This window comes from Burkholderia sp. FL-7-2-10-S1-D7 (genome assembly GCF_001524185.1).
Taxonomy (GTDB): Bacteria; Pseudomonadota; Gammaproteobacteria; order Burkholderiales; family Burkholderiaceae; genus Burkholderia; species Burkholderia diffusa.
The window spans coordinates 1-230,686 of record NZ_LOWY01000015.1 but is presented as its reverse complement, the minus strand read 5'-3'; the positions used below and the strand labels follow the sequence as shown (position 1 = coordinate 230,686).

Here is a 230,686-nt window from a genome sequence, read left to right as displayed (position 1 = left end):
GAGCGGCGACAGTGACGCGCCGCTCCGTGAGCGAGGCTGCGAGGGCTTAGGAAGGTTACAGCGGGGTGATGTTCGCTGCTTGCAGGCCTTTGGGGCCGGTCTTGGCCTCGTAGCTGACCTTCTGCCCTTCGGCAAGACTCTTGAAACCATCGCCACGAATCTCGGAGAAGTGGGCGAACAGATCGTCACCACCACTGTCGGGCGTGATGAAGCCAAAACCCTTGCTATCGTTGAACCACTTGACGGTACCGGTATCCATGTTAGATCTCCTGAGAATGAACGAATGTATGCGCCGACGATGGGCGCCGAAAATAATCAAGGAGGGAAAGGACAACGAATACCGCGGGCCGCGGTCAATGATGGGCAGCAATCGCGCTTCTTGAATACTTCATCGCCGACAGTACGCGCCGTCAGGAAGGGTGTCAAGCGCTTTCGGTCGAGGGGAGGAACATGGCCCTTGTCCGTTTCTGGTTGATTTCGAGCCGGATTGAGCGTTGCCGGTCGAGTCGAGGCACAAGCGTGGCACAAATGTTTGTGAAGACGGGTGTGCCTAGAATGGAAGACGCCCGCGACCTGGATAGCGGAATCGTGATTTGCACCAACCACTGCGGCCGTTTTTGCTGCATCTTGCGGTGCGCCGCGCCAAGCGGGGCAACATCGTCTCGACCGTCGAACTGACTGGCTGGCGAAACAGTTACAAGTTACTTGTTGACCTGGGTGCGACCCGGCGGTTAGTGTGTCGTCCGAAGTTCAAGAAGTTCGATTGCTGTACATCAATTGCTCGCCTTCCAACGGTATCGTTGTCCTCTCCCTCCTTGATGCTTCGCGCCCTCTTTTGCAGGGCAGATCTTCGTATTTCTCTCTCAAGGATTATTCATGGATTCCGGTACGGTCGAGTGGTTCAACCGATAGCAACGGCTTTGGCTTCATCCCCCCCGACGAGGTCGGCGACGACCTGCACGTTCAGCCTCCCCAGGCTGGAGCGGCGGGCTTCAAGACTCTGGCTGGAAATCGGAAGGCGCGTTTCGGAGCGAAGCAAGACCGACAAGGTCTGCTAGCGCCGAACATCAAGCTTCCGTGAGGTCTGAAGCCCCGGCTTCCCGTGAGGGGCGCCGTGTCGCAGCACATGCTCGCGACGCTTTGCCCCTCCCCAGTTGGTATGAGCGCACCTGTTGCATCTCTGCTCGTTGCGCAGCGTGCCGAACGCCATACACCTCGTTGCACACGTCTACCTGGCTGCAACGCCTTTTTGTCACTTCCCGCTTGCTTTGGATCCGGCGCGAAGTGACTTTGAATCAGTGCGCCCGTGCACGTCTCGCACGGAACGCGCCAACTCGAACATCATTAAAACTAAAATGCACGACAAACAAGTTCAGCTATACTACGGCTATGCAGTTCAACCTTCGGCGCATCGTTTGCCCGATGGAACTTTTTCATCCAATCTGCTGCTCGATCGCACCGGTTGCGCGCGTACAGAAGGCCGCTACCAGTTCTACGCGCTCGATTACTTCGCGAGTGAAGAGCAGGCGCTTCTGCATTCGGCACGCTGGGCACGCAACTGGGTCGATACACGCGGTTGATCCCCGCATGAGAAACCGGTGCTGGTGAGAATCGTGTGGGCGGTTTGATGCGCGATCGAGCCGCTTGCTTTTCAGCGACCGATAGACCGCTACGCAGCGGTAACGGTCGAGCTGCCGGTCATCTCGATGTCATCCCGAGGATCGCGAAATCTCGGGCACGGATCGGGCGGCGCTGCCGTTCGTCGCGTTCGTCGACGAGCGCTTCTTCAGGCGACATTCGCTCGTGATCGTCATGTCGCGGGTGTGGCACGTTGGTGCCGCTGAGGCACCATCATCGAGGATGCTTCATTTCCTCGGATTCCACCGCGGCGATTCGTTCTTCGCTTGCGGAAACAGAGTCCATGGCTTCGTCGATCGATGCCAATGCATACTCGCAGGCCAGTTTCGTTTCTTCGACCGCAGGCTCTGGCTCCTCGTCCTCGCTGGGCGGAGGGGAAAGCATGTCTTCAAGCATCATCGCCAGTTCAGGGGTGTCCCATTCCTCGCCTCTTTGTTCCTTCTTCTTTATATAGTGACGGATTTCCGCGTCCTGATCCGGCGAGAGGGGAAGGTGTCGAAACGTGTTGCTCGGGTTGGCGTCGATCATGATATTGCTCCGAAGGTTCAGCGATGACGGTGACGGAACAGTTCGCTATTTGCCGCAGCGCGCATCCTGAATTCGCTCGAGGCGGGAAAAAAGCTCGTCAACCTGGAGCGTGAGGACCCTGTTTTGCCCGGATTGCGTGCGGAGTTTACCGAGCCTGACTCTCCAATACGCAGGATCACTTACAGACGATTTGTTGACGAACGCATGTTGTGCTTGCTCGAGCAGTCCGATCGCTCGTCTGATATGGACCAATTCGCGTTCCGCCTCGCAGTACCAGCTCATGTTTGCCGCCGTTGATGATGAATTGCATCTTGTTTTTCTGTCCCGCAGGATCTCTCGAGTTCACTCAAAAGGCGGTGCAGGAGCCGATTCCGGGCTGTGCGGCTGTCGCACGGCTCGACGGTGTGATGAGAGAGGAAAATGTGGTGCGCAAACAAGGGCACGACACAATCTGGAGCGGGCGAGCAGTCGATCTGCAAACGGGGCTCGGATGAATCCATCATACGCGCATCGCCGGTCGGGCAACCGCTTTATTTCGACTGCGACGAAGCACGCTTATCCGATGTCGCCGTTGCAGTCGGCGTGCGAATCTCGAGGGCGCGTGGGAGTAGCGCGAAAGCCGTCGAGCGACCATGCCGGAAGCGCGCGAGGAATCGAACATTGCGCCATATGACGTGATAACGATCTTCGAGAGGAGGCACGCAGAGGGCAAGCAATCGCGGATCCGGATCATGCGTGTGCCGGGTTCGATGGCGGATAGTCGGCGTCATGTGCGGGTAGCGATCCGCTGGCAGACCCGGTGATCGCGATACGCGCGAAGGCACCTTCGGTCGCGCCAGTTCGGAAAGAGCCGGGCCGTCCTGCGTTGCCCGTTCCCGTGTATAGTGGGCTTCCCCGTGTGGAGTGACCAACATGCCGACATATCCGTTTCTTCTCTACAAGGGGTACGAACTTCATCCTCTTGTCTTCCCCCGCACGTTCGATCGCTTTGACCGGCATTCCCGTTACGCCGAAGGGTATGACATTGCGGTGCGAATATGTCGTCCGGCCGCGATGGAAGGCTCACCTGCCAGCCGCGTTTTCAGGCTGAACCAGCCCGACACTTTCTCCGATTTTGGCGTGGCGAGGCGCGCCGCCCGGCAGCAGGGAAAGGACATCATCGACGGGAAAGTGAGCGGGGCTTCAGTCGTCGACTTGTGAAAGTGCGACGGCCATGCAAGGCGAGCCCTCTTCTGCGCATGTTCGCGAGCGCCCGGTGAGCCGTTATCGACGTGCTTCTTGAAGTGATTTTCGCGGACGATTGCCCGATCGCGTGACAGCAGTCGGGCGTCGTCAACGAAAGAACAGTTCCCGCATCCCGAAGGTGTGATGCGCTTCGGCCGCCATCAGCACCATGAGCACCAGCAGGCACAGCGGCGGTATCAGGATCGCGTACACCAGCGCCAGCCGCTCCCACATCATGTGCATGAAGATCGATACGATCAGCCCGGCCTTGGCGATCATCAGCACGACGATCAGCACCCATCGCAACAGGCCCTGCACGTGGAAGTAATCCACGAGATACGACAACGTGCTCAGGACGAACAGCAGGCCCCAGATCTTCAGATAGATGCCGATCGGGTGCTGCTGGCCGTGCGCGGCGTCGGGTCGATCGGCGGGATCGGTATGGTCCATGGCCTGCCTCACCACAAATAGAACAGCGCGAAGATGAACACCCACACCAGGTCGACGAAGTGCCAGTACAGGCCGGCGATCTCGACGATCTGGAAGTTGCCGTGCTCGGTGAACCCCGGCTGCAGGATCTTGCGCGCGATCAGCAGCAGGTAGACCACCCCGCAGGTCACGTGAAAGCCGTGGAATCCGGTGATCATGAAGAAGCACGCGCCGAACTGCGTGGCGCCCAGCGGGTTGCCCCACGGGCGAATCCCTTCATGGACGATCAGCTTGGTCCATTCGAAGGCCTGCATCGACACGAAGGTCACGCCGAGCAGCGCGGTCGCGAGCAACAGTGCGGCGGCGCGCCTCGCGTTGCGCCGGTAGCCGAAATTGACGGCCATCGCCATGGTGCCGCTGCTGGTGATCAGCGTGAACGTCATGATGGCGATCAGCAGCAACGGCACGTCGACGCCCGCCACGGTGAGCCCGAACACCTTGGACGTGTCGGGCCACGGCGCCGTGGTTGACATGCGCACCGTCATGTAGCCGATCAGGAAGCTGCTGAAGACGAAGGTGTCCGACAGCAGGAAGATCCACATCATCGCCTTGCCCCACGGCACCTTGAAGGCTTCGCGGTCGGCCGACCAATCCGTGACGATGCCGCGCCAGCCTTCCGGGCCGGCGTCGGCGGGCGGGGGGGCAGCGGATTTGGGCGGGAGCGTAGGCGAGGTCATGGCGCGGCTCCATATAGCGGCCCGCAGATGGCGGCGACAATCGCGGGGGTGAGCCACCACATCGCCGCCAGCAGCACGAGCCAGACCGCCAGCAGGAAATGCCAGTAGAGGGAGCACAGCGAAATGGCGCGTTGAGCCCGGAACGGGTCCACATGCCGGCGTTGCGCAATCGTCACGGCCCAGGCCGCCAGGCCGCCGAGCACGTGCAATCCGTGCAGGCCGGTGAGCAGGTAGAGGAAGCTGTTGGAAGGATTGGCGATGGCGGTCTGCCCGGCCGCCGACAGCATGCGCCACGCGATCAGTTGCCCGATCACGAACACGGCGGCCAGCACACCACCGCACACCAGCCACGCCATGCGGTGCACGGTCAACTGCCTGGCACGCTGCATGGCAACGCTTGCCAGCGCGAGCGCGCCGGTGTTCCACCACAGCAGCGCGGGATGCGGGATCGGCTGCCAGTCGGGCTCGCGCATGCGCATGCCGTAAGCGAGCAGCAGCAGTGAAAACAATGCCGTTGCCACGGCCATGAACACGATCAGGCCGATCCGGCTCGCATTCGGCACGACGGGCGGCGGCGTGTCGGGAACGAAGGTGCGCGGCAGCGTGGTCATTTGCGTGCCTCGCCGGGTTGAAGCGTCGGGCGGGCCGGTGCCGGTTCCGGTGCCGTCGCGGGCGGCTGGTTTTGCGGGACGAAGTCTTCCGTTTGTCCCGGCGGGCTGTATTCGTACGCCCAACGGTAGACGACGGGTTGCGCGGCGCCCCAGTTGCCGTGCGTCGGCGGCGTTTGCGGCGTCTGCCATTCCAGCGTGGTGGCCCGCCAGGGGTTGCCGTCGGCACGCTTGCCGCGCACGAGGCTCCATGCGAGGTTGTACAGGAACAGCAACTGCGCCACCGCCACGATCAGCGCGACGACGGTGATGAAGGTGTTGAGCGTCTGCGCCGAGTGCGGAATGAAGCTGTAACCCTCGTATGCGTAATACCGCCGAGGCATGCCGAGGATGCCGAGATAGTGCATCGGGAAGTAGATCGCGTAGGTGCCGACGAAGGTGGCCCAGAAGTGCGCGCGCCCGAGCGTGTCGTCGAGCATGCGGCCCGTCACCTTCGGATACCAGTGGTAGATGCCGCCGAACACCACCAGGATCGGCGACACGGCCATCACCATATGGAAGTGCGCCACCACGAAGTACGTGTTCGACAGCGGAATGTCCACGCTCACGTTGCCGAGATAGAGCCCGGTCAGCCCGCCCAGCACGAAGGTGCTGATGAAGCCGATGGCAAACAGCATCGGCACGGTCAGGTGGATATCGCCACGCCACAGCGTCAGGACCCAGTTGTAGACCTTGAGGGCGGTCGGGATGGCGATGATGAGCGTGGTGGTCGCGAAGAAGAAGCCGAAGTACGGATCCATGCCGGCGATGAACATGTGGTGCGCCCAGACCACGAAGCTCAGTGCGCCGATGATGACGATGGCCCACACCATCATCCGGTAGCCGAAGATGCTCTTGCGCGCATGGGTGCTGATGAGGTCCGACGCGATGCCGAAGGCCGGCAGCGCGACGATGTAGACCTCCGGATGCCCGAAGAACCAGAACAGGTGCTGGAACAGCAGCGGGCTGCCGCCGGCATGCTTGAGCGATTGCCCCATCGACACCACGGCCGGTATGAAGAAGCTGGTGCCGAGTGTTCGATCGAGCAGCATCATCACCGCCGACACGAAGAGCGCCGGAAACGCGAGCAGCGCCATGATGGTTGCGATGAAGATGCCCCACACCGTGAGCGGCATGCGCATGAGCGTCATGCCGCGGGTGCGGGCCTGCAGCGTGGTGGTCACGTAATTCAGGCCACCCATGGTTGCCGCGACGATGAAGATCGCGAGCGATACGAGCATCAGCACGATGCCCCATTCGACGCCCGGCGTGCCGGGCAGGATGGCCTGGGGCGGATACAGCGTCCAGCCCGCGCCGGTCGGTCCGCCCGGCACGAAGAAGCTCGCCACCAGCACCAGCACGGCCAGCAGGTAGACCCAGTAGCTGAGCATGTTTAGAAACGGGAAAACCATGTCGCGCGCGCCCAGCATCAGCGGGATCAGGTAGTTGCCGAAGCCGCCCAGGAACAACGCGGTCAGCAGGTAGATCACCATGATCATCCCGTGCATGGTGACGAACTGGTAGTAGTGGTTGGCGTCGATGAAGCTGAACTTGCCGGGAAAGCCGAGCTGCAATCGCATCAGGTCCGACAGGACGAGGCCGACCAGGCCGATGGCGATGGCCGTCAGCGAATACTGCACGGCGATGACCTTGTGGTCCTGGCTCCAGACATAGCGGGTCCAGAAGCTTTTCGGGACGTGATCGATGTGTGCGTAGGGCATTGCGTCTGCTCCGCTAGGGCTGGCGGTTGGCCGCGGTGCTGGCGGCCGGGCCGCCTTGCGATTCGATGTAGGTCACGAGCGCGGTCAGCTCCTGCTCGCTCAGGTCGAAATGCGGCATGATCGGTGCGTACCCCTTCACGACGCGGGCCGTCGGGTTGCGGATGAACGCGCGCAGATAGGCTTCGTCCACCTTCGCGGTGCTGCCGTCGGCCATCGTTTCGGTCTTGCCGTACAGGCCCTTCCAGGTCGGGCCCACGCGCGGACTCCCGTCCACGGTATGGCACGCGAAACAGCCCTTGGCTGCCGCGAGCGCCTTGCCCTGGTCGGCGAGCGCCTGGGCGCTGCCGGCTGCCGTGGCGGCAGCGGCCTGCACGCCGGCCTGCTGCCGCTGCGCGAAGGTGGTCTGCTGCGCCAGCCAGCGCGAGAACGATGCTTCGTCTTCCACCACCACCACGCCGCGCATGTTCGAGTGCCCGATGCCGCAGAGCTGCGCGCACAGGATGTCGTAACGTCCCGCCTTGGTCGGCGTGAACCAGAAGGTCGTCACCAAGCCGGGCACCATGTTCATGCGCGCACGGAACGGCGGCACGTAGAAGTCGTGCAGCACGTCGAGCGACCGTGTCAGAACCTGGATCGGTCGGTTCAGCGGGAGGTGGACCTCGGGCGTCTCGATCAGGTAGTTGTCGCGGCCGTTGGGGTCGGCGGGGTTCAGGCCGAACGGGTTGTCGTTGCTGACGTAGCGCACGTCCGTCGTGCCCAGCTTGCCGCCGGGGCCGGCGAAGCGGAAGCGCCATTGCCATTGCCGGCCGAGCACTTCCATCTGCAGCACGTTGCGTGGCGGCCGGACGTAGTCCGCATAGACGAAGAGACCGGGTGCCAGCAACGCCGCCACGCCGACGGCGGTCAGGCCGATCAGCCACCATTCCAGCCGACGGTTGTGCGGCTCATAGGCCGCGCGATGTCCGCCGCGGTGGCGGTAGCGCATCAGTGCGATCGCGATGAACAGGTTGATTGCGATGAAGAATGCGCCGGTGATGACGAGCGTGATCGTCAGCATGTCGTCCATGCGCACCCAGTTCGACGCGATCGGCGTGATCCACCAGGGACTGGCAAAGTGAAACCCCACCGCCAATACGATGATCACGATCAGTGCAATCGCAAGCGCCATGGGCCGCCTCGCCGCGCGTCACTCGCCGGAAGCCGCCAACCCGCGCTCCTGGCAACGTCGTGCCGCCTTGCCGGATTTCGTATTACATTTTGCCGGCAGTCCACCAAGACCGATTCGCCAAGCGTCGTCGGCGGCTCTAAAGAAAAGGTAGTCCGCGCCTTTGCATCGTGCAAGGCAGCGCAAGGGGAGCGGCACGCTCCCATACCCGCATACACGACAGACGGTGCCACCCGCCGCGACGACGACCAAAACGGCCGCCCTCGCATGGATTGTCGAGGCGGCCATCTCGCGCGGCGCGACGAAACGGCGTGTCAGTGCATCGCGTTCTGCTTGCGCCGTTCGAGCATGCCGTAGACAACGGCGGTCACCACACCGAACAGCAGGTTGGCCAACAACGGTCCGGATCCCCGCTCCGAGATGAACCACGGGAACACGGCGGTCATCACGTAGAAGTTCCATACGTACGCGACGATCCCGAAAGCCAGGCCGATGACGGCCTCCATGCCGACGCTCGAATCGAAGCGGAACGGGGCCATGATCGCGGCGAGGATCATCCCCATGATGGCGCCGAGCACATAGTGCAGCAGCAGCGCCATTCCCACGATGCTGAAGCTGAACACCGACATCTGTTCGAGCGCACCGCGGCCCATCACCATCGCCGCGATCTTGTGGGTCGGTTGCCACGGGCTTTCATCGAGCACCATGGTCGACCAGAAGAATTCGAGTACGATCACCAGCGCGCCACCCGCAAGACCGGCTACGGCAGCGGCGAGCCAGTCCGGCATGCGCCGTTGCCAATGGTGTGATTGAATGTGCAGTTCCATAGAACCTCCTTGCTGAAGGATCAACCTCAGCACTCAGGCAGGCCGGTTTTCGGGTGTCAGGGGAAAACCGGTGACGTAGGTTCGCCGCCCTCCAGATCCGCATTCGGAAAATGTCGGGCGATCATCTGCTCGATTTCCTGCTCTCGCAATGCCGGCACGTCGGCCATGATCAGGATCTGGCCTTCCTTGATCGCTTCACGAAATCGCTCGAGTCGCGCGTTCGGCTCGGCGATGCCGATCATCCCGGCCGTCCACGCGCCGAAGCCCGCTCCCACCATCGTCAATGCGACGACGGCGCCGCCCGCGATCACGAGCTCTGCAGGGGGGTATACGAGTGCGACGAGACCGATGAGCGCGCCTGTCGCGCCGCCGAGTGCGACACCACGCTCGAGCGCATGCACGACATCGCTGCTTTGCAGCAAAGACGCTTCGGGTAACTCATCAAGCGTGACACTGTGATCGGCGAGGACGTGGATATGGCGCCAGATGATGCGCGCGCGGAGCAAGTCATCCACGACCGCCTTTGCCATCTGCGTGTCGGGGACGAGGAAATAGAGGCGCCTCATGTCGGCCCCCTTTTTCAGTCTGGAGTACGTTCTATTTTATGTCAGCATCGGTAGCGTAGTACCCGTGCGCGCGTACGTGATTACACGGGATCCCGCTTCAGTGCAGCCGGTCATCGCGCGAGTGCGCTGTAAATGGGGCGAACAGTGCATCAGCGGAAATTCATACGAAACCATTGCTTCGATCTGACGATGAAGGGCACACTCCGCTCAGCGCGGAAAGGCCCGGTCAGACTGCACCGGTGGTGTGCAACGTGTGAATCTTTTCATCGGCATAGCCGAGTTCGCGCAGCACGGCATCGGTATGCTGGCCGAGTGCCGGCACCGGATCCATGCGTGGCTCGTCGCCCGCGCCGCCCGCGATGGCCTCACCGCGATCGCCTGCCGGCACAACGGCGGCGGGACACCGCGCAGCGTGATGAATGCCCGCGCCGGCAGCCGTTGGCGACATACCGTGCCGCGCCGGATCCCGTCGATGACGACGTTCAGCCGCGTGAGCGACGTGTCGAGTACGAGGTGGCGCGGGGGCCGACTGGCAGCACCGATCTGGCGCGCCGGCATCGTGAGGATGACTTCACGTGCGCATCGATCAGGCACGCGGTGCGACCGACGCACCGACGATGCCATGCCGCCGCAGCGAATCCGCGACGAAGCCCGACGCCTTCATCTCCTCGACGAACGTGCCGAGCAACGCGGCGGCTGCTTCGCCGCGGCTCTTCGGCACGCCCATCGCCTGGCGGATCACCATGAAGCGCTCGTCGAGCAGGCGCAGGCCCGTCGTCTTCGCCGCGTCGGCCTCGAGCTGCTGCTTCACGCCCGCCGCGACTTCGAGCTGCTGCTCGACGAACGTCGACACGACGGCCTGCGATGTCGGCGCGCGCACGATCTGCGCGGCTTTCAGTTCGCGCGTGAGGAACAGGTCGTACGCGCTGCCCTTGCCGACGGCCACGCGGTTGTGCGGCTGGTCGACGTCCGCGTTGCCGCGGATCGGCGAATCGTCGCGCACCAGATAGAAGCCTTCGATCAGCACGTACGGTGCGGTGAACGCGACCGTTTCGCCGCGCAGCGGATCGACCGCGAAGAAGCCGAAATCGGCGCGTTCTTCGGTCAGCGCCTGCACCGACTTGCCGGCAGCATCGAACACGACGAGTTCGAGCTCGGCCGACAGCCGCTCGGCAAACGCACGCGCGAGGTCGATCGATACGCCGAACGGCTCGCCCGTGGCTGGGTCGCGGTTCGCGAGGATCGGATTGCCGAGATTGATCGACGCGCGCAGCTTGCCGGTCGGCGCGAATGCGGAAAGGACGGAAGGGTCGACGGTCATGAAAGGGCTCGTAAGGAATCGGATGTGCCGGAACGACGAACGGTCAGCGCGCCGAGGCAGCATCATCCGTGACGGATCGGTTGGCTCGTTGCTTCGTCTCGACTACTTCACCGCGACTTCCGTATGCACGACTTGCGGCGGGCTCTTGAAGAACGGCCCGGCCAGCTGACGCCACGCCTGAAAGTCGTCCGATTGCCGGAAACGCACCATGTGATCGTCGACGGTGTCCCATTTGACGACGAGCAGGTAGCCGCCGCTGCGCTCGATCACGCGGTGCAGCTCGGCGCCGCCGCAGCCGTGCGCGCGGGCGAACAGCGGGAGTGCCTGGCGAACCGCCGCTTCGAATTGCTCGGCCTGCGACGGATCGATTTCGAGCGATGCCATTTCCAGAATCATGAATGCTCCATGCGGGGGGAATGATGCGACAGGGCGCGCCATGATCGACGCGTCCCGCAACGATACCGGAAGTCCGCGTCACGTGTTCCGGATGACCGGCTCGCGCGCGGCCGACCGTGCGACGGGCGCCGCTGATCGACTTATGCAAGTCAGCGTTTTCCCCAATATGGAATACGCGGCACGAGCCGATGTCACAGAGGTGGTGAAGATAAACAATCCGAGGACAGCCATGACGACATCCGCGATAAACGGACCGAATGATGCACCGCCCGAAACGATCGTCGCAACCGCATCCGACACCCCCGCCGCCGCCCCGTCGATCCTGTTGGTCGACGACGAGCCGAGCGTGCTGTCCGCGCTCAAGCGCGTGTTGCGGCCCGCGCGCTACGACATCCTGACCGCCGAAAGCGGCGAGGCCGCGCTCGACGTCCTGGCGTCGACCGAAGTCGACCTGATCGTGTCGGACATGCGCATGCCGAACCTGAGCGGCGCGGCGTTTCTTGCCCGCGCTCGCGCGCTGTACCCGGACACGATGCGCATCCTGCTGACCGGCTATTCCGACATCGCGTCGATCGTGGAGGCCGTCAACGAAGGCGGCGTGTATCGCTACCTGAACAAGCCGTGGGACGATCATGACCTGCTGATGACCATCGAGCAGGCGCTCGAACAGCGGCGCCTTCGTGGCGAGGCCGCGCGGCTGGCCGCGCTGACCGAAGCGCAGAACGAAACGCTGCGCCGCTTCAATACGGAACTCGAAACACAGGTTCGCGCGCGCACCGAGGAGCTCGGGCAAACCGTGATGTTTCTCGAAGCGGCGCAGCACGACCTGAAAAGCAGTTTCACCGCGATGGTGCAGGTCTGCGCGAGCATGATCGAGCTGCGCTGCGGGTCGGCGAGCGGGCATGCGATGCACGTCGGCGAGATCGCGCGCCGTCTCGCGCTGTCGGCGGGGATGAGCAGCCTGCACGCGCAGGACGTGTATTTCGCGGGACTGCTGCACGGCATCGGCAAGCTGTCGCTGCCCGACGAGCTGTTGCACAAGCCGCTCGTGAAGATGACGACGGACGAACACAGCCTGTTCCAGCAGCACCCGCTGCGTGCGCAGATGGTGCTCACGCCGGTTGCGCAATTGCACAAGGTCGCGTCGATCGTGCTGCACCAGTACGAGCGATTCAATGGACGCGGCACGCCGGACGGGCTCGCGGGCGACGCGATTCCGCTCGGCTCGCGGATCGTCGCGATCGCGCGCGATTTCGAAGGGTTGCGCAACGGCGAGATCGGTTCGCCGCATTCGGTCGAGCAGGCGATCGACGTGCTGCACTCCCAGGCCGGCGTGCGTTACGACCCGCTGCTCGTCGCGCGCTTCATCGAACTGATGCGGGATCCGGCAAGCCTGCGCATCGCGGCGTCCGTCGCGGAGATCCGGTCCGGGCAACTGCGCGAGGGGATGCAGCTCGCCGACGATCTGCGCACGCATCGCGGGGTGCTGTTGATGACGAAGGGCAGCGTGATGTCGGCGCACCAGATCGAGCTCGTGCGCCGTTTCGAGGCACGCGAAGGCACGACGTTCGACATTCTCGTGATGACCGGCGCCGCCGCGTCGACGCAGGCGCCGGCCGGCACGTCGCCTGCCTGACGTTGCGCAGGACGGCCGGGCCGTGGCGCGCGATCGGTCGCGCGTCGCGGCAACGCGTTCAATCCGACCGGGGCGCTCGATCATGCATGGCACCTACAACCTGCTGCTTGTCCTGCTGTCGCTCGTCATCGCGACGCTGGCCTCCTACACGGCGCTCGACCTGGCCGCGTTCATTTCGCTGCTCGACAACCCGACGCTCAAGCGCGCGTGGCTGGCCGGCGGCGCGGCCGCGATGGGCACCGGAATCTGGTCGATGCATTTCGTCGGCATGCTGGCGCTGTCGCTGCCGATCCCGCTCGGCTATGCGCTGCCGGATACCGGCGCGTCGCTGGCGATCGCGGTGCTCGTGTCGTATTTCGCGCTGAACGTCGTCACGCGCGCGCGGTTGAGCCGTCGGCGCCTGCTGGCGGGCGGCATGCTGATGGGCGCGGGAATCGTCGGAATGCATTACACGGGCATGGCCGCGATGCGCATGGCGCCGGGCATCCGCTACGATCCCGCGCTGTTCGCGGCGTCGATCGGCGTCGCGGTGATCGCATCGACCGTCGCGCTCTGGATGGCGCAGACGTTGCGCGCGCAACAGGCGCGCCATGCGACCGCGCAACGCATCGGCGCCGCGCTGATCATGGGCATCGCCATCACGGGCATGCACTACACCGCGATGGCGGCCGCGCATTTCGCACCGGATGCGCGCTGCGGCGCCGCGAACGGCATCGATGCGCCGTGGCTCGCGACGACCATCGCACTGTTCACGATGGCGACGCTGATCGTCACGCTGCTCGTCTGCCGCTTCGATGCGCGCACGACTTTTCTGCGCGGCATGACAGACACGCTCGAACGGCTGGTGCGATTGCGGACCGCGGAACTCGAAACGGCGTTGCGGCGCTACGAGCAGACGACGGCGATGCTGCAGAGGACTCGCGAGAACATGGCGACCGAGATCGACGAGCGCCGGGCGGCGCAGAGTCGGCTCGAACAGGAGAAGGACGAACAGCGGCGCCTGCTGCGGGCGCTCGAGGAAACCCACGTGCAGTTGCTGCAATCGGAAAAACTCGCGTCGATCGGCCAGCTCGCGGCCGGCGTCGCGCACGAGATCAACAATCCGATCGGCTTCATCAGCGCGAACCTCAATACGCTCAGGACGTGGGTGCGAAGCCTGCTCGACGTGATCGCCGCGCATGACGCCGCGCTCACGCAGCTGGAACCGGCGACGCGCGATGCGCTGACGGCGATGCGCGGCGAGGCCGATCTGGACTACGTGCGCGACGAGATCGTGACGCTGATCGACGAATCGATCGACGGCGCGGTGCGGGTGCGGCGCATCGTGCAGGACCTGCGCGATTTCTCGCGGCCGGGCAGCGGCGAATGGAGCGTGGTGGATATCCACGCGGGCCTCGAGAGCACGCTCAACGTCGTACACAACGAACTCAAGTACAAGGCCGACATCGTCCGTGAGTACGGCGACGTGCCGCAGGTCGAATGTCTTCCGTCGCAGTTGAACCAGGTATTCATGAACCTGCTCGTCAACGCGGCACATGCGATTGCGGTGCGCGGCGTGATCACGATCCGCACGTCGAGCGACGGCGAACAGGTGTCGATCGCGATCAGCGATACGGGCACCGGCATGACGCCCGACGTCGTTCGGCGGATCTTCGATCCGTTCTTCACGACGAAGCCGGTCGGGCAGGGCACGGGGCTGGGGCTGTCGGTGTCGCACGGCATCGTCGAGCGCCATCGCGGGGCGATCGACGTGACGAGCGAGCCGGGGCGCGGCACGACGTTCTGCGTTCGACTGCCGATCCGGCGCGCGGAAGGCAGCGCGGATGCGGCGGCGGCAGCCGAGCAACGGGCATAAGCGACAGGTGACGCGTCGTTACCGCACCCGCTTGCGCCGCCGCCTGCGAAAGAAATTCCAGAACATTGCGGTTGCGTCCGGCCCTGTCGCGGAGTGGAACGCTTCGCGCGGATCGCCGCCGCTCCACGCGTGCGCCAGGCGGCGGACGATGCAGACCCGGACGATCAGCCGGCCGCCGCGGAGATAGTCGGTGTAATCGGCATCGTCATGCGCATAGGTATGTTGCTCGCCGACACGCAGTTCACCCTGTTCGTCGACGAGCCGATTGATCCGCGCGAACGCGACGCCGAGCTGCCGCGCATTTTGTTCGGCGACGACCGTATCGAGTCCGCCATGCATGACGAGCGCGGGCATGCCCGGATAAACATCCACGTCGACGCAGGCGTCGACGACGCTGATCGGATCGTCGCGCAGGCCGCGGCGCATCAGGCTCATCGCGGCCATCGTCGACAATGGCGGCGCGATCGCCGGACCGGAGTGCAGGCCGACGGCCGCGAACAGTTCGGGAGACTCGATCGCCAGCCGTGCCGCCAGTCCCGCGCCGGCCGACATCCCGGCCAGGTAGACCCGGTCGCGGTCGAACCCGCGCGTCCGCACGATCGCGTCGACCAGTGACGCGATCGCCGGAGCCTCCGACTGCGACGCATCGCCATGCCAGTTCCAGCAGCGATGCGAATGGGCTGTTTTCGCCTGTTCGGGAAACAGCACGGCAAACCCGGCGCGCTCGGCGATGCGACAGATGCGCGTGCCCGCGGCGAACGACTCGGCCGACTGCTTGCAGCCGTGCAGCATCACGACGACGGGCATGCCGTCACTCGCCGCCGAAGCGGCGGGCAGGTACAGCGCGTAGGCGAGATGGTTGACGAGGCGGCCGGCGGCAGGGCGCGCGGAATGAAACGAGCGCAGCCACGTGCCGGGTGCCTGATATGGTGATGTCCGCGCGGGCGCCGCCGGCGCGCGCACGTGACGCGTGGTTCGGGCGGTGGCCGCGCGCTGGGTGGACGGCGCCGGTTTGGTCGTCTTCCTTTTGGGGCGCGTAGTCGCCGCGGCGGAAAGCAGATCGAATGGCCGCAGCCAGAGGCTGGATTTTTTCCTGGGCATGGACGGATCTCGTGCCGGCAGCTCGCGCGACAGCATGCGGCGAGCCTGGCCGCTGGATGGACGGCGAATGCGGGCGGCAGCGCACAATGCGTGCCGCGGCACGGCCGATACGGGGAGCGACTGACCGACGGAACACCACGCCGCGCGACATCGATCCGGCGGCGTCCCGATTCTGGCCGGCCACGCACCATCCTAACAGGCGTCGCTCGCCTCGGGTGCGATGGTTGCGTGACCAATCGGTGAATGCTTTGACCCCACTTCCGACGGACGTCGATGGCGTGCGCCCGGATGTCGACGCTTCACCGATACGTCCACAACCGGTGGATCACGAACATCGTCGGCGGGATCAGCAGCGCGATCGCTACGATTGCCCAACCGCGAGGCACGTCGAGCAGTTCGGCGGTGCGCGCGAGCAGCATCGTTTCGGCGAAGCCGGCGAGCGCGGCGGTCAGATAGCGCAGCAGGTTGCGCGAATGCACGGTCGACGAGAAGCTCCACAGCGTATTCGCGAGATACGAGAAGACCGTCGCGCAGACGAACGCGACGGCGTTGGCGATCACCTGAGTCGCATCGAACAGCGCGTACATCGCGGATGCGATCAGCACGTGCAGCGCGGTCGAGCCGAGCCCGGACAGGCCGAAGCGCGCCAGCCGCACGCGCTCGGCATAAAGCAGCTGGAACATCGCTACCTCCGCGCTTCAGCGTTCACCCACCCGCACGCGGGCCGGCTGCGCGCGGCGGCGTGCGTTCGGGCGCCGCGCATCGCGCGCGACCGGCAGTTCGATCACCTTGGCGTGCGTCTGGTAGCGACGGCGAATCAGATAGACGGGGCGTTGCTTCGACTCGTCGTAGATGCGTCCGATGTACTCGCCGACCACGCCGATGCCGACGAGCTCGATCCCGCCGATGAACAGCGTCACCGACAGCAGCGACGGATAGCCGAGCACCGGGTTGCCGAACAGCAGCGTGCGGCCCACGATGAACGCGCCGTACAGGAATGCGAGCGCGGCGATACCGAGGCCGATGTAGGTCCAGCTGCGCAGCGGCACCGTGCTGAAGCTTGTGATTCCCTCGAGCGCGAAGTTCCACAGCTTCCAGCCGGAGAACTTCGAGTGCCCGGCGCTGCGCGCTTCGCGCTGATACTCGATGATCACGGTCTGGTAGCCGACCCACGCGAACAGCCCCTTCATGAAGCGATGACGCTCGGGCAGGCTGCGCAGCGCGTTCACGACCTTGCGGTCCATCAGCCGGAAGTCGCCGACGTTCTCCGGCAGCTTCACGTCCGACAGCAGGTTGTGCACGCGGTAGTAGATCGCGGCGGCGGTACGCTTCGAGAACGAATCGCATGCGCGGTTGCTGCGCTTCGCGGCGACGACTTCCGCACCGTTGCGCCAGTGCTCGAGCATCACCGGAATCAGGGTCGGCGGATCCTGCAGGTCAGCGTCGAGCGGAATCACCGCGTCGCCGCCCGCTTCGTCGAGGCCGGCCGTCAGCGCCGCTTCCTTGCCGAAGTTGCGGGTGAGATCGATGACGCGCACGCGGCGGTCGGTCATGCTGACCCGGATCAGGCGTTCGAGCGTGTCGTCGCGGCTACCGTCGTTCACGCAGACGATCTCGAAGCGGATCGCATCGAGACCAGCCATCAGCGGAATCACGACGTCGAAGAAGCGTTCGACGGCTTCGCCTTCGTTGTAGAACGGTACGACCAGCGAGACGAGCGGTGTGTAGAGTGGTTCGCGCATGATGAGTTCCCTCGTAAGGCGTGCGTGTCAGCGGCCGGCACCGAAGGCGGGGCGGCCGGCGCGGCGCAGTCCGTGCGCCGGGCGGTGGTGTGAGCGGACCGGATGCGGGAAGCCGGTCTCGGTCGAGTTGTCGTGTGTGTCGGGCATCGACGGCACGTCGTGTCGTTCTTGTGCAATCCGGCTGACGAGCAGCGCCAGCGACGCCAGCGTGACGAGCGGCATGAACTGGAACGACAGATGCGTGACGATCGCGAGGCCGGCGAGCGGCGTCGCCCACATCAGCATCAGCCATTCGCGATCGAAGCGTCGCCAGCCGTGCGTCCACGCATAGCGCGCATACCACGCGATCACGAGCCCGTACCAGGTCAGGTCGTAGTCATACAGGTACGGGCTGACGATCAGGCATGCGCAGGCGAGCGTGGCGGCGCGCAGCGCGTACGAGCACGCGCCGCGCCACGCGTACACGACGGCGATCGCGGCGGCCGCGGCCGACAGCAGTTGCAGGCCACGCGCGACAGAGGCGGGCCAGCCGGCGAGGGTGGCGAGCGCGAACACGGTCGGCATGCGCGCGAGCTTGACGTGGCCCGCGTTGACCGTCTGATACGCGTCGTTGATGCCGTGCATGAATGCGATCCACGACTCGATCCCGAACGCAAGCGTCGTCAGTACGACGCCAACGGCGATCGTCGCGGCCCATGCGGCCAGTGCGCGCCATTGTCCGGCGCAAAGCAGCGCGAGCGGGAACAGGACCGCCATCTGCGGCTTCATCGTCAGCAAACCGAAGCAGATGCCGGCGATAACGGGGCGGCGATTCAGCGTCAACAGTCCCAAGCCCGCGAGTGTCGCGGTAAGCAGGCTCGTCTGCCCGACGATCACCGTGAGGAACGCGCCGGGGAACGCGAGCGCGCAGAGCAACGCGGCATCGCGCTGCACGGTTGCGCGGATCGTCACCGCGAACAGCGTGTAGGTAACACCGATCCACAGCACCAGCGCGAGCAGGTACGGCATCCAGCCGAGCGGCAGCACCAACAGCAGCATGGTCGGCGGATAAAGCCACGGCAGCGAGCCGTCCGCGGCGTTCATCATCGGGATCGCGAGCTTCTCGATCGAGAAGAGCGAGGAGAACTGCCATGCGTCCACCGCATGGCCGAGCGCGGCGAGCCTTGCGGCGCTCCAGATCGGCGCGAGATCCTGCGCGAGCGGTTCGGGCACGGACGTATGCGACCCATGCACGCGTGCGAGATAGACGCAGATGAACAGCAACTCGGTGAACAGTACCGCTGCCGCATAGAGGCGCACCCGATCACGATTGAGCCAATGCGGGAACCGTCGCGGGCCGGCGATCGGCAGTTCCGGATGGGCGTCGATGGGTGAATCGACATGCAGAAGGGAGAGCGGCGATTTCATTGCGCATTCCGCGACGCGAGGGTCGAGCGACGCACGACGACGAACAGGACGGCGAGCAGCACGACCGGGCCGATCTGCGGCAGTCTCGTGATACGGTTGAACACCTCGAATATCGGCAGCAGCCACGCGAGCACGATCACGATCTGATCTCCCGGCAGCCAGCCTTCGTCGAGACCGTGGGCGATCAGGCAGAAGACCGCGATGCCGAGCCAGGCCAGCTCGTAATGCCACAGATAGGGCGTCGACAACAGCGTGGCGACCGCCAACGCCGCGCCGCGCAGCCGCATGTCGTCCGTGCGACGCCAGACTTGAACGGCGGCGGCGATTGCGAGCAGCCCCACGGCGGCTTGCGCGGCGAGCGAGGCCGGAATCGATGCACCCGCGAGGCGCAGCGCCGCGAATGGCGTCGGCGAAACGAACCAGTAGGCAGGCAGCGTGAAATGCATGCCGCGCACGATCGACATCGCATGGGCCAGGCCGGTCAGTGAGCCCGTGCCGGTCAGCGCAATGCCGGCCACCGCGAACAGCGTGGTCGTGATCGCTGCCGACATGAAGGTTCGCCACGAGCGCGTCGCGATCAGCACGAACGGAAACACCAGCGCCATCTGCGGCTTGATGGCGAGCAACCCGATCAGCATGCCGGCGACGACCGGGCGTCGGCCGAGGAAATGCAGAGCGAGTGCGGCGATGCCGGCGGTCAGAATGCTGTTCTGCCCGTACAGGACGCACGCGAACACGCCCGAATAGGCGAGCACGGCGAGCGCGGCGGCGCGCGGAACGGGCAGGTGCGCACGCAGGCCCGACAGACGCAGGACGGCATACGCATAGCATAAAAGGCTGCCCGCAAAAAAGAGGAAATACGCGGGCAGGAAAGGCACGAGGGCAACCGGCGCGATGAACAGCAGCATCGTCGGCGGATAGAGCCAGGGCAGCGATTGGTGACCGATATAGGAACCGAACCGCGCTACCTCGGCATGGGAGAAGAAGACCGGATCATAGGTCGCTGCGGCATGGCCTTGCAGCACGAGCTGCGACGCGGTCCAGAAGACGGATAAGTCGACACCCGGTCGCGCAGTCGTCTGTGACGTGAAGTTGTCCGTAACGATGCCCCAGGTGATCAGAAAAGCGACGCACAGCAGCAGCATGACGCAGCTGTATGGAACGATCCGGTCAGCTGTCAGCCATTGAGCACAGCGTTTGGCGCGATAGCGCACTCCACGATTGGCTGTGTACATGATGCCCCGTTTGCGGTGAAGGCTGCCTGGTCTTGCGCAGCCTTTTTGTGTTGTCGTGTGTCCGGATCGAATCGCGTTCGATGGCGCTGTCCGGTGAGTGCATTGTTGGAGAAAAAATCGCGTGACGCAAACCGCGGGCTAAATCGCGAAATGGCTATTCGACCGCGACATGGCTGAAATGCGGGTTTTGACGTCTGATAAATCCGTACCGGCGCAAAAGATGTTTCTCGCATGAAACATTTCGTGTTTTTTACCGGTTCGGCGGTGTGTGGAATGCGCGTCGGGCGACGGGCGACCCGGATTCGGGAAAATCCCGAGAAAATTTTTTGGGGCCCTTGCACAGCACGGCGGCGCCCTGCCGGCACGCGGCGCCGGCCTGCACGCGTATATCAAATCTGAAACATTTTGTGCAGCGCGCCGAAACCCGCTCGATGGATGAATCGACGAAACCCTTGCTGCGCCTCGTTTTCCCTCCGGCTGGCCTGCTCTTTGCGATAAGGTCCGCACGACAGTCGACGACGTGATGAACGACCGGTTGAAGCAACAGGCTGACAAGACCGGACTAAATCACCTGCGGAAATCAACGGATCGAGGGCGCGTCGGGGAATACGCAGCCCAGACCTTGGAAACCGCCGGAAACGTCGACCGGGCGAATAGGCGACGGCATCGTCCGCGCAAAAAGAATCACATGACAGCATTTGGGGAATAAAAATGAAAGACCAGAGCACATCGCGGCTTGCATGCCGCGAAGAAAACCCGCAGTCGCATCGGCGCGTTAGCGTCATCCGTTCAATCCGTATTCATGCCCGGGACGGTTATTTCGCCGTTCTGCTCGATCGCGCCATTCGCCAGATCGCAGCGCGCATGCATATCGCACGCATCAGCTCACCGACGATCGTTCGCCAGGCCAGGCTCGTACCCTGCCGTGTGCGTCGCTGAGCACAGCATCCGAATCCTTGTGTTGTTCACGTAGTACCCGCTCCCCGCGTCGATCCCCGACAACGGGATTTCAATAGTAGTGCAAAAGGAGATTAGCCATGTCCACGTTCATCAAGAAGATCCGCGGTTTCGTTCAAGACGAACAAGGCGTGACGGCCATCGAATACGGCCTGATTGCCGCACTTATTGCAGTCGGCCTCGTTGCAGCGCTGACGTTGGTCGGAAACGACCTCAAGACCGTCTTCAACACGATTGCAGACGATCTCAACGCGGCGATCTGAATGGCGGGGCGGCGAACGGCGGGTCCGGCCCGTTCGTCGCCATCCCGTCACTCGTGCAGGGCCGGACACTCAACCAACAGATGTCGAACGGAGCGAACGGCGGATGACTCGGCCGGTGCACTGCGCGAGTCTCCCCGCTCTCTCGATCAACTGAATCGGAGGCTGTCATGCGGACCAGCGGAAGTGCGGTAGCGATATCGCGATGGATCGGCGACGAGCAGGGAGTGACGTCGATCGAGTACGCGCTGATCGCGGCAGTGTTCGCCACCATCGTGCTGGGAAGCGTGGTTACCCTGAAAGGTTCGGTTCAAGACGCGTACAACATGATCGCGGCGATCGTGACCGCGGCGGTCAATACCGCACTGGGTCAGTGATCCCGACCATTACAGCCAATCGAGGTTCGCCATGTTGCCTGCCGCACTGCCTTACCCGGTCCCGTTGTGCGTGACGGTGCTCGTCGTCGTCGCGGCCAGCACGGACATCACGAGCCGACGCATCCCGAACCGGCTCGTCGCGATCGGGCTGGCCGGCGCGCTGATCGCCCAGTGCGCGCTGCACGGAGTCCAGGCGGGCGCACTTGCCTGGCTTGCCGGCGCGGCGACAGGCTTCGGCATGCTGCTGCCGTTCTATCTGATGCGCGGGATGGCTGCAGGCGACGTGAAGCTGATGCTGGCGATCGGCGCATGGGTCGGCGCACAGATGGCGTTCTACATCGTGCTGGCCACGTTTCTGGCCGGCGGGATCGGCGCGATCGGCTTGGTGCTGCTGCGCGGGCGCATGCGCCAGATGTGCGCGAACGTCCGGGCGCTCATCGCGCATCGCTCGATCCGCGCGTATGCAGGGGCAACCGACGGCCCCATCGAAGTTGCGTCGGTCGGCGCGTTGCCGTATGGCGTGGCAATTGCCGCCGGCACGCTGGGCACGCTGTTCGCTTCGTGCGTCTAGCGCGACGAACCCGCAACGAGGATGAAACGCACATGAACACGATCCCCACCGAACCGAAGCGCGACGCGCAGGTTGCACACCTGCCGCTCCCGTCGCCGTTGCGGGAGGCGCATGCGAAGCCGCGCACGCAGTTGCCTGCCGCGCCGCGCTCGCTCGAGGAAACCGGACTGAGCCAGGCGTTCGTCGCAGGGCTCGTTCTGAAGTCGACGCTGGTGCTCGGCCGTCCGTCCTACGGCGACCTGATCGAGCGCCACTGCCTGCCGCTCGCGGTGCTCGACGACGTCTTCGCGTTCCTGGTGCGCGAGCATCTGGTCGAACTTACCCATCGCGGCAAGACGGATCTCGACGTGACGTTCCGCCTGACCGACGCGGGCCGCGTGGCCGCACTCGAAGAGTGTGCGCGCAGCACTTACAGCGGGCCCGCGCCGGTGACGCTCGACGCGTATCTCGACTGCGTGTCCACCCATTCGGTGCGCAAGCTGCACGTGGCTCAGAACGACGTGTGGGCCGTATTCGAAGGCATCGTGATGGACACGTCGGTACTCGACTCGGCGGCCGCCGCGCTGAACTCCGGCCGTCCGCTGCTGATCTACGGCCCCGCCGGCAGCGGCAAGACCTTCCTCGCCGAGCGGCTCGGCGCGTTGATGGGTGGCCACGTACCGGTGCCGTATGCGATCCATGCGGCCGGGGAAGTGATCCAGATCTACGATCCGCTCGTGCATGTCGACGCGCCGTCGCAAACGGAGGGCCAGTCGGTCGATCGCCGCTGGCGTCTGTGCGAGCGGCCGGTCGTGATGTCCGGCGGCGAGCTGACGCTTGACGAACTCGACCTGCGCCGCGATGACGCGGCGGGCTTCTACCAGGCGCCGCCGCACATGAAGGCGAACATGGGCATGTACATCATCGACGATCTCGGCCGCCAGCGTGTCGAGCCGCGCGACCTGCTCAACCGCTGGCTGCGACCGCTCGATCGCGGCGTCGATTTCCTGACGCTCGAATCCGGCAATCGATTCGTGCTGCCGTTCGATGTCTGGCCGGTGTTCTCGAGCAACCTGGCGCCGGAACAGTTCGCCGACGACGCATTCCTGCGCCGGCTCGGTTCCAAGCTTCACGTCGGCGCGCTGTCGATCGACCACTACCGCGCGGTGTTCGACGCCGCATGCGAGTCGCTCGGACTGGTGTCGACGCAGGACGCCTTCGACTATCTGCTGCACCGGCTGCACCTGCCGACCGGCAAGGCATATCTCGCATGCTTCCCGATGGATCTGCTGCGCCTCGTCGCCGCCGGCGCGCGGTATCGCGGCGATCCGCTCGAGGTGACGCACGACGCGCTGCACGACGCATGGGCCAGTTATTTCGGCACCGCGCCCGAGCGCGACGGCGGATATCTGCCGCCTGCCGAGCACGGCGGTCACACGTACATAACCGGTTGAGCCGTTTCTTTCACGATTCGTTGAGGAGCATTGCCATGAAAAACAGTCGAGCGCTCATGATGCTGATCGTCGCGATGGTCGCGGGCCTTGCCGCGGTCGTGTTCGCGTCCCGCTGGTTGATGAATACGTCCAACAGCTCAGTGACGTCGGTCGCGGTGGCGACCACCGACCTGAACCTGGGCGAGCCGCTCGGGCCGAACCAGGTCCGCATGGTGAGCTGGCCGTCGGGCAGCGTGCCGACCGGCGCGTTCACCGACACGAAGGAACTCGAAGGGCGCGTCGTGCGCACGAGCCTCGCGCGCGGCGAACCGGTGATCGAGTCGAAACTCGCGCCGGTCGGCACGAAGGGCGGGCTGTCCGCCGTGATCGCCGACGGCAGCCGTGCGATCACCGTGCGGGTGAACGACGTGGTGGGCGTCGCGGGCTTCGCGCTGCCGGGCAACTACGTCGACGTGATCGTCAACACGCAGGAACAGCAGGGCAAGACCGACGGGCAGAGTATCTCCAAGATCGTGCTCGAGCACATCCTGGTGCTGGCCGTCGCGCAGCAGGTCAGCCGGGACGACACCGCACCGAAGGTCGTCAACGCGGTGACGCTCGAAGTCACGCCCGATCAGGCCGAACGCCTCGACCTCGCGCGCAGCGTCGGCACGCTGTCGCTCGTGCTGCGCAACCAGGTCGACCAGAAGACGCTGGCTACCGATGGCGCGACCAAGCTGACGCTGCTCGGCAAGGCGCCGGTACCCGACGCGCCGCCCGCACCGGTACACGAACGCGTACGGACCGTGCGCGTGCACGTTGCGTCGCACGCGGCACCGGACGCACGGCACGATTGCGTAGGTGTGCTGACCGGGGTACGGGGCAGCGTCGAATGCTTCTGAAGCCGAAGAACACACATCCAGATAAACAGATTAACCAGATCGGCCGCCGTCAGGGCACGGCGGCCTTGGAAGCAGACAACCGGCCGCTCGCCGGTCACTCGGGGGATCAGACGAAATGAAGATCAATCCGCAACATTCAGGTACCGGCCCGGTGCACACGCGCATCGCACGGGGCACGATGATGGCCGCGATCCTGTGTACGGGGTGGCTGACGGTGTACAGCGCGCTGGCCCAGGAAGGCGCTGAATCGGCTGCGCTGGTGAAGGGCGGCGCGAGCGCGCCGGCTGCCGTCGCCAAGGGGCCGATGCAGATGACGATCAGCATGGCGCCGGCGCCTGCCGCCGCGCCTGCCGCATCGGCCGGCCCGCTGCGCGGACCGAATTGCGTGGGCGCGGTGAGCGAGTCGACCAGCGTCAGCGTGCCGCTCGGCAAGTCGCTGCTGGTGCCGATGCCGGAGCCGGTCCGCAACCGGACCATCGGCAACCCGGCCGTCGCGCAGGCGACGATGGTGTCGCCGCAGACGCTGTACATCCTCGGGCTGTCGGTCGGCACGACCAACATGATCGTGCAGGGTCGCAGCGGTGCATGCCGCGTGATCGACGTGGCGGTCGGCGCGGACGCCGGCGGCCTGCAAGCGTCGCTGATGCAACTGATGCCGAACGAGCGCGACATTCACGTATCGACCGCCGCCGGCACGATCGTGCTGGCCGGTACCGTGTCGAACTCGCTGGCCGCGCAGCAGGCGGTGCAGATTGCTCATGCGTACGGCGACAGCGCCGGTGACGGCGGCGGCAAGGGCGCCGGCGTGCTGAACATGCTGGCCGTCACGTCGCCGCAGCAGGTGATGCTCGAGGTGAAGGTCGCCGAAGTGTCGAAGACGCTGATCAACCAGATGGGCAGCGCATTCAACATCCAGGGCGGATTCGGCTCGTGGAGCGGCGCGCTCGTCAGCAACCTGCTCGCGGGTGTCGCGAGCGGCGCAGTCTTCAACAAGGCGAACAACAAGCCGTTCAGCATCGCGGCCGATGCGCAGAACACCGACAACCTCGTCAAGATCCTCGCGGAGCCGAACCTCGTGACGATCAGCGGCCAGGAGGCGACATTCCTTGCCGGCGGCAAGATCTTCATCCCGGTGCCGCAGAGCAGTGGGTCGGGCGTGTCGACGATCACGCTGCAGGAAGAGGAGTTCGGCGTCGCGCTGAAGTTCACGCCGACGGTGCTCGGCAACGGCCGGATCAGCCTGAAGGTCGCGCCAGAAGTGTCGGAACTGTCGCAGACGGGCGTCACGCTGACCGCGAGCAACATCGGCGGGACGTCGATCCTGCCGCTGATTACGACACGGCGTGCATCGACGACGGTCCAGATGGGCGACGGCGAATCGTTCGCGATCGGCGGGCTGATCAAGGACAACGCGAGCGGCGCGCTGAAGGCGATTCCCGGTGTCGGCGAGGTGCCGGTGCTCGGCGCGCTGTTCCGCAGCACGTCGTTCCAGCAGGACCGCACCGAGCTGATCTTCGTGATCACGCCGCACCTCGTGAGGCCGCTGCAGACTGCCGACGTGCCGCTGCCGACCGACAGCTTCTCGAAGCCCAACGAAGCCGACGTGTATGCGACCGGCAACATGGAAGGGCGCAAGGGTGTCCGCAAGGCGGGCGCGCAACCGGCGAATGGCGCGATGGATGCACCGCAGACGCCGGCGCCTGCTCCCGCGCCGCAATCGTCTGCACCGGCTGCCGCGCTGCCCGCACCGCGTGCGCCGCAGCCCGCCGACGCACCGGCGACGGTGCCGGCGGAGGCTGAGAAGCCGGCGGCTGCAGCGCCAGGGGCGGCAGGGGCGGTGAACGCCGAGCCGGCGCAGCCGCAACCGCAGCCGCAACCGCAGGCCGATGAGGCCAGCGCGGCACGGATCGCGCGCATCGAAGCCGCTGCCGCGCGTCTCGCGGCGGCTGGCTCCGACACGCCGGCCAAACCCGCGCCGCGTCCGAAGAACAGTCTGCCGGCCGCCGCCCACGCGCAGATCGCGCGGGCGAATGCGGAACCCGCGTCCACCGATCGTTGAAGCCATCCAAGGGGAAGCTCATGAAATCCGCCTACCTCGTATTCGTGCGCCGTGCGGCGCTCGCCGTCCCGCTCGCGTTCGCGCTTGCCGGCTGCATGTCGTCGACGCCGGTGTGGGACAGTCGCTTCGGCGACTCGGTCCGCGCCGTCACGCAAGCCCAGATCATCGATCCGCATGCCGCCGAACACACGGCCTCGCGCCCGGGGGTCGACGGCAGCGCCGCCGCGTCCGCGCTCGACAACTACGACAAGTCGTTCAAGCAGCCCGAGCCGAAAGCCAATGCATTCGTGATCGGCATCGGCAAGGCGTCGGGGCAATAGCACAGGCACGCTCAGGGAGAACGCCATGTCCAGCGCAGCTCGTCATCCGAAACTCACGCGTCGAGGCTTGCATCGCCAGCAAGGCGCCGTCGCGATCATCGTCGGCCTCGCGCTGGCGGTGATGATCGGGTTCGTCGGTCTCGCGCTGGACCTCGGCAAGCTGTACGTCACGCGCAGCGAACTTCAGAACAGCGCCGACTCATGCGCGCTGTCCGCTGCGCGCGACCTCACGTCGGCCATCAGCCTGCAGGTGGCGGAAGCGGACGGCATCGCCGCCGGCCACTCGAATTTCGCCTTCTTTCAGCAGAACGCGGTGCAGATGCAGACGGATTCGAACGTCACGTTCAGCGATTCGCTGACCAATTCGTTCGTGACGAAGACGGCAGTCGCCACGCCGTCGAACATCAAGTACGTGAAGTGCACGGCGCAGCTGACCAACATCGCGCACTGGTTCATCGAGGTGCTCAACACGATTCCCGGTGTGCAGGTCGCGAACGCGGCGCAGGTCTCGGCGAGCGCGATTGCGACGGTGGGCGCCGGGCAGACCACCTGTGCGATCCCGGTGTTCGTGTGCCGCGCGGCGGCCGCCGCGCCGTACAAGGTCGGTGACTGGATCTCGTCGCCTTCCGGCTCGTCGTCGACGTACGGGCCGGGCAACTTCGGCTGGGCGGCGCTCGACGGCTCGACGAACGAGCCGACCATCGCCAGCGAACTGTCCGGCAATACCTGCAACATCACGTCGCCGCCCACCCTGGGTTCGACGGGCCTGAAGGCCGCGTCGCTGCGCGCCTGGAATACCCGCTTCGGCATTTACACGAACGGCGCCAACGGCTCGAGCGGCCAGCCGGACTTCACCGGCTACGCGTACGTCGGCCCCAACTACGGGCCGCCGGGGACCGCGGGCATCGTCGGCGACGCGTACACGCAGTTCGTGCTCGATCGCGCAAGCTTCAAGTCCTACCAGGGCGACGGCACGCCGCCGACCGGCAGCGGCATCGCGACCAAAGGGACCGCCACGGCAAGCAACTATCAGACGTTCGGCGGCGACCGCCGGGTCGCGCTTGCCCCCGAGGGCGACTGCTCGACGCTGAAGGGGGCAAGCAACCAGTTGACCGTCACGCAGTGGGACTGCGTGCTGATGCTCGATCCGCTGCCGTTCAGCCCGGGCGCCGGCGGGGTCGTCGCGCATCTCGAATACCTCGGCTCGGCGTCATCCGGCAGCACGCCTTGCGCGACGCACGGTTTGCCCGGCAGCGGCAGCTCGGTCGGCCTCAAAGTGCCGATGCTCGTTCAATAGTGGAGACGCGATCATGAAAAGGCTCCCGATTCGCCGGTCGCGCATGCGCGGTGTCGCCGCGGTCGAATTCGCGCTCGTGCTGATGCCGATGATCGTGCTCGCGACCGGTGTGGCCGAGTTCGGCCGCGCGATCTATCAGTACGAGACCCTCACCAAGGCGACGCGCGACGCGGCGCGCTACCTGTCGGTCTATCTGCCGGCCGACAGCGCGTATCCGCTCGCGGCGGCGCAGTGCCTGGTCGTCTACGGCAACACGACCTGCGGGTCCGCCGGCACCGAGCTGGTGCCGGGGCTCACGACATCGATGGTGATCGTGTGCGACGCCGCGCATTCGACCGATTGCGCCGACGCGTCCGATCCGCCGCAGTTCGCGAACCTGCCGACCTACGATGCGACCAACAACGCGGCAAGCGGCACGGCGACCGGCAGCATCAACGTCGTCGAGGTGAAGGTGAAGGGCTATCAGTACCAGCCGATTCCGGCCTACCCGGGGCTGTCGTCGATCACCTTCGGCAACATCGTCACCGTGATGAGGCAAGTGTCATGAACCCGCGCTCCTGTCTGCCGTCGCGTCGCCGCGCACAACGCGGCGCGACGATCGTCGAATTCGCGCTGATCGCATCGATCCTGATGATGCTGCTGATCGGCGTCTTCGAATTCGGGCGCGTGCTGTTTTACTGGAACACGGCGGCCGAGGCCATCCGGCTCGGCGCACGCACGGCGATCGTCTGCGACGTGAACGCCGCCGGCGTCGTGAAGCGCGTGAAGTCGCTGATGCCGATGCTGTCGAGCGCGAACGTGTCGGTGAGCTACACGCCGTCGGGCTGCGACGTGAGCTCCTGCTCGTTCGTGACCGTCAGCATGACCAACGTCACGGTCAAGACGATGATTCCGCTCGCGAGCGTCTCGATCACGATGCCGCCGTTCACCACGACGCTGTCGCGCGAAAGCCTGAATTCATCCACGGGCGGCACCGCCTGTCAATAATCGAACCGACGAGGCACGGCCATGATCAATATCCTCGTAGCTGCCGACGATACCGCCAGGCTCACGCAGATCGCGCGCTTGGTTACCGACAGCGGGCACTATCGCGTGACACGCGCACATGGACGGCCGTCGCAGATCGAGCATCGAACGGACGGACTCGATTCATTCGACATCGTGCTGATCGACGGCGCGACGACCGAGGCGGCCGAGCTGTCGGCGCTCGAGCGGATCTGCCGGCTGCACCCGGGCCTGACCTGCATCCTGGTGACGGCCGATACGGCGCCGAACGTGCTGCTGGACGCGATGCGCGCCGGCGCGCGCGACGTGCTGCAGTGGCCGATCGACCACGCGGCGCTGGCCCGTGCGCTCGAGCGTGCCGCCGCGCAAAGCACGCGACGCGACGCCGACGATACGCGCTTCGTGTCGTTCATGTCGTGCAAGGGCGGCGCGGGCACGAGCTTCGCCGCCTGCAACGTCGCGTACGAGATCGCCGAAGGATATAAGCGCCGCGTGCTGCTGGTCGATCTGAACCAGCAGTTCGCGGATGCCGCATTCCTCGTCAGCGACGAAACGCCGCCGTCGACGCTGCCGCAGCTGTGCGCGCAGATCGAGCGGCTCGACGGCGCGTTTCTCGACGCGAGCGTCGCGCACGTGACGCCGACCTTCCACGTGCTGGCGGGCGCGGGCGACCCGGTCAAGGCCGCGGAGATGCGCGAGGATGCGCTCGAATGGATCCTCGGCGTCGCGGCGCCGCGCTACGACTTCGTGATCTTCGACATCGGCGTGAGCGTCAATCCGCTGTCGATGATCGCGCTGGATCGCAGCGACCAGGTCCACCTCGTGCTGCAGCCCGCGATGCCGCACGTGCGCGCGGGCCGCCGGCTGCTGGAGATTCTCGTGTCGCTCGGCTACCCGACCGACCAGATGCGGCTGGTGGTGAACCGGACGACGCGCGCGAGCGAACGGTCCCGCACCGCGCTCGAGGAAGTGCTCGGGTTGCACGCGAGCTGCACGATACCCGACGACGCCGATACCGTGCGCGAAGCGCTCGACCTGGGGCATCCGGTCTCGCGCGTCGCACGCAGCGCCGCGGTTACGCGTGCGTTGCAGGCCTGTGCGAAGCAGATCGTCGAAGGGGGCGTGCGCTCCAGGCACGACGCGTCCAGCAGCGAACCGTTGATGTCCCGGCTGTTCGGCCGCAAGGCCACGCCGAAGCTCAAGTCCATGTGAATCTTTCGGGGAAACCATCATGTCATTGCGCGAACAGATGTCCTTGTACCGGACGCAGCCCCAGGCGACGGGCACCGAACCGGCAGGTGCGACGCATTCGTCGGTACGCGACGCGTACCAGAAGCTGCGCCGTGAAATTCACGTGGCGGTTCTTGAGCGGGTCGAGCTGGAGCGTCTGTCGCGGCTGCCGCAGGAACAGGTGCGGCAGGAAATCTCGGCGCTGATCTCGCGCATCCTCGACGAGGAGCGCATGCCCGCGAACGATATCGAGCGGCGCCAGCTCGCGATCGACGTGTACGACGAAATGTTCGGGTTCGGCCCGCTGGAGGCGCTGCTGCGCGACCCCGGCATCTCCGACATCCTCGTGAACACGTACCGGCAGGTCTATGTCGAGCGCGCCGGCCAGCTCGAGCTGACCGACGTGACGTTCTACGACGACGCGCACCTGATGAAGGTGATCGAGAAGATCGTGTCGCGGGTCGGGCGGCGCATCGACGAATCGACCCCGATGGTCGATGCGCGTCTGCCGGACGGCTCGCGCGTGAACGCGATCATTCCGCCGTCGGCGATCGACGGGCCGCTGATGTCCATCCGGCGTTTCGCGGTCAACCCCCTGAAGATGGACGACCTCGTGAGTTACCAGAGCCTCACGCCGCCGATGGCGGAGCTGCTCGATGCGCTGGCCAAGGCCAAGGTGAACGTGCTCGTGTCGGGGGGGACCGGCAGCGGCAAGACGACGCTGCTCAACATCCTGTCGGGCTTCATCCCGCGATCGGAGCGGATCGTGACGATCGAGGATGCGGCGGAGCTGCAACTGCAGCAGCCGCACGTGCTGCGGCTCGAAACGCGGCCGCCGAACATCGAGGGCAAGGGCGAGATCACGCAGCGCACGCTCGTGCGCAACGCGCTGCGGATGCGGCCGGACCGGATCATTCTCGGCGAAGTGCGTGGCGCGGAAGCGCTCGACATGCTCAATGCGATGAACACCGGCCACGAAGGCTCGCTCGCGACGATCCACGCGAACACGCCACGCGACGCGCTCACGCGGCTCGAGAACATGATCAGCGTCGGCGGCCTGACGCTGCCGCCGAAGACGATGCGCCAGCAGATCGCGTCGGCGATCTCGGTGGTGGTCCAGGCGACGCGGCTCACCGACGGCAAGCGCAAGATCGTCAGCATTCAGGAGCTGACCGGGATGGAAGGCGACATCATCAACATGCAGGAGATCTTCACGTTCAAGCGCACCGGCATGGATCGCGACGGGACGGTGCGCGGACACTTCTGCGCGACCGGCGTGCGGCCGAAGTTCGCCGAGCGGCTGCAGGCGTTCGGCATCAACCTGCCGGATTCACTGTACGACCCGGCGCAGCGTTACGAGTCGAAGTAACGACGCGCAGTCGTCTGATTCCGGGGAGGTCTCATGGACTCGATATTTTACGGTTTTGTGATTCTCACCTTCGTCGCGGTCGTGCTCGCGATCGAAGGCGTCTATCAATGGTGGAACTCACGCCACGGTGCCGCGGCACGCCGGATCGAGTCGCGCCTGCGCGCGATGTCGGCCGGCGGCAACGTGCAGCAGGAGCGGCTCTCGATTCTCAAGAAGCGGATGCTCGACGAATCGAAACCGTTCGACCGGCTGTTGCTGCGTACGCCGCGCGTGCAGTCGCTGGATTTGCTGCTGCAGCAATCGGGGCTCGACTGGTCGGTGGCGAAGCTCGTCGTGTACAGCGCGGCATTGCCGGTGACGGCGATGCTCGTCCTGCTGGTCACTGGGTTGCCGCTGATCGCCACGGTGCCGATTGCGCTGCTGATCGCGTGCATGCCGGCAATGTACGTGACGCGGCATCGCAACCGGCGGATGCTCAAGCTCCAGCGCCAACTGCCGGATGTCTGCGACATGATCGCGCGCGCGCTGCGCTCCGGCCACTCCTTTACGAGCGCCCTCGGGATGGTCGGCGAGGAGTTTCCCGATCCGATGGGCGGTGAATTCCGGATCACGTTCGACGAGATCAATTACGGCGTATCGCTGCACGATGCGCTGGTGAACCTCGCGACACGCGTGCCGGCCCATGACCTGCGCTACTTCGTGATCGCGGTGCTGATCCAGCGCGAGACCGGCGGCAACCTGGCCGAGCTGCTCGACAGCATCGCATCGCTGGTTCGAGAGCGCTTCAAGCTGTTCGACAAGGTCCGTGTGCTGTCGGCGGAAGGGCGGCTGTCGGCCTGGATCCTCGGGCTGCTGCCATTCGGCACGGCGGGCATGATGGCGGTGTTGAACCGGGAGTTTCTGGCAGTGCTCTGGGAGGATCCGGCCGGCATCAAGATGGTCGGAGTGATGCTGGGGTCGATGGTATTCGGCATGCTGTGGATTCGACGCATCATCCGGATTCACGTCTGACGCGTGTCTCAGGCTTCACGAACCGATTCGAGGCTGTCATGCAAAACCTGAGCGTAGTACATACCGTGATGCTGGCCGGCTTGTTCATCTTCGTCACCGGCGGCGTGCTGGTCGCGATGCTGCTGTTTGCGCCGCGCAACATGGAGCGCCGGATCCAGCAGGCGAGCGGAGCAAGTGTAGGCATCGGCGCCGGCGACGGCGGCGGGCAGACATCGCGCTGGGTCGCGAAGCTCGTCGAGCTGTCGCAACCGATTTCCCGGCTGTCGGTGCCGCAGGAGGGCTGGGAGAATTCACCGCTGCGGATCCGGCTGATGAACGCCGGCTGGCGTGATCCGAACGCAGGCGCGCTTTACTTCGCGGCGAAGACGGTACTCGCGCTGGCGCTGCCGGGCGCCGCGCTGCTCGCGCTCGCCACGACCCGGTTTTCGGATCAACGCATGCTGCTGTCGTTCATCCTCGTCGCGCTCGCCGGAATCGGCTACTACGTGCCGAACGTGATCCTCAGGCGGCGGATCGCGACGCGTCAGCGGGTGATTTTCGAGGACTTTCCGGATGCGCTCGACTTGCTGACCATATGCGTCGAAGCAGGGCTCGGGCTCGACGCGGCGCTGATGAGGGTGAGCGAGGAACTGCGCTTTCGCAGCGAAGTGGTCGCGGGTGAACTCGACTTGCTGCTGCTCGAGATGCGTTCCGGGTTTACAAAAGAAACCGCGCTGCGCAATCTGGCACTGCGGACGGGCGTTGAGGATATCGAATCGTTCTGCGCGATGCTGATCCAGGCCGATCGCTTCGGCACGAGCATCGCCGAATCGCTGCGCGTGTTGTCCGACATGCTGCGCACGCGGCGGCGGATGCGCGCAGAGGAGCGCGCCGCGAAGATCGCGCTGAAGCTGCTGTTCCCGCTGATCTTCTGCATCTTTCCGGCGCTGATGTGCGTGTTGCTCGGGCCGGCGATGATTCACGTGTATCGCGTGCTGCTGCCGACCTTGACCAGTATCGGGCAGTAAGCAGCGGCGCGGGACTGCCGCGCGAACCGGATGTACGTGCCGACCGGGGCATTGCCGGCCGGCACGGTTGCCGTCTTCATGGGAGGCTCCTTCTCCCCCCCGGGCGGCGCCGCGAGACAGGTCGATCATAGCGGCGTCAACGCAACCCGGACCCATGGTCGACCCTGGAGACAGCCGTAGTCCACTGCCCGCGAGGGTGGCCCCCTACGACGCACCTCGAACGCAGTCGCGGCGGCGTGCCGACCGGACTGAAAGCCCATCCGAAAGGACCGATCGGCACGGCTGAATCCATCCGTGTCGATAACTCGAGCGATTGTTTACCGAATTGCCGGCCGGCGCAGGCAGTCGCCGCGCGGCCGCAGCGCCCTCGGGCCGCAAGCGGTGGCATGCGCCAGCCAATGACGCGGCACGTATCGACAGATGCCACTGCCGATCCGCGTCATCGTGCCCGAAAATCTCCTTGAAATCGTCGAGTCGAATTCCTACGATTATTCAAAATCAGGCTTGAATGACGCCGCGAACGGGACGATCGCCCCGCGTCGCGGAAAGAACGAACACAACGCCTGAAAACCAAGCGACTGCCCGACGACACGGGCAACGGGCCAGTCATGCACGATCAGGGCCGGGGGAATCATGAACGAACACGCAGCGCGATGCACGCCGCCTGACGCTTCATCGAGCAGGCGCCCAACCGCGTGGACCGAACCCGCGACGCCACCGGGCTACGGCGCGCGTCGTAGCCCTCCCGATTCCTGACAGCCGGCGCGCGCAACCGCGCCCGGAACACCGCTTTCTCACCGACATCCTGTGCATCGACGCACACGCGTATCGTGCCGCTCGCAGCCGGCATGGCGACGCACGTCGCGCACTCGACGACCGACATAACAATTCGAACGAGGGACGCAGCATGGCCATCCGTGTGCCAGTGACACGCCGGACGTTTCTGAAGCTCGCCGGCAGCGGCGCCGTTGTCGCCGTTTCGGTTACGCATTTGCCGGCACTCGTACTCGCCGCAGGCGAGACGCAGGCCGATGCGGACGGCCCGAACTGGGCGCCGGTGCCCGGAAAGGCGCGCTGGCGCATCGATGGCGTGCCGAAGGTGATGGGCCAGAAGATCTACGCGCGCGACTTCAAGTCCCGCGACTTCGTGGGCTGGCCGCAGCAGGAAAACTGGCTTTATGCACTGCGCTGCGACCGGGTCGACGCGGTGTACCAGGGCTACGATCTCGGCGTGCTGCCGCACGAACTGCGGCCGATCGCCATTGTCGACAACGCGTTGCTGAGCGCGCGCAGGATCAATCTTGCACCGAAGCCGGATCCGATCGCGAACCAGGACATCTACTGGCTCGCGCGAGCAGGTTATCCGGCCGACTGCTACGGGCAACCGGCCGCGCTGTTGATCTTCGAGAACTTCGATATCTATCGTCGCGCGAGGAAGCTGCTCGATTTCAATCGCGGCGTGATCCGCTACGGCGCGTCGGTCGGCACCGGCCAGGCCGCACCGGTCGTGCCGTATTCGCCCGTGACCGTCTACGTGCGCGACGACGCACGGCGGTTCAACTACGTCGACAACTACGAGGCCGACAGCAACGGCATGCCGACCGCGAAGTACCTGGAGGAACGTGAGGCGGCGGTCGCCAACATCGATGCGACGATTGCCCATCATGCGGCCGCCGGCACGTGGATCGGCATTCAGGCGACGGGCGACGACGGGTTCGAGACGCCGGCGATGGATCCGATGTTCATGGAGCCCGAAGCGGGACTCGCCTGGTACGACGCGTCCGCCTCGAAGATCAGCCTGGTTCTCGGCACGCAGTCGGCGAATGACGATGCGACCGGTGCGTGTACGCTGTTCAACGGCAGCGACGTCCCGGTCAAGGAGGCCCAGGTCATCGCGTGCTACCCGGGCGGTGGTTTCGGCGGACGCGACAAGTCCTATTTCCCGCTGTATCTGGCCCTTGCGGCGCCGTTCGCGAAGGGCGCGCTGCGTTGGCAGCAGTCGCGCTACGAGCAATTCCAGGTTGGCCTGAAACGCTGCGAGACGCAGTTCTCCGAATCGCTGTGGTTCGACCGCCGCGGCAAGCTCGAAGCGATCACCTGCGATTTCCTGATGAACGGCGGCGGGAAGAAGAACCTGTCGCCGTACGTCGCGCAGCTTGCCGCGTTGAGCGCGATGAGCTGCTACGAGATTCCACGGGCCCGCGCGCAGGCCGCGTCGACCTACACGCGGGAAGTCTTCGGCGGTTCGCAGCGCGGCTTCGGCGGGCCGCAGGCGTTCATGGCGATCGAGACGCTGATGGACGAGGCTGCAGGCCGGCTAGGAATGTCGCCGTTCGAGATCCGGCGCGCCAATCTGCTCGGCAAGGCGCCCGCTCTCGGCAAGGGCCGTGCAATTACGGGCGCGCCGATCCTGTTCGACCTGCAGTTGGACGCGTTGCTCGACCGGCTCGAACGTCATCCGTTATGGCTCGAGCGTGAGCAGATTCGTGCCGAGCGTAGCGCGCGCAGCCTGCGCTACGGTGTCGGCCTCGCGATGGCGAACGAAGCGTACGGCACCTCCGGCGACGGGATGTTCGGCATGGTGCAGATCCTGCCCGACGGCAACCTGCGCGTGGTCACGCCGTACACCGACATGGGCAACGGCGCAGCCACGACGCTCGGTCTCGCACCGGCCGAGTTTCTCGGGCAAAACGCGCAAACGATTGCGATGAGCGAGATCGGACCGTTCAACGCGCTCGGGTTGAAGCGTTCGAGCAGTCCGCCCGACGACAGCAAGTACGTGTGCTACACCTACGGCTCGTCGAGCGCCTGTCTCGGCGCATTTCATCAGTACCACGCGGTCAAGGGCGCCGCGCAGGTGCTGTTTCTGCAGAGCGTGCTGCCGGCGGCGCGCGCATGGTGGGGCGTACCCGTGCGTGCGGAGGACGTCCACTGGACCGATCGCGCACTCGCCGCGAACGGCCTCGCACCGATTTCGTGGGCGACGCTGCTCGGCACGATCAGGAAACTCGGCCTGCAGACGACCGCAGCCGTGCATGCGAGTTACGCCGGGTATTTCTGGAAGGGAACCTATCCGTTCGCGTCCGGCAGTGCGCAGATCGACTACGACTACGTGGCGGTCGGCCTCGATCCGTATCACCTGACGCCGTTGACGCGCGCGCTGCAGCCGCCGCCGATCGATACGACACTTTACGGGCGCACGACCTATGCGCCGTCGGCGACGCTCGTCGCGGTGTCCGTCGATTCGGCGACCGGGCGCGTGAAGGTCGAACGCGTGGTGACGGCGGTGAGCGTCGGCCGGCAGTTGTCGCCGGAGCTCGTGGAAGGGCAGTCACAGGGCGCGGTCGCGATGGGTATCGGCAACGTGCTGACCGAAACCTGTCCGCTGGGGCCGGACGGCCCGGGCGGCGGCCGGTGGAATCTGGATCGCTACGAGGTCACGCGGCTACCGGACATTCCCATGCAGGAACTGATCGCATTACCGCCGCCCGGCGGCGACCCCGCGAATGCACGCGGCATCGCGGAAGCTGTGATGTGTCCGATCGCGCCGGCGCTGCTCAATGCGCTCGCGATGGCGACGGGGCGGCGGTTCCGGGTGACGCCCGTGACGCCGGAAAAGATTCGGGAGGCACTGCAATGAGCAATCCGGTCCGGATGATCATCAACGGCAAGCCGGTCGAAGCGGACGCGTCCGACGCGGACATGAACCTCATCGACTTCCTGCACGAGCGGCAGGACCTGACGGGCACCAAGCTGTGCTGCGGCATCGGCGTGTGCCGCGCGTGCACGGTCGGCGTGCGCAATGCGCCCGGTGCGCCGATGGAAAAGACGCTGTCGTGCTCGACCCCGGTCAGCGCGATGGCGGACATGCACGTGTACACGATCGAGGGGCTCGCGCAAGGTGGTGCGCTGTCGCCGCTGCAGCAGAGTTTTCTCGAGTCGTTCGCGTTCCAGTGCGGCTACTGCGTGTCGGGTTTCCTGATGGCCGCGACCGCGATGCTCGATCATCTGCGCGCGCAGCCGGTGCACGAGCGCGATCTGGACGCGATGATCGAAACCTGGGTGGGCGGCAACATCTGTCGTTGCACCGGTTACGTGAAGTACATCGAGGCCATTCGCAAGGTGGCGATACGCTACACGAAGGGGGCGGCATGACGATGAGAACCTGCGTCGTCGCGCTGGCGGCGATGCTGGCCGCACAGGTCGCGCCGGTTGCGCTCGCGGCGGCAAACGGCGATACGTCGCTGCACGAGTATGCGCAGCGGTGCACCGACGAAATCGGCGAGATTCCCGCGTTCGACTGCAATGACGGCACCGATGTGCCGATCACCGTCAACGGCCGCGTGCCTGTGCGCTACGCAGCACACATGACGTGCGATCGCCCGGCGCTGTTGCCCTACGACGCGCCGACGTCCGGACAGTGCACACCGTATTCGAAGATCCTCGACCTGTCGCACGGCGACACGCAGATCTCGGCGTTTTGCCGCCGCAAGCAGATCCGCGCGAATCGGAGCCCGTATTACGACGAAGTCGACATCGTGCTGCATCATGCGGGCAACGGCAAGACCTGCTGGTTTCATGCGGAGCAGGGCGGCACCGCCGGCATGAACGCAGCGCGCGTGCCGCCGCCGAACGAGACGACGCCGCCGCCCGGCCATCCGTCCGCGGCAGAGTTCTGGTGGAAGCCGGCCGCGACCGCGACGAAGCGCTGCGTGTCGTGTCACGACGCGAGCCCGGTCATGTACAGCCCGTGGATCGGCCAGGTCTGGAGCAAGGTGCCGACCGATCCGTGGGGCAAGTATGTGAATCTCGGCGCCGACTTCGCGTCGTGGACGTCGCACGCGATCAGCACGCCGGGCAATACCTGCATCGGTTGTCACCGGATCGGCGATCAGAACAGCTGCAAGATCTACGTGCCGCTCGCGGCCGGTTTGCTGCCGCCGCCGAAGGGAAGCAACGCGCGGGCGAGCCGGTATCCGATGACGCACTGGATGCCGATCGACAACAACAAGAGCCTGTATGAATGGAATGCGGCGAACGCGAAGTCGGTGAGCGACTTGCTCGAGTGCTGCTCGGCGCGCGGCAAGGACGATCCGAAGTGCAGTTTCACGCCGGCGGCGCAGGCGGCCAAATAGATTGCGCGCGGGTTGCGCGCCGGACCGCCACGGCGCCTTTCGTTCGCCGCATCCGCGGCTTTGTCGGGCTCGTCCATAACGATACGCGCGGATCGCCTCGGCCGGTGCAGCCACGGTCATGTGACGCGTCGGCTGATGAGCGATGCGCGAGAGAAGCCGGGGTCGTAGACGTTGCAATCCGTCATACGTACCCGCGGTGCGGCGTCACGCGTCGGTGTTTCGCCTACTGAAAGTGATGCACGTACCGCAGCACCATCCGTGAACCCTGCGGCCGGTTACGCGCAAGGACTTCGAAGTACGCGTTGAACATCAGGTGATCCTGGGGCGAGAAGCTATACATTGCACCGGGCCCGATCGCCAGCACGGCTTCCCGCGTGCCGGACACGTCCTGACCGTTCGCCTTCATGTCGGTGGTCTGGCGTAGCCAGTAGCCGTTGAGACCCAGCCGCAGCCCGGGCCGCACTTCATACTCGGTCGCAAAGTTCGCATGGACGGCCTGGCCGGCCTGTGTCGACGTCACGTCCGGCCCGAGCGCAGTCGCCGGCTCGTGATTGGTCGCATTCCACAAATAGTGCAGACGCCACGACACCGTCCACTTCGGCGTGATCCAGAACGTCGCGGCCCAGTACGGATCGAACGACCAGAAATGGCTGCCCGGATTGATCGCGCGCGCCGGATCGTATGCACCGGTCGGCGCAATGAACTGGAACTCCAGCCGCTGCGCGAAGCGCGGCCCCTGCGCGCCTATGACCGGATCGAACTGGATGAATGGTCCGACCAGCAGGTCGCCGAACCCGGCACGCGAATTCAGCGCGACGTTGCCGATTCCATCGTTCGTATGCACGGAGGCCACCCACGGCAGGATCACGTCGAGCCCCGGATGCATGCCGCCAAACGTCAGCGGCGACTGGTAGACGAGCTGGCTCAGCCCTGCGAACAGGTCGATGTCCTGCTTCGGCAGCCCGACCTTGTTGCCGGCGTTGTCGTTGACGCGTCCGGCGGTGTAGTACTCGAGATACTGCGTGCCGTACCAGCCGGAGCCGGCCGGCGGCATCCCGTCGAGGAAGCTGGTCATCCCCAGGTTGACCGACGGCAGGTCGGTCGCATGCGCCGGCGCGGGGCCGGTCAGGCAGACTAACCCGAGACCTGCGATCGCAAGCAGGCGAGAGCCGAATTTCATCATCACCACCTCCTGAATATTTATTTGTATAACTAATCAAACGGCGCAAGAAAGATCGGGATGTGCGGAGATCGCGCGGTACTGGCCCGCATGAAACACGAGCGGCGCCTTTCCGAACGCATCGAACTGTTCGATCTCTCCGATGAACAGAAGATGGTCGCCGCCTTCGTAATGGCCCACGTTGCGGCACACGAAACGGGCGCTCGCGCCGTCGAGACAGGGTACGCCGCCCGCATCGGCTTCCACGTGCGGCACGCCGTCGAACTTGTCGGCGCTCGGTGTCGCGAAACGGCGCGACAGCGCGATCTGGTCGTGCGCGAGGATATTGATCGCGAAGTGCGTGGCCGCGACGAAGTCCGGGCGGCTCGGCGCGACCTTGCGCAGGCTCCACAGCACGAGCGGCGGGTCGAGCGACAGCGACGAGAACGAATTGGCGGTGAGGCCGACCTTGCGCCCGTCCGGCGAACGCGTCGTGATCACGGTGACGCCGGTCGGAAACTGCCCGAACGCAGCGCGCAGTCGTTGCGGGTCGAGGCCCGAAATGCAGGTAGCGGTGGTGTCCATGTCGCTTACTCCGAACGTGCGGCGTGTTCGCGGATCAACGCCGCACAGGCCGACGGTTCGAACCACCACGGCGCGAACTGGCGCGGATCGTCGAAGCCATTGACGAGCGTCGCGGCCAGCGACGGCAACTGACCGGCGGCACCGAGCAACTCGAGGATGTGCGGCGGCGGCGGGGTGAGCAGCGAGTTGGTCCAGCGCACGACGTGCTGCGCATAGGACCAGTAGCGCTCGAACGTGTCGTGCATCCAGCCTTCGTCGAACGGCTGGGCTTCGCGTGCGAGGATGGCGTCGCCGTATACCTTCGCGCATTTCGCCGCATTGTTCGAACCCTGGCCGGTGATCGGATCGTTGACGACCACCGCATCGGCCATGCCGAATACGGTTCGGCCCGACGGCAGGCGGAAGAACGGCTTGCGCACGGTCGGCGTGAAGCGGCCGGACAGCGTGCCGTTCGGATCGGTGAGCTCGACGTCGCGGCAGCGCTCGAATTCCCACGGCACATACTGCTGCAGGAACGACAGGCTGCGGTCGAGATGTTGCTCGGGCGTCTTGACGTCGGCCCAGCAGTCGAGCGGGCCGCCGGGGATTCCTTCGAACACCATGATTTCGCACGGGCCCGTCGTCGTCAGTGCGGGAAAAACGAAGTATTCGCCGATGCCGGGCAGAAGGTTGAAGCGCACGCGCGAATACGGCTGGCTCGGTGTCATGCCTTTCACGTAGGTGAGCGCAAGCGCGCGTTGCGGGCGCTCGAATGCGCTGCGTGCGTCGTCGCGGCCCAGCAGGTTCACGATTTCGCCCTTTCCGGCTGCGAGTAGCACGAGATCGTGGCTGCGCGCGAGGTCCTCGAGTTCCGGCACGCCGACATCGCAGATGCGCACGTCCGCGCCGCGGCGCCGGATCGCGTCGAGCCAGTCGGCCATCTTCACGCGCTGGTCGACCGATTGTGCGTAGCGGGTCAGCCGCGACGACCAGTCGATCGCCTTGCGGCCGTTGCCGTCCGGATGCGGCACCGCGATGCCGATGCCTTCGACGGACGGGCACGCTTCTTCCCAGGTGTTCAGGCCGAGATCGCGTTCGATCTGCAGTGCGGTATGGAACATGCATTGGCTCGACATGACCTTGCCGGCGCGGATCCGTTCCGCGTCGCGGTTGGTCGCGAGCGTGACGTGATAGCCTTGGTCGAGCAGCGTGAAGGCGAGTTGCAGGCCGGCCTGGCCGGCGCCGACGATAGCGATGCGTTTCATGATGAAATCCTTGGTAGAACGAATTGCATGAGGCGAAGTATGGGCGGGGGGAGCGGCTGCCGGTTATTCGGCCAGCCGCGGAATCGCCGGCACCGCCTGCTCGGGGCCCATTGCGGAGTAGCCGCCGTCCACCGCGTAGTCGGCGCCCGTCACGAAGCTCGCCGCGTCGCTGCACAGGAACGTGACGACCTGCGCGACTTCGGACGGATCGCCCACGCGCCCAAGCAGATGAAACGGCGCGGCCACGCGATCGGTCTTCGCGCGATCGCCGTGCGTGAGCTCGTCCATCACGCGCGACCACGTCCATCCCGGCGACACCGAGTTGACGCGAATCCGGTCGCCGGCGAGATCCATCGCCATGCTGCGCGTGAGCTGCCGCATCGCCGCTTTCGAGGTCGGATAGAGCCAGCGGCCGGTCTGTGCGCATTGCGCGGAGATCGAACTGAAGTTGACGATCGCGCCGCCGCGCCGCGCCAGGAACGGATGAACGGCCTTGACCAGCATCGCGGCCGACACGACGTTGACGTCCATCGCCGCCAGCCAGTCGTTGCGCGAGGCCTGGATCCCGTTGTCGACGTAGCTGCAGGCCAGGTTGATCAGCAGGTCGATCGCGCCGAAGCGTTCGGCGACTGCCGACACCGCACGGTCGATCGCGCGGTCGTCGGTGATGTCGGTCGCGATGAACATCCCGCGTTCGCCGAGCGTGTCGGCGACACGCGCGCCGTTTTCCGCATCGAGATCGAGGATCGCGACGCACGCGCCGGCGCGGCCGAGGTCCTGCGCGACGGCGGCGCCGATCAGCGTGGCGCCGCCGGTGACGATAGCGACTTTGCCAGCAAGGGCAGTCATGGTGTGTCTCCTGGAATGATTGAATGAAGGCGGCGCGCGTTGGGCGCGCCGCATGCGTATCCGTCGGTCACGCGCTGTCGTGCCAGCGCTGCATCAACCTGTTCGACGGCACGGTTTCGTCGAGCAGCTTGCGTGCCGTTTCGACACCGGCAACCGGCAGCCCGGCCGCGTCGAGCAGGCCGATCTGCACCAGCACGCTCGCCTGGTCCCAGTAGATGTGTTCGTGATACAGCTTGTCGCCGCGGAACTTGACGATCGCGACGAGCGGAATCTCGACACGCTTGCCGGTCGGCGCGACGCCGGGCAGCATCCAGTCGATCTCGGTGGTGTGCGTGAAGCAGAACAGCAGTTCGTCGACGATCTGGCTCGCGCCGACCGTGCGCGAGATCGGCGTGATCGTCGTGTCCGGCGGGTTCGCATGCACGAAGTGATGCGTGTAGAAGCGCTTGAGCTCGTCGTAGCCCACGCCGCCCGTCAGCGTCGGAATATGGTTCACGTAAGGCTGCGCGACCATCGTGGCCATCGTCGCGTCGACATTGCGCGTGTCGAACTCGTGCCGGAGGTGTTCTTCCCACAGGCCGGACAGATCGTAGTGCGGGCCGAGCGCCGCGCGGAACGCGGCGATCGCGCGCTGGTGCGCCATGATCGCGGCGGCCTTGTCGAAATGATCGCCGCCGACGCGCGCGAACGCATGATCGACACCCGGGTAGACGTACACTTCGACGCCGTCGCGGCCGGCCATTGCAGCGGCGATGCGCTGCTGCGCGTCGGGCGGGCAGAAGCGGTCCTGCGCGGCGATCTGCAGCACGAGCCGGCCGCGCAGATGGGCGGCTTCGTCGAGCGCGTGCTCGATCCCCACGCCGTAATAGCTGACGGCGGCGGCCACGTCCGGCAGCCGGCACGCGGCGAGATACGCGAGCTTGCCGCCCAGGCAGTAGCCAAGCACGCCGGCCTGGCCCGTGCATTCCGGCCTTTGCGTCAGCACGGCCAGCGCGGCGCCGATGTCCTCGACGCCCTTGTTTTCGTCGTATTCGCGGTACAACGCCATTGCGCGCTCGAAGTCGGCCGCCGCGTAACCGAATTCGATGTTGGGCGCCTGGCGCCAGAACAGGTCGGGCACGAGCACCGTGTAGCCTTCTTCGGCGTAGTAATCGGCCACGTCGCGCATCGTCGCGTTCGCGCCGAAGATCTCGTGACACAGCACGATGCCCGGCCCCGTGCCGCCGGCCGGCGTGCTCAGGTATGCGCGAAACGTCCCGCCGTCCGGCGACGGGATGTCGATGTGTCGTCCTTGCATGTGTCTCTCCGTTCTCTTCGTGACTGGCATGGGCCCAGTATTGGCGGACGAAACGCGCGCTTCTATCCGCTTTCTTCGGCCGGTATCCGCGAATTCCGGAAACCTGCGGATCGGCCCGCCGCGCCGGGGCCGGAACGCGGTGCACTGCGGGTATGTGCGGATGCGGAAGTTCCGCACAGTTTTCTACGATGCGCGAACGGTCCACTTCTTGCGTGATGTGCGCAGGGCTTGCGTAGTGTAACGAGGCGGACTGTCCGGATACTCCGGACGCTATCCGGATCGTGCGACGGGGTTCCCCGGAATCGGGAACGCGTGCACGGCGCAGGTGCAACGGAGCACGACGGGAGAACTTCGATGGGACAATTTTGCGGAGCGGGCTGGCTGGGTGACGCTGCCTGTTTCAACCACGACACGCTGCTGCTGCAGTCAGATGACGTCGACGAGGTGCGCGCGCGGGTAGCGGACGTGTTCAAACCGCATCGGCTTACGCTGACCGGCGATTCGCGCGCGCTGCACGGCCGCATGCATCATGCGCGCTGGGGCAATCTGTCGCTGAATCTGCTCGACTACGGCGGCGAAGTGTCGATCGAACCGGGGCCGCTCGAGCACTTCTATCTGTTGCAGATTCCGCTGCGCGGCGACGCCGAGATCGAGTGCGGCGCGACACGCTTCGTGTCGTCGCCCGACACCGCGTCGCTGCTGTCGCCGACGCTGTCGCTCCGGATGCGGTGGGGCGAGGCGTGCCCGCAAGTGATCCTGCGCATCGAGCGCGAGGTGATGGAGCGGCACGCGCAGCGGCATTTCGGCGATGACCGGCGCGTACCGGTGGAGTTCGAGCCGGAATTCAGCCTGTCGTCGCAGCAGGGCGCGTGTCTCGCGCAAATGCTGCCGATGCTGGCCGACGCGATCGCGACGGACGGGCATCCGCTGCGCCATCCGCTCGCATTCGAGCAACTCGAATCGACGCTGCTCAACGTGTTGCTGTACGGCCACCCGAACAGCGCACGCAACGGCACACGCCCCGCGCCGGCGCCGCTCGCGCCGTTCTATGTGCGGCGCGTCGAGGAATACATCCGTGCGCATCTCGACGAGCCGCTGACGATCGAACGGCTGGCCGAACTCGCGGGCGTCAGCCCGAGCACGCTGTTCGCCGGATTCCGCAATCGCCACGGCATCACGCCGATGGGATTCGTGCGCCAGTTGCGGCTGCAACATGTGCGCGACGAACTGCTCGACGACGCGACACCGGGGCTCGCATCGGTGACGGACATCGCGCTGAAATGGGGCTTCGCGCACCTCGGGCGGTTCGCGATCGACTACAAGCGCGCGTTCGGGGAATCGCCGTCGGCCACGCTGCGGATGCGGCGCGCGCGGTGCTGACGGGAGGGCAGCCACCACGCAGGCTCACATTTGGAAGTTTGGCGCACGCGTGAAGCGCGCGAGTGACGCGTGGCATGAACGCGGGCGATGCCACTGCGCCGCGTACGGGCACGCTCCCGTCTCGCGCCTCACCGCGCCAGGATGAATGACGTCATCCTCGATTGCCTGTGACGCACACGACAATCAGCGAACCGATGCGAGCTCCGTCGGCGCCCGATACGTCACCGCTGCTGTAGCTTGGCCTGCGGCCGTTCTATCTGGCCTGCGCGCTGTTCGCAAGCGTCTGCTCGTGCCGGGTGTGCCGTACGCGGTCTGGCCGGATGCGTCGGGCGCGTGCCGGATCGTCGCGTTCGTGGCGTAGGCGATTTACCACACGCCGTTCCTGCTGTCGCCGCGTGCGGACGGTCGCCAGGACTGACGCTCGCGCGTCGTCGGATCGCTAGAGGAAGTGTCGGGCGCAGCATCAGAGCGCGCCTTGCGCGCCGGGCACGGGGTGACGAGACATCGACCGTTGCCGGTCTGATAAGCGATGGTTCGGAAAATGCGTCGCGCCGGCAAGCCTCGCGGCTTGCCGGCGGTATCGCGCAACAAGACCGGTTGCTGCAGCCGGTCTCGTTGCACGTATTTCAGAAATGCACGACGGTCCGGATGGATTCGCCGTTGTGCATCAAGTCGAATGCCTCGTTGATGCCGGTGAGCGGCTTCGTGTGCGTGACGAACGGTTCCAACTGGATCGTGCCGGCCATCGCATCCTCGACCATGCCCGGCAGTTCGGAGCGGCCCTTCACACCGCCGAATGCCGTACCCAGCCAGCGGCGACCGGTGACGAGCTGGAACGGGCGCGTGGAGATTTCCTGGCCGGCGCCCGCGACGCCGATGATGACGGATTGGCCCCAGCCGCGGTGCGCGCATTCAAGCGCGGCGCGCATCACGTTGACGTTGCCGATGCACTCGAAGCTGTGGTCGACGCCCCAGCCGGTCATTTCGACGATAACTTGCTGGATGGGCTTTTCGTGATCCTTCGGATTGACGCAGTCGGTTGCGCCGAACACGCGCGCAAGGTCGAACTTGCCGGGGTTAGTGTCGATCGCGATGATGCGGCCGGCCTTCGCGAGCTTGGCGCCCTGAATCACCGCGAGGCCGATGCCGCCGAGACCGAATACGGCCACCGTATCGCCTTCCTGCACCTTCGCGGTGTTCTTGACCGCGCCGAGGCCGGTCGTGACGCCGCAGCCCAGCAGGCAGACCTGCTCCGGGTTGGCGTCCGGGTTGATCTTCGCGAGGGAGACTTCGGCGACGACCGTGTATTCGCTGAACGTCGAGCAGCCCATGTAGTGATAGATCGGCTGACCGTTGTAGCTGAAACGCGTGGTGCCGTCGGGCATCACGCCCTTGCCCTGGGTGGCGCGCACCGACACGCACAGATTGGTCTTACCGCTCTTGCAGAACAGGCACTCGCCGCATTCGGCGGTGTACAGCGGAATGACGTGGTCGCCGGGTTTCACGCTCGTCACGCCTTCGCCGACTTCCACAACGATGCCGGCGCCTTCATGGCCCAGCACGGCCGGAAAGATGCCTTCCGGATCGTCGCCCGACAACGTGAAGGCATCGGTATGACAGACACCGGTATGGGTGATCTTGATGAGCACTTCGCCCTTGCGGGGCGGTTCGACGTCGATTTCGACGATCTGGAGCGGCTTACCCGCCTCGAACGCAACTGCAGCACGTGATTTCATGGCAATCCTGTCAAAAAAGAATCATCGAATGAATCGAATGTCGACGAACCTGCACCGGTCAGCGCAAGTAGGACCGGACGAGGGTCACGATATCGTCGATCGATCCGGACGAGGGTCGCGGGGCGTCCGCGAGCTGGGTGAATTCCTCGCGCAAATGGCTTTCGAGCACGCCGGCCATCACGCCGTTGATCGCGCCGCGAATGGCAGCCAGTTGCTGAAGTATCGGGGCACAGTCCGCGCCCTCCTCAAGCGCTTGCTCGAGCGCATTCAGTTGCCCGCGAACACGGCGCACGCGGGTCAGGACGCGTTTCTTCTCTTCGGGGGAATGCGGCATGGGATCTGTGGGTTTCCGGATACTGGGGGGCAGTATAGAACAATGCGGCGCGGAGGTATACGGAATCGCTGCCGGGCACACCGTCAGATCAGCAGCGTGAGCGTGCGGAACAGCGCAGGATTCTCGTTGCGCGTCGACCGCGCATGCCGACGGATCATCCGCAGCAGGCGGTCGATGAAGCAGTGCGCGGCGCCCCTCAGCGTGCTGCTGCGGCTCGTCGCTCGACCGGGCTATGCGCGGGGCAGCTGATCCGCCGTCGACGTCGAAGCAACTGATGGTGCATGCGGGGATTCGGCACGCGTTCCGACCGGATCGGGCACGAATGCGTGAACGGCCGGCCGGAGCGCGACGTCGACGCGGCGCGCTCAGTGCGTCAATCCCGCGCCACCCCCGTCGATTCCCGCACCACGAGCTCCGGCGCGCCGATCGTATGCACGGCAGCAGCCGGCTCGACGCCGTCGATCATGTCGAGCGTCAGCGCGATCGCCCGCGCGGCGATCTGCGACGTCGGAAACCGCACCGTAGTCAGCGCGGGGCGGAACTGGTGGGCGAGCTGGATATCGGTCATGCCGACCACCGACAGATCGGCCGGCACGCGCAGCCCGAGATCGGCGGCTGCCTGCATCGCGCCGATCGCCATCAGGTCATTGGTCGCGAACAGCGCGGTGAGGCCCGGCTTCGCCCGCAGCAGCGCCGCGGCCGCTTCGTAGCCGCCTTCGATCGAATCGTGAGCCGACACCGTCGTCAGTGCCTCCGCCGGATGGCCGCATGCCGCGAGTTCGTCGGCGAACCCGCGCAAGCGCACCGATTGCGGGCCGCCCGAGCCCTTGCCGACGAGCGCGCCGAACGCGCGATGCCGCAGCCCGGACAGATGCGCGGCCGCCAGCGCGCCCGCCGCCGCGAAATCAACAGTGACGCACGGCAGCGTGCGCGACGCATGCACGTGTTCCCACATGCACAGCACGATTGACGCGCCGTGGCGCGCGATGTCGGCGAGTTCGGCTTCCGCGAGGTCGGTGTTCATCACGATCGCGCCGGCGGCAAGCGTGCCGGCGATCCGCTCGAGGTAGTTGCGCGTGATCGCCGGATCGTCGTCGGTATTGGACACCAGCAGGTAATGGCCGCGCTTGCGCGCCTCGCGCTCGGCTGCCAGCACGAATTCCGGATAGAACGGGTTCGTGATGTTCGACAGCATCAACGCGAGCGTGGACGTGCGGCCCTCGGCCAGTGCCCGCGCGGTCAGGTTGGGCCGATAGCCGAGCTCGCGGATCGCCGCCATCACGCGCTCGACGGTCGCCGGCTTCACCTTCTGCGGATTGCGCAGCACGTTCGAGACGGTCGCCGCGGTGACGTTCGCCCGCCGCGCGACTTGCGCGAGCGTCACCATGCGCGGCCTCGGGCCGGGCGGGCAACTCTGCAAGAGAGAAGGGAAACGAGGGAGTGTCTGCTCATATTCTGGGAGTGCGTCCCACAAGTTGCACAGGGACAAGCGATACGCTAATTTCTCGACACATCAGATCAAGGAGACGACATGGTACGGCGAACCGGGCGAACTGCACCACCGAAATTTAAGCGATTAAATTTCTCGATCCGAAACGCCTGACCAGGAGAGGAGAGCGCGATGACCGCCATTTCATTGAAGGACGTCTCGAAGCGCTATGGCGACCATGCGCCGGTGCTGCGCGACGTGAACCTCGAGATCGCGTCGCACGAGTTCTGCGTGTTTCTCGGTCCGTCGGGTTGCGGCAAGTCCACACTGTTGCGGATGATCGCCGGGCTCGAGGACGTGACCGAAGGCGAGCTGCGGATCGGCGGCGCGCGCATGAACGACACGCCGCCCGCCGAGCGCGGTGTCGCGATGGTGTTCCAGAGCTATGCGCTGTTTCCGCACATGACCGTGTTCGACAACATCGGTTTCGGCCTGCGCATCGCCGGCACGCCGAAGGACGAGATCCGGCGTCGCGTGACCGAGGCCGCGCGTGTGCTGCAACTCGATGCGCTGCTCGATCGCAAGCCGAAGGCGTTGTCCGGCGGCCAGCGGCAGCGCGTCGCGATCGGCCGCGCGATCGTGCGCGAGCCGCGCGTGTTCCTGTTCGACGAGCCGCTGTCGAATCTCGACGCGACGCTGCGCGGCCAGACGCGCGTCGAAATCGCCCGCCTGCACGCACGCTTCACGCAATCGAGTTCCGTCTATGTGACGCATGACCAGATCGAGGCGATGACGCTTGCCGACCGGATCGTGCTGCTGCACGCGGGCGACGACGTCGCGCGCTTCGGCAGCATCGCGCAGGCCGGCGCGCCGCTCGAGCTGTATCACCGGCCGGCCAATCGTTTCGTCGCGGGCTTTATCGGCTCGCCGCGGATGAACTTCCTGCCGGCGGTCGTCGAGGCGGCCGATGCGCATGGTTGCCGGCTGCGGCTCGAGGGCACCGGCGAAACGCTGACGCTGCGCGATCGCCTGCTGCCGCGCCACATCGGCAGCGGCGCGCGGCTGACGCTCGGGATTCGTCCCGAGCATCTGACGGTCGCCGCGTCGGGCGATGCAGACTCGCCCACGATCGTCCGCGACATCGCGCTCGTCGAGCAACTCGGCGAAGCCTCCTACGTGCATCTCGACCAGCCCGGCGGCGTGCCGCTGCTCGCGAAACTGCCCGGCCAGGCCGCGTTGCGGCGCGGTGAGCGGCATGCGTTCCGCGTGCCGCCGTCGCGCTGTCACCTGTTCGACGAGGCCGGCATCGCGTTGCCGGCCATCCACGCCGAAGCGGCGTTCGCATAGCGGCGCGATGCCGACCCGCCGCGCGCGACGCGGCACCTATCACACCAATACCAGGAGACAACGATGAAACTTCGTGCGAGCCGACTGCTGCTTGCCCTGACGACTGTTGCCGCGCTCGCCGCGGGGACGGCCGACGCGGGCACGCTCAAGGTGAACGTCGCCGCGCGCGGCAACCAGCGCGCGACGTGGCAAGCCGTGTTCGACCAGTTCCACAAGGCGAATCCGGACGTCGACCTGAAGGTCAGCTACGTCGGCGAGGAGGCGTACAAGGTGCAGATGTCCGGCTGGCTCGCGACCGATCCGCCCGACGTGCTGAGCTGGAACAACGGCGAGCGGCTCGCGTATTTCGCGAAGCGCGGGTTGATCGAGGACCTGAGCGCGGACTGGCAGAAAAACGGCTGGAACGACACGTATGCGGCCGTCAAGCAGTCGTCGACCTACGGCGGCAAGCTTTACAGTTTGCCGCTCGGCTATGACGCGTATGGCCTCTTCTACCGCAAGGACCTGTTCGAGAAGGCCGGCATTCACGGGGAGCCGGCCGATTGGGCGCAGTTTCTGGATGCGTGCCGCAAGCTGAAGGCGGCCGGCATCGCGCCGATCGCGGTGGCCGCGCGCGATGCGTGGACGCTGGCCGCGTGGTTCGACTACCTCGACTTGCGGATCAACGGCTACGCATTCCACCAGAAGCTGATGGCCGGCGACGTCGCCTATACCGATCCGCGCGTGCGGGCCGTGTACGCGGCATGGAAGAAGCTGATCGACGACAAGTATTTCATCGACAACGCATTGTCCTACGACGTCGATTCGCTGAGCCCGCTGATCGTCAACGGGCAGGCCGCGATGACGCTGATGGGCACCTGGTATTCGGCGGGCCTCTTGAGCGCGACGCGCAACCCGATCAGTTTCTTCCGCTTCCCGGTGATCGACGCATCGGTGCCGCTTGCCGAGGACGGCCCGGTCAACGTGATGATCGTGCCGGCGAAGGCGCGCAACAAGGCGGATGCGCGTCGCCTGCTCGCGTTCATGGGGCAACCGGCGGTCAACGGTGAGTTCGCGAAGGGGATGGGGCAACTGCCGTCGAACAACAAGGCGCCCGAGCCGCAGGACCCGATCTCGAAGATCGGCTTTCGCACGCTCGCGACCACGCAGGGCGGCATCGCGCAGTTCTACGACCGCGACATGACGAAGGAAATGGCGGACGAGGGGATGAAGGCGATGCAGCAGTTCCTGTCCGACCCGACGCAGCTCGATGCGATCCTGCAGCGCCTCGAGCAGACCCGCAAGCGCATCTACCGGAAGTAACGCGCCGCGCGGCCGGGCCGGCCACGCCGGCCCGGTGCGTCGTTGCCACCGTCGCGTCCGTTTCGTCAGTTACATCCGTCTCGTCGAAGGTCATCTCATGTCAACCAGCCTGTCCGAAAGCACCGCGCGCCGCGCAGCCGGCCCGCGGCGGCATGCGCGTGCGTCGCTGGCGCGCCGCCGCAACCGCGCGGCCCTGCTGTTCGTGCTGCCGGGTTTCGCGCTCTTCACCGTGTTCGTGCTGTATCCGATCGTCAGCAGCATCTGGCTGAGCTTCCATCACTGGGACGGGATGACGCCGATGACGTACGCGGGGCTCGACAACTACCGCGAGCTGCTGCAGTCCGATACGTTCTACGTCGCGCTGAAGAACAACGTGCTGTGGCTCGTGCTGTTCCTCGCCGCTCCGCCGCTCGGCCTTGCGCTCGCGCTGTACCTGAACCAGAACGTGTTCGGGATCCGGCTCGTCAAGTCGCTGTTCTTCGCGCCGTTCGTGTTGCCGGGTGTCGTCGTCGGCCTGGTGTTCTCGTGGTTCTACGACCCGACGTTCGGGCTGCTGAAGCTGATCGTCGGGCACGGGATCCCGGTGCTCGGCGATCCGCGCTATGCGACATTCGGCGTGATCGCCGCCGCGCTGTGGCCGCAGATTCCGTTCTGCATGATCCTCTACCTGACCGGGCTCACGGGCATCAACGGCGAGATCGTCGAGGCGGCGCGCATGGAGGGCGCGCGCGGCTTCACGCTGCTGTGGCACGTGATCCTGCCGCAGTTGCGGCCCGCGACCTTCATGGCGGTGGTGCTGACCGTGATCGGCGCGCTGCGCAGCTTCGATCTGATCTCCGTGATGACGGGCGGCGGCCCGTTCGACAGTTCCACCGTGCTCGCGTACTTCATGGTCGACCAGGCGATCAAGTACTACCGCGAAGGCTATTCGGCCGCGATCGCGGTCGTGCTGTTCGCGATCATGCTCGTCTATATCGTGTGGCAGCTACGCAAGCTGGTGCGCGTCGAATCATAAGGATCACGAAAATGTATCCGATGCCCGTGTCCCGCTGGGGACGTCCCGCCCGCTGGCTGTACCGGTTGTCGCTGCCGTGCGCGCTCGCGCTGTGGCTCGTGCCGCTGCTCGCGGTGCTCGTCACGTCGGTCCGCTCGACCGACGAGATCATGGCCGGTCACTACTGGGACTGGCCGAAGCAGTTCGCGCTGCTCGACAACTACGGCACCGCGCTCACGCAGACGCCGATGTTGCATTACTTCTCGAACAGCATCCTGATCACGGTGCCGTCCGTTGCCGCATCGATCCTGCTCGCGTCGCTCGCGGGGCACGCGCTCGCGAACTACCGGTTCCGCGGCAATCTCGTGCTGCTCGGGCTGTTCGTCGCCGGCAACTTCGTGCCGATCCAGATCCTGATGATCCCGGTGCGGCAGATCATGCTCGGCGTCGGCCTCTACAACACCGTGTGGGCGCTCGTGCTGTTCCATACCGCGTTCCAGACCGGCTTCTGCACGCTGTTCCTGCGCAACTTCATCCGCGAGCTGCCGTTCGAGCTGATCGAGGCCGCGCGCGTCGAAGGCGCGTCCGAGTGGGCGATCTACTGGCGCGTCGTGCTGCCGCTCGTGCGGCCGGCGCTCGCCGCCCTCGCGATCCTCGTGTTCACGTTCGTGTGGAACGACTACTTCTGGGCGCTGTGCCTCACGCAAGGCGACGACGCGGCGCCGATCACGGTCGGCGTCGCCGCGCTCAAGGGGCAGTGGACGACCGCCTGGAACATCGTGTCGGCCGGCTCGGTGCTCGCCGCGCTGCCGTCGGTGCTGATGTTCTTCGCGATGCAGAAGCACTTCGTCGCGGGGCTCACGTTCGGCGCGACGAAAGGCTGATCCGTCACATCCATTTTCTTCTGCAAGGAACCCACGATGCACCTCGGCGTTTGCTATTACCCCGAACACTGGCCGCGCGAACAATGGGCCCGCGATGCGCGACGGATGGCCGAACTGGGCCTGACCCGCGTGCGGATCGCCGAATTCGCGTGGAGCCGGATGGAGCCGGAGCCGGGCCGCTACGACTGGGCGTGGCTCGACGAAGCGATCGACACGCTCGCCAGCCAGCAGTTGAAGATCGTGCTCGGCACGCCGACCGCCGCGCCGCCGAAGTGGCTCGTCGATCGCCATCCGGAGATCCTGCCCGTCGGCGCGGACGGCGCGGTGTGGCAGTTCGGTTCGCGCCGCCATTACGACATCGCGAGCCCCGTGTATCGCGAGCACTGCGTGCGCATCGCGGACGCGATGGCGCGACGCTACGGTGCGCATCCGGCGGTCATCGCATGGCAGACCGACAACGAGCTCGGCTGTCACAACACGCTGCCGAGCTATACGCGCGCGGCGCTCGAAGGCTTTCGCGCGTGGCTCGCGGCGCGCTACGGCGACATCGGCGCGCTGAACCGCGCGTGGGGCAACGTATTCTGGAGCATGGAGTATCGCGGTTTCGACGAGATCGAACTGCCGCGCCATACGCCGACCGATGCGAATCCCGCGCATCTGCTCGACTTCCGCCGCTATCAGTCGGACGAGGTCGCGCGGTTCCACGCCGTGCAGGTCGATGCGATCCGTCCGCACGCGCCCGGCCGCGACGTGCTGCACAACTTCATGGGCTTTTTTACCGAGTTCGATCACCATGCGTTCGCGCGTGGCGGCCTCGACGTCGCCGCGTGGGACAGCTATCCGGTGCCGCGTACCGAAGTGCTGCCGCTCGACGAAGCGGACAAGCGACGCTGGGCGCGTACTGGCCACCCGGATGTGTCGGCGTTCTCGCACGACCTGTATCGCGGCGTCGGCAACGGGCGGATGTGGGTGATGGAGCAACAGGCGGGGCCCGTGAACTGGGGGCCGTACAACCCGGTGCCGCATGCCGGCGCGGTGCGGCTGTGGACGTGGGAAGCGTTCGCGCATGGCGCGGAACTCGTGTCGTATTTCCGCTGGCGACAGTATCCGCATGCGCAGGAGCAACTGCACTCGGGGCTGAATGCGCCGGACGATCAGTTGTCGCCCGGCGGCCGCGAAGTGGCGCGCGTCGCGCGCGAACTGGCCGCGCTGGATATCGGGCTCGTCACCGGCACGCCTGAGCCCGCGCGCGTCGCGCTGCTGTTCGATTACGCGGCCGACTGGATGATCCGGATCCAGCCGCACGGCGTTGACTTCGACTATCAGCAGCACGCGTTCGACTGGTATCGCGCGTTGCGCGAACTGGGGCTCGACGTCGACATCGTCGCGGCCGATGCCGACGTGTCGCGTTATGCACTCGTCGTCGCGCCGACGCTGCCGGTTGTGCCGGATCGTGTCGTCGAGCAGGCGGCGTGCGGAGACGCGCACTGGCTGTTCGGGCCTCGCACGGGCTCGCGCACGGCGGAATTCGCAATCGCGCCGGGCCTCGCACCCGGCAAGCTGCGCGACGTGCTGCCGGTGCGAATCGGCCAGGTCGAGTCGCTGCGGCCGTCGCTCGCGCCGCGCGTCGCGTTCGACGGCGTCGATGGCCATGCGCTGAAATGGCGCGATCACGTCGATATGGAATCGGCGACCGGCATCGACGTGCTTGCTGCCTGCGACGACGGCGTGCCCGCGCTCGTGCGGCGCGGCCGGGTGATGATGGCAACCGCCTGCTTCGACCGCGCGCTGTTGCGTGCGATCGTCGCCCGCTGCGCGCGCGACGCCGGACTGCCGGTCCGCGCGTTGCCGGATGGCGTGCGCTTGCGCCGGCGCGGGCGCCTCGTGTTCGCGCTCAATTACGGCGACGCGCCATGCACGCTGCCGGCGCCGGACAGTGCGCGCTTCGTGCTCGGCGGCCCCGAACTCGGCGCGGTCGACGTCGCCGCATGGGTCGAGCCGGACTGACGCGATGCAGTCGCCGCGGTCGCTACGGTCGCATTTCGCTCGCCTCGCCGGGATCGCGCATTTCTTGCCGCTGTCCGCCGCCGCGCTGATGCTCGGCGTCGCGATGTCCTTTACGGCGCCGTACCTGTCGCTGTTCGGCGTGGAGGCGGCGGGGATGTCGCCGTTTCTCGCGGGCATCTTCATGACGCTGATCGCGGCGAGCGGTGTCGTCGCGAGCACGTGGGCCGGGCGCTGGTCGGATCGCTGCGACCGGCACAGGCCGTTGCTCGTCGTTTCGCTCGCGGCGGCCGCGCTCGGTTTCGCGCTGCTATGCGTGCTGCGCGCGCACGGGCCGGTGATCGCGGCCGGCACGATCCTGCTCGGTGCGGGGGCCGTGTCGTTGTCGCAGATCTTCGCGTTCGCGCGCGCGGTGCTGCCGGTCGCCGACGATGCGCAGCGCGATCTCGCGTCGGCGGCGCTGCGCACGATGCTGTCGGTTGCATGGGTGTTCGGTCCCGCGCTCGGCGCGCTGATCCTCGCGCAGACGGGTTTCGTCGGGCTTTTTCTCGCCGCTTCAGTGGGCTTCGTCGCATGCGCGGCGATCGTCGCGCGGATTCCGGAGCCCGTGCGGCGGTCGGCGGCTCATGTGCGCGCAGTGGACCATGCCGCGCCGCCGCCCGACGTGGCACCGGCGGAGATCGTCGTCGCACCGCGCGCAAGCGTGCGTCGCACCCTCGTCGCGCTCACGCTGATGGGGCTCGCGGCGAACGCGACGATGATCGTGCTGCCGCTGTACATCGTGCGCGGGCTCGGCGGATCGCCGGGCAACGTGTCGGCCGCGCTGGGTCTCGCCGCGTTGCTCGAGATCCCGATGATGCTTTGGCTCGGCATCCGGTCGACGCGGCTCGACAAGGCGCGCTGGCTGACCGCGTGTGCGGCCGTGCATGCGGCGTATTTCATCGGACTCGCGGCGGTGACGAGGGTGGACATGATCCTGCCGCTACAACTGCTGAGCGCTTGCGTGGTCGCGATTACGTCATGCCTCGGCATGACGCGCGTGTGCGACCTGATGCCGACGCGTCCCGGCACCGCGACCGCGATGTTCTTCAGCACCGCGCGCGTCGGCTCGATCGCATCGGGCGTGCTGTCGGGCGCGTGCGTCGATCTGTTCGGTTATCGCGCGACGTGCGCGGGGTGCTGCGTGCTCGCGCTCGTCGCATTCGCGTTGCTCGCCCGGGACGCGCACGGCGAACGGGGCGGTGCGCGTGGCGCAGGCGGCGCGACGGCATCTGCCCGAGGCCGCTTCGATGCACCGCACTGACGCGGGATGCGTCGGTGCGGTGATGCGGTGACGACGCGAAGGCGTCAGCGCTGGCGATACGCGTCGAGAGACGACAGCGCGTTGCCGTGGAAGTCGAACAACGTGTTGTTGTCCCATTGATCGCCGGCGCCGAGCTTCCAGCCGACACCCGGCGTCGGGATCCATTCCGGTTCCCACCAGAACACGCCCTTGCCGCGATTGCCCGGCACGCCCTTCACGATATCGACGACCGCGGCGAGGAATTGCGCCTGGCCGGCCGGCGACGGCGGGAACGCGGTCGAGCCGGTGTTCGTCATCGCGTTCGGTTCCGAGTCGCCGTCGCTGGTGGTCCACGGATACGCGGTTTCGACGACGATCAGTTCCTTGTCGTATCGCACCGCGAGGTCGTTCGCGTTGTTGCGCAGGTCGTCGAGCGAGCCTTGCCATTGAGGGTAGTACGACAGGCCGATCACGTCGAACATGACACCGCGCTGCGTCGCGCTGTCGAACCACCAGCGGCTTTTCGCGTTGTCGCCGCCGCTGTCGACGTGCAGCATCACCTTGATGCGCGGATCGAGGGCCTTCACCGCATCGCGGCCCGTCTTCAGCAGCTGCGCGAGGTTGTCCCACTGGTCGTAGCGGCCGAGCGGCCACAGCATGCCGCCCGTGATTTCGTTGCCGATCTGCACCCACTCCGGCCGCACGCCGGCGCGCTGCAGTTGGCGCAGCACGTCGGTCGTATAGGCCGACAGCAGCGCGCACGTGTCGGCGAGATTCTTGCCGGCCCACGCATGCGGCGGGTATTGCTTGCCGGGGTCGGCCCACCAGTCGCTGTAGTGGAAATCGATCAGGATACGCATCCCGAGCGCGGCCGCGCGCTTCGCGAGTGCGACGACATGGGCCGCGTTGTTGTAGCCGGCCGCATCACTCTGGTTGGCCGGGAAGAATGCCGGATTGCCGGGATCGTTCCATACCTTGATGCGGATCGAATCGACGCCGTGCGCGTGCAGGATCTTCAGGCAGTCGGTCGCGCGGCCGCGGTCGAAATACTGCGCGCCGTGCGCCTCGAGCTCCGGCAGCGTCGACACGTCGGCGCCCATCGCGAACGGGATGCCACCTGCCGCGCGCGCGGCGCCTTGCGCGACGGCCGGCAGCGCGCCGGCCAGGTCGACGCATGCGAGCGCCGCGGTCGAGACACTCCAGCGCAACATCGATCGTCTGTTCATCGTCATCCTCCAGTATCGGGCCCGGTCGATCGATTGCGCGATCGCGGGCTTCATAGGTTTAAGCGCTTAAATTTCAGCCTCGATGCGAGGCCGGATCGAGCGTAGCGCAGCCGCCGATGCCGATGCAAAGAACGCGTGCGTTGCTTACTATCTGGCGACCGGCATGTCCGCTACCCGCGCACCCCGACCCGATACCGGGTCGTCTGGCGATAGGGGTTGCCCGGATGAAGGATGGTTTCGTCGCGTAACGCGTCCATGTTGACCTGGTTCGGATAGAACCCGGCTTCGACGCACAGTGCCGCATGTCGCACACACGGCATGCCGCCGCCCACGCGCACGCCATCCAGATAATTGCCCGTATAGAGCTGCAACCCGCGCTGATCCGTCGACACGACAAGCTCCCGACCGCTTTCCGGATCGTAGATCGATGCGACGGGCCGCACGTTGCGCCCATGGTCGCGCAGCACGTAGCAGTGGTCGAACCCACGCCCGCGCGTGAGCTGCGCATGCGGCCAGTCGAGGCGCGCGCCGATCGGCGCGCTCTGCCGGAAATCGAATGCGCTGCCCGTCACGTCGGCGGTGCCGGTCGGGATCAGTGCATCGTCCACTTCGACGAACGCGTCGGCGTGGATCTGCAGCAGGTGGCCGCGCACGTCGCTGCCCGCGCGTCCGCTCAGGTTGAAGTAGCTGTGATTCGTCAGGTTCAGCGGCGTCGGCGCGTCGGTCACGCCTGCATAGTCGATCGTCAGCGTGCCGTCGTCGTCGAGCATGTAGCGCACCTGCACGCTCACGTTGCCGGGGAAGCCCGCATCGCCTTCCGGCGAATCGAGCCGCAGCGTCAGTCCGCCACGGTCGTCGACCACGTCCCAGCGCGCACGGTGAAAGCCGCTCGCGCCGCCGTGCAGCAGGTTGCCGTTCTCGTTGCGGTCAAGCGTGTAGTCGATGCCGTCGAGCGTGAAGCGCGCATTCGCGATCCGGTTCGCCCAGCGGCCGACCGTCGCGCCAAGGTACGCACCCGATTCGAGGTACTCGGCCGGCGTGTCGTGCGCCAGCACGATATCGGCGAAGCGCCCGGTGCGGTCGGGGGCGAGCCACGACACGACGGTCGCGCCGAGATCGCTGATGACGACGCGCATGCCGTGCGCGTTGCGCAGCGTGTAGCGCCGCACCGGATCGCCGCCGGGCAGCGCCCCCCACGGCTCGGACGGAATGCGGCCGACATCGGCTGACGGGCGGGAAGAGTCGGTATCGATATGCATGAGTGGGTTCGCTCGTGGGCGGTGAATTCAGTGAGCCGCCGCCGCGCGTTCCTGGTATTCGCGCGGGGTGCAGCCGAGTTCGCGGCGGAACACCGCGTACATGTATTGCAACGACGTGAAGCCGCAACGGATCGCGACTTCCGCGCTCGACGCATTGCGGCCCGCGAGCAGCGCCTGCGCGGCCTCGAGCTTGTGACGCAGGATTTCCTGGTGCACGGTGCGCTGCAGTTCGCGCCGGAAGTGCTCTTCGAGCAGCGAGCGCGACACGCCGACATAGTCGGCGACCTGTTCGGTCTTGATCCCCTGGCATGCGTACTGCCGGATGAAATGCCGCGCGCGCATCACGTGCGGGCTTGCGAGCGGCTGGTGGCGCGTCGACTCGAGCACGTTGATGCCGACCGGCGGCACGAGGATGCGCTGCCCGGGAAACCTGGCGCCGCGCAGCATCCGGTGCAGCAGGTGCGCGGCGGTGCGGCCCATTTCCTCGGTGCCCTGGATCACCGACGACAACGGAATGCGCGTCAGCGTGCGCGTGAGCGGATCGTTGTCGATGCCGATGATCGCGACCTGTTCCGGCACCGCGATGCCGGCGAGCAGGCACGCCTGCAGCAGATGCCGCGCGCGCGCATCCGTGACCGCGATCACGCCGACGGGCTTCGGCAGCGCATGCAGCCAGCCGATCAACTGCTCGATCGCGTGATTCCAGCCCGATGCACTCGTCGACACGCCGCGGTAGATCGGCGCGTCGAGCCCGTCCGCGCGCGCGAGCCGGTCGAACGCGAGCTCACGCTGCTGCGCCCAGCGGTTCTCCTGCGCGACCGGCAGGCTGTACATCGCGAAATGCGCGAGCCCCGCGCCGATCAGGTGCGTGTAGGCGAGCGACACGAGCTTCGGGTTGTCCGTCGCAATATATGGGACGCCGTCCGGGTACTGCGCGGGATCCTCGTACGACGAGCCGACCGCGACGATGGGCAGCGGCGAGCCGGCGAGCGCGTCGGCGACGGCCGGATCGTCGAAGTCCGCGATGATGCCGTCGCCGTCGAAGCGTTCGATGCCGGCGAGCCGGCAGCGGAAGTCGTCTTCGAGGAACAGGTCCCACACGACGCGCGTCGTGTGCAGGTACTGGCCGATGCCGCTGATGATCTCGCGGTCGTAGACCTTGTTCGCGTTGAACAGCAGCGCGATGCGATGCGGTGTCTGGGCGGAAGAGGCACGGGTCATGTCGGTCTCGGGGCGGGCGCCGCTCGGGCGTCTCGCCGTTGTCTCCGGGGCGCGCGGGCGGTGCCGCGCGGTTCTCTGGTGTCCGGCGATTGTAGGACGGAACGCACGCCGCGCGCAGCGGCTGGCAAGAAACGTTAAGCGTGTTGCGCAATTTCGCAATTGCCGGCCGGCAGGCGCGCGGGCACGATCCAGCCAACCGGATTCGGCCGCGTGTGTCGTCGTCGCGACGCGCGTTGCGCTGCACCAAGACCCAACACGGAGACGCCATGTCGTATTTCGAACACATTCCCGCGATTCGCTACGAAGGTCCGCAGTCGGACAACCCGCTGGCGTACCACTATTACGACCCCGAGAAGCGCGTGCTCGGCAAGACACTCGCCGAGCATCTGCGGATTGCCGTGTGCTACTGGCACACGTTCGTCTGGCCGGGACACGACATCTTCGGGCAGGGCACGTTCCAGCGGCCGTGGCAGCAGCCTGGCGACGCGCTCGAACGTGCGCGCATGAAGGCCGATGCGGCGTTCGAGTTCTTCACGAAGCTCGGCACGCCTTTCTATACGTTCCACGACACCGACGTCGCCCCGGAGGGCGACAGCCTGCGCGAGTACGCGGCCAATTTCGCGCGGATGGTCGACTATCTCGGCGAGCGCCAGCAGGCGAGCGGCGTGCGGCTGCTGTGGGGCACGGCGAACCTGTTCTCGCACCCGCGCTTCGCGGCGGGCGCCGCGACGAATCCGAACCCCGACGTGTTCGCATGGGCCGCGACCCAGGTGTGCCATGCGCTCGACGCGACGCACCGGCTCGGCGGCGAGAACTACGTGCTGTGGGGCGGCCGCGAAGGGTACGAGACGCTGCTCAATACCGACCTGAAGCGCGAGCGCGAGCAGTTCGCGCGTTTTCTGTCGATGGTCGTCGAGCACAAGCATCGGATCGGCTTCAAGGGTGCGCTGTTGATCGAGCCGAAACCGCAGGAGCCGACCAAGCACCAGTACGACTACGACGTCGCGACCGTGCACGGATTTCTGGTGCAGTACGGACTGCAGAACGAGATTCGCGTGAACATCGAGGCAAACCACGCGACGCTCGCCGGCCACTCGTTTCATCACGAGATCGCGAACGCGTTCGCACTCGGCGTGTTCGGCAGCGTCGACGCGAACCGCGGCGATCCGCAGAACGGCTGGGACACCGACCAGTTCCCGAACAGCGTCGAGGAACTGACGCTTGCGTTCTACGAGATCCTGCGCCACGGCGGCTTCACGACCGGCGGGATGAACTTCGACGCGAAGGTGCGGCGCCAGAGCATCGATCCGGAAGACCTGTTCTACGGCCACGTCGGCGCGATCGACGTGCTCGCGCTCGCGCTCGAACGTGCGGCCGTACTGGTCGAGAACGACCGGCTCGATGCGCTGCGCCGGCAGCGCTACGCGCAGTGGGACGACGCGTTCGGCCGCAAGATCCTGGCGGGCGGCTATACGCTGCAGTCGCTCGCGGACGACGCGCTCGCGCGCGGCGTGGACCCGCGGCATGCGAGCGGCGCGCAGGAGCGGCTGGAGAACATCGTGAACCAGGCGATCTACGGACTGCGCTGACGCCATGTATATCGGACTCGATCTCGGTACGTCGGGCGTGAAAGCGGTGCTGCTCGACCGCGACGGCGCGGTGCGGGCGAGCGCGAGTCGCCCGCTCACGGTGAGCCGGCCGCGGCCGCGCTGGTCCGAACAGGCGCCGCGCGACTGGTGGGACGCCGCGTGCGGCGCACTGGCCGCGCTCGTCGATGAGGCACGCGCGAGCGGCATCGATCCGCGCGCCATCGACGCGCTGGGACTGACCGGGCAGATGCACGGCGCGACGCTGCTCGATGCGCACGGCGACGTGCTGCGCCCCGCGATTCTGTGGAACGACGGCCGCGCGGATGCGGAGTGCGCGGAACTCGAGCGGCTCGCACCCGCGCTGCGTGCTGTGACAGGCAACGTCGCGATGCCGGGCTTCACCGCGCCGAAGCTGCTGTGGGTGCGCCGCCACGAACCCGACGTGTTCGCGCGCATAGCACACGTGCTGTTGCCGAAGGATTACCTGCGCTACCGGCTGACCGGCGCGTTCGCGACCGATCCGTCGGATGCCGCCGGTACGCTCTGGCTCGACGTCGCGAAGCGCGACTACGACGACACGCTGCTCGCCGCGTGCGGGCTGTCGCGCGCGCAGATGCCGGCGGTGTTCGAGGGCAACGGCGTAACGGGCACGCTGCTGCCGAGCGTCGCGCGAACGCTCGGGCTGCGCGAGATTCCGGTGGTGGCCGGCGGCGGCGACAACGCGGCCGGCGCGGTGGGCGTCGGGATCGTGCGGCCCGGCGACGCGTTGCTGTCGCTCGGCACGTCGGGTGTCTATTTCGCGGTGTCGGACGGGTTTCGCGCGAACCCCGATTCGGCGGTGCACAGCTTTTGCCACGCGCTGCCCGATACATGGCATTTGATGTCGGTGATGCTGAACGCGGCCGGCTGCATCGACTTCACCGCGCAACTAGCCGGTTACGACGGCGTCGCGGCGCTGCTCGCCGATGCCGAGGCGAACGCGCGCGCCAGCCGCCCGTGGTTTCTGCCTTACCTGAGCGGCGAGCGCACGCCGCACAACGACGTGAATGCGAAGGGCGTGTTCTACGGGCTCACGCCCGATACGCAGCGCGCGGATCTCGCGAACGCCACGCTCGAAGGCGTCGGCTTCGCGTTGCTCGACGGCATCGATGCGCTGCATGCGGCCGGACTGGCGCCCGACGGCATCACGGTGATCGGCGGCGGCTCGCGCAGCGCGTACTGGACGCAGATGCTCGCCGACCTGAGCGGACGTGCGCTGACGCTGCGCGCGGGCGGCGAGGTCGGCCCGGCGCTCGGTGCCGCACGGCTCGCGCATCTCGCGCTCGAACCGGATGCGTCGCTCGACGAGGTGTGCCCGCAGCCGCCGGTCGTCGCGGTGCGCGAGCCTGATCCCGCGCGACACGCGTGGTATCGCGATGCGCGGCGGCCGACGTTTCGCGCGCTTTACGGCGCGCTCGAACCGGTGTTTGCGACGGGCGCGTGAGCGGCGCTTCGCCAGTGCGATCCCGTGCTTTGCAGTGACTCGATGCGGGCGGCGCATTCCCGCGGCCGCCCGGTGTTCGTGAGGTTGTCCAATAACAAGGAGTGGAGACATGAAATCCGTGACGCGCCGTACCGTATTGAGTTCCCTTGCAGGCGCCGCAGCGCTGGCGCTCTTCGCGCTCGGCGCTCCGCTCGCGCATGCGAGCAAGGACAAGCCCGAGATCGGCTTCTGCATCGACGACCTGCGCGTCGAGCGCTGGTCGCGCGATCGCGATTATTTCGTCGCGGCCGCGACGAAGCTCGGCGCGAAGGTGTCGGTGCAGTCGGCCGACGCGAGCGAGGAGCGACAGATTTCGCAGATAGAGAACCTGATTTCGCGCGGCGTCGACGTGATCGTGATCGTCCCGTTCAATTCGAAGACGCTCGGCAACGTCGTCGCCGAAGCGAGGAAGGCCGGCATCAAGGTCGTGTCGTACGACCGTCTGATCCTCGATGCGGACGTCGACGCGTACATCTCGTTCGACAACGAGAAGGTTGGCGAACTGCAGGCGAAGGGCGTGTTCGACGCGAAGCCGAAGGGTAACTATTTCCTGCTCGGCGGCGCGCCGACCGACAACAACGCGAAGATGCTGCGCGAGGGCCAGTTGAAGGTGCTGAAGCCGGCGATCGATCGCGGCGACATCAAGGTCGTCGGCCAGCAGTGGGTGCCGGAATGGAGCGCATCGACCGCACTGCGCATCGTCGAGGATGCGCTCACCGCGAACAACAACCGGATCGACGCGATCGTCGCGTCGAACGACGGCACCGCGGGCGGCGCGATCCAGGCGCTCGCCGCGCAGCACCTGGCCGGCAAGGTGCCGGTGTCCGGGCAGGATGCGGACCTCGCGGCGGTCAGGCGCGTGATCGCCGGCACGCAGACGATGACCGTCTACAAGCCGCTGAAGCTGATCGCGAGCGAAGCCGCGAAGCTTGCGGTCGATCTTGCGAAGGGCACGAAGCCCGCGTTCAACGCGCAGTACGACAACGGGAAGAAGAAGGTCGACACGGTGCTGCTGCAGCCCACGGTGCTGACCAAGCGCAATGTCCACGTCGTCGTGAAGGACGGCTTCTATACCCAGGCCCAGCTCGCGAGCCAATGACGGCACGACGGGCAGGATGCATGTGGCCGGCCAGGTGCGGCCGGCCGCGTGCTCACTGCGAGGCAATGAACGTATGACCGAACCCTTGCTGACGATGCGCGGCATCGTCAAGGCATTCGATGGCGTGAAGGCGCTCGACGGAATCGATCTGACCGTGCGCCCCGGCGAGTGCGTTGGGCTGTGCGGCGAGAACGGCGCCGGCAAGTCGACGCTGATGAAGGTGCTGTCGGGCGTCTACCCGCACGGCACGTGGGATGGCGAGATCCGCTGGGAAGGCGCGCCGCTCGTCGCGTCCGGCGTGCGCGACACCGAACGCGCGGGCATCGTGATCATCCACCAGGAACTGATGCTGGTGCCCGAGCTGTCGGTCGCCGAGAACATCTTCCTCGGCAACGAGATCACGCTGCCCGGCGGGCGCATGCACTACGCGGAGATGGTGCGGCGTTCCGAGGCGCTGCTGCGCGAGCTGCGGATCGACGCGATCAACGTCGCGCAGCCGGTGATGAATTACGGCGGCGGCCACCAGCAGCTGATCGAGATCGCGAAGGCGCTGAACAAGCGCGCGAAGCTGCTGATCCTCGACGAGCCGTCGTCGTCGCTGAGTGCCGCCGAGACGCGCATCCTGCTCGACATCGTGCGCGACCTGAAGCGGCGCGGCGTCGCGTGCGTGTACATCTCGCACAAGCTCGACGAAGTCGACGCGGTGTGCGACACCGTGACCGTGATCCGCGACGGCCGCCACGTCGCGACCGAGCCGATGCGCGGAATGACCACACACCGGATCATCGCGATGATGGTTGGCCGCGAGATCCGCAACCTGTATCCGCGCGAGCCGCACGAGATCGGCGACGTCGTGCTGGACGCGCGCAACGTGACCTGTCACGACGTGGCGAACCCGCGCCGCAAGCGCGTCGACGACGTGTCGTTCAGCGTGCGGCGCGGCGAGATCCTCGGCGTCGCGGGGCTTGTCGGAGCCGGCCGCACCGAGCTGATGCAGGCGATCTTCGGCGCGTATCCGGGCGCGAGCACGGCGACCTTGCGGATGAACGGCCGGCCGCTCGCGATCCGCTCGCCGGCCGATGCGATTCGCGCGGGCATCGCGATGGTGCCCGAGGACCGCAAGCGTCACGGGATCGTGCCGCAGCTCGGCGTCGGTCACAACATCACGCTGTCGGTGCTGCGCCGGTTCGCCGTGCGTGGGCGGATCGATGCGGCCGCCGAACTCGACGCGATCCGCACCGAGATGCAGCGGCTGTCGGTGCGCGCCGCGCATCCGTTCCTGCCGATCGCGAGCCTGTCCGGCGGCAACCAGCAGAAGGCCGTGCTCGCGAGGATGCTGCTGGCCGATCCGCAGGTGCTGATCCTCGACGAGCCGACGCGCGGCGTCGACGTCGGCGCGAAGGCGGAAATCTACCGGCTGATCTTTGCGCTCGCGAAACGCGGCGTCGCGCTGATCGTCGTGTCGTCCGAGCTGCCGGAAGTGCTCGGGCTCGCCGATCGTGTGCTCGTGATCGGCGAAGGCGAGCTGCGCGGTGATTTCGTCAATGACGGTCTCACGCAGGAACAGATCCTCGGCGCCGCGCTGAAATCCGCGCGGCAGCCGGCCGAACCCATTGCAGCGAGTGCCCAATGAATACCGAACTGTCTTCCTCCACCGCCGTGCCGCCGGACGCCGACGCGCGCCGCACGCACGGCCATCCGCTGCGCCAGATCTTCGTGCGCTACAAGGTGCTCGCGCTGCTGTTCGCGGTCGCCGCGATCTGGGTGTTCTTCTCGGTGCTGACCGACGGTGCGTTCGTCACGCCGCGCAACGTGTCGAACCTGCTGCGGCAGATGTCGATCACCGGGATGCTCGCGTGCGGCATGGTGTTCGTGATCATCGCGGGCGAGATCGACCTGTCGGTCGGATCGCTGCTCGGGCTGCTCGGCGGTGTCGCGGCGATCCTCGACGTCAATCGCCACTGGCCCGTGGCCGCGACGGTGCCGGCCGTGCTCGCGCTCGGCGTGCTGGTCGGATTGTTCAACGGCTGGTGGTCGACCTACCGGCGCGTGCCGTCGTTCATTGTCGGGCTGGGCGGGATGCTCGCGTTTCGCGGCATCCTCCTCGGCGTGACGGGCGGCTCGACGATCGCGCCGGTGTCCGACGGCTTCGTGTTCATCGGGCAGGGCTATCTGCCGCGCGCGGCCGGCGACGGGCTCGCGGTGCTGCTGTTCGCGCTCGTCGCGCTGCTGGTGATCCGGCAGCGCGGTACGCGGCACCGCTATCGGCTCGCGGTCGCGCCGCTGTGGCAGGACGTCGCGAAAGTCGTCGGTGCCGGGGCCGTGCTGTTCGCGTTCGTCGCGACGCTCGATCGTTACGGCGGCATTCCCGTGCCCGTGCTGCTGCTGCTCGCGCTGCTCGGCGCGTTCTCGTGGATCGCGACGCAGACCGTGTTCGGCCGGCGCATCTATGCGGTGGGTTCGAACCTGGAAGCGACGCGGCTGTCGGGCGTCGACACCGATCGTGTGAAGCTCGCGATCTTCGCGCTGATGGGGCTGATGTGCGCGTTCGCGGGCATCGTCAATACCGCGCGGCTCGCGGCCGGCTCGCCGTCGGCCGGCACGATGGGCGAGCTCGACGCGATCGCCGCGTGCTTCATCGGCGGCACGTCGATGCGCGGCGGGTCGGGCACCGTTTATGGGGCGCTGATCGGCGCACTCGTGATGGCGAGCCTCGACAACGGGATGTCGATGCTCGACGTCGACGCGTACTGGCAGATGATCGTCAAGGGCGGGGTGTTGGTGCTGGCCGTGTGGATCGACGTGGTGTCGCGTTCGAACCGGCGGTGACGGGCGGCGCGGGCGCGATCGCCGCTTGCGCGGGCGCCGGGCAGCGGCGGCCGCCGTGCTACCCCGCATCCGCCTTGACGAAATCGATGAACGCGCGCAGCGGAGCCGGTACGAAACGCCGCCCCGGGTAATACAGATACGGGCCCGAGAACGGTCGCCACCATTCGCCGAGCACGGGCTCGAGCGCGCCGCTCGCGAGGTGCGGACGCAGCCAGTCTTCGAAAAGATGCACGATGCCGAGCCCGGCGCAGGCGGCGTCCACGACGAGATCGACGGCGCCGCCGATCTGCACGACGAGCGGGCCCGACGGCTCCACGCGGACCACTTCGCCGTCGCGCTCGTACTCCCACGCCGGCATCGCGCCGCTCGCGAACCGGCCGCGCAGGCACGCGTGATCGAGCAGATCGCGTGGATGCGCCGGACGGCCGTGCCGCGCGAGATAGGCGGGCGCCGCGGCGGTGGCGAAGCGTTGCGTACGCGGGCCGATGGGCACGGCGATCATGTCCTGTTCGAGGCGCTCGTCGTAACGGATGCCCGCGTCGCAGCCGGCCGCGAGGATATCGACGAAGCTTTCGTCGGCCACGACCTCGAGCCGGATCTCCGGATACGCATCGAGAAAGCGCGGGACGATGGACGGCAGCACGAGACGCGCCGCGCTCATCGGCACATTGAGCTTCAGCGTGCCGACCGGCCGCTCGCGGAACGTGTTCACCACGTCGAGCGCCGCCTCCACCTCGCTCAGTGCCGGCGCGAGCCGCGCGAGCAGGCGCTCTCCGGCTTCGGTCGGCGACACGCTGCGCGTCGTGCGGTGCAGCAGCCGCACGCCGAGTTGCGCCTCCAGCCGGCGCACCGCTTCGCTGAGACCGGATGCGCTCGCGCCGACCATGCGCGCACCTTCGCGAAAGCCCTTCGCCCGTGCCACCGCCACGAACGCGTTCAGATCGCCCAGATCGACTTGCATTGTTCGCCTTTTCGTACAGGTCGTGCAGATTATGACCCGTTATCGCGCAGCGCGACACGGCGTAACCTGCGGCCACGCATTCGATACAGGAGCACGATCATGTCCCCCATTGTTCAGTCCGGCACGTATTCCGTCGCGGGCCGACGCGTTCACCGCATCGGCTATGGCGCGATGCAACTGGCCGGCCCCGGCGTGTTCGGTCCGCCGAAGGATCGCGACGCGGCGCTCGCCGTCTTGCGTGAAGCCGTCGCATCGGGCGTCGACCACATCGACACGAGCGACTTTTACGGGCCGCATGTGACGAACCAGCTGATTCGCGAAGCGTTGCATCCGTATCGCGACGACCTGCTGATCGTGACCAAGGTCGGCGCGAAGCGCGGCGACGACGGTTCCTGGCTGCCGGCGTTTTCCGGCGACGCGCTCGCCGCAGCCGTGCAAGACAACCTGCGCAACCTCGGTCTCGACGTGCTCGACGTGGTCAACCTGCGGATCATGTTCGACCCGCACGGCCCGGCGGAAGGCTCGATCGAGGCGCCGCTGTCCGCGCTGGCCGAACTGCAGCGGCAGGGCCTCGTGCGGCACATCGGGCTGAGCAACGTCACGGCCGCGCAGATCGCCGAAGGGCGCCGGATCTGCGACATCGTCTGCGTGCAGAACCATTACAACCTGGCGCACCGGGACGATGACAATCTCGTCGATGCGCTCGCGGGCGACGGCATCGCCTACGTCCCGTACTTTCCGCTCGGCGGCTTCAATCCGTTGCAGTCGTCCACGCTCGACGCGATCGCGGCCCGGCTCGGTGCGACGCCGATCCAGACCGCGCTCGCGTGGCTGCTGCAGCGCGCGCCGAACATCCTGCTGATTCCGGGGACGTCGTCCGTCGCGCATCTGCGCGAGAATCTCGCCGCCGGCGGGTTGGTGTTGCCGGAGGACGCCGTGCGCGAACTCGACGGTGTCGCGTCCGTTCGCGGTTGAGGCTGGCGCGTGACTCAGCGCGCCTGACCCAACGCGTGTGCCGCAGCGGCGCGCTCGCCGTCAGGCCGGCATCGCGCACGAACAGCGGATTGATTTCGGCTTCGACGAGCCGCGCGCCGGCCGCCGCGATCCGGCGGCGCAGCGGTCTCGATCCGCGTCGATGCGAGCGCCGTATGGCGCCCGCGCGAGATATCGGAAACGAGGGAAACCGCGCCGCGCTGCGGCACGGCGCACGAGATCACGATGCCGACAGCCTGACCGACACACCCGTTGCCGTATAAACCGGCGTCGCCTTGAACCCGTCGACCGTCACGGTCGAGAACTTCGCGGAAGCCGCCGCGCCGTCGATCAGCGCGATGGTGTCGCCGGCCTTCGGCACATAGCCGTTCACGAACTTCACGTGCAGCGTGCCGCCCGCGACGGTGAGCGGGCCGCCGACGCGCAGGCGTCCGCCGCCGTTGCCGTCGATATCGAGTTCGAGCGTCGTGTTGTCGAGCTGCGTATAGCGGGTGGCGACGGTCACCGGCGCGCTGGCGGCAATCCGGACGCTGCCGCCCGAACCGACGTACACGTCGCCGTTGCCGAACGCCGTCGCGGATGCCGCGGCGAGCGTGCCGCCACTGACCTGCGTGCCGCCCGTGTAGCTGTTGTTGCCCGCTAGCGTCAGCGTGCCGGTGCCTTGCAGCGTCAGCTTGCCTGCGCCGGCGATGTCGTTGCGCCACTGGTCGGCCGCATTGAGCCCGCCCTGCGATGCATCCATCGACACGATGACGTTGCCGCTGAACGCGCCGTAACCGTCGGCCGCGGCGAACAGGTTCAAGCGGCCCCAGCCTTCCGCGTCGTCCATCACCGGATAGCCGGACTGCACTTCGGTGGTCTTCAGCACGACGCGCCGCTGATCCGCGCTCAGATACGGGAAGCGCGTCTGCAGCAGAATTTCCGCGCCCTTCGGCACCACGGGCGGCGCGTCGGTCGACTCGATCGTGCCGAAGCCGAACGTCATGCGGCGCAGGAACGCGGCCTTGTTCGCGGTGTAATCGGCGAATCGGTCGGTTGCCGTCGTGCCCGAGTGCGCGAAGGCGGCGAACGTCGTATCTGTCGTCCCCGTGAGCTGCTGCAGCGTCTGATGGGCCTGCACATACGCGGCTTGCGCGTCGCTCGCATACGCGGTCAGGTTCGCCGCGCTGATCGCGAGTGCAAGCATGCGGCCGCCGATCACGTCGAGCGGCGAGTGCATGCCGGCGAGGATCCGGTTCTCGCCGAGTTCGAGGCCGCGGCTGACCATCTCCTGGAAGCGCTCCGGCACGAGCCACGCCATCGTCGTCGCGTCGCGCACCGCTTCGGCCGTGTGGCCGCTGATGAAGCCGCCGTCGGTGGCGGGCGTCGTGCTTTCGGCGGGAACGAGCGTCGGCGCGACGACCACGCTCGCGCTCCAGCGGTACGGCCGCGCATACTTGTAGAAGCGCTTCGACGGCTCGGTCGACGCGTTGTTGCCCATCTCGTTGAGCAGGTCGACGACCTTGCCGAAGTTCGTGTTCGTGCTGCTGCCGACACCAACGTTGTTGCCGGAATCGTTGTACAGCACCGTCGTCGCGTCGGCGGGGACGCTGGTGATGCTGGTCGTCTGCTGGGCCGCGGTGCGCCATGCGTCGGTGAGCGGCCCCATGCCGTCGGTCACGCTGTAGCCCTTGCCGCGCCGGTCGTCGAAGTAGGCAGCGTCGGCCTGTTGCTGCGTGCGGGCGGTCGTTGCGTTGATCACGTACTGGACATTGGCGTTGAGCACCGTGTCGTTCAGGATCGTGCCGCAAGGCGTGCCGCTGCTGGGCAGGCCCGAGCAGGTCGACGGCGAGATCGCCGGAAACGCGCCGTTGGCGGGCGCGGTCACGCCGGCATCGACCAGCATCGTCGCCGGCTGCCACAGGTCGAGGAAGCGGCTCACCACGCGCACGGCGGCGTTGGTCGACAGCGTTGCATAGCGCGCGTCGCCGCGCTGGTTGGTCGCGATGTTATCGACGAAGGCCGGCACGCTCGGCACGGGTGCGCTGTCGACGAAACCGGGGTCGGCCGGCGGTGCCGGCATGGCCGCGCTGGTCGTGGTGGTCGACGCGACATCGTCGCCGCCGCCGCATGCGGCGAGAAGGATCGCACTCGACAGCGCTGCGACGTGCAGCGGGAAACGGCTTCGTGACGCAAACATGCAAGACTCCATCCTGTGTGTTGAAGATGGCGGATTGTCGTGGGCGATCATGACGCAGCCGTTAAGAATTTGTTTCGGGTCGCGGACGATGCACCAAAATGTTCACTATGTGGTGAATTCGTGATGCTGAACGTTTGCGGCCGGATCGATCGAGCCGTCGGCCGATGTTCTGCAGCGTGCGGATACGGGCCGGCGGTGCGCGCGCGGGTGCTTGAAGGGGTGCTTGAATGAGATCGGAACCGGCTCGATCAAGCCGGTTGAGCCAACGACTCCGCGTCGGCGTGGCACACGCGGTTTCTGCCCTGGCGCTTCGCCGCATAGAGGGCGAGGTCCGCCTGCTGCGACAACGCTTGAACGGACCTCGGGTGCGCGCTGTGCCCGGTCGCGCAGCCGATGCTGATCGTGAAAGGCGGAATCGTCGCGTCGAACCCGTCGAGCCGGTTGCGCTCCACGGCGCGGCGAATCGCTTCGGCTACCTGCACGGCGCCGCCTTGGTCCGTATTGGGCAGCACGGCGACGAATTCCTCGCCGCCGTAGCGCGCGGCGAGATCGCCGCGCCGCCGCGTATGCGCACGGATGCATTCGGCGAGAAAGCGCAGCGCGATGTCGCCTTGCGCATGGCCGTACCGGTCGTTGTACTGCTTGAAGTGATCGGCGTCGATGAACAGCACCGACAGGTTGTCGTCACTGCCGCGCTGCAGCCGTTCCCATTCGTCGGCGAGCGCGGCGTCGAGCGCGCGACGGTTGTGCAGGCCCGTGAGCGGGTCGGTGCGCGTCAGGTCGGTGAGCAGCGTCTGCTTGCGCAGGTTGTCTCGCAGCGCGAACGCGAGCAGCCACACCACCGCGCAGAACAGCGCAGCGATGAAGGACGCAGACACACCGACCGTCCACGTCAGGTGCGTGGTGCCGGCCAGCACGTCGCGCTCCGCCGGCGCGACCACGGCGATCAGCGGCGTTCCGGGCACACGCTGGAACGTATAGAGCCGCACGGTGCCGTCGATGCTCGAGCGCGCCACATAGAAACCCGATTCGCGGTTCACCATCCGGTCGAACGACTTCGAGTGGCGCAGGCGGACCATCTGGTGATCGCTCAACGGCGGGTTGCGCGCGAGGATCGTGCCGTCCGCGCGCAGGATCGCGCTGACGCCGTGCGGCCCGACGTTCAGGCGTGACAGGAGCCGATCGAAGTAGGCGAGATCGATGGCGACCACCGCGATCCCGTCGAACGTGTGATCCGCCCGCTCGATGCGCCGCGACAGCGCGATCGATTCCGTGTTGCCGCGCGAACGCGCGCGATACGCCTGGGACACGTAGAGGCCGACGTTGTCCGCATCGCGATGGACCTTGAAGTAGTCGCGATCGCTGAAGTCCCAGTTGTGGGTCGGGCTGCAACAGCCGTCGATCAAATGGCCGTAGCGGTCCGTCACGCCCATGCCGGTCACGTATTGCGCGGCCGTGCGCTCGAACAGCACGTCGTGACGCAGCCCGGCCTCCATGCGTGCGACGGCGGGATTGCCGAGATTGACGGCCAGCGCGACGAGCGCATTGTTGGACGTTTCGACGGTGCGCGCGATCTCGCTGACCAGGACGGCCGCGACATTGCGCGACGTTTCGTGCGCATGCTCGACGACTTCGCTGCGCGCGGCCCACAGCGTCGCTGCGCTGATGCCGAACGCCGCGAGCGACATCAGCGTGCCCAGCACACCGACGATCAGGTGGTGGCGGCCGGCCCAGTCGGCAACTTTCTCGATCGAAGTGGATGCAGGCATTGCTCGTGCTCGTGCGGGGAGCCGGCTGCGACCGCAGCGGCGCGGGTCAAATCCGGGTTAACGGCATCGTTACCCGGAAATCGAGGCCGGCATGCGAAGCGATGACTGCATGGTTGCCGCAAACGTGTGCGGCCGGGGCGCGCCGGTCGCGGCGCGCCGCGCAACGGAACGCAACGGCCGCGGATGCGGGCGGCGGAGCCGGATTAGTCGAGCCCGCCCTGGCACAGATACTTGATCGACAGGTAATCGTCGAGGCCATAGCGCGAGCCTTCACGGCCGTAGCCCGATTCCTTCACGCCGCCGAACGGCGCGGCTTCGCTCGCAAGCGCGCCCTCGTTGATGCCGACGATGCCGGTTTCGAGCCGCGCCGACACGCGTGCGATGCGGCGCACGTCCTGCGTGTAGAAATACGCGGCGAGCCCGAACGGCGTGTCGTTCGCGGCGTCGACGGCTTCGTCCTCGGTAGCGAACCGGAACAGCGCGGCGACGGGGCCGAAGGTCTCCTCGCAGGTCAGCTGCATGTCGGCGGTGGCGTCGGCGAGCACCGTCGGCGCGTAATAGTTCGGCCCGAGTTCGGGCAGGCGCTTGCCGCCCGTGAGCACGCGTGCGCCGCGCTCGATCGCGTCGCCGACGTGGCGCGCGATCTTGTCGATCGCGCGCGCGTTGATCATCGGGCCGATCTGCGCGGCCGGGTCGGTCGCCGGCGCGACCTTCAGCGCGGCGACGCGCGCGGCGAGTTTCGCGGCGAAGGCGTCGTAGACGCCGGCCTGCACGTACACGCGATTCGGCGACACGCAGGTCTGGCCGCCGTTGCGGAATTTGGCGGCCATCAGCCCGTCGACCGCCGCGTCGAGCTCGGCATCGTCGAACACGATGAACGGTGCATTGCCGCCGAGCTCCAGCGACAGCTTCTTCAGCGTCGCGGCCGATTCGCGCGCGAGCAGCTTGCCGACGGGCGTCGATCCGGTGAACGTGATCTTGCGCACGCGAGCGTCGGCGAGCCAGTCGGCCACCGCGTCGATGCCGCGTTCACGCGATGCCGCGATCAGGTTCAGCACGCCGGGCGGCACGCCGGCTTCCTGTGCGAGGAAGGCCAGCGCGAGCGCCGTGAGCGGCGTGTCCTCCGCCGGTTTCGCGACGACCGTGCAGCCGGCCGCGAGCGCGGGTGCGATCTTGCGCGCGATCATCGCGAGCGGGAAATTCCACGGCGTGACCGCGGCGACGATGCCGATCGGCTCCTTGACCGCACTCAGCCGCTTGCCGCGCTGCTGCTGCGGAATCAGGTCGCCGTAGGTGCGCGTCGCTTCCTCGGCGAACCACAGCACGTACGACGCGCCGTACGCGACTTCGCCGCGCGCTTCGGCGAGCGGCTTGCCTTGTTCGCGCGACATCAGCGCCGCGAGATCGTCGGTGTGCGCGACGATCGCGGCATGCCAGGCGCGCAGGATGGCGGCCCGTTCGCGAGCGGGCGTGGCGCGCCATCCGGGCAGCGCGCGCGCTGCCGCGTCGGTCGCGGCGCGCGCGTCGGCGGCGCCGCTGTCGGGTGCGTGGGCAACGATCTCGAGCGTCGCCGGATCGGTGACGTCGAAGCGGCGGCCGTCGAGCGCATCGCGCCAGGTGCCGTCGATCAGGTTGGCGGTGCGAACGAGTTCGGTTCGGGACAGCGTAAGCGGCATGACAGCTCCTTGGATAGGGCGATTCGGTGACGACGGCAGCGGCGCGGGCGCGCGACTACCCCGCGCGGACGGCGGGCCGCCGCGTTCGTGGATGCCGCGCGCTGTCCGTCAGTGACGTTCGCCGAACAGCGATTCGAGCGGATAGTGCCGTTTGACGAACGGCGACTTGATGATCACGTAACTGAAATACTTCTCGATGCCGATGTTCTGCTCGAGCAGCCCTTCGACGATCGTCTGGTAATGGCTCACGCTGCGCGTGATGAACTTCAGCAGATAGTCGTAGCCGCCGCTCGCGAGGTGGCACTCGACGATCTCGTCGACGTTGCGAATCGCCGCGACGAAACGGTCGAAGTCCTCGCGCCGGTGGTCGGCCAGCGTGACTTCGGTAAACACGACCTGCACGTCGCCGAGTTTCTCGAGCTGGATATGCGCGCCGTAGCCGCCGATGTAGCCGGCCTTCTCGAGCCGCTTCACGCGGATCAGGCAAGGACTGGGCGACAGCCCGACCGCATCGGCCAGTTCGACGTTGGTCATGCGGCCGCGCTTTTGCAACTGGGAGAGGATGCGCAGGTCGATGCGATCCAGCTTGCTGTCCGTCATGTTCACGTGAGAGGGAAAAAATGGAATGTCCGGTTACTTTAGAGTCGAACGATGGCCGCCACAAGCCCGGCTTTCCCTTGGCCGGTCAGGCCGGCTGCGCGTGCGCGGCGTCGAGCGCGCGCTGCACGCCCGCGTCGGCCAGCACGTCGTCGAGCGTCTTGCGCACGCGTTCGAACATCAGGTCGAACTCGCCCGCGCTGAAGCTCAGCGCCGGCGCGAAACCGAGCACGCCGTCGCCGAATGCGCGGAACACCACGCCGTTGGCGTACGCGGCGGCGGCGATCCTGTCGGGCACGTTCAGCGCAGGGTCGAAGCGCGTCTTGCGTGCCTTGTCGGCGACCAGTTCGAGCGCGCCGAGCAGCCCGACCGAACGGGCGTCGCCGACGAGCGGGTGCGCGCGCAGCGCATCGAGCCCCGCGGCGAAACGCGGCGCCATCGCCTGGCCGTTCGCGAGCAGCCTGCCTTCGTGATAGAGCTTCAGCACCTCGAGGCCGATCGCCGCGCTGACCGGATGCGCGGAATACGTATGGCCGTGGCCGACCACGGGCGAATCGGCGCGGCTGCCCGCGATTCCTTCGTAGATTTCATCGGACATCAGCACGGCACCCATCGGCGCATAGCCGGCGGTCAGCCCCTTCGCGACGGTCATCAGGTCCGGGTCGACCTGCTCGGTCTCGCACGCGAACAACGGGCCCGTGCGGCCGAAGCCGGTGATCACCTCGTCGGCGACGAACAGGATGCCGAGGCGCCGGCACGCGTCGCGCATCGCCTTCAGCCAGCCGGCCGGGGGCACGATCACGCCGCCGGAACCCTGCACGGGCTCGCAGAAGAAGGCCGCGACGTTGTCCGCGCCGAGTTCGGCGACTTTCGCTTCGAGCGCGGCGACCGACGCGGCGATCAGCGCCTGCGAATCGTTGCCGAGCGGGTGGCGATACGGGTAGGGCGACGGGATGTGGTGCTGGTCCGCGCGCGGCAGGTCGAAGTGACGGTGGAACGCGGGCAGCGCGGTGAGGCCGGCGCCGATCGACGACGAGCCGTGATAGCCGCGCTCGAGCGCGATCATGTGCTTTTTCGACGGGCGGCCGGTTGCGTTGAAATAGTGCGTGATGAAACGCACCGCGGAGTCGATCGCATCCGAGCCGCCGAGCGTGAAGTACACGCGATTCAGCGACGGCGGCGCGAGCGCCGCGAGGCGTTCGGCCAGCTCGATCGCGGGTTGTGAGCCGAAATGGAAATAGCCCGTCGCGTAGGGCAGCTTCGCCATTTGTTCGGCGGCGGCCTTCACGATGCTGTCGCGGCCGTAGCCGACGTTCACGCACCACAGGCCCGAGAACGCATCGAGCAACGTGTGACCGTCGGCGTCGCGCAGGAACACGCCTTCGGCGGATTCGAGCACGGTGACGCCGCGCGCCTCGTGCGCACGATAGTTGACGACAGGGTGGATCAGGTGTTGACGATCGGCTTCGATCAGCGCGGCTTGGTTCATGGCAGTGCGGGACTCTCGTCGGGTGTCAGCGTGAGGTCATGCTACCGGGCGAGAAATCCGCGCGCGTCTTCAATTTGCGGCCTGAAACGTAGGAAAGCGGTGTTTGCACGGGGCGCTTCGGCATTTTCTGCTGCGCGCCCCGCGGGGCCGGGCGCGCGCGTCAGTAGCCGCGTGCGCGATCGACGACGCCGATCATCGGCTGCCCCGCGCGATGGCGCGCGAGGTTCGCGAGCACGGCGTCGGCCGCGGTGTCGGGCCGGGTCGCGCTGGCGATGTGCGGCGTGATGCGAATGCGCGGATGCGTCCAGAACGGGTGGCCGGCCGGCAAAGGCTCCGGGTCCGTCACGTCGAGGATCGCGCTGTCGAGGCGGCCGCTGCCGAGCGCGGCGAGCAGCGCGGCCGCATCGAGCTGCGGGCCGCGCCCGACCTGCACGAGCGATGCGCCGGCCGGCAGCGCGTCGAACACGCGCGCGCCGAGCAGGCCGCGCGTGTCGTCGGTGAGCGGCAGCAGGCAGATCAGGATGTCGGTGCGGGCCAGGAACGCGTCGAGCGCCGCGTCGCCCGCGTAGCAGTCGATGCCGTCGAGCGTGCGCGGCGTGCGGCTCCAGCCGGCGCACGGGAAGCCGAAGCGCCGCAGCGTGTCGAGCACGGCCTGCCCGAGCGTGCCGAGCCCGAGCACGCCGACGCGTCGCGACGCGGCGGCGCGCACCGGCTTCTCGCGCCACACGTGCTCGCGCTGCTGCGCCGCATAGTCGAGCAGGTCGCGATGGATCGTCAGCACGGCCTGCGTCACGTATTCGACCATCCCTTCGACGATGCCCGGCTCGATCATCCGCACGACCGGGATGTGCGCGGGCACGCGCGACAGGTCGAACTGATCGATGCCGGCGCCGACCGAAAACACGATCTCCAGATTCGGCAGCAGCGCTAACGGATCGTCGGGCGGCTGCCACGCGGCGAGATAGCGCACGGCTTCGGGATCGCCGATGTCCGGCCAGATCCGGAACGCGAGGTCGGGCGCCTGTTGCGCGAAGCGCTGCGCCCATTGCGCGCCGCGCACCGGGTCGGCCTTGTAGAGAAAGCTCATCGTGCGTGCGGTTCAGCCGAGCGCCTGGTTGACGATCGCGAACGCGCGCAGTGCCGGATCGCGGACAGGCGCCGCGCCGCGCGCCATCGCGACGACGGTGTCGACGCGCGGCAGGCCGAGCCCCTGCAGCCAGTCCGACAGCCCGCTGTCGCCCGGCACGTCGACGCGCACGAACATGCCTTCGTGCAGCGCGAGCCAGTGGCTGATCAGCGCCTGCGCGCGCAGCGCGTCCGGTGCGATCACCGGGCCGATCACGTGGCCGCGGCCGAAACGGCGAAAGAGCGCGAAGCCGAGCAGTTCGCCGTCGCGGTCGAGTGCGATCCCGTTGGCGACGCCGAGCAGCGCATCGATCACCGCATCGCGCGGGTAGCCGGCCGCGCGCGATGCGAGCGCGGCGAGGCGCGGACCGTCGTTGGTGCCGAGCGGGCGCAGCCGCTCGCCCGGCGGCAGCGAGATCAGCGGCGGCTGGAACGCGGCACCCTGGTGCTGGTCGATCGTGCCGATCGCCGCGAAGCCGAACTTCACGTAGAGCGGTTCGCCGGACGGTGTCGCGTGCAGGAGGATCGTGCGCGCGCCGAGGCTGTCGACGACGCGCGCAAACAGTTCGCGGCCGATGCCGCGACCTTGGCGCTCAGGCGACACGATCACCATGCCGAGCGATGCGTGCGACTCGCCGAAGCGCCAGCCGAGCGCGGTGCCGACGATGCCGGATTCGTCTTCGGCGACGAAGCCGCTGCCGAGCTGGAATGCGAAGCGCCAGTCGTCGAGGCGGTGCGGCCACTTGACCGCTTCCGACAGCCGGAGCGCGGCAGGCAGGTCGGTCTCGGCGAATGGGCGATAGGTAAGCGTGCTGGAAGAATTGAGGTCGGCCACGCCGGACTCCGGATGGGTAAGAATGACATGTCGACTGTGCCAGCGCCCCCACGGCGCGGATAGGACGATTCGCCTGTTTTCTGGCGGCGACGTGCGCGCGAGAGAGATCGACGCAAACCCGCTCGATCGGCGTGCACGAACGCGCGGATCGTGCCGCCTCGGCCCGTCATCCCGGCAGCTTCTGCTGCATGAACGCCAGTACGATGGAAGCAGGGTGCCGCGCCGCTCGCTGCCGCGCCGAACCGCGTGGCGGCGGCGCCGGGCACGCGCGTCGCGGTTTGGCGAGACCCGTCGGCCGGCCGGAGCGCACCGCACGGAATCGCACCGCAGATCGTGCCGTACAGCGCGCCCAACACGCGGTGATTCTGCGTTTTGACCGGCGCCGAACGATGCGCGAAGGACTTTTTGCCCTGATTCAATTTCGTACAACCCAGCCCGTCCCCGGCCCTGCCGGGGCTTCACACCGACAGGACGTCACCATGATCCAATTTGAACCGAAGTTCATCACGTTCGACTGCTACGGCACGCTGACCCGCTTCCGGATGGCGGAAATGGCGCGCGAGGTCTACGCGGACCGGCTGTCGCCGGTCGCGATGGAGGAATTCGTGCGCGCGTTCGCCGCCTATCGGCTCGACGAGGTGCTCGGGGCGTGGAAGCCGTACCGCGACGTCGTCGTCAATGCGATCCGGCGCACCTGCGCGCGCATCGGCGTGCAGTTCGACGAAGCCGAGGCCGAGCGTTTCTATCATGCGGTGCCGACGTGGGGTCCGCATCCGGACGTGCCGGCCGGGCTTTCGCGGCTGGCCACGAAGTACAAGCTGGTGATCCTGTCCAACGCGTCGGACGACCAGATCATGAGCAACGTCGACAAGCTCGGCGCGCCGTTCCATGCGGTGTTCACCGCGCAGCAGGCGCAGTCGTACAAGCCGCGGATGCAGGGCTTCGAATACATGTTCGGCAAGCTCGGCTGCAAGCCGGAGGACGTGCTGCACGTGTCGTCGAGCCTGCGCTACGACCTGATGACGGCCGAGGACCTCGGCATCAAGCACAAGGCATTCGTGAACCGCGGCCACGAGCCGGGCACGCCGTTCTACAACTACTACGAGGTGTCGGACATCGGCCATCTCGCGACACAGCTCGGGCTGTAAGCGACGCCGCGCCTGCGTGGGGCCGCGTGCCCTGCGCGCGCGGCCGTGCCCGTCGCGTTCGACCGGGGGGCGCGACGGCCGCTCCGCCTTGCGCGTGCGATCACCGCACGAATCGAGGGTAATTACCGATACGGAGCTATTCAAGGCAGGGCCGCCCGGGCCGATATATGTACCGAACGGTTAATATATCGAGGCCCTCCGCATGAAGTTGTCCACGAAACTGCTGATGCTCGTCGCCGCGGCGCTGCTCGGCGTCGCATTGCTTGCCGCGATGTCGCTGTACACGCTGCGCGACGCGCTGATCGACAGCCGCCGTGACGAGATCGTCATTCTTCTGACCAAAGCCGAGCATCTGGTCGACGCGTATCGCGCGATGCAGGCGAACGGCACGCTCACGCGAGATCAGGCCCAGCAGCAGGCCAAGGCCGCGTTGTCCGCGCTCAATGCGAATTCGAAAAGCTACTACTGGGTGACGACGTCCGACGGCGTCAATCTCGTGCATCCGAACGCGAAGTTCATCGGCACCCGCGCCAAGGGCAACCGCACGACCAGCGGCATGACCGACAGCGAGGCGTACCGCGCCGGAATGGCCCAGGCGCATTTCGCGCTCGTCGACGTGCTGATCAAGCGCAGCCCGGACGCGGACGTGGAGCCGAAACTCCAGGGCGTGGTCGCCGTTCCGGAGTGGGACTGGTGGATCGGCACGGGATTCTTCTACGACGACATCAATGCCGCGTTTACGCGGCTCGCGCAGGTGCTGGGCGCCATCACGCTCGTCATCGCGGCGGCGCTCGCGGCGATCGCGTGGGGGGTGTTGCGCAGCGTCAGGCGTACGCTGGGCGGCGAGCCGGCGCATGCAACCGAGATCGCGGCCCGCATCGCCGCCGGCGAACTGGACGTGCAGTTCGATACGGCGAACGCCGCGCCGGGCAGCCTGCTCGTCGCGCTCGCCGACATGAAGGCCCGACTGACCGAGACCATCGCCGAAATCCAGACCACGACCCACTCGATTGCCGTCGGCACCGGCGAGATCGCGCAAGGCAATCTGGACTTGTCGCAGCGCACGGAGGAACAGGCGGCGTCGTTGCAGCAAACGGCCGCCAGCATGGAGCAGATCACGTCGACGGTCAAACAGAATGCCGACAATGCGCGTCAGGCGAATGCGCTCGTGACCCACGCGAAGGAGGCGACCGAACTCGGCGGTGCCGCCGTGCAGGAGGTCGTCGAAACGATGCGGCAGATTTCGGAAGGATCGGTGCGGATCGCCGACATTACCGTCGTGATCGAAAGCATCGCGTTCCAGACGAACATTCTCGCGCTCAACGCCGCGGTCGAGGCCGCGCGGGCCGGCGAGGAAGGGCGCGGGTTCGCGGTCGTGGCCTCGGAGGTCCGCTCGCTCGCGCAACGCAGCGCGGCGGCCGCGAAGGACATCAAGGGATTGATCGAGGCGTCGGTCGAGCGGGTCGGCAGCGGCAGCCGGCTCGTCGAGACAGCGGGCGCGCGCATGACGGAGATCGTGCGGTCGATCGACCGGGTGGCCGACATCATGGGCGAAATTTCAGCGGCATCCGCCGAGCAAAGCACCGGCATCGAGCAGGTCGGCCTGGCGGTCGCGCAAATGGACGAAGTGACCCAGCAGAATGCCGCGCTGGTGGAGCAGGCTGCCGCTGCCGCGTCCTCGCTGGACGAGCAGGCGGCACGGTTGCGGGCCGCCGTCTCGGTGTTCAGGCTGGCTGCCTGACGACCGCGTGCCGGTGTCTGCCGGCAACGACATCATCGCGTCTCCCTCACGCCACGCCGGCAGGTGTCCGGCGTGCGCGCCGATACGCCGGCATCGACCGCATCGCGGCAGGAAATCACGCCCTGGTGGTCCGTCACGGATTCGTCCCCGGCATCGGGCGATCCGGCCGTCTTCCCGTTATCCGGCAAAGCCGCTTCGACGTTGCCGCAATCTCCCGATCTTTCGGGCTCAAGGCGTCCTCACGGCCGGCACCCGCGGTCGCACGTGCGCGCGGCGTTGCGGTCGTTTCGGGCACTACGGGCCGCGAGTGCGCATTCCACGCAAACATGCTGTTTGCGTGAGCCGAACGCGCTTCGGATGCCGAACGGCCAATTTTGTCGGCGCAATCTGCCGCGTGCATCACTTTACGATTTCCATCGTCGCGCACGTGCTGCGCAGCGTCGCGACGCGGCATCGAGCAAATGGCGGCACGCGTGGTCACGCAGCAAATCATGCTGCGCAGGTGGCCCAAAACGGTCGAATCGTGTCGTGCAGCCGCCCCGAATCGCGACAACCCGCATTTTGTCGATGCTTAAATGAACTCAATGCGTACGACGTCGTGTTCGCCACCAGCAGGCAGGCGCGGCGGGTTTTCTCGAACCACGCTGGATCCCAGGACCCCACTTTCCACAGTCAGGAGCAGTTCGGATGAGCGACGATATCGACAACGGCGGCAAGGGCGGCATCACGCGCCGCGACATGATGCGGGTCATGGCGGCGAGCGGCATGATGGCCGTCGGTGGCGGCGGCCTGCTGACCGGCATGCAATCCGCGTTCGCCGCGCCCGCGCCGAAGCGCGGCGGCAAGATCCGGGTCGCGAACGAATCGAGTTCGACGGCCGATACGCTCGACCCGGCCAAGGGCTCGACGGGCGCCGACTACATTCGATTCTTCATGTTCTACAGCGGCCTCACGCAGCTCGATGCGAGCCTGACGCCGCAGATGAATCTCGCCCAGTCGTTGCAGACGACCGACGCGAAAACGTGGATCATCAAGCTGCGCAAGGGCGTCACGTTCCACGACGGGAAACCGGTCGGGCCGGCCGACGTGGTGTTCTCGCTGATGCGCCACAAGAACGCGGCCACCGCCTCCAAGGTCAAGCCGCTCGCCGATCAGTTCGCCGATGTGAAGGCGAGCGGCCCGGACGAGGTCACGCTCACGCTCGTCAGCGCGAACGCCGATCTGCCGGTGATCCTCGCGACGCCGCAGCTCGTGATCGTCAAGGACGGCACGACCGACTTCAGCACCGGTATCGGCTGCGGCCCGTACAAGCTGAAGTCGTTCAAGCCGGGCGTGTCGACCGTCGGCGTGCGCAACGACAGCTATTTCAAGCCCGGGATGCCGTATCTCGACGAGATCGAGCTGATCGGCATCAGCGACAGCGCCGCGCGCCTGAACGCGCTGCTGTCGGGCGACGTGCACTTGATCAACGCGATCGATCCGCGCTCGACGCAGCGGGTCGCGTCGACGCCGGGCTATGCGCTGCAGGAAACCAAGTCGGGGCTCTATACCGACCTGATCATGCGTAGCGACAACCCGATCACCGCGAACCCGGATTTCGTCGAAGGGATGAAGTACCTGTTCGATCGCGAGCAGATCCGCTCGGCGGTGTTTCGCGGCTACGCGGTGATCGGCAACGACCAGCCGATCCCGCCGGGGCATCGCTACTTCAACGCATCGCTGCCGCAGCGGCCGCACGATCCGGACAAGGCGAAGTTCCTGTTCCAGAAGGCGGGCGCGCTGGGCACCACGCTGCCGCCGATCTATGCGACGTCCGACGCGAACGGGTCGATCGAAATGGCCGTGCTGCTGCAGCAGGCCGGCCAGAAGATCGGGCTGAACCTGCAGGTGAACCGCGTGTCGCCCGACGGCTACTGGTCGAACCACTGGATGAAGCATCCGCTCGGCTTCGGCAACATCAACCCGCGCTCGAGCGCCGACGTGTTGTTCACGCAGTTCTTCAAGTCGGACGCGCCGTGGAACGAGTCGGGCTGGAAGAACGCGAAGTTCGACCAGTTGCTGCTCGCCGCGCGATCGGAAACCGACGACGCGAAGCGCAAGCAGATGTACGGCGAGATGCAGGTGCTCGTCGCGCAGCAGTGCCGGGTCGGCATTCCGGCCTTCATCAGCTTCCTCGACGGCTACGACAAGCGGCTCGCCGGTCTCGGCTCGATTCCGACCGGCGGGATGATGGGCTTCATGTTCGCCGAGCACGTATGGTGGAACGCCTGAGCCCGACGCGTGCCGCCGCCGCGCGACCAGTGCGGGCCCTCGCCCCGGTCGCGCGCGAATTTTTCCGGAGTGCCGCTTCATGAATCGAATCCTGCTCGGGCTGATCGGCCGGCGCATCGCGGTTACCGCGCTGACGCTGCTGATCGTGTCCGCGATCATCTTCACGATCACGAACCTGCTGCCGGGCGACGCCGCGCAAGCCGCGCTCGGCCAGTCCGCGACGCCGGAGACGGTCGCCGCGCTGCGTCAGCAGTTCGGCCTCGACATGCCGGCCCACGTGCGCTACCTGCACTGGCTCGCGGGGCTGCTGCACGGCGATTTCGGCCGCTCGCTATCGGGCGACATGCCGGTGTCGGAGATGATCGGCACGCGCCTGCCGAAGTCGCTCGCGCTCGCGGCGATCACGACCGCCGTGTCGGTGCCGATCGCGCTGCTGCTCGGGATCCTCGCGGCGGTCAAGCGCGAGTCGATAGTCGATCGCGCGATCAGCCTCGGCACGCTGTCGCTCGTCGCCACGCCGGAATTCCTGATCGCGACGGTCGCCGTGCTCGTGCTGGCCGTGAAGCTGCACTGGTTGTCCGCGCTGTCGTACAGCGGCCCGATCGAAAGCCTGCACGACTTCCTGCGCGCGTATGCGATGCCGGTGCTGACGCTGTGCGCGGTCGTGATCGCGCAGATGGCACGGATGACGCGTGCCGCGGTGATCGAGCAGCTGAGCGCGTCGTACGTCGAGATGGCCGTGCTCAAGGGCGCGAGCCCCGCGCGCGTCGTGCTGCGCCATGCGCTGCCGAACGCGATCGGGCCGATCGCCAATGCGGTCGCGTTGAGCCTGTCGTATCTGCTCGGCGGCGTGATCGTCGTCGAGACGATCTTCAACTATCCGGGGCTCGCGAGCCTGATGGTCGATGCCGTCGGCAACCGCGATTTCCCGCTGGTCCAGGCGTGCACGCTGATCTTTTGCGTCGCCTATCTGACGCTCGTGCTGTTCGCCGACCTGTGCTCGATCGTGTCGAACCCGAGACTGCGGACCTGAGCGTCCCGTCCTCCTTCCGAGATGCCGCCCATGCACCCGACCGAACCCGTTCAACGCAGCAGCGCGCTGCCGCCTTCCGGCGATCAGCCTCCGCCGTGGAACGGCGCGACGCCGCCCGCCGCGCCCGCCCCCGACCAGCCGCGCAAGCGCCGCGCCGCGCGCATGAAACTGACGACCGGCGGCCGCGTCGGCCTGTCGATGGTCGGCCTGATGCTGTTCATTGCTGCGTTCGCGCCGCTGCTCGCGCCGCACGACGTCGGCGCGATCGTCACGCCCGACGTGTTCGCGCCGTTCAGCGCGAAGCTGCCGTTCGGCTCCGACTTTCTCGGCCGGGACATGTTGAGCCGGATCCTGTACGGCACGCGCCTGACCGTGCTCCTTGCGCTCGCGGCGGTGTTGCTCGCCGCGCTGACCGGCACGACGCTCGGGCTGCTCGCGACCGTGTCGGGCCGTGCGGTCGACGAGACGATGAGCCGGCTGCTCGATGCGCTCACGTCGATTCCGTCGAAGATGTTCGCGCTGATGTTCGTCGCCGCGTTCGGCTCGTCGCTGCCGCTCCTGGTCCTGACCGCGGCGGTCAGCTACATGCCGGGCTCGTACCGGATCGCGCGCGCGCTGGCGGTCAACATCAGCACGCTCGAGTTCGTGCAGGTCGCGCGGGCCCGTGGCGAGAGCGCGCTGTACATCGCGTGCGTCGAGATGCTGCCGAACATGATCCACCCGATGCTGGCAGATACCGGGCTGCGCTTCACGTTCGTCGTGCTGCTGCTGAGCGGCCTGAGCTTTCTCGGGCTCGGCGTGCAGCCGCCGTACGCGGACCTCGGCTCGCTGGTGCGCGAGAACATCGCGAGCCTCGGCGACGGCTCGGCCGTCGCGATCATGCCCGCGGTCGCAATCGCGATCCTGACGGTGGGCGTCAACCTGTTGATCGACGGCCTGCCGCATCGCGGCCGCCGCAAGGGTGCGGCCGCTGCCGCGGGAGAACACTGATGCGAGATGAATCGACTCCGCTCGTCGAGGTGCGCGGGCTGCGCGTCGTCGGCGGCCGGCCGGGCGGCGAGGAAACGACGATCGTCCACGGCGTCGACTTCGAGATCGGGCGCGGCGAGGTGCTCGCGCTGATCGGCGAGTCCGGCTCCGGCAAGACGACGATCGCGCTGGCGCTGATGGGCCATGCGCGCGCCGGCTGCCGAATCTCCGGCGGCTCGGTGAAACTCGGCGGCGTGGACGTCTGCGCGTTGCCGGCGCCGGCGCTGGCCGCGCTGCGCGGGCGCAAGGTCGCGTATATCGCGCAGAGCGCGGCCGCCGCGTTCAACCCGTCGCGCACGATTCTCGACCAGGTGATCGAGAGCGCGCTGATTCACAAGACGATGACGAAGCGCGATGCGCAGGCGAAGGCGGTCGAGCTGTTCCGCGCGCTCGCGCTGCCCGAGCCGGAGACGATCGGCAAGCGCTATCCGCACCAGGTGTCGGGCGGCCAGCTGCAGCGGCTGATGGCTGCGATGGCGCTGATCACCGATCCGGAGCTGGTGATCCTCGACGAGCCGACCACCGCGCTCGACGTCACCACGCAGATCGACGTGCTGCAGGCGTTCAAGAGCGTGATCCGGCGCTGCGGGATGAGCGCGGTGTACGTGTCGCACGATCTGGCGGTGGTCGCGCAGATGGCCGACCGGATCGTCGTGCTGAGCGATGGCGTGATCCGCGAAGCGGGCGATACGGAGCAGATCCTGCATGCGCCGACGCATCCGTACACGCAGAGCCTGATCGCGGCGGTCACGCCGAGCGATAGCGAACGTGATGCGCTAGCGGCGAGCGCCGCGCCGGCGCCGCTGCTCGACGTGCGCGGCGCGGTCGCCGGCTACGGCGGCCGTACCGCGAAAGGCTGGCCCGCGAAGGTGATCCTGCACGAAGTGGACCTGCACATCGGGCGCGGGCAGACGGTCGGCGTGATCGGCGAATCGGGCTCGGGCAAGACGACGCTCGCAAAGGTGATCGCGGGCCTCGTGCCGGCGACGGCCGGGCAGATCCTGCTCGACGGCGAGCCGCTCGCGCGCGACATCGGCAAGCGCACCAAGGAGCAACACCGCCGCGTGCAGATCGTGTTCCAGAACGCCGATACCGCGCTCAATCCGGTGCATACCGTCGAGCGCACGCTGGCGCGGCCGCTCGCGTTCTATCACGGGATCAAGGGCGCGCGCGCACGGCAGCGCGTCGCGGAACTCCTCGAACTCGTGCGGCTGCCGCAGGCGGTCGCCGCGCGGCGTACCGGCGAGCTGTCCGGCGGGCAGAAGCAGCGCGTGAACCTCGCGCGCGCGCTTGCGGCCGAGCCCGACCTGATCCTGTGCGACGAGGTCACGTCGGCACTCGACACCGTGGTCGGCGCCGCGATCATGGATCTGCTGCGCGACCTGCAGGCGAAGCTCGGCGTGTCGTACGTGTTCATCACGCACGATATCGCGAAGGTGCGCGCGATCAGCGACGACATCGTCGTGCTGTACGCGGGCCGCCGCGTCGAAACTGGCAGCCGCGATGCGCTGTGCGCGCCGCCTTACCACCCGTATTCGCACCTGCTCGTGTCGTCGGCGCCGGAGTTGCGCGCGGGCTGGCTCGACGATGCGGCCGAGCGCTGCCACCGGCCGCTGGTGCCGATCGGCGCGAGCGCCGACGATGTCGAGCTGTGTCCGTTCCTGTCGCGCTGCGCGATGCGGGTGGACGGCGTGTGCAACCGCACCGCGCCCGCGCTGCGCACGCTCGAGAACGGTGCCCAGGTGCTGTGCCATCGCAGCGAGGAAGACCTCGCGCGCTTCCAGGCCGAGCCGGCGGCGGGCGTCGCGCCGGTGCAGCCGGTGCGTCTGTAGCGCGCTGCGCGGCCGTCCGCATAGTGTGCTGCGGCGGTCGTGCAAAACGGTGGATCGTGCGCGCGCCGTGCGCGAATACGCGGTAACTGCGCTTTTTGACGGTGATTAAATGACTTTCAACGGGCGATCGCCAATCGCTGTCGCCGGAATGCTCGACAAGGATCCGATGAAATTCGAATCGTACTGGCTGGATACCCGCCCCGCGTTTCGTGCCGGCTGCGAAGGGCCCGTCGAAGGGCGCGTCGACGTGGCCGTGATCGGCGGCGGCTTCACCGGCCTGTCGGCGGCGCTTGCGCTGGCACAGCGCGGCGTATCGGTGGTCGTGCTGGAAGCCGCGCAGATCGCGGGCGAAGCGTCCGGCCGCAACGGCGGCCAGTGCAATACGGGTGTCGCGCAGGACTACGCGTCGCTGGCCGCACGCATCGGCGCCGAGCAGGCGAAGCAGTTCTATCGCGCTTACGAAAGTGCGGTGAAGAGCGTCGAGACGGTCGTCGCCGAGCATGCGATCGACTGCGACTTCCGGCGGGCGGGCAAGCTGAAGCTCGCGGCGAAACCGCAGCATTTCGCGGGACTCGCGAAGACGTTCGACGCATTGCGGCGCGACGTCGATCCGGATATCGAACTGATCGAGCCGTCGCGAATCCGCGATGAAATCGCGTCCGACGGTTTCCACGGCGGCCTGTTGCAACGCAATGGCGTGCAGATGCACATGGGCAAGTTCGGCGTCGGGTTGGCGCAGGCGGCCGTGCGAGCCGGCGCACGCATCTACGAGCAGGCGGCCGTCACGCGACTCGATCGGATCGACGGCGAGCGCCACACGATCACCAGCACGCGCGGCACGCTCGTCGCCGATCGCGTGCTGGTCGCGACCGGCGCGTCGCAGCATGGCCCGTTCGCGTGGTTCCGGCGGCGCATTGCGCCGGTCGGCAGTTTCATCGTCGTCACCGAGCCGCTGCCCGACGCGCAGTTGAACCGGCTGTTCCCGCATCGCCGCGCATACGTGACGTCGCGCCAGATCGGCAACTACTTCCGCGTGACGCCCGACAACCGGCTGCTGTTCGGCGGTCGCGCGCGCTTCGCGATGTCGAGCCCGCGCTCCGACGCAAAAAGCGGCGAGATCCTGCGCGCCGGCATGGCCGGCTATTTCCCGGAACTGGCGAACGTGCGGCTCGATTACTGCTGGGGCGGGCTGGTCGACATCACCGCCGACCGGCTGCCGCGCGCGGGTCAGCACGACGGGCTCTATTACTCGATGGGCTACAGCGGCCACGGCGTGCAGATGTCCGTGCACATGGGCCGCGTGATGGCCGACGTGCTGTACGGCGCGGCCGCGTCGAATCCGTGGCGCGAACTCGACTGGCCGGCGATGCCCGGCCATTTCGGGCAAGCGTGGTTCCTGCCGTTCGTCGGCGCGTATTACCGGATGCAGGACTTCCTGCACTGAAGCGGCTGCCTCGGGAGGATTCGATATGAACGCACGATTCGTTTGCCTGCTCGCCGCCGAAGCAAGTCGTCGCGACGGGACTGGCGTGGGTGACATGATGGCCTCGTTGATCGAGCGATGCCCGATCGCGCATTTCGCCGCGCAAGGCGCAGCCGTTGAGACGATTGCATGAGGACGGCGAGCATGGTCACCCTGTTCCACGATTTTCTTGAAGGCGCGACGCCGCGCGCATTGCGTGTTCCGCAGCCCGTCTCGCCGGCGATCGGCGACGTGCTGCGCACGATCGATGCATCGTTCGCGCAGCCGCTGAATCTCGACACGCTCGCGGCGGTGGCCGGACTGAGCGTGTCGCGATTCACGGCGCGCTTTCGCAGCGAAGTCGGCTTGTCGCCGCACCGATATCTGTGTCTTGTGCGTGTGCGGCGTGCGCAGGATTTGCTGCGCGCCGGTCTGGCGCCGTCGGTCGTCGCGACCGAGGTCGGCTTCTTCGATCAGAGCCATCTTTGCCGGCATTTCCGGCGGGTGCTCGGGATTACGCCGCGCGATTACGTGGTCGCCCGGGCGGGTGACACGCCGGCGCGAATGTCGTCGATGCGCACGCATGCCGAACGCAGCGAAGCGTCGTGTCACGTTGCGTAGGCGCGGCGCGGGCGACGCCCGCGAACAACGATTTCCGATACCGCGCGACGGGTTCTCGACCACATCGCCGCGCACAGGCAGGAGCAGAAATGACCGCAGTTTTCGTGTTGCATCGTGCCGACGGCACGGCCAATACAACGTCCTTCCGCAAGCAGGCATTCGGTGAGCGTGATCCTTTCGCGCGACATCGGGAGATCGCGTGGGAAGGGCCCGATTCGATGGCCGCCGGGCGTATCCGTTTCGTCGGCGAGCTCGACGTCATGCATTATCCGCACATCGAGACCCTCGTCGTCGTCGAAGGCGAGCTGACGCTGGAAGCGGCGGGCGCCGCACCGTTGGTGCTGGGGCCGGGGGAGGGGGCAGTCATCGGCGGCGGCACGGCGCTTCGCGTCAGCGCGGAATCGCGCGTGCTCGTCACGTTCTGCGCGGCTGCATGCGCGAAGCCGACGAAGCACGGCCTGTTCCCGCTGCGTGCCGACGCCGACTTCAAGCCGTCCGCATCGCTGCCGGCAGAAGTGCTGCTCGGCCCCGCACCGCAATGCCGTAGCGACAACGTGTTCATTGACGACGGCGCGGAGTATTGCGCGGGCACGTGGGATTCGACGCCCTATCACCGGATCGTTCGCCCGCATCGCGTGAACGAGTTCATGCTCCTGCTCGCCGGCAGCGTAAGGTTCGCCGCGCCCGACGGCAGCGTGCTGTCGCTCGGCGCCGGCGACGCGCTCTTCGTGCCGCGCGGCGCATCGATCGGATGGGAAAGCAGCGAACGCGTGGCGAAATTCTACGTCGTGCAAAACATCCACGTATCAACCGAACGAGACTGAACATGTCCCCTCCGTTGCGCCAAATCGAAACGCCGTCCACGCCGCCGGCTTCGGCCGATGTCGTCGTGATCGGCGGCGGCATCATCGGCGTCTTCACTGCCTACTACCTGGCCCGGCGCGGTGTGTCGGTCGCGCTGGTCGAGAAGGGGCGAATCGGGGCCGAGCAGTCGAGCCGTAACTGGGGCTGGTGCCGGCAGCAGAACCGCGACGAACGCGAGTTGCCGATGGCGAGCAAGAGCATCGATCTGTGGGAACGATTCGCCGCCGAATCCGGCGAAGACACGGGCTTTCATCGCTGCGGGCTGCTGTATCTGAGCAACGACGAGGCCGAGCTGTCGCGCTGGGCCAGCTGGGGCGAATTCGCGAAGACCGCGGGCGTGACGACGTACATGCTCGACAGCAAGCAGGCGGGCGAGCGCGGGCACGCGACCGGGCGGCCATGGAAGGGCGGCGTGTTCTCGCCGAGCGACGGCACGGCCGACCCGGGAAAGGCCGCACCGGCTGTAGCGGCCGCGGTCATGAAGCTCGGCGGCAGCATCAACCAGCACTGCGCGGCGCGCGGCATCGAGCTGGAGGGCGGGCGCGTCAGCGGCGTCGTCACGGAAGCCGGCGTGATCAGGACCAAAACGGTCGTACTCGCCGGCGGCGCGTGGGCGTCGTCGTTTTGCCGTCAGCTCGACATCCGGTTTCCGCAGGCGTCGATCCGCCAGTCGATCCTGAGCGTGTCGCCCATCGAACAGCGCTTGCCTGATGCGCTGTACACCTCCGGCGTGTCCGTGACGCGTCGCAGCGACGGACGCTACGCACTGGCGATCAGCGGCCGCGCACGCGTCGACCTCACGCCGCAGTTCCTGCGCTTCGCGCCGCAATTCGTGCCGATGTTCGCGAAGCGCTGGCGCAATCTTCTTCCGGGCGGCCTCGAAGGAATGCGCGGCGGACACGAAACGCTGAAGCGGTGGCGGCTCGATGCGCCGACGCCGATGGAGGCGGTGCGCATCCTGGATCCGAAGCCAGACATGCCGACGGTCGCCGAAACGTATCGACGTGCCGTCGAACTGCTCCCGGAGCTTCGCGAGTCGACGATCACGCACGCGTGGGCCGGGTTCGTCGACAGCACGCCGGACGGCGTGCCGGGTATCGGCGAAGTGCCGGGCGTGCCGGGATTGATCCTGGCGGCAGGCTTTTCCGGGCACGGCTTCGGCATCGGCCCCGGCGCCGGTCACCTGATCGCGGATCTCGCCACGGGTGCGCAACCGATCGTGGACCCGGTGCCGTATCGGCCGAGCCGGTTCGGCGATTCTGCCTGGGGCAAGGTTGCCGATTTCTAGTTCGCGGTCGTCACTGGAACGACGGTGGCGGCCTCGGGACGATGCGTTTCGATCCGGACGGCGCGCGAGCGGCCGGATCGGTGTGGTGAATGCTCGCCGCGCTGTGCAGCCTGGTGCTGCCGACATTGGAGTGCGTGATGCGTTTCGGATCCTACTGGCTCGATACGTCCGAGCCGTTCATGAGCCGCTCGACCGAGCGGCCTGACGGAAGTTGCGACGTGGTGGTGGTGGGCGGCGGGATCACGGGTTCGGCGGCGGCGCTCGCGCTGGCGAAGAAGGGCGCGCGCGTGGTTGTCTGCGAAGCGGGCACCGTGGGACAGGCGGCGTCGGGACGCAACGGCGGCATGTGCAACAACGGCTTCGCACAGGATTACGCGTTCCTGTCGCAGCGCATCGGCACGGAACTGGCGAACCGGTTGTATCTCGCATTCGACGCGGGTGTCGATACGGTCGAGCGGCTGGTCAGGGAGGAGGCGATCGATTGCGACTTCGCGCGCCGCGGCAAGCTCAAACTCGCGGCGAAGCCCGAGCACTACGACAAGCTCGTGCGAAGCCACGCGCTGCTCGCGGCAAGCGTCGACCCCGACACGCGCGTCGTGACGAAGGCGGAGCTGCACGACGAGATCGGTTCGAACCGCTATCACGGCGGGCTGATCTTCGAGAAGAGTGCCGGGATGCACGTCGGCCGCTATGTGCGCGGCCTGGCGAACGCCGCGCAAGCGCGCGGCGCGCACATTCTCGAGCATGCGCCGGTGCTCGGCATGACGCGGGAGGCGGGCGGCGCCTACGCGGTGCGAACGCCGCTCGGGGAGATCCGTGCGCGCCAGGTGCTGCTCGCGAGCGGCATCTCGCAGGTCGGCCCGTTCGGCTGGATCCGGCGCAGGATCGTGCCGGTCGGCGCGTTCATCATCGTTACCGAGCCGTTGCCGCGCGAGCTGCTCGACCGGTTGCTGCCGACCCGCCGGATGGTCACCGACACCAAGAACTTCGTCAATTTCTTTCGCGTCACGCCCGACAACCGGATGCTGTTCGGCGGGCGCGCGCGGTTCGCGACGTCCAACCCGCGTTCGGACGAAAAAAGCGGGCTGATTCTGCGACAGCAGATGGCCGCCGTGTTTCCCGAACTGGCTGACGTGCGCATCGACTATTGCTGGGGCGGAATGGTCGACATGACGGCCAACCGCCTGCCGCGCGCGGGCCAGCGCGACGGCGTGTATTACTCGATGGGCTATAGCGGCCACGGCACGCACATGGCGACGCTGATGGGCACGCTGATGGCGGAGATCATGGACGGACGCGCCGATCTCAATCCGTGGAAAAGCTTCGACTGGCCCGCGATTCCCGGCCACTTCGGCAAGCCGTGGTTTCTGCCGTTCGTCGGCGCATGGTATCGACTCAAGGACACGCTGCAATGAATTCACTGGTCAATTCACCGGTTCGTCATCTGATGGAAGCCGGCAGGCTCGATCGCTTCTTCATCGACGGCGACTGGGTTTTACCCGACGGCGGCGAGCGCTTCGCGGTCGTCTGCCCGTCCACTGAAGACGTGATGTGCGACATCCCGCTCGGCAACGCACGCGATGCCGACAGCGCGGTACGCGCCGCGCGCAACGCGTTCGAACGCTGGGCCGCGACCTCGCCGCAAGAACGCGCTGTGCTGCTCGACCGCGTGCATGCATTGATGCTGGAACGCGCGGAACGGTTCGCCGCGGCGCTTGCGCTCGAAATGGGCGCGCCGATCAGCTATGCACGCGGCGCCCATGTGCCGCTCGCGGCCGAACATATCCGGGTCGCGCGCGACAATCTGGCCCGCTACCCGTTCGTCACGCGGCGCGGGACGACCGCGGTCGTACGCGAGCCGATCGGCGTATGCGCGCTGATCACGCCGTGGAACTGGCCGATCTATCAGATCACCGCGAAGGTCGGCCCGGCGCTCGCGGCAGGCTGCACGGTGGTGCTGAAACCCAGCGAGCTGTCGCCGCTCAGCGCGCTGCTGTTCGCGGAAGTGATCGCCGATGCGGGCGTGCCCGCGGGCGTCTTCAACCTGGTGAGCGGCAGCGGCGAGGCGGTAGGCGGCGCGCTGTCGTCGCACCCCGAGGTCGACATGGTGTCGATTACCGGGTCGACGCGCGCGGGCGTGCTCGTGGCGCAGGCGGCGGCCCCGACCGTCAAGCGCGTCGCGCAGGAGCTGGGCGGCAAATCGCCGAACATCGTGCTGCCGGATGCGGACCTGCAGCAGGCCATCGGGCCGGGCGTGGCCGCCGCGTTCCGGAACATGGGGCAATCGTGCAGCGCGCCGACCCGCATGATCGTGCCGCGCGACGTGCTCGGCGCGGTCGAGGAACTGGCCGTCGCGGCAGCGCAACGGCTGATCGTCGGCGATCCGTTCGACGACGCGACGACGCACGGGCCGCTCGCCAATCGCGCGCAGTTCGGTCGCGTCGCGCAGATGATCGACGCGGGCATCGACGAACGGGCGAAGCTGATCGCCGGCGGCCCCGGACGGCCGATGGGATTCGATCGCGGCTTCTATGCGCGGCCGACGATCTTTTCCGACGTCCGCACCGACATGGCGATCGCGCAGCAGGAGATCTTCGGTCCGGTCCTGGCGATTCTTCCTTACGATACGGTCGACGAAGCCGTCGCGATCGCGAACGACACGGTCTATGGGCTCGGCGCGCATGTGCAGGGCGCCGACAAGGAACGCGCACGTGCGGTGGCCGCGCGCATCCGGTCGGGGCAGGTGCATCTGAACTACCCGGCATGGGATCCGCAGGCGCCGTTCGGCGGCTACAAGCAGTCGGGCAACGGTCGCGAGTACGGGATCGAAGGGATGGAGGAGTATATGGAGATCAAGTCGATCGTCGGCTTTTACGACTGACGCAGCCGTCTACTTTTCGAAGGTGCCGAAATTGGAAAACCCCGTCATCCCCGACACGTCGCTGCAAGCGCATCACGCGCACTGGGCGAAGCTGCGCCGCGACCTGCATGCGCATCCCGAGTTGCGATTCGAAGAACACCGGACGGCCGACGTCGTCGCCCGTGAGCTCGAAGCGCTCGGCTATGCGGTGTCGCGCGGGCTGGGCGGTACAGGCGTCGTCGCGAGCCTGCCTGGCGCGGATCCGCGCCGCGGCATCGTACTGCGCGCCGATCTGGACGCGCTGCCGATCCACGAAGCCAACGACTTCGCGCATGCATCGTGCACGCACGGGATCATGCACGCGTGCGGCCACGACGGCCATACCGTGATGTTGCTCGGCGCCGCACGCGTGCTGAAAGCGTTGCCGCAGCTGCCGGGCACCGTTCATTTCGTGTTTCAGCCCGGCGAAGAGGGCGGCGCGGGTGCGCGGAAGATGATCGACGACGGGCTGTTCGAGCAATGCCCGACGGAAGCGGTATTCGGCATGCACAACTGGCCCGGCTTGCCGGCCGGGCATTTCGGGTTGCGCACGGGCCCCATCATGGCCGCGGGCTGCCGGTTCAGGATCACGGTGACCGGCAAGGGCGCGCATGCGGCGCAGCCGCACCTGGGCATCGATCCCGTCCCGCTCGCCTGTTCGATGGTGCTGCAGTGTCAGACCATCGCCGCGCGCCACAAGGATCCCGTGGATCCCGCCGTCATTTCCGTCTGCATGTTCCATGCGGGAACGACGGACAACGTCATTCCGGACACCGCCGAGCTGCGCGGGACGATTCGCACGCTGTCGTCGGCATTGCAGCAACAGTTGCAGCGCGACGTCCGGCTCATGTGCGAGGCGCTCGCCCGCGCTCATGGTGCGGAAGTCGACGTCGAGTTCTTTCAGTACTACCCGGCGACGGTCAATACGCCCGCCGAGACCGCGCTCTGCGAAGCCGTGATTCGCGACACCTTCGGCGACGCACGCGTTGACGCCAACGTGCCGCCGAACATGACGTCCGAAGACTTCGGCTTCATGCTCGAGGAGCGCCCCGGCGCTTATGTGCTGATCGGCAACGCGCCGGCCGGAACGGCCGCGCCGGCACTGCATCACCCGAAATACGATTTCAACGACGACATCATTCCGGCCGGGGTACGGTATTGGGTCGCGTTGGCGCAGCATTACTTCAGGAGATCGCCGTGAGCGCGTGCGCGATGTCTGAGCAGCGGGCAGTGGAGGCGCGGCGCGCCGCGACACGCATTCGGCGCCCCGGCACGCATCACGCGCTCTGAGCGAGCGGCCTCACCTGAGCGGCCGGCATCGCGCCGCGATGGATGCGGAATTAGTCGATCGCGCCGTTGAAGAACGGGTCGCAATCACTACCCGCTGCGTCACTGGCGGCTTGCGTTGAATGTCGCGAACCTGTTCGACCGGCGCTACGTCGGCGGCCGGCGGTCGTACGCAGTATGCGTGTTCGGCAACGAGCGAACGGTGCTGGTGAGCGCGAAATACAACCGGCAGTTGCGGCGTCCGTTTTTCGATACGTCGGTGGCTCGCGATTTCGGGAGATCACGCATCGCGCGCGTCGTGCTGCGGGAGCACCCAGAGCATCCGGCCAACCGCCTCGGCCTGATTTCGGGAATGCGTCTTTTCGTAGATCGCGCGCAACTGGGTGCGAACGGTTGAGAGCGACACGCCGGCAATGGCCGCGCATTCCTCCGGCGTCTTGCCGCCGATCAATGCTTCGGCGACGGCGGCTTCGGCGCTCGTCAAGCCGAATGCCTGCCGAAGTTGCTGACTGACCACGAGCGGAGCGGCGCTGCGGCGCCTGGCGGTGATCAGTATCGCAGCGTCGCCGAGTGCGCCATCGCGTGCCTGTCCGGATAATGAAGCGATGCCGAGAAAGATTTCGTGCGCGGCGCTCACGGTGCCGGCCAGGGCAAGGCTCTCGCTTTTGCGGGTCTTCGCGACACGTGCCACGGCCGCCTTGAGTGCATCGTTCTGCGGCGCGCTCGCCGCGCTCAGATGCCCGCGCTCGAGCTTGAGGCAAGTGGTGGCGCGCAACATCGACTCTGCCGCCCGGTTGACGAATATGACGCGCGAATGCCGGTCGAGTGTGAAGACGGACAAGCCCAGTTCCTCCATCAGTTCGCGGCCGAGCGCAGCGTCCCGACGCAGCACGCTTGCATCCTGCCAGAGGTTGATCGCGCGTTGCAGATGCCCGGCCATGCCCGTCAGGTTCGCGCGTTCCTCTGACGAATAGGGCGGCCGGCCGTGCGCTCTCAGCAAGCCGAGCAGGATGTCGTCGCTGCCCGGGCGCGCGAAGCGCATCCCCATCAGGTAGCGAATGCCCGACGGAATCTGAAAGTCCTGAAAGAATTCGCTGCGCTCGACATCCTGTTCGGTCAGATGATCCTGGCAGCAAACGAATTTGCCGAGCGGTGCATTCTCGACGAAGCCGCGGCGCGGATCGAGCGCGCCGTAATACTGGTCGTAGAGTGCGACGATCGTGTCGAATTCCGCGCGAGGCGAATAGATCGAGAATTTCGGTGCATTGCGCGCGGCGTCCCAGCTGAACATATGAAAGACGTTTGCGCCGAGCGATTCGGATACCCGATGGAAGACTTCGAGAAAACCATCCGGGCACAGGGCGGCCTCGTAGAGGTCCCCGATGAGCTGGTCCCGTTGCATGTTTCCCCCGCCGTGTAATGATTTTGTATGCGGATTTTGTCTGACGATATTGATTCGAACACCGAATTTGTTTCAGGCTAACACAGGCTATTTGCCTTTCGTACCGCCTTGTTTCCGGATTTTCATTCACTTGAATGATGATCGAAAAAATCGCCTTTGCGAGAATGCCGGTCAGCGTGCATGCGCGTTGCGTATCGCACCTGATAACCGGAACACTCGGGGGAAAAACAATGAAACTCAAACCTGTCGTGTGGGGTATCGCAGCGCTGGCGGTGTCTGCTTGCGGCGGCGGCGGTTCATCTTCGTCACCATCCGAACCCGCCGCACAGACGGTCAGCGGCGTCGCGGCCGCCGGCGCGGCCATGCAGGCCGCGGCGGTCAAACTGATGGATGCGACCGGCAAATCGGTCGACTGTCCCGCCGACGCCACGACCGGCGCGTTTCATTGCGCCGTGACCGGGCTGACCGCGCCGTTCGCGTTGTCCGCTTACGGCAACGTCGCGGATTCTCAAGCCACGCTGATCGCACTCAGTGCCACGGGCGGCACGCAGACGATCAACATCACGCCGATCACGAATGCGATCGCCGCCACGATCATCGGCGACAACCCGACGAAGCTGCTGTCCGACACCGGGTTGCTGCAGAGCAAGGTCACTGCCCAGGCGGTGGCCAGCACGGTTCAGGCCTACTCGTCGGCACTGGCCGACCTGCTGACCGCAACCGGTAATACGGGCGTCGACCTGATTTCCGGCCCGCTGACGGCCGGCGGGCCGGGCCTCGACCGGCTGCTCGACCAGGTGACGATCAACGTGTTGCCGGACGGCAGCGTTCAGATCAGCTCGGTGGCGGGCGCGTCCAGCGATACGCCGGTGCAGCTTCAGCTCGCCCCCGGTGTCGCGCCGCAGCCCAGCGACAAGGCCAGCCTGCCGGCCGCCGCGACCATCAACGGCACGGTGGTGTCGAACCTGCCGAGCGCGAGCGACCTGGCGGGATTGCAGAGTGCGCTCAATCAGTGTTTCGCCGGTTCGACCGGCGCGGCGCGCGCGGGCGGCAACGTATCGGCGTGCGGCCGGATCTTCGTCGACGGCGTCGCGCCGGGCGCGCTGAACGCAGGCGTGCCTGCTGCGTATCTCAACAACGGCATGTCCGCCAACCAGGAATTCGGCGCGCATGCCGGCGGCGCGCCGGGCATCTTGGCCGACGATGCGATGAACAACGCCAGCTTCAGCTTGCCGGAGGTCATCCGCGTTATCGCCAGCGACACGATGTGGGTCAAGCTCGCGTGGACGCGCACCGACGGCATTCGCGACGGCATGCAGCAGCATGTGCAACTCGCGGTGCAGGCGAGCAGCCTCGCGAGCGGCGATACCGGCTGGCGCGTGGTCGGCAATCAGCGAGCGGTGCTGAGCAAGGTGAACGCGAATGCGCAGAAATGGGACTGGCTGAATCCGGCCAATCCGTCGACGGGGACCAACGCGTTCGTCGATTCGCTCAACCTGCAGGTAGGCACCGTCGATGCATCGGGCACCGCGGTGGATTTCGCGATCGTCAACGGCCCTGGATTGCGAAACGGCGTGTTCCTCCAGCCGTCGAGCGGCACGTGCGACACGCTGAACATCCGCGCGCAGATCGCGAGCGGGCAGACGCCGGCCCAACTCGCCGCGCTGACCAAGAATGCGCAGTGCCGCAACAATTTCCGCCTGGCCGGCGTCGCGCAGGACCCGGCCAACCAGAGCCTGTTCACGTGGCCCGGCGATGCGCCGCGCAACAATACCGCGTGGGCGAAGCCGCAACTGAGCGCCGCCGAGCTGGCCGACATCAAGCCCTTCAGTGCCTATACGATCGACGTCTACCAGAATGGCGACACGTCCGCGCCGGCCAGGCACTATACGGTCAGGCTGCGTACACCTTCGCCGTTGCCCGACGCGCTGCGCCAGTATGTGTGGCACGATCTGGCGCAGTCCACGCGCGATAGCCTGACGCCCGGCACCGCCAGCACGTTTGCGGGCGGCGCGACATTCCCGCTGAGCTGGACGTCGAAGGCGGGGCTGCCGTTCGTCAAGCGCGGTAACGTGCAGATTCGCGCGACCGCGTCGGGGCAGAGCGCGCCGACGTTCGTCAACGGTTCGGCACAGGCGTCGCCGGTCCTGCCGGGAGCGGCGGTGACGCTCAACGTGCCGGGTGACCAGGGCGTCGCGTTCCCGTCGGTGGCCGGCTGGACGGGCAGCACCGACTTCTCGTTCGTGAACCTGAGCTGGTCCGACACGGTCGACACGCTCTTTACCGAGTCGTTCGAGTACGACCGGTGACGGAGGCCGGGCAGATATGCCCGGTGAGGATGGGGCCGGCGGGGTGGTTTTTTATCCCGCCGGCCCTTTTTGCGTCATGGCGTGGCGAGACGATGCGCGCCATGTCCTGAACGGCCTTCATGTGTGAACATCTTTCCTGTCACTTCATCGGGTATGAATCGGGAGACAGCCACGCAGTCCACACGCTTGCAGCGCCGGTGTTACTCGGCGAATCATTCTCCGTTGATTCCCGGCGCTTGCTGATGCCCAGCAACGGGCGGTAGCGATTCGGAGTCCCAAGCGCTGCCCCGCCAGACAACCTCATATCGTTCATCGCGACGCTTCCCGTCGGCTCGTCACATTGGGCCTCCAGGTACGCTGGCTCGTCGGCGTCGGCGTCGGCACGAGCGCGGGCGCACCGCAATGGTCCGCTTTGGTCGCGATCGTCAATAGCGTGCGCATCGCGCGCGGCAAGACGACGCTGAACGCGGTGAGTGCGATCCAGAGCGTGCTGTACGGTCTCGCGTCGAGCGCCTACGCGGCGAACTTCCGCGACATTGCCAGCGGATCGAACGACACATGCGGAACGCTTTGTACTGCGGCGGTCGGATACGACTACGTGACCGGCCTCGGGCGCCCGATGGCCGCCAATCTGATCCAGGCGCTGATGGCCGCACCTTGACGTGGATATGTTGGCGGCCCGAGAAAATCAGGCGGGCCGGTGCGCCACACACGAGAATGTTGATCGGCAGGGGTTTCCCCCTCGTATCTGGCGGCGCGCCGGCGCTATTCACGATAGCCGTGTTCGTGCATGTGCTCGCGCTCGTCCTCACGCCACGGATCGTGTTCACGCGGATGACGATGCACCCACGCGTCGTGCTCCCAGTAGCGGTGGCCGTGCATGTCGATCGTGATTCGAGGGCCTGCCTGTTTTCACGCGCGGACGGCGCGCGTTTCCTGACACCGCGCGCCTGCGCCTACGGCAAATCAGTGATATTGGTACGGGACATGGTTTTCAGCCGCTCCGCCAATGGTGTGCGTCAACTGGCAACGGGACATCAAATACTGGCGCTTCTCCCGGAGCTTCTGCGCCTTGATCCTGTCGCCATACCTGCTCGCGGCTTCGGCTTTGACTTCAAGCTTGCGCAGCTTCTTTTGATAGCCGTAGCTATTGCATTGGCCTGCGAAAGCGGGCGCGGCAAGCGCCATCAAGAGAAGAGTCAGGGTTATTTTTTTCATTGTTCAGAACCATCCCAAAAATCTGAGTGAATGATTTGCAGGGAAGGAATCGCGCTATCAGACCGACGCCTCCCACGCGAACCTATCGTCGCGAAATCGACTCATCGGAACAATCAGATACGTCTGAAAGAAAGTCAAAGATGGACAAAGACAGTCTCGAATGCGGGTGTAAGCGCGCAACGCGTCCTGATTTTTCACGAGAAGGAAGACTGCACTCGATTAGACGGATTCAAATCCGACAAAGTCGTGCCGTGTAGCACCCGATGAGTACTTCTACAGAAATCCTACGCAGAATCTAATTCCTAGGTGCCACCGACGGCGATCGGGTGCGGGGATCGAAAGCCGCTTAAGCGGCTGCAGTCCTTATGTCGATCGCCGCTGGGAGTCTGGCAAAGTCGCAGACGGAACTGGCGCTCACGATGCAGGCGAAGCGGTGCGGTATCGAAGACTTTATTCGCGGAATGTCTAATGTCAGCGCGGAGCACCGCCAAGGCCGCAGTCGCTTGGAGCCAATCAGCACGTACGCGGACTTCGCCGCTGGCCGAGACGGTACCAAACCAGGGCGCGCCTGACGTGTCGGTCGCGAGTTGCTTTGGATCGAGCGGGAAGCGCAGGTCCATATCGAGGGCCCCCTCGTACGCGAATGCGCCGCCGAGGGTCTCGCGCCACCTTAGCGTGGCGACGTCGTACACGGTGCCGGCGCAATTGTCCGGTGCGATGCGATCGGCGGCCGGCGCGTCCGAGCCACCCGGCATAAGATGCCGGCGCCGGCGAGCTTGTGTCTGGGAGAACGCGGGAAGGCCAAAAACCGACCACTAATGTTCGGTACTCTCCAAGAAATCCAAGCGGTTCAGCCTGCAGAACATTAACACTCATTTGTGCCCGGGATTTTTAGAGCAGGTCAGACTTACGCCCTGATTGCGAACGGTCCTTCGTGAAGCCGTGGCGCGGATGACGTCGCCTTCCATTTTTAGGACAATTCTTATGTTGCGGCGACACTTTGTAATACAGAATCCCCACTAAACAATGCGCGCAACAACGCGCACGACCGTTGACAAGTTCGCGCGCGATGTACCTTTCAAACCTTCTTCAAGCCTTCTATATGTGGGTGTTGCATTCTCAGGGTCTCCCATACGTAGCACCTGAGCCGGCAGCGGCGTGGTGATCCGACGTCCATCCTACGGGATTCTGACGGCGACACCTGAACGAGAAGCAAGTTGTCGGGCTTTGTGCGATGTGTCGCCTGAGTCAAGATCCCGCTCGCGACGCAGCGGCGGCTCGCGATTCATCCCATCAGCATCGTCACATATCTAAGCTGCATCGATCATGAAAAACATACGCGCTTCGCGCTGGCCCCAATGGCGTTCGCTCTGTCGTGCATTGCTTCTGGTTGTCTGCGTGGTCTTGCTGCCTGGCGCGGTGGCTTCAATGTTTTGGCAGAAACCGATCTTCACCGATGAAGAGCTGCGATGGATCGACGCACACCCGATCGTTCATATAGCAGTCGAGGCGAACTGGAGTCCTATCGAATATGTACGCAACGGACAGCATGCTGGTGTTGTCGCCGGTTACCTGAACGCGATTTCGAAAATGACCGGACTCACGTTCGACACGGTGCCTGGGACGGAATGGGGCCGTGCGTACGACGCGCTCGCTACCGGAAAGGTGGATTTGCTGCCGGGTGTGTGGCGAGAGTTGGTATCTGACCGTGTCGGCAGCGGCGTACTCATCAGTACACCTTATCTGGTCGGGCGGCTGACTGCCGTGACACGTGACAATTCCGCGATGGTTTTCAGTCTGAAGCGGCTCGAAGGCCGGCGCGTCGCGATCAAGGGGCGAGGCGCGGTTGAATACTTCATTCGTCATAGCGGCGTCGCGCTCGACGTGCTGACGTTCGACACCGAGGAACTCGCACTTGCTGCGGTGGCCAACGGCGAAGCCGACGCCGCGCTTGGCATCGACGTCACGATTCTGCCGATCGTTCGCCGGCAATTCCCGGGGCAGCTTTACATGTCCGGCATGCTGGCGGATCGCCCCGTGTCGTTGGCCATGCTCACGCGCGCCGATCTGCCGATTCTGGCGTCGATCATCGACAAGTCGCTCGCAGCGATTCCGGTGAGCGAAACCGTTGCGATCATGCAGGACTGGGTTGAACTCGGCGACAACGGCAAGCCGACACTACGCTCAATCCTGCATGATCGCGCGCCGCAGGTGGTCGCGATTGCTGCAACGTTGCTGATATTCGCGTTGTTCGCCTATTTCTACTGGAAATCCCGCGCGGCGGCGATTCGCAGCAAGCTGGACAAGGCGATGGTCCTCGCGTTCGTGAGCCACGAGATCCGCACGCCGATGCAGACTGTTCTATCGTCGCTCGATTTTCTGCGGCGCTCGCATTTGCCGCCACGACAGGCCGATCGAGCGGATGCGGCCATGTCCGCGTCAGGAGCGCTCTTGGCGCTGTTGGACGATATCCTGGAATACTCCCGCCTCGAGTCGAGCAAGGTGACGTTTGCCGCGCAGGCAGTAGAGCTTGAGTCGTGGGCCCGAGAAACCGTCGATATGGTGCGCTGGCGTGCCGAATCCAAGGGAATCTCGATGACGCTAGACATCGAGATCCCTCCGGCGCTGCATGTCGAGATCGATCCTGTCCGCGTGCGCCAGATCGTGCTGAACCTACTAGTCAATGCAATCAACTTCACGGATGACGGCATCGTTACGTTGCGTGTTCGCATTTCCGCAACCCGCCGACGGGGTAACAGGACGCTGCTTCTGGAAGTCCGCGACACGGGAGTTGGCATTGCTGCGGATCAATTCAAGAATCTATTCGATGCGTATTGGCAAGATGATCGTGCTTCACGTTCCGGCGGAGCCGGCAGCGGGCTCGGCCTTGCGATCTGCCGTAAGCTCGTCGAGTTAATGCGTGGAACGATTACGGTCAGCAGTACACCGCACGTCGAGACCGTCTTCTCGGTCAAGCTGCCCGTTGCAGTCACGGATAACGCGTCGTCGGTACAGTCAACCGCCTGGGCGCCGGTGAGCGCGCCACCTCCCGTCGCCCAATCGTGCCGGAAAGTACCGTGCATCCTGATCGTCGATGATAACGAAGCCGTACGGGCCTCACTGCAGGATCAATGCGAGGCGCTGGGCTGCGTCGGCATCATCGCTGACTCGGGGGAGGCCGCGTTGCAGCAGCTCGCGCGCACACATGTCGACATGGTGCTGCTGGATTGCAATCTCCCAGACGTAGATGGCTACGCGCTCGTACGCGCGATCCGTCAACGCGAGTCTGCAAGAAAGGGGCGATACGTTCCGATCATCGTCATATCGGCAAATACCGGCGACGCGCACAAGGTGCGTTGCTTCGAGAGCGGCATGGACGGTGTGCTTGGCAAGCCGCTGCGGCTCGAAGCGTTGCGGCAGATGATCGCGATGTGGTGCCCCGCGTATGCGGGTGTTGAACCGGATCAGGCGGTAGCCACATAGGCTTACGTGCGCGTGCTGCTGGGCCTGGGTTGGCCTGCATCCGGCGTAGCCGTCTCGATGCGATGTTGCCGTAACAATTCATCATGAAGCGGGGCGACATTGCCAGGAATCGTGTCGGACACCGCCTCCAGCATGCGCTCGAGCTCGGCTGCCAGGTTACTCGTCCCGGCATGCCCGGCAATCGCGGCTGCCCCTTTGATTCTATGCGCCATAAAGCGCGCCTTGTCAGCATCGCCGGCCGAGAGTGCGGTGCACAGAGACGCCAGATCCGCGTCGACACTTCGACGGTAGATCTCTGGAAATTCCCGACCTGCTATTGGTGTTGGTTCGACAGGCGGCTGGCGCCTGTCAAGCTTGCTTGCCGGGCACCAAAGATCGATCATCTGCCGCAACGCTTCGAGCCGCAGCGGCTTGCCGAGCACACCATCCATGCCGCTGTCGAAGCAGCGCTCACGATGCGCATCTTCCGTCGACGCCGAGATCGCGATAATCGGTGTGCGCGCCTGTCCGCGTTGCTGCTCGCTGGCGCGCATGCGCTGTGCAACCGTGTAGCCGTCGAAGTCCGGCAGATTGCAATCGAGCAGCACCATGTCGTACTGAGTGCGCTCGAACCGATCGAGCGCTTGCGCGCCGTTGCCGGCGATGGCCGAACGGCACGCGAGCGCATCAAGTTGATGCTGGATCGCATGTTGAACCGCTTCGTGATCGTCGACGATGAGGATCATCGGACCTTCGTCGACTCGCTGGGAAGCCGGCGTATCGGTCGTGTCGGGTTCACGTGAAGGCGCCTCCGGCACGACCGCATTCCGGCCGGCTACCCATCGGGTACGTTGCGCAGGCAGGATGACGGTGAAGATCGTGCCTTTGTCTGGGCTACTGCTGACGGTAATCACCCCGTTCATGAGCTCGACCAGTTCGCGGCAGATCGACAGGCCCAGGCCGCTGCCGTTCACGCGACGGCTGCCCGGCTCCTCGACGCGCTGATACGGCTCGAAGATGCGTCTCTGACGCGCGGGCGGGATGCCGATCCCCGTATCGCGCACTTCGATCACAAGTGAACCGGCAGTGTTCGGCTTGCCTTCCAGATAGTCGACACGCAGCCAGACTGATCCCTCCGACGTGAACTTGATTGCATTGACGAGCAGATTCAGCACGATCTGCCGCGTGCGGACCGGATCGATCAGCAAGGTCAAATCGGCTGGACAGGCGAGTTCAAGCGCAAGGTTCAGTCCTTTCTCGTCGACCCTCCAGCGCACCATGTCGGCGCTACGCCGCAACCACGCCTCAATTTGCGTTGGTTCTGGCGTGAGTGTGACGTTGTGCGATTCGAGTCGCGAGTATTCGAGCACGTCATCGAGCAGCGTCAGCAGCGATTCCGAGGCGGCAACGGCTGCATCCGCTCGACCAGCCTGTTTCGGCGTGAGCTGCGACTGTTGCAGCAGCTCGAGCGACGAAAGGATCGTGTGCATCGGCGTGCGGATCTCGTGGCTCACGAACGCGAGGAACATTGCCTTTTCGCGCTCGCTGCGAACTGCAGCGGCGCGTGCGCGCCACGAAAGGAACGCGATTGCTGCTAGCGCGAACACGGTGGCGCCGGCTGCTGTAACCTGCCAGCGTCGGTAGTAAAGGATTGAGCGCAGCGTCGGCTCGCCGTAGTCAGTCGACTCCATCCATTGGCGTGAAATCTCCTCGCCCGTGCGAGCGGGAATCGCGGCCAACGACTTATCGAGAATGGATGCGAGCACGGGCATGTCGCTGCGGGTTGCCAGGGCCAGCGCATATGGCCGGTCCGGCAGGCCGCCCGCCAGGAACAGCCGACCCAGGAACTGTCGGCGTAGCAGCGGCATGATGGATATGTCCGTGCCGAGGGCGAGATCCGCATTTCCGTCGACGACGGCAGTGAGTGCATCCTGTTCGTCGTCATAGGTCAGCAGCGTCACCGGCAGGCCGCTCTGGCGAATCGCATATTCCAGCCCGCCCTTGCCCTTGATCGCGATTCGTTTGCCGGCCAGATTGCGGGAATCGACGAACAGGTTCAGGTGTTCCGGCGCGACCACGAACATCGTGCCGACGAAGTACGGTTGACTGACAGTGACGCCGGCGCGATACATCGACACATCTGCGCTTTTCGATACGTCGGGCACCACATCGATCTTTCCGGAGATCAGGGCGTCGTGCGAGTCCGCCCATGACAGGCCGTCGACATACTCAAAGCGCAATCCACTCACGCGCGAAATCGCTTCGAGGTACGACGGCACGATGCCAACTACTTTCCCGTGGTCGCGAAATTCGAACGGGCGCCAGTGTGGATCGATTGCGGTGCGCACCACCGGATGCGCAGCAATCCACGCCTTCTCTTCAGCTGTGAATTGCGGCGAATTGCTTGCCCATCCGAACGTGGGCGTCAGCCAGACGATTGCGCTCATTAGCATGGCACATCGTTTCAAACTCAGCTTGCTCACGTTGTTCAACCAGATTGTTGGCCGGTCTGCCGTGGACGGTCCTCAGACGAGTATCGGACGCAGAGATGACCGCAGGTAAAACCGAAAAATGAGACCGTCATCATAGGTCGCGCGTTGCGGAAACGCAATGCGGCACTGCGACCGGAGGACCTGCACATTGAGTCACCAGGGTTAAAAATTGCCCCAAAAGCCGGTAAGCTAGTCGAAATAATCATGGATGGCATCCCGCGACAATAACGGGGCTCGCCGTTTCGCGCCGTATACAACAACGATAGGGGTAACTATGAGGCCTGGGCACCAGCCGATCCGCGTCGTGATTCTGGACGACCATGCCATCGTCCAACTCGGGATTGCAAATTACCTGACCGAGAAGAGCTCCATCAAACTGGTAGCGAGCTTCGGCAAGTCGCGCGACCTGATTCGCTGGCTCGAAGTGAACCGCGCGGATGTGGTGCTACTCGACTACACGCTTGGTCCCGACGAGATCGACGGCCTCGATCTCGTCAAGCTCATCAATACACGGTTCCCCGATTGTCGGATGCTGATGATGTCGAGCAACGATACGTCAGCGACCGTCAACATGACGATGCGCGCAGGTGCGCTCGGTTTTTTCGGGAAGAGCGAGGATCTCGGTGAACTCGCACGCGCGATCCGCGTCGTGGCAAGTGGTCACACATTTATCAGCGCCGAACTCTCGAACCGGATCAGGTGGTGCACGACGACAGATTCACGTGGGGCCGAACCGAGGGACGCGAGCGGCGACGATACACCGTCGCCCGATTCCGGGTCGCCGGCGGACTTGCTGCTCAGCCCGCGCGAGCATGAAGTGTTGCGGTGCTTTCTTGCTGGTATGTCCGTGTCGGAGATTGCGTCGAAATTCTTCCGAAGTCCCAAGACGATCAGCGCGCAAAAGCAATCGGCCTATCGTAAACTCGGTATCCGCAACGATGCCGAATTGTTCGCTTCCCGCACACTGATCGAGAAACACTGAATCAACTCCGGTCATCGCCGCGGTCGAATATCGTTGGACACATAGGCGTGGTGGAGGAGTTGGACAGGTGAGTGCGCGGCGCATTGTGCCGTGGGAACAATTGCGGCTGCGGCACAATTGGCCCGGTTGGCTCCCTCCGCTGTCCGCGTTCGGCACATTGTTCCGCTGGTCAACAGATAGCCACTGCAAAAATCCTTTGGGAAATGATGGGGGCGGCTCGTCGTTCGTGGCATCGAGATCTGCCTCGAGTTCCTTCACATCGCCGTCATTATCGTCCCCTGATTCCTCTTCCAGAGAATTCAGCTCGAAGTCAGGCTTGCCCAGCAGAACTTGAAAGCGTTGGGCGCGCGCAAGCAGCACGCTGTATTGGAACCGCTCGTAGCTTTGCTCCTGGAACGGTATGCCGACACGAACCCATTGGCCCGGTGTTTCTGCGAGGCTGCCGACGCGGTCGACACGTCCGATGCGTTGTTCGAGCTTGGCGGGGTTCCATGGCAGGTCGCGATGAATGACTTCCGCACACTCCTTGTGAAGATCGATGCCCTTACTGCCGATCGAGGTGCAGATCAGAATGTCGGGCGCAAGGGGGGAGTTGAACGCTGCACACAGGACAACGCGCCGATCCGGCTTGATCGCGCCGTATAAAGTCTGAACTGCGGAATCATCGTGCCGACCTTGGCCTCCCCTTCGTCATCGTTGGCGCCATGGCGAGTCGGCTGGATATTGACTCCGTGCCACAGGCTGTGGCGCTGGGTTGCGACATCCACTGGCTTGCTGTCATTCCGCAGCGGCATAGCCGCCTCGTTTTCGAGCAGGCTCCATATCAGACCGTAGAACGCCGCGCTATCTGTTCCCTCCTGGATGTTGCCGAGAGTGAATCGTGCGCCTGGGCGCCCGTCGCGCATTTAGATTCCGGCATGCATCGAATCGATTTCCAGGCCGATTGCCGGTCATTTTTTGTTTTGCTTCGCCGGCACTCGGCCGGCTTGCATGTTTGCTTCACCCTCGCGCCTCTGAAATCGCGTCCGGCGCGAGGACTTCGTTCGCATCAGCGGCCGGCAGCGTCAACGCGCGAAAGAAGTTCGGGCGCGTCGCTTGCGCCGTCGCACTCCGCTACACGCATGCGCGCATGCGCATGTGCGCGCCGATATTCGATCGGGGTCTCGTCGAAGTGTTGCCGAAACAGGCGCGCGAGATGCTCGCCGCTCCCGAGCCCGCAACGTCGAGCGATCGAGTCTGCCGGGAGTGCGGTGAATTCCAGCATCGCACGCGCGCGTGCCAGCCTGACATGCATCAAATAGGCGCTGGGTGTCATACCGATCTCGCTCGAAAAGTGGCGCAGCAGGGTGCGCTCGCTCATCGCGACGAGATCGGCGGCCTGTCGCACCTTGACGGGTTTGTCGAAGTTGCTCGCGATCCAGTTGGCCACATGCTGCATTTTCTCGGACATGGGCCGCTCGTTCAGCGGAATTTTCATGGCGGCGGGGTTGATTGCCCCGTGATTGAAAGTAAGGTTGTCAGCCATCGGTTGGGCTCGCCGTGCAGTGATAGACAGATTTACTTGGTTATCCGAATCGTCTTTGGGAGGGCGGTTCCCGGCCAGGAACGTCGAGCACCGCATGTCCGATGAGAATGGCATCGAGAATATCGTCCGGTTGTTGTCGAGTTGGTATTGTCGACGCCCGTTCGGACATACGGTGTCCCGATGTCGAATTAGGTTATGCATCGCCGGCACCGGCGTCGTGATCGATGCATGCACATCGTTGTTCACGCCGCCGTGGAATCGAATCCGCCATCGGGACACCCATTGTCCGAATTGCACGGCACACTTCGCCCCCGGGCCAGTTCGCCGGCGTGAATATCCGATTCGCTTTTCCTGCAGCGACATGATCGAGAAAAAAATGACTGCACTCTATAAAGAAATGCGCATTGCATTCCGTTAACAAAATGTTGTCTTGTTCCCAGATTCCGGACGATCCGGCATGAATGAGATTCGTTCGTTAAATCGCGTGGTTATGGTGTTGTACCGGGAAAACCTGTTGCATCTTCGGGTGTACGGTTCCCGCACATGGAGAGCATGAAAAATGTCCTCGCGGAAGGTGACGAGTCAAAGTGAGTCCTCCACGGTGATTGGCCGGAAGGCGAACCTTGAAGACGTTCAGCAAGTACTCGACGAAGTAAGGGCGAGCATCACGAAATATCGCTTTACGCCGGAGCAGGTATTCGGTTATCGCGGCAAAGCGGACGCCGCAAACGTTTCCCCCGGCCCCGATGCATCGTCTGCTAATGCTTCCACGCCCAAAAAGGCGGCGCCCAGGAAGTCTCCCGGCCCATCGCGCACACCCGGCGGCAAATCGACCAAGCCGAAACGCGTCGTCAGGGGCGCGCCGGCAGCGACGCCTGACGCATCCGCATCGCAGCAGCCGGAGGCAGCCGTCAAGACAGCCCTCAACCCTGCCAACGCATGGCCATTTCCGACCGGCAGCCGGCCCTGACCGGATGCATTGCCGCGCGCGGCTGCATCGCGCGCTCCTTGTGTCGTCATTCAAACGGTTGATTTCATGAATTTGACTGCAATTCGAGCCTACTTTCCCGGACGCGACGCGGAAATCTCGCGTCTCGAGCAACTGGCGGATTTCGACAGGCCGCCGGTCGTCACCGTGCTGGGGAAGTTCAACCACGGCAAGAGTTCCTTGCTGAACGAGCTGATCGGCGAAAGCGTGTTCGCCGTATCCGATGCGCGACAGACCACGCAACTGGACGCGCTCGAGCAAGACGGCGTGCGCTGGCTCGACGCGCCGGGCCTCGATGCCGACGTCATGTCCGAAGACGATCGCCTTGCGCTGCGCGGTACCTGGGAAGTGGCCGACGTTCGCCTGTTCGTCCACTCGGTTCGGGAGGGCGAACTCGATGGCAGCGAACAGGCGCTGGTCACCGACCTTGCCGCCGACGCCACGCATTCGGGGCGCGCGGCGCTGGTCGTGCTGACCCAGATCGACCAGGTGGACGAAGCCACGCTCGCCAACGTGGAACGTATCGTGCGCGACCAGGTCGGCGCGCTGGAGGTCTTCCCCGTCTCGGCAACGCGCTACAAGCGCGGGCGCGAGGACGGCAAGCAACTGATGATCGAAAAGAGCGGCATGCGCGCGCTGAAGCGCCGGATCACGCAGGTCGCCGCCCACGTCCATGCGGCGCGCGCCAGCGAGTTACTGACGTGCTGCAACGTGCTGCGAGGTCATCTCGCGATTGCAGATGCCGCGCTTCGGGATCGGCTGGCCATGCTGAAGCGGGATCGAAACAAGATGATTGCGGAATTCAAGCGCGAATTCTGGCGGCTCGAAGCCGACGTTTACAAGAAATTCAGCGAGGTATGACCATGACCTTCTTCTCGACATTGACGGATTTGCTCGAATCGGCGCTGGAATCCGTCGCCGACGGCATCAACAAGATCGCGGACGCCATTCCTTCGCCTTCCGACGCCTCGTCGTCGAACCGCGTCGTATCCACGTCGGCGCGCGACGCGCTGCGACTGGCCGCCGAAAAGGAGTCGGCCATTGCGTTCAAGAGCTTTTTCCAGAAACACCAGATGACGATTCCCGACGCGCAAATCGATGCGCTGGTTCGCGCGTGCTCGGCCAGTCCGAATGCCGGCGTCTACGCGGCGTTCGAACGTCGCTTCGAGGACACGGCGAAGATGTGTGCGAACCGCGACTCGATCGACGTCGTCAAGACGGAAATCGGCCGCCTGGAAGACGTCGCGCGGGCGTTACGCTCGCTCTCGTCGAAGGGCGAAGCAGCGCTGGCTGCCGCGCTGGAAACCGGCGACGCGGGATCCGCCCAGGCGTGAGCGTGCCGCATGAGAACAACGAATAGCCAACGGGGCCTGGAAGTGAAAGAAATCGCGAAAGCGCAAACCCACGAAGCATGCTTTGTCCGCGAACTGGAAAAGTTCGAGCACGTCGCCCGTGCGATGCAGGACGATCTCGCCAAACTCGACGGGTGGTCGTCAAGGCTGGCGCGCCGGCTGGAGATGGAGCCTGCCAAGGCGCGCGGACTCAAGCAGGGCAGTGCGCTGACGGGACAGGTCGAGGAACTGCGCAAGCGGATCGCGGAATGCGTGGCAGGCTGGGCACGCGATCGGGACAGCAGCGCGCCGATGCGGCGTCTGAGCGAAGCCTTCGGTGACAAGGCCGTCCTGCTGGTGTTCGGCAAAGTCAATGCCGGGAAGAGCTCGTTCTGCAATTTCCTTGGCGAACGCTTCAGGCGCCACGGAGAACGGGTCCAGTATTTCTACCTCGAAGCCGACGCGATTGTCGACGCTCCGGGGCCGTTCGTCGAAGCAGCAACGGAAGCCACTGCCCGAATTCAGGGCGTCAAGCTCGGGGAAAAGCTGATCTTGCTCGATACGCCGGGATTGCATTCGGTCACGCAGGAAAACGGCGACCTGACGAAGCGGTTCACGGACAGCGCCGACGCGGTACTGTGGCTCACCAGTTCCACGTCGCCCGGCCAGGTGCAGGAGCTCGACGCGCTGAGTGTGGAGTTGAAGAGCCGCAAGCCGCTTGTCCCGGTCATCACCAAAAGCGACGTGACGGACGAAGACGAGGTTGACGGCGCAATCGTCAAGGTGCTGCGGAACAAGTCGGCGCAAAACCGCGCGTTGCAGGAAAGCGACGTGCTCGAACGCGCGCGGACGAAGCTCCATCAGTCGGGGATGGACGTCGAACTGGTTCGCAGGCCGGTGTCGGTCTCGGCCCATGTCGTTCGCTCGAGCGGCGATCCGGATGCAATGCTCGACGAAGCGGGCTTTCAGCGCCTCTACGAGGAACTGCGTGCAACCTTGAAGAAAGCCGCGAAGTACAAGGAGCGCAAGGCCGTCGAGCTGACGATCAATCACCTCGAAAGAAACGTGGCCGGCTCGCTGCAGAAGGAGATTCGCCCGTATCTCGACACGGTGAAGAACACGGCGCATGACGCCGTCCAGGCGCTCGACAAGAACGGCCCGCACATCGCGGCACGCGTCGTGGACGAGGTCCTCGGCGAACTGCCCGGCCTGCTCGAGCGCCACAAGCAGCGTCGCGACGCGAAAGCGGTGTACCGGGAACTCTCCGCACTGAGCCGGAACGCCATCGACGAACACCTGGCGCGCGAGCTCGAGGAGTATGCGGGCGAGATCAACGCGGCACTGCTCGCGATGAGCGACGGGCAACATGGTGGCTTCGATGATGTCAGCGAGGAATACGAGGAAACCAAAGGCCGCTGGAAGAAAGCGGCCGCTGCGGGCGCGGCCGGCGCAGCAGGCGCAGCGCTCGGCGCCGTGCTCGGCTCGATCCTGCTTCCCGGCCTCGGAACCTTCGCGGGCGTCGGCGTGGGCGAAGCCGTCGGCGGCCTGTTGGCCGGCGCGGCGAGCACGTTCCTCGGCGAGAAGGGGGGCGACTACCTCGTCGACACCGAGCGCAAGCGCGTGACCGTCGGCGTGAGTTACGAGCGATTGCATGCCGCGATCGAGCAGGACTTGCGCAAGCGTTTGCCGAGCGCGGTCACTGCATACGTGGAGAGCTGCAAGGCGTCGATCGAATTGATGATGCGGGAGGTCGAGCGCGTCGATCAGGTCGTATCCGCCAGCGAACGCGAACTGGAAGGGTTGAAAGAGGAGATCGCACATGAATCCGTTTGAACAATACAAGACGCTGCTCGACGAGGCACTCCCGTTGGCGCAGCGATACATGCCAGGCGCGCAAGCCATTGCCGCCGACTGGCACGCGCGGATCGACGCGCGGAAGATTCACGTCATGCTGTTCGGCGCGTACAACGCAGGCAAGAGCACGCTGATCAACACGCTGGTCGGGCGCGAAGTTGCGAAGGTCGGGGACGTTCCCACGACCGACGAGGTGCATGTCCATGACTGGGATGGCCATGTGCTGCTCGATACGCCCGGGATCAACGCGCCCATCGAGCACGAAGCGATCAGCCTCGCACAGCTCGAGCGCACCGACCTGATCGTGTTCGTGCTGCGCCAGGAGGACCAGGATTCGAGCGACATCATGGGCCGGATCTTCGACCTGCTGGAACGGAAGCGGCCGCTTTTCATCGTGCTCAACTACGAGGACGGCACCCCAGGGCACATCGAGGAGGTTCAGGCACGTTTCGCCAAAACGATGCTGAACCATGCCGAGCAGCGGGGATTCGACACGCAGCATCTCGATGCGATCCCCACGATTCTGATGAACGTCAAATCGGCTTGCCGCGCGCGGCTCGAAAACAAGGCGGTGCTGCTCGAGCACGCGCGCTTCGATGTGTTCATGCTCCGGTTCCGGCAGTGGCTCGTCGATTACGACGGGGAGAGGAAACTGCTGCAGCAGATCCATGAAGGCCTGGACCGTTCGCTTTTAAAGCCCGTAGCCGACGCGATCGACAAGGAGGCACCCGCGCAAACCGACATGCGTGTGGTCGATGCGCAGATCGATCACGTCACGCGAGAATTCAGGCTGCTGACGAATGCGGCGTCGAACAAGATCCGCAGCGAGCTGACGCTGAAGCGTCCGGCAATCGGCGACGCCATTGCGAACGGCGGATCGAACGACGCCATTCTCGCCATGTTGACACAGGTCGCCGAATCGGTGAGCGAGACGGTACAGACGTGGCTGCAACAGGAGCTCAAGCGCAACATCAAAGGCCGGATCGGCGCTGCGCTGGCCGCCGACGGGCTCCAGTATCCGCTTGCGGAAGACGAAAGCGGCGGCGAGTTCACCGGCAAGATGCTCGACGCCGCGCTCGGCAAGTTGCGAGGCGTCCACCAGGACGAAATCAAGACGCTGCTGGAATTCGGGCGCAAATTGAAGATTCCCGGGCTCAAGGGGCGTTGGTCGAAGACGCTCGGCACGTGGGCGAACAAGGCCGCGCCGGTGATTCAGCTGGCTGCGGTCGCGATCGATGTCGCACGCGAATATCACGGCGAAGAGCGTGACAACCAGAGCCGGCACGATCGGGCGCTGCAACGCGGTCAATGGATCGAGGAGGCCTGCTCGCAGCTCCATTCGGGGCTGATCGAAAGTGTCGACGAAGTCATCGCGCTCGCGCTGCACGAGCAGTTGCAACCGCTACAGACGAAGCGTGACGAATTGCGCTCGAAGGCCGGGGGGCTGGAACGGGATCGCAGCGACTGGGCCGCGCGCGTGACCGCCTTCGCGGCCATCGGGTTTTAGTCCGGTCGCCTTGCGGATCGCATCGCCCCGTGCATCGCGACACGAAATGTCGCGATGCACGGCTATCCTCCGAACGAACTCAACGAAACACGCATGCACAACCACGGAGCATCCATCATGCTGAACAACAATTCACCGCTCGAGAGCCTTGCCGCATTTGCGATCACGTTTGCGGTCGGCGTCCTTTCCACGGTTGCGTTGGGCAAGTACATCGAGAAGGTGCGCCGGGATGCCGTGAACGCCGCGAACGGCGCATCGCAGCCGACCTGACCGCCTGGTTGGGGTTGGCGCCATGCCGGTTCCCGTTTCCCCGATCAGGATGACGTGCCGCACGTGCGGCTGGCACTGCGTGGTGAGGCCGCGCAGCGACGTGGTCATCGTTCCGCCCGAATGTCCGGCATGCGGTAGCGCCGCCCTGGATCTGCGCCCGGCGGGTCCGCTCGATGCGCCGAGTGCACTGGTCGACCACGCGCTGCGTCGCCTGAGGGGCTTGCTTCGCGCGAAGCGTTGATACGACGCGCTCAAGAATACGCGTCGCCGGCCGATATACCGTGATCGACCCTTTGCGAGCGACGCTTACCCATCATGTCCGATCTCGATCGCGAAATCATGCGCGCGCTGCCCGACGCCGCGACGCACGACGACTACATCAGCACCCCCGACATTCACCGCTGGCTGTCGCGGACCGCGCTGGACACGCCAACCGTCAGGACGATCAACCGGCGCCTCGCGAAGCTCGAGCGCGACGGACTCGTCGAAGTGCTCGAACGCGGCACGGCGCTGGTGTGGCGCAAGAAGGCGGGCGCGAGCGGCATGGCCGCGAAGGCGGGCTCGATGATGACGTTCGACGAGGCCCTCGCGCTGCAGACGTTGCGGCGCTTTTCGTCGCGCCAGATTCCGGAGCTGGTGGCCGAATCGCTGTCGTCGATGTTCGACATCGCGGAGGCACGGCTGAAGCGGACGAGCAATGAAACCGAGCGGCGCTATTCGCGCTGGGCGAGCAAGGTTGCGGTCGAAAGCGGCGGCTTCTCGCTGCATTACCCGGTGATCGACCGGGAACTGTTCGCAATCGTGTCGCGCGCGCTCTTCGAAGAGCGCAAGCTCGAAATCGTCTACCGCCCGCGTCACAACACCGACAACGATCGGGCGAAGATCATTCTCCCGCTCGGGTTCGTGGAAGTGGGCGGGCTCGTATACCTGGTGGGCGGCACCCCGGGCAAGACCGAACCGACGATGTACCGCATGGACCGCTTCACGCGTGCCACCGCGCTGCTCGAAACTTTCGACTATCCGCCGACCTTTTCGCTCGATGCCTATGTGAAGCAACAGCGTCGCTTCGACTTCATGGTCGAGAAGGAGGTGATGCTCAAGCTGAAGTTCGTCGAAGGCGCGGGCGAGCATCTGCTCGAAGCACCGATGTCGAAGGATCAGGCGCATACGCGCGACGGCGACGCGCTTTTCGTCAAGGGCACGGTGCTGTTGAGCCAGCGGTTGCGGTGGTGGTTGCGCTCGTTCGGGCCGAACGTCGAGGTGCTGGCGCCCGCCGGCTTGCGTGCCGAGTTCGTGCGGGAGGCGAGTGAGCTTGCACGTATGTACGGCAAGCCGGCCGGTGCGAGCCGCGCCGACGCAGCGGGGCGGCCGGAATGACCGCTTGACGTGTGGAGGCCTTCGTCGCCGCAGTAGAAACAATCGGGCGGCGGCGCGGCGTTCTGTCCGCGACCGCCGCGCGAAACCGTTCAGGCCATGTCCAGGTCGCGCGAGATCAGGCGCATGAGCGTGCGCCGCACCGGCGGCTGCGTCTGCCGCTGCGGCGCTGCGCACGCCGCGATCAACCGGCCGAGCCGTGTAAGCGCTGCGGCCGGTGGCAATGCCCCCGCGGCGACCCAGTGCCCGACGCGCCCGGCCGGCATCTGATCCGAATCGCCGATCAGAAGTGCGAGCTCCGTGCCGCACGCCGCGAGCGATTGCCTGAGCGCATAGTTCGCACCGATGCCGTTCCAGCAGAACTGGCCGCGCGCGACCGGCGCCGGCCTGACGACGTGGACCACGATATCCGCGCCGGGCGCCCGTCGATCGGTCGCGATCTCCCACGCGATGGCCCGATCCAGCGTGGGCAGTGCGTTGATCCACGACTGGACGACGCAGGCATCGAATCCCCACGGGCGCAATGCGATGCGCAGCGCTGTGGAATCGTTGCGTTGGCAACTAGAGAGTCGCGCCAGGTCGACGCGCTCGCCGCTCGCCGGGTTCGTCATACGGGTATTCACGTGTGCATCTCCTGTTCCTGAATCTGACGGACAGTGTGCAACGTGCTTGCGACATACCCTGTCGCGAATCACGCAATCGCTTTTTGCTCGTTGCGACACGGGACAATCGGCGGGACACGAATTGTCTCGTTGCCGGCTTATCGTTCTGGCGGACGGAGGCGCCGACGCGACGCTTTCATGAAAGCCCGGGCAACGGTGAATACCAATCCAATCGTTGAGAAAAGGAAATCGATGGATCGCAATGCATTTCTCGAAGGACGTCCAGTAGCGGAGTTCGTGACCTGGCTCGTCGAGCACCTGCCGACACTGCCCGTGCGGCTGCGTTTTGCCGGCAGCAGGTTCGTTCCGGGCGGGCTCGATGTCCGCGTGGACGGTATTAAAAACGTTCTCGCGCATTACTGCTGGCGCAGCGCATGGATCGATCCGGACACGGGGCAACGGATCGAGTCGCAAAATTGGGAAACGACGCGGGCGTCTCTCCAGCGGTTGGGCATCATGCTGCGCGCGAGTGTTGTCAGCGGCGACGACGGGCGAGCCGGCGCAGCGGCGCGCGAAGTGTTGCGTTGGGGCGGCGTCTCCAGCGCGATTTCGTTCATCCAGTCGAAGGTTCGGCAACGCACATTCTGCGCGTACCTGCAGTCGCTCGCGCCGCTGTTCGCGCTGGATGGTTCGCAGAAGACCGACGACTTGCACGCACGCAACGTCGAGCGTTTCGATGCCGGGATGACGAAGGTGCATGCGCTGTTCGACATGACAGGATCGCCGATCTACGACAGCCGGGTCGGCGCGGCGCTGGCGATGCTGTACGAGCTGTTTCGGCGAGATGCCGAACGCATCGGCATTCGGCACGATCTTCTCGGCTTCCCGTCGGGACAAGCGCGCGGGGCGCAGGTTCGCGATCCGGGAGATCTCGGTCTTGCGAGGGCCCCGCAGTTCTATACGAATCGGGTGCCCCGAGCGTGCTGGGCGCGCTGGCAAGTGCGCGCAGGCTGGATCATCCGTGCGGTGCTCGAGCGGACGACGTTGTTCGCAGACGAGCCGCATGTCGACGGCACGAACCCGATACAGGCGCGGTGTCACGCGTTCGAGGCCGCGCTCTTCATGATCGGGTATGACATCCGGAGCCTGACTGGTGGCGACGGCATCGTCGTTCCTGACGACGCTTCGACGGCGCCCGGCGAAGGGGGGAACTGGGTGCCGGCCGGTCATCCGTTCAGCCGTGTGCTGAGCACCTATCGCGCCTATCGCGAAACCGAGCCGGCGAATCCCGATGCGGAGGACTTCAAGCGGTGGCTAGGAGCACCGGAACACGCCGCGCTATACCGTGCGTTCAGACGGAATTTCCGGAACTACAGTTACCCGTTCGACGAGCGGGAATTCGATCTGCATGTACGCTCGCTCAAGGAGATTCAGTCGATCGAGAACGGTAGCGACCAGGGCTTGCTCGTGGCGAACAATGGCGAGCCTGAGTTCGTCGCGGGCGCCGAGCGAGTCCAGGTTTGCCTTGTTTGCGCGGGACTGGCTGGGTATTGCATGTTGATTGAAACAACCCCCGACGCGCGCAGGCAACGCCTGATCAAGACAGGATTCGCGGGCACGAACAACTCGGCGGACACGCTGATGTTCGTGGGACGGGTTGTCGGACGGCATTTCGGGTTGCTCGACAAGCGGAATCGTCCGACGGCACGGTTCTTCAGTTTCTTCGGTGAGGGTTTCGACGACTTTCGCGACCGGTTGGGCGTCGATCGCGACCAAGGGCCGCGCTGATCGGCTGCACCGCATCGGGACGGAAAATGTCCCGATGCGGTGGCAAGGTTGCGTCATTCCATTCCACCGCGAAACGCCATGTCGTGCGTGGGGCGAGCCCGGTAGGCTGCGTGTCGATCGAGTTGTGGGACTATGCTGGCGTCGCGCGCATTGCGAGTTCCTCAACACGGCCTTGTGCCTCATCATCGCGCGGCGGCGGCGGCCGCGTGCGGCATGCGTGCAACCTCGGTCGCCACCACTCGAAGCGCGTCGATCACTGCACGCGCAGCCGGTGTCGGCGGGCTGCCGGCGCGCGTCATCAGGCCGATGTCGCGGGTAGTTCCGTGCATCGGCACATCGAGCACGGCAAGTAGTCCCGCTTCGCATTCGTAGTGCAGCTGCTGCTCGGACAGCACCGCGAGCATGTCCGTGTGCCGCAGGAGGCCGCGAATCACCGCGAGGTCGGCGCTTTCGACCGTCGGCATCGGCGGCTTGAGCCTCATGCGCCGGAACAGCGATTCGAACAGGCCGCGCGCGGGCGAATGGCTGCGTGGCAGGATCCACTGCGCACCGGCGAGGCTCGCAAGCGCGAGGTTGCGCACGCCGGCGAGCGGGTGATCGTGGCGTGCAAGCACAACAAGGTTCTCGGACATCAGCCGTTCGCTGTCGAGGTCGCTCGCCGGATCGCTCGCGCGCAGCGCGCCGAGGATGAAGTCGATGTCGCCCGCGCGCACGCCGGCGACGAGCGCCTCGTATGCGCTTTCGTCGGTGATTACGCGCACCTTCGGAAATCGCGTGACGACGCGCGCGACCGCTTCGGGCAGCATCAGCGTGCGGCCGAGCGGCAGCGCACCGACGGTCACGGCACCCTGGATGCTGCCGTGCAGCGCGGCGACGTCGTCGGCGACGTGCCGCAGTTCGTTCAGCGCGCGCCGCACGTGCAGCAGGAATGTCTCGCCGTCGGCCGTCAGCAGCAGACCGCGCGGATGTCGATGGAACAGCGCGAAGCCCGCGCCGCTCTCGAGAATCCGGATCGCGCTGCTGACGGCAGGTTGCGTGACGCCGAGCGCACGCGCGGCGCTCGGCATGTGCCGGTGCCGCGCGAGCGTCGAGAACAGCTGGAGCCGCCGCGTGTTGAGCAGGTACGCGGGCAGGCCGCCGTCGGCCGACGCGCGGCGGCGCGACTGGCGCAGCGCACACCAGTTCGCGAGCGCACCGAGTTCGGCGATCACGCGCTCGCCGCGCTTGAGCACCGCACGCCCGACCGGCGTCGCGAGCATTCCGGATGGCTTGCGATCGAACAGCGCTTCGCCGACCACTGTTTCGAGTTCCTGCACCGCGCGCGTGACGGCCGACTGCGCGCGAAACAGCGTCGCGGCGGCCCGGCTTACGCTGCCCGTTTCGGCAACGCGCTGCACCGCGTACAGGCAGGCGAGGTTCGGAAGTTCGGTGTTGTCCATGAGCGTTCGGGCGGTGTGCGTCGGGGCGGTAGCCGCGCGCACGACATGCGTGTATCCGTGCGGCCTGCGTCGGCGGCGCAGCTGGTTGAACGACTTTACCGGAACGGTGGCGGCAGCGCTTGCGTCGTGCTTATCGATCCATCTATTTTATTTATCGACCCTGAATCGCCCGGCGACCGGTTGCGGCTCGCGGGCCGCCGAACGCCGACGCGCTAGCGTCTTATCCGGCGGGCTTCCGGGCCGTCGGCGAGGGGCTTCGCATCCCGGTTGAAAGCTTGCCGGATATACAGTTTCGTCGAAATATAAGGGTTTACGCTGACTGTCTTGGCCGGCCGGCGACTGAGTAATTTCGATCCCGGGGACCGCAAGCACACGGTTGCCGGCGCATCGGGCCACCATCTGATTCATTATTCGCCCGATCACGAAAGGGGCTTGCGCGCGGCGCGGCACCAGCAACCACGAACGAGGCAGCGCAATGGGACGACAGCACATCATCGGAGCAGACGGATCGACGGACACATCGGCTGGCAGCACGCCGCTTTCCGATACGGTACGCGCGGGCATTCGCGGCGGCTTCGCGGGCGCGGTGCTGATCTGGGTCTACGAGGCGCTCGTGTGGGTCGGCGCGCAGCATCTGATGCCGCTCGCCGGTATCCCGCGCAACGCGACGGAGCTCGTCTTCGGCAAGGCCGCACAAGACGCGCTCGGCATTGGCGCGTACTTCCTAGGCACCGCGATCCATTTCGCGTTCGCGCTGTCGTGGGGCATCGTATTCGCGGCGATCTGGCCGTGGTTTCGCCGGCGCGGCTTCGAGGCGACGTTCGTTGCGCTGTTCTTCGCGATCGTCGCGTGGATCGTGATGCACGTGCTGATCATGATCGCGTCGAGCAATCATCCGAACTATTTCGACCCGAACGTGATCATCGGCGGGTTCATGTCGCATTTCGTGTTCGCCGTTCCGCTCGCGCTGGTCGTCAAGCGCAGCCTTGCTCCGTAGCCGCACCGGCGCGCACAGCGAGCGAAAGCGCACGCATCCAATCAGTAACGAACGGCGCGGCCGGACCGCGTCGGAGCACAGGAAGGAGCATTGGCATGGCACGGATTATCGGAGGCATTGCGGCCTCCCACACCCCCACGATCGGGTTCGCGTTCGATAAGAACAAGCAAGACGATCCCGTCTGGGCGCCGATTTTCGAAAACTTCGCGCCGCTGGCCGCGTGGCTCGCCGACAAGCGTCCCGACGTGCTGCTGTTCATCTACAACGACCATGTGACGTCGTTCTTCTTCGATCACTATTCGGCGTTCTCGCTCGGCGTCGGGCCGCAGTGGCATCCAGCGGACGAAGGCGGCGGCGCGCGCGACCTGCCGCCGGTCGCCGGCCACCCGGCGCTCGCCGCGCATATCGGCCAGTCGCTGATGGCCGACGAGTTCGACATGTCGTTCTTCCAGAACAAGCCGCTCGACCATGGCTGCTTCTCGCCGCTGTCGGTGCTGTGCCCGCACCGGCCCGAGTGGCCGGTGAACCTGGTGCCGCTGCAGATGGGCGTGCTGCAGCTGCCGGTGCCGTCCGCGCGCCGCTTCTACCGGCTTGGCCAGGCGCTGCGTCGCGCGATCGAAAGCTATCCGGAGGACCTGCGCGTCGCGATCGTCGCGACCGGCGGACTGTCGCATCAGGTGCATGGCGAACGCTCGGGCTTCAACAATCCGGAATGGGACGCACGTTTTCTCGATCTGCTCGAGCGCGATCCGGAGCGCCTGGCCGGCATGCCGCTCGGCGAATATGCGACGCTCGGCGGCTTCGAAGGCGCCGAGGTCGTGATGTGGCTCACGATGCGCGGCGCGTTGCCGGCGGGCGTCGTGTGCCGCCACCGTAGTTACTACCTGCCGTCGATGACGGGGATCGCGACGGCCGTCTACGAGCCGGCGGACACTGAAGTCGACGAGGCGGCGGCAGAGCGTCACCGGCAACGGATCGCGGCCGAACTCGCCGGCGTCGAGCAACTACCGGGCACCTATCCGTTCACGATCGAGCGGGCCGTCCGGGCGTACCGGATCAACGACTATCTGCACCGGATGATCGAGCCCACCCATCGCACGCAGTTTCTGAGCGATCCTGAAGCGAGCTTCGCGGCCGCGGATCTCAGCACGGAGGAGCGCGACCTGATTCGCCGGCGCGACTGGCTCGGCCTGCTGCGCTACGGCGTGATCTTCTTCCTGCTGGAAAAGCTCGGCGCGGTAACGGGCGTATCGAACCTGCATATCTATGCGGCGATGCGCGGCGAATCGCTGGAGGAATTCCAGCGCACGCGCAACGCGCCGGGCGCGCTGTACTCTGTAGCCGGCAAGAGCGCCGCGCCGCTCTACTGGGACGGCGCGGACCAGCCGGGCAACACGTAACGAAGACGAAGGCGCACGCAGGATCGCGGCGCCCGCGTGACTGCAACGCTGGAAGAGAAACATCTCATATAAATAGGATGACGAATCGATAGGCCGATCGTCGCCAAGGAGACAGGATAGTCATGATGGCAAGTGAAAAGACAATCGACATCAAGTCGTTCATCGACAGCCGGCCGGTGTCGCGCTACCAGTGGCTGCTGGTCGTGCTGTGCTGCCTTGTCGTGATCGCGGACGGGATGGACGTCGCGATCATGGGGTTCGTCGCACCGTCGGTGATTCGCGACTGGGCGATCTCGCGTCCCGAATTCGGGCTCGTGATGAGCGCGGCGCCGATCGGGCTCGTGATCGGCGCGCTGCTGGCCGGCCCGAGCGCCGACAGGTTTGGGCGCAAGCGTGTGCTGATCGCGTCGGTGTTCCTGTTCGGCGTGTTCACGATCGTGACCGCGCACGCGCACTCGCCGTTCGAGATGGCGGTGCTGCGGCTGCTGACGGGCATCGGCCTGGGCGCGGCGATGCCGAACACGACGACGCTGCTGTCCGAGTATGCACCGCAGCGGATGCGGGCGCTGATGATCACAGTAATGTTTACAGGCTTCAACCTCGGCTCGGCGCTGATCGGCTTCGTCGCCGGCTCGCTGATTCCGCTGCACGGCTGGCGAGCGGTGCTGCTGTTCGGCGGCGCGCTGCCGCTGCTGCTGATTCCGCTGCAGCTGTGGCTGTTGCCCGAGTCGGCGCGGCTCCTGGCCGTGCGCGGTGCGCCGTCGCAACGCGTCGGCGCGCTGTTGAACCGCGTGTGCGGTGCCCAGTTCACCGGCAACGAGACGTTCGTGTCGAACGAGCCGCCGCTGCCGACGCGCAAGCCGATCGGCGTTCTGTTCTCGCAAGGCTATGGCCGCGTGACGCTGTCGCTGTGGATCACGTACTTCATGGGGCTGCTGGTGATCTACCTGCTGACCGGCTGGCTGCCGACGCTGATCAAGGACGCCGGGTTGTCCGTCAGCACGGCCGCGAACGTGACCGCGATGTTCCAGATCGGCGGCACGATCGGTGCGATCGGCGTGGGCTGGCTAATGGATCGCGTGCGGCCGGCGCCGGTGATCGGCGCCGCGTATCTCGGCGGCGGGCTGTGCGTGGCCGTGCTCGCCTGGGCCGGTGCGTTGTCGTCGTCGCTCGCGCTGCTGGTGTTCGCAGCCGGCTTCTGCATGAGCGGCGCGCAGACCGGGCTGAATGCGTATGCGCCGGGCCGCTATCCGACCGTGGCACGCGCAACCGGCGTGAGCTGGATGCTCGGGATGGGCCGCTTCGGCAGCATCTTCGGCTCGGCGATCGGCGGTGCGCTGCTCGGCTTCGGCTGGAAGTTCGACGCGATCCTGTCGATGCTCGCGGTGCCGGCGACGCTGGCGGCAGTCGCGATCATGACGACGCAGCGCGAGGCCGTGCCCGGACCGCATGAACTCGAAAACCCGGCGCACTGACGCACGTCGCACACCGCCGTCCGGCGCGGCCGGTGCCAGGGTGCCGGACACCTCATCAAATGCAGGAGCATCAATGATCATCGATATTCACGGCCACTACACCACCGCGCCGAAGGCACTGGAAGCGTGGCGCAATCGCCAGATCGCGGCGCTCGGCAGTCCGTCGGAGCAACCGAAGGTGGCCGACCTGAACATCCGCGACGACGAACTTCGCGAATCGATCGAACACAACCAGTTGCGGCTGATGCGCGAGCGCGGCCTCGACCTGACGATCTTCAGTCCGCGCGCGAGCTTCATGGCGCATCACATCGGCGACTTCGCGGTGTCGAGCACGTGGGCGGCGGTGTGCAACGAGCTGTGCTATCGCATCCATCGACTGTTTCCCGATCACTTCGTGCCGGCCGCGATGCTGCCGCAAAGCCCGGGCGTCGATGTCGCGACCTGCATTCCGGAGTTCGTGCGCTGCGTCGAGGAATACGGCAACGTCGCGATCAACCTGAATCCGGATCCGTCCGGCGGCCACTGGACGAGCCCGCCGTTGTCGGACCGCTACTGGTACCCGATCTACGAGAAGATGGTCGAGTACGACGTTCCCGCGATGATCCACGTGAGCACGAGCTGCAACGCGTGCTTCCACACGACGGGCGCGCACTACCTGAACGCCGACACCACGGCGTTCATGCAGTGCCTGACCTCCGACCTTTTCCGCGATTTCCCGACGCTTCGTTTTGTGATCCCGCACGGCGGCGGCGCGGTGCCGTATCACTGGGGGCGGTTCCGCGGGCTCGCGCAGGAGCTGAAGAAACCGCTGTTGCAGGACCATCTGCTGAACAACGTGTTCTTCGATACATGCGTGTATCACCAGCCCGGCATCGACCTGCTGACCGGCGTGATTCCGGTCGACAACATCCTGTTCGCGAGCGAGATGATCGGCGCGGTGCGCGGAATCGACCCGGAAACCGGTCACTACTACGATGACACGAAGCGCTACATCGACGCATCGTCGCTCGATGCGCAAGCGCGTCGCAAGATCTACGAGGGCAATGCACGGCGCGTGTATCCGCGCCTGGATGCGCAACTGAAAGCGAAGGGGCTTTGATCATGACTGAACTCGGTGTGGTGTACCGAACGATCCAGCGTGCGGACAAGGATGTGGCGGCGCGGCTCGGCGCGCTCGGCTCGGCGACGGTGCACGAAGCAATGGGCCGCACGGGGCTGCTGAAGCCGTACATGCGGCCGATCTATCCGCGTGCTCAGGCGTCCGGTACCGCCGTCACGGTGCTGCTGCATCCGGGCGACAATTGGATGATGCATGTGGTGGCCGAACAGATCCGGCCGGGCGACGTGGTCGTTGCGGCGATCACCGCGGATTGTACCGACGGCTATTTCGGCGACCTGCTCGCGACCAGCTTCAGGGCGCGCGGCGCGAACGCGTTGATCATCGATGCCGGCGTGCGCGATGTCGCGGTGCTCGAGGCGATGCAGTTCCCGGTCTGGAGCAAAGCGATTTCGGCGAAAGGCACGATCAAGGCGACGCTCGGTTCGGTCAACGTGCCGGTCGTGTGTGCAGGCGCGCTCGTCCATCCCGGCGACGTGATAGTCGCGGACGACGACGGCGTGGCCGTGGTGCCGGCCGCGCGTGCGGCGCAAGTGCTCGAGACGGCGGCGGCGCGAGAAGCGAACGAAGCGGCGAAGCGCGCGAAGCTCGCGTCCGGCGTGCTCGGCCTCGACATGTACGACATGCGCGAGCCGCTGCGTCAGGCCGGCTTGCGCTATATCGACTGATGCAGGTGGGCGCGATGATGCAGACGCTGGAAGCAGCAGTGCCAGTCACAGGCATTTCGTCGATGGCGACGCGGCCATTGCTCGCGCGGCTTGCCGCCGCTTATGAGCGCGACGCGGGCACGCGCGTCGCGATCACATCGGTCGGCGGCGTCGACGCTGCGCGGCGCGTGCGCGACGGAGAGCCATTCGATGTCGTCGTGCTCGCGTCCGATGCGATCGAGCGGCTCGCGGCGGACGGTCACGTCGAGCCGGGCAGCCGCGTGGATGTCGCGCGCTCTCGCATCGCGGTCGCGGTCGCGACTGGCGCGCGGCGGCCGGAGATCGGTACCGAGACGGCGTTGCGCGATGCGATCCTGGACGCCGGCCGCATCGGCTATTCGACGGGGCCCAGCGGCATGCACCTGACGAGCCTGTTCGCCCGCTGGGGCATCGCCGACGCGATCGCGGCGCGTATCGTACAGACCCCGCCCGGCGTGCCGGTCGGCGCGTTGATCGCATCCGGCGACGTCGAGCTGGGCTTTCAGCAGTTGAGCGAGTTGATGCACGTGCCGGGCGTCGCAATCGTCGGCGCGTTGCCCGACGCCGTGCAGGCCGTGACGGTATTCGCCGCCGCGGTCTCTGCCGTCGCGCGCGATCGCGTGGCCGCGGCGCGGTTCCTCGCGTATCTTGCGTCGCCGCGATTCGCGCACATCAAGCGCGAACATGGGATGGAGCCCACATAAAGCCGATGCGGACGGCTCGATAAACGAATCGGATGGGATTCACCGCTCTTCGCAACGAGTTCTCATGACGAGATTAGTTATGCTGATGAAGTGGTGAGTGGCGATCCGGCTCACACGATCTATCGAAGAATCAATACAACGTCGCCGCGTCGCCCGGTCCGGGCGAGCGGCATATCCAGAAGAAATGCAGGAGACAGGCATGCAGATGAACTGCAGGGCAGGGTGGACGGTGCGCGCATGGTATCGGGCGGCACGCGTGAGGCGCGATGCGCTGACCAGGGTGCTGGCGATTGGCATCATGTGGCTGTGTGCTGCGCTGACGGGCTGGCCCAATGCGGCGAACGCGGCGAGCACCGCCGGACTCGCGAATCTTTCCGCGGTGATGCCCGCGATGTCGTGCCCGTCGGTCGCGGCGCTCGACCTGAGCGGCGTGACCGACGGCACCGTCACGATCACGTCAGCGGTTCTGCTGCCGGCCGGCACGGTGGTTGGTAACAACACGCTACCGGCGCCCGTTTGTGACGTGAAGGGCACGATCGGCCCGGGCGCGTCGCTGTTCGAACTGCAACTGCCTACGCAGGGCTGGACGCAGCGTTACCTGCAAACGGGCTGTGGCGGCCTGTGCGGCAACTTGTCCGTCAATGCGCCGATGGCATCGACGTGCGTGCCGGTGACGAATGGCACGATCGCGATGGCCGCGACCGACATGGGCCACGAAGGCGGCAACGACGGTTCGTGGGCGCTCGATCCTAAGGCGAAGCTCGATTTCGCGTATCGCGCCGAACACGCAACGGCTCAGGTCGCGAAGGCGATCATTGGCAAGTTCTATGCACGGCCCGCGCGCTACGCGTACTTCGACGGCTGCTCGGACGGCGGACGCGAAGCGCTGATGGAGGCGCAGCGCTTCCCCGACGACTTCGACGGCATCGCCGCCGGTGCACCCGCAAACGATCTGATCGTGCAGAACACGTTCCACCATGCATGGCCGAACGCGGTGAACACCGACCCCAAGACGGGCAACGCGATCCTGCTCGCAGGCAAGCTGCCGATGCTGCACGCGGCCGTGCTGAAGGCGTGCGACGGGCTGGACGGCGTGGTCGACGGCGTGATCGACAACCCGCGCGCGTGTCACTTCGATCCCGCGACGATCGTCTGCGCGCCAGGCCAATCTTCTGCGACCTGCCTGATGCCGCAGGAAGCCGACGTCGTCCGCCGGATTCACGACGGCGCGACGGCCGCGGACGGCACGCGGCTCGAGCCGCTCGTCTCGCGCGAATGGGGCTCCGAGCTGAACTGGACCCTGTTCGTGCCGGCGACCGCGACCGCACAGAGCGGTACGATCGGCTTCGTGCTGCCGTTTCTGCGCTATCTCGACTACTACAACGCGTCGTATCCCTCCGCGGCGATCGGCGACCTGAAGTTCACGCTCGACGGCTTCGCGAAGACGGTGCCGGTATCGAACTACCTGGCCGCGACCGATCCCGACCTGAGCCGCTTCGCCGGGCACGGCGGCAAGCTGCTTCTGTGGCACGGCCTGGAAGACCAGCATATCTCGCCGCGTTCGAGCATCGAGTACTACGAAGCGATGAAGCGCTACATGGGCGACGCGAGAGTCGACCGCTTCGCGCGCTTCTACCTGTTCCCTGGTGTCGCGCACTGCGGCGGCGGGCAGGGGCCGAACGTGTTCGACATCCTGTCGCCGCTGATGGCTTGGACCGAGACGGGCGCGACGCCGGGCAGGATCGTCGCATCGATCGTCGACGCGAACGGCAACACGACCCGCACGCGTCCGGTGTTCCCGTATCCGGCCACCGCGCGCTACACGGGCAGCGGCAGCACCGACGATGCCGCGAACTTCGTCGTCGATGCGCCGAGGGCTGATCCGTTCGTCGACCTGCACTGGGCCGGCGAATGGCTGTACTCGCCGGGTTACGAGGCGCAATGCCAGGTCCAGGGTTCGCAACTCGTCTGCAAGGGCGGTAACGGCTGGCATGTCTATCGTCCGTGACCTGACGACGGCGTGCCGCGACCACAACAACTCGCGCATTCAACAAGGCAAGGAAGGAGGCGGATCGATGAGGAAGCAGGCATCACGGGTCGCGCTGACCGCCATCGCGATGGCGGCGGCCGCATCGGCGTTCGCGCAGAGCAGCGTCACGCTGTACGGGATCGTCGACAACGGGATCGGCTACCAGAGCAACGCGACGACGCTCGGCTCGACGATCGGCGGCAAATCGGTGGTCAGGATGAACCAGGGTGTGTGGGCCGGCAGCCGTTTTGGCTTGAAGGGGGCCGAGGATCTCGGCAGCGGCACGAAGGCGATCTTCACGCTCGAATCGGGCTTCAACTCCGGTACCGGCGCGACGCAGTACGCCGATGCGATGTTCGGGCGGCAGGCGTGGGTCGGGGTGACCAATGCGACCTACGGCACACTGACCGCGGGGCGGCAATACGCGTCGTATTACCAGACGATGTCCGCGTTCAGCCCGACGACGTGGATCACCGGCTACTACGGCGCGCACCCGGGCGACGTCGACGGGCTCGACACGATCTATCGCGCAAACAACACGCTCGAATACACGTCGCCGAAATGGTACGGGCTGACGCTGAGCGGCTCGTATTCGTTCGGCGGCGTGGCCGGCAGTACCAATGCCGGCTCGACGTGGGCGACCGGCATTCAGTACGCGGCCGGCCCGCTCGGCGTCGGCATTGCTTTCGAGCGCGTGAACAATTCGAATACGGCCGGCGGCACGTGGGGCTCGAATTCGACGACGTCGAACGGCGGCTCGCAGGTGGGCGTGTCGGCGCTCACGAACGGCTACCAGACCGCGAAGGCGCAGCAGCGGTTCGCGGTGGGCCTGGGCTACCGGTTCAGCGACGCGTGGGATGCGACGGCCACGTACACCAATACCGAATACATCCCGGGCGCGGCGTCGAAGTTCGTCAACACCGCGATCTTCAACACGGTCGGCGCGGTGCTGCACTGGAAGCCGTCGGCGGTGTGGGATGTCGGCGCAGGATATGCGTACACGCGCGCGACCGACGCGAACGGCATCACCGACAGCGCGCAGTATCACCAGTTCAACCTGTCGCAGTATTACTCGCTGTCGAAGCGCACGGGGCTGTACCTGCTCGAAGCGTATCAGCACGCGAAGGGCAAGACGCTCGGTACGAGCGGTGCGGGCAGCATCGTCGACGCAACCGCGACGCTGGGTGATGGGTTTAACTCCGCGCCGTCGTCGACCGGGAACCAGTTCGGGTTTGGTGCTGGGATCATTCACCGGTTCTGACCGGCCGACGAACATTGCCAGTGAGGCACTTGTCGACTGAAGCCTAAACTGCTCGGCTTGTGCGTCCCTCGTGCGAGCGCTCCGCCAGCAATGCTGCGAGCGCCTGTTCGAACATCTGCCATTCCACGTTCGCATGCTCAAGCCCGGCCGCCTCGATCCGTCGCTCCAGTGCACGGCATTGCTGCCCAAGTTCGCGCTGCTGGAAGATACCTAACGCTCCTTTCAGCGAGTGTAACTCCGCCAGCATCGCCGACGCATCGCCGCGCGCCTGAGCCGACCTCAGCACTTTAAGCGACCTCGCGCAGGACTTGCGAAACGCGTCTACGAGCGACGGCGGCATCGGTTGAGCGCCGAGCAGCGCCCCGCCGCCCGTGCCAATGTCCCTTCCGGTGCCACCGACGGCCTGCGTCACCGCGCGCGCGAGGCCATCGAGCGAAATCGGCTTCGACACAACGGCGCGCACGCCGAGTTCGTCACAACGCCGGAGTTGGTCGGCAGTCGCATCCGCGGTCACCACCACAATCGGCGTGTCGGGCCAACGCTCGCGCATGATCTGCGCAAGAACGTAGCCATCCATACGCGGCATATGAAGGTCGGTGAGCACGACGTCGAAGGATTCGCCGGATAACGCCTGGAGAGCGTCGATGCCGTCCGCCACGATCCTCGCCGTGCAACCGAGCATTGCCAGTTGTTCGTCGAAAAGTCGTTGATTGACGCTGTTGTCTTCAGCTACGAGAACGTGCAGGTCGAGCCGTTTCGCCCTTGTTCGTTCGCTGTCCGCCTTCGTCTCTGTAACTTGCGCGTCGTCCGGCGGCGCGAGTGGCTTACCGTTCATCAGATGAGCGAGCACTGCGCGCAAGCCTGCCGGCGAATAACACGACACGTTGAACATACGACCAGCACGTACGGGGTGCAGCGGGCCACTGACATTACAATTGATCACCGCGATGCAATCCTCGACGAGGCGGTTTTCACTCTCGGCAGACCATCCTTCGCGATCGCCGCAAATCGCAATCAAACGGTCGCTCGTATCGATCACCTCATCTGGATGATGTGCCGCGTCGACCACTGCCCCCCATGCTTCGATCAATGTTGCGCCGTACGTGTGCCATTCGCCGGCAGCGGCGAGTAGCGTGACATGTTGACCAGCGAAGATTCGTGCGTCAGGCGTGATCTGCTCTCCGCCCGAATCGATTCGACCGAGTGGAATGCGCACCGAAAAGCGGCTACCCTTACCGGCTTCGCCGTCGAATTCGATCGTGCCACCCATACCTGCAGTTAGACGCTGACATAGTGCAAGACCAAGACCCGTACCACCGAAGCGTCGGGAGATCGACGACTCCGCCTGCGCAAACGCCTTAAACAATTGTGCGCGCTGCGTGGCGTCGATACCGATGCCAGTATCGGCGATGGTCACGACAAGCATGTTCTCAGTGCGCGTCTCGCTGACTTGAGTCTCATACCCAATAGCGAGAGTCACCTTGCCCGCAGGGGTAAACTTGATTGCGTTCGACAACAGGTTGTGCACGACCTGGGAGAGACGAGCCGGATCACCATGCATGATCTGGTCGATCGATGAACCGAATGTACCGTACAGCGCGACGCCCTTCGCCTGCGCAACCGGCGAAAACATAGTCAGCGCCCGCGTCATGACGTCGGCCGCCTTGAACGGAATGCGCTCGAATTGCATTTCGCCAGCTTCGATCTTCGAAAAGTCGAGTACATCCTGAATGATCCCCAGCAGCCCGTTCGACGCCGTACGGATCGTGTGTATCCGATCGCGTTGCAGCGGGCTCAATGATGAGTGGGCAAGCAGTTCAAGATTGCCGAGAATCGCGTTTAGCGGCGTGCGAATTTCGTGACTCATCGTTGCCAGAAAAGCCGATTTGGCTGCACTTGCCTGATCTGCGGCGATCTTCGCGTCGCGTAGTTGCTGTTGCAACACCCGGCTCGCGGTGACGTCGACGAACGCGGTGACAAGTACGTCCTTGCCGAGGTAGCGTCCTAGTGCGAAGCGAGCCTGAAGCGCGATTTCACTACCGTTGATCGTGCGCAACGTCATGTCCTCTTGAAACACTTCGTCGGACATGCTGCCTCGCGCTCCCTTTAGTCGCGCATACCGCTTCGACAACTCGGCAAGCAACGGGGCAATTCCATCCTCGAGCAGGCCGCTCAATGCAAGCAGCGACGGCCCACCATGCAATAGCTCCCCGTTCTCGGTCGAAACGAGACCGAGGCCGACCGGCGCCGTCTCAATTACCGTGCGGCTCAGCCTCTCGCTCTCGAACACCTGTTCTGAACGCGCATACATGGGGCGGAATATGCGACGGCTGATGAGATATAGCATGAGCCAGATCGCCATGAGCACTGTGATCGCAATGGCCGCCGTCGCGAGCGCCTCGCCCCCAATGGCACCGACGACGTCACGCCACGAATAGGTGTAGACGAGTGAATAGCCCGTGTCCCCGATGCGTTGCGAAAGCAGATAGTGGCCACCGTCGCGGTATTCAGTCATCTTGTCGGCACCTGCGCCATGCTCGTGCTGCCATTGCAACACGCGATCGAGCAACGCTCTGTCCGGTTGTTCGCGCGACGCAGTCGCGATTACGTCACCGTTGGCATTAACGATTGTATACGTCCCATTGTAATTCCCTTCGAGGATCGGCCACACCAGATCGTTCGGATCGACCTGGTCGACAAGTACGACTTTGACAGCACCGCGGTGAATAATCGGCGCCGCTAGTTGCAATACCGCGCGGCCGTTAGGTAACCGATAAAGACGCGACGACCAGTGCACCGCGTGACGAAAACGCGGTGGCGCGATGCCCGCGGCCAGATCCTCGACGACCCCGGTCAGTTCCTTCACGAACGCGGCCCGCCCCGCCGGGCTGGCCAGGCGCTCCGGGCGATCGATCGACGACGAGGGCAGAATGGCGACGACCTTGCGATCCGGACTAAAAAAAATCTGAGTCGACTGCCGCCCGCGTACTTTCAACATTGCGATGCTCGCACGGCTGACCTGCGTCGCGAACTGGATGTAGTGCGTGATCTCCGCAGGGGAAAGCTGCGCTTCCGGGGCGGCCATGATCAGTAACTCGAGCGACTCTGCCGGAAACGGCTTCCAGTACATAAGGTTGCCGCCAGCGCGGAAGCGCTTTACGAGACTGGCCGGTACCGGACGCTCATCGCCCCAGGAGAGTTCCGCGCGCGCGAGCGCATTCAGGAATGACTTCTCATTCGTGTTAGCCTGGCCGTGCACGAGCCGGTACGCGATCATGAACATGTTGTGCTGGTCATCGATGTAGGTTCGGACGAGGAGGGTCACATTGGCGATCAACGCCATCACCAGCACCAGCGCCGCTGTCCAGAATCCGCCGGTGATTAGTAGCCGGTGGTAGCGGCGCAGCTCATCGAGTGTTTCGCGCAGAAGAGGCATATCGGGACTGTGAGGGTTACGAAAGATTCGGCAAGTATATTCTCAGCGACTTCGCCGGCATATGACCCGACCAGGAACGCGTATCGATTACACTAACCGTCTTATCTCTAAAATATTCAAAGACAACCTCCTCGGGCCCCCACCGACACGCCATGAACATTCGCGTCACCTTGGCCGACGACCATCCGACCGTACTGTCCGGCATCAATCATGAGCTCGGTCGAGTACCGACCATCGAGATCGTCGCCACCGCAAACTCTACCGACGAGCTCGTCGCGCGGCTGTCCGGCACCGTCTGCGACGTTCTCATCACCGACTATGTGATGCCCGGTGGCCGCGTGGTAGATGGCCTGCCCTTGCTGAAATTCCTTCGGCGCAACTGGCCCGACATGAAGATTGTCGTACTGACGACGATCGACAATCCGGCCATACTGCAGGAAATGATAAAAAACGGCGCGAACGCCGTACTTAGCAAGGTCGACGACATCGGTCATCTGATCGCGGCCACCCATGCCGTTTACGCAGGGGCAACGTACTTCTCGCCGAGCGCACAGACCAAGACCCCGACGGCCGAAACATTGTCGCGCATGGCCCAGCCGCTAACTTCGCGCGAGGCCGAGGTCATCCGCCTCTACACGTCTGGGTTGTCGATCAACGAGATCGCCGCCCAATTGAATCGGTCAAAGCAGACCATCAGCGCACAGAAGATCAAAGCGATGAAGAAGCTCGGCATCGAGCGCGACGCAGACTTGTTTCAATACGCATATGAAACCGGGCTCGTTGTGTCGGGTGCTAAGGACGGTACCTGATACAACGGCACGATTACCCGCGTGGATCCGCCTGACAACCTCATCATCACCTCCGTGAAATATAGGACTTGTCCTATCGGTTATTTGTAAAAATAGGACGAGTCATACGCCCAATCCGTGGCCTCACCGCTAAATTACATTTGCGAATGCACATCAAGAATAGCGAAGAGGCCACGGCATGATTGCAAATACCACGTTTAACTTACTGATCGCCGACGACCACCCACTGGTACTGACTGGCATCGAGGCGACGTTGCGCAATCTGCGCCCGCTGCGAATCGTTGGCGCTGCCTGCAATTCCACCGAAATTGTCGAGTTGCTAACCCTGCGACAGTGTGACTTGCTGATCACCGATTTCTCAATGCCGAACGGCAAATTCAACGACGGCCTCACGATGCTCACGTACATCCGTTCGCACTATCCGGATCTACCGATCATCGTATTCACGGCGCTGGACAGCGTGGTAATGACCAGCAAACTGCTGAAACTAGGAGTGAAGGGGATCGTCAGCAAGACCGACGACATCGGGCACCTGGTTTCCGCGATCTATTCGGTACGCACGGGCTACGAGTATCTGTCACCGAGCATCAGTCGGCCGCTCAAAAGCTCACAGAGCACCCGCAAAAAAACCGATCTCACCAAGAATGAACTCGAGGTGCTGCGGCTTTACGTATCGGGCATGTCGATCACCAAGATCGCCACACAGTTGCACCGCACGAAGCAAACGATCAGTGCGCAAAAGATCAAGGCGATGCAAAAACTCGGCATCGAGCGCGATGCGGATCTATATCAGATGATCTATGAGTCTCGGCTCGATACGATCGGATTCGATACATCCGAGATCCGCGAGCGCTAACCTGATCCCAAGATCAAGCGGCATGCGCGACCGCGGCGCTCGCAGATGCGCAACCTACAACGATTTCTCTTGAACGCGACCGAGGCCGATCGATTGGCACGGCATCTTTCATTTTTCTGACAAATCGGCATGAATTCTTACATTTTTCTGACTGGTCATATTTTTTGATCTGCTTGTCATACCTAGAATGCTAATCATGAAATGTATTGAAGTAGTTGGTAAACACCGCACCCGATACGCACGATCGCACAGGACCGCAGCCGGATCCGCGATCTTCTGAACGAACGGCCGATACGTCTAAGGCATATCGCTACCAGGTTGACTTCCGCACGGCACTTAATCTGATCGGCTCATCGTTATCTATCAAATTGAGATATCAGTTTTTTATTAAACCGTTATGCGAATTGATTTTGATTTGGAGTACTACTTGCGGAGATCGCTGATCGCAACAATCGCGCTGGCGCTCGGGTCCTCGATTGCCAGCGCGAACATGCTGGTCTATCCGATGGCGGCCTCCATTGGTGCCGGCAAGGAGTCGGCCGCAGAGCTGCGTATCTATTCGAAATCCGACACGACGCAGTACGTGCGGGCAATCGCGAAGCGTGTCATCGATCCGGCCACGGATCACGAGCGCGAAGAGACCGGCATGAACGTCGACGACGATTCGATCGTTATCTCTCCGGCCAAATTTGCGTTGCCGGCAGGCGGTACGCGGCTCGTCCGTGTGATCCCGTTGGGCGTGCCGCAAAAGGAAGTGCTCTATCGCGTCTATCTGCAGCCCGTGGCGGCGCCGTACGACGACCCATCCGCGTCGAAGAGCAATGTGTCCGGCAAGGTCAACTTCAGCCTCGTCTGGGCGCCGCTCGTTCGCGTGCTTCCGAAGACGAGTGTGCCGGCTTTCGACGTATCGGAGGGCACGCTGAGCAATACCGGCAACGTCCGTATCGGCGTGCTCGACATCGGCGCGTGCCAGTCGGAAAAAGATGAGTCTGCGTGCCAATGGACGAAATTTGAACGCAGCGTCTATCCGGACCAGAAATTCAAGCTGGAAGGGCTGCATGCCGCACCTTACATGCGAATCAGATATCGAGTGGAAGGAATCGCAGATGTACAGCAGAAAGTTGTGCATACGCATTCCATCGACGCGATGAACGCGCCGAGCGCAAACGACGAGACCCAGTCGGGTCACGCCATTCTTTCAACCAACCTAAAGGACTAACCCATGCTGAAATTCATTCCGATCACTGCTGCTGCCCTGATGTCGATGTCGGCTTTCGCCGTACAGAAGGACATCACCGTCACCGCGAACGTCGACTCGACCGTCGAAATGCTGTCGGCCGACGGCTCGGCTTTGCCTACAACCATGCAAATGCAGTATTTGCCGGGTGTTGGTCTGCAAACCGCGAGCGTAAACACCAAGATGTTTACGAACGACAAATCTCACGATTTGCTGATTCGTCTGACGTCGGATTCCCCGTCGCTCAAGAATCAGACGAAACCTGGTGCCCCTGAAATTCCGCTGAAGGTCTCGCTGGGGGAGATGGAGCTTAGTTCGGCGCCGACGAAACTCATTGCGCAGAATCTGTTCCCCGGCGATCTGGCAGAGGGCTCAGTCGCGCTGCCCCTTTCTATCGCGCAAGCAACTCCCGAGGTGGTCGAGGCTGGTAGCTACCAGGGTCTCGTCAGCGTGATCCTCACGCAGGACGCGGCTTCGGGCGGCTAACTTTCTCTGCTTTAACCACAGGCGCGTCTCGATGGCGCGCCATTATTTTATCAGTAGTCCATATTTAATACACCAATGCCACCCCCATGATTCCGTTTGACCTCAAGAAAACCGTTGTCGCCTGCATGAGCGCTGCATGTGTGATGGGCCTCGAGTCCTCCGCGTTCGCCGCTGCGGCCGTGCCGTCGGGATTCGAGGACATCATGACGGGGCATGAGGAACGAATCGACGTACGTTTTCTCGGCAAACCGCTCGGCATACTGCGTGTATTTGTAACGCCCGAGACCGTGCGTTTCGAAGATCCAGCGCGCCTGCTGCAAATGCTCGCCTCGCAGATTGATCCGGCGGCGGATGCGTCGATGATCGGCGACGCACTGTCGAAGGCGATGGCGCGCAATGGTAATCGTGCGTGCTCGGGCCAAGCGGGCTTGAACGGCTGCGGGTATGTAGACACGGACAGCGCTGCCGTAATCTACGACGAAAGCGACGGCAATATCGAGCTGTTTCTGTCACGAGATTGGTTGAGCACCGAGCAGCGCGACCAGCGCTTCCGGGAACCGTCGTCCATGACGGAAAACGCGCTGATCCATCGACAGACGATCAATCTGTCGGGCGGCCGCGGTTACAAGAATCTATCCATATCCGGGACTGGGGCGCTCGGCATCACGCCGAAAAGCTTCATCGGCGGAAACTGGACCTTCGCGCATTCAGACTACTCGACTCGATCGGATAGTACAGTCGAGCTACAGGACTTCTACTACCGCCACGATCTAGGCTCCGAACACTACGCGCAAGCGGGCAGGATGGACAACCGCAACCTCGCGAGTGCGCTTGGTGGCAACTTTGGGTTCACGATGCTGCCGGTTGGCACGCTCGACGGGGTGCGCGTCGGTACGACGCTCGCCTATGTGAATCCGGAAGTCGCACAGCAGGGCACGCCGGTTACACTGCTGTTGCCCCGCGACTCGCGTATCGATGCATATCGCGGCACCGAACTGCTCGGCACGTTCTACATGAAGGCCGGCGTCAATGCGATCGATACATCACGCTTCCCGGAAGGCACCTACCCGCTAACACTGCGCGTTTTCGAGAATGGCGTGCACGTGCGTACGCAGACGGCGCCGTTCACAAAAACGGGCGGCGGAATCAGTTCCCGCACACGGCAATGGTTTGCACAGGCAGGTCGCCCGTCCGACCGTGATGCACCGGACGGCATGGCGGCGGCAGCTGGCGTGCGGATTCCGGTGTTGCGCGAAATGGCGCTGACGAGCGGTGTCGCGAGCATCGGCCGGCACGTCTACAACGAAACGGCGCTGGAGTGGCGCCATGCGTTTGCGCTGGGCGTGCTTTCCGCAAGCGGTTCATTCTTCGCAGGCGACGACGGATCGCGCGGTAACTCGCAGCAGCTTTCATTCACCGACGGCGTGTCGTGGAGCGTTTACCGCTACCAGATGCGCGGCGCGGCGTGCGATGGCAACGCTGTTGCGTATCGAGACGTCGGTTGCTATGACATGCTGAACGCGACCGTATCATTTCCGCTCGGACGCTGGTCGGCGATGCTCGGCTACACGTACAACAAGAGCGTCGGGCGGTCACGGGACTGGCGCCCCGACATGTCGGATCATCCGTGGGCCACGCCGGTCTTACGTGACGGGGATCGGGTATCGCGTGCGCTCCAGGCGTCGCTATCACGATCCGGCACATGGCGCAAGGTGAGTGCGAACCTGCGCATCGGCGCGTATGCGAACCGAAGCACCGGTGCCCGCAACGAGTACGGCGGCTACGTCGGCGTGACGCTGTCAATGGCTGAACCCGCAATGGAGCCAAGGCAAGCATCTATCTACACGTCAGCAGGTCTCGATGTCCGTACGGACCGCACCAGCTCGACGACTAACTACACGATCGATCGCAACTGGAACTGGCAGGGCGATTCCTACCGGGAGGTCGCGCTCGGCCTGTCGGGATATGGCACCGACAGCCTGACCAGCACACTGCAGGGGCGCTGGAAGGGCCGTTACGGCGACGTCGCCGGTGCGGTCGCGAACAGCTACAGCCGCGATGTCGGCGGCAACAATCCGTCGGTCACGGCGAGCTATTCGTCGTCGTTCGCGGTTGCACGGCAAGGAGTGTTCCTTGGTGCTTCCGCGTCGCAGTCGGATCCGCTCGCGGGCTTCGCCGTCCGGGTCAGGAAGCGCAACGATGCGTCCGGCATGGCGGCCGAAGTGCACAGCGATTCGAGTGCGCGGATCAAGGTTGGCTTCGGACAACGCGCGTTGCTGCCGGTGTCGGCCTTCACGCCCGTGACGACCGAAGTGAACGACGCGGGCGCACGGGCGGCCGCCGGGGCGACGAGCGTGACCGAGGGGCTTGGCAAGCGCACGTTGTTCATGGTGCCTGGCCAGCTCGCGCTGCGCGACGTCGCGGCGAGTGTGACGTACACCTATGTTGGCCAGGCATTTTCAAAAAGCGGCCTGCCACTGTCGGATAGCGTGATCCTGAACGGCGCGATGCCGCCGGTCGATCGCCAGGGCGGTTTCATCGTCGAACTCGACAACAAGGAAAGCGAGATATTCGTCGCGGACGGCCCGACACTGATGCGGTGTCCGTTGCATGTTCAGCGCCAGCAGGACGTGCTGCTGATGGTAGGCAAGGTGCGTTGCGAAGTGGCCGGACCGGGCGAGTTGCCTGAGTCGCTGCGCAAACAGGCCAGTGTGCGCAAGGTGCTGGAGCATCGGTACACACTGTCGACGCGCGCGCGGACGACGGACGAGACCCACAAGACGCAATGAGGGCGTGATCTTGCACCAGCTGGCGCCGCACGCGGCAGGCTGCGAACTAGAAGACGTATGGGAACAGCAATCAAATGACTCAGATCAATAGAATTCGTGGCCGGCGGCTCGCCCTGGCGGCCGCTCTGGCGATGTTCGTGCGCGATGCATCGGCTGTCAGGGTGGCCCCAGCGGATCGCAACGATCCGGTTCAGGTAACTCGGGATCGCGGCACACCGATGGGCGATGTCGTGATCTTCGACGGCGCGTCGGGTGGATACGACACGGATGACTCCCTCAAGTGGGGGTCGAATTCATGGACCTGCACATCCTCCACAAACACGCAAACCGGTGCATGCGCGACCGCGCCGGATGGGTCGGAGAAGGCTCCTTCAAGCGTCATCAGGCTTTTATTCACGGAAGAAAAGACCGGGGCTACAGCCGTACTGAATCTTGCTGGCGCTATAGCTGGCACTCGACACCGCGACTGCAACGGAAACATTATTCCGACTGTCGTGTCAACGACCAGGTTCGCAATCCATTCCGCACAGATCACTTCAGACTCCTGCAACGGTAAGAGCATTTCATCCGACGGACGCGCACTCTTCGTCGGCATTTCCGCCGAGGAGCTCAAGAGACTCCCGTCCGGCGGGATCTGGAAAGCGAACCTGCGACTCAACGAGAGACAGTGGGGCTTTTTTGTTTCGCCGACGGTCGCCGTCTTCAGAGCGGAAATCACGCTGAACACTACCGATAAGGACAACATACAGATCTATCTGCCGGAATTTGCAAGCGCTGCCCCCACGGTAGACCTCAAGCTGAGGTCGCTGGAAAACGGTCGGCGGATGGCGGGAACGTCCACCGTCGACATGTGCCTGTACGATGGGTACAACTCGCAGAGCACATGGTTCGACGTGTCGGCAAGCGATGGTCTCACGATCGATGGCCGCGTCACCGGACGGTATTCCGTCCTGCTAGACGCTGACAAAAGTGGCGGCGCAGCGTCACGCGTCGATTACAACGTGAGCCTCAGCTTTGCGGGCCAGAAGATCACTTTACCGAACAATGAGACAGTACGGCTGCAAGGCGTGAACAACAGCGGTGGCCGTTTGGTATCTCTACCGGGCATTCCGGCATCGGTCGTCTGCACACCAACGCCATTGACGCTCGAAACGCCCGAATTTGCGGTAAATTCGAAGCGGCCTGGAAAATACAGCAGCAAGCTGACGATCAGCTTTACACCATCGTCGGCGAGTCTATAGTGTCGTGAGTTGCAAATTCGTTTCATTAATCGGTTTTGCTGCCGGCAGTGACGAAGTGCTGCTTGAAGAGACGTTCGGATTCGCGCAAACCATCATCAGTGAGGATCACCGATTTCGTCTTGTTGATGGGATCGCCGATGAGACCGTGCTCATGGAGTCGGTTGAGTGCGTCCCAATCGAGGCTCTTCCAGGCGCGGTTGCGGTCATGCAAGGTCAAATAGAGGAGCGCGAGGACGGCGTCGTCAATGGCAGCTGTATAGACGTTCATGGTGTTCATCCTGATATCGTTTAGACCTGTGCGCAAAACCGTTCGAGGCTCGCGAGAATTTCATCGGCCGACTTGCTCCAGACGAACGGCCGAGGATTCGCGTCGAGGTAATGCCGGATTGCTTTTGACCTTACCTCGCCGAGTACACCATTCGTAAGTTAGTGGGCTCGCCGGTTTTCGGTTGATGCAATTGCCGGAATTGGTCCAGCGCCAGTTTCCCCAAGGCACTATGCGGACGCACCGAGTTGTAGTCGGTGCGCCACGCTTCGATTCGCCCGGGTGCATTGTAGAGACTGAGGAACGCATGCTGATTCGAACATTCTTCACGCAGTCGGCCGTTGAAGCTCTCGATGTGAGCGTTCTCCGCCGGTTTGCCGGGCCGAATGAACTGCAGTTTTCCGCCGTTCTCGTACGCCCATTTGTCGAGCGTCTTCGAAATGAACTCGCTGCCATAGTACATGCAGAATGTCAGCCATCAGGGGTAACGGGCATCCTTTGGATTTCCCGTTCACCGCCCGCCGGAGGAAACCGAAATGGCCGACTTGCTCGAAGGTGCGCTGCCCCTGAACCTTGTGGCGATCGACGTCGCCCGTTATTCGAATGCCGTGTTGATCGAGTTGTCGGACGGGAAGCGTCAGCGCTTCCGGATGACCAACAACGCTTCTGACTTTGACCGGCTGTTGAGTTACCTTCAAGCGCTACCCGGCAATTGCCGGGTAGCGCTTGAGCCAACCGGTGACTACCATCGCCCGCTGGCTCACCGACTACTCACGGCCGGGCACGAGGTAGTCAGCATCAATTCCGTGGCACAGGCGCGGTATCGCGAAGCCATGTTCAACTCTTGGGACAAGAACGATCCGAAGGACGCACAGGTCATCCTGGAAATGCTCAGGCGTGGCACATATCAGCGTTACGTGGACCCGCAGATCGCCGGCCATCCTGACCTGCAGGAACTTGCAAAGACCTACTACCAGGTTTCTCGCGCACGCACCAAGGTGCAGCGCTCACTGATTAACCACTGCCTGCCCCTGTATTTCCCGGAAATGCACCGCTATTGGTGCACCACCCGCAACGAGTGGTTCGTGCGCTTTCTGCTCGAGTTTCCGACACCGACGCACGTACGCGCTCTAGATCGCGAAAGCTTTGTGGCTGCTGCATGGGATCTGGTCGGTCGCAAGGTGAACAAACGCGCCAAACTCGAAGAGATATGGGAAACAGCGGCACACACCGCTGCCTTGCCTCACGCGCTGGATTGCCTGGCTGTCGAGACATTCCGCATTACGCTGCGCCGGTACCAGGAGCTCAACGTGCTGAGAGAGGCAATCGAGGCGCGCGCCGAGGTGGAGCTTCACGATAATGCCGACTTCGCTCATCTAAAGACACTGCCGGGCATTGGCTCGGTGATCGCCATGACTATCCTCGCCGAGGCCGGCGACCTGCGCCGTTTCGGTCACCACCGTCAGTTCCTGAAGTACTGCGGGTTCGACTTGGCGAAGATACAGTCGGGCACCCAGCGGGGACGTGAGCAACTCTCCAAGCGCGGCAATGCGCGGTTGCGGCTAGCCTTCTGGATGGCAGGCATGGCTGCCGTGCGCATGAAGGAGAACTCCTTCCGCTCGAAATATGAACGTTACGTCCACGCTAATCCGGACGACGCTGACCTCAAGCGCAAGGCATTGACCGCCGTGGCAGCGGAGATGGCTCGCGTGGCTTACAGCATGATCAAGAAGAACCAGCCTTACAGGCAGTTCTTCGAACTCGGTTTACCCAGTGGATCGATCCCTCTCTCGGCTGCCGTAGGGGCGCAGGCGACCCCGTAGATAATGCTCGGACCTTCCGCTGGGGCTTCTATGCTGTTTTAGGTACGGTGAAGATCACGTCGTGTGCGATGAATCTTGTGTCTACTATGGTCAGCAAGCCTCCTCGATGCTGCGGAAGACCACTGGTTGGTTGTCATTCGCTCTTTGACAGCTCGCGCGCTGCATCTGGCCGTGCGCGCGGCCCCGCTTTGCCTAGCGTTGCACATTCTGCATGTACTACGGCAGCGAGTTCATTTCGAAGACGCTCGACAAATGGGCGTACGAGAACGGCGTGGAGATTGACTTCTCGCGTCCTGGCAAGCCGACCGACAACGCGAAGAATGAATCATTCAACGGACGCTTTCGGGAGGAATGCCTTAACGCACATTGGTTCTTGTCGCTGGAAGATGCCAGACGCAAAATCGAAGTCTGGCGCGAGTACTATAACGAGGCGCGTCCTCACTCTGCGCTGCAGTGGATGACACCGGCGGAATTCGCCCGCCAGTGCACCGATCGGGCCGATTTGGCCCGCCCCGAAGAGCCGGAATTTTCCAACTAAGACCGGGACGGAAATTGGGCTAGCCTCACTCGGATGCCCGTATATTTTGCTAACGCGGTCGAGCCATCCTTCAATTCCGCTAGAGCGCGTCTGACGAGGCTCGCCCGAGTGACGACAGCGTACGAAGGATCGATTGCACATCCTTACCGGCGCGCATGCACGCGAATCCTGCATTCGGCGCACGGTTGTCCCAGCGTCGCCGGCACTCGCGTCCTACAGTGGGCTAGATCAGCCGATCCTTCCTGCCTCGGATCGGCTCCTGATCTGGAGATCACGATATGACAGCCGACTACACCCTCACACACCGGATCGCGGGCGAGCCGCGCGACGCCGCACACGGCGAGTGGTTCGAGAAATTCGAACCGTGCACCGGACATCTGCTCGCCCGCGTCGCGGCCGGCACCGAAGCCGACGTCGACCGGGCCGTGCGCGCGGCGCGCACCGCATTCGGCGGCAGGGCGTGGTCCCGGTTGCCCGGCGCCGCGCGGGCGCAACTGCTGCTCCGGCTGGCCGACTTGCTCGAGCACGACGCGGAGCGCTTCGTCGAGCTGCTGGCGCGCGAGCAGGGGCGCCCAGCCATGGAGGTGCGCATGATGGACCTGCCGATGTCGATCGACACGCTGCGCTATTTCGCCGGCTGGGCCGACAAGCTCGAAGGCCGGCAGATTCCGACCGGCGGCTTCATGGGCCGCCCGACGGTCAACTATACGGTGCGCGAGGCCGTCGGCGTCGCCGGGCTGATCGTGCCGTGGAATGCGCCGCTGATGATCGCGTGCTGGAAGCTGGCACCCGCACTCGCTGCGGGCTGCACGGTCGTGATCAAGCCGTCGGAGGACGCACCGCTCGCCGTCGGCGCGCTGATAGATCTGGCCGCGCAGGCCGGCTTCCCGCCAGGTGTCGTCAATCTCGTGCACGGCATCGGAGCATCGGTCGGGGCCGCGCTCGTCAATCATCCGGGCGTCGACAAGATCAGCTTCACTGGCAGCACCGAAGTCGGCCGGACGATCGCGCGCGAAGCCGGCGCGCAATTCAAGCGGCTGACGCTCGAACTTGGCGGCAAGGCGCCGCAGATCATCTTCGAAGATGCGAACCTCGAACAGGCGGTCGCGGACGTCGCGATGGGGCTGTTCGTCAACCAGGGGCAGACGTGTGCGGCCGGCACGCGCGTGCTCGTACAGCGCCGTCACTACGACGACGTCGTCGGTGCGCTCGCGCACGCGGCGCGCTCGGTCAAGGTCGGCACGCCGTTCGACCCGGCGACGCAGATGGGCGCGCTGATCAGCGCGCGCCACGCCGATCGCGTGAAAACGCATATTGCAATGGCGCTTCGCGACGGCGCGACGCTGGTCGCGGGCGACGAGCCGGTACCGTCGCAAGGTTTCTTCGTGCGGCCGACGATCTTCGCGAACGTCGATCCGGCGATGTGCATCGCACGCGACGAGGTGTTCGGGCCGGTCGGCACGATCATCCCGTTCGATACCGAGGATGAGGCCGTCGCGCTCGCGAACGACACCGTTTACGCGCTCTCCGCGACGGTGTGGACGCGCGATCTCGCAACCGCCCATCGCACGGCCGCCCGCCTGCGAGTCGGCGCGGTGGCGGTGAATGCGTGGAGCCCGCTCGATGCACGGCTGCCCTGGGGCGGTTTCAAGGACAGCGGGGTCGGGCGTGACCTGTCGCAGAGCGGGCTCGATGCGTACCTGGAAGAGAAGGTCGTCACGATCGCGATGTAGCCGAAGCCGTGCCCGTTCCGGCACGGAAACACCACCACCACAACGAAACCACGGGCGTTGCGCCGCTGGCCCGCTCACCCCTATCGACAGACACATGACTACTCAAGACCTGACCTGCGATTACGTCGTCATCGGCGCTGGTTCCGCCGGTTGCGTCGTCGCCGCGCGGCTGATCCAGCAGAACGCCGGCTCGGTGCTGCTGCTGGAGGCCGGCACGCGCGACGACAATCCGTTTCACCGGATTCCGGGCGGCGTGATGCAGGTGTTCCAGAAGAAATCGTGGCCCTACATGACCGAACCGCAGCCGAACGCGAACGGTCGCCAGATGATCATCGCGCAGGGCAAGGTGCTGGGAGGTGGCAGTTCGGTCAACGGCATGATCTACATCCGCGGGCAGCGCGACGACTACGACGACTGGGCGACGCAATGGGGCTGCACTGACTGGCGCTACGACGACGTGCTGCCGTACTTCATGAAGGCGGAAGCGAACGAAAGCCTGGGGCCTGCGTATCACGGCCAGACCGGGCCGCTGCCCGTCAGCGAGAACCGCTATCGGCATCCGTTGACGGCCGCGTTCATCCGGGCCGGGCAGGAGATGGGGCTGTCCTACGTCAACGATTTCAACGGCGAAGTGCAGCAGGGCATCGGCTATTACCAGACGACAACGCGCAACGGCGAACGCGCGAGTACGGCCCGCACGTATCTGGCGTCGGTGCGCGACGACGCGAAGCTGAAGGTGGTGACAGGTGCGCTCGTGCACCGCATTCGCACCGATGCGGGGCGTGCGGTGGCGGTCGAATTCAGCGAGGGCGGCAATGCGCCGGTGTCGGTGCGCGTGCGCAAGGAGGTCGTCGTGAGCGCCGGGGCGATCGGGAGCCCGAAGGTACTGATGCTGTCCGGCATCGGGCCGACGGAGCAACTCGCCGCGCACGGGATCGACACGGTGGCCGCGTTGCCGGTCGGCAAGAACTTCCACGACCATCTGCACATGTCGGTGCAGGCGTCGATCCGCGCGCCGACCAGTCTCTACGGCGAGAATGCGGGGTTCCGGGCGATGCGCCATTTCCTGCAATGGAAATGCTTCCGCAGCGGGCTGCTGACCAGCAACATCCTCGAAGGCGGTGCTTTCATCGACACGCTCGGCACCGGGCGGCCGGACGTCCAGTTCCATTTCCTGCCGCTGCTCGACAATTTCGACAATACGCCGGGCGAGAAGCCGCCGGCGAGCGAGCACGGCATGTCGGTCAAGGTCGGCCATCTGCAACCGAAGTCGCGCGGGCAGGTGGGGTTGCGCAGCACGGACCCGGCGGATCTGCCGACGATCGATGCGAACTTCCTCAGCGATCCGGCCGACCTCGAAGGGCAGATCCGTGCCGTTCAGGCCGGGCTCCGGATCCTGTCGGCGAAGGCGCTGCAGACGCACGTGAAGGAGATCGTCGCGCCCGCGCGGATTGATCCGGACGACCGGGCGGCGATCGAGACGTTCGTGCGGCAGGACATCAAGACCGTCTATCACCCGGCCGGCACCTGCCGGATGGGTACGGACCCGCGGACCTCGGTGGTCGATCAGAAGTCGCTGCGCGTGCACGGCTTCGCGAACCTGCGCGTGATCGACTGCTCGATCTGCCCGCAGGTGCCCAGCGGTAATACCAATGCGCCTGCGATCATGATCGGCGAACGCGGCGCCGATCTGCTGCTCGGCCGATGAAGGACGCGGCGCACGGACGCACTGCGCCGCCGCCGCGCCGGCCGATGCCGGTGCGGACCCATTCGGGTCACAGCGGAAACACGGCCTTGAGCCAGAATGCCGCGCCTTCGGGGCGGTTGCGCACCTCGGTTTCCATCTGGTATTTGGCGGTCACGAACCAGCCCTTTCCACTGTCGTACTTGATCGACGGGCCGATCGCGAACGAACGGCCGCGATTGCCGGCGATGGTCTGCCCGGCCTGCGAATCGTCCGTTATCTGCCGGTAGAAATAGCCGCCCGCACCGACCGTCAGCCCGTTGCCAAAGCCCCAGCCCGCCGAATAGTCGACGATGAATTCCTGACCGGACCGATAGTCCGTCGCCGGGTTGCGCCGGTTGAAGGTCCACATGACCTTGGCGTCGAACACGGGCCCGGTGCGGCCGCCGTACGAGAGGCCGGCGATCGGCTGGATCGCCCAGTAGTGCCGGCCGATATTGGCGAGGTCGTTCCTGTCGTACCGGCCCGTCGGCGCGAAGACATCGACGGCGAGCAGCGTATGGAGCGTCGGCGTGACGTGCCAGCCGAGCGCCGGCCCGAACGTCATGTCGCCGATGCCGGTCCGTCGTTGCGATTGCCCACCCGCGTGGACATCGAGCGTGACGAGCGGCAGCAGCGCATGCATTGCCAGCGACGCGCCGGCGAAGGTGTACGGCGTCACCCACACGATTCGCGGCGTGACCGCATAAGCGGTGATGCTGAAATCCGGAGGTGCGACGTTGCGGCCGTCGTTGTCGCGCAGTTCGTCGGCGTGGTAGCGCTCGGCGTAGATCAGTGCATAGAGTCCGGGCGGCGGCAGCGCGCAGCACAGGTAACCCTCCGCGCCCGTCGGATACACGGAACCACCTCCTTCGGTCGCATGAGCGCCGTGCGCGGCGATGAGCGCGGAAAGCATCAGGGAAATGCGTAGCTTTTTCATCGTTTGTTTCCTGCTGCGGCGCATGAGTGGCCGCTGTTCGTCTTCGGGCGGTGTGTTCGACGGCGTGAGCCGGCAAACCCGAATGGATGGGGGCCGCTCGTCAGCAGGGTGCCGCGCCGTATCGCCGGTCGCATGTGTTTGCGTGCAGAGCCGTCAGGAGTGCGGTGCATCTAGGTGAAATCTTTACCGCATCAGGTAGCGTCCCGGCCGGGCATGGGCGTTATGTGAATTTTTTTTTGCGCGGCCGCGTCGTATGCTTCGATCCGATCCCCTCGATGCATGACCGGCACGCGTCGCCACACACGACCAGGAAGTCGGACGAGTCGATCATCGCGCCTGCGGTGTATGGATGCTCGCAGCCAGGTAATGGACGGACTTGAAAGCCGGATTTTTCTGGAGATGAACGTCATGATCGATTCGGGATCGCTTTCGCGGCGGCGGGAGGGCGGCATTGCGTGCTGGTCGGAGCAGATCCGGCATCGATTCTTTCCGCTGGAACTGAGCGCCGGCGCATCCGGAGAATTCGACGCACGCGTCGACGTGTTCGATCATGCGCGCTGCCGCGTCGCGCGTGTCTCGGCAAGCGCGCACAGCGCCTCCATCGGGCGCGACGCGTGCAGGACGCTGAAGCACCGCTACGTGAAAGTGATCTGGCAACTGAACGGCGCGGCGACGCTCGAACAGCGTGCGCGCGAGGTGGTCGTGCCGCCTGGACATTTCACGCTATACGAGGCGAGCAGCCCGTACTGTATTCAAAGCGATACAGGCGGCGAGTTCGTCACGATGCTGTGCGAAGTAGCCAATCATGACGCGTTGTTGGCATTGGCACGGCGCGCAATCTGCCGCGCGATGCCGACGACGGGCGGCGCGGCCGTCGCGCTCACCAGCCTGCAGGCGATGATCGCCGAGGGCTCGCGCATGAATCCGCGCAGTCGCTTCGGCGTGCTGGAGTTCGTGGCGGCGCTGATCGCCGAGGAAATTGACTTTGCGGACGGGACGGCGCCCGCGTCGCGGCGGAGGCTCCGCGAGGCGTTGCTGCGCGACGCGCAGCACTACATTCATCGGCACCTGGACGACGGCGAATTGTCGCCTGATCGGATCGCGGCGGCAATGAAGGTCTGTCGCCGCACGCTCTACCAAGCGTTCGAATCGATCGGCGAAAGTCCGCAGGCGATGATCCAGCGACTACGGCTCGAAAAGTGCTACGACGTGCTGTCGCAGACCAGCACCGACGGCGCGAGCATCACGCGCCTCGCGTTGCAGTCGGGTTTCTCCGATCCCGCGTATTTCGCGCGACTGTTCCGCCGGCGTTTCGGGGTGACGCCGTCGCAGTGTCGGGATGCGGCCATGCGGGACACGGGTGGGCCATTGCGTCGTTGACGCGAGTCGAAGGCATCGGTGCGAAACGGCGTGCCGTACGTACTTCGTGACGTGCGCCGGACACCGAAGCGCGGAACGTTGCATCGGAGCAATACCGCGTACTAAACTCAATCCGCACAATCGAATGCGATTCGCCGCTCGATACGCCGTTCTCGTCCATCTCGCCGTTGACCTGCGCGTGGCTGCGGTGGCTTGCGCGTTGACGCACGGCTGCCACGTAAACCATCGAGCGCTGCGACAGCCAATTCTGGACCACCGCGAGCGACTGGTGCTCGCATCAATCGCCTAAGCGACGATGGCCGCCATGTGGTGCCGGCTTCCGCCGATCAGGCGCCTGCACCGTTCTACACACTGTACATGGTCGTGATGAGCGCCTTTCCCGTAACTGTGCCGACCGTGTAGTGCATGCCTGCGCCCCAGTTGCGCTTGCTGGTGAGCGGCAGTTCTTCGCCAGCGCCGCACTTCTGGTTCGTATAGGCGGCACCCGCGCCGAACGGGCCGTTGTCGTCGCTTGCACCGCCGCTGACCGTATTGTTCTCGCCGATCAACCTCGCGACATTGCCGAACGAGGGTGAACGCAGCGTACGCAATATTGCGTGCGCTTATCGCCACAATCAGCGACGCTCCAGCCGAGGGACAGCGCGGCTGAAATAGACCAGACCGTCGCCATCGCTGCGGAGCCGGATAGCCTCCACTTCGACGAACATGACCGAATGCGAGTCGATCCGGGGTGCCCTTGATTTCCACGCATTTTTCCGGTCAGCTGCCGTTAGGTATCAGCATTCTATTCACCGAAAAATCGCTCCGTAATCTCGGTGTGGGGCGAGGCTGCGTTTTGCTATCTAACTTTATGTGAAAGCGATCCGAGCGTTGTTTCCTATAAGCCGATGCCGGGCCAAAGATCTCACGTCGGGGCAAATGAGGCAGCTAGCTGATGTGTCGCTTGCCAATGACGCGCACGAGATCTGGGCATTCTCGTCTAGCTTTCCTGTAAATAGAAAAATAAAATTAGAAGCATAAAGGAGCCAGTTATTTGGAAGACGGTCGATGAATTGTCAACAAAATCGATATTTATTCAGAATTGGATATGCCTTCGCGCTTGCATGAGTCGAATTCGCGACATTTCCACCAGTGCGGAGCGGACTGTCATAAACCGGCTTCATATCAGAGATGAAGAGGTCACGCTTCGGCGTTTAGTTGAGAGCCAGGGAATTGATTTCGGAACAATGCTTGGGGAAATCGCCTCTCAGCTTGCAACAGGGGAACTGCATTCGGAATTGGAGGAACACCATTTTGACTTGCTGTCTACTCTCTGGAGAAGATGATGATCATGTCCTCTCCTTTCCGCTCTAGATATTCAGTCCCACTTTCGTGGAGAGACTGGTCGACTTGGCCTACCCCAGAGATAACCGCCATTCAGTGTCGCGTGCCGGACCCTTCGTCAGGATGAACGCGCCAGCGAGATAGAAGGAACCTTACCTCTACGGCGCGATTGCCCGCTCAAACTCGGCTGTCGCAGAACGCGTGACTGCGGCCACCGGGCGCTGCAGCAGCATCGCGGGGAGGTGACATTCTCACTTCGCAAGCTGTGACAACTTTGCAATGGCCTATGGCTGTCATGCTGGCGACGCTACGCAATTATCCGCTGGCGGCGCGCACGCATGTGAGGCCGATGAGTTGCGCGACACTTGTGTCGGAAGGGATTTACCCGCTGGCGGCGCACTTAGTGCGCATCCGAATCTCGCGTTCGCACCGGTTCCCGACTGCATTACGTGTGTTCCAAAGCTCGTTACGGATCGCTACGTCAACGACGGTGTGCCGTTGGTCGCGCGACAGCAAATTCCGCTCGATCAAATTGGGCGGAATCTCATAGAGCGCTCCCTTGCCTCGGTGGTCTCATCTTTGATGTTGCCGGATGCTCAGGAGCCTCGCTCGCGAAGCATCCACAGCGTCAGGTCTCGAATCTGATCGGTCGTGACGCGCTCGTGCAGGATCAGCGTGCGTAGATAAACTGCGCCGATCAGGCAATGAAGTAGGGGCATTGGATCCGCCCCCTGCGACCACTCGCCCATTCTTGCGGCGCGGTCGAAAATCTGCTGAACCGCCGAAAAGCGGTTCGTCCACAACCTGCGCAGTTCGCCCGTCACGGCCGCGTCGTTGTACGTGGCCAGCACGAACTGAATGGCAGACCTGCCCACACCCGTTCGCAAGTAGCGCGCGGTTGCCGACAGCAGCGCGACGAGATCCGCGTGAAGCGAGCCCCGATCCGGTATCGCGATGTGCTCGGCAAAAAGCTCGAAGACGGCCTCCATCATCAGCCCTTCCTTGCTCTTCCAGCGGCGATAGATCGAACTCTCATGCACGCCCGCGAGCGCTGCGATGGCGCCGATGTTGAGCCCCTCGAAACCCGCTGCCTGCAGTTGGGCAATCGTTGCGGAGATCACGGCTTCACGGACGCGTGCGCTGCGGCCGCCAAGGCGGCGACGTGGCGACGGCGATTCTTGTTCAGCTGACTTTGGCATGAGCAGATTTTACACATCGTTTCATCGACTGCCTGCCTCGTCACGGCAGTCCGGACACGACTACGACCACGCGACGGCCGACAGGCATGCGGTAAACACTAACGCAAGTTTACTTGCGTTAGTGGCGCGAGTCGGGAAACATGGCAACTCGTTCACCCACGCTACGGAGGTTCAAGTGAAAGCAGTGACGTTTTTCAAGTCAGGTACAGAGGTGGCTTGCGAGGACATCCTCAGAATTGAAGTTAAAAGGGCGCGCTACATGATGGCCTTGCTCATGGAGAAACTGGGGGCGGACGGCATGGTCAGCCTGTTCGCGAAGGAGATCGCGGAGCACGAATCGAAAGAGAAGGATTGGTCACTGCGTGCGAATGGGCGCTTCAGTTCATCGGTTGCCGAAGCACGCATCGCGGTGGGCACCAGCGCAGAATTCGTGAGTTGGTTCTGGGCGGGGTATGACGGGCCGAACAGCCCGGCAATGCTCCGGGCCCACCCTGAGCATCTCGGTGCGCTATCGCTCTCGGACGGGCGTGTCGGCATTCTGGAAGTACCCGGCCATACAAAGTCGCCGGCCCTCCTGAAGCTCCGCCATCTGGATGACTGGAGTGGTATCCCGATCGAATTGGCGCCCGATATGCCGCATCGGATGATGGGGCGCGTCGAGACGCCCGATGGCATGACCGTTGGTTACTTGCTGCACCAATTCAGGGACACGCTTCCGGGGTTCGATGCACGGTTGGAGATCTTCTGGCCATCGACCGCGCCAGAAGAACTCATTCATGGCCACTCGGACCACCTGATGGTCGAGTGGTGCAACTGGTTCGAGCTCTATGCTATTTCGCGGACGCAAGCAAACGACTTGATGCCGTTGGCGCTTTCCGTGAATACATAACTGGCCCATCGGTTCGCGTACTTCGAGCAGGCAAGTGCGGCGCGGGCCGCTTGTGCGGAGCGTCAAGCAGCACCGGAAACACGCTACTGCTTTGCCACGTCATCGAAGCCGTGGACCGATTGCGGCCGATGTGCGCTCAAATTTGCGATTCGAGCCCATGGCAACGTCGCGAGGGACGTCAATCCCGAACCGGCGGAGGTTCAAAAAAAACAACGCCTCGGCGTGCATGCCTGGGGGGACTCCGAGGACAGAAGCCAAAACGGCCATCGGTCCGGTTGAATTTGATCGCCATGCGTCGAGCGCCGCATAGAGGCAGTCTCTTATTCAATTATTTTGTAGTCCTGCATGACTGGAGGAGACATTAAAACGTGAGCAAGATGCAAAAAATCCGCCCGATGCTGCTGATCCCTATCTCGATCGCAGTACTGGGCTTACCGCCAAAAGTGCATGCGCAAAGTAACGTCACACTGTATGGTGTCGTGGACACCGGCGTGATGTACACGAGCCGCACCTTCGACGCTGGAGCGGGGGCGAGCGGCCCGCATCAGGTATCAGCAACGGATGGCGGGATCTCGGGTTCTCACTTCGGTATCACCGGTGCCGAGGATTTGGGAGCAGGTACAAAGGCGATCTTTACACTGGAAAGCGGGTTTACTACGAACAACGGGGCGCTGGGCAACTCGAACGGGAATCTCTTCGGGCGGCAAGCCTTCGTTGGTCTCTCCGGACACTTCGGTACCGTCAAGGCCGGCCTGCAATACTCGCCGTTCGGACTTGCGATCGTCGATACGGACGCGCGGCATGCGTCGTTCTTCGGGAGTCAGGCCGGCATTTACATGGGCAACTTTTTTGCGACCGGAATTTTCGTCGCCAATGCCGTGTCCTATACGAGCCCGACAATCGCCGGCATACAGGCGAGTGCATTGCTTGCACTGGGTGGCGATCCAAAGGGATTTCAGGCGGGGCGCCAATATGCGGCTCGCGTGAGATACGAATGGAAAGATCTGGTCGTGAACGCGGCCCTGTTCAGTGGAAATCCCGGCGGGTCAGCCAGCATTTCTACGCCATTCCCGTCAACGATCGAATTCAGCGGTCGTACGATCGGCGCGAGCTATAGGTGGGGAGGCGCAACCTTCAAGGGATCGTACACAAGCTACAAGATCGCCGGTTCCTTCAATGAGAAAGTGTACGCTGCGGGCGGCGAATATCTGATCACGCCGACACTGTCCACCGACGTAGGCGTTTGGTACATGCGGGACAGCCACGACTCGGCGAATCATTCTTTGCTGGCGTCTGCCGGGCTGGACTACTTTCTGTCGAAACGAACGACCTTGTACGGCTCCGCGGCATGCGTGAACAACCACGGGTTGATGCACACCGGGTTCACCGTGAATGGTGCGCTGTATGAGCCAACCGGTAGCAGTGTGGGCATCGTCGTTGGCGTTCGTCACCTCTTCTAGCACACCCGAGAAACATATGCCGTCAAATCGCCGTCAGTGTTAGTTGCTGGCGGCGATTTCACGGATGCTTCCTGGCATTGGGGGGCGGTGTTCAAGCACGATGCGCGGACACCGCGAGTCCACGGGATCGGTGTTTCAAAGCGCGAGGACCACGAACGTGGCCCTCGCATTGAATTAGTGACCGGCTGCGAAATAACTTGCGGTCAATGAGCGCTTTCCGCGGCCGGCACCTGCAAAACGGTTCCGTGGTTGGTGCCGAAACCGATTCGTGCAAAACCGGCGCGTTCGCACCAGCCCCGGAAAATGACGGTATCGCCGTCGTCGAGGAACGTGCGGCTTTCACCATTGCCGATATCCACGGGTTGCGCGCCGCCTGCCGTGAGTTCGATCAACGCACCGGCTTCGCCCGATGACGGGCCGGAGATGGTGCCGCTTCCCAGCAGGTCACCCGGCTGGAGGTTGCAGCCCCCCATTGTGTGGTGCGCGATCATCTGCCCCAGCGTCCAGTACTGGTGCCGGAAACTGGTGCGCGTCAACGTGCGCGGTTGCAGCCCTTGCGCGAGCTGACGCGCGCTGAGGATCGACACCTCGAGCTGGATGTCGAACGCACCGGCCGTGCTGTTGTCGTCTGAGGACAGGTAGTCGAGTGGCTGCGGGCGTTCGGCGACGCGTGACCACGTGGTGCGGTACGGCAGCAATGCTTCGAGGGTTACCAGCCAGGGCGATATCGTCGTCGCGAAATTTTTCGCGAGGAATGGCCCGAGCGGCTGCATTTCCCACGACTGGATGTCGCGCGCGGACCAATCGTTCAGCAGGCAGAGCCCGAAAATGTGCCGTTGAGCCTCACGCAGCGGGATTGGAGTACCGCGTGGATTGCCGACCCCGATCACTGCGCCTAGTTCCAGCTCGTAGTCGAGCCGGCGACATGCATCGTGGACGGGAGAGGCGGACGGATTCGGGCGATATTGTCCCATTGGCCGGTAGACCTGCTGACTGCTGACGCCAATCGACGACACGCGGCCATGATAAGCGATGGGTAACCAGTCGAAATTCGGGCTGATCGCCATGCCGAGCGGGCGGCTGCAGTTCACCGCATGATCGAGAGAGGTGTAGAAATCGGTGTAGTCGCCGATGCGCACGGGTACGGCGTACTCGGCTTCCGCTTGTGATACCAGCGTCTTCCGTACTCCCGGCTCATGCGGACTACCGGCCCGAAGCAGTTCGAAGAGTGAGTGGCGCAGTGCCTGCCAGGCAGCCGGCCCCATATCGAGCAGTGCATTCAGCGTGGTTGCCGTTGCCGCTCGCACGGCCTCGAGTGCCAGACCGTCCATGCAGCCCGCTTGCTGTAGCGCAGCGAGGTCGACAATCTGGTCGCCGATCGCGATCCCGCCACGCCAGGTCTCGCCTCCGCCCCGGCGGCGAAACACGCCGATTGGCAAATTCTGCAACGGAAAGTCAGTCCCCGCCACGTTGGCCGCTTCCAGCCAGCTGCGTTGAGTGACGTCATGTGTGTGATTCAGTTCCATTGAGGCTCCTCGCCTATACGGTTCGATGCAGGTCGCAAGCTGTTGCATTGAGGGCGTCGTCGAAGATCGCGACTGCGCGAGTCCAGCCAGCGGAGGCGCCCCGGATTTTGTGCGGGAAGCACGAGATGAAGAAGCCGTGAGTTGGCAGCACCTCGAGATTGTGGAGTTTTTCCAGATGGCAATAGCCGATCTTGCGGCCGGCCTTGTGTCCTTCCCAGATCAGCGATGCATCACGCGTTTCGGAATATTTCTTTGCGGTATGTACGAATGGTGCGTCCCAACTCCACGCGTCGGTGCCAGTCAGACGAACCCCTCGCTCGAGCAGGTACATGGTTGCGTCGAAGCCCATGCCGCAACCCGAGGAAACATAGTCGGGTTGTCCATAGCGCTTGCCTGCACGCGTGTTGATGATGACGATTTCAAGCGGTTTGAGTTCGTGACCGATGCGCGCAAGTTCGAATTCGACGTCAGTAGCGGTCACGACGTAGCCATCGTCGAAGCCAGTGAAATCAAGCTTCACGCCGGGTTGGAAGCACCAATCGAGCGGGACTTCGTCGATGGTTGTCGAACGCTGCCGCTCGCCCCTCGAATCGTTCATCGTGCTGTGGAAGTGGTACGGCGCATCCAGATGAGTACCGTTGTGTGTGCTCAACTGAATGTGTTCGATGGCCCAGCCTTCTTTGTCAGGCAGGTCGGTTTCCTGTAGGCCGGGAAAGAAGGCCGTAACGGCTTTGGCCGTATTCCGGTGCGTCAGATACTGAATCTTGGGGCCGTAACCCGGTGGATCGGAAATGACGTCGTTTTCCAGATAGATCGAAAGATCGACGAAGCGTCGTGTCATGTGCGGTTGCTCCTGGTTTGGGGGGACTTACCACCGACGCCGCATAGCATCGTTCATGTTATGCAGACTGTACGATCGTACAGTCAGTATTGTGTTGGTGTAAACTGGCGGCGCGTAATGAACGGAATGGCATTCGCGGAAATCGAGTCACAGGACAGCGGAGACACCATGCAATCGAAGGAAGTCACGGGACGGGCGACCGGCGTCCGGCGCGGGAAGGGAGCGCAACAGGCGGTCGAGACGAGCAAGCGCGAGCGGGTGCTCGACGTGGCAGAGCGACTGTTCGCCGAAGGCGGTTTCGATGGCGTTTCGATGCGGGATATTGCGTCGGCGGCAGAGGTTGGGCTGCCGCTGATCGTGTATCACTTCGAGACGAAGATGGGCCTGTACCGCGCCCTGTTCGAGCGCCGCAAGACGGTGCTCGACACCCGGTTGGCTTTGCTTCGTGAACCAGTCGCCGAAGGTGAAGACCCGCTTGAGCATATCGTGCGAGCCTTCGTGCTCCCGGTGATGCAAATCCAGAATACCGAGTCCGGACTTGCGTATGCCAAACTCGTTGCGCGCGAAGCTTCCGATCCACGCGAGGCCGAGCGCGGCATCGTTGCTCAATATTTCGATCCGTTTGCGGCGGAATTCATCAAGGAAATCAGGAGAACGCTGCCAGGCCATAGCGCCAACTATGCGCACTGGGCCTACTTGTTCGCGGTGGGCGCGTTGGTGATGAGCGCGTTCGACAGTCGCATCGAGCGTATCTCGGGCGGCAAGATCAAGGCCGGCGCCCTGAAGCGCAAGGCCGAGCATCTGGTGACTTTCATTTCCGCCGGGATTCGCGCTGGCGCAACCTCTGACGCGCGTGCACCAGCCGCTTAGGCGGTATCTTGTTGTGGAACGCCATTTGCATCGATCGTGACGAAATGGAACTTACCACTAAGCGCGATTGCACGCTCAAACTCGGGTGTCCCACAACGCGCGATCGGGGCTGCCGGTGCCGCATGGGAGTTGACACTGGGCTTCGCAGGGCCGCGGTCAGTGACATCTTTATTTCGCAAACGGTGACAACTTTACTTTGTTCTGTGGCTACGTGTATGGCCCGCGGTCGCCGGATGACCTCGGGCCGCTTCACTTTTCATGAAGATGCGGATCGCTGTCGCGCACCTTCGTCACGCAAGCTACTCCACCACCTTGAACACCCGGTTCTTCTCGATCATGCCGGCTTTCGGGAGCTTGCCGTCATCGTGGGCCTCGGGCCGCAGATGCCGCTCGTCGAGCGCCGGCCCCGTATAGCGGCTGCGCGGCCGGATCACCTTGCCGACGCGCAGTTGCTCGATGCAGTGTGCGAGCAGCCCGACACTGCGCGCGATCGCAAACAACCCGAATGCCGCATCGGGCGGCAATTGAAGCTGTACCGCCAGCATCACAAGCGCGACGTCGATGGTCGGCCGCTGGCCGGTGAGCGTCGTGACCTTGTCGACGAAGTGCACGAGTTCGGCTGGTGGATCGAGTCGCGCGAGCAGCGCGGCCGCGCGCGGATCGCCGTCGGGGTAAAGATGGTGGCCGAAACCTGGAATCGGGATCGCGGACTTCAGGTGATGATCGACCACGCGCTCGGCGCCGAGCCGTTCAACGTCGTCGAACACGGCACGCACGCGCCCCGACGCGTCGCCGTGCAGCGGGCCGGACAATGTCGTGAGGCCCGTCAGCAGGCAGCCGGCGAGCGACGCGCCGGTCGACGCGGTGATGCGTGCGGCGAACGCCGAACTCGTGATCTCGTGATCGGCGACCAGCACCATCGCACGGCGCAGCAGGTCCGCGCCATGGTCGTCGACGCCCCAGCCCGCCGCGAGCCGCCGATGGATCCAGGGCCGCCCCGCATCGGCATCGTCGTGCGCGCCGAACGCGCGCGACACAATCGCGACGAGCTGCCCGGCCTCGGTGTGCAGCGCGCTGTCGAGCCGGCCGAGCGTCGAGTGACCGTGCGCGGCCAGTGTCGCGAGCATCGTGAACGCGCATTGCCGATCGCGCTCGCTGGGCGCCAACGCAACCGCCGGCGCGTCGAACGACACAGGCGTGGTGGCTTGCCACAGCAGCGCGGCCGTTTCCTCGAGCGTGGCGGTGTCCGCGAGTTGAATGCTGTCGCGGCCGCGATACCACGCGCGGCCCTTGGAGAAAGTGGTGATGCCGCTGTAGATGCACGGCTCGGCGCCGAAGATCGTGCTGGCCGCCAGCGCTGCCCGCTTGCGGCCGACCTGTTTCTTGCGGCACAGCGCGACCACGTCGTCGGCGCGGTACAGGCTCTTGCGCGGATCGTCGGGATCCTGCATCACGGCGATGCTGCCGCGGCTCGCATACGCATAGATGGTCTGCGCCCGCACGCCGAGCCGCCGCGCCGCTTCCGTCAGGGTGATCCAGTTCTGCATGGCGTGTCGTGATCAGATGCGGCCGGCGACCGGCCGCTTGCGACGACTATAGACCGGGTTCAACTGAATGTCATCTCGGCGGCGCGCCGCTCGAGCACCTCAACGAGGATGTTGCCCGGTGCGCGCACGAAACAACCGCGCACGCCGGCGCGAATACGCGTCACCGGTTGCACGATTTCCGCGCCATTGTCGACCAGATGCGCGTAGGCGGCATCGAGATCCTCGACCAGCACGCCGAAGTGATCGATGCCTTGCACGCGCGCGTCGTCCGGCACGATCGCCGAACGCGCATCCGGCTGTGCCGTGATGAACAAGTTGACAGTGCCGAGCCGCAGGTCGACGCGGCCGGGGCGTCGCACGACTTCGGCGTTCAGGCAACGCGCGAACCATGCGGCCGTGGCCTCGGCATCAGCTGAGCAGAGTTGCAGGTGATCCCATTTGAATTCGATCATGATCGAGGTCAGTACGTGAAGGAGTGGCCGGGATGGGAGGTGAACGTGGTCAGAGCTCGATACGCGACAGCTTGCCGAGCAATACCGAGTACGACAGCGTGCCGACGAGGCAGATCGCGCCCATCAGGTTTAGCGCCCAGAAAAAGTTGCCGGTGTGCTGCGTCACGTAGCCGATCATCAGGGGCGTGGTGACGGCCGCGATATTCGCGGCAAGGCTGGTGATGCTGCTGGTGAGCCCGACATAGCGTTTCGGCGCGATTTCGGACACGGCGGCCCACGACATCGAGCCGATCCCCTGCGCGAAGAACGCGATGGTGAGGATCGCGATCACCAGCGCATTCGAGTGCACGAAATTGACGAGTACGATCGATGCGCCGAGGAAGGTGCCGATCACGAGCGGCGCCTTGCGGGACGACGACATCGACACGCCGCGCCGGATGCAGAGATCGGACAGATAGCCGGCGATCAGGATCCCGAGCGTCGCGCCGATGAACGGCATCGCCTGGAAGAAGCCGACCTTGATCATCGACATGTGCCGCTCTTCGACGAGATAGGTCATGAACCACGTCGTGAAGAACACCAGTAGCGTGTTGTTGCAGAACTTGCCCAGACAGATCGCGAGGATCTGCCGGTAGCCGAGCAGGCGCAGCGCCATGCGCCAGTCGAACGGGTCGCGCGCGGTCACCACAGGCCGCCCTTCGGTGATGTACTGTAGTTCGGCCGCGTTGACGCGCGGATGCCGGGACGGATCGCGATAGAGGCGGTACCAGACAACGCTGAACAGGATGCCGAACGCGCCGGTCGCGAAGAAGACCGTACGCCAGCCGAACGCCGACGAGATCCACAGCAGCAGTCCGGTGAAGAGCGGTGTGCCGATGTACTGGCCCATCACGTACACACTCGTCGCAAACCCGCGCTCCTGGACCGGAAACCACATCGTCACCGCGCGCGCGTTCGACGGAAACGCTGGCGCCTCGAGCGCGCCCATCGCGAGCCGCGAGCCGAGCAGCATGTGATAGCCGTGCGCGAGCCCTTGCGTGAGCGTCGCAAGCGACCAGCCGACGAGCGACAGCGCATACGCTACGCGCGAGCCGAGCAGGTCGGCGAGCACGCCTGCCGGCAGCAGTGCGATCGAGTACGCGAGGCCGAACACCGCGAACAGCTCGCCCATCTGCACGCGGGTGAGCGCGAGATCCTTCGACAGCGCAGGCGCGACGATGCCGAGCGCCGAGCGGTCGACGTAGTTGAGGATGGTAGCCACCAGCAGCATCGACAGCACGCCGTAGCGCACCCTCGATCGTCTCGCGAGGGCTGCGGGCGCGTCGAGATCGCGCATCACCGAAACCTGCTCTTCTGCGGTTTTCAATGTCGTCTCCTTATATATTCGATTTGATGGGCCGGCGCGCGGTCGTCATGCGCGCTCGCGCGCAGCCGGTCAGCCGCGCCCGACGAACGGCATCGCGCTCGCCATGATCGTCATGTGCAGAATGTTCGCTTCGAGCGGCAGGCTCGCCATCTGCACGATCGCGTTCGCGACGTGCGCGACGTCGACGCGCGGCTCCGGTGCGACGCGGCCGTCGGCCTGCAGCACGCCGCTGTTCATGCGCTCCGTCAGCGACGTGGCGGCGTTGCCGATGTCGATCTGGCCGCATGCGATATTGAACGGACGGCCGTCGAGCGCGAGCGAGCGCGTGATGCCGAGCACCGCGTGCTTCGTGGCCGTGTATGCGATCGTGTTCGGGCGCGGCGTGTGCGCGGAGATCGACCCGTTGTTGATGATGCGCCCGCCTTGCGGCGTTTGCTGCTTCATCTGGCGCCACGCGGCGCGGGCGCACAGGAACACGCCCGTCAGGTTGGTCGCGATCACGTCGTTCCAGAATTGCAGCGAGTAGTCGTCGAGTGGCACCGCACCCGCGTTGCGGCCGGCGTTGTTGAACAGCACGTCGAGGCGCCCGAAGTCGTGTGCGATCTGCGCGAAGCTCGCGTCGACCGATGCTTCGTCCGAAACGTCGGTCGGAATGGCCGCCGCGTCACCGCCGGCGCGCTCGATGATTTCCTTCGTCGCGAGCAGCGGATCGATGCGCCTGCCGAGCAGTGCCACGGTGAAACCTGTGCGCGCGAGCGCCACGGCTGCCGCCTGCCCGATTCCGGCACCGGCACCCGTCACTGCCGCGATTTTTTTCTCTGCCTGCATTTTCACGACCTCGTCGTCGGTTCGTTGAACGTGCAAAAAGCATTGCGCGACGGCGATCCTGCAGCAATCTTGATTCTTTCAATCAATATCAACTGCCCCGTCCGGTCGGGGCGGTGTCAGGGTTTTCCTGAGTTCGCCGACGCGTCGGGCGGAGGCCGGCACGGTACCTGCGTATCGCGAACCACACGACCGTAACCGTTCGGCAATTCGGCTGTTCGATGCCACGCGAACATGTTGATCGAATCAATCAATATTGACCCGCGTCGACCGCGCTTCGTAGGCTGTGTTCCGTTTTCCGACCTAAGGACGAGACCATGCCTGACAACAATCGCACCCGCCTGCTGGTGGCGCGACGCGTGCCGGCCGCAGTGGCCGCACGCGCGGAAGCTGACTTCAACGCTTATGTAACCGACGCTGACATGGACGCGCCGTCCGTCGTCGAGTTCTGCAACCGCTACGACACGCCGGCGGTGCTGATCGGCAAGAAATCGGGGCTGCAGGCCGAGCACATCGCGGCGTTGCCGCCGAGCGTGAAGATCATCGCGAACGCGAGCGCTGGCTACGATCACATGGATGTGAGCGCCGCGCGTGCGCGCGGGATCGTGGTCAGCAACGCACCCGACGCGCTCACCGACTGCACGGCCGATTTCACGCTGCTGCTGATGCTGGCCGCGTGCCGGCGTGCGTCGGAGTACGAGCGTATCGTACGCGCCGGTTGGGGAAAGTCGTTCGGCATGACGGACATGCTCGGCACGCGCGTGAACGGCAAGACGCTCGGCGTCGTCGGCTTCGGCCGGATCGGGCGGGCAGTTGCGCAGCGTGCGCGGGGCTTCGGAATGAAGGTCATCTATACCGACCGGCGGCCCGCACCGCCGGAGATCGAGGCCGGCGCCCGCTATTGCGCGGACCTCGACACGCTGCTACCGCTGTGCGACATTCTCACGCTGCATGTGCCGGGCGGCGGCACGCCGCTGATGACGCGTCGCGAGTTCGGCTTGCTGCGCGACGGTGCGGTGTTCGTGAACGCAGCGCGCGGCAGTCTCGTCGACGAGGATGCGCTGTACGATGCATTGGCATCGCATCGGCTCTTCGGCGCGGGGCTCGACGTCTACCGGAACGAGCCGAATATCGATCCGCGCTTCGCCACGCTCGACAATGTGTTTCTGTCGCCGCACATGGCGAGCGCGACGATCGAGACACGCGACCAGATGGGGTTTACCGCGCTCGACAACGTCGCGGCGGTGCTTGAGGGGAGGGCGGCACCGAACGCGCTGTGAAGGCGACCGGGGTGGCCGTTCATTGATGCCGGGGCGTCCGATAGCAGGAACCCCGGCGCTCGGCTCATGCTTACAGACACCCCCTCCGCCACCAGCACTTCATGCGTTGGTGTCCGAAGTTTCTACCAACCGTGACCACAGTTACTGCTAACTCGTGAACTCTCGTCAGCTCCGCCAACTGAGGGCGAGAGCGACTTATAGATCGACACTTCAATCCCAACTTTTTTAGGTTCGCCGGGGCGGTTCAGTCGTGTGGGTCGCCGATGGCTGTCCGGATTGGCTAGGATTTCGTGACTTGTCATAGGACGTCTTATGAGATGGAGCACCGAAAACCCGTCATTATGCGTGGATATTCTTGATTCTGCTTGCATCCTGTCGATTTTAAACATACGATGACTGATAATTTACATGGTCCGGCATGATGCCGCCGATCCGTCGCATCGGGAATTCGTTCGTGAAAATCGTCGCCATCGAAGTCATCCGTCTGTCGCTCGCGTTCGACGCGGGCCGCCTTCCCGTTACCGGTGCCCAAGCGGCCACCGCCGATACCTACAACGCCGCCGACCGTACACTTCGCTGCATGGAGTCGCTGCTGGTCCGACTCACCGACGACGCAGGGCGTGCGGGCTGGGGGGAGGCATTCGGCCATCTGGTCAACCCCGTCACCTTCGCCGCGCTTGAGGGTCCGGTCGGCCGCTGGTTCAAGGGCGTCGAGTTCGAGCCGACCCGGCAAGGGATCGCCGCATTGCGCGATGCGTCCGATCGCGCGCTGCATGCGTTCGGGCGGACGGGGCCGGTGTTGTACGCGTTGTCCGCGATCGATACTGCGCTGCACGACCTCGCCGCGCAGGCGGCCGGCTTGCCGCTATATCGCTGGCTCGGCGGCCATCGCGAAGAAATCGACGTGTATGCGAGCCTCGTCAGCTACGACAACGATCCCGTCGAAGTCGCCCGTCATGTGCGGCGCGCGTGGGACGAAGGGTTCCGGCGCATCAAGCTGCACGAGACGCAGCGCGAGGCGATTGCGGCCGCGCGCGCCGCGTTTCCGGCAGGGGGCGAGCTAATGGTCGACGTGAATTGCCCATGGACCACGAGCGAGGCGCTAGGGCGCGTGAGCGAGTTGGCCGATCTGCGGCTCGGCTGGATCGAGGAACCAGTCTGGCCATGCGACGACGCGCAGGGCATCGCGCGCGTGCGTGGCACTGGCGTGCCGGTTGCGGCTGGCGAGAACGCGTCCGGTGTCGCGGGTTTTCGCGACCTGTTCGAGCATGGCGCGCTCGACGTCGCGCAGCCGAGCATCGCGAAGATCGGAGGACCGACCGGCATGGCGGAGGTGATCGCGCTCGCTGCGGATCACGGCGTGCGCGTCGTGCCGCATTGCTTCTATTACGGTGCCGGGCTGCTTGCCACCGCGCATGTCGTCGCGACCCTGCCGGCCGATGTCGCGCTGGAAATTCCGTATCTCGACTGGCCCGAGCGGCTGCACGACGCGCAGCGGCCGGGCGCGCGGCTGCGCTTGCCCGGCGTGCCGGGGCTGGGATTCGTTCCGGACGAAGCGGTGCTGGCGCGCAACGCGATTGCGCGCGCAACGATCGATTGAGTGCCAGCTGGGTGCGCGCGGCGCCCCCGGCATCTCGGACGCGTGTCGTACCGGACGCACGCGTGGAAAGTCGCTGTCGACGTACCGGCGGCGTGACCGAAAAACATGAAACCAGGCTGACGCGCACGCACGCGCTGCCGGTCAACAGGAGACAACATGAAAACGCGTTACCGCTGGTGGATCGGCGCACTGCTGTTCGGCGCCGGTATGCTCAACTATCTCGACCGCGCGGCGCTGTCCGTCGTCGCACCGATCATCAAGCGCGAGCTCGGCATCGACGACGCGCAGATGGGCATCCTGTTCAGCAGCTTCTTCATCGGTTATTGCGTGTTCTGTTTCATCGGTGGCTGGGCCGCGGACCGTTTCGGGCCGCGTCGCGTGTTCGCGTGCGCGGCCGGCGTGTGGTCGCTGTTCTGCGGCGCGACCGCGCTGGCCGGTTCGTTCGCACACCTGCTCGTCGTGCGCGTCGCGTTCGGGATCGGGGAAGGGCCGATGGGGACGACGACGAACAAGGCGATCTCGAACTGGTTCCCGCGCCGCGAAGCGGGGCGCGCGGTCGGCTGGACCAATGCGGGGCAGCCGCTCGGCGCGGCGATCGCGGCGCCGATTGTCGGACTGGTCGCACTTCAGTTCGGCTGGCGCGTATCGTTCGTCGTGATTGCCGCGCTCGGTTTCGTGTGGCTCGCCGCGTGGTGGACGTTGTTCCGCGACGATCCGGCTTCCCACCCGCGCGTATCGCCGGACGAGGCGCGCGAGATCGCCTCGGACCGGATGATCGATGTGTCGCCCGACGTTCATGCGATCGATCGCGCGGCGCGTCCGCTGCTGCGCGATCTGCTGTCGCGGCCGGTGCTCGGCGTCGCGCTCGCGTTCTTCAGCTTCAACTACGTGTTGTATTTCTTCTTGTCGTGGCTGCCGAGCTACCTGACTGACTACCAGCATCTGGACATCAAGCAGATGAGCGTCGTCGGCATCCTGCCGTGGCTTGGCGCGACCGTCGGCTTCGTGGCCGGCGGCACTGTTTCGGATCGCATCTACCGCCGCACCGGCGACGTGCTGTTCGCGCGCAAGATCGTGATCGTCGTCGGGCTCGCGGTTGCGGCCGTCTGCGTGCTGCTCGCGTCGCGCGTGAGTTCGCTCGGAGCGGCCGTGACGCTGATCGCGATCGCGAGCCTGTTCGCGTTCATGGCGCCGCAGGCGTGCTGGTCGCTGCTACAGGAAATCGTGCCGCGAGAACGCGTCGGGTCGGCGGGCGGCTTCGTTCACTTGCTGGCGAACCTTGCGGGCATCCTGTCGCCGAGCTTGACCGGCTGGCTCGTGCAGTATGGCGGCGGCTATGCGAGTGCATTCGTGCTCGCGGGCGCGTCGGCGCTTGCCGGAGCGGTGATCCTGACGTTCGCGGTGCGCGCGGCGGGTGTGGCGCGGATGCGCGGAGCCGTCTGACAGGCGCTGTCACGTTGGCGGGTGTGGTTGGGTAAGATGGGGCGATGAAACCGAAAGCGCTCTACCACGGCCATCGATTCCCCGCAGCGATCATCAGCCAGGCGGTTCGCTGGTATTTCCGCTTCCAGCTAAGCCTACGCGACATTGAGGAGTTGCTGTTCGAGCGCGGCGTGATCGTGAGCTACGAGACGATCCGCCGGTGGTGCGACAAATTTGGTGCGGCCTTCGCCCTGCGGGTCAAGGCTGCGCGACGAACGTCGGGCCGCACCTGGCATCTGGACGAGATGTTCGTGAATCTGCGTGGCGAGCCCTGGCTGCTGTGGCGGGCGGTCGACGAACACGATGTCGAGCTGGATACCTGCTGCAGAAGCGGCGCGACAAGGCCGCAGCGAAGCGCTTTTTCCAGCGTGTGCTGCGTTGCTTTCCGGCGCCACGCAAGATCGTCACCGACCAGTTACGCAGTTAACAGTGCTGAACAACGATTCGTTGTAACCGTCCGCGTCTCGCATCGGCCTGCTCTTCCTTGATCTCGGGAACCTACATCGTGCAGGACGGACCGGGGTATTTCAACGGCCTGTTATAGGTTCCGGCTGGCCCTGTTTGCCGAGGGCGGGCCATGGGAGCGAAGTCACCTACCTCCGTTCAAGCAACGTCGAATACGCGATATAGAAAGCTCGAATAATTGGTTGGGCGCGCACGGATGCTTCGCTAGTATCCAACGCTCCCATCCGAGCGGGAACCGGAAGGTTCCCGGTTGCGCCGCCCGTTGCGGCAATTCGCGACTTTCCAACGGCTGACATGTCTTCCCACTTGATTCCACACGGCGCGGCCGGCGGCATCACGCGCCGGCTGGCCGCGGCGATCGCGTGCGCCGAGCCCGCGCGTGATCCGTCCACCATAGCTGCCGCGCGGCGCGGCCTGCTCGACTTCCTTGCCGCCGTGTTCGCCGGCGCCCGCGATAACGGTTACCGCAAGCTGCTGGCGGTGTGCGGTCGCGATTCGGCCGGCGCGGCAGCGGTGATCGGGAGTGCGACACCGGCGTCGCCGCAACATGCGGCGCTGCTCAACGGCTATGCAGGCCACGCGCTCGACTACGACGACGTGCACAGCAGCGTGCGCGGCCATCCCGGCACCGTGCTGCTGCCGGCGCTGCTCGCGCTCGCGCAGGTGCGCTCACGCAGCGCGCTCGAACTGCTCGACGCATACGTCGTCGGCGTCGAGACGATGGCGCGGGTCGGTCTCGCGCTCGGCAGCCGCCACTACGAACTCGGCTTCCACAACACTGCGACGCTCGGCACGCTCGGTGCGGCCGCCGCGGCGGCACATCTGCTCGGACTCGATGCGACGGCCACTGAAAACGCGCTCGGCGTTGCCGCGACGCAATCGGCCGGGCTGCGGCTGCAGTTCGGCAGCGAGGTCAAGCCGTTGCACGCGGGCCTGGCGGCGCGCGCGGGGCTGTTCGCCGCCGAGCTCGCCGAGGCAGGCCTGGCCGGCGCGCCGTGCGCACTTGACGGCCCGGAAGGATTCTTCGCCGTGTTCGGCGGCGGCGCGGCGCAGCCGGCGCGCGTTCTGGCCGACTGGGGCGCGCCGTGGCAGATCGTGTCGCCCGGCCTGTACTTCAAGCCGTGGCCGTGCTGCACGGCAACCCATTACGCGGTGCAGGCCGCGCTCGATCTGCGCGCTCGCCACCGCATCGCGCCGGCGGACATCGATGGCATCGTGGTCACCTTCCCGCCAGGCGGCGACACGCCGCTGTCGAACCGGCTGCCGGCAACCGGCCTCGAAGCGCGCTTCAGCGTGGAGTACGCGGTGGCCGCCGCACTGACGGACGGGCCGCCTGGCGTCGCGACGTTCGCCGACGTGCCCGTGCGCGACGACCTGATCGCGCTTGCCGGCCGTGTCACGCGGCGTCACGACGCTGCCGCGCCGCGCGCGTCGACCGATCCCGCGACGCGCTTCTCGGTCGTCGAGATCGCGCTGCGCGACGGCGTCACGCTGCAGCAGCGCACCGAACGCCTCGTCGGCACCGACGATCTCGCCGCGAAGTTCGCGGATGCAACTGCCCACGATCCCGCGCTCGCGTTCGTGCCGGAACTGGTCGACAGGATGCGAAGCACGGCCGATCTCGCACGCCTTTTCCACACCTTTACGTCGCTTCAATCATGAGCACCGATCGCAGCACACCTTCCCGCCGCCAGATGCGCCTGGGGCTGTTTCTCCAGGGCGCCGGACACCACGTCGCCGGCTGGCGCCACCCCGACGCCGAATCCGGCAGCGAGAACTTCGACCTGCTGCGCCGCGTCGTGCAGACCGCCGAGCGTGCGAAGTTCGACATGGTCTTCCTCGCCGACGGCCTGACGAGCGGCCCGGACGCGCATCCGTCGATGGCGATGCGCTTCGAGCCGCTGAGCCTGCTGTCGGCGCTCGCGATGCACACGCAGCACATCGGCCTCGCGGCGACGGCGTCGACGACGTACAGCGAGCCTTACCATATCGCGCGCGTGTTCGCGTCGCTCGACCACCTGAGCGGCGGGCGCGCCGCATGGAACGTCGTGACGACCTCGTACGACCGCACCGCCGCGAACTTCACGCGCGGCAACCATCCCGATCACGCGCAGCGCTACGAGATGGCCGGCGAGTTCGTCGATGTCGTGAAGGGGCTATGGGACAGCTGGGACGACGACGCGGTCGTCAGGGACAAGGCACGCGGCGTGTATTTCGACCCGGCGAAGGTGCACGCGCTCGATCACACTGGACGTTTCTTCAACGTGAAGGGGCCGCTGAATGCGTCGCGCCCGCCACAGGGCTATCCGGTCGTGATTCAGGCCGGCTCGTCGGGCCCCGGCCAGGAGCTTGCCGCACGCACCGCGGAAGTCGTGTTCACCGCGCAGCAGACGCTCGAGGAAGCGCAGGCTTTCTATCGCGACCTGAAGGGGCGGCTCGCGGCATACGGCCGCGCCTGGGACGCACTTGCCGTGATGCCGGGCGTATTTCCGGTGATCGGCCGCACCGAGCAGGAGGCCAAGGACAAATATGCGCAGCTCCAGCAATGGACGGATACGTCGGGCGCGCTGACGCTGCTGTCCGACCGTATCGGCCATGACGTTTCGATGTATCCGCTCGACGGTCCGCTGCCCGACCTGCCCGAATCCGATCAGTTGAAGAGCCGCGCGAAACTGCTTACCGATCTCGCGCGCCGTGAAAACCTCACGCTGCGCGAACTCTACTATCTCGTCGCCGGCGCACGCGGGCACCGGATAGTGTGGGGCACGCCGACGCAGGTTGCAGACGCGCTGGAGGAATGGTTCGAAGGTGGCGCCGCAGACGGCTTCAACATCATGCCGCCATATTTCCCGGGCGGACTCGACGATTTCGTCGAGCATGTCGTGCCGGAGCTGCAACGGCGCGGCCTGTTCCGCACCGAGTACGAGGGCACGACGCTGCGCGACCATCTCGGGCTCGCGCGCCCGCCGAGCCGCTACGCAGCGCGTTGAATCAGACCGCGAAGCGCGTCAGGTCAAGTGCGACCGGCGCCCTGTCGCGGCTTGCGTGCGGGCTGCTGGCCGGCCCGAGCGCATGTGCGAGGAAAGTCCGTGTGCGCGCGCTTTGCGGCGCGCGGAACAGTTGCGTGGACGACCCGTGCTCGACGATCACGCCCGCCTCGGTGAAGTAGACCACGTCGCTGATTTCCTCGGCGAACCGCATTTCGTGTGTGACCAGCACGCACGTCATGCCGTCGCGCACGAGATCGCGAATCACCGACAGCACGTCGCCGACGGTTTCCGGATCGAGCGCGGACGTCACTTCGTCAAACAGGATAAGGTCAGGCTGCATCGCGAGCGCGCGGGCGATCGCGACGCGCTGCTGCTGGCCGCCCGACAGCTCGCCCGGGTACGCATGCGCCTTGTCCGCGAGGCGCACGCGTTCGAGCAGTGCGTGTGCGGTGCGCACCGCATCGATGCGATCGCGGCCGAGAATCCGGACCGGGGCGACAACGAGGTTGTCGATCACGCTCAGGTGCGGAAACAGGTTGTATTGCTGGAACACGAAGCCGACCCGCTTGCGCAGCGCGATTTCGTCGCGCTCCGATGCGAGCAGGTCGACGCGCGTGCCGTCGACGTCGATCAGACCGCGCTGCGGCCGCAACAGCCCGGTGATGCAACGCAGGATCGTCGATTTGCCGGAGCCGGACGGACCGATGATGGACACGGCCTGGCCGCGGTGCACGTCGAGATCAATGCCGCGCAGCACGGGCGTCGTGCCGTAGGACAGATGCACGTCGCGCAGGCGGACGAGCGGCTCGTCCGCGCTGCGCGGAGTTTCAGTGGAATGCATGACGTCTTTCGAGAAGGCGGGTGAAACGGGCGATCGGGTAGCAGTACACGAAAAACAGGCCGAGTACCGTGAAATAGACGACGACGGTGAAGTCGGCACGCGCGACGGTGTTGCTCGCGACCTGCGCGGTGTCGAGCAGGTCGTGCACGCCGACAAGCGACGCGAGCGCGGTGGCCATCGCAATGCTCGCATACAGGTTCATCCACGGCGGCAGCATGCGGCGTACGCATTGCGGCAGGATGATCCAGCGGAACACTTGCACGCGGCTGAACGCGAGCGAACGTGCGGCGTCCCACTGCGCATGCGGAATCGACTGGATCGCGCCACGGAAGATTTCCGCGAAGTTCGCGCTCGCGGGCAGCGCGAGGCCGAGCGTTACCTTGAACCAGTCCGGAAACGGCAGCGACGCATGGCCGAACCTGATTTCGAACGGGAATACGTAGGTCGAAAAATAGATCAGCACGAGAAGCGGCGCGTTGCGGAACAACTGCACGTACGCGCGTGCCATAACGCGCGCGATGCCGAGCCGCGACAGCGTCAGCGGGCCGAGTACGAGGCCGGCGAGCGTGCCGATTGCGATCGCGATCGCGCTGATGCTGATGTTGACCAGCATCGCCTTGCCGAGCACCGGCAGCCACGTGGCGAGCGCGACGAGGGTCGGGTGACGGCGACCCGCGACGGCCAGCGCGACCACGGCCAGCGCGGCCAGTGTTGCCGCGACGGCGCGCCATCGCACGAGGCGCGCGGGCTGTGCGCGCATGTCAATGGCCATAGCCGGGTATCCTCAGACGGTGTTCCAGCCAACGTCCGGCGAGGTTGACCGTGAACGTGAGCGCGCCGAAGAAGAGCAGGATCAGGATCATCAACTCAAGCACATTGTCGCGCTGCGTCCAGATCATGATCGACGCATAGGTGACGTCGCCGACGGCGATCGCCGAGGCGACCGTCGTCATCTTCACGAGGTCAACCAGGTTGTTGACGAGCGCGGGCAGCGCGAAGCGCACCGCGAGCGGCAGTTGCACGTGCCAGAGCCGCTGGCGGCGGCTGTAGCCGAGCGACTGCGCTGCCTCGAGCGTCGCGCGCGGTACCGCTTCGAGGCCGGCGCGCAGCGCTTCCGCATGGAACGCGCCCTTGTGCAGCGAGATCACGATTACGCTCCAGATGAACGGCGTCAGTGGATTGCCGCCCAAATCGCGCAGTGCGGCGCTGATCAGCATGTTGACGACGAGGAATGCGCAGAACAACTGGACGAGCGTCGGTGTGTTGCGGGTGACCTCGACGAATGCGCGTGCAGGGCGTGCGAGCGCTGCGCTCGGCGACACCAGCAACGCTGCGAGCACGACGCCGCACGCGAGGCTGCCGAGCGCGGTCGCGATCGACAGTTCGAGCGTCACGCCCATCCCGTGCACAAACGACGCGCGCTCGTCCGGGGCGAGCACGAAGCTGTAATCGAGGCCGAGCTTGCGGAGCGCATCGACGGCGGCGGCCGCCGTCATGTTCGTTGCGCCTTGAGCTTCGCGTGCAGGTCGAGCACGGCTTGCGACGGCGTCATTCCGTTCTTGCGCTCGACGTCGAGCAGCCAGCCGCTGCGGTGCCAGTCCTGGACGATCCGGTCGAGCGCGCTCTGCGTATCGGTCTCGCCCTTGCGGACCCAAATCACCGCCGGCGACGGAATCAGGTCGGTCGACAGCGGTGTCGTATAGTCCTTCCAGTCGGGGTTGCGCGCGACGAGCATACGCAACGTCGGCGCGACGTGCACGGCGGCCACGCAGTTGTTGCCGCGAAGTGCGAGCAGCGATTCCGGCTGGCCGCGGAAGGCCTTCACCTGCGCACCGTATTCGGTCGCGAGCGGCTTCGTGTAGTTGCTGCCTTGCGACACGCAGACCGGCTTGCCGCGCAAGTCGCCCCAGGACTTGATACCGCTGTCCTTGCGCGCGATCAGCGCGCCGCCGATGGATTCGAACGGCGTCGGCGCATATGACAGTATCTCCGCGCGCTCCGTCGTCAGCTCCATGTTGGCGATCAGCGCGTCGACCTTGCCCTGCTGCAGGAACTGCACGCGGTTCGACGGCTGCACAGGTGTCAGCTCGGCGTCGACACCGAGCCGTTTCGCGACGTCGTTCGCCAGATCAACGTTGAAGCCGACCGGTTTTTGCGTCGCGGGATCGAGCGAGCCGAACGGCGGGCCCGACAGAATCACGCCGATCGAGATCTTGTGACGTTGATGGATGCGATCGAGCGTGCTGTCCGCGCGAGCGACACCGGAAAAAGCGGAAAGGAGGGCGGCGAGGAAAAGCGCGTGGCCCGACGTAGTGCGAAACGATCTGCTGAACATGGGAATGATGAGCGTTGTTTGAGCGACGCGGGGCGGAGCGCCGCGCGCCCGGTTGTCGGGAGCCTGTATTTTCGGGATGTGGAACGCATCCAGGAACCAAGAAATTCTCATACCGTTATCTAATCCTCAGATTTACGCAGAGGAACACGACGCTCGCACGGCCGGAATGGCGATGTGGCGGAGGGTTTCCGCCTGCGTATGCCGCAACGACCTTCACGAATCCGTTGTCCGGCCGCGCCGTGCGGCTCGGCGGCACCGATTACGAATGCGCGCGCAGCCCCCCGCGGCCCCGGCAGTGCTTGGCGCCGCGTTCAATCTCGGCGGGCCGTCGCATTCGGCCGCGGCGACCGGCTGCCGTTCGTGATGAACTCGTTCCATTCGGTGATTGGCGAATCCGATGCCGCGCGACAGTTGCGTGACAAGCATGAGCGCATCGACGAGGAACAGGGCAGGCTGAAGCTCGCCGACATGCTCGGCGGTGGCGTCGACCTGCGCGAGCTGCCGCTCGACCGGCCGTTGCCGGAATCGCTGCTGACGGCGATCGATAGCGCGCAACCGCTGGCGCGGACGCGTGGCGATCTTCGTCGGCTACGCACGCCAGAGGCTGACGCTGCGCGAGCTGATCATCCGTGCGCAGGAGACCGGCCACTGGTCCGTCGCCGGTACGCCGGAGCAGCTCGCCGATGCGATCGAAACGTGCTATCGCGCAGGACTCGTCGACGTGCTGTCGCTGCACGGGCTCGGCCAGCCGGACCAGGAAGACCTGCTGCTCAACGGGTTGCTGCCCGAGCCGCGCCGTCGTGATCTGATCGATACCGACTATGTGGGCGGCGATTTCCGCGCGAATCTCGAGTTGCCGGCGTTGCAGCGCGAAACCGCGGAGGCGTGAGTGGGCGAGCGCGCGAACGATGCACCGTGCTTCACATTCGACGGTGCGCCGTTCCGCCATATCGCGCGAACAGATATCCATCGAAAAAATAACCATTTGGTACACGCTTGCGCGCGCATTACAGTCTGGCCTCCTGCCGGCTGCGACGCCGGTCGTTTCGACGTTATTTCAGAAATTCCCCACATGAATCGTTTGATGCGTTCCAGGGTCCGCAGTGCCGCGGCCGCGCTGTTCGTGCTCGGCCTCGTGCCGACTTCCCATGCAGCCCAGCCGACGTTGCGCGTCGGCATCGACGCCGAGTCGTATCCGCCGTTCTTCTCGAAGGACGCGGCCGGCAAGTGGAAGGGCTGGGAAATCGACCTGCTCGATGCCGCGTGCGGCAAACTGAACGTACGCTGCGAGCTCACCGACATTGCGTGGGACGGCCTGATTCCGGCGTTGCAGAACCGCAAGATCGACGTGATCTGGTCGTCGATGACGATTACGGGCGAACGGCAGAAGGCGATCGATTTCAGCCGTGCATATTACGAGTCGCCGACGGTGTTCGTCGGCGCGAAAAGCGACCGGCGCCGCGTCGATTGCGCGGTGCCCGCGAGCTTCAAGGGCCGCGTGATCGGCGTCGAGGCCGGCACGAACTTCTCGGCGTTCCTCGACTCCCGCTTCAAGCCGGACGCGCAGATCAAGGCCTTCGACAAGTTCGACAACGCGCTCGCGGATCTGGTGTCCGGCCGGGTCGACTACGTGCAGGAAGGCAAGGGGCTGTTCACGGCATTCCTCGCGTCGCGCGACGGCAAGGACTTCGAAGTCAAGGCGACCTGCGCGGACAATCCGGTGCTGGGCCTCGGCATCGGTGCGGGCGTGCGCCAAGGCGATGCGCTGCGCGGCAAGCTGTCGACCGCAATCGCGCAACTGCAGCAGGACGGCACGTGGGATGCGATCACCGCCCGCTATCCGAACCTGAAGGGCACGATCGAGAAGGGCCGCTGACGCGATGGCCGCGGACGATTCGCTGCTCGCGTTGCTCGCATTCGGCGACGGCGGTTATGGCCGCGTGTTCGCGGGCGCGTTCGCGCTGACGTTCGGCGTCGCGGCAGCGTCGTTCGGCACCGGCGTGCTGCTCGGCATCGCCGGCGCGCTCGGCAAGCTGTCGCGCCACGCGCCGCTCGCGTGGCTCGCGCGGCTCTACACGACGCTGGTGCGCGCGCTGCCCGAGCTGTTGTGCCTGCTGCTCGCGTTCTATGCGCTCGCGCCTGCCGTCGAGGTCGCGCTGCACCGCGGCGGCCTGGTGCCCGACGGCTTCGCGTTCCCGCCGTTCCTCGTCGCGGCGCTGTCGCTCGGTTTCATCCAGGGTGCGTATCTGACCGACATCTTCCGCGCGGCGCTCGTCAACGTGCCGACCGGGCAGATCGAAGCCGCGCACGCGTACGGGATGACGCCGTGGCAGACGTTTACGCGCATCCGGCTTCCGGCCGCCGCGCGGCTCGCGTTGCCGGGCACGGGCAACGTGTGGCTGAACGCGACCAAGGATGCGTCGTTCATCAGCGTGCTCGGCTCGTTCACGGATCTGCTGAAGGCGAGCCAGCTCGCGGCCGGCGCGACGCGTCACTACGTATTCTTCTATCTCGTCACGGCCGCGCTGTTCCTGTTGCTCAGCATCGCGTCGACGGGCCTCTTCGCGGCGCTCGAGCGCCACGCGAACCGTGGCACGAGGTACGCAACCGCATGATCTTCTCGCTGCCATTCCTGCTCGACACGGTGATGCCGAAGCTGCTCGCCGCGGTGCCGACGACGCTCGCGCTGACGCTTGTGTCTGGCGCGGCCAGCGTGCTGCTGGGCGTGCCGCTCGCGCTCGCCGCCGGCGCGCGCCATGCGCCGCTGCGCTGGTCGTCGCGCGGCTGGCTCATGCTGATTCGCGGCACGCCGCTGCTCGTTCAGCTCTATTTGCTTTACTACGGATTCGGGCAGATCGTCCCGCGCGAATGGATGCGCGACAGCTGGGCGTCGCCGCTGCTGCGTGACGCGTTCTGGTACGCGATCGTCGCGTTGAGCGTGAACGAGAGCGCGTATGTCGCGACGATCCTGCGTGGCGCGATCGCCGGCGTGCCGGCCGGCGAGATCGAAGCCGGGCACGCGTACGGCATGACGCGCGTGCAGGTGCTGCGCCGCATCGTCGGCCCGCGCGCGTGGCAGCTCGCGCTGCCCGCGCTCACCGGCGAGGCGATCCTGCTGCTGAAATCGACCGTCCTCGCGTCGACCGTGACGGTGTTCGACGTAATGGGAACGGCCAATACGCTGCGCTTCGAGACGTTGCGCGTGTACGAGCCGCTGGTCGGCGCGGCTGTCGTCTATGTCGTGCTGGTCGCGCTGCTCACCATCCCGGCCGCTCGTCTCGAGAAGCATGTCAATCGCCATCTGACGCGCACCCCCGACGCTCGCGTCCCCGTACGCCGCCGCCGCGCGTCGCCGGACGCGTGGGCGGCCCCCAACTGATTCCTGCCCTGGTAACGAACCTGACGATGTCTGATCCTCGCCCCTTGTTGTTTTCCCTGTATGAACAAGCCAGCGTCGGCTGTGGCGGCGCGCCGAGCCTGTGGACCCATCCGGCCGACGAACGGCTGCGCGCGAATACGCTCGCGTTTTGGTCGGACCTCGCGCGCACGGCCGAGCAGGCCGATCTCGACATGCTGTTCTTCGCGGACGTGCTCGGCCTGTACGACGTCTATGGCGGGTCAGCCGACGCGGCACTAAGATGGGCGGTCGAGTCGCCCGCCAACGATCCGATGATGCTGATTCCGGCGCTCGTCGCGCAGACCGAGCGGCTCGCGTTCGGCGTGACCGCCAGCACGACCTACGAGCATCCGTTCGCGCTCGCGCGCCGCTTCAGCACGCTCGATCATCTGAGCGACGGCCGGATCGGCTGGAACATCGTGACGTCCTACCTGACGAGCGCGGCGCGCAACTTCGGGCTCGACCGGATGATCGGCCACGACGAACGCTACGCGCGCGCGGAGGAGTTCCTCGACGTCGTGTACAAGCTGTGGGAAGGGAGCTGGGCGGACGATGCGGTGGTCGCCGACAAGCACGCGCCGCACTATGCGCGTGGCGACCGCGTGCGGCCGATCGCGCACGAAGGCACGCACTACCGCGTGCAGGGGCCGCACGTCTGTGCGCCGTCGCCGCAGCGCTCGCCCGTGCTGATCCAGGCCGGCTGGTCGGGCCGCGGGCGTGAATTCGCGGCGAAGCACGCGGAGGTGGTGTTCGTCGCGAAGTCGAATCCGCACGAGATTCGTGCTGGCCTCGACGAGATTCGCCGTCTCGCGACGGAGCGCGGCCGTGCGGCGGACGACGTGAAGTCGTTGACCGTGTTGCGAATCGTGACCGCGCGCTCGTCGAGCGACGCGAAGGAGAAATACCACACGCTGCAGCAGCACTACCACCAGCACGCGCAACTCGTCAGCTATGCGGGCGACACCGGGATCGACATCGACCGCTATGCGGACGACGAGCCGCTGACAACGCAGACGGAAGGGCTCACGTCCTACGTCGTGCGGCCCGACGGCAGCGGCAAGCCGCTTACTGCAGGCGACGTGCGGCGCAAGTTCGCGAGCGTCACACGCGGCACCGACCTGATTCTCGTCGGCTCGCCCGATGAAGTCGCCGACCAGATCGCCGAGCATGCGCGGCAGTCGACGACCAGCGGCTACATGCTCAATCCGCTGATCAGCCCCGGCACGCTCGACGATTTCGCCGAACTGATCGTGCCTGAACTGAAAAAGCGCGGACTGTACCGGACGACGGCGCCGGCCGGCACCTTCCGCTCGCGGCTGACCGGCCGCGACCGCCTGCCGGACACCGCGCATGGTGCGTCGTTCCGGCAATCCGCATCCGACTGACGCTGACGCGCCGGTCGACCCGGTATGACTTTGCGTGACATGAACCATCACGTGCTGTTCCGGTCGCGACCGTGCCGTGCCCGCCGGTACGACGCGTGACGATCGATCACGTCGATCGGCGTTGCCGCCCGTCCTGAGCGCTGCCGGCATCGCGAAGCGTTTCGATGCGACCGTCGCGCTGTCGGCGCCGAACCTGTCGATCGACGCGGGCGAAGTCGTCGCGTTGATGGGCGCGAACGGCGTCGGCAAGTCGACGTTCGTTAAGATCCTGGGCGGCGTACTGCGGCCGGGACGGCGGCACGCTGACGCTGCGCGGCCTAAACCGTATCGACCGGCGTCGCCGCACGCGGCCAAGTGGCTCGGCATCGCGTCCGTGCAGCAGTCGGTTGCCGGCGCTGTCAATCGCCGACAACCTGTTGCTCGACCGGCTGTGCGATCTGGCGTCACCGTGGCGTGCGACTTCGGCTGCTCGGCGGCCCACGGGGCGACCGCTCGCTGAGCGGGTCGGGCTCGACGTCGACTTGGCCGTGCCGCTGGTGCGTGTGCTGGGCGGGCAGCCGTCGCTGCTGATACTCGACGAGCCGACCGCCAGTTTGTCCGCGCCCGAGGCGGAGCGGCCCTTCGCGCTGCTGGACGCGTTGCGCGGCGATGGCATGGCAATCCTGCTGGTGTCGCATCGGCTCGGCGATTTGCGCCGGATCGCCGATCGCGTGGCGATCGTCGGCGACGGCCGGATCGTCGCGGATCTGCCCGCGCCCGTCGATTTCGATGCGGCGGTGGAGGCGATGATCGGACCGCCGTTGCCGAAAACGCGCGAGCCGGCGCCAGCCCGCACCGCGTCGCACGAGCCGGACGCGGCCTCCGGCATGCGGTGCATCCGGCTGACGCCGGCCAGTACGCCGTCCGACCTCGATGTCCGGCGCGGCGAGATCGTCGCGATCGCGGGCCCGGCCGACGGCGGCAAGTCGCACTTCGCGAATATGATTTTCGGCGCTGCGCGCGCGGTGGCGGGGCCCGAGTCGCGGGTAATGGGCGGCCGGCGAGTGGTGGACGGCCCGTCCTGCGCGCCCGCCGCCCGAGCAGCGATCTTTATCGCTGCAGCAGATAAACGTATCGGAATCGCTTCGTTGACGCCGTCCGGCACGCGCTCGTAGATTCGCATTTTCACCGAATCAAGGGCTGTACCGTGACGACTCCCGCCATCCAAGCCGCCGCGCCGACGTCCGCCGGCCATCGGCCCGCGCCCGTTCCCGAGGCCGGCGCACAGCGGTTCGACATTGTCCCGTTCGATGCGCCGCTCGGCGCCGAAGTCGTCGGGCTCGACCTGTCGAAACCGCTCGACGCGGCCGGCTTCGCGCGCATCCACCGCGCGCATCTCGACCATCACGTGCTGGTGTTTCGCGACCAGCGCATCACGCCGGAAGAACACATCGCGTTCAGCCGCCGCTTCGGGTCGCTGCAGATCCACGTGCTGCACCAGTTCGCGCTGCCCGGGCATCCGGAAGTGCTGATCGTGTCGAACATCGTCGAGAACAGCAAGCCGATCGGGCTCGGCGACGCCGGCCATTTCTGGCACTCTGACCTGTCGTACAAGGAAAAGCCGAGCCTCGGCTCGCTGCTGCATGCGCAGGAGTTGCCGGCCGAAGGCGGCGACACGCTGTTCGCGAACATGCATCTCGCATGGGACACGCTACCCGCGCACCTGCGCCGCGCGGTCGAAGGACGCCGCGCCGAGCATACGTACCTCGCGCGCTATGCGGAGTTGCAGGCACGCAGCCCGTGGCGGCCGAACCTGTCGGCCGAACAGATCGCGCAGGTCAAGGCGGTCGTGCATCCGGTCGTGCGCACGCATCCGGAAACCGGCCGCAAGGCGTTGTTCGTGAGCGAGCATTTCACGACGCGCATCGTCGATTTGCCCGAAGACGAAAGCCGCGCGCTGCTCGACGAGCTGTTCGCGCACAGCGTGCGCGCCGAGTACCTGTATCGCCATCAGTGGCGCGATCACGATCTCGTGTTCTGGGATAACCGCTCGCTGATGCACCTCGCAGCTGGCACGCCCGACCATCTGCGTCGCAAGCTGTACCGCACGACGATCGAAGGCGACGCGCCGTTCTGAGCGCGGCGTCTTCGTTACGCCGCTTCATTTCCACTGGATTCCACCGGAGTTTCGATGTCGTTTCCGCTTTCGCCGGCCCTGCGCCGCACGACCCTGTCCGCGCGCCGCGCATTGGCCGCCACGCTCACCGCCGCGCTGGCCTTCGCCGCCGCCGGCACGCCGCAAGCCGCGCACGCAGAAGGCAGTATCCGTATCGCCGAGCAGTTCGGCGTCGTCTATCTCATGCTGAACGTCGCGCGCGACCAGCAGCTGATCGAGAAGGAAGGCCGCAAGGCCGGCGTCGACATCAAGGTCGACTGGGTGCGGCTGTCCGGCGGCGCGGCCGTGAACGACGCGCTGCTGTCGGGTGCGGTCGACATCGCGGGCGCGGGCGTCGGGCCGCTCCTGACCGTCTGGGACCGCACGCGCGGCCGCCAGAACGTGAAGGGCGTCGCGTCGCTCGGCAATTTCCCGTACTACCTCGTCAGCAGCAATCCGAACGTGAAGACGATCGCCGACCTGAGCGCGAAGGACCGCATCGCGGTGCCGGCCGTCGGTGTGTCGGTGCAGTCGCGCGTGCTGCAGTACGCGGCCGCGAAGCAGTGGGGCGACAAGCAGTTCGACAAGCTCGATGCGCTCACGCAGGCGATTCCGCATCCTGACGCAACGGCCGCGATTCTCGCGAACAGCAACGTGATTACCGGCCACTTCGGCAATCCGCCGTTTCAGGATCAGGAACTCGCGGGCAATCCGAACGCGCACATCGTGCTGAATTCGTACGACGTGCTCGGCGGCCCGAGCTCCGCGACGGTGCTGTATGCAACGGAGAAATTCCGCGACGAGAATCCGAAGACGTACCGTGCATTCGTCGCCGCGCTCGCCGACGCCGCGCACCAGATCGCGGCCGATCCCGAGCGTGCGGCCGACACCTATATCCGCGTGAACGGATCGAAGATCGATCGCGCGTTGCTGGTGAAGATCCTGCACAATCCGCAGGTGCAGTTCAAGACGGCGCCGCAGAACACGCTGAAGCTCGCGCAGTTCATGTATCGCACCGGGGCGATCCGCAACGAACCGAAGTCGTGGCGCGACTACTTCTTCGACGATCCGGCGACGGCCGGCGGCAGTTGAGCGGCACCGCCGCCGGCGTTCCCGCGTCGCGATCGACGCTTATGCGTCGGCGCGGTTTCGATATGCGCAATCGTTGGTTGGGTCGCGCGCCGCGCCGCCGTATCTTGATGCTTTGCCTGCAAGAGTTTCGATCGTGAACGCCACTTCCCCCCGAATCGGCTTGCCGCCGTACACCGCGCGCGGCACGGCCGCGCCGGCCGCTCATCCCGTCACCGACGCACGCGCCGCACCGGTGCCGCTGGCCACCGCGGCCAGGGCGCACAGCGAGCGCTTGCTGGCGATCGATCGTGTGAGCATCGAATACCGGGCCGGCCCACGGATCGTCCGCGCGACCCATCAGGTCAGTTTCGACGTGTACGGCAGCGACCGTCTGGTGCTGCTCGGCCCGTCCGGTTGCGGCAAGTCCACGTTGTTGAAGGCGATCGCCGGCTTCATCGAGCCCGTGTCGGGTTCGATCGCGCTCGACGGCCGGCCCGTGCACGGGCCCGGCCCCGACCGCATCGTCGTGTTCCAGGAGTTCGACCAGTTGCCGCCGTGGAAGACGGTCGTCGAAAACGTCGCGTTTCCGCTGCGCGCGGCCGCGAAGCTGTCGCGCGCCGAAGCACGCGAGCGCGCGCTGCACTATCTCGACAAGGTCGGGCTCGCCGCATTCGCCGATGCGTATCCGCATACGCTGTCTGGCGGCATGAAGCAGCGCGTCGCGATCGCGCGTGCGCTTGCGATGCAGCCGCGCGTGCTGCTGATGGACGAACCGTTCGCCGCACTCGATGCGCTCACGCGCCGCAAGATGCAGGAAGAACTACTGCACCTGTGGGACGAATTCCGCTTTACGCTGCTGTTCGTCACGCACTCGATCGAGGAGGCGCTGGTGGTCGGCAACCGGATCCTGCTGCTGTCGCCGCATCCGGGCCGCGTGCGCGCGGAGCTCAACAGCCACGATTACACGCTCGACAGCGTCGGCAGCGGCGACTTCCGCGCAAGCGTCGCTCGCATCCATCATCTGCTGTTCGATGCCGACGTCGCGAACGAAACGGGTCCGGCACCGGCCACGGAGGCAACCGCATCATGAGCACGGTCGATCCTGTCCTCCCGCCGCTGCCGCCCGTGCGTGCCGAATATGTGCACGCGCTCGACGCATCACCCGAGGCCGAGCGTGCGGCGCGCGTACCGCTCGCGCGCCGCGTTGTCGGCGCGAGCGGATTTCGCCGCGCGGTCATCGCGCTGGTGCTGATCGCCGCGTGGGAGATCGTCGCGCGCATCGTCGCGAACGACCTGCTCGTGCCAACCTTCGGCGCGACGCTCGTTGCGTTCGTGCAGGGCATCGCGTCGGGCGAACTGCTGGTGAAAACGGGTATCTCGATGTCGGTGCTGCTGCGCGGCTATGCACTCGGCGTGTTGTTCGCGTTCGTGCTGACGTCGTTCGCGGTATCGACGCGCATCGGCCGCGACGTGCTGTCGATGCTCACGTCGATGTTCAATCCGCTGCCGTCGATCGCGTTGCTGCCAATCGCGCTGCTGTGGTTTGGGCTCGGCACCGGCAGCCTGCTGTTCGTGCTCGTGCACGCGGTGCTGTGGCCGCTCGCGCTCAGCATGTACACGGGTTTCGCCGGCGTGCCGGCCACGCTGAAGATGGCCGGGCGCAATTATGGCCTCACCGGCCTGCGGCAGATCGCGCTGATCCTCGTGCCGGCCGCGCTGCCGTCGATCCTGTCGGGACTGCGCGTCGGCTGGGCGTTCGCGTGGCGCACGCTGATCGCCGCGGAACTCGTGTTTGGTGCGAGCGCCGGGCAGGGCGGACTCGGCTGGTACATCTTCCAGAATCGCAACGAACTGTATACCGATCGCGTGTTCGCGGGCCTCGCGGCCGTCATCGTGATCGGGCTGCTGGTCGAGCATCTCGTGTTCGATACGCTCGAGCGCGTGACGGTGCGCCGCTGGGGCATCCAGCACTGACTCGCGCCTAGCCGGGCAAGCACGCGTGCATATTCCCGCCGCACGCACAATCAAAGCTGAAATCGGTTTTTCACGCGCGGCGGATGCGTCCCTATACTTTTCGATGCCGCCTGCGGGCTGCGGCGACGGCTAACGCAATCGTGCGTGAGCCGTCGTTATTCCTGGAAGAGGGACTGCCGAATGAATGCCCGTCATGGCGCCGAAGCGCGCGAGGCGCTGCGTGCCGCGCTTGCCGCACTGCCTGAACTCGCGACCGAGATCGGGCGCGACGCCGCGCAACGCGAGGCGCGCCGCGAACTGCCGTTCGAAGGCTTCGAGCTGTTTCGCCGCTCGTCGCTCGGCGTGCTGCGGATTCCGGTCGAACGCGGCGGCCTCGGCGGCACGCTGGTCGATCTGTTCGACACGATCGCGACGCTCGCCGCCGCCGTAGCCGTAGCCGCCTTTCGGCAGCCATTGCGACAGCGCGAACACGAGATCGAAGCCCAGCACCTCGGCGCGCGCGACGAGCGCGGCATTGTAGTCGAACGTCCAGTCGGTCGTGCGCGGCAGCGTCGATGCACTCCAGCCGCCGGCCTGGATCGGCAGGAACAGGCCGAGCATCAGCGGCTGCGCAAGCACGCGCGACGCGGGGCTGTCGGGGAAATCGGCCGGTGAGCGGACGTCGACGAACGGCGTCGGCATGAACGCGGCATCGGCCTGCGTAGCGGCGGACGTGTCAGTCAAGATGGACTCCATGCGACGCGCGCCGGCGTCGAGCGAAAGCATTGCACGTGCGGTTCCGGCAACCGGCACGCGCCGGGTTCACGCATGTCGGCACATGCGCCGTGTCGCGTCACAGCCGTCCCGGCCGTGGGTCGGGCACGAAGCCGTCGCGGTTCGGCATCCGGATGCGCGGCAGCGTGCGGGCGTCGAGCGTCGCGTCGTCGGGCACGATGCCGTTCAGGTGCAGCACGTACGCGGTGACCGCATAGACTTCGTCCGCGCTCAGCGATTGCGGCGCGTTGTACGGCATCGCGCGGCGGATGTAATCGAACAGTGTCGTCGCATACGGCCAGTAGCTGCCGACCGTTTTCTTCGGCTTGGCGCCGGCCAGGGAACCGCTGCCGCCGGCGAGCGGATCGCCGACGCCGCCCTGGCCGCTGGCACCGTGACACATCGCGCATTTGTCCGCGAACACGTGCGCGCCGCGCGCGACCGTGCCGGCGCCGCGCGGCAGGCCGCTGCCGTCGGGCGCGACGTCGATGTCCCAGGCCGCGATCGCCGCGCGGTCGATCGGCTGTCCGAGGCCGAAGCCCGCGCCGAAGGCCGGCCACGCGATCGCGCTGATCGCCGCCGGCACGGCGGCGTACGACACGAGCAGACTTGCAAGCGGCCTACGCATTGCGCACCTCGCCGTCCGCGCCGACGCGCCAGTTCTGGATGCCGTTGTAATGGTATTGCGAGTTGACGCCGCGCGCGGCGACGAGCGCGTCGCGGGTCGGCTGCACGTAGCCCGTTTCGTCGGTCGCGCGGCTCTGCAGGTCGGCCGGCTCGCCGTTCCAGACCCAGTCGGCCTCGAAGCGCGTCAGCGCGCGATCGCGCACGTCGCCGGCGAGCCGTGCGGCGCGCCACGTGCGGCCGCCGTCGGTCGACACGTCGACCGCGCGAATCCTGCCGCGTCCGGACCACGCATAGCCGCTGATCGGGTAGTAGCCGCGCGACGCGAGCCGGTGGCCGGCCGACGGGCGCGTGATCACCGATTTCGCGTCCATCTCGAACACGAACTGGCGCGCGCACCCGTTCGGCAGCAGGCTCGTGTATTTCGACGTTTCCTCGCGGGTCATCTCCGGCGCGCGTACCAGCTTCAGCCGCCGCAGCCACTTGATGTTCGTGTTGCCTTCGAACCCCGGCACGATCAACCGCACCGGATAACCGTTTTCGGGGCGCAGCCGCTCGCCGTTCTGCGCATAGACGACCAGCGCGCGCTCGAGAATGCGGTCGAGCGGCAGGCTGCGCGTCATCGCCGCGCCGTCCGCGCCTTCCGCGAGCAGCCATTGCGCGTCCGGGTCGATCCCCGTTTCGTCAAGCAGCGTCGACAGCCGCACGCCGGTCCATTCGCAGCACGACAGCAGCCCGTGCGTGAACTGGACCGGCAGCCCGCTCGGACCGTTCCATTCGCTGCCGGTGTTGCCCGAGCATTCGAGGAAGTGGATTCGCGATTCGGACGGAAAGCGCAGCAGGTCGTCGACCGTGAAGACGCGCGGCTCGCGCACGAGCCCATGCACGACCACGCGATGGCGCTGCGCGTCGATATCGGGCACGCCCGCATGATGGCGTTCGTACACGAGGCCGTTCGGCGTGATGTCGCCGAACAGGTCGGCGAGCGGCGTCATCGACGAGCCGGAGCCGGGCAGCGCCGGCGCGCGCGCGCTGCGCCGGATCACGTCGCGTTCGTGCTCGCCCGGCACGCCGTAAGGCGGCGACAGCAACGGTGCGCCCGGCGTGCGCGTCCACGGCGGCACGTCGAGCGGCGCGAGCGTCTGGCTCGCGAGCGCGCCGCTTGCCGGCAGCAGCGCGGCGGCCGAGCCGCCGACGAGCCGGCGCAATGCCGTGCGGCGGCCGGTGCGGCGTGGGCGGGAAGAGGTATCGGTCATCGGCGAGGCCATGCCGCGCGCGGCGCGGCAGCATCCGGAAAAACGGACATTGTCGGCAACCGCGCGCGACGCGACAAACAACGATTCCCGCTTTGCTTATCGCACCGCGCGCGTGTTACGTTGCATGCAGGTTCAGAACTTCACGCGCAGCCCGCTGACGACGGCGACCTGACGGTTCGTCGACGACGCGCTGCCGATGTTCGCGATCGCCGCGATCTTGCGATAGCCGCCCGAGGTCGCGGTGCTCGCATCGCCTGCCGCGAGCTGGTAGATGCCGGACAGATAGATGTCGGTGCGCTTCGACAGCGCATAGTCGAACCCGAGCGTGAACTGGTGCCAGCGCGGCTTCAGCGTCTGGCCGCCGGTGCCCGGCAAGCCGCTCGCGCGTCCGTCGGTGAACGTGTAGACGCCGATCAGCGTCGTCGCCGGCGTGATCTGGTAGCGCCCGTTCAAGTCGTAGTTGTTGAACTTGCGCGACGAGCCGTCGACATAGTCGAGCTGCGTATGGCTCCACGCGAAGCCGAGGGTCGTGCGGCCGAGCGCGTAGTTCGCGCCCGCGACGCCGATCTGCTGCTTGCGCACGCCGCCGTTCAGCCCGTAGAAGAACGCGCCGCTGTAGTCGTTGCCGGTCGTCGTGGTCGCGCCTCCCACCGCTCCGCTCGTGTTCGACGTCGCGTTCGGATGATTCAGCCGCACGTAGCCCGCGCCCGCCGAGAACGGGCCGTTCACGTAGTTCGCCGCTACGCCCCATGCGTTGTTGTTCGAGAAACCGGTGCCCGCACCGCCGTTCGCCTGGTTGCTGAATGCATAGAGCACGTCGGCCGTGAAGCCGGCGATCGTCGCGCTGCGGAACTTCACCGCGTTGTTGATGCGGAAGCTCTGGTTCAGGTTGTCGTTGTCGCCGACGTGGGTTGCCGGCGACCAGAAGCCCGATCCCGAGTACGGCGCGACGAGGTCGGTGATCGGCTCGTACTGGCGGCCGAACGTCAGCGTGCCGACACCGGTCTGGTTCAGGCCGACGTACGCGGAGCGGCCGAACAGGCGGCCGCCCTGACCGAGCCCGCCGTCGCTCGGCCGGAAGCCGCCTTCGAGCGTGAACACCGCCTGCAGGCCGCCGCCGAGATCCTCGCTGCCTTTCAGGCCCCAGCGGCTGCCGCTCAGCTTGCCGCTCGTCTGCTGGATGTTGCTTGCGCCGCCCTGATTGTTCGTATAGGCGAGCCCGGCATCGACGAGGCCGTACAGCGTGACAGAACTCTGCGCATGCGCGCCGATGGAACCGATCGAAACCAAACCCAGGACTACCGATTTCTTGATCATGAATATCCTCTGTTTTTATGGGTACATCTGCGAGGATCACGATGCTATTGACTTCGGTGCGGCAGGCGAACACTCGATCCGTGGTTTGCAATTCGCTGCGCGAACGGATTGCAATGCGTGCCGATGCCCGCCCGGCGCACGCGACGCGATCGCGTCCGGCGTGCTCGCTGCAGCGAACACATTGGTCTCGATGACAAACGGGGCGCGACGACATCGTGCGCTCGCGCCCATATCGATCGATGAAATCGTTCGATTCCGCGCCGAAGTCCGTTTCACCGACGATGTTTTCATGCAACGCGGCGCTGTGAGACGGATGGCCGATGCGGTATGCGCGCCGGCATATCGATTCCGCAAAACGTTGGTAGGGCCGCACGATGCGAGGCGGTAGAGTCGGGCATCCGGCCGCGTGCCGGCCTGCGCCAGGCGCCGTGCATGCAGTGTGCGTGCGCCCGGCGAAACCGTGAACATGGGAGCCGTGTGAAATGAGTCGCGATGTGCTGTTTCTGCTGGAACCGGGCTTTGCCGATCCGAAGTATCCGGGGCGACACTTCGTCTGTCCGCACGGACTGGCGATCGTAGGGCTGCTCGCGAGCGCGCCCGATCTGGCCGACCGTGTCGACGTGCGCCGCGTCGGTTTCGAACGGCCGCGGCACGCGGTGATCGACGCGCTCGACGACGCGCATCAGGGCCTGCCGGTGCTCGTGCTCGGCAGCGCGCAACCGGCACCGGCCGATGCACAAACGCTCGGCGCGGTGCGCTTCGTCACCGACCCGCGCCGGATTCTCGACCTGCTGGCCGAGCGCCACGGCTTCCCGGCGGTGCATTGACGCACGTTGGCCGTCGCGCGCGGTGGCTTCCTCGTTTTCTTTTTCGTTGAATCGACAGGAGCATTCGATGGCGCCAAATTCGGTGGCACGCCGCCGCCTGCTGTTCGCCGGCGCAGCGCTCGCGGCATCCCCTGTAATCGCGCGGGCCGCGCTTGCCGCGCCGGCCGCCAACACCGATCTGGCCGGCACCACCCTGCGCGTCGCGACCTACAAGGGCGGCTGGCGCGCGTTGCTGCAGGCGGCCGGGCTGAGCGACACGCCGTACCGGATCGAGTGGCGCGAGCTCAACAACGGCGTGCTGCACATCGAGGCGCTGAACGCGGATGCGCTCGACATCGGCTCGGGCAGCGAGATCCCGAAGGTGTTCGCCGCGCTGCAGAAGGCCAGCGTCCGATTCATCTCGCGCACGCGCGAAGACCTGAACAACCAGGTCACGCTCGCGCGCAAGGACACGCCGATCCGCAGCATCGCGGACTTGAAGGGCAAGCGCGTCGGGTACGTGCGCGCAACAAGTTCCGCATAAGCCCATCAGTTTTCGTAACTTCGGCACTTATAATAGGAATTTGTTCGTTCTCCAAATTCAGTGGATGCTCATCAACGCGACAGAACGGTAAATCTAGATATTCGTGAAGGTAATGCCACCGTCGACGGCCAACCATTGCGCGGTGATGAAGCCTGCTTCGTCCGATGCCAGATACACGATCGCCTTGGCGATGTCGTCGACGTCACCAAGGCGGCCCAGCGGGGTTGTGGCCACGCGCCTGGCATCGCGCTCCTCGTTGCGGTTGCGGACGGTGCCTTCGGTCGGCACTGCGGACGGGCAAACCGCGTTGACACGGATCTTGCGAGGGCCGAGCTCTGCCGCTGCCGCTCGCGTAATGCCCAAGATCCCGGATTTGATACCCGAATACACGATGGAGTTGACGGCCGAACGCAGCGCCGCCGTCGACGCGACGTTGACGATGGCGCCACCTTCGCCCATGACTGCTGCAGCGGCCTGAATACCCCAGACCACAGCCTTGAACCCGATATCGAGCATTCGATCCATGGTATCGGGCGCGATGTCGGGGACCGACTGGTAGCGCACCCATGCCGCATTGTTGACGAGAATGTCGAAGCGCCCGCCTTTTGCGTGGACTTCTTTCACCGCCTCGGCGATGCCATCGCGCGTACTCACGTTTTTCACGACCTGGAACGCCTGCCCGCCAGCAGCGGTCACGGCGGCGACCGTCTGCTCGACCAGATCCTCCTTCAGGTCGTTGACGCCGACGACAGCGCCACGGGCCGCGAGTCGAAGCGCCGTAGCCTTGCCGATGCCGGCGCCGGCGCCGGTTACGAGGGCATAACGTCCGGCCAAATCATATTGCATGTCTTTCTCCGTCAAAAACGGGTTGAGAAACGACTTCATCGAGGTCGTCGAGCACGCCAGCAAGTTATGCGGCCCATCGAGGAATGGTGCGTTGACGAACGCGTTGCGCTTGTCGGCACGACGTTCGTCATGCCAACGAAGACGGCGGGATTGATGCATCCCGGCACACGTACGCCCGAAACCGATGCTCAGCGCCCTTTGAATACCGGCTCGCGCTTTTCCAGGAACGCCATGCGCGCTTCTTTGGCGTCTTCCGTCCTGGACAGCATCATGGTGATGTCCTGCTCGTGGCGGTAAGCCTCGCGCTGAGGCATTTGGTCGGTGAAATTCGCGGCTTTCTTGGCCTCGACGAGCGCGATGGGCGACTTCGCGGCAATGCGACGCGCAAGCTCCATCACGTGGGGCAGAAGCGCGTCGGCGGGTAGCACATCTTCCAGTACGTTGCGGCGGAGCAGATCCTGAGCCGTCAGTTTGTCGCCGGTAAAGAACATGCGACGGACGGTCGAACGACCGAACAGCGTGCGCAGCATCGAGGCGCCGCCGGCCAGACCGACGTTGATTTCCGGCATCGCGAATACAGCGCTTTCGCTCGCATACATGATGTCGCAAGCGGCCATCAGGCCCAGGCCTGCTCCCAGGGCCGCACCGTTGACAGCTGCGATGACGGGCTTGGCGCATTCCTTGACCGCGTTGCCGGTTTCGCGGGTCCAGCGATTGTGATCGAGGAAGTCCCCCGGGACATCGGGATCCGGGCGGTCGCGGAGGTCCGCCCCCGAACAGAAGGTGCTGCCGGCGCCGGTCAGCACGGCACAGCGAATGTCGTCGCGCACGCTGATTTCGTCGAATACGGCAATGAGACGGCGACGCATGGCGCGCGACAGTGCGTTCTTGACCTCGGGGCGATTCAGTGTGACGAGGGCCACGCCGTCGGTGACTTCCAGGATGACCGAGTTCGTGTCGATGCCGAGTGCTGCATTCATGGTCGTGTCGTCTCCAAATGAATTTTTTGGTGTGGCTCCCGGGAATTGTACTGTTCAAAGGCAGGTCGATTTTCAAGCAAAAACGCGTTCTGATTTACCCAAAACAACGGGTAATCTGCGCGACAGCGGGGCGTTACCGTGCGTCACGGCCGACGAGGCAGCGCTGCGTCAGGGCGACTCGTAAGCGGAGAACCGGCGTTCCGCGCCGGAGACGCGGGAGGCCACGAAATCGAGGAACAGGCGGACCTTGGTCGGGATGGCGGGCGAGTCGATAATCGTCGCATACATACCGTCCTCGAAGCTGGAGTTGGTCACCTGATACTCGGGCAGCAGGCGGACCAGTTTTCCGCTGATCAGATCCTTGTGAACCGTGTAGTCATCCAGAAGAACGATGCCTTCGCCCATGCGCGCGAATTCCAGCAGGGCGATGCCGTTATTGCTGACATGACGAGGCTGAAAATGAATTTCGGTCTCCACCCCGTCTTTGCGGAATCGCCACGAATAACCAGTGCCCGGCATGGAGTACGCAATACATTGATGATTCTTCAGTTCCTCGGGTGACGTGACGGGGCTTCGGTCATTGAAGTAACTTGGAGAAACCACCAGGTAGCGATCGCTTTGGAACAGGATTCTGCGCTTGATTCCCGATTCGATGGGAGGCGCAATCCGGAAATCGATATCTATTTGATCCTTGTTCAAATCGGAGGGCGCTTCGCTGAGCGCCAATTCAATTTGAATGCTCGGGTACAGCTTGGAAAACTCGCAAATCAGGGTTGGCAATACGCCCAGGCCGAACATGACTCGCGAGTGTACACGCAGCGTGCCTGAGGGGGCCGACGTGATGGACAAGATGCTGCGTTGGGCATCGTCGATGCTCCGCAGAATGCCTTCGACGTGTTTGGCGTACTCGATTCCAGCTTCGGTCAGCGTGACGCAGCGCGTCGTGCGGGTGAACAGCTTGACTTTCAACTCGCTTTCGAGATCCATCACCATTCTCGAAACGGAGGCAGGGGCGATGCCGAATTGGCGAGCAGTTTCTGAAAAGCTCTTGTTTCTGGAAATGGAAAGGAAAAATTCCATTGCACGGAGTCTGTCCACGACGTCTCACTTTCCCTGTTGCCGATGCACGGGGCTATTGTATGTATGGGGTCATCCCGATCAGTAAAAATACAAAGCCGCTACACGCGGGCTGCGGCTTTGCCGAGTCGAATCCGGATGCGACTGCTGTCAGTGGACGGCTTCGCCTGAGGGCAGCCCGACATAGCCACGGCGCAGTGCAGGAATGCCGAAGCCGATGCAGAAGATCGACACCGACGCGATCACTGCCGGGAGCGCGATCCATGCAACAATGGTCGTCAGCGGCCAGCCCAGGCCGATCATAACAGGGCCGAGGAACGTGCCGGCAATACCGCCGAAGCGGCCCATGCCGAGCACCCACGCGGCGCCCGTGGCGCGGCTGCTGGTCGGGTACATTTGCGTCGCGAGCGTGGACATCGACGAGCAGGCGCCGTTGTTGGTCATTGCGGCCATGATCAGCAGCATGAGCAACGCATCGCCGCGCGCACCGCTGACCGAGACCAGGAGCGCCATCAGCATGGAGATCGCGAAGTAGGACGAGATAACGCGCAGCGGGCCGAACTTGTCCATGAGAACGCCGCCCAGCAGGATGGCGATACCCGAGCACCAGTTGAACCACATCATCGTGTCGGCGGCCTGGGCGAGCGTGCGGCCGTCTCCCTGGAGAATGGTCGGGAGCCACATGCTCAGCACGTACAGCGTGATCGTGGAACAGATGTATGCCACCCAGAGCAGCAGCGTCGGGCCTCGCAGTTCCGCCGAGAACAGTTCGGAGACCGGCAACCTGCGCTTTTTCGCCGCAACCGTGGAGTCGGCCACGAACGTCGTGTCCGTGAAATCGGCCGCAGGGTCGATGCGCTTCAATGCCTTCGCGATCCTGTCATGTCCCTTGCCCGCCGCTGCCAGGTATCGAACCGATTCCGGAAGAAAGAACGCGAGCAGCACGGCAACGACGATCGGGGCGATGCCGCCGATGACCAGATAGCCTTCCCAGCCATGTGTCGGGATGACCGATTTGGCCAGCGGGCCGGTAATGCCGCCGCCCACGGCGAAGCCGAAGAGCATGAAGTTCACGGCGCGCGAGCGCATGCGTGAAGGCAGAAACTCGTTCATCAGCGTCGCACACAGCGGGATGGCGGCGCCGAGACCAACACCCGTCAACAGACGCGACCACATCAGTTCGGTCACATTGGTCGAGCAACCTGCCGCGATCGAGAACACGCCGAAGAAGGCCACCGAGATCACGAGCACGACGCGACGGCCGATGCGGTCGGCGAGTGGCGCGCCGAAAATGGCGCCAATGCCGATACCGACCAGCGCGGCGCTGAGTACCGGCGCCAGATCGGCTTTGGTAACGCCCCATTGCTTGATCAGCGCGGGTGCGATCAGGCCCATGGCCGAGGTGTCGAGACCGTCGAGGACGATGGTCAGGAACATCAGGGCAAAGAGAATTGCGTGAAAAGGCTTGAGTGGTCGCTGATCGATGAACGACTGGACGTCAATGGTCTTCATGTTGTTGTCTCCTTTTATGTTTTGAATCGGATGCAAGGCGGGCGTGGCGAATTGCCTCGTTATCCTGATCGACGGTTGAATCGCGCCGGTTTTCGACACGCGTTAGAGATAGGCAATGGCGGATCCGCCATCCACGCGAACGCATTCGCCGTTCACGAACGCGCTTTCATCCGACGCCAGGAAGCAAACCGCATTCGCGATGTCTTCCGGCTGGCCGAGACGCGGCATCGGCGTCTTGGCCTGGCGGATCTTGCGCGTCTCTTCGGATACGTTTTTGACCACGCCTTCGGTCTCCGTGTATCCGGGGGCAACCGAGTTCACGCGAATGCCGCGCGGCCCCAGTTCCGCCGCAGCCGCGCGCATCAGGCCGAGCACGCCGGCCTTCACGCCGCAGTAGACGAGCGCCTTGGGCAAGCCGATGAAGCCCGACGTCGAAGCGATATTGACGACCGCGCCGCCGTCCTTCATGTAGCGAGCCGCGGCCTGAATGCCCCACACGACCGAATTGAAACCCGTGCCGGTCATCATCGACACGTCTTTCTCGCTGATATCGAGAACGGGTGCATAGCGAACCCACATTGCGTTGCTCACGATCACGTCGAAACGACCGGCGACTTCGACGAGGCCGCCTGCGGCCTGCAAAATCGTGTCGCGTTCAGCCACGTTGCCGCCGAAAGCGTATGCGCGGCCGCCCTGTGCGTTGATGTCGGCGGCTGCGGCCCGAGCGTTGTCGAGGTCGCGGTCCAGAATGCCGACGATGGCGCCTTCGCGAACGAATTTGTTGACGATCCCGCGGCCAATGCCTTGGGCGCCGCCCGTCACAAGCGCGACCTTGCCTTCGAGTTGTTTCGCCATTTTTGCTCCTGAACGTCGTTGAATTGATTCACTGATCCTTGAAGCGGCATTCCGGCAGTCCGCGCACACCCGCTGCGCTGACGGCGACCACGGCGCCGGCAAGGGGGTTTTCGCTCCTGAGCGCGTTCCCGCTGTTGCTGATGCTGGTCACGAAGACCGTATCGAGCGCCGGGCCGCCGATACACGGGCAGCTCGGATAGACCGTCGGCAGGTCGATCACCCGGTCCGGCCGCCCATCGGGGGAGAAACGTGCGAGTTGCCCCGAGAGGACCAGCGCCGTCCAGAGGTTGCCGTCGGCGTCGATGGCCCCACCGTCGGGACCGGATCCGAACGGCGTCGTATCCGCGAACAGCGTGCGCTTGCCCAGCGTACCAGCCGAGGAATCGTAGCGATAACGACGCAGCTGGTGACTCGGACTATCCGAGAAGTACAGATACCGGCCATCGGGCGAGAAACAGGTCGAATTCGTGACGCAGATACCCGTTTCCAGCACCTTCAGATTGCCGCTGCCGTCGACCTGGTACAGCACGCCCACGGGTTCGCGGCGACCGAGTGCCATCGAACCCAGAACGAGACGGCCTTCGCGATCGACGCGGCCGTCGTTCAGGCGCATATGCGGGGCAGGGTGCGCCACATCGACGAAGTGCGTGAGGTCGCCGTTTTCGGTATCGAGAAAATGGAAGCTGTCCACGAGTGCGACGAGCAGACGGCCGCTTTCACACAATGCGATGGCGCCGATCTGCGCCGGCAGGTTCCATTCGCGCACCGTATTCGTTGTCAGGTCACGCGCTTTCACGACACGCGCGTGGGAGTCGATCCAGTACAGGATCTGCTCGCGGTCATCCCACAGAGGGCACTCGCCCAATGCGTCACGGGATTCGCCGAATATGCGGATGGTGTGCCGTGTCATTGTGCTTTCCGGCCGTCGTTCGGTTCTGCTGCGCGACGCGCCAGAATTTCGGCACGGACTTCGTAGAACGTGTCATCGGGGCAGCGTGCGCCGAGCGGTCGGCGCGCGGTGCCGAACAGGCCGATGTCGGTCGCATCGGCGACCGGCGTACTGCGCGACCAGTCGTAGACCACCGTGCGGGCCGCGACTTTCCATTCGCCATCCCGCTTCTCGAAACGGTCGATATAGCGGCCGTACAGCGAGACTTCGGTGACCGCGCCGGGCACGACTTTCCGATCTTCCTGGACGGCGTGAAAATAGCTTTCCGCCAAAGCCTGATCACCGTGCAACTCGATCATGATGTTGCCGATCAGGTGAACGCCGCGACGCGGCGTCCGCAGCATGTCCAGTACCCAGTCGCAGAATCCCGTTGCCGTGCCCTGGTAGGGGCCGTGGCGATCCGTTGCATCTTCCCAGTAGGTGGCGCGTAACGCCGTCTCGTCACCGCGATCGACGCCGCGGCAATAACGGTAGAGACATTCGCGAATGGCTTCACGGTCGAGCAGATCCTGCACGGCCTTGTTCGAAACGTCGTTGTTGCTCATCTGTGTCCCTGACTGGAGAAAGGAAACACCGATGGACCCATCGGTGCTTTCCGGCTTGCCGCTATTGCGTGACGATCACCGCGTCGAGCACGGCTGCGCCGGTTTCGCGCACGATGAGCGGATTGATGTCCACGCTCATGATTTCCGGGTGATGCATTGCGAAATCGGAGAGCTTGACCATGGCATTGACCAGTGCGTCCGTGTCCCCGGGGGCCGCACCGCGCCAGCCCTTCAGCAACGCCGTGGCCTTCACCTTGTCGAGCGCCTGGCGGGCGCGCGCGTGCGTGAGCGGAGCGGAGACCAGGGACACGTCCTTGTAGAGCTCGGTATTGACGCCACCGGCACCGACGAGAATCATCGGGCCAAAAATGGCATCGTTGTTCATTCCGAGGATCATTTCGGTGCCGCCGACGATCATCGGGCACACCAGAATGCCGTCGATCCGTGCGCCTGGCGCACGCTGGTGGACACTGTCCAGGATTTTCCGGTACGCGGCGCGCACGGCGTCGGCGCTCTTCACGTTGAGCGCAACGCCGCCGACTTCGGTCTTGTGCATGATCTGCGGGCTCACGATCTTGAGCACCACCGGGTAGCCCATCGCATCGGCGGCAGCCACCGCCGCATCGGCGTCGGCGGCCAGGACGTCTTGCGGCACCGGCAGGCCCGCGTCGGCCAGCGCCTCCTTGGCGCGGGCTTCGGTGGTCACGTTGCCCAACGCCTGGCTTTGGCGCGTCGCTTCGGCCGGCTCGTAGAGGTTCGCCCACCGTGCGCGGATCGTCGCTGCGGCGCCCAGTGCGAGCGTGGCGCGCGTCGCGTCGTTGAATACCGGAATGCCGATCTTTTCGAGCTCGCGGTCGGCTTCGGGCACGGACAGCGTGACGATGATGACGTCGCGTTCCCGATGCGCCGCCTTGAGCTCGGCCAGCGGCTGCGCATAATTGGCCCTGAACGTCGCTGGAGCCAGGCCGGCCGATGCCAGATACGCCAGCGTCGTGCCATAGCTGCTGTTCGAGAGCATCAGGTCGAGCGCGCGGACCGTGCCGTTCCTGACCGATGTGATCTGCGCCGTGACGTCGAGCGGGTTGGCGGCGACCGCGAACGGAAGCAGTTCGCGCATGGCCGTTCTGGCGGCGTCGGGTAGCGCGGGCATCGTGAGGCCGGCATCGCCGCAGACGTCTGCGACCATCACGCCGATACCGCCCGACGATGTGAGTACGCCCAGTTCGTTGTTGACGGGAAGATGGCCGGTGGTCGAGATCAGGTAGGCGATGTCCAGCATCTGTTCTTGCGACTGCGCGCGATACGCACCGCACTCCGCAAACACGGCATCGTAGGCCGCGTCGTTGCCGGCAAGCGAGCCCGTGTGGGTAGCTGCCGCGGCGGCGCCGAGCTCGGAGCGCCCGACCTTCATGACGATGACCGGCTTTTGCGCGTGGGCCGCTTTCAGCAGCGCGCGCCGCAGCTTCTGGCCGTCCGTGGCCGATTCGAGCGCGGCCATGATGACCCGGGTGTCAGGATCTCCAGCCAGGTAGTCGATGGCTTCCGCGACATCGACGTCCGCTTCGTTGCCGGTGGCCACGATCTTGCTGAAACCCATGCCGCGCAGCGTGGCAGCGCCGTACAGCGCCGAGCCGAACGCTCCCGACTGTGTCGCCAGCGCGATGTCGCCAGCCTTGGGGCTGACACCATAGAGCACGACCGAGAACGTCGAGAACAGTCGCGATTCAACGTTCAGCAGGCCAAGCGAGTTCGGGCCGATCATGCGCACGCCGGCGGCTTTGCACATGGCGGCCATCCGGTCCTGGGCGGCGCGGCCTTGCGCATCGATTTCGGCAAAACCTGCGGTCAGTACGACCACGGACTTGACGCCTTTCTCGATTGCATCGCGCAATGCGGATTCCACGCTGCCGGTGGGGACCACGATGATCGCCTGATCCGGAACGTCAGGCACGTCGAGGATCGACGCATAGGCCGCGAGCCCCTGGATTTCCGAGCTGCTGCGGTTGATCGGGAATAATTTACCTTCATAGCCGGATTCGCGCAGGAATCGCAATACGCGGCCGCCGATGCGGTCCGGATCCGACGAGGCGCCGATAACGGCCACCGATTTTGCGTCAAACAGGGTGCTGAGCGTGGACGATGTCATGGTATGCGAGTGAGATCGATGACTCCCCGGTCGCGTCGGGGAGCCTGAATCAGGCCGGACGTCAGGCTTGTGCGACGAGCCAGTCGAGACATTGGCCGCGGTTGCCGAACCGTTGTGCCGCAGTGCGCGATTGCATGCAGAGCTGGGTGGCTGGCATTTCCACCGTCATGCCCATGCCGCCGTGCATCTGAATCACCGCGTGGCCGACCTGATCGGCCACGCCCGCACAGAACATCTTGGTCAGTACGACCCGGCGGTCGATCGCGCAGTCATCGCTGCCGGTGAAGCCTTCGATCAGCCGGGCGACCTGTCCCTTGATCCCCTCGTAGGCCACATAGCAATCCACGACGCTGTGCTGGAGTACCTGATGGACGGCCAGCGGCTTGCCGAACTGCACCCGGTCGTTGAGATACTGGATCGTCTGTTCGACCTGCGCACCGACCGCGCCCACGATCTCGACGCATGTCAGCAGTGCGCCGATCTGCAGCGCCTGGTTGACCGCGACGTTGGCGGCGGCGCCGGACAGCACGATGTCGTCCTCGTCGATCGGGAGGCCGTCAACGTCGTAATCCGCGGTCACCGCGCCGTCGATCCCGCGGAAGAGCCGGGCGCGCGCGGCCAGACGGGCACGCTCGATCAGCACCAGGGCCTGACCTTGCGTGGTCGACGCGTTGAAGATGACATGGGTTGCCGGTTCGCTTTCGTTCGAGCCGCGAATGGCGCCGCGCAGCACGTTGCCTTCGAGGCTGACCGTGGCGGCCTGGAGCGGCGTGCCCGACATCGATTGCAGCACCGGCGACACGGACGCTTCGCCGCCCAGCAGTCGTTCGAGCATCGGCGCGACCCTGGGCGCGGCGGCCGCTGCTTCGAGGAGAACCGGGGCCACCGCACAACGCTCGACCAGCGGAGCGACGTTCGGGTAACGCGAGGCTGCCTCGACGATGGCCGCGAGATCGGCGAGCGTGGCGCCGATGCCGCCGTTGTCTTCCGAAACCAGAACCGACTGCCAGCCGAGTTCGAGGGCTTGCCGCCACTTCCCCGACGCGTGGCCTTCGACGGCGTTGCCCGGCTGCGTTTCGGGCGCGGCGCCCAGACGCGCCGAAGAGTCGAACATGTCGCCACGGAACATGTTGCTCACGGTATAGCCCGCGCCCATGATCGATTTGGCGATGATGTTTTTCTGGACCTCCGTCGAGCCACCCGCTAGCGTGCGCGAACGGTAGAACAGGTAGGTATGGACGAAGTTGCGTTCGAGATTCAGTTCGTCCTCCGTCGCTGCCAGCGGCAGAAGGCGGGCTGCATACTCGGGACCGAGCACATCCATGGCGATCGACGTGACCTCCTGGCTCAGCTTCGAGCACGCCATTTTCAGCGCGGAAGACTTCGACGATTGCAGCGTGCCTGCCATGTCCTCCCTGATCGCCGACAGCAGGATCTCACGCGTCCCGTATGCGCCGGCTTCGACCTCGAGCAAGTGATCGAGCGCTTTCAGCAGCGACGGGGTAGCGCCCTGTTCCGTGATCTTGCGTTGAACCAGTTCGGTAACCTGCTGGACGTGGCGCAGCAGGCGTGGCATCAGTGCCGGGCTCAGGCGTTCGCGATCGAGCAGAAATTTGCCGTACGACCAGCCCTGGCCTTCGGCGCCGATGCGATTGAACACCGGAACCTTCACGTCCTTCAGGAACACTTCGTTGACATGGTGCCACTGGTCAATCGTGCGAATCGGACGAACTTCGATGCCCGGCGAATTCATCGGGATCAGCAGCAGGGTGATGCCTTCCTGACGCTTGCCTTTGTTGCTCGTTCGCACGAGCGTGTACATGATGTCCGCTTCCTGCGCGTGCGATGTCCAGATCTTCTGGCCGTTGACGATGTAATGCTCGCCCGCCTCGTCCAGGACTGCGGAGGTCTTCAGGGACGCGAGGTCGGAGCCGGCGCCGGGTTCCGAATAGCCCTGGCACCACCATTCCGATCCGTCGATGATCGGAGGCAGAAAGCGCGCCTTTTGCTCGTCCGTGCCGAATGCCTGGATGACGGGGCCGATATGGCCGATACCGTGGTGATACAGTTGCGGGCAATCCATTGCCGCCGTCACTTCCTCGAAGATCAGGCGCTGCATCACGTCCCATCCCGGCCCGCCGTACTCCCTGGTCCAGCCCGGCGCCGAATAGCCGAGGCCGCCCTTGGCCATCGCGGCCGTGTATCGGCTCAGGAGCGCACGGCCCAGCTTCTGGTTGGCGCGCGTGGCAGCCCGTACTTCGGCTGGGACGTTCGCTTCAATATATGCGGCGATTTCCTGGCGAAACGCCGCATAAAACGCTTCGTCCTTCACTTGATCCACTTCACTCATGATTGACTCGATTTAATCCAGATGAGGCGGCCAGACCGGTTCGGGGCGGCGCCACGGTCTCTTCAACGGCCTGGTTGATCAGCGGCCCACGTACACGGGGGCGCGTTTTTCGAGGAACGCGCGCTGCGCTTCCTTCGAGTCTTCGGTCTTTGACAGGAATTCGGTGTTGCCCTGTTCGTAGCGATAGGCCTCACGCAGCGGCATGTTCTCGGTCAGGCGCGCCGCTTCCTTTGCGAGGCGCAACGCGATGGGCGACTTCGACGCAATTTCCCGCGCGATTTCCATCGCGAACGGCAGCAGTTCTTCCTGCGTCGTGCACGCTTCCACCAGACCCAGCCGATACAGCTCGCGCCCCGTGACTTTCATGCCCGTGTAAAACATGCGGCGGGCGCGCGACTGGCCGAAAATGCGATTCAGGAACGAGACGCCCCCGGCAAGGCCGACGTTGATCTCGGGCATCGAGACGTAAGCCTCTTCCGATGCCACCCAGATGTCGGAGTTCATCACGATGCCGAAGCCGGCACCCATGGCGGGGCCATTGATCGCGGCAATGATCGGCTTCGGGCATTCACGGATCGCATAGGCCGATTCGCGGACGATACGGTGATGCCTCGCAAACGCGCCGGGCTGAGACAGATCCTTGCGGTCGCTGATGTCGGCGCCGGCCGAGAATACGGAGCCCGCGCCCGTCACGATGATGACCGACACGTCGTCACGCGCACCGAGCACGTCGAAACAGTCGATGATTTCATGGCGCATTTCGGTGTTCTGGGCATTGCGCTTTTCTGGTCGGTTGAGCGTCACGAGCGCGATCCTGTCTTTGATCTCGACCAGCAGGGTATTGAATTCCATGATGTAACGTCCTCTAGTTTGGAGTGCTGCTTATATCCGATCAGATGCGCGGAATGTTTGCCATGACAACCTGGCTCAAACCGCCGTCGATCAGGAGATCTTCGCCATTGACATAGCCGGACCGGTCGCTGGACAGGAACAGAATGGCCTGCGCCATGTCCTTCGGGGTGGCGATCCGGCCGCTGGGAACGGCCTGGTTGCGCGCCTGAAGGCGGCGTTCGTCCTGGTAGTACGCCTCGCTCATCGGAGTGCGAACCAATCCGGGGCTGACGCAATTGCTGCGAATGCCGAAAGGCGCGAGTTCGAGGCAAAGCTGCTTGGAAAGCATCAGGACGCCCGCCTTGCTCACGCTGTAAGCGATACCGTTCGGTATCGCGATGTCGCCGCCGATGGACGCAACGTGCACCATGGCGCCTCCGTGTCCCGCATCGCGCATCTGCGCGCCGAACGCCTGCGCGCAAAGGAACGCACCGGTCAGGTTGATCGACAGCAGGCGGTTCCATTCATCGGGCGATGCATCCAGCAGCGCGGTACGACCGCCGCCGCCGACGCCTGCGTTGTTGACCAGCACGTGAGCGGCGCCGAACGCGCGACGCACCGTTTCGGCGGCGCGTGCCACGGACGTAGCGTCGGAGACGTCGCAACCGATCGCGATCGCGTCGCCGCCGGCCAGCAGGATGTTGTTGACGACTTCGGTGCAGAGCGCTTCGGTCCGGTCGATGACCGCGACTTTCGCGCCTGCCGCCACCATTTGCGTGGCCGTTTCCGAGCCGATCCCGCCGGCACCGCCCGTCACGACGCACGTGCGTCCGGACAGACCCAGCCACGACATCGGATGTTCAATGTGACTCATGGCCGTGCCCCTTCCCGGATGCGAGCATTTCGTCGAGCGACATTGCGCACAACGCGGCGCCATGCATGCGCAGAGGCGCATCGATCGGAATGACCTGGAGAATGTCCCCGCGCGTCGATCCCGTTGTTCAGACCCGGTCCGTACATATGAGACGAAGCATGGCGTGCTACATCAACCCGCTCCATCATCCGGGAACCGAGCGGTCCGCGCCTTGCAGGCTGACCGGCATGATCCGCATGGCGCTCGAGAAAGTCGGGATGGAGATTCGGAACGGCATCGGTCCGCGGATGCCGATAGCCGCGTGCGGCGATGAATTCGTTCTTGATCCGCTGTCGTTCGATTGACTGCTCCATCGTCGTCTCCATGTGTCATCGGATATCTGTCGTTCAGGCGGCGATCGTCCACGACTGGCCGGTCAGAAACTGCGCCGCCGCGCCGGCCATGTAGTGAACGATGGGCCGCAACGCGTCGACCGACGTCCGCGCGTGGACGTCGAGCGAGTTGATGCGCAAACCCTGGGCACCCCATTCGCACGCCTGGGTCGCGACGAACATGCGAGCAGCCGCCTCGTCGCCGCAGGTATGCCAGTTCGTGCTTTGCGCGGGGAACAGAAGCGTCAGACTCGCGTTTCGCGTATGGGCGCGGGCAAAGCGCGTTGCCGCTTCATGCGCAGTCTTCAGGCGCTGGCCATCGGCCGCGTTCAGCACGGAAGCGTCGATAACCGCGGCGTACTTCGCATTCCGCTTGCCGGCCTGCAGCGATATCCAGTCCTGCCCGGCGTCCGGGGCGGCGCCCACGAAATCGATGGACGTTTCGGCGTTTATGGGCAGCACGTCATATTCGGCGGCGGCGCACGGGACGGAGCCGCCATAGACCGACGCCCCGCCGTCCACCGATACGGCAGACCCGGACAAGGGGCGGGCCCCCTCGCTCGCGAGGAAGAACAGAGCCTCGGCAAGTTCGACGGGTTCCGCGATACGGCCGAGGGGCGTTTTTCCGGCGGCGCGAACGGGATCGAGCCGACCCGCTTCAATCAGGCGGCGCACGAGTTCCGTGCGGACGAACCCGGGACACAGCGCGGTCACGCCAAGATCCGGTCGCGCATGGGCCAGCGCCTTCGTGAAAGCGATCACGCCGGCCTTGGTCGGCGAGTAAGCGCCACGGAACGGGATCGCATGCAGCCCGGCGCCCGACGCGACATTGACGACGCGACCATGCGGCTTGAGCTTCCGTTCCAGCGTCTGGAAAACAAGGCGAGGCGCATCCAGATTCAGACGCACCAGCGGCGCGAACTGCGCGTCCGTCATGGCCGTGAGCGGCAGTTGCATGCTGTCCGACATGCCCGCATTGTTGATGATGGCGTCGAGGTACGGCATATCGTCGACCAGGGCCGCGATTTCCACGGGATCCGTCAGGTCGGCGACGCGAATCAGGTGTGGATCGCCCGCCTGCGGCATCTCGTCGAGCAGGCGCTGCAATGCGTCGGCCTGGTGATCGACCAGCACGCAGCGCCAGCCTTCCGTGGCGAAGCGCCGCGCGCTCGCATAACCGATGCCGGATGCGGAGCCCGTGACGAGAACCGTTTTTTCGGACTGCATAGTTATATCCTCATGCATTTTCGATATCGGTCGAGAACCGGAAGCCCTCGAACTGCTTGCGCAGCGCGACCTTGTACAGCTTCCCGGTCGCGGTATGGGGGAGGGAATCCACGAACACGACATCATCGGGGAGCCACCATCTGGCGACGTGAGCGCGCATGTGATCCAGAATGTCCTGCGCGGTCACGTCGACGCCCGGGCGCTTCACGGCGACGAGCAGCGGGCGCTCCTGCCAGTGCGAGTGATGCAGACCAATGACCGCCGCCTCGGCAATCGCGGGATGGCAGAGGGCCGCGCTTTCCAGGTCCAGCGACGAAATCCACTCGCCCCCCGACTTGATCACGTCTTTCGAGCGATCCGTGATCTTGAGAAATCCGTCGGCGTTCAATGTCGCCATGTCACCGGTCGCGAACCAGCCATGCGCGTCACATCCGTCCTCCTCATGCTTGTAATAGGCACGGGAAACCCACGGGCCGCGCACTTTCAGTTGGCCGGCGGTTTGGCCATCGCGAGCAAGCGGATTGCCGTCGTCGTCGAAGATCGCGATTTCGGTACCGGGCAGCGGGCGACCGGCAAACATCTGGAGGTCGAAGCGCTCGTCAGGCGTCAAGTGCGCATGCTTGGCAAGTGGCACATTCACGGTCACGACGGGACTCGTTTCGGTCATCCCCCACGCCTGACACAGATAGGCGCCGAAATACTGCTCGAGCCTCTCGATGACGCGGCGCGGGGCCGCCGATCCGCCCGACAGCGCGCGCGTCATGACGATGTCGCGGCGGCGCCGTTCTGGATCCACGTTCTGCGCATAGTCGAGCAGCGACATCCAGACGGTAGGCACGCCACAGGAAACCGAGCACTTCTCGTCGCGGAGCATCGCGTACACATTTTCCCCGGACAGTTGCGAGCCCGGGAGAACGAGCTTGGCGCCCGCCATGGCGGACGAATGCGGGATGCCCCACCCGTTCACATGGAACATGGGGACGATCAGAAGGATGCTGTCGCGGGCGCTGATGGCGAAGCTGTCGGCCATGCAGGTGGCCATCGCATGCAGCACCGTCGAACGGTGGCTATACAGAACGCCCTTGGGATTGCCCGTGGTGCCCGACGTAAAGCACATGGACGACGCGCTGTTTTCGTCGAGTCGCGGCCACGCATACGTGTTGGGGCAAGCGGTGATCAGCGATTCATAACAGGCGAGGCCGGGAACGTCCAGGTCGGGCATCTGATCGGCGTCGCACAACGCGATGAAACCCCTGACATTCGGGCATTGCGGCGCAATCCCGGCCACCAGCCCGGCCAGGTTCACGTCGAAGAACACATGGGTGCTCCCGGAGTGATTCAGGATGTAGATGATCTGTTCGGCGAACAGGCGGGGGTTCACGGTGGTCAGGACTGCGCCGGTGCCAGAAACGCCGTAATAGAGTTCAAGGTGACGGTGGGTATTCCATGCCAGCGTCGCGACACGTTCACCGGCGCTTAAACCGAGAGACCGAATCAGATTGGCAACCTGCTTCGAGCGGCCGAGCGCGGCGAACCACGTGTAACGATGGATCCTGCCATTGCCCAGATGGGACACGATTTCCTGATCGCCGTGATAATTGGCCGCATGCTCGATCAGATCGGAGATCAGGAGCTGCCGTTGTTGCATCAGTCCGTTCATCGTCGTCCTGTTTTATCGGTCTAAAGTCTCACTCCATGAACCCGTTTGCCGGATCGGGCAAACGGAGCGCTGACGCAGGCCGGCGCAACAGCCGTCACGCGGCATGAACCGGCCGTGTGACTTCCTTCGCGAACCGAAGCGCCGGCGCCTCGCCGGCACGCTAGACGTGATCGGCGGGAATATTCTCGTCGACATCCTGTCTCGCATTCGTGTCGGACGATTGCCGCCGATACTCCCGAACGTACCGCTTACAGCCGGGACACCGCGGATTAACCACCGGGTTAATACCGATCCCGGGGCCGAAAATATTCGCGAAAGGCTGAGGTTAATGTACTACACGGAATGATCGCGATCGGCGGAGTATTGATGTCGAATCCGCAATACAGAACGAGAAATTGTGTGGGTTGTGCGATGGGTGACGGGCTGCTCATAATCCGCTTCAGCTTGAGCTCCAGCCAGTAATCGACCCACCATTACAACGGAGATGCCATCATGGAATTCGGCGTATTTCTTCTTGCGCAGCAGCGCAGCTACGCTCAGACATCGCGGAGCGTTATCCACAACACGATCGAGCAAACGGTCGTGGCCGAGCAGGCCGGCTTCGATACCGCCTGGTACGCCGAGCACCATTTCAACAACTACTCGCTGTCGCCGTCGCCGCTGATGACGATTGCGCACGCAGCGGCCAGGACGACGAAAATCCGCCTCGGCTCGGCAGTCTGCATTCTTCCGCTCTACCACCCGGCACGCCTGCTGACCGAGATCGGTCTTGCCGATACGCTATCCGAAGGACGTCTCGAGCTGGGCATCGGGTCGGGCTACCAGCAATTCGAGTTCGAGCGATTCGGCTGCAATCTCGCCAACAGCGGCGAGATCTTCCACGAGGTCTGGGACATCCTCAACAAGGGGCTCAACGAGAAGGTCTTCGAGTACAAGGGCAAGCACTTCGACATGCTGCCGACGTCGGTGGCCGTCCGCACGGTCCAGGAAAAGGTGCCCCTGTGGATCACGTCGATGAATCCGGGCACGCTGGGGCGTGCATTCAGGGAAAACGTCAATCTGTTCACGACCGTTCTGCACGGCGGCGACGACGCGCTGCGCGGCCTGCGCAGCCGTCTGGAGGGGCTCGCCGCGGAACTGGGCAAGGATCTCGACCAGACCAGGATCGGTTTCCTGCGGTGCGGCTTCGCGTCGGACAGCAAGGCCGAAGTCGATGCGTATCTGGATTCGGCACGCTGGGCCCGTCGTATCTCCGAAGCGCTGAAAGACCGACGCATGGATATGGACGACGGCTACCTGATGAAGGAAACGCCGTGCGCCGCGGACATGTCGCTCGATCAATTGCGTCAGAATTTGCCGGTCGGTTCGGTAAACGAAGTGATCGACAAGCTGCTCGCAGAAATCGAAATCCTGAAGCCGAACCATATCGCGCTTCAAACGCAGCTGGGCGACTGTGACCAGAAGACCATGCTTCGGCAGATCGAACTCTGGGGCGACAAGATCATCCCGGCGGTTCGCAAGGAACTGGCCCGCAACACCAAGCTCGCAGCGTGAAGGACCGGATGCCCGGACGATGGCCATGTGTCCACATGGGGCCGGCAGCGGTGCGATGTGCTGATTGCGCGGTCGTTTTTCGGGTGATGTTCGGCCGTTCGCCGGCTGCGGCAGGTGCGTGACCCGTTCGCGTTCACGATGCCGGGCCGGGCGCGGCAGCGCGTCATGGCGACGCGCTTCGTCCGCACTGTGCGTTCCGGCAAGCAGAGCGATTCGCGCAAAAGATCCGCAGGACGACCACCGACCATGCCGACTTGCCGAGTCAGGCGTCATGGCGGGATGGGTGTTCTGGCGCAGTCGTCGGAGAAGCTGCGCAAATAATTCGTTTAAAAAACGGTTTGAGCCGTGTTTGTTTTTGTGAGGTCGTTGTATCGGAATATAAATAAATCGACTATTCCGATCCCGCTTTATATCGCGGGCGGAATTCATCCTGTTTGATGAATAAATTAATAGAAAAATATTGGAGACACGTCAGTGAAAAAGATTTTCGCGGCTTCTGCATTGGCAACGTTCGCATTATCGGCGCACGCACAAAGTTCGATGACGCTGTACGGTATTCTCGACCAGGCCATGACATACACGAATAACACCGGCACGACGAAGGCGGACGGTACCGTTACCCCGGCCGGCTCGAAATTCGCGATGGATTCGCTGTCGGGCACGGCCGGTTCGCGCTGGGGCATCCGTGGCGACGAAGACATGGGTGGCGGGCTTCACACGATCTTTACGCTGGAATCGGGCGTCAATATGCCGACCGGCGGCTTCGGGCAAGGTGGCCTGATGTGGGGGCGCCAGATCTTCGTTGGTCTGCGCAGCGCGCAATACGGTCAGGTGACGCTGGGGCGCCAGTACGATTCGGTCTATAACTTCACGATGTTGCTCGATGCCGGCTCGCTGAACTCGAACGGCGCCGCAATGCACGCAGGCGATCTCGACAACGCGGCCATCAACCTGCGTCAGAACAATTCGATCCGCTATCTGAGCCCGACCATCAAGGGCCTGACGTTCGGCGGCGGACTGGCGATCGGCGGTGTCGCCGGTGACGTCACGCACGGCCTGCAATACAACTTCGGCGCCCAATACGATACGGGCGTGGGCCTGAAGGTCGGCGCCGCCTACGAGTTTTTCAAGAACCCGACAGGCAGTACGAGCGGCACGGGCTGGTTTACGTCGAATGGTTCGGGCACGCTGCTGAGCCACCAACTCGACGCGGGCTACACCAGCGCGCAGGCGTACCAGATTGCGATGGTCGCCGCGCAGTACACGAAAGGCCCATGGACGTTCGCCGGCTCATGGTCGAATGCCCAGTTCGGCAAGATGACGGCATTTAACGGGGCATCGGTCGCGTTCAATACGTTCGATCTGGGCGCCCAGTACATGTGGACGCCGTTCTTCTCGACGTCCGTTGGCTGGAACTACCAGACGTCGGCGGGCGTGACGCGAGCTGATGGCACGAAGGTGGGCAATCAGCATTCGAACCAGTTCTATACGCTCATTGCGTACTTCCTGTCGAAGCGCACGATGCTGTACGCCGCGGCGGGCTACCAGGACTCGCAAGGCGTGAATTCGCAGGGCGGTCGGGCTGTCGCCGATATCGACAACATCGTGGATAGCTCGACCGGCAAGCAGGTTGTCGCTCGGCTCGGCATCCGCCATAGCTTCTGAGTCGGGTATCCGCAGGGCGCGATGTGCCGGGAGATATCCGGATGTCGTGTGATGGACGGGAGCACGCCGATGATCGGAGGTCTGGACAAGGCGTCCGGCCATGCGGCGTTTATCCCGTTGCCGACGAGGCGGCCGCACGCACGAACCATTGAGGAGTGAAGCAATGTTTAGCTACGACGTCGTCGAACATGGAAAGCCGCTGCAGGTGAAACTGCGCGAAACCCCGACGCCGAAAGGCCGGGAAGTCCTGATCAAGGTCACGCATGCGGGCCTGTGCCATTCGGATATTCACCTGTGGGAAGGCTACTTCGATTTGGGCGGCGGCAAGAAGGCGATGCTGAGCGAACGTGGCCTGCGTCCGCCGCTGACGCTCGGCCATGAACCGCTGGGTACGATAGTCGCCTGTGGCGAAGACGTGAGCGAGGTCGCCGTCGGCCAGAAGAAGCTCGTGTTTCCGTGGATCGGTTGCGGAGCCTGCCGCGCATGTGAAATCGGTCGCGCGAACCTCTGCGCGAAGCCGCGCAACCTCGGCATCGCGACGCCAGGAGCATTCGCTTCGCATCTGCTGGTTCCCGACGAAAAGTATCTGGTTGACGTTGACGGGCTGGACGATGCATTCGCGGCGACGCTGGCTTGTTCGGGACTGACATCGTATGCGGCTGTGGCGAAGCTGCCGCAGCCCTGCGACGGGGACTGGGTGGCGGTGATCGGCTGCGGAGGCGTGGGCATGTCGGCCATCTCGATCCTGCGCGCTCGCGGTGTCGAGAATGTGGTCGCCTGCGACGTCGACGAAGACAAGCTTGCCGCAGCCCGCGAGCTGGGCGCCACGAAGACGCTGCGCTCGAACCACGGGCAGGCGGGGGCGGAGTTGCTCGCGCTGACCGAAGGCCGGCTGGTCGGCGCGATCGATTTCGTCGGCATGCCCGGGACCTTCGCGGTCGCGAACGCCGCTTTGTGCAAGGGCGGTATGTACGTCATCGTCGGATTGCACGGGGGCGAGTTGTCGACCCCGATGCCGCCGATTGCCCAGCGATCCCTGGCCATTGTCGGCTCGTTCGTCGGCACGCTCGACGATCTGAAGGAGACGGTCCGGCTCGCGAGGAACGGCAAGTTGCGTCCGCCTCCGCTGCATATGCGCAGTGCGAACGACATCAACGACGCACTCGAAGACCTGGGCAGCGGGCGCGTCCTCGGGCGGACGGTCCTCGATTTCTCCCACATCGAGATTGCCGGGTCGTAAGCGCGTGGCCGGCCGATATGCCGAATCCGTCCGGCATCCAGAATGCGGGAGAAGGATGTTCGCGTCGCAGGTGGCGGAAGGCCGACGTGAGCGATCCGGCAACGCGCGCGTGACCGGAACCGATGGAACGCGCCGGGAAGGACGGTCTGGAGCACGCCGTCGCGGCGGCTGTACGTGGGTGGCGGTTTCGGCACCGGGCATCGAACCGGCCGGCGCCCGATCTGCTGAATGGACGAACAGGCGCACCGGATGCCGGAGCCGGCTTCGTCCCGTGTGATGCAATGAGGAGCAACCTGATGGCTTCAGAAAAAAGAGCACTGCCGCTTGCACGCATACGCGTGCTCGATCTCTCTCGCGTGCTGGCCGGACCATGGTGTGCGATGGTGCTCGGCGACCTGGGTGCGGAGGTCATCAAGATAGAACATCCCGGGCGTGGCGACGACACGCGCGACTGGGGGCTGCGCATCGGACGCACGGAAACGGCTTATTTCAACAGCGTGAATCGCAACAAGCGCTCGCTTACGCTCGACCTGCAAACTGCGGAAGGGCAGCAGATCGCACGCGACATTGCGAAGACCTGCGATGTCGTGATTCAGAATTTCAAATTCGGCGGCGCGGAAAAACTTGGCATCGGGTACGCGCAATTGAAGCGCGAAAACGGCAAGCTCGTTTACTGCTCGATTTCCGGTTACGATCGCGCCGGCCCGGAGGCCGAGCGTCCCGGCTACGATTTGCTCGTGCAGGGCGAAGCCGGATTGATGGCACTGAATGGCGAAGCCGAGCGGCCGCCGCTCAAATTCGGGGTGGCGGCCGTCGACCTGTTCACCGGCATGTATTCGGCGCAGGCGATTCTAGCGGCCCTTTACGAACGCGAACGCACGGGCAGCGGGCGTCACATCGAAATGGCGCTGTTCGACTGCGGACTCATGATCACCGCCTACTATGGGCTCGAAGCCCTCGTGGCGGGCGAGGATCCGCCGCGTTTCGGCAACGAGCATCCGTCCATCGTACCGTATGGCGTGTTCGACGCCGCGGACGGCCCGCTCGTGGTCGCCGTTGGCAATAACGGTCAGTACGAACGCTTTTGCCGCGACGTCCTGCTGCGGCCCGATCTGGCCGATGATGCGCGTTTCAGGACCAATATCCTGCGCTCGCAGAACCGCGCGGCACTGCTGCCCGAAGTGCGCCGGGCCCTAGCCGCCGAAACGCGCGCTACGCTGCTCGACAAACTCGCGGGCGCGGGCATTCCATGCGGCGAGGTGGCGGGGCTGCGCGAAGCGCTGCTGTCCGAGCGTGCGACGCAAGCGGGGCTCCTGACCATGCAGGCTCACCCCCATACCGAATCGGGCACTACCCCTGTGCTGGCGCCGCCCTGGCGTTTCGACGGCGAGCGCATGCCCGTGCGGCACGCGCCGCCGCAACTGGGCGAGGGCACGCGCGATGTCCTGCAACACGTGCTCGGCTATAGCGACGCGCGTATCGCCGAACTGGCCGGACGGGGCGTGGTGTAAGCCCGCCCGCCTGGAACCTTGCTGCGCCAGCGTAGCGCCGCATGGCGCTGCCCGTTTTCTTGTGCCGCATCCTTGCGGGTGCGATGCGCGAACGTCACGCTTGCGGCGCCCCCCCCCCGGCCGCGTTTCATCGTGCAGGTGCGTCGGCTGCTGCACGACTAACGGTTTCTTCCCATGCGCAGTCGTCCACGACGATCCTTCTTGCGTATTGCGATGCCCGGCCGGGACAGCCGTCGGCGGCCGTCAACACGCGCTTTTTCCGGCAGATCCGGGATCCGACAGCGGATGCGAGCGCATCGATAACAGCAACGCGCGCCGATCCAGCGACAACATCGCTTTCCTCTGCGCCAGATGGTTTCTTGCACCGACCGTGCCCCGATCATGGCGTCATCCAGAACGACGCACGACGATTGCCGCGACAGGCGGCGGGAAAGCGAAGATCGATACCGGCGGCGAGCCGGTGCGACTCTGGGAAAGCGGCGAAATGCGCGGTGAATTGATGTCGAATTCTTAATACAGACCGCCAGTTTTTTGGATTGGTCCGGCCTGCCGCCCGGCTTAGAATCGATTCACCAACAACTCGTTTTCGTCGTCGCTGATGACGATCGAGCTGTCCGGCAGTCAATACGACCAGCATGCCTCTATATCACGCGGCACCGCGCGACGCGCGGGCGCGGGACGAACTGTCGGTGTCGGCTGGGTTAATCGGTAGTCGAGAAATACGGAGACCCGCAATGCGTCTGCATATGACCAACATTGGCGCGATTACGCTGATTGCACCGTCGCATTTCAAGCAATTCGAGATCCTCGTAGACGAGCAGCCCGGCGCACTGCTGGATCGCGCGATTGCGCGCGTCGGCCAGCGCGCCGATGAAGAACACATCTGGGTCAATCCGCAAGTCATTCGGTTCCTGTCCGGCAAGGCCGGCGATGCGGAATGGGAAGCCGGGTTTGAAGCGATGGTGGGTTTCGCCAGGAAGTACAACTGGGTCAACGAAGCAGGCCTGATTCGCGCGCACATGGTGCGCAATGCCGGCTCGGCGGGCAGTTCGGTGGAAGACTTCAAGGCAGCCATGCGTATGCTGGCGGCGGGCGTATCCGCGATCACGACGGGAGACGTTGCCCAGCCGAGCGGCATGGTGGTCTCCAGCCTGACGGCGATTTCGGCGGACCCTCCGCTGGTTGGTTTTTTCGTGCACCGCGATTCATCGATGCTCGAGCCGCTGAATACGCACGGGAAATTCGTGGCCAATATCCTGGGCCACGCGCATCAGGACGTGGTGACGAAGTTCCTGAAGATGCCGCAGGGCTGTGCGCGATTTGCCGACGGACAGTGGGAGGCGGGGCTGGACGGCCTTCCGATCCTGGTCGATGCATTGGCCATTGTCGAGTGCGAGGTCATCCAGACCACGACGCTGGGCACGCACGAGATGTTCGTGGGCAAGATCCGCAAGGCCACCACCGACGATGCAGGCTCGCCGCTGGTGAACTTCAATGCAGGGATTCGCTGTTTGGCGCAGTAAGTGGAAATTCCGATGTTTGCATACGACAGCAGTATCGATACGGCTTCGCAATGGACTGACACGATCGCGGGACGTGTGCGCGCCGTGCCCGTATCGGCATGGGGGAGCCCGCGGGATTATGGGGTCGACCTGTACGGTTATTTCGGTGACGACGGTGCGGAGCCGGTGAATTTCCGGGTGCAGGGAAGTCCCGACTCATGACCATCCCGTTCATTTAAAAACCCTTTTGGATGCGAGTCCAGGAGGGTTTTTTCGTTACGAGCTCATCGCTTCGGTTGCCGTTGCCGGGCTTGTCGCGACATGCCGAATCCACGCAATGCCGCGTCGAAATCATGTCGGCCCGGAATTGCCGTCTCAAGCTACGAGGAGTCTGATCGTGCACCTGCCTGTTCTTTACGCCGTGTCCAATGGCGTTGCTGAAATCGAAATCAATCGGCGCGAGCGCAGGAATGCGCTGGACGACAATACCTACACGATGCTCAGCGAGGCATTCGCTGACGCCGAAAATGATCCGGAAGTTCGAGTTGTTCTCATGCGCGGCCAAAGCGATATGTTTACGGCCGGCAAAGATCTCAAATCCGAATCCGTTCCCCATGAAGGCTATCGTCCGGTCCTGACCTTCATGGATACGGTGAATGCCCTGACGAAGCCCCTGATTGCGGCGGTAGCGGGATCCGCAATGGGCATCGGTACGACGCTGCTGTATCACTGCGATGTCGTCTACGCGGCCTCCAACGCGAAATTCGGCATGCCGTTCACCAAACTCGGTGTGAGTCCCGAATTCGGGTCAAGCCGGCTGGCGCCGCTGACCGCCGGCTACCGTCTGGCCGCCGAAGCGATGTTGTTTGCCGATACGTTCGACGCCGATCATGCGCTGCGCATGGGCCTCGTGAACCGCGTGCTGCCACCCGAAAGGCTGTTCGCCTACGCCCGCGAGCGCGCGGAGACACTAGCGAAGATGCCGGGTGCCTCGGTTGCCAAGACCAAGGCGCTGATCAAGCACGATGCGTTCGCAGGCATGAACGCGCTGTTCCGGTCCGAGCTGTACGAATTCGAAACGCTGCTTGATTCGTCTGAATCGAAGGCGCTTATCGCGCGTTTTGGTAAAAAGCATTGACCTGAGCGGTTTCCTGGAGCCGGGCGCCACAACGTCTCGGAACAGGCGTTCTATCGTTGATGCAACAAGTTCGGCGGCTGGATGTGGCCGACATCCGCGGGCTCACGGATCTGGAATCGGAAAACGAGTGACTCAAGCGCCTGATTGCTGAGCAAATGCTGGTTATCGACGGCCCGTAGGAATTCAGCCAAAAAATGATTCAACGCGGAACTCCGGGGAATGCGGCGCCGATCTTGAGGAAGAGGTACTCCTCGTCGCGAAACCCATAAACCCGACGCTTGATAACCTTGATGCCGGGTTTCGTCGGATGAATCGTCAATATGCCAGAGTCTGGCGCAGGCTCGGTGCCCTGATGCCGTCGCGATATGCACCGATCGCGCTGCTGGTGATCGGCGGGATCGTCGCTTGCGTCGGCGCGCTCATGGGGCCGGAGACGAAGAACGCAGACCTTTGAGTGTCCGGATGCTAACGAACACCGGGATGACCCCGTCGGGTACCGTCGATGAGGCAGACATGAATCTCTACTACGACATGAGACAAACAAGGATCAATGCGGCTCGCGCTGCCAACGACGAAGATGCGGCTGTCTGGCGCTGGTTCTCGTCGCTACTCGAGGAGAGGCGTATTCGCTGGTGCGTCTCGGGCGAAAGCTGGTTCGTCAGCGTCGATAACCGGCATGTCGCGACGGAACACAGCTTCGACAGTGCAATCCGTGTCGCGAAGGACAACTCGGATCGGCCGAGTGCGCAGCGAAACGCCCGACGGATGGCGTGACGGCAACCCGTGCGACCGTTGCCGCGCGGTCGGCCGTCACGCCGCGTTCGTCAGTTCAGTGCACGTCGAGATAATTCGGCATGCGAAGGCTTCTTTGGACGACTTAAAATAAACTGTTTTACTGGCGGGACTGGCAGACCGTCAGCTCCGAGCCATTTATTGAGGTCGTTGACCCCTCCATTCGCTGGTGCAACGGGAGACGGCTCAAGATCTCGCTTGGCGAACTCAGTCCGATTGAATACCGAGTGAGCCTTGGGATGACGACATAAACCAGTCCAAGAATTCCGCCGCACCCCCTGCACGGACATTTGCACAGCCACGAAGTGCAGCGCGCCCGGCAGTTCGATCAGGCGAGTGCGTGCCGGGCCTCACCAAACGACAATTGCTTGCACGTACGCGCGAGCGAGGTTGGACGCCGACCTGGCGGCCTCTGACGCATCTTGTGCGGGAGGGGTTTGAAGCGTTTGCCTTCGACTTAATCGTCAATGGGGCGCACGTCCCCGTAGTGGCCTGGATGCAACGTGCAGGAAAAGATGCCGAACACGTCTCGGTACCCTGTCGCGACCGACGGCCGCTCCCCCTGTTTTAGTAGCTGCGCAGCTCGATTCAGTCCGACGTGTAGTTCCAACTCGACGCATATGTATTCGAAATCGTGCGCTGGATATTCGCACCCCGGTCTCCGGAACAGGAGCAACTCTTCCCGTCGGTTTCCGTTCCGACCACCTTTTACGCGTCTTTCAGCCAGGGCATTTCCACGGGTGACACGACCAGTTGCCGGAATTCGCGTTTCAGATCGAAGATGAACCCGACCAGGATCATGGAGTCGGCGTAAGGAATCGGAAAGACCTGCGGATTCTCCGGAGTCCGCAGGGGGCGCTCGGGCGTGTCCGCTGTCGCCGCGGCATTCTCGCGAACGCTTTCCAGTTCATCCGCCATGGCCAGGCCACCGACTTTCAGCATACGGCTACGCAGGTCGCTGAAGGGTTCGACGCGCGCAGCGTCTTCGTGGTATTCGGGCACTTCGTAAACGAACCAGGTCATTGTCATCTCCTATGAGAAGGGGCGCTATTCTAACGCTGCGCGAGAATCTGCCGAAAATCGGCCACGTTTACAGGGACGATTACGATCCGCTTCCCGCATTGTGGCCTTCTAGCGCTGCTAGTGTGAGCAAAGGAATGTGGTGCCATCACCGCAAGAACTGAACGGCGGGATAGAAAACCGGGGGCTTCAATGTTCGAGACAATCCGCAGAGAAATGAAAGAGTTGGTTGGGCTACTTCGTCCCACGACAGAGTTGGACTGGCAATCGCGCACGGAAAGGTGGAACTGGACGCCGTGTTGCCGGGAGCACTGGCCGCTCATCGTGCAAATACCGCACGCATCGCAGAGCTGACCGATAAGTACGGCATTTGAACAACAAAGCACGATGACAATCTCACTCGATGTGGCAAAGGTGATTTACCGCGAGGAGATTGACCCTCTCGCTAAGGATGCGGAAGGTGCCGCGTGGTGGCACATCGATTGGACGCGCATCAACGACTCGTCCACAGTTGGAGCAAGGCAGATTCGCTATGCAGCGCATGACCTGCGTAGTCAAGCATAGGAAAGAAGGCATGCGCCTTCGCCAAACCATTCGGTTTAGCCGCTTAACCTGTGCAGGTTTCGCTGGGTCATTACAGAAGCCGGCAACTGCTTCGCTCAATGCAGGTCTGGCGGTACGTAGTGAACGCCGAATTGCTCCGCCAGTTGCGCGAGCCGCCGATCGCACGTCCAGAGCTTAGTGCTCGGGGTCAACAGCACCGACGCCAGCAGCGTGCAATCCACCGCACCACATCCGCGCCCATACAGCCGCTCCCGCTCGATCCAGTCCGCTACCTCGCCCGGCGTCGCGAGGCGTGTTTGGCGCAATAGCGCGAGATCTCCCAAGGTTCGGGCCCGCGGTTCGGGCGGCGTCCCGCACGTGAGCTCGAGCATCACTAGTGGATGCGTCAAGACGTAATCGACGCGCAGCAGTTGGATAAGCGCCGGTAGCGGTCGCCGGAAATGCTCGACCCAGACGGAGGTGTCGACCAGAACGCTCATCGGGCAGCCGCCTCCGGGCTGCGACGCGGCACATCCGGCATGTCGGGCGCGCGACCGCCAAGCGCGGCAAGGCGTTGGCCGGCCCGCACACGCACGAACGTTTCTAGTGCGGCCCGAAACAGTTCGGCCGGCGGCATACCCGGCTCGGCGAGTTCGAGTGCGCGCGCATAGAGAGTATCGTCGACGGTGACGGTGGTACGCATGATGGCTCCTTTGATGCCGTTTAGCATCAATTCTAGCATCAATTCACCAGCAGTTCAGTCGTTGATAAATGAATTACTGGTCTGTCTGAAATGGGGCCGTGACGCTGTCGCGAGCGAGAGTCAACTACGGAGACGGCAGCGGCTGTCGAAATTCGTCACGGCGTTGCAGGCGCGCATAGGCAGCGATCCCGGATCTGGATGGTCAACACGCTGCGCGACCATCCGTGCGCGAGCGACTTTTAAGCAACGACTCGCGGCAACAAAGCGTGTGAGTTGCAGTCGTTGCGCCGGCGCCGTATGCGTCGGCCAACACCGGGCTCGAAGGCAGTATTTTCTTGCGACCCCAAAAAGTCGCTAGTACATATTATGTAAAATGTGATCGATATTCGCCCCCCATATCTGGTCAGGTGTCGGGCGATGCTGCGCACCATACCCACGCTTGCCGGACATGCATTATGATGCTGGCCGCGCAGGCGTACCTGCCGCTACTGCGCTGATCATACGATTGAAGTTCTGGAGCGAGCATGCAAGACATCATCGACGGTTTTCTGCGTTTTCAGCGCGATATCTACCCGCAACGTGAGGCGCTTTTCAAGCAACTCGCGACGTCACAAAACCCCAAGGCGCTGTTCGTCACGTGCTCCGACAGCCGAGTCGTACCTGAGCTGCTCACTCAGCGCGAGCCGGGCGAGCTGTTCGTGATCCGCAATGCGGGCAATATCGTGCCGTCCTACGGCCCGGAACCCGGCGGCGTGTCGGCCACCGTGGAATACGCGGTCGCCGTTCTCGGCGTTCGGGATATCGTGATCTGTGGCCACTCCGATTGCGGTGCGATGGGCGCGATTTCGCGCTGCACCTGCCTCGACCATCTGCCGGCCGTCGCGAACTGGCTGCGTCATGCCGATTCCGCGAAAGTCATCAACGCCGCGCATGAATACGACTCGCCGCGCGCGAAGCTCGACGGGCTCGTGCGCGAAAACGTGATCGCGCAGCTTGCGAACCTGCGCACTCACCCGTCCGTTGCGCTTGCGCTCGAGCAAGGACGCCTGAATCTGCACGGCTGGGTCTACGATATCGAGACAGGCGGCATCGATGCGCTGGACGGCACCACCCGACATTTTGTCCCGCTGGCCGAGTCGCCCACGGTGGTCGCGGTGAACTCGCGCAATCGCGGGCAGGTCTAGCCCCCGACCGGTTCGCGCCCGGTATCGGGCGCGAACACAACGCCGTGCCGAACTGAACGGGCACGCGGGCGCCCGCTTGTATCGATCAGCCCCGCGCGCATCTTGCGCCGTCGAGGCAGGCGCCGTTTCGCGTGACGTGCATCGAGCAACGTCACGCGACTTCGGTCCTCGACCAGCGTTTCCCTTTCCTTCGCAACCGTCATCGGCACGGCGCATACGGAACGCGGCGTTGCCCCGCACCTGATGAGGCCGCGCATGCCGGTTGCAGTGCGGTCGCCCTAATGCGCAGTGCGCAGCAGCATCGTCGTGTCGTAACCGAGCGTCCGGACCCGCTCTACAAGCGCCGCGGCCTGTTCAGCGGAGGGCTTCGCGTCGCGCGTCAGGATCCATAGGAACCGACCCGACGGTTCACCGACGATCGACCATGAATAGTCGTCGGCGTGATCGAGCACCCAGTAATCGCCGAGGAAGAAAGGCCCGAAGAACGACACTTTCAGCTTTGCGTTGCCGCTGTCGGCCACGATCTTTGCGCGCCCGTCGGAGGTTCGCGCGGGGCCGTCCGGTCCACCTTCGTGGCAGGTATTGCGCACGCCGATGAGACCGTCTTCCCGCTTCGCATATTCGGCCGTCACGCCGGCGCAGCCGCGCTCGAACCGGTTCTCGTAGCGCGCGAACTCGTACCATTTGCCGACGTAGCGATCGAGATCGACGGATCTCGCGGGCTGCGGAACGTGCGCATTGCCGCTCGGCCCGCCGGCCAGGCCTGCGCATCCCGCGAGCAGGAGTGCTGCGCCCGCAACGATCAGACTCGCCGTCCGCAGCGGTCTACCAAGGGTACTTCGCTTCATTCAATGGCTCTCCAGGCACGAAACCCGGCCATTGTGCACCCAACCAACGGTGGGCTGCAGCATCCGCCGAATGTCGCGGCTGCCTGCATCCCCGTGCGTGCGTCGCTCGTATCTGGTTGAGGATCTCACAACGCGCGTCGCCCGGCACACCGTGCAGCGGGTCGGCCGCAGATCGTTCAATCAAGATGCGTTCGACAGTGCTATATTTTGCTCGACATTCACACCGTGGCGATCCGCGCCACCCACTTCGCATGAGTGACACGCCGAACGGTGCCAGAGGTTTCGACCAGTCAGCCCCTTCGCGCGATGCCGATGCGGATGTCGCGCGCCGCGAACATCTGAATCGGGTGATGCTTCAGGCAGCAGCCGGCGATCAGGCGGCTTTCGCGGAGTTGTACCGGCTGACCGCGTCGCGCGTGTTCGGGACGATCGTGCGCATGCTTCACGATCACGGGGAAGCCGAGGATCTCCTCCAGGAGGTCTACACGACCGCGTGGCGACGCATCGACGCGTTCGACCCGGCGCGCGGCGGCGCGATGACGTGGCTGATCACGCTGGCGCGCAACAGGACGATCGACCGTTTGCGGCAGCATCGCGACGCGCAGCTCGACGACGATCAGGTGCTGGAGCTTCCCGACGAGGATCCGACGCCCGCCGCGCTGGCGGAGGCGACGCAGGAGCGCCAGCGCCTCGAGCGCTGCCTGGCGCAACTCGATCCGCAGCAAGGCCGCGCGGTGCGCGAGGCCTTCTTCAGCGGTGCGACCTACAGTGAGCTGGCAGCGCGGTTGCGCGTGCCGCTCGGAACCATGAAGAGCTGGATCCGGCGCAGCCTGATGCAGCTGAAGGTGTGCCTGGAGCAATGAATACGCCGGCCGATCACGATTCCGAATTGCGCTGCGCAGAATACGCCCTCGGCGTGCTCGACGCAGACGCACGCCGCGAGCTGGAGCAGGCCGCCGCTCGCGATCCGGCGTTGCAAGCCACGCTCGATCGCTGGCAGCGCCGCCTCGCCCCGCTCGCGGACGACATCACGCCCGTCGACCCGCCCGCGCGAATCTGGACGAGGATCCAGCACGACCTGGGCTTCATCCCGCCGCCGCGCGCACGCGGGGCCGCGCCAGCCGGCGGATGGTGGAACAGCCTGCCACTGTGGCGCTGGGTCGGCATTGGCGCGAGCGCGGCGGCGCTGGGGCTGCTCACGGTCAATGTGATCCGGGTGGGCGAAGCACCGCCGCGCCCCGCTGCCGTCGACAGCAGCTACATGGCGGCCACGCTCGCACAAGCGGATGGCGTTGCACGGTGGACCGCCACGGTCGACTTGCGGCGTGCCCGGATGGTCGTGGTGCCCGCGAACACGCCACCGGTCGCCGCGGATCGCTCGACGGAGCTCTGGCTGATCCCGCCGAATGCGAAGCCGATCTCGCTCGGCGTATTCGCGTCGAACGCACCGGCGTCGATGACGCTGCCGCAAGCGATCGTCGCGCAACTCGGTGCACGCGCGGTGCTCGCCGTGTCGCTCGAGCCTCGCGGCGGCTCGCCGAGCGGCCAACCCACCGGGCCTGTGCTCGCCACCGGCGCGATGCACATCGCTTGACGCGCGCAACGCGCGCTCAACGCGTCAAGGGCGGCAGCGTGCCGCCCGTTGCTTTCACGCTCGACGGGATCGCGCCGCATCGCGTCGCATCCGGTTGCATCCGTTCGGTCTCCGGCTCCGTATAAGGGGATATCGCGTCCCCGGAGCCCGTATGCCCGCCGTCGCCGTTGCCCTCCTCGCCTTCGTCGGACTGATCGTGTCCTTCACGGCAGTGTGGATTACCCAATTGCATTCCCGGAACGCCGGGATGATCGACCCGGTGTGGGCCGCGACGCTCGGCTGCGTCGCCATATTCGTCGCCGCGCTGGCTACCGGATCGGAATTGAATCGTGCGCTCGTAGCCGCCGGCGGCGGCATCTGGGGGCTGCGACTCGCGTGGCACCTGTGGCGGCGCAATCGCGGGCAGCCGGAGGACCCGCGCTATCGACAGTTCCGCCTGCAGTGGGGCGACGCCGCGCCGCGCAACATGTTCTGGCTGTTCCAGTTGCAAGCGCTGATCTCCATGTTGCTGTCGGTCGCGTTCTTCATCCCCTCATACAGTGCGGAAGCCCCGTCCCGGTTCGCGATTGCAGCGGCGGTCGCGATCTGGATCGCCGCCGTCGCCGGAGAGACTGCCGCCGACCGGCAACTCAAGCGGTTCCTCGCGAATCCCGACCACGGCGGCCAGGTCTGTCGCGTCGGCTGGTGGCGCTATTCGCGGCACCCCAACTACTTTTTCGAGTGCGTGCACTGGCTCGCCTATACCGCCCTGGCGATCGGAATGCCGTGGGGCTGGCTGACGCTGATGCCGCCCATCCTGATGGCATGGCTGCTGCTCAAGGTATCCGGCTTGCCGCTGCTCGAAGCGCGTCTGGTGCAAACCCGGCCGGGCTACCGCGAGTACATGCGCACGACCAGCGCCATCGTTCCGTGGCCGCCGAGGCCGGCGCCCAGCCCTTCCCCCACTCGACCCGATCACCCTGAAGACCGGAGCACGCGATCATGACCGCTACCACCTCGCAACCGTCGCCGGCCTCGATGGCTGCACCCAACGACGCCTGGCTGATTCGCTACTGCGAGCGCGGCTGGCTGCCGGACCGGCTGATCCGGGCCGGAATGCGCGCGCTCATGCGGCAACGCCTGCGCGCCGAGCACGCGCATGACGGCGAACGGCGCGCAGCGGCCCTCGACGCACTGGTGCACGAGCTGGGCGCGAGCCCGATCGCAATCGAGACGCACGCGGCGAACACGCAGCATTACGAGGTGCCCGGCAGCTTCTTCGAGGCCCATCTCGGCCCACGGCTGAAATATTCGTGCGGCTACTACCCGCGTGGCAACGAAACGCTGGCGCAGGCAGAGGAGGCAATGCTTGCGTTGTACGCGCAGCGCGCCGAGCTGGCGGACGGCCAGCGCATTCTCGACCTCGGATGCGGCTGGGGTTCGCTGTCGCTATGGCTCGCCGAGCGGTATCCAGCGGCACAGATCGTCGGCCTGTCGAATTCGCACGGTCAACGCCACTTCATCGAGCAACGCGCGGCGCAGCGCGGGCTGACGAATTTGCGAATCGTGACCGGCAACGTGGTGGAGTTCGACTTCGATCCCGCGGACGCCGGTTTCGACCGCGTGCTCTCGATCGAGATGTTCGAGCATATGAAGAACTACGGGCAACTGCTCGCGAAAATCGCGCGCTGGATGGACGACGACGGCAAGCTCTTCGTGCACATCTTCGCGCACAAGCTGCTCGCCTATCACTTCGCGGTGCGCGACGACACCGACTGGATGTCGCGCCATTTCTTCACGGGCGGGACGATGCCGTCGGCCGATCTGCTGCTGCGGTTCCAGGACGACGTGCGCATCGCCCGCCAATGGTGGCTCGACGGCACTCACTACGCCCACACGGCCAATCAGTGGCTCGCGTCGCTCGACGCGGCGCGCCACCGGGTCATGCCGATCTTCGAAACGGTCTACGGCGCCGACGCCCGCATCTGGTTCCAGCGCTGGCGGATGTTCTACATGGCGGTCGCCGAGCTGTTCGGCTATGCCGACGGGCAGGAATGGGGCGTCGCCCACTACCTGTTCGACAAGCGCCGGGGGCGTGCATGAGGGCCGCCCCGTCGCACCGGGTTCTCCGCCGCGTCGCCGTCGCGTTGGTGACGGTGCTCGCAATCGGGGCCGCCGGCTGTTCGGGCAGCCCGCCGAACCCGAATCCGCGCGCCGCCGTTCCGCTGTCGACCGTGCCCGTCGACTTGCCGCGCTACATGGGCCGCTGGTACGTGATCGCCAACATCCCGTATTTCGCGGAACGCGACTTCGTCGGCAGCCGGGCCGAGTGGAGCCTGCGCGAAGACGGCCGGATCGACGACGCGTTCGTCGGCCGCAAAGGCGGCTTCGACCAGCCCGAGAAGCGCTATCGGTTCGTCGACTCCGTCAAGCCCGGCAGCGGCGGTGGCGAATGGCGCGTGCGGCTGTTCTGGCCGGTGTATGTCACGCAACTGACGCTCTACGTCGACCCCGACTACCGGTACACGATCCTCGGCTACCCGGGCAAGACACTCGGCTGGATCTTCTCGCGCGAGCCGACGATGGACGAGGCCACCTATCGCTCGCTGCTCGCCCGGCTCGATGCGATGGGTTACGACACGTCGCGCTTCAGGCGGGTGCCGCAAACACCGGACCAGATCGGCAAGCCGGGCTTCGCGTCGCCCGGCGATCGCGAATGACGGCAGCGCGTGCATCCGCAGCGTGCCGTGGCTCGTATAACCGCACATGTCATTTCCGAACCTGCTCTTGTGATTGACGGAGACCATTCGCGATGCACACGGAACTTTCAATGTCGCTGCCTGGCCGGCGGATCGCCGTCGTCGGCGCCGGCATCGCGGGCCTTGCCAGCGCGTACCTGCTGGCTCGCCGTCACCGTGTGACGCTGTTCGAGGCCGCCGACTATCTCGGCGGTCACACGCACACGGTCGACGTCGACCTCGACGGCGCACGCCACCCCGTCGACACGGGATTCCTCGTGTTCAACGACCGGACCTATCCGAACCTGATCGCGCTGTTCGAAGAACTGGGCGTGACCGCCCATTCGACCGACATGTCGTTCTCGGTTTCGGTCGACGGCGGCCGTCTCGAATGGGCCGGCAGCAACCTGAACACGGTGTTCGCGCAACGCCGCAACCTGTTCTCGCCAACTTTTCTCGGGATGTTGCGCGACATCCTGCGCTTCAACGCGTCCGCGCACGATCACCTCGAATCGGCGAGCCGGGAGCGTCTATCGGTCGGTGAACTGCTCACGGCCGGCCGCTACGGCGCATCGTTCCAGCATCACTACCTGCTGCCGATGGCCGCCGCGATCTGGTCGAGCGCGGCCAACGACATCCTGCGGTTTCCGGCGGCGACGTTCCTGCGCTTCTGCCTCAATCACGCGCTGTTGCAGGTCAACAACCGGCCGACCTGGCGCACCGTCGCGGGCGGCGCGCGGCAGTACGTCGAGCGCATCGCCGCGACGCTCGACGACGTGCGCGTGAATACGCCGGTCCGCGCGATACGGCGCGACGACGCGGGCGTGACGGTGGCGACCGACACGGCCGGTCACGAGCGTTTCGACGCAGTCGTGCTCGCGTGCCATGCGCCGACCAGCCTGCGGCTGCTCGCGGATGCCAGCGTCGCCGAGCGTGAGGTGCTGGGCGCCGTGCGCTATCAGCACAACGTCGCGGTGCTGCATACCGATACGGCGTTGCTGCCGCGCCGCCGGCGCGTGTGGTCGGCGTGGAACTACCTGAGCGGCCGGCCGGGGCGCAGCGGTGGCGAGTCGCCCGTGTGCGTGAGCTACCTGCTCAACCAGTTGCAGCCGCTGCCGTTCCGCTCGCCGGTCGTCGTCACGTTGAATCCGGTCGATGAGCCCGCTCCCGGCACGCAGCTCGGCCGATACGATTACGAGCACCCACTGCTCGACCTCGCGGCCGTGGATGCGCAGCATCGTCTGCCGATGCTGCAAGGGCGGCGCAATACGTGGTTTGCGGGCGCGTGGACGGGCTACGGGTTCCATGAGGATGGACTGAAATCGGCGTTGCGCGTCGTCCGCAACTTCGGCATCGCGCCGTCCTGGGCTCGCCCATGAGCGCGCCCTTTGCCCGCGACGGCACGGCCGCCCGGCTTCTCGTCGGCAACGTGATGCATGAACGGCTGCGGCCCGTGCGCCATGCGTTCACGTATCCGGTCTTCCAGGTCTGCTGCGACGTCGAACGGCTGGACGAAATCGATGGCAACTGGTTCGGTATCGATCGCTGGCGCCCGCTCGGACTCGCGTTGCGTGACTACGGCCCGCGCGACGGCCGCGCGCTCGGCCCGTGGATGCGCGATCTCCTCGCGCAAACCGGCATACCCGCCGACGGCCCGATCTGGCTGCAGACGATTCCGCGCATCTTCGGCTACGCATTCAACCCGGTGAGCTTCTGGTACTGCTACGACCGCGCGGGCCGGCTTCGTGCGCTGTACGCCGATGTGCGCAACACGTTCGGTGCGCACCACGGCTACCTGATGAGTGCGATGCACCACGCGCCGATCGACGCCGACACCGTGCTCGTCTGCCGCAAAACGTTTCATGTCTCGCCGTTTTGCGACGTCGTCGGGGATTACGCGTTTCGCGTGCGTCAGCGCGGCGATCATCTGAACGTGGCGATCGACTATCGCGACGACGACGGTCTGCTGCTGCGCACGGCAATCGGCATGCGGTCCGCGCCGCTGACGGCGGCACGCGCGTGGCGCGCGCTGGCGCGGCAGCCGCTGAACGCCATCAACGTCGTCATTCGCATTCATTGGCAAGCGCTGCGGCTGTGGCTCGCGCGCGTGCCGTTCTACGGCAAGACGCCACCCGGGCGTTCTGCCGCTGCCGATTCGCCATTGTCCCGTTCGCCGGGCGCGTCGCCACGCGGCCGCTCGGCGATGTCCGATCACGAGGCTCGTCCATGACCTTGCTGCGCCTGCTGTCCCCCGCATCGCAACCGGCGATGCCGCTCTCGGCCCGGTTGTTCATCGCGCTGCTACGACAAATCCGAGACGGTCACCTGACGCTTGTCACGCCCGAAGGCGCGCAGCATGTGTTCGGCGATCCGCACTGCCAGCCGGCCGCGACGCTGCAGGTCCGCGACTGGCGCGCGTGCCGTGCGATCCTGCGCGCGGGCGACATCGGATTCGCGGAAGCGTATCGTGCCGGCTGGATCGACACGCCCGAGCTCGTCGCGCTGCTGCGCCTCGCGATCCGCAACCAGCCGGTGATCGCAAAGACGGTGACCGGCGGCCGCCTGGCACGCGTCTGGTACGCGCTGCGTCACCGGCTGAGGATGAATACGCGGGCCGGCAGCCGCCGCAACATCCACGCGCATTACGATCTCGGCAACGACTTCTACGGGTTGTGGCTCGACGACACGTGGACGTATTCGAGCGCATGCTTCGACGGCGACGCGCAGCGTTCGCTCGCCGACGCGCAAACGGCGAAGTATCAGCGCATCGTCGATTCGCTCGGCCTGCGCGCAGGCATGCGCGTGCTCGAGATCGGCTGCGGCTGGGGCGGCTTCGCCATGCATGCCGCACGGCAAGGCATACGCGTGCATGGCGTCACCATCTCGCAGGCGCAATACACACTGGCCCGCGAGCGCATCGCGCGCGCCGGGCTGTCCGATCTGGTCACGCTCGAATTGCGCGACTATCGCGACGTCGACGGCCAATACGATGCGATCGTGTCGATCGAGATGTTCGAGGCCGTGGGCGAAACGTTCTGGCCGGTGTATTTCGACACGCTCAGGCAGCGCCTGAAGCCGGGGGCCCGCGCACTGATTCAATCGATCACGATCGTCGAGTCGCAATTCGACGCGTACCGCACGTCGAGCGACTTCATTCGCGAATTCATCTTTCCCGGCGGGATGCTGCCGAGCCCGGAGCGCTTCGTCGATGCCGCGCGGCGGGCCGGCCTGGCCGCCGAACCGGTGCTCGCGTTCGGCGACGACTACGCACGCACGCTGCGCACCTGGCGGGCCACGTTCGAGGCACGCATCGACTCGGTGCGCGCGCAACGGTTCGACGAGACGTTCATTCGCACCTGGCGCCTGTATCTCGCCTATTGCGAAGCGGGATTTGCCGAGCGGCGGACCGACGTGATGCATTTCATTGTGTCGTCGGGCGGCTGACATGAGGCGCCGGCTTGCGATGCTCGCCACGGCCGCGGCGCTGGCTGCACCGCTATACGCGGGCGCGAGTTGCGTCGACGATATCGCATCGGCGCGACTGATCGGATCCGGCCGGTTCTGCATACTGGGCATCTGTCTGTACGACGCTCAGCTTTGGGCTTCCCGGTCTCCCGGCGCGTTCGACACGCCGTTTGCGTTGTCGCTGGCCTACCGTCACGACGTGAAAGGCGAGCGGCTCGTCTCGACGGGCATGGACGAGATCGAGCGCCTCGCACCCGCGCCGTTGCCGGCTGCGACGCTCGATGCATGGCGCCGCGATATCGAGCGAGCGTTCACCGACGTATCGCGCGGCGACGTGCTTTGCGGCGTGTATTTTCCCGAGCGCGGCGCACGCTTCTACACCAACGGCCGACTCACGGCCGATGTGACCGACCCGGCGTTCGCGCGCGCGTTCTTCGCGATCTGGCTCGACCCGCGCACGCGGGCAAAATCGTTGCGCCGTCAGTTGCTGGGTGACGATGCGCACTGATTCGACGGTTCGCGGCGGTGACCGGTGCATCGTATCGATGCCGACAGCAGCGATCGACGGGACAGTTCGCCAGTGACCCTTCTCGACGCGTGATTCGCGATGGCCAACAAAACGCACTTGCCTGACAAGATATGCGAGACCTGCGGCTTGCCTTTCAGCTGGAGAAAGAAATGGAAGGCGGTTTGGGGCGAAGTCCGATATTGCTCGGAGCGTTGCCGCAGGAATCGGCGGTCGCCCTCCGGCATGAAGACGAACGCTTCACGGCGCTGAACTCGCATTGATGAGCCGATCGCGAGCAGCGCGCGGGCCCGGGTAGCGCTTCGAGCGCGCCGAGGCGGAATGCTCGCCCTGCTTCGGTTCACCGGGATCGATCGGCACCGGCGCGCGCAGGCGCGCTCGTCAGCGCGGCCCCTCTACCCTTCCCCAACGGCCCTCTGGTTTGGAGCATGCACGGTCGCCTCCAGGCGATTCACTCCACCCCGCATCAGCTTGTATGACGCTTGCGTGAAAGCGCGGTCATGTTCGCTTGCGCGAACGGCCGCGGAACGGATTCCGACGCGTTGACTCACAAAAGTGAGACAAGATGGATGCGTGCATCGAATTCGCACACTTCCAGGCGCACATTGTGGCCAGTCCAGGTAGCATGTCACCGCCAGTACGTTGACGTCGAAAGGCGTTTCGCGTGCATTATTTCTATGCAACTCCCTCTTGTATTGGGCGTTAGTGCACTGATAACACCATTTTATTACCCTGACTGGACGCTTGACGCAAAAAATTCCGGGACAAATTATTGTGTGAGTCGAGTTTCTGCTTCACTTTCCCGAAAATTTGCATACAATCCAGCTGTGACGCATAAATCGACCGAGGGAGGCCCCGTGCCAACACGCAATCACGACATCAATCCGCGCCGGTTCCAGGCCTGTCCGGCTTCATTGATGGCGCGCGTGGCCGTCGCCACGGCACGCAGCCCGTCACACCAGCCCGGTGAGGCGCCCGGCCGGCCAGTTGCATCGCGTTTGCGGGTCGCCGCGCAGCAACGCGGCCAACGCTGTCGGCGCCGCTTGCCGCAGGTGACAGACTGGTGTTCAAGCGCCGGTCTGAACGGCGCGCTGCCCGAACGGCGATCGCACACCATCGCGGCTCACGCGTGCCCGACGCTGCTCGTCACGGGCGGCCTGACTGCATCCGACGAAACGGTCGAGCGAGTCGGCCTGCACGTCAGCGAGCGTGTCGAATCGGTGTCGCGGGCGCTGCGTCAACCCGGCCTCGATGTCGACGCCCTGATCGCCGAGGTCTCGTCGTTGCACGTGGATCTGGCGAATCAGTTCGTGTCGCTGGCGCAGGCGCGCCGTGTCCGCGCCGCCGCGATCGTCTATGAGCACGGCAGCGCGCAAGCCGTCAGGGTGGTTCGCCTCGCAGGCTTCCACCTGTTTCGCTCGGTCGGCGGCTGCATCGACGAGGCGCTCGTGCTGGCGAAGCTGCAACAATCCGTCGCCCTCACGTTCGCGGCGAAGCCGGCGGACAACGACCCGATATTGCGGTTCCGCCGGGAGGTCGACGGCTTGGCCCCGGCAACGCCGATGGGTCCGTCGTGCGCGATCAGAGCCGGATCTCCGGTGACGCTGCCGGGTCGCCATGCGCGCACGCGCGCGCGCAGGTGAGCGTCACCCGGTGGATGCGTCGTCGAAATGGCGGCAGCGTCCACACGGTTTTTACCCATGGAACTCAAGTCAATCATCGCATCGCATCAGTCGTGATCCATCGCAGCACCACCTAACCTCGAGAAACGAACCGAAATGGGAAATCTGATCGACGCTCCCGAGCACACCTTGACTGCGATCGACGAGGGCATTCCTCTGTCGCACATCATTCGTCGTCGGCTTGAGAACGCGGGCGCGCGCTTCCATGCAAACGACAACATCGCCGCGCACCTGCGCGACGGCGAGCTGGACGCGTTGCAAAACGAAGTCGCGCAGGGAATGGAAGCGGTGCTGCGCTCGCTCGTGATCGACGTCGACAACGACCACAACACCCGCGAAACCGCGCGGCGCGTCGCGAAGATGTTCATCCGTGAAGTGTTCGCAGGCCGCTACGACGCAGCGCCGTCCGTCACCGAGTTCCCGAATGTCGAGCGGCTGGACGAGTTGCTGATCGTCGGGCCGCTGCGCGTGCGCAGCGCCTGCTCGCATCATCTTTGCCCGATCATGGGCCGCATCTGGATCGGCGTGCTGCCCAGCGCCACGTCGAATCTGATCGGTCTGTCGAAGTATGGAAGGCTGGTGAACTGGGTCATGACGCGCCCGCAGATCCAGGAAGAAGCGGTCAAGCAGATTGCCGACCTCCTCGAATCGCGCATCTCGCCTGACGGGCTTGCCGTCGTGCTCGAGGCCGAGCACTTCTGCATGCATTGGCGCGGCACCAAGGACGACCAGGCAAAAATGACCAACAGCGTGATGCGCGGAAAATTTCTCGCGGACGCGTCGCTTCGCCGCGAGTTTCTCGCGTTGTTGTCTGGAAAGAATGCGTAAAGCGCGCGGCAGGCATTCGCGACGAATGCGCCGGCGCAGTGCTTGGTCATGATCCGCGTCCGCTCGTCCCCGCGGGCGCGCAACAGCAGGAAGCTCAAAGCCATGCGGAGTTCCCGATGAACTGGTCGCACGATTCACTCCGCCCGTCCGCCGGCCAGGGTCGATCGACGAAGCTGCAGTCAGGCAGGCAGCAGCGCCGGGGCGCGTCCCGAGGGAGGTCACGCCCGGGCGGCAGAACCGAACTCACGGCCGATGCGGTCGTTCAGCCCGACGAAACCTCCGACGCGCATGCAGAACTCGACCAATTGCTGTCGCGCGTCGCCGCCGGCGACGAGCACGCATTCGCGCAGCTGTATCGATTGACGGCGGCGCGGCTGTACGGTGCCATCGTCCGGATGATCCGCGACCGCCACGAAGCGGAAGACCTGCTTCAGGACGTGTTCACGACGGCGTGGCGTCGTGCCGATTCATTTGACGCCAGACGCGGCACGGCGATGACATGGCTGATGACGCTCGCGCGCAATCGGACCATCGACCGGATCAGGCAGCACCGCGAGGTGCCGCTCGACGACGAGCTGGCGCTGTCGATCCCCGACGAAAGCCCGACGCCCGATCTCGGCGCGCAGGCGAGCCAAGAGCGCCTGCGTCTGGAGCGCGGGCTCGCGCATCTGGGCGAGCGCCAGGCGTATGTGCTGCGGGAGGCGTTTCACAGCGGCGCATCGTATGCGGAGCTGGCCGAGCGCATGCAGGTGCCGCTCGGCACGATGAAGAGCTGGATTCGCCGCAGCCTGATGCGACTCAAAATCTATCTCGAGCAATGAGCGGGTGAGTCACATCGCGGTTCGATCATGCTGACCGCATTGCGCAACGTGCGGATAAAGAACGATCGTCGATCGAACGCCAACATGCGCCCGGCAATCGTGGCGTAGATGCGCGCATCAAACCCACCCGAGCCGAGGGTGCCCATCGACACCCCCGCTCTTTCACGCGTGCCGAGATCTCATAGCGTACGCCGAACCATCAGTTCCTTGATCTTGCCGATCGCCTTCGTCGGGTTCAGGCCCTTCGGGCAAACGTCGACGCAGTTCATGATCGTGTGGCAACGGAACAGACGGTACGGGTCTTCCAGGTTGTCGAGACGCTCGCCGGTGGCCGTGTCGCGGCTGTCCGCGAT

Annotated in this window: 200 protein-coding genes and 12 pseudogenes; 129 read left to right on the top strand and 83 right to left on the bottom strand. The window is 65.0% G+C overall.

Annotation, left to right across the window (positions count from 1 at the left end; genetic code table 11):
- Positions 1-55: 55 nt before the first annotated feature.
- Positions 56-259 (bottom strand): cold-shock protein, encoded by a 204-nt coding sequence (locus tag WS75_RS07710; RefSeq protein WP_059599712.1) that lies wholly within the window; start codon positions 257-259, stop codon positions 56-58.
- A gap of 1,096 nt (positions 260-1,355) precedes the next feature.
- On the opposite strand from WS75_RS07710, the gene WS75_RS31645 reads away from it, so the two are divergent.
- Positions 1,356-1,580: a hypothetical protein gene (locus WS75_RS31645; protein ID WP_082729526.1), complete on the top strand. Its 225-nt coding sequence runs from the start codon at positions 1,356-1,358 to the stop codon at positions 1,578-1,580.
- A gap of 271 nt (positions 1,581-1,851) precedes the next feature.
- Here WS75_RS31645 and WS75_RS07705 read toward each other — a convergent pair whose 3' ends face one another.
- Positions 1,852-2,166, bottom strand: coding sequence for a hypothetical protein (locus WS75_RS07705; protein WP_059599695.1), 315 nt, complete (start codon positions 2,164-2,166; stop codon positions 1,852-1,854).
- Positions 2,167-3,078: 912 nt separating this feature from the next.
- Between WS75_RS07705 and WS75_RS07690 the strand changes: the two genes are divergently transcribed.
- Positions 3,079-3,366, top strand: a complete 288-nt coding sequence (locus tag WS75_RS07690) for a hypothetical protein (protein ID WP_059679945.1) — start codon at positions 3,079-3,081, stop codon at positions 3,364-3,366.
- A gap of 132 nt (positions 3,367-3,498) precedes the next feature.
- Here the strand turns inward: WS75_RS07690 and WS75_RS07685 are convergent, their stop codons facing one another.
- The 10 genes and pseudogenes from WS75_RS07685 to WS75_RS07645 all read right to left on the bottom strand — a co-directional run bounded on the left by WS75_RS07685 (position 3,499) and on the right by WS75_RS07645 (position 11,199).
- A complete protein-coding gene (locus WS75_RS07685; RefSeq protein ID WP_059679944.1) occupies positions 3,499-3,840 on the bottom strand; it encodes a cytochrome C oxidase subunit IV family protein in 342 nt (113 codons plus the stop codon).
- An 8-nt stretch (positions 3,841-3,848) separates the two neighbouring features.
- On the bottom strand, positions 3,849-4,556 hold the full coding sequence (locus tag WS75_RS07680) for a heme-copper oxidase subunit III family protein (RefSeq protein ID WP_059679943.1): 708 nt from the start codon (positions 4,554-4,556) through the stop codon (positions 3,849-3,851).
- On the bottom strand, positions 4,553-5,167 hold the full coding sequence (locus WS75_RS07675) for a cytochrome c oxidase subunit 3 (protein WP_059679942.1): 615 nt from the start codon (positions 5,165-5,167) through the stop codon (positions 4,553-4,555). Before WS75_RS07675 ends, WS75_RS07680 begins: the two co-directional genes overlap by 4 nt.
- Positions 5,164-6,924, bottom strand: a complete 1,761-nt coding sequence (gene ctaD, locus WS75_RS07670; protein ID WP_059679941.1) for a cytochrome c oxidase subunit I — start codon at positions 6,922-6,924, stop codon at positions 5,164-5,166. Before ctaD ends, WS75_RS07675 begins: the two co-directional genes overlap by 4 nt.
- Before the next feature lie 13 nt (positions 6,925-6,937).
- Positions 6,938-8,092, bottom strand: coding sequence for a c-type cytochrome (locus tag WS75_RS07665; protein WP_059679940.1), 1,155 nt, complete (start codon positions 8,090-8,092; stop codon positions 6,938-6,940).
- A gap of 311 nt (positions 8,093-8,403) precedes the next feature.
- Positions 8,404-8,916: a hypothetical protein gene (locus tag WS75_RS07660; RefSeq protein ID WP_044846926.1), complete on the bottom strand. Its 513-nt coding sequence runs from the start codon at positions 8,914-8,916 to the stop codon at positions 8,404-8,406.
- A 56-nt stretch (positions 8,917-8,972) separates the two neighbouring features.
- Positions 8,973-9,482: a hypothetical protein gene (locus WS75_RS07655; protein WP_059679939.1), complete on the bottom strand. Its 510-nt coding sequence runs from the start codon at positions 9,480-9,482 to the stop codon at positions 8,973-8,975.
- 226 nt (positions 9,483-9,708) lie between these two features.
- Positions 9,709-9,831 (bottom strand): annotated as a pseudogene (locus WS75_RS35065) (CoA transferase); the annotation flags it as partial.
- A 237-nt stretch (positions 9,832-10,068) separates the two neighbouring features.
- Complete coding sequence (locus WS75_RS07650; RefSeq protein ID WP_059679938.1) at positions 10,069-10,803, bottom strand: ABC transporter substrate-binding protein; 735 nt, start codon at positions 10,801-10,803, stop codon at positions 10,069-10,071.
- A gap of 102 nt (positions 10,804-10,905) precedes the next feature.
- A complete protein-coding gene (locus WS75_RS07645; protein WP_059679937.1) occupies positions 10,906-11,199 on the bottom strand; it encodes an antibiotic biosynthesis monooxygenase family protein in 294 nt (97 codons plus the stop codon).
- Between the two features lie 229 nt (positions 11,200-11,428).
- Here WS75_RS07645 and WS75_RS07640 point away from each other — a divergent pair, with 229 nt between their 5' ends.
- On the top strand, positions 11,429-12,835 hold the full coding sequence (locus tag WS75_RS07640) for an HD domain-containing phosphohydrolase (protein ID WP_059679936.1): 1,407 nt from the start codon (positions 11,429-11,431) through the stop codon (positions 12,833-12,835).
- Between the two features lie 82 nt (positions 12,836-12,917).
- Positions 12,918-14,690: a histidine kinase gene (locus tag WS75_RS07635; RefSeq protein ID WP_059679935.1), complete on the top strand. Its 1,773-nt coding sequence runs from the start codon at positions 12,918-12,920 to the stop codon at positions 14,688-14,690.
- Between the two features lie 18 nt (positions 14,691-14,708).
- On the opposite strand, the gene WS75_RS07630 is transcribed toward WS75_RS07635, so the two are convergent.
- The 5 genes from WS75_RS07630 to WS75_RS07610 all read right to left on the bottom strand — a co-directional run bounded on the left by WS75_RS07630 (position 14,709) and on the right by WS75_RS07610 (position 20,175).
- Complete coding sequence (locus tag WS75_RS07630; protein ID WP_059679977.1) at positions 14,709-15,791, bottom strand: extracellular catalytic domain type 1 short-chain-length polyhydroxyalkanoate depolymerase; 1,083 nt, start codon at positions 15,789-15,791, stop codon at positions 14,709-14,711.
- 299 nt (positions 15,792-16,090) lie between these two features.
- Positions 16,091-16,474: a GtrA family protein gene (locus WS75_RS07625; RefSeq protein WP_059679934.1), complete on the bottom strand. Its 384-nt coding sequence runs from the start codon at positions 16,472-16,474 to the stop codon at positions 16,091-16,093.
- Positions 16,475-16,489: 15 nt separating this feature from the next.
- Complete coding sequence (locus WS75_RS07620) at positions 16,490-17,533, bottom strand: glycosyltransferase family 2 protein (protein WP_059679933.1); 1,044 nt, start codon at positions 17,531-17,533, stop codon at positions 16,490-16,492.
- A gap of 27 nt (positions 17,534-17,560) precedes the next feature.
- A complete protein-coding gene (locus tag WS75_RS07615; RefSeq protein ID WP_059679932.1) occupies positions 17,561-18,940 on the bottom strand; it encodes a glycosyltransferase family 87 protein in 1,380 nt (459 codons plus the stop codon).
- A complete protein-coding gene (locus WS75_RS07610; protein WP_059679931.1) occupies positions 18,937-20,175 on the bottom strand; it encodes a glycosyltransferase family 87 protein in 1,239 nt (412 codons plus the stop codon). Before WS75_RS07610 ends, WS75_RS07615 begins: the two co-directional genes overlap by 4 nt.
- A gap of 711 nt (positions 20,176-20,886) precedes the next feature.
- On the opposite strand from WS75_RS07610, the gene WS75_RS33395 reads away from it, so the two are divergent.
- The 19 genes from WS75_RS33395 (at position 20,887) to WS75_RS07520 (ending at position 39,087) form a co-directional block, all read left to right on the top strand.
- Entirely contained in the window at positions 20,887-21,114 is a 228-nt protein-coding gene (locus WS75_RS33395; protein ID WP_156429734.1) for a hypothetical protein, read from the top strand.
- Between the two features lie 98 nt (positions 21,115-21,212).
- Positions 21,213-21,395 carry a Flp family type IVb pilin gene (locus tag WS75_RS07605; protein ID WP_059679930.1) on the top strand — a complete coding sequence of 61 codons (183 nt, stop codon included), beginning with the start codon at positions 21,213-21,215 and terminating at the stop codon, positions 21,393-21,395.
- A gap of 167 nt (positions 21,396-21,562) precedes the next feature.
- A complete protein-coding gene (locus tag WS75_RS07600; RefSeq protein ID WP_059679929.1) occupies positions 21,563-21,769 on the top strand; it encodes a Flp family type IVb pilin in 207 nt (68 codons plus the stop codon).
- 31 nt (positions 21,770-21,800) lie between these two features.
- A complete protein-coding gene (locus tag WS75_RS07595) occupies positions 21,801-22,340 on the top strand; it encodes an A24 family peptidase (protein WP_059679928.1) in 540 nt (179 codons plus the stop codon).
- A 32-nt stretch (positions 22,341-22,372) separates the two neighbouring features.
- Positions 22,373-23,773 carry an ATP-binding protein gene (locus WS75_RS07590; RefSeq protein WP_059679927.1) on the top strand — a complete coding sequence of 467 codons (1,401 nt, stop codon included), beginning with the start codon at positions 22,373-22,375 and terminating at the stop codon, positions 23,771-23,773.
- 35 nt (positions 23,774-23,808) lie between these two features.
- Positions 23,809-24,654, top strand: a complete 846-nt coding sequence (gene cpaB / locus WS75_RS07585; protein ID WP_059679926.1) for a Flp pilus assembly protein CpaB — start codon at positions 23,809-23,811, stop codon at positions 24,652-24,654.
- A 115-nt stretch (positions 24,655-24,769) separates the two neighbouring features.
- Complete coding sequence (locus tag WS75_RS07580) at positions 24,770-26,713, top strand: type II and III secretion system protein family protein (RefSeq protein WP_059679925.1); 1,944 nt, start codon at positions 24,770-24,772, stop codon at positions 26,711-26,713.
- 20 nt (positions 26,714-26,733) lie between these two features.
- Positions 26,734-27,033, top strand: coding sequence for a hypothetical protein (locus tag WS75_RS07575; RefSeq protein WP_059679924.1), 300 nt, complete (start codon positions 26,734-26,736; stop codon positions 27,031-27,033).
- A 25-nt stretch (positions 27,034-27,058) separates the two neighbouring features.
- Positions 27,059-28,330 (top strand): pilus assembly protein TadG-related protein, encoded by a 1,272-nt coding sequence (locus WS75_RS07570; protein ID WP_059679923.1) that lies wholly within the window; start codon positions 27,059-27,061, stop codon positions 28,328-28,330.
- A 13-nt stretch (positions 28,331-28,343) separates the two neighbouring features.
- Positions 28,344-28,877, top strand: a complete 534-nt coding sequence (locus WS75_RS07565; protein WP_059679922.1) for a TadE/TadG family type IV pilus assembly protein — start codon at positions 28,344-28,346, stop codon at positions 28,875-28,877.
- Positions 28,874-29,317, top strand: coding sequence for a TadE/TadG family type IV pilus assembly protein (locus tag WS75_RS07560; RefSeq protein ID WP_059679921.1), 444 nt, complete (start codon positions 28,874-28,876; stop codon positions 29,315-29,317). Before WS75_RS07565 ends, WS75_RS07560 begins: the two co-directional genes overlap by 4 nt.
- Positions 29,318-29,338: 21 nt before the next feature.
- Positions 29,339-30,547 (top strand): AAA family ATPase, encoded by a 1,209-nt coding sequence (locus WS75_RS07555; protein WP_059679920.1) that lies wholly within the window; start codon positions 29,339-29,341, stop codon positions 30,545-30,547.
- A gap of 19 nt (positions 30,548-30,566) precedes the next feature.
- Positions 30,567-31,934 (top strand): CpaF family protein, encoded by a 1,368-nt coding sequence (locus WS75_RS07550; protein ID WP_059679919.1) that lies wholly within the window; start codon positions 30,567-30,569, stop codon positions 31,932-31,934.
- A 33-nt stretch (positions 31,935-31,967) separates the two neighbouring features.
- Positions 31,968-32,945, top strand: coding sequence for a type II secretion system F family protein (locus tag WS75_RS07545; protein ID WP_059679918.1), 978 nt, complete (start codon positions 31,968-31,970; stop codon positions 32,943-32,945).
- Positions 32,946-32,983: 38 nt separating this feature from the next.
- Complete coding sequence (locus WS75_RS07540; protein WP_059679917.1) at positions 32,984-33,952, top strand: type II secretion system F family protein; 969 nt, start codon at positions 32,984-32,986, stop codon at positions 33,950-33,952.
- 420 nt (positions 33,953-34,372) lie between these two features.
- Entirely contained in the window at positions 34,373-34,519 is a 147-nt protein-coding gene (locus WS75_RS33390; RefSeq protein ID WP_156429733.1) for a hypothetical protein, read from the top strand.
- A gap of 424 nt (positions 34,520-34,943) precedes the next feature.
- On the top strand, positions 34,944-37,592 hold the full coding sequence (locus WS75_RS07530) for a xanthine dehydrogenase family protein molybdopterin-binding subunit (RefSeq protein WP_257129345.1): 2,649 nt from the start codon (positions 34,944-34,946) through the stop codon (positions 37,590-37,592).
- Positions 37,589-38,107: a (2Fe-2S)-binding protein gene (locus tag WS75_RS07525; protein ID WP_059679914.1), complete on the top strand. Its 519-nt coding sequence runs from the start codon at positions 37,589-37,591 to the stop codon at positions 38,105-38,107. The genes WS75_RS07530 and WS75_RS07525 overlap by 4 nt, the downstream gene beginning before the upstream one ends.
- Complete coding sequence (locus WS75_RS07520) at positions 38,104-39,087, top strand: hypothetical protein (protein ID WP_059679913.1); 984 nt, start codon at positions 38,104-38,106, stop codon at positions 39,085-39,087. The genes WS75_RS07525 and WS75_RS07520 overlap by 4 nt, the downstream gene beginning before the upstream one ends.
- A 223-nt stretch (positions 39,088-39,310) precedes the next feature.
- Here the strand turns inward: WS75_RS07520 and WS75_RS07515 are convergent, their stop codons facing one another.
- The 5 genes from WS75_RS07515 to WS75_RS07495 all read right to left on the bottom strand — a co-directional run bounded on the left by WS75_RS07515 (position 39,311) and on the right by WS75_RS07495 (position 44,221).
- Positions 39,311-40,270, bottom strand: a complete 960-nt coding sequence (locus WS75_RS07515) for a SphA family protein (RefSeq protein ID WP_059679912.1) — start codon at positions 40,268-40,270, stop codon at positions 39,311-39,313.
- A 33-nt stretch (positions 40,271-40,303) separates the two neighbouring features.
- Positions 40,304-40,831: a flavin reductase family protein gene (locus tag WS75_RS34060; protein ID WP_059679911.1), complete on the bottom strand. Its 528-nt coding sequence runs from the start codon at positions 40,829-40,831 to the stop codon at positions 40,304-40,306.
- 5 nt (positions 40,832-40,836) lie between these two features.
- Positions 40,837-42,075, bottom strand: coding sequence for a styrene monooxygenase/indole monooxygenase family protein (locus WS75_RS07505; RefSeq protein WP_059679910.1), 1,239 nt, complete (start codon positions 42,073-42,075; stop codon positions 40,837-40,839).
- A 63-nt stretch (positions 42,076-42,138) separates the two neighbouring features.
- A complete protein-coding gene (locus tag WS75_RS07500) occupies positions 42,139-42,924 on the bottom strand; it encodes an SDR family oxidoreductase (RefSeq protein ID WP_059679909.1) in 786 nt (261 codons plus the stop codon).
- A 67-nt stretch (positions 42,925-42,991) separates the two neighbouring features.
- Positions 42,992-44,221, bottom strand: coding sequence for a dienelactone hydrolase family protein (locus tag WS75_RS07495; RefSeq protein WP_059679908.1), 1,230 nt, complete (start codon positions 44,219-44,221; stop codon positions 42,992-42,994).
- 354 nt (positions 44,222-44,575) lie between these two features.
- Between WS75_RS07495 and WS75_RS07490 the strand changes: the two genes are divergently transcribed.
- Positions 44,576-45,601 carry an AraC family transcriptional regulator gene (locus WS75_RS07490; protein WP_059679907.1) on the top strand — a complete coding sequence of 342 codons (1,026 nt, stop codon included), beginning with the start codon at positions 44,576-44,578 and terminating at the stop codon, positions 45,599-45,601.
- Between the two features lie 626 nt (positions 45,602-46,227).
- Here the strand turns inward: WS75_RS07490 and WS75_RS07485 are convergent.
- The 3 genes from WS75_RS07485 to WS75_RS07475 all read right to left on the bottom strand — a co-directional run bounded on the left by WS75_RS07485 (position 46,228) and on the right by WS75_RS07475 (position 49,058).
- Complete coding sequence (locus WS75_RS07485) at positions 46,228-47,337, bottom strand: S-(hydroxymethyl)glutathione dehydrogenase/class III alcohol dehydrogenase (protein WP_059679906.1); 1,110 nt, start codon at positions 47,335-47,337, stop codon at positions 46,228-46,230.
- Between the two features lie 58 nt (positions 47,338-47,395).
- On the bottom strand, positions 47,396-47,671 hold the full coding sequence (gene frmR / locus WS75_RS07480; protein ID WP_059679905.1) for a formaldehyde-responsive transcriptional repressor FrmR: 276 nt from the start codon (positions 47,669-47,671) through the stop codon (positions 47,396-47,398).
- Between the two features lie 373 nt (positions 47,672-48,044).
- A complete protein-coding gene (locus tag WS75_RS07475; RefSeq protein WP_059679904.1) occupies positions 48,045-49,058 on the bottom strand; it encodes a LacI family DNA-binding transcriptional regulator in 1,014 nt (337 codons plus the stop codon).
- 234 nt (positions 49,059-49,292) lie between these two features.
- Here WS75_RS07475 and WS75_RS07470 point away from each other — a divergent pair, with 234 nt between their 5' ends.
- The 6 genes from WS75_RS07470 (at position 49,293) to WS75_RS07445 (ending at position 56,934) form a co-directional block, all read left to right on the top strand.
- The gene (locus WS75_RS07470; protein ID WP_059679903.1) at positions 49,293-50,447 is read left to right on the top strand and encodes an ABC transporter ATP-binding protein; all 1,155 of its coding nucleotides are present in this window, start codon (positions 49,293-49,295) and stop codon (positions 50,445-50,447) included.
- A gap of 63 nt (positions 50,448-50,510) precedes the next feature.
- The gene (locus WS75_RS07465) at positions 50,511-51,749 is read left to right on the top strand and encodes an ABC transporter substrate-binding protein (protein ID WP_059679902.1); all 1,239 of its coding nucleotides are present in this window, start codon (positions 50,511-50,513) and stop codon (positions 51,747-51,749) included.
- Between the two features lie 97 nt (positions 51,750-51,846).
- Positions 51,847-52,764 (top strand): carbohydrate ABC transporter permease, encoded by a 918-nt coding sequence (locus tag WS75_RS07460; RefSeq protein ID WP_059679901.1) that lies wholly within the window; start codon positions 51,847-51,849, stop codon positions 52,762-52,764.
- Between the two features lie 11 nt (positions 52,765-52,775).
- Positions 52,776-53,627, top strand: coding sequence for a carbohydrate ABC transporter permease (locus tag WS75_RS07455; protein ID WP_059679900.1), 852 nt, complete (start codon positions 52,776-52,778; stop codon positions 53,625-53,627).
- A 36-nt stretch (positions 53,628-53,663) separates the two neighbouring features.
- The gene (locus tag WS75_RS07450) at positions 53,664-55,634 is read left to right on the top strand and encodes a beta-galactosidase (protein WP_059679899.1); all 1,971 of its coding nucleotides are present in this window, start codon (positions 53,664-53,666) and stop codon (positions 55,632-55,634) included.
- 4 nt (positions 55,635-55,638) lie between these two features.
- Complete coding sequence (locus WS75_RS07445) at positions 55,639-56,934, top strand: sugar efflux transporter (protein WP_059679898.1); 1,296 nt, start codon at positions 55,639-55,641, stop codon at positions 56,932-56,934.
- A gap of 44 nt (positions 56,935-56,978) precedes the next feature.
- Here the strand turns inward: WS75_RS07445 and WS75_RS07440 are convergent, their stop codons facing one another.
- From WS75_RS07440 to WS75_RS07430, 3 genes are all read right to left on the bottom strand, one after another.
- Positions 56,979-58,139, bottom strand: a complete 1,161-nt coding sequence (locus WS75_RS07440) for a glycoside hydrolase family 53 protein (RefSeq protein WP_059679976.1) — start codon at positions 58,137-58,139, stop codon at positions 56,979-56,981.
- A 170-nt stretch (positions 58,140-58,309) separates the two neighbouring features.
- A complete protein-coding gene (locus WS75_RS07435) occupies positions 58,310-59,398 on the bottom strand; it encodes an aldose epimerase family protein (protein ID WP_059679897.1) in 1,089 nt (362 codons plus the stop codon).
- A 27-nt stretch (positions 59,399-59,425) separates the two neighbouring features.
- Positions 59,426-60,619: a XylR family transcriptional regulator gene (locus WS75_RS07430; RefSeq protein ID WP_059679896.1), complete on the bottom strand. Its 1,194-nt coding sequence runs from the start codon at positions 60,617-60,619 to the stop codon at positions 59,426-59,428.
- Positions 60,620-60,885: 266 nt separating this feature from the next.
- Between WS75_RS07430 and xylA the strand changes: the two genes are divergently transcribed.
- From xylA to WS75_RS07405, 5 genes are all read left to right on the top strand, one after another.
- Complete coding sequence (gene xylA, locus WS75_RS07425) at positions 60,886-62,208, top strand: xylose isomerase (protein WP_059679895.1); 1,323 nt, start codon at positions 60,886-60,888, stop codon at positions 62,206-62,208.
- A gap of 4 nt (positions 62,209-62,212) precedes the next feature.
- The gene (gene xylB / locus WS75_RS07420) at positions 62,213-63,691 is read left to right on the top strand and encodes a xylulokinase (protein ID WP_059679894.1); all 1,479 of its coding nucleotides are present in this window, start codon (positions 62,213-62,215) and stop codon (positions 63,689-63,691) included.
- A gap of 109 nt (positions 63,692-63,800) precedes the next feature.
- A complete protein-coding gene (gene xylF / locus WS75_RS07415; protein WP_059679893.1) occupies positions 63,801-64,829 on the top strand; it encodes a D-xylose ABC transporter substrate-binding protein in 1,029 nt (342 codons plus the stop codon).
- A gap of 73 nt (positions 64,830-64,902) precedes the next feature.
- Entirely contained in the window at positions 64,903-66,462 is a 1,560-nt protein-coding gene (xylG, locus tag WS75_RS07410; protein WP_059679892.1) for a D-xylose ABC transporter ATP-binding protein, read from the top strand.
- The gene (locus WS75_RS07405; protein WP_059679891.1) at positions 66,459-67,658 is read left to right on the top strand and encodes a sugar ABC transporter permease; all 1,200 of its coding nucleotides are present in this window, start codon (positions 66,459-66,461) and stop codon (positions 67,656-67,658) included. The genes xylG and WS75_RS07405 overlap by 4 nt, the downstream gene beginning before the upstream one ends.
- A 58-nt stretch (positions 67,659-67,716) precedes the next feature.
- On the opposite strand, the gene WS75_RS07400 is transcribed toward WS75_RS07405, so the two are convergent.
- Positions 67,717-68,619, bottom strand: coding sequence for a LysR family transcriptional regulator (locus WS75_RS07400; protein ID WP_059679890.1), 903 nt, complete (start codon positions 68,617-68,619; stop codon positions 67,717-67,719).
- A gap of 99 nt (positions 68,620-68,718) precedes the next feature.
- Here WS75_RS07400 and WS75_RS07395 point away from each other — a divergent pair, with 99 nt between their 5' ends.
- Positions 68,719-69,594 carry an aldo/keto reductase family oxidoreductase gene (locus tag WS75_RS07395; protein ID WP_059679889.1) on the top strand — a complete coding sequence of 292 codons (876 nt, stop codon included), beginning with the start codon at positions 68,719-68,721 and terminating at the stop codon, positions 69,592-69,594.
- A 238-nt stretch (positions 69,595-69,832) separates the two neighbouring features.
- Here the strand turns inward: WS75_RS07395 and WS75_RS07390 are convergent, their stop codons facing one another.
- The 7 genes from WS75_RS07390 to WS75_RS07360 form a co-directional block, all read right to left on the bottom strand.
- Positions 69,833-71,791: an acid phosphatase gene (locus WS75_RS07390; RefSeq protein ID WP_059679888.1), complete on the bottom strand. Its 1,959-nt coding sequence runs from the start codon at positions 71,789-71,791 to the stop codon at positions 69,833-69,835.
- A 248-nt stretch (positions 71,792-72,039) separates the two neighbouring features.
- Positions 72,040-73,560 (bottom strand): sensor domain-containing diguanylate cyclase, encoded by a 1,521-nt coding sequence (locus WS75_RS07385; RefSeq protein WP_059679887.1) that lies wholly within the window; start codon positions 73,558-73,560, stop codon positions 72,040-72,042.
- Positions 73,561-73,763: 203 nt separating this feature from the next.
- Positions 73,764-75,236, bottom strand: coding sequence for an NAD-dependent succinate-semialdehyde dehydrogenase (locus WS75_RS07380; RefSeq protein ID WP_059679886.1), 1,473 nt, complete (start codon positions 75,234-75,236; stop codon positions 73,764-73,766).
- A gap of 108 nt (positions 75,237-75,344) precedes the next feature.
- Complete coding sequence (locus tag WS75_RS07375; protein WP_006749694.1) at positions 75,345-75,836, bottom strand: Lrp/AsnC family transcriptional regulator; 492 nt, start codon at positions 75,834-75,836, stop codon at positions 75,345-75,347.
- Between the two features lie 85 nt (positions 75,837-75,921).
- On the bottom strand, positions 75,922-77,322 hold the full coding sequence (locus tag WS75_RS07370) for an aspartate aminotransferase family protein (protein ID WP_059679885.1): 1,401 nt from the start codon (positions 77,320-77,322) through the stop codon (positions 75,922-75,924).
- A gap of 160 nt (positions 77,323-77,482) precedes the next feature.
- Entirely contained in the window at positions 77,483-78,409 is a 927-nt protein-coding gene (locus tag WS75_RS07365; RefSeq protein ID WP_059679884.1) for a 2-hydroxyacid dehydrogenase, read from the bottom strand.
- 12 nt (positions 78,410-78,421) lie between these two features.
- Positions 78,422-79,282: a GNAT family N-acetyltransferase gene (locus WS75_RS07360; protein ID WP_059679883.1), complete on the bottom strand. Its 861-nt coding sequence runs from the start codon at positions 79,280-79,282 to the stop codon at positions 78,422-78,424.
- Positions 79,283-79,761: 479 nt separating this feature from the next.
- Here WS75_RS07360 and WS75_RS07355 point away from each other — a divergent pair, with 479 nt between their 5' ends.
- The 14 genes from WS75_RS07355 (at position 79,762) to WS75_RS07295 (ending at position 96,671) form a co-directional block, all read left to right on the top strand.
- Entirely contained in the window at positions 79,762-80,430 is a 669-nt protein-coding gene (locus tag WS75_RS07355) for a haloacid dehalogenase type II (RefSeq protein ID WP_059599594.1), read from the top strand.
- 202 nt (positions 80,431-80,632) lie between these two features.
- Complete coding sequence (locus WS75_RS07350) at positions 80,633-82,171, top strand: methyl-accepting chemotaxis protein (protein WP_059679882.1); 1,539 nt, start codon at positions 80,633-80,635, stop codon at positions 82,169-82,171.
- A 687-nt stretch (positions 82,172-82,858) separates the two neighbouring features.
- Positions 82,859-84,442, top strand: coding sequence for an ABC transporter substrate-binding protein (locus WS75_RS07345; protein ID WP_059679881.1), 1,584 nt, complete (start codon positions 82,859-82,861; stop codon positions 84,440-84,442).
- A 79-nt stretch (positions 84,443-84,521) separates the two neighbouring features.
- Entirely contained in the window at positions 84,522-85,475 is a 954-nt protein-coding gene (locus WS75_RS07340) for an ABC transporter permease (RefSeq protein ID WP_059679880.1), read from the top strand.
- Positions 85,476-85,505: 30 nt separating this feature from the next.
- A complete protein-coding gene (locus WS75_RS07335) occupies positions 85,506-86,465 on the top strand; it encodes an ABC transporter permease (protein WP_059679879.1) in 960 nt (319 codons plus the stop codon).
- The gene (locus WS75_RS07330) at positions 86,465-88,336 is read left to right on the top strand and encodes an ABC transporter ATP-binding protein (RefSeq protein ID WP_059679878.1); all 1,872 of its coding nucleotides are present in this window, start codon (positions 86,465-86,467) and stop codon (positions 88,334-88,336) included. The genes WS75_RS07335 and WS75_RS07330 overlap by 1 nt, the downstream gene beginning before the upstream one ends.
- A 166-nt stretch (positions 88,337-88,502) precedes the next feature.
- Positions 88,503-89,780 carry an NAD(P)/FAD-dependent oxidoreductase gene (locus WS75_RS07325; RefSeq protein ID WP_059679975.1) on the top strand — a complete coding sequence of 426 codons (1,278 nt, stop codon included), beginning with the start codon at positions 88,503-88,505 and terminating at the stop codon, positions 89,778-89,780.
- A 25-nt stretch (positions 89,781-89,805) separates the two neighbouring features.
- Positions 89,806-89,952 carry a hypothetical protein gene (locus WS75_RS33385; protein WP_156429732.1) on the top strand — a complete coding sequence of 49 codons (147 nt, stop codon included), beginning with the start codon at positions 89,806-89,808 and terminating at the stop codon, positions 89,950-89,952.
- Between the two features lie 11 nt (positions 89,953-89,963).
- Complete coding sequence (locus tag WS75_RS07320) at positions 89,964-90,419, top strand: helix-turn-helix domain-containing protein (RefSeq protein ID WP_059679974.1); 456 nt, start codon at positions 89,964-89,966, stop codon at positions 90,417-90,419.
- Positions 90,420-90,508: 89 nt separating this feature from the next.
- Positions 90,509-91,243, top strand: a complete 735-nt coding sequence (locus tag WS75_RS07315; protein WP_059679877.1) for a cupin domain-containing protein — start codon at positions 90,509-90,511, stop codon at positions 91,241-91,243.
- A gap of 2 nt (positions 91,244-91,245) precedes the next feature.
- Complete coding sequence (locus WS75_RS07310) at positions 91,246-92,571, top strand: NAD(P)/FAD-dependent oxidoreductase (RefSeq protein ID WP_059679876.1); 1,326 nt, start codon at positions 91,246-91,248, stop codon at positions 92,569-92,571.
- 137 nt (positions 92,572-92,708) lie between these two features.
- Positions 92,709-93,986 (top strand): NAD(P)/FAD-dependent oxidoreductase, encoded by a 1,278-nt coding sequence (locus tag WS75_RS07305; RefSeq protein ID WP_059679973.1) that lies wholly within the window; start codon positions 92,709-92,711, stop codon positions 93,984-93,986.
- Complete coding sequence (locus WS75_RS07300; RefSeq protein ID WP_059679875.1) at positions 93,983-95,452, top strand: aldehyde dehydrogenase family protein; 1,470 nt, start codon at positions 93,983-93,985, stop codon at positions 95,450-95,452. The genes WS75_RS07305 and WS75_RS07300 overlap by 4 nt, the downstream gene beginning before the upstream one ends.
- 31 nt (positions 95,453-95,483) lie before the next feature.
- Entirely contained in the window at positions 95,484-96,671 is a 1,188-nt protein-coding gene (locus WS75_RS07295) for a M20 aminoacylase family protein (RefSeq protein WP_059679874.1), read from the top strand.
- Positions 96,672-97,037: 366 nt separating this feature from the next.
- On the opposite strand, the gene WS75_RS07290 is transcribed toward WS75_RS07295, so the two are convergent.
- Positions 97,038-98,159 carry a helix-turn-helix transcriptional regulator gene (locus WS75_RS07290; protein WP_059679873.1) on the bottom strand — a complete coding sequence of 374 codons (1,122 nt, stop codon included), beginning with the start codon at positions 98,157-98,159 and terminating at the stop codon, positions 97,038-97,040.
- A gap of 230 nt (positions 98,160-98,389) precedes the next feature.
- Between WS75_RS07290 and WS75_RS07285 the strand changes: the two genes are divergently transcribed.
- From WS75_RS07285 to WS75_RS07265, 4 genes and pseudogenes are all read left to right on the top strand, one after another.
- Entirely contained in the window at positions 98,390-100,468 is a 2,079-nt protein-coding gene (locus tag WS75_RS07285; RefSeq protein WP_059679872.1) for a hypothetical protein, read from the top strand.
- Between the two features lie 358 nt (positions 100,469-100,826).
- Positions 100,827-101,129 (top strand): annotated as a pseudogene (locus WS75_RS07280) (peptidase S8/S53 subtilisin kexin sedolisin); the annotation flags it as partial.
- Between the two features lie 56 nt (positions 101,130-101,185).
- On the top strand, positions 101,186-101,716 hold the full coding sequence (locus tag WS75_RS33375; protein ID WP_156429731.1) for a hypothetical protein: 531 nt from the start codon (positions 101,186-101,188) through the stop codon (positions 101,714-101,716).
- Positions 101,717-103,012: 1,296 nt separating this feature from the next.
- Positions 103,013-105,169 (top strand): ATP-binding protein, encoded by a 2,157-nt coding sequence (locus tag WS75_RS07265; protein ID WP_059679868.1) that lies wholly within the window; start codon positions 103,013-103,015, stop codon positions 105,167-105,169.
- Between the two features lie 2 nt (positions 105,170-105,171).
- Here WS75_RS07265 and WS75_RS07260 read toward each other — a convergent pair whose 3' ends face one another.
- Positions 105,172-107,595 carry an ATP-binding protein gene (locus WS75_RS07260; protein WP_306453398.1) on the bottom strand — a complete coding sequence of 808 codons (2,424 nt, stop codon included), beginning with the start codon at positions 107,593-107,595 and terminating at the stop codon, positions 105,172-105,174.
- Positions 107,596-107,944: 349 nt separating this feature from the next.
- Here WS75_RS07260 and WS75_RS07255 point away from each other — a divergent pair, with 349 nt between their 5' ends.
- Positions 107,945-108,622: a response regulator transcription factor gene (locus tag WS75_RS07255; protein WP_306453397.1), complete on the top strand. Its 678-nt coding sequence runs from the start codon at positions 107,945-107,947 to the stop codon at positions 108,620-108,622.
- A gap of 501 nt (positions 108,623-109,123) precedes the next feature.
- Here the strand turns inward: WS75_RS07255 and WS75_RS35060 are convergent.
- From WS75_RS35060 to WS75_RS07245, 3 genes and pseudogenes are all read right to left on the bottom strand, one after another.
- A pseudogene (locus WS75_RS35060) lies at positions 109,124-109,231 on the bottom strand (hypothetical protein); the annotation flags it as partial.
- A complete protein-coding gene (locus WS75_RS33370) occupies positions 109,189-109,527 on the bottom strand; it encodes a hypothetical protein (RefSeq protein ID WP_156429730.1) in 339 nt (112 codons plus the stop codon). The gene WS75_RS33370 and the pseudogene WS75_RS35060, both read right to left, overlap by 43 nt.
- Before the next feature lie 143 nt (positions 109,528-109,670).
- Positions 109,671-110,147 (bottom strand): helix-turn-helix domain-containing protein, encoded by a 477-nt coding sequence (locus WS75_RS07245; RefSeq protein ID WP_257129344.1) that lies wholly within the window; start codon positions 110,145-110,147, stop codon positions 109,671-109,673.
- Between the two features lie 559 nt (positions 110,148-110,706).
- Between WS75_RS07245 and WS75_RS33365 the strand changes: the two genes are divergently transcribed.
- From WS75_RS33365 to WS75_RS07210, 7 genes are all read left to right on the top strand, one after another.
- Positions 110,707-111,117 carry a hypothetical protein gene (locus tag WS75_RS33365; protein ID WP_156429729.1) on the top strand — a complete coding sequence of 137 codons (411 nt, stop codon included), beginning with the start codon at positions 110,707-110,709 and terminating at the stop codon, positions 111,115-111,117.
- A gap of 66 nt (positions 111,118-111,183) precedes the next feature.
- Positions 111,184-111,996 carry a GTP-binding protein gene (locus WS75_RS07240; protein WP_059679864.1) on the top strand — a complete coding sequence of 271 codons (813 nt, stop codon included), beginning with the start codon at positions 111,184-111,186 and terminating at the stop codon, positions 111,994-111,996.
- The gene (locus WS75_RS34055) at positions 111,993-112,469 is read left to right on the top strand and encodes a hypothetical protein (protein WP_179948886.1); all 477 of its coding nucleotides are present in this window, start codon (positions 111,993-111,995) and stop codon (positions 112,467-112,469) included. The genes WS75_RS07240 and WS75_RS34055 overlap by 4 nt, the downstream gene beginning before the upstream one ends.
- Before the next feature lie 42 nt (positions 112,470-112,511).
- Entirely contained in the window at positions 112,512-114,299 is a 1,788-nt protein-coding gene (locus tag WS75_RS07230; RefSeq protein WP_059679862.1) for a GTPase, read from the top strand.
- Positions 114,286-115,827 carry a GTPase gene (locus tag WS75_RS07225; protein ID WP_059679861.1) on the top strand — a complete coding sequence of 514 codons (1,542 nt, stop codon included), beginning with the start codon at positions 114,286-114,288 and terminating at the stop codon, positions 115,825-115,827. Before WS75_RS07230 ends, WS75_RS07225 begins: the two co-directional genes overlap by 14 nt.
- Positions 115,828-115,920: 93 nt before the next feature.
- The gene (locus WS75_RS07220) at positions 115,921-116,097 is read left to right on the top strand and encodes a hypothetical protein (RefSeq protein WP_156429728.1); all 177 of its coding nucleotides are present in this window, start codon (positions 115,921-115,923) and stop codon (positions 116,095-116,097) included.
- A gap of 315 nt (positions 116,098-116,412) precedes the next feature.
- Positions 116,413-117,474 carry a helix-turn-helix transcriptional regulator gene (locus tag WS75_RS07210; protein ID WP_059679858.1) on the top strand — a complete coding sequence of 354 codons (1,062 nt, stop codon included), beginning with the start codon at positions 116,413-116,415 and terminating at the stop codon, positions 117,472-117,474.
- An 89-nt stretch (positions 117,475-117,563) separates the two neighbouring features.
- On the opposite strand, the gene WS75_RS07205 is transcribed toward WS75_RS07210, so the two are convergent.
- Positions 117,564-118,082, bottom strand: a complete 519-nt coding sequence (locus WS75_RS07205; RefSeq protein ID WP_257129343.1) for a hypothetical protein — start codon at positions 118,080-118,082, stop codon at positions 117,564-117,566.
- A gap of 243 nt (positions 118,083-118,325) precedes the next feature.
- On the opposite strand from WS75_RS07205, the gene WS75_RS07200 reads away from it, so the two are divergent.
- Entirely contained in the window at positions 118,326-119,861 is a 1,536-nt protein-coding gene (locus tag WS75_RS07200; protein WP_059679856.1) for a hypothetical protein, read from the top strand.
- A gap of 182 nt (positions 119,862-120,043) precedes the next feature.
- Here the strand turns inward: WS75_RS07200 and WS75_RS07195 are convergent, their stop codons facing one another.
- Positions 120,044-121,300 carry a LysR family transcriptional regulator gene (locus WS75_RS07195; protein WP_059679855.1) on the bottom strand — a complete coding sequence of 419 codons (1,257 nt, stop codon included), beginning with the start codon at positions 121,298-121,300 and terminating at the stop codon, positions 120,044-120,046.
- Between the two features lie 475 nt (positions 121,301-121,775).
- On the opposite strand from WS75_RS07195, the gene WS75_RS07190 reads away from it, so the two are divergent.
- From WS75_RS07190 to WS75_RS07155, 8 genes are all read left to right on the top strand, one after another.
- Entirely contained in the window at positions 121,776-122,297 is a 522-nt protein-coding gene (locus tag WS75_RS07190; protein WP_156429727.1) for a hypothetical protein, read from the top strand.
- A 95-nt stretch (positions 122,298-122,392) separates the two neighbouring features.
- On the top strand, positions 122,393-123,697 hold the full coding sequence (locus tag WS75_RS07185; RefSeq protein WP_059679854.1) for a gallate dioxygenase: 1,305 nt from the start codon (positions 122,393-122,395) through the stop codon (positions 123,695-123,697).
- A 125-nt stretch (positions 123,698-123,822) separates the two neighbouring features.
- Positions 123,823-125,172 (top strand): MFS transporter, encoded by a 1,350-nt coding sequence (locus WS75_RS07180; protein WP_059679970.1) that lies wholly within the window; start codon positions 123,823-123,825, stop codon positions 125,170-125,172.
- 73 nt (positions 125,173-125,245) lie between these two features.
- Entirely contained in the window at positions 125,246-126,271 is a 1,026-nt protein-coding gene (locus WS75_RS07175) for an amidohydrolase family protein (RefSeq protein ID WP_059679853.1), read from the top strand.
- Positions 126,272-126,273: 2 nt separating this feature from the next.
- Positions 126,274-126,957 carry a 4-carboxy-4-hydroxy-2-oxoadipate aldolase/oxaloacetate decarboxylase gene (gene ligK, locus WS75_RS07170; protein ID WP_059679852.1) on the top strand — a complete coding sequence of 228 codons (684 nt, stop codon included), beginning with the start codon at positions 126,274-126,276 and terminating at the stop codon, positions 126,955-126,957.
- Positions 126,958-126,971: 14 nt separating this feature from the next.
- Positions 126,972-127,679 carry a substrate-binding domain-containing protein gene (locus WS75_RS07165; protein WP_059679969.1) on the top strand — a complete coding sequence of 236 codons (708 nt, stop codon included), beginning with the start codon at positions 126,972-126,974 and terminating at the stop codon, positions 127,677-127,679.
- 199 nt (positions 127,680-127,878) lie between these two features.
- Positions 127,879-129,687 (top strand): tannase/feruloyl esterase family alpha/beta hydrolase, encoded by a 1,809-nt coding sequence (locus tag WS75_RS07160; protein WP_156429726.1) that lies wholly within the window; start codon positions 127,879-127,881, stop codon positions 129,685-129,687.
- A gap of 67 nt (positions 129,688-129,754) precedes the next feature.
- Positions 129,755-130,969 (top strand): porin, encoded by a 1,215-nt coding sequence (locus tag WS75_RS07155; RefSeq protein WP_059679851.1) that lies wholly within the window; start codon positions 129,755-129,757, stop codon positions 130,967-130,969.
- Positions 130,970-131,012: 43 nt separating this feature from the next.
- On the opposite strand, the gene WS75_RS07150 is transcribed toward WS75_RS07155, so the two are convergent.
- Positions 131,013-134,405 (bottom strand): hybrid sensor histidine kinase/response regulator, encoded by a 3,393-nt coding sequence (locus tag WS75_RS07150; RefSeq protein ID WP_059679850.1) that lies wholly within the window; start codon positions 134,403-134,405, stop codon positions 131,013-131,015.
- Between the two features lie 152 nt (positions 134,406-134,557).
- Between WS75_RS07150 and WS75_RS07145 the strand changes: the two genes are divergently transcribed.
- The 6 genes from WS75_RS07145 to WS75_RS07120 all read left to right on the top strand — a co-directional run bounded on the left by WS75_RS07145 (position 134,558) and on the right by WS75_RS07120 (position 141,823).
- Entirely contained in the window at positions 134,558-135,214 is a 657-nt protein-coding gene (locus WS75_RS07145; RefSeq protein WP_059679849.1) for a response regulator transcription factor, read from the top strand.
- 178 nt (positions 135,215-135,392) lie between these two features.
- Positions 135,393-136,070, top strand: coding sequence for a response regulator transcription factor (locus tag WS75_RS07140; protein WP_059679848.1), 678 nt, complete (start codon positions 135,393-135,395; stop codon positions 136,068-136,070).
- 427 nt (positions 136,071-136,497) lie between these two features.
- On the top strand, positions 136,498-137,289 hold the full coding sequence (locus tag WS75_RS07135) for a fimbrial protein (RefSeq protein WP_306453396.1): 792 nt from the start codon (positions 136,498-136,500) through the stop codon (positions 137,287-137,289).
- 3 nt (positions 137,290-137,292) lie between these two features.
- The gene (gene cblA / locus WS75_RS07130) at positions 137,293-137,793 is read left to right on the top strand and encodes a cable pilus major pilin CblA (protein ID WP_059679846.1); all 501 of its coding nucleotides are present in this window, start codon (positions 137,293-137,295) and stop codon (positions 137,791-137,793) included.
- An 86-nt stretch (positions 137,794-137,879) separates the two neighbouring features.
- Positions 137,880-140,582, top strand: a complete 2,703-nt coding sequence (locus WS75_RS07125; protein ID WP_059679845.1) for a TcfC E-set like domain-containing protein — start codon at positions 137,880-137,882, stop codon at positions 140,580-140,582.
- Positions 140,583-140,656: 74 nt separating this feature from the next.
- A complete protein-coding gene (locus WS75_RS07120) occupies positions 140,657-141,823 on the top strand; it encodes a CfaE/CblD family pilus tip adhesin (RefSeq protein ID WP_059679844.1) in 1,167 nt (388 codons plus the stop codon).
- 25 nt (positions 141,824-141,848) lie between these two features.
- On the opposite strand, the gene WS75_RS07115 is transcribed toward WS75_RS07120, so the two are convergent.
- Both WS75_RS07115 and WS75_RS07110 read right to left on the bottom strand, forming a co-directional pair.
- Entirely contained in the window at positions 141,849-142,091 is a 243-nt protein-coding gene (locus WS75_RS07115; protein WP_179948887.1) for a DUF6429 family protein, read from the bottom strand.
- A 130-nt stretch (positions 142,092-142,221) separates the two neighbouring features.
- Positions 142,222-142,542: pseudogene (locus tag WS75_RS07110) on the bottom strand (integrase core domain-containing protein); the annotation flags it as partial.
- A gap of 82 nt (positions 142,543-142,624) precedes the next feature.
- Here WS75_RS07110 and WS75_RS07105 point away from each other — a divergent pair.
- The 4 genes and pseudogenes from WS75_RS07105 to WS75_RS07090 all read left to right on the top strand — a co-directional run bounded on the left by WS75_RS07105 (position 142,625) and on the right by WS75_RS07090 (position 147,890).
- Positions 142,625-143,911 (top strand): IS110 family transposase, encoded by a 1,287-nt coding sequence (locus WS75_RS07105; RefSeq protein ID WP_059679842.1) that lies wholly within the window; start codon positions 142,625-142,627, stop codon positions 143,909-143,911.
- A 220-nt stretch (positions 143,912-144,131) separates the two neighbouring features.
- A pseudogene (locus tag WS75_RS07100) lies at positions 144,132-144,449 on the top strand (integrase core domain-containing protein); the annotation flags it as partial.
- Between the two features lie 278 nt (positions 144,450-144,727).
- A complete protein-coding gene (locus WS75_RS07095; protein ID WP_059679840.1) occupies positions 144,728-146,182 on the top strand; it encodes an aldehyde dehydrogenase family protein in 1,455 nt (484 codons plus the stop codon).
- Positions 146,183-146,276: 94 nt separating this feature from the next.
- Complete coding sequence (locus WS75_RS07090; protein WP_059679839.1) at positions 146,277-147,890, top strand: GMC family oxidoreductase; 1,614 nt, start codon at positions 146,277-146,279, stop codon at positions 147,888-147,890.
- Between the two features lie 67 nt (positions 147,891-147,957).
- Here WS75_RS07090 and WS75_RS07085 read toward each other — a convergent pair whose 3' ends face one another.
- Positions 147,958-148,845 (bottom strand): SphA family protein, encoded by an 888-nt coding sequence (locus tag WS75_RS07085; RefSeq protein ID WP_059679838.1) that lies wholly within the window; start codon positions 148,843-148,845, stop codon positions 147,958-147,960.
- Between the two features lie 279 nt (positions 148,846-149,124).
- On the opposite strand from WS75_RS07085, the gene WS75_RS07080 reads away from it, so the two are divergent.
- The gene (locus WS75_RS07080; RefSeq protein WP_059679837.1) at positions 149,125-150,225 is read left to right on the top strand and encodes a helix-turn-helix domain-containing protein; all 1,101 of its coding nucleotides are present in this window, start codon (positions 149,125-149,127) and stop codon (positions 150,223-150,225) included.
- 344 nt (positions 150,226-150,569) lie between these two features.
- Here WS75_RS07080 and WS75_RS07075 read toward each other — a convergent pair whose 3' ends face one another.
- Together WS75_RS07075 and WS75_RS07070 are read right to left on the bottom strand one after the other, a co-directional pair.
- On the bottom strand, positions 150,570-150,815 hold the full coding sequence (locus tag WS75_RS07075) for a hypothetical protein (RefSeq protein ID WP_156429725.1): 246 nt from the start codon (positions 150,813-150,815) through the stop codon (positions 150,570-150,572).
- 1,329 nt (positions 150,816-152,144) lie between these two features.
- A complete protein-coding gene (locus WS75_RS07070) occupies positions 152,145-152,669 on the bottom strand; it encodes a TetR/AcrR family transcriptional regulator (protein ID WP_257129342.1) in 525 nt (174 codons plus the stop codon).
- A 253-nt stretch (positions 152,670-152,922) separates the two neighbouring features.
- Here WS75_RS07070 and WS75_RS07065 point away from each other — a divergent pair, with 253 nt between their 5' ends.
- Both WS75_RS07065 and WS75_RS07060 read left to right on the top strand, forming a co-directional pair.
- Entirely contained in the window at positions 152,923-153,636 is a 714-nt protein-coding gene (locus WS75_RS07065) for a hypothetical protein (protein ID WP_257129341.1), read from the top strand.
- 377 nt (positions 153,637-154,013) lie between these two features.
- Positions 154,014-155,096, top strand: coding sequence for a porin (locus WS75_RS07060; RefSeq protein WP_257129346.1), 1,083 nt, complete (start codon positions 154,014-154,016; stop codon positions 155,094-155,096).
- A 203-nt stretch (positions 155,097-155,299) separates the two neighbouring features.
- Here WS75_RS07060 and fahA read toward each other — a convergent pair whose 3' ends face one another.
- Both fahA and WS75_RS07050 read right to left on the bottom strand, forming a co-directional pair.
- Positions 155,300-156,622, bottom strand: a complete 1,323-nt coding sequence (gene fahA, locus WS75_RS07055) for a fumarylacetoacetase (protein WP_059679832.1) — start codon at positions 156,620-156,622, stop codon at positions 155,300-155,302.
- Positions 156,623-156,635: 13 nt separating this feature from the next.
- Entirely contained in the window at positions 156,636-157,463 is an 828-nt protein-coding gene (locus WS75_RS07050; RefSeq protein ID WP_059679831.1) for a cyclase family protein, read from the bottom strand.
- Between the two features lie 168 nt (positions 157,464-157,631).
- Between WS75_RS07050 and WS75_RS07045 the strand changes: the two genes are divergently transcribed.
- The gene (locus WS75_RS07045; protein ID WP_059679966.1) at positions 157,632-158,333 is read left to right on the top strand and encodes a TetR/AcrR family transcriptional regulator; all 702 of its coding nucleotides are present in this window, start codon (positions 157,632-157,634) and stop codon (positions 158,331-158,333) included.
- Between the two features lie 299 nt (positions 158,334-158,632).
- On the opposite strand, the gene WS75_RS07040 is transcribed toward WS75_RS07045, so the two are convergent.
- The 4 genes from WS75_RS07040 to WS75_RS07025 all read right to left on the bottom strand — a co-directional run bounded on the left by WS75_RS07040 (position 158,633) and on the right by WS75_RS07025 (position 162,526).
- Positions 158,633-159,880: a citrate/2-methylcitrate synthase gene (locus WS75_RS07040; RefSeq protein WP_059679830.1), complete on the bottom strand. Its 1,248-nt coding sequence runs from the start codon at positions 159,878-159,880 to the stop codon at positions 158,633-158,635.
- A 59-nt stretch (positions 159,881-159,939) separates the two neighbouring features.
- Positions 159,940-160,332 (bottom strand): VOC family protein, encoded by a 393-nt coding sequence (locus tag WS75_RS07035; protein WP_059679829.1) that lies wholly within the window; start codon positions 160,330-160,332, stop codon positions 159,940-159,942.
- 49 nt (positions 160,333-160,381) lie between these two features.
- Positions 160,382-161,668, bottom strand: coding sequence for an MFS transporter (locus WS75_RS07030; protein WP_059679828.1), 1,287 nt, complete (start codon positions 161,666-161,668; stop codon positions 160,382-160,384).
- 99 nt (positions 161,669-161,767) lie between these two features.
- A complete protein-coding gene (locus tag WS75_RS07025; protein ID WP_059679965.1) occupies positions 161,768-162,526 on the bottom strand; it encodes an SDR family oxidoreductase in 759 nt (252 codons plus the stop codon).
- Between the two features lie 314 nt (positions 162,527-162,840).
- On the opposite strand from WS75_RS07025, the gene WS75_RS07020 reads away from it, so the two are divergent.
- The 6 genes and pseudogenes from WS75_RS07020 to WS75_RS06995 all read left to right on the top strand — a co-directional run bounded on the left by WS75_RS07020 (position 162,841) and on the right by WS75_RS06995 (position 170,340).
- Complete coding sequence (locus tag WS75_RS07020) at positions 162,841-163,803, top strand: 2-hydroxyacid dehydrogenase (protein ID WP_059679827.1); 963 nt, start codon at positions 162,841-162,843, stop codon at positions 163,801-163,803.
- Positions 163,804-164,257: 454 nt separating this feature from the next.
- Positions 164,258-165,403 carry a mandelate racemase/muconate lactonizing enzyme family protein gene (locus tag WS75_RS07015; protein ID WP_059679964.1) on the top strand — a complete coding sequence of 382 codons (1,146 nt, stop codon included), beginning with the start codon at positions 164,258-164,260 and terminating at the stop codon, positions 165,401-165,403.
- A gap of 156 nt (positions 165,404-165,559) precedes the next feature.
- The gene (locus WS75_RS07010; protein WP_059679826.1) at positions 165,560-166,846 is read left to right on the top strand and encodes an MFS transporter; all 1,287 of its coding nucleotides are present in this window, start codon (positions 165,560-165,562) and stop codon (positions 166,844-166,846) included.
- A 44-nt stretch (positions 166,847-166,890) separates the two neighbouring features.
- Positions 166,891-167,309: pseudogene (locus WS75_RS07005) on the top strand (IS6 family transposase); the annotation flags it as partial.
- A gap of 335 nt (positions 167,310-167,644) precedes the next feature.
- Positions 167,645-169,012, top strand: a complete 1,368-nt coding sequence (locus WS75_RS07000; protein ID WP_059679825.1) for an MmgE/PrpD family protein — start codon at positions 167,645-167,647, stop codon at positions 169,010-169,012.
- Positions 169,009-170,340 carry an LLM class flavin-dependent oxidoreductase gene (locus WS75_RS06995; protein WP_059679824.1) on the top strand — a complete coding sequence of 444 codons (1,332 nt, stop codon included), beginning with the start codon at positions 169,009-169,011 and terminating at the stop codon, positions 170,338-170,340. The genes WS75_RS07000 and WS75_RS06995 overlap by 4 nt, the downstream gene beginning before the upstream one ends.
- Before the next feature lies 1 nt (position 170,341).
- Here the strand turns inward: WS75_RS06995 and WS75_RS06990 are convergent, their stop codons facing one another.
- From WS75_RS06990 to WS75_RS34465, 5 genes are all read right to left on the bottom strand, one after another.
- Positions 170,342-171,181 carry an amino acid ABC transporter ATP-binding protein gene (locus WS75_RS06990; RefSeq protein WP_059679823.1) on the bottom strand — a complete coding sequence of 280 codons (840 nt, stop codon included), beginning with the start codon at positions 171,179-171,181 and terminating at the stop codon, positions 170,342-170,344.
- The gene (locus WS75_RS06985) at positions 171,168-171,953 is read right to left on the bottom strand and encodes an amino acid ABC transporter permease (RefSeq protein WP_059679822.1); all 786 of its coding nucleotides are present in this window, start codon (positions 171,951-171,953) and stop codon (positions 171,168-171,170) included. The genes WS75_RS06990 and WS75_RS06985 overlap by 14 nt, the downstream gene beginning before the upstream one ends.
- Positions 171,943-172,677 carry an amino acid ABC transporter permease gene (locus WS75_RS06980; RefSeq protein ID WP_059679821.1) on the bottom strand — a complete coding sequence of 245 codons (735 nt, stop codon included), beginning with the start codon at positions 172,675-172,677 and terminating at the stop codon, positions 171,943-171,945. The genes WS75_RS06985 and WS75_RS06980 overlap by 11 nt, the downstream gene beginning before the upstream one ends.
- The gene (locus WS75_RS06975; RefSeq protein WP_059679820.1) at positions 172,674-173,516 is read right to left on the bottom strand and encodes a transporter substrate-binding domain-containing protein; all 843 of its coding nucleotides are present in this window, start codon (positions 173,514-173,516) and stop codon (positions 172,674-172,676) included. The genes WS75_RS06980 and WS75_RS06975 overlap by 4 nt, the downstream gene beginning before the upstream one ends.
- Before the next feature lie 213 nt (positions 173,517-173,729).
- A complete protein-coding gene (locus WS75_RS34465; protein ID WP_257129340.1) occupies positions 173,730-174,071 on the bottom strand; it encodes a hypothetical protein in 342 nt (113 codons plus the stop codon).
- 16 nt (positions 174,072-174,087) lie between these two features.
- Here WS75_RS34465 and WS75_RS34460 point away from each other — a divergent pair, with 16 nt between their 5' ends.
- The 11 genes and pseudogenes from WS75_RS34460 to WS75_RS34445 form a co-directional block, all read left to right on the top strand.
- Positions 174,088-174,405, top strand: a complete 318-nt coding sequence (locus WS75_RS34460) for a hypothetical protein (protein ID WP_257129339.1) — start codon at positions 174,088-174,090, stop codon at positions 174,403-174,405.
- A gap of 183 nt (positions 174,406-174,588) precedes the next feature.
- On the top strand, positions 174,589-175,392 hold the full coding sequence (locus tag WS75_RS06965) for a transporter substrate-binding domain-containing protein (RefSeq protein ID WP_059679819.1): 804 nt from the start codon (positions 174,589-174,591) through the stop codon (positions 175,390-175,392).
- Positions 175,393-175,396: 4 nt separating this feature from the next.
- The gene (locus tag WS75_RS06960) at positions 175,397-176,131 is read left to right on the top strand and encodes an ABC transporter permease (protein WP_059679818.1); all 735 of its coding nucleotides are present in this window, start codon (positions 175,397-175,399) and stop codon (positions 176,129-176,131) included.
- Entirely contained in the window at positions 176,128-176,895 is a 768-nt protein-coding gene (locus tag WS75_RS06955) for an ABC transporter permease subunit (protein WP_059679817.1), read from the top strand. The genes WS75_RS06960 and WS75_RS06955 overlap by 4 nt, the downstream gene beginning before the upstream one ends.
- A 26-nt stretch (positions 176,896-176,921) precedes the next feature.
- Positions 176,922-178,298, top strand: a complete 1,377-nt coding sequence (locus tag WS75_RS06950; RefSeq protein WP_059679816.1) for an LLM class flavin-dependent oxidoreductase — start codon at positions 176,922-176,924, stop codon at positions 178,296-178,298.
- 76 nt (positions 178,299-178,374) lie between these two features.
- Positions 178,375-179,407 (top strand): annotated as a pseudogene (locus WS75_RS35055) (ATP-binding cassette domain-containing protein); the annotation flags it as partial.
- A 77-nt stretch (positions 179,408-179,484) separates the two neighbouring features.
- Complete coding sequence (locus WS75_RS06940) at positions 179,485-180,414, top strand: TauD/TfdA dioxygenase family protein (protein ID WP_059679815.1); 930 nt, start codon at positions 179,485-179,487, stop codon at positions 180,412-180,414.
- Between the two features lie 54 nt (positions 180,415-180,468).
- Positions 180,469-181,524 (top strand): ABC transporter substrate-binding protein, encoded by a 1,056-nt coding sequence (locus WS75_RS06935; RefSeq protein ID WP_059679814.1) that lies wholly within the window; start codon positions 180,469-180,471, stop codon positions 181,522-181,524.
- A gap of 133 nt (positions 181,525-181,657) precedes the next feature.
- Complete coding sequence (locus WS75_RS06930; RefSeq protein WP_257129335.1) at positions 181,658-182,593, top strand: ABC transporter ATP-binding protein; 936 nt, start codon at positions 181,658-181,660, stop codon at positions 182,591-182,593.
- Positions 182,590-183,477: an ABC transporter permease gene (locus WS75_RS06925; RefSeq protein WP_059679812.1), complete on the top strand. Its 888-nt coding sequence runs from the start codon at positions 182,590-182,592 to the stop codon at positions 183,475-183,477. Before WS75_RS06930 ends, WS75_RS06925 begins: the two co-directional genes overlap by 4 nt.
- 180 nt (positions 183,478-183,657) lie before the next feature.
- Positions 183,658-183,978 (top strand): annotated as a pseudogene (locus WS75_RS34445) (acyl-CoA dehydrogenase family protein); the annotation flags it as partial.
- Here WS75_RS34445 and WS75_RS31610 read toward each other — a convergent pair.
- The 4 genes and pseudogenes from WS75_RS31610 to WS75_RS06905 form a co-directional block, all read right to left on the bottom strand.
- Positions 183,907-184,212 (bottom strand): annotated as a pseudogene (locus tag WS75_RS31610) (LLM class flavin-dependent oxidoreductase); the annotation flags it as partial. The pseudogenes WS75_RS34445 and WS75_RS31610 sit on opposite strands and share 72 nt — an antisense overlap.
- Before the next feature lie 97 nt (positions 184,213-184,309).
- The gene (locus WS75_RS06915) at positions 184,310-184,858 is read right to left on the bottom strand and encodes a c-type cytochrome (RefSeq protein WP_059679810.1); all 549 of its coding nucleotides are present in this window, start codon (positions 184,856-184,858) and stop codon (positions 184,310-184,312) included.
- Complete coding sequence (gene soxC, locus WS75_RS06910) at positions 184,851-186,110, bottom strand: sulfite dehydrogenase (protein WP_059679963.1); 1,260 nt, start codon at positions 186,108-186,110, stop codon at positions 184,851-184,853. The genes WS75_RS06915 and soxC overlap by 8 nt, the downstream gene beginning before the upstream one ends.
- 132 nt (positions 186,111-186,242) lie before the next feature.
- Positions 186,243-187,427: a porin gene (locus tag WS75_RS06905; RefSeq protein ID WP_059679809.1), complete on the bottom strand. Its 1,185-nt coding sequence runs from the start codon at positions 187,425-187,427 to the stop codon at positions 186,243-186,245.
- Between WS75_RS06905 and WS75_RS33360 the strand changes: the two genes are divergently transcribed.
- The 3 genes and pseudogenes from WS75_RS33360 to WS75_RS06895 all read left to right on the top strand — a co-directional run.
- Positions 187,426-187,815: a hypothetical protein gene (locus WS75_RS33360; protein WP_156429724.1), complete on the top strand. Its 390-nt coding sequence runs from the start codon at positions 187,426-187,428 to the stop codon at positions 187,813-187,815. The genes WS75_RS06905 and WS75_RS33360 overlap by 2 nt on opposite strands.
- 94 nt (positions 187,816-187,909) lie before the next feature.
- Positions 187,910-188,254, top strand: a complete 345-nt coding sequence (locus WS75_RS06900; RefSeq protein ID WP_059679808.1) for a DUF3088 domain-containing protein — start codon at positions 187,910-187,912, stop codon at positions 188,252-188,254.
- Between the two features lie 67 nt (positions 188,255-188,321).
- A pseudogene (locus WS75_RS06895) lies at positions 188,322-188,771 on the top strand (ABC transporter substrate-binding protein); the annotation flags it as partial.
- Positions 188,772-188,870: 99 nt separating this feature from the next.
- Here WS75_RS06895 and WS75_RS06890 read toward each other — a convergent pair.
- The 11 genes from WS75_RS06890 to WS75_RS06840 form a co-directional block, all read right to left on the bottom strand.
- On the bottom strand, positions 188,871-189,623 hold the full coding sequence (locus WS75_RS06890) for an SDR family NAD(P)-dependent oxidoreductase (RefSeq protein ID WP_059679962.1): 753 nt from the start codon (positions 189,621-189,623) through the stop codon (positions 188,871-188,873).
- A 188-nt stretch (positions 189,624-189,811) separates the two neighbouring features.
- Entirely contained in the window at positions 189,812-190,603 is a 792-nt protein-coding gene (locus WS75_RS06885) for an enoyl-CoA hydratase/isomerase family protein (protein WP_059679807.1), read from the bottom strand.
- 168 nt (positions 190,604-190,771) lie between these two features.
- The gene (locus WS75_RS06880; RefSeq protein WP_179948884.1) at positions 190,772-191,683 is read right to left on the bottom strand and encodes a LysR family transcriptional regulator; all 912 of its coding nucleotides are present in this window, start codon (positions 191,681-191,683) and stop codon (positions 190,772-190,774) included.
- A 147-nt stretch (positions 191,684-191,830) separates the two neighbouring features.
- Complete coding sequence (locus WS75_RS06875) at positions 191,831-193,192, bottom strand: MFS transporter (protein WP_059679805.1); 1,362 nt, start codon at positions 193,190-193,192, stop codon at positions 191,831-191,833.
- 102 nt (positions 193,193-193,294) lie between these two features.
- A complete protein-coding gene (locus tag WS75_RS06870; RefSeq protein WP_257129334.1) occupies positions 193,295-194,149 on the bottom strand; it encodes an SDR family NAD(P)-dependent oxidoreductase in 855 nt (284 codons plus the stop codon).
- Positions 194,076-194,957, bottom strand: coding sequence for an SMP-30/gluconolactonase/LRE family protein (locus WS75_RS06865; protein ID WP_059679803.1), 882 nt, complete (start codon positions 194,955-194,957; stop codon positions 194,076-194,078). Before WS75_RS06865 ends, WS75_RS06870 begins: the two co-directional genes overlap by 74 nt.
- A complete protein-coding gene (locus tag WS75_RS06860; protein WP_059679802.1) occupies positions 194,954-195,541 on the bottom strand; it encodes a nuclear transport factor 2 family protein in 588 nt (195 codons plus the stop codon). Before WS75_RS06860 ends, WS75_RS06865 begins: the two co-directional genes overlap by 4 nt.
- Before the next feature lie 61 nt (positions 195,542-195,602).
- Positions 195,603-197,687 (bottom strand): acetate--CoA ligase family protein, encoded by a 2,085-nt coding sequence (locus tag WS75_RS06855; protein WP_257129333.1) that lies wholly within the window; start codon positions 197,685-197,687, stop codon positions 195,603-195,605.
- 61 nt (positions 197,688-197,748) lie between these two features.
- Positions 197,749-200,037: an acyl-CoA dehydrogenase family protein gene (locus WS75_RS33355; protein ID WP_156429723.1), complete on the bottom strand. Its 2,289-nt coding sequence runs from the start codon at positions 200,035-200,037 to the stop codon at positions 197,749-197,751.
- A 78-nt stretch (positions 200,038-200,115) separates the two neighbouring features.
- Positions 200,116-200,889, bottom strand: coding sequence for an enoyl-CoA hydratase/isomerase family protein (locus tag WS75_RS06845; RefSeq protein WP_059679801.1), 774 nt, complete (start codon positions 200,887-200,889; stop codon positions 200,116-200,118).
- A gap of 40 nt (positions 200,890-200,929) precedes the next feature.
- Entirely contained in the window at positions 200,930-201,742 is an 813-nt protein-coding gene (locus WS75_RS06840; RefSeq protein ID WP_059679800.1) for an SDR family NAD(P)-dependent oxidoreductase, read from the bottom strand.
- 158 nt (positions 201,743-201,900) lie between these two features.
- On the opposite strand from WS75_RS06840, the gene WS75_RS06835 reads away from it, so the two are divergent.
- On the top strand, positions 201,901-202,086 hold the full coding sequence (locus WS75_RS06835) for a hypothetical protein (protein WP_059679799.1): 186 nt from the start codon (positions 201,901-201,903) through the stop codon (positions 202,084-202,086).
- Positions 202,087-202,128: 42 nt separating this feature from the next.
- Here WS75_RS06835 and WS75_RS06830 read toward each other — a convergent pair whose 3' ends face one another.
- Both WS75_RS06830 and WS75_RS06825 read right to left on the bottom strand, forming a co-directional pair.
- Complete coding sequence (locus WS75_RS06830; RefSeq protein ID WP_059679797.1) at positions 202,129-203,340, bottom strand: SDR family NAD(P)-dependent oxidoreductase; 1,212 nt, start codon at positions 203,338-203,340, stop codon at positions 202,129-202,131.
- 10 nt (positions 203,341-203,350) lie between these two features.
- Positions 203,351-205,000 carry a long-chain fatty acid--CoA ligase gene (locus WS75_RS06825; RefSeq protein ID WP_059679795.1) on the bottom strand — a complete coding sequence of 550 codons (1,650 nt, stop codon included), beginning with the start codon at positions 204,998-205,000 and terminating at the stop codon, positions 203,351-203,353.
- A gap of 492 nt (positions 205,001-205,492) precedes the next feature.
- Here WS75_RS06825 and WS75_RS06820 point away from each other — a divergent pair, with 492 nt between their 5' ends.
- The 4 genes from WS75_RS06820 to WS75_RS06805 all read left to right on the top strand — a co-directional run bounded on the left by WS75_RS06820 (position 205,493) and on the right by WS75_RS06805 (position 210,970).
- Positions 205,493-206,554, top strand: a complete 1,062-nt coding sequence (locus WS75_RS06820) for an LLM class flavin-dependent oxidoreductase (RefSeq protein ID WP_059679793.1) — start codon at positions 205,493-205,495, stop codon at positions 206,552-206,554.
- 474 nt (positions 206,555-207,028) lie between these two features.
- On the top strand, positions 207,029-208,219 hold the full coding sequence (locus tag WS75_RS06815) for a porin (protein ID WP_082729521.1): 1,191 nt from the start codon (positions 207,029-207,031) through the stop codon (positions 208,217-208,219).
- 163 nt (positions 208,220-208,382) lie between these two features.
- The gene (locus tag WS75_RS06810) at positions 208,383-209,459 is read left to right on the top strand and encodes an alcohol dehydrogenase (RefSeq protein WP_059679789.1); all 1,077 of its coding nucleotides are present in this window, start codon (positions 208,383-208,385) and stop codon (positions 209,457-209,459) included.
- Positions 209,460-209,755: 296 nt separating this feature from the next.
- Complete coding sequence (locus WS75_RS06805) at positions 209,756-210,970, top strand: CaiB/BaiF CoA transferase family protein (protein WP_059679787.1); 1,215 nt, start codon at positions 209,756-209,758, stop codon at positions 210,968-210,970.
- A 379-nt stretch (positions 210,971-211,349) separates the two neighbouring features.
- Here the strand turns inward: WS75_RS06805 and WS75_RS33350 are convergent, their stop codons facing one another.
- A complete protein-coding gene (locus tag WS75_RS33350) occupies positions 211,350-211,607 on the bottom strand; it encodes a hypothetical protein (protein WP_156429722.1) in 258 nt (85 codons plus the stop codon).
- A gap of 97 nt (positions 211,608-211,704) precedes the next feature.
- On the opposite strand from WS75_RS33350, the gene WS75_RS06800 reads away from it, so the two are divergent.
- The 5 genes and pseudogenes from WS75_RS06800 to WS75_RS33340 form a co-directional block, all read left to right on the top strand.
- A complete protein-coding gene (locus WS75_RS06800; RefSeq protein ID WP_059679785.1) occupies positions 211,705-212,493 on the top strand; it encodes a flavin reductase family protein in 789 nt (262 codons plus the stop codon).
- A gap of 12 nt (positions 212,494-212,505) precedes the next feature.
- Complete coding sequence (locus WS75_RS33345) at positions 212,506-212,694, top strand: hypothetical protein (protein ID WP_156429721.1); 189 nt, start codon at positions 212,506-212,508, stop codon at positions 212,692-212,694.
- A 175-nt stretch (positions 212,695-212,869) separates the two neighbouring features.
- Complete coding sequence (locus WS75_RS06795) at positions 212,870-213,610, top strand: enoyl-CoA hydratase/isomerase family protein (RefSeq protein WP_179948883.1); 741 nt, start codon at positions 212,870-212,872, stop codon at positions 213,608-213,610.
- 513 nt (positions 213,611-214,123) lie between these two features.
- Positions 214,124-214,384: a hypothetical protein gene (locus tag WS75_RS06790; RefSeq protein WP_059679959.1), complete on the top strand. Its 261-nt coding sequence runs from the start codon at positions 214,124-214,126 to the stop codon at positions 214,382-214,384.
- 69 nt (positions 214,385-214,453) lie between these two features.
- Positions 214,454-214,653, top strand: a pseudogene (locus WS75_RS33340) (IS3 family transposase); the annotation flags it as partial.
- 457 nt (positions 214,654-215,110) lie between these two features.
- Here the strand turns inward: WS75_RS33340 and WS75_RS06785 are convergent.
- The 3 genes from WS75_RS06785 to WS75_RS06775 form a co-directional block, all read right to left on the bottom strand.
- The gene (locus tag WS75_RS06785; RefSeq protein WP_059679958.1) at positions 215,111-215,425 is read right to left on the bottom strand and encodes a hypothetical protein; all 315 of its coding nucleotides are present in this window, start codon (positions 215,423-215,425) and stop codon (positions 215,111-215,113) included.
- 656 nt (positions 215,426-216,081) lie between these two features.
- Positions 216,082-216,465, bottom strand: a complete 384-nt coding sequence (locus WS75_RS06780; protein ID WP_059679783.1) for a type II toxin-antitoxin system VapC family toxin — start codon at positions 216,463-216,465, stop codon at positions 216,082-216,084.
- The gene (locus WS75_RS06775) at positions 216,462-216,668 is read right to left on the bottom strand and encodes a type II toxin-antitoxin system VapB family antitoxin (protein ID WP_059679957.1); all 207 of its coding nucleotides are present in this window, start codon (positions 216,666-216,668) and stop codon (positions 216,462-216,464) included. The genes WS75_RS06780 and WS75_RS06775 overlap by 4 nt, the downstream gene beginning before the upstream one ends.
- Before the next feature lie 524 nt (positions 216,669-217,192).
- Here WS75_RS06775 and WS75_RS06770 point away from each other — a divergent pair.
- Positions 217,193-217,852 (top strand): carbonic anhydrase, encoded by a 660-nt coding sequence (locus WS75_RS06770; protein WP_034203524.1) that lies wholly within the window; start codon positions 217,193-217,195, stop codon positions 217,850-217,852.
- A 278-nt stretch (positions 217,853-218,130) separates the two neighbouring features.
- Here WS75_RS06770 and WS75_RS06765 read toward each other — a convergent pair whose 3' ends face one another.
- On the bottom strand, positions 218,131-218,700 hold the full coding sequence (locus tag WS75_RS06765; RefSeq protein ID WP_059679781.1) for a lipocalin family protein: 570 nt from the start codon (positions 218,698-218,700) through the stop codon (positions 218,131-218,133).
- Between the two features lie 251 nt (positions 218,701-218,951).
- Between WS75_RS06765 and WS75_RS06760 the strand changes: the two genes are divergently transcribed.
- The 13 genes from WS75_RS06760 (at position 218,952) to WS75_RS06705 (ending at position 230,333) form a co-directional block, all read left to right on the top strand.
- Complete coding sequence (locus tag WS75_RS06760) at positions 218,952-219,563, top strand: sigma-70 family RNA polymerase sigma factor (RefSeq protein WP_059679780.1); 612 nt, start codon at positions 218,952-218,954, stop codon at positions 219,561-219,563.
- Complete coding sequence (locus WS75_RS06755) at positions 219,560-220,294, top strand: anti-sigma factor (protein WP_059679778.1); 735 nt, start codon at positions 219,560-219,562, stop codon at positions 220,292-220,294. Before WS75_RS06760 ends, WS75_RS06755 begins: the two co-directional genes overlap by 4 nt.
- 151 nt (positions 220,295-220,445) lie before the next feature.
- On the top strand, positions 220,446-221,279 hold the full coding sequence (locus tag WS75_RS06750; protein WP_059679776.1) for a DUF1295 domain-containing protein: 834 nt from the start codon (positions 220,446-220,448) through the stop codon (positions 221,277-221,279).
- The gene (locus tag WS75_RS06745; RefSeq protein ID WP_059679775.1) at positions 221,276-222,376 is read left to right on the top strand and encodes an SAM-dependent methyltransferase; all 1,101 of its coding nucleotides are present in this window, start codon (positions 221,276-221,278) and stop codon (positions 222,374-222,376) included. Before WS75_RS06750 ends, WS75_RS06745 begins: the two co-directional genes overlap by 4 nt.
- Positions 222,373-222,993 (top strand): lipocalin family protein, encoded by a 621-nt coding sequence (locus WS75_RS06740; RefSeq protein ID WP_082729518.1) that lies wholly within the window; start codon positions 222,373-222,375, stop codon positions 222,991-222,993. Before WS75_RS06745 ends, WS75_RS06740 begins: the two co-directional genes overlap by 4 nt.
- A 110-nt stretch (positions 222,994-223,103) precedes the next feature.
- The gene (locus WS75_RS06735; protein WP_373558498.1) at positions 223,104-224,390 is read left to right on the top strand and encodes an NAD(P)/FAD-dependent oxidoreductase; all 1,287 of its coding nucleotides are present in this window, start codon (positions 223,104-223,106) and stop codon (positions 224,388-224,390) included.
- Positions 224,387-225,241: a DUF1365 domain-containing protein gene (locus tag WS75_RS06730; protein WP_059679771.1), complete on the top strand. Its 855-nt coding sequence runs from the start codon at positions 224,387-224,389 to the stop codon at positions 225,239-225,241. The genes WS75_RS06735 and WS75_RS06730 overlap by 4 nt, the downstream gene beginning before the upstream one ends.
- Positions 225,238-226,455 (top strand): SAM-dependent methyltransferase, encoded by a 1,218-nt coding sequence (locus WS75_RS06725; RefSeq protein WP_059679769.1) that lies wholly within the window; start codon positions 225,238-225,240, stop codon positions 226,453-226,455. Before WS75_RS06730 ends, WS75_RS06725 begins: the two co-directional genes overlap by 4 nt.
- A 1-nt stretch (position 226,456) precedes the next feature.
- The gene (locus WS75_RS06720; RefSeq protein ID WP_059679767.1) at positions 226,457-226,984 is read left to right on the top strand and encodes a chalcone isomerase family protein; all 528 of its coding nucleotides are present in this window, start codon (positions 226,457-226,459) and stop codon (positions 226,982-226,984) included.
- Between the two features lie 99 nt (positions 226,985-227,083).
- On the top strand, positions 227,084-227,254 hold the full coding sequence (locus tag WS75_RS31595) for a DUF2256 domain-containing protein (RefSeq protein ID WP_082729517.1): 171 nt from the start codon (positions 227,084-227,086) through the stop codon (positions 227,252-227,254).
- A 605-nt stretch (positions 227,255-227,859) separates the two neighbouring features.
- Entirely contained in the window at positions 227,860-228,645 is a 786-nt protein-coding gene (locus WS75_RS06715) for a hypothetical protein (RefSeq protein WP_059679765.1), read from the top strand.
- Positions 228,646-228,780: 135 nt separating this feature from the next.
- Positions 228,781-229,512, top strand: coding sequence for a GTP cyclohydrolase I (gene folE / locus WS75_RS06710; RefSeq protein ID WP_059608020.1), 732 nt, complete (start codon positions 228,781-228,783; stop codon positions 229,510-229,512).
- Positions 229,513-229,628: 116 nt separating this feature from the next.
- The gene (locus WS75_RS06705) at positions 229,629-230,333 is read left to right on the top strand and encodes a sigma-70 family RNA polymerase sigma factor (protein ID WP_059679764.1); all 705 of its coding nucleotides are present in this window, start codon (positions 229,629-229,631) and stop codon (positions 230,331-230,333) included.
- A gap of 179 nt (positions 230,334-230,512) precedes the next feature.
- Here WS75_RS06705 and sdhB read toward each other — a convergent pair.
- Positions 230,513-230,686: pseudogene (gene sdhB / locus WS75_RS06700) on the bottom strand (succinate dehydrogenase iron-sulfur subunit); the annotation flags it as partial.

Excerpts from the sequence above, each read along its gene's own strand:
- WS75_RS06900 (WP_059679808.1), top strand. The coding sequence starts at position 187,910 with ATGAGTCGCGATGTGCTGTTTCTGCTGGAACCGGGCTTTGCCGATCCG.
- WS75_RS06985 (WP_059679822.1), bottom strand. The coding sequence starts at position 171,953 with ATGGCCATTGACATGCGCGCACAGCCCGCGCGCCTCGTGCGATGGCGC.
- WS75_RS07565 (WP_059679922.1), top strand. The coding sequence starts at position 28,344 with ATGAAAAGGCTCCCGATTCGCCGGTCGCGCATGCGCGGTGTCGCCGCG.
- WS75_RS06790 (WP_059679959.1), top strand. The coding sequence starts at position 214,124 with ATGAATCTCTACTACGACATGAGACAAACAAGGATCAATGCGGCTCGC.
- WS75_RS07400 (WP_059679890.1), bottom strand. The coding sequence starts at position 68,619 with ATGCAAGTCGATCTGGGCGATCTGAACGCGTTCGTGGCGGTGGCACGG.
- WS75_RS06800 (WP_059679785.1), top strand. The coding sequence starts at position 211,705 with ATGCGTCTGCATATGACCAACATTGGCGCGATTACGCTGATTGCACCG.
- WS75_RS07300 (WP_059679875.1), top strand. The coding sequence starts at position 93,983 with ATGAATTCACTGGTCAATTCACCGGTTCGTCATCTGATGGAAGCCGGC.
- WS75_RS07320 (WP_059679974.1), top strand. The coding sequence starts at position 89,964 with ATGGTCACCCTGTTCCACGATTTTCTTGAAGGCGCGACGCCGCGCGCA.
- WS75_RS06730 (WP_059679771.1), top strand. The coding sequence starts at position 224,387 with ATGAGCGCGCCCTTTGCCCGCGACGGCACGGCCGCCCGGCTTCTCGTC.
- xylB (WP_059679894.1), top strand. The coding sequence starts at position 62,213 with ATGTATATCGGACTCGATCTCGGTACGTCGGGCGTGAAAGCGGTGCTG.
- WS75_RS07430 (WP_059679896.1), bottom strand. The coding sequence starts at position 60,619 with ATGACCCGTGCCTCTTCCGCCCAGACACCGCATCGCATCGCGCTGCTG.
- WS75_RS07200 (WP_059679856.1), top strand. The coding sequence starts at position 118,326 with ATGGATCGCAATGCATTTCTCGAAGGACGTCCAGTAGCGGAGTTCGTG.
- xylF (WP_059679893.1), top strand. The coding sequence starts at position 63,801 with ATGAAATCCGTGACGCGCCGTACCGTATTGAGTTCCCTTGCAGGCGCC.
- WS75_RS07370 (WP_059679885.1), bottom strand. The coding sequence starts at position 77,322 with ATGAACCAAGCCGCGCTGATCGAAGCCGATCGTCAACACCTGATCCAC.
- WS75_RS06720 (WP_059679767.1), top strand. The coding sequence starts at position 226,457 with ATGAGGCGCCGGCTTGCGATGCTCGCCACGGCCGCGGCGCTGGCTGCA.
- fahA (WP_059679832.1), bottom strand. The coding sequence starts at position 156,622 with ATGGAACTGAATCACACACATGACGTCACTCAACGCAGCTGGCTGGAA.
- WS75_RS07555 (WP_059679920.1), top strand. The coding sequence starts at position 29,339 with ATGATCAATATCCTCGTAGCTGCCGACGATACCGCCAGGCTCACGCAG.
- WS75_RS07590 (WP_059679927.1), top strand. The coding sequence starts at position 22,373 with ATGAACACGATCCCCACCGAACCGAAGCGCGACGCGCAGGTTGCACAC.
- WS75_RS06810 (WP_059679789.1), top strand. The coding sequence starts at position 208,383 with ATGTTTAGCTACGACGTCGTCGAACATGGAAAGCCGCTGCAGGTGAAA.
- WS75_RS07240 (WP_059679864.1), top strand. The coding sequence starts at position 111,184 with ATGAATTTGACTGCAATTCGAGCCTACTTTCCCGGACGCGACGCGGAA.
- WS75_RS07185 (WP_059679854.1), top strand. The coding sequence starts at position 122,393 with ATGGCACGGATTATCGGAGGCATTGCGGCCTCCCACACCCCCACGATC.
- WS75_RS07375 (WP_006749694.1), bottom strand. The coding sequence starts at position 75,836 with ATGACGGACAGCAAGCTGGATCGCATCGACCTGCGCATCCTCTCCCAG.
- WS75_RS07635 (WP_059679935.1), top strand. The coding sequence starts at position 12,918 with ATGCATGGCACCTACAACCTGCTGCTTGTCCTGCTGTCGCTCGTCATC.
- WS75_RS07605 (WP_059679930.1), top strand. The coding sequence starts at position 21,213 with ATGTCCACGTTCATCAAGAAGATCCGCGGTTTCGTTCAAGACGAACAA.
- WS75_RS06905 (WP_059679809.1), bottom strand. The coding sequence starts at position 187,427 with ATGATCAAGAAATCGGTAGTCCTGGGTTTGGTTTCGATCGGTTCCATC.
- WS75_RS06775 (WP_059679957.1), bottom strand. The coding sequence starts at position 216,668 with ATGCGTACCACCGTCACCGTCGACGATACTCTCTATGCGCGCGCACTC.
- WS75_RS06995 (WP_059679824.1), top strand. The coding sequence starts at position 169,009 with ATGAGCACCGATCGCAGCACACCTTCCCGCCGCCAGATGCGCCTGGGG.
- WS75_RS07310 (WP_059679876.1), top strand. The coding sequence starts at position 91,246 with ATGTCCCCTCCGTTGCGCCAAATCGAAACGCCGTCCACGCCGCCGGCT.
- WS75_RS07020 (WP_059679827.1), top strand. The coding sequence starts at position 162,841 with ATGCCTGACAACAATCGCACCCGCCTGCTGGTGGCGCGACGCGTGCCG.
- WS75_RS07210 (WP_059679858.1), top strand. The coding sequence starts at position 116,413 with ATGTCCGATCTCGATCGCGAAATCATGCGCGCGCTGCCCGACGCCGCG.
- WS75_RS07260 (WP_306453398.1), bottom strand. The coding sequence starts at position 107,595 with ATGAGCGCAATCGTCTGGCTGACGCCCACGTTCGGATGGGCAAGCAAT.
- WS75_RS33390 (WP_156429733.1), top strand. The coding sequence starts at position 34,373 with ATGCCACTGCCGATCCGCGTCATCGTGCCCGAAAATCTCCTTGAAATC.
- WS75_RS07500 (WP_059679909.1), bottom strand. The coding sequence starts at position 42,924 with ATGACTGCCCTTGCTGGCAAAGTCGCTATCGTCACCGGCGGCGCCACG.
- frmR (WP_059679905.1), bottom strand. The coding sequence starts at position 47,671 with ATGCCGCATTCCCCCGAAGAGAAGAAACGCGTCCTGACCCGCGTGCGC.
- WS75_RS07350 (WP_059679882.1), top strand. The coding sequence starts at position 80,633 with ATGAAGTTGTCCACGAAACTGCTGATGCTCGTCGCCGCGGCGCTGCTC.
- WS75_RS07685 (WP_059679944.1), bottom strand. The coding sequence starts at position 3,840 with ATGGACCATACCGATCCCGCCGATCGACCCGACGCCGCGCACGGCCAG.
- WS75_RS07365 (WP_059679884.1), bottom strand. The coding sequence starts at position 78,409 with ATGAGCTTTCTCTACAAGGCCGACCCGGTGCGCGGCGCGCAATGGGCG.
- WS75_RS06980 (WP_059679821.1), bottom strand. The coding sequence starts at position 172,677 with ATGACGGCGGCCGCCGCCGTCGATGCGCTCCGCAAGCTCGGCCTCGAT.
- WS75_RS07315 (WP_059679877.1), top strand. The coding sequence starts at position 90,509 with ATGACCGCAGTTTTCGTGTTGCATCGTGCCGACGGCACGGCCAATACA.
- WS75_RS07560 (WP_059679921.1), top strand. The coding sequence starts at position 28,874 with ATGAACCCGCGCTCCTGTCTGCCGTCGCGTCGCCGCGCACAACGCGGC.
- WS75_RS07000 (WP_059679825.1), top strand. The coding sequence starts at position 167,645 with ATGTCTTCCCACTTGATTCCACACGGCGCGGCCGGCGGCATCACGCGC.
- WS75_RS07705 (WP_059599695.1), bottom strand. The coding sequence starts at position 2,166 with ATGATCGACGCCAACCCGAGCAACACGTTTCGACACCTTCCCCTCTCG.
- WS75_RS33370 (WP_156429730.1), bottom strand. The coding sequence starts at position 109,527 with ATGCGCGACGGGCGCCCAGGCGCACGATTCACTCTCGGCAACATCCAG.
- WS75_RS31595 (WP_082729517.1), top strand. The coding sequence starts at position 227,084 with ATGGCCAACAAAACGCACTTGCCTGACAAGATATGCGAGACCTGCGGC.
- WS75_RS07105 (WP_059679842.1), top strand. The coding sequence starts at position 142,625 with ATGGCCGACTTGCTCGAAGGTGCGCTGCCCCTGAACCTTGTGGCGATC.
- WS75_RS07440 (WP_059679976.1), bottom strand. The coding sequence starts at position 58,139 with ATGAACAGACGATCGATGTTGCGCTGGAGTGTCTCGACCGCGGCGCTC.
- WS75_RS07190 (WP_156429727.1), top strand. The coding sequence starts at position 121,776 with ATGGGACGACAGCACATCATCGGAGCAGACGGATCGACGGACACATCG.
- WS75_RS07035 (WP_059679829.1), bottom strand. The coding sequence starts at position 160,332 with ATGATCGAATTCAAATGGGATCACCTGCAACTCTGCTCAGCTGATGCC.
- WS75_RS34060 (WP_059679911.1), bottom strand. The coding sequence starts at position 40,831 with ATGGACACCACCGCTACCTGCATTTCGGGCCTCGACCCGCAACGACTG.
- WS75_RS06860 (WP_059679802.1), bottom strand. The coding sequence starts at position 195,541 with ATGAGCAACAACGACGTTTCGAACAAGGCCGTGCAGGATCTGCTCGAC.
- WS75_RS06965 (WP_059679819.1), top strand. The coding sequence starts at position 174,589 with ATGAATCGTTTGATGCGTTCCAGGGTCCGCAGTGCCGCGGCCGCGCTG.
- WS75_RS07325 (WP_059679975.1), top strand. The coding sequence starts at position 88,503 with ATGAAATTCGAATCGTACTGGCTGGATACCCGCCCCGCGTTTCGTGCC.
- WS75_RS07690 (WP_059679945.1), top strand. The coding sequence starts at position 3,079 with ATGCCGACATATCCGTTTCTTCTCTACAAGGGGTACGAACTTCATCCT.
- WS75_RS07650 (WP_059679938.1), bottom strand. The coding sequence starts at position 10,803 with ATGACCGTCGACCCTTCCGTCCTTTCCGCATTCGCGCCGACCGGCAAG.
- WS75_RS06925 (WP_059679812.1), top strand. The coding sequence starts at position 182,590 with ATGAGCACGGTCGATCCTGTCCTCCCGCCGCTGCCGCCCGTGCGTGCC.
- WS75_RS06725 (WP_059679769.1), top strand. The coding sequence starts at position 225,238 with ATGACCTTGCTGCGCCTGCTGTCCCCCGCATCGCAACCGGCGATGCCG.
- WS75_RS07205 (WP_257129343.1), bottom strand. The coding sequence starts at position 118,082 with ATGACGAACCCGGCGAGCGGCGAGCGCGTCGACCTGGCGCGACTCTCT.
- WS75_RS33360 (WP_156429724.1), top strand. The coding sequence starts at position 187,426 with ATGAATATCCTCTGTTTTTATGGGTACATCTGCGAGGATCACGATGCT.
- WS75_RS07520 (WP_059679913.1), top strand. The coding sequence starts at position 38,104 with ATGACGATGAGAACCTGCGTCGTCGCGCTGGCGGCGATGCTGGCCGCA.
- WS75_RS07445 (WP_059679898.1), top strand. The coding sequence starts at position 55,639 with ATGCAGTCGCCGCGGTCGCTACGGTCGCATTTCGCTCGCCTCGCCGGG.
- WS75_RS07085 (WP_059679838.1), bottom strand. The coding sequence starts at position 148,845 with ATGAAAAAGCTACGCATTTCCCTGATGCTTTCCGCGCTCATCGCCGCG.
- WS75_RS07515 (WP_059679912.1), bottom strand. The coding sequence starts at position 40,270 with ATGATGAAATTCGGCTCTCGCCTGCTTGCGATCGCAGGTCTCGGGTTA.
- WS75_RS34055 (WP_179948886.1), top strand. The coding sequence starts at position 111,993 with ATGACCATGACCTTCTTCTCGACATTGACGGATTTGCTCGAATCGGCG.
- WS75_RS07010 (WP_059679826.1), top strand. The coding sequence starts at position 165,560 with ATGAAAACGCGTTACCGCTGGTGGATCGGCGCACTGCTGTTCGGCGCC.
- WS75_RS07285 (WP_059679872.1), top strand. The coding sequence starts at position 98,390 with ATGAAACTCAAACCTGTCGTGTGGGGTATCGCAGCGCTGGCGGTGTCT.
- WS75_RS07455 (WP_059679900.1), top strand. The coding sequence starts at position 52,776 with ATGTATCCGATGCCCGTGTCCCGCTGGGGACGTCCCGCCCGCTGGCTG.
- WS75_RS07145 (WP_059679849.1), top strand. The coding sequence starts at position 134,558 with ATGAACATTCGCGTCACCTTGGCCGACGACCATCCGACCGTACTGTCC.
- WS75_RS07385 (WP_059679887.1), bottom strand. The coding sequence starts at position 73,560 with ATGCCTGCATCCACTTCGATCGAGAAAGTTGCCGACTGGGCCGGCCGC.
- WS75_RS31645 (WP_082729526.1), top strand. The coding sequence starts at position 1,356 with ATGCACGACAAACAAGTTCAGCTATACTACGGCTATGCAGTTCAACCT.
- WS75_RS07220 (WP_156429728.1), top strand. The coding sequence starts at position 115,921 with ATGCACAACCACGGAGCATCCATCATGCTGAACAACAATTCACCGCTC.
- WS75_RS07380 (WP_059679886.1), bottom strand. The coding sequence starts at position 75,236 with ATGCCGCTTACGCTGTCCCGAACCGAACTCGTTCGCACCGCCAACCTG.
- WS75_RS07485 (WP_059679906.1), bottom strand. The coding sequence starts at position 47,337 with ATGAAATCACGTGCTGCAGTTGCGTTCGAGGCGGGTAAGCCGCTCCAG.
- WS75_RS06975 (WP_059679820.1), bottom strand. The coding sequence starts at position 173,516 with ATGTTCAGCAGATCGTTTCGCACTACGTCGGGCCACGCGCTTTTCCTC.
- WS75_RS06785 (WP_059679958.1), bottom strand. The coding sequence starts at position 215,425 with ATGACCTGGTTCGTTTACGAAGTGCCCGAATACCACGAAGACGCTGCG.
- WS75_RS07095 (WP_059679840.1), top strand. The coding sequence starts at position 144,728 with ATGACAGCCGACTACACCCTCACACACCGGATCGCGGGCGAGCCGCGC.
- WS75_RS07465 (WP_059679902.1), top strand. The coding sequence starts at position 50,511 with ATGAAACTTCGTGCGAGCCGACTGCTGCTTGCCCTGACGACTGTTGCC.
- WS75_RS07345 (WP_059679881.1), top strand. The coding sequence starts at position 82,859 with ATGAGCGACGATATCGACAACGGCGGCAAGGGCGGCATCACGCGCCGC.
- WS75_RS33385 (WP_156429732.1), top strand. The coding sequence starts at position 89,806 with ATGAACGCACGATTCGTTTGCCTGCTCGCCGCCGAAGCAAGTCGTCGC.
- WS75_RS07405 (WP_059679891.1), top strand. The coding sequence starts at position 66,459 with ATGAATACCGAACTGTCTTCCTCCACCGCCGTGCCGCCGGACGCCGAC.
- WS75_RS07660 (WP_044846926.1), bottom strand. The coding sequence starts at position 8,916 with ATGGAACTGCACATTCAATCACACCATTGGCAACGGCGCATGCCGGAC.
- WS75_RS07305 (WP_059679973.1), top strand. The coding sequence starts at position 92,709 with ATGCGTTTCGGATCCTACTGGCTCGATACGTCCGAGCCGTTCATGAGC.
- WS75_RS07090 (WP_059679839.1), top strand. The coding sequence starts at position 146,277 with ATGACTACTCAAGACCTGACCTGCGATTACGTCGTCATCGGCGCTGGT.
- WS75_RS33395 (WP_156429734.1), top strand. The coding sequence starts at position 20,887 with ATGAAAGACCAGAGCACATCGCGGCTTGCATGCCGCGAAGAAAACCCG.
- WS75_RS06855 (WP_257129333.1), bottom strand. The coding sequence starts at position 197,687 with ATGACATCGTCCACGCTCAGCACCCTGTTTGACGCAAAATCGGTGGCC.
- WS75_RS07080 (WP_059679837.1), top strand. The coding sequence starts at position 149,125 with ATGACCGGCACGCGTCGCCACACACGACCAGGAAGTCGGACGAGTCGA.
- WS75_RS06765 (WP_059679781.1), bottom strand. The coding sequence starts at position 218,700 with ATGAAGCGAAGTACCCTTGGTAGACCGCTGCGGACGGCGAGTCTGATC.
- WS75_RS07610 (WP_059679931.1), bottom strand. The coding sequence starts at position 20,175 with ATGTACACAGCCAATCGTGGAGTGCGCTATCGCGCCAAACGCTGTGCT.
- WS75_RS06875 (WP_059679805.1), bottom strand. The coding sequence starts at position 193,192 with ATGAAGACCATTGACGTCCAGTCGTTCATCGATCAGCGACCACTCAAG.
- cblA (WP_059679846.1), top strand. The coding sequence starts at position 137,293 with ATGCTGAAATTCATTCCGATCACTGCTGCTGCCCTGATGTCGATGTCG.
- WS75_RS06865 (WP_059679803.1), bottom strand. The coding sequence starts at position 194,957 with ATGACACGGCACACCATCCGCATATTCGGCGAATCCCGTGACGCATTG.
- soxC (WP_059679963.1), bottom strand. The coding sequence starts at position 186,110 with ATGACCGATACCTCTTCCCGCCCACGCCGCACCGGCCGCCGCACGGCA.
- WS75_RS06830 (WP_059679797.1), bottom strand. The coding sequence starts at position 203,340 with ATGCAGTCCGAAAAAACGGTTCTCGTCACGGGCTCCGCATCCGGCATC.
- WS75_RS33375 (WP_156429731.1), top strand. The coding sequence starts at position 101,186 with ATGTTGATCGGCAGGGGTTTCCCCCTCGTATCTGGCGGCGCGCCGGCG.
- WS75_RS07390 (WP_059679888.1), bottom strand. The coding sequence starts at position 71,791 with ATGTTTGCGTCACGAAGCCGTTTCCCGCTGCACGTCGCAGCGCTGTCG.
- ctaD (WP_059679941.1), bottom strand. The coding sequence starts at position 6,924 with ATGCCCTACGCACACATCGATCACGTCCCGAAAAGCTTCTGGACCCGC.
- WS75_RS07665 (WP_059679940.1), bottom strand. The coding sequence starts at position 8,092 with ATGGCGCTTGCGATTGCACTGATCGTGATCATCGTATTGGCGGTGGGG.
- WS75_RS06820 (WP_059679793.1), top strand. The coding sequence starts at position 205,493 with ATGGAATTCGGCGTATTTCTTCTTGCGCAGCAGCGCAGCTACGCTCAG.
- WS75_RS07225 (WP_059679861.1), top strand. The coding sequence starts at position 114,286 with ATGAATCCGTTTGAACAATACAAGACGCTGCTCGACGAGGCACTCCCG.
- WS75_RS06915 (WP_059679810.1), bottom strand. The coding sequence starts at position 184,858 with ATGCGTAGGCCGCTTGCAAGTCTGCTCGTGTCGTACGCCGCCGTGCCG.
- WS75_RS06935 (WP_059679814.1), top strand. The coding sequence starts at position 180,469 with ATGTCGTTTCCGCTTTCGCCGGCCCTGCGCCGCACGACCCTGTCCGCG.
- WS75_RS07575 (WP_059679924.1), top strand. The coding sequence starts at position 26,734 with ATGAAATCCGCCTACCTCGTATTCGTGCGCCGTGCGGCGCTCGCCGTC.
- WS75_RS07175 (WP_059679853.1), top strand. The coding sequence starts at position 125,246 with ATGATCATCGATATTCACGGCCACTACACCACCGCGCCGAAGGCACTG.
- cpaB (WP_059679926.1), top strand. The coding sequence starts at position 23,809 with ATGAAAAACAGTCGAGCGCTCATGATGCTGATCGTCGCGATGGTCGCG.
- WS75_RS06950 (WP_059679816.1), top strand. The coding sequence starts at position 176,922 with ATGTCTGATCCTCGCCCCTTGTTGTTTTCCCTGTATGAACAAGCCAGC.
- WS75_RS07655 (WP_059679939.1), bottom strand. The coding sequence starts at position 9,482 with ATGAGGCGCCTCTATTTCCTCGTCCCCGACACGCAGATGGCAAAGGCG.
- WS75_RS33365 (WP_156429729.1), top strand. The coding sequence starts at position 110,707 with ATGTCCTCGCGGAAGGTGACGAGTCAAAGTGAGTCCTCCACGGTGATT.
- WS75_RS07645 (WP_059679937.1), bottom strand. The coding sequence starts at position 11,199 with ATGATTCTGGAAATGGCATCGCTCGAAATCGATCCGTCGCAGGCCGAG.
- WS75_RS06705 (WP_059679764.1), top strand. The coding sequence starts at position 229,629 with ATGAACTGGTCGCACGATTCACTCCGCCCGTCCGCCGGCCAGGGTCGA.
- WS75_RS07710 (WP_059599712.1), bottom strand. The coding sequence starts at position 259 with ATGGATACCGGTACCGTCAAGTGGTTCAACGATAGCAAGGGTTTTGGC.
- WS75_RS06740 (WP_082729518.1), top strand. The coding sequence starts at position 222,373 with ATGAGGGCCGCCCCGTCGCACCGGGTTCTCCGCCGCGTCGCCGTCGCG.
- WS75_RS07615 (WP_059679932.1), bottom strand. The coding sequence starts at position 18,940 with ATGAAATCGCCGCTCTCCCTTCTGCATGTCGATTCACCCATCGACGCC.
- WS75_RS07155 (WP_059679851.1), top strand. The coding sequence starts at position 129,755 with ATGAGGAAGCAGGCATCACGGGTCGCGCTGACCGCCATCGCGATGGCG.
- WS75_RS07490 (WP_059679907.1), top strand. The coding sequence starts at position 44,576 with ATGGGACAATTTTGCGGAGCGGGCTGGCTGGGTGACGCTGCCTGTTTC.
- WS75_RS07140 (WP_059679848.1), top strand. The coding sequence starts at position 135,393 with ATGATTGCAAATACCACGTTTAACTTACTGATCGCCGACGACCACCCA.
- WS75_RS07475 (WP_059679904.1), bottom strand. The coding sequence starts at position 49,058 with ATGGTGACGCTCGCGCAAGTCGCGCGGCGGGCGAACGTCACCGCGGCG.
- WS75_RS06845 (WP_059679801.1), bottom strand. The coding sequence starts at position 200,889 with ATGGAATTCAATACCCTGCTGGTCGAGATCAAAGACAGGATCGCGCTC.
- WS75_RS07675 (WP_059679942.1), bottom strand. The coding sequence starts at position 5,167 with ATGACCACGCTGCCGCGCACCTTCGTTCCCGACACGCCGCCGCCCGTC.
- WS75_RS07180 (WP_059679970.1), top strand. The coding sequence starts at position 123,823 with ATGGCAAGTGAAAAGACAATCGACATCAAGTCGTTCATCGACAGCCGG.
- WS75_RS06780 (WP_059679783.1), bottom strand. The coding sequence starts at position 216,465 with ATGAGCGTTCTGGTCGACACCTCCGTCTGGGTCGAGCATTTCCGGCGA.
- WS75_RS06960 (WP_059679818.1), top strand. The coding sequence starts at position 175,397 with ATGGCCGCGGACGATTCGCTGCTCGCGTTGCTCGCATTCGGCGACGGC.
- WS75_RS06750 (WP_059679776.1), top strand. The coding sequence starts at position 220,446 with ATGCCCGCCGTCGCCGTTGCCCTCCTCGCCTTCGTCGGACTGATCGTG.
- WS75_RS07435 (WP_059679897.1), bottom strand. The coding sequence starts at position 59,398 with ATGCATATCGATACCGACTCTTCCCGCCCGTCAGCCGATGTCGGCCGC.
- ligK (WP_059679852.1), top strand. The coding sequence starts at position 126,274 with ATGACTGAACTCGGTGTGGTGTACCGAACGATCCAGCGTGCGGACAAG.
- WS75_RS06760 (WP_059679780.1), top strand. The coding sequence starts at position 218,952 with ATGAGTGACACGCCGAACGGTGCCAGAGGTTTCGACCAGTCAGCCCCT.
- WS75_RS07505 (WP_059679910.1), bottom strand. The coding sequence starts at position 42,075 with ATGAAACGCATCGCTATCGTCGGCGCCGGCCAGGCCGGCCTGCAACTC.
- WS75_RS07025 (WP_059679965.1), bottom strand. The coding sequence starts at position 162,526 with ATGCAGGCAGAGAAAAAAATCGCGGCAGTGACGGGTGCCGGTGCCGGA.
- WS75_RS06745 (WP_059679775.1), top strand. The coding sequence starts at position 221,276 with ATGACCGCTACCACCTCGCAACCGTCGCCGGCCTCGATGGCTGCACCC.
- WS75_RS07450 (WP_059679899.1), top strand. The coding sequence starts at position 53,664 with ATGCACCTCGGCGTTTGCTATTACCCCGAACACTGGCCGCGCGAACAA.
- WS75_RS07160 (WP_156429726.1), top strand. The coding sequence starts at position 127,879 with ATGCAGATGAACTGCAGGGCAGGGTGGACGGTGCGCGCATGGTATCGG.
- WS75_RS33345 (WP_156429721.1), top strand. The coding sequence starts at position 212,506 with ATGTTTGCATACGACAGCAGTATCGATACGGCTTCGCAATGGACTGAC.
- WS75_RS07245 (WP_257129344.1), bottom strand. The coding sequence starts at position 110,147 with ATGGCTGACAACCTTACTTTCAATCACGGGGCAATCAACCCCGCCGCC.
- WS75_RS07550 (WP_059679919.1), top strand. The coding sequence starts at position 30,567 with ATGTCATTGCGCGAACAGATGTCCTTGTACCGGACGCAGCCCCAGGCG.
- WS75_RS06755 (WP_059679778.1), top strand. The coding sequence starts at position 219,560 with ATGAATACGCCGGCCGATCACGATTCCGAATTGCGCTGCGCAGAATAC.
- WS75_RS07620 (WP_059679933.1), bottom strand. The coding sequence starts at position 17,533 with ATGCGCGAACCACTCTACACACCGCTCGTCTCGCTGGTCGTACCGTTC.
- WS75_RS06770 (WP_034203524.1), top strand. The coding sequence starts at position 217,193 with ATGCAAGACATCATCGACGGTTTTCTGCGTTTTCAGCGCGATATCTAC.
- WS75_RS06880 (WP_179948884.1), bottom strand. The coding sequence starts at position 191,683 with ATGGAATTTTTCCTTTCCATTTCCAGAAACAAGAGCTTTTCAGAAACT.
- WS75_RS07040 (WP_059679830.1), bottom strand. The coding sequence starts at position 159,880 with ATGCAGAACTGGATCACCCTGACGGAAGCGGCGCGGCGGCTCGGCGTG.
- WS75_RS07625 (WP_059679934.1), bottom strand. The coding sequence starts at position 16,474 with ATGTTCCAGCTGCTTTATGCCGAGCGCGTGCGGCTGGCGCGCTTCGGC.
- xylA (WP_059679895.1), top strand. The coding sequence starts at position 60,886 with ATGTCGTATTTCGAACACATTCCCGCGATTCGCTACGAAGGTCCGCAG.
- WS75_RS06955 (WP_059679817.1), top strand. The coding sequence starts at position 176,128 with ATGATCTTCTCGCTGCCATTCCTGCTCGACACGGTGATGCCGAAGCTG.
- WS75_RS07120 (WP_059679844.1), top strand. The coding sequence starts at position 140,657 with ATGACTCAGATCAATAGAATTCGTGGCCGGCGGCTCGCCCTGGCGGCC.
- WS75_RS07600 (WP_059679929.1), top strand. The coding sequence starts at position 21,563 with ATGCGGACCAGCGGAAGTGCGGTAGCGATATCGCGATGGATCGGCGAC.
- WS75_RS07630 (WP_059679977.1), bottom strand. The coding sequence starts at position 15,791 with ATGCCCAGGAAAAAATCCAGCCTCTGGCTGCGGCCATTCGATCTGCTT.
- WS75_RS07540 (WP_059679917.1), top strand. The coding sequence starts at position 32,984 with ATGCAAAACCTGAGCGTAGTACATACCGTGATGCTGGCCGGCTTGTTC.
- WS75_RS07165 (WP_059679969.1), top strand. The coding sequence starts at position 126,972 with ATGATGCAGACGCTGGAAGCAGCAGTGCCAGTCACAGGCATTTCGTCG.
- WS75_RS07115 (WP_179948887.1), bottom strand. The coding sequence starts at position 142,091 with ATGAACGTCTATACAGCTGCCATTGACGACGCCGTCCTCGCGCTCCTC.
- folE (WP_059608020.1), top strand. The coding sequence starts at position 228,781 with ATGGGAAATCTGATCGACGCTCCCGAGCACACCTTGACTGCGATCGAC.
- WS75_RS07355 (WP_059599594.1), top strand. The coding sequence starts at position 79,762 with ATGATCCAATTTGAACCGAAGTTCATCACGTTCGACTGCTACGGCACG.
- WS75_RS07045 (WP_059679966.1), top strand. The coding sequence starts at position 157,632 with ATGCAATCGAAGGAAGTCACGGGACGGGCGACCGGCGTCCGGCGCGGG.
- WS75_RS06890 (WP_059679962.1), bottom strand. The coding sequence starts at position 189,623 with ATGCAATATGATTTGGCCGGACGTTATGCCCTCGTAACCGGCGCCGGC.
- WS75_RS07050 (WP_059679831.1), bottom strand. The coding sequence starts at position 157,463 with ATGACACGACGCTTCGTCGATCTTTCGATCTATCTGGAAAACGACGTC.
- WS75_RS06735 (WP_373558498.1), top strand. The coding sequence starts at position 223,104 with ATGTCGCTGCCTGGCCGGCGGATCGCCGTCGTCGGCGCCGGCATCGCG.
- WS75_RS07595 (WP_059679928.1), top strand. The coding sequence starts at position 21,801 with ATGTTGCCTGCCGCACTGCCTTACCCGGTCCCGTTGTGCGTGACGGTG.
- WS75_RS07640 (WP_059679936.1), top strand. The coding sequence starts at position 11,429 with ATGACGACATCCGCGATAAACGGACCGAATGATGCACCGCCCGAAACG.
- WS75_RS07395 (WP_059679889.1), top strand. The coding sequence starts at position 68,719 with ATGTCCCCCATTGTTCAGTCCGGCACGTATTCCGTCGCGGGCCGACGC.
- WS75_RS06835 (WP_059679799.1), top strand. The coding sequence starts at position 201,901 with ATGGCGTGCTACATCAACCCGCTCCATCATCCGGGAACCGAGCGGTCC.
- WS75_RS07525 (WP_059679914.1), top strand. The coding sequence starts at position 37,589 with ATGAGCAATCCGGTCCGGATGATCATCAACGGCAAGCCGGTCGAAGCG.
- WS75_RS06990 (WP_059679823.1), bottom strand. The coding sequence starts at position 171,181 with ATGCATTCCACTGAAACTCCGCGCAGCGCGGACGAGCCGCTCGTCCGC.
- xylG (WP_059679892.1), top strand. The coding sequence starts at position 64,903 with ATGACCGAACCCTTGCTGACGATGCGCGGCATCGTCAAGGCATTCGAT.
- WS75_RS07330 (WP_059679878.1), top strand. The coding sequence starts at position 86,465 with ATGCGAGATGAATCGACTCCGCTCGTCGAGGTGCGCGGGCTGCGCGTC.
- WS75_RS07580 (WP_059679925.1), top strand. The coding sequence starts at position 24,770 with ATGAAGATCAATCCGCAACATTCAGGTACCGGCCCGGTGCACACGCGC.
- WS75_RS07195 (WP_059679855.1), bottom strand. The coding sequence starts at position 121,300 with ATGGACAACACCGAACTTCCGAACCTCGCCTGCCTGTACGCGGTGCAG.
- WS75_RS07340 (WP_059679880.1), top strand. The coding sequence starts at position 84,522 with ATGAATCGAATCCTGCTCGGGCTGATCGGCCGGCGCATCGCGGTTACC.
- WS75_RS06825 (WP_059679795.1), bottom strand. The coding sequence starts at position 205,000 with ATGAACGGACTGATGCAACAACGGCAGCTCCTGATCTCCGATCTGATC.
- WS75_RS33350 (WP_156429722.1), bottom strand. The coding sequence starts at position 211,607 with ATGCTGGTCGTATTGACTGCCGGACAGCTCGATCGTCATCAGCGACGA.
- WS75_RS07125 (WP_059679845.1), top strand. The coding sequence starts at position 137,880 with ATGATTCCGTTTGACCTCAAGAAAACCGTTGTCGCCTGCATGAGCGCT.
- WS75_RS07680 (WP_059679943.1), bottom strand. The coding sequence starts at position 4,556 with ATGACCTCGCCTACGCTCCCGCCCAAATCCGCTGCCCCCCCGCCCGCC.
- WS75_RS07265 (WP_059679868.1), top strand. The coding sequence starts at position 103,013 with ATGAAAAACATACGCGCTTCGCGCTGGCCCCAATGGCGTTCGCTCTGT.
- WS75_RS07495 (WP_059679908.1), bottom strand. The coding sequence starts at position 44,221 with ATGCAAGGACGACACATCGACATCCCGTCGCCGGACGGCGGGACGTTT.
- WS75_RS07545 (WP_059679918.1), top strand. The coding sequence starts at position 31,968 with ATGGACTCGATATTTTACGGTTTTGTGATTCTCACCTTCGTCGCGGTC.
- WS75_RS07470 (WP_059679903.1), top strand. The coding sequence starts at position 49,293 with ATGACCGCCATTTCATTGAAGGACGTCTCGAAGCGCTATGGCGACCAT.
- WS75_RS07060 (WP_257129346.1), top strand. The coding sequence starts at position 154,014 with ATGCAAAAAATCCGCCCGATGCTGCTGATCCCTATCTCGATCGCAGTA.
- WS75_RS06805 (WP_059679787.1), top strand. The coding sequence starts at position 209,756 with ATGGCTTCAGAAAAAAGAGCACTGCCGCTTGCACGCATACGCGTGCTC.
- WS75_RS07460 (WP_059679901.1), top strand. The coding sequence starts at position 51,847 with ATGTCAACCAGCCTGTCCGAAAGCACCGCGCGCCGCGCAGCCGGCCCG.
- WS75_RS33355 (WP_156429723.1), bottom strand. The coding sequence starts at position 200,037 with ATGAGTGAAGTGGATCAAGTGAAGGACGAAGCGTTTTATGCGGCGTTT.
- WS75_RS07290 (WP_059679873.1), bottom strand. The coding sequence starts at position 98,159 with ATGCAACGGGACCAGCTCATCGGGGACCTCTACGAGGCCGCCCTGTGC.
- WS75_RS06840 (WP_059679800.1), bottom strand. The coding sequence starts at position 201,742 with ATGAGTCACATTGAACATCCGATGTCGTGGCTGGGTCTGTCCGGACGC.
- WS75_RS07335 (WP_059679879.1), top strand. The coding sequence starts at position 85,506 with ATGCACCCGACCGAACCCGTTCAACGCAGCAGCGCGCTGCCGCCTTCC.
- WS75_RS07570 (WP_059679923.1), top strand. The coding sequence starts at position 27,059 with ATGTCCAGCGCAGCTCGTCATCCGAAACTCACGCGTCGAGGCTTGCAT.
- WS75_RS07150 (WP_059679850.1), bottom strand. The coding sequence starts at position 134,405 with ATGCCTCTTCTGCGCGAAACACTCGATGAGCTGCGCCGCTACCACCGG.
- WS75_RS06885 (WP_059679807.1), bottom strand. The coding sequence starts at position 190,603 with ATGAATGCAGCACTCGGCATCGACACGAACTCGGTCATCCTGGAAGTC.
- WS75_RS07030 (WP_059679828.1), bottom strand. The coding sequence starts at position 161,668 with ATGCGCGATCTCGACGCGCCCGCAGCCCTCGCGAGACGATCGAGGGTG.